This window comes from Bacillus sp. TH25 (assembly GCF_016650935.1).
GTDB classification, from domain to species: domain Bacteria; phylum Bacillota; class Bacilli; order Bacillales; family Bacillaceae_G; genus Bacillus_A; species Bacillus_A mycoides.
The window spans coordinates 1-230,686 of sequence record NZ_JAEKEU010000038.1; the positions used below are offsets into that span (position 1 = coordinate 1).

General features: G+C 35.2%; 219 protein-coding genes, 11 pseudogenes and 1 riboswitch (1 of these 231 cut by a window edge). Of the genes and pseudogenes, 55 read left to right on the top strand and 175 right to left on the bottom strand.

Going from position 1 to position 230,686, the window contains the following annotated elements:
* Positions 1-1,010 (bottom strand): annotated as a pseudogene (locus JFT89_RS22595) (multidrug effflux MFS transporter); the annotation flags it as partial.
* A gap of 364 nt (positions 1,011-1,374) precedes the next feature.
* On the opposite strand from JFT89_RS22595, the gene JFT89_RS22600 reads away from it, so the two are divergent.
* The gene (locus tag JFT89_RS22600; RefSeq protein ID WP_201040652.1) at positions 1,375-1,941 is read left to right on the top strand and encodes a DUF5823 family protein; all 567 of its coding nucleotides are present in this window, start codon (positions 1,375-1,377) and stop codon (positions 1,939-1,941) included.
* A gap of 66 nt (positions 1,942-2,007) precedes the next feature.
* Here JFT89_RS22600 and JFT89_RS22605 read toward each other — a convergent pair whose 3' ends face one another.
* Both JFT89_RS22605 and JFT89_RS22610 read right to left on the bottom strand, forming a co-directional pair.
* The gene (locus JFT89_RS22605; RefSeq protein WP_002066432.1) at positions 2,008-2,232 is read right to left on the bottom strand and encodes a hemolysin XhlA family protein; all 225 of its coding nucleotides are present in this window, start codon (positions 2,230-2,232) and stop codon (positions 2,008-2,010) included.
* A gap of 412 nt (positions 2,233-2,644) precedes the next feature.
* The gene (locus tag JFT89_RS22610; RefSeq protein WP_002066431.1) at positions 2,645-2,923 is read right to left on the bottom strand and encodes a hypothetical protein; all 279 of its coding nucleotides are present in this window, start codon (positions 2,921-2,923) and stop codon (positions 2,645-2,647) included.
* A 284-nt stretch (positions 2,924-3,207) separates the two neighbouring features.
* Here JFT89_RS22610 and JFT89_RS22615 point away from each other — a divergent pair, with 284 nt between their 5' ends.
* Positions 3,208-3,951 (top strand): SDR family NAD(P)-dependent oxidoreductase, encoded by a 744-nt coding sequence (locus JFT89_RS22615; RefSeq protein WP_002087632.1) that lies wholly within the window; start codon positions 3,208-3,210, stop codon positions 3,949-3,951.
* A 113-nt stretch (positions 3,952-4,064) separates the two neighbouring features.
* On the opposite strand, the gene bshB2 is transcribed toward JFT89_RS22615, so the two are convergent.
* Both bshB2 and JFT89_RS22625 read right to left on the bottom strand, forming a co-directional pair.
* Positions 4,065-4,727 carry a bacillithiol biosynthesis deacetylase BshB2 gene (gene bshB2 / locus JFT89_RS22620; RefSeq protein WP_201040655.1) on the bottom strand — a complete coding sequence of 221 codons (663 nt, stop codon included), beginning with the start codon at positions 4,725-4,727 and terminating at the stop codon, positions 4,065-4,067.
* A 15-nt stretch (positions 4,728-4,742) separates the two neighbouring features.
* Positions 4,743-5,093: a YojF family protein gene (locus JFT89_RS22625; RefSeq protein WP_000407039.1), complete on the bottom strand. Its 351-nt coding sequence runs from the start codon at positions 5,091-5,093 to the stop codon at positions 4,743-4,745.
* A 251-nt stretch (positions 5,094-5,344) separates the two neighbouring features.
* Between JFT89_RS22625 and JFT89_RS22630 the strand changes: the two genes are divergently transcribed.
* Positions 5,345-6,670, top strand: a complete 1,326-nt coding sequence (locus JFT89_RS22630) for an ArsB/NhaD family transporter (protein WP_201040657.1) — start codon at positions 5,345-5,347, stop codon at positions 6,668-6,670.
* Positions 6,671-6,741: 71 nt separating this feature from the next.
* Here the strand turns inward: JFT89_RS22630 and JFT89_RS22635 are convergent, their stop codons facing one another.
* The 6 genes from JFT89_RS22635 to JFT89_RS22660 form a co-directional block, all read right to left on the bottom strand.
* Positions 6,742-6,969 (bottom strand): coiled-coil domain-containing protein, encoded by a 228-nt coding sequence (locus tag JFT89_RS22635; protein WP_001047523.1) that lies wholly within the window; start codon positions 6,967-6,969, stop codon positions 6,742-6,744.
* Between the two features lie 133 nt (positions 6,970-7,102).
* Positions 7,103-7,462, bottom strand: coding sequence for a nuclear transport factor 2 family protein (locus tag JFT89_RS22640; protein ID WP_016095180.1), 360 nt, complete (start codon positions 7,460-7,462; stop codon positions 7,103-7,105).
* 79 nt (positions 7,463-7,541) lie between these two features.
* A complete protein-coding gene (locus tag JFT89_RS22645) occupies positions 7,542-8,093 on the bottom strand; it encodes a GNAT family N-acetyltransferase (protein ID WP_002128401.1) in 552 nt (183 codons plus the stop codon).
* Between the two features lie 378 nt (positions 8,094-8,471).
* On the bottom strand, positions 8,472-9,380 hold the full coding sequence (locus tag JFT89_RS22650; protein WP_002014213.1) for an iron-hydroxamate ABC transporter substrate-binding protein: 909 nt from the start codon (positions 9,378-9,380) through the stop codon (positions 8,472-8,474).
* Between the two features lie 21 nt (positions 9,381-9,401).
* Positions 9,402-10,418 carry a FecCD family ABC transporter permease gene (locus JFT89_RS22655; RefSeq protein ID WP_201040659.1) on the bottom strand — a complete coding sequence of 339 codons (1,017 nt, stop codon included), beginning with the start codon at positions 10,416-10,418 and terminating at the stop codon, positions 9,402-9,404.
* Positions 10,419-11,453: a FecCD family ABC transporter permease gene (locus JFT89_RS22660; protein WP_201040660.1), complete on the bottom strand. Its 1,035-nt coding sequence runs from the start codon at positions 11,451-11,453 to the stop codon at positions 10,419-10,421.
* Positions 11,454-11,729: 276 nt separating this feature from the next.
* On the opposite strand from JFT89_RS22660, the gene JFT89_RS22665 reads away from it, so the two are divergent.
* The gene (locus tag JFT89_RS22665; RefSeq protein WP_002066421.1) at positions 11,730-12,494 is read left to right on the top strand and encodes a DUF817 domain-containing protein; all 765 of its coding nucleotides are present in this window, start codon (positions 11,730-11,732) and stop codon (positions 12,492-12,494) included.
* 102 nt (positions 12,495-12,596) lie between these two features.
* On the opposite strand, the gene JFT89_RS22670 is transcribed toward JFT89_RS22665, so the two are convergent.
* Positions 12,597-13,052, bottom strand: coding sequence for a DinB family protein (locus JFT89_RS22670; RefSeq protein WP_201040662.1), 456 nt, complete (start codon positions 13,050-13,052; stop codon positions 12,597-12,599).
* 152 nt (positions 13,053-13,204) lie between these two features.
* Complete coding sequence (locus tag JFT89_RS22675) at positions 13,205-14,335, bottom strand: RNA-guided endonuclease InsQ/TnpB family protein (RefSeq protein ID WP_201040664.1); 1,131 nt, start codon at positions 14,333-14,335, stop codon at positions 13,205-13,207.
* Positions 14,336-15,204: 869 nt separating this feature from the next.
* On the opposite strand from JFT89_RS22675, the gene JFT89_RS22680 reads away from it, so the two are divergent.
* Positions 15,205-15,693, top strand: coding sequence for a DinB family protein (locus JFT89_RS22680; RefSeq protein ID WP_002066537.1), 489 nt, complete (start codon positions 15,205-15,207; stop codon positions 15,691-15,693).
* Between the two features lie 140 nt (positions 15,694-15,833).
* Here the strand turns inward: JFT89_RS22680 and JFT89_RS22685 are convergent, their stop codons facing one another.
* A complete protein-coding gene (locus JFT89_RS22685) occupies positions 15,834-16,727 on the bottom strand; it encodes a LysR family transcriptional regulator (protein ID WP_002066536.1) in 894 nt (297 codons plus the stop codon).
* A 120-nt stretch (positions 16,728-16,847) separates the two neighbouring features.
* Between JFT89_RS22685 and JFT89_RS22690 the strand changes: the two genes are divergently transcribed.
* Positions 16,848-17,813 carry a quinone oxidoreductase family protein gene (locus JFT89_RS22690; protein WP_201040665.1) on the top strand — a complete coding sequence of 322 codons (966 nt, stop codon included), beginning with the start codon at positions 16,848-16,850 and terminating at the stop codon, positions 17,811-17,813.
* Positions 17,814-17,878: 65 nt separating this feature from the next.
* On the opposite strand, the gene JFT89_RS22695 is transcribed toward JFT89_RS22690, so the two are convergent.
* The 4 genes from JFT89_RS22695 to amyS form a co-directional block, all read right to left on the bottom strand.
* Entirely contained in the window at positions 17,879-18,589 is a 711-nt protein-coding gene (locus JFT89_RS22695) for a histidine phosphatase family protein (protein WP_002066534.1), read from the bottom strand.
* A 160-nt stretch (positions 18,590-18,749) separates the two neighbouring features.
* Positions 18,750-19,274: a GNAT family N-acetyltransferase gene (locus JFT89_RS22700; protein ID WP_201040667.1), complete on the bottom strand. Its 525-nt coding sequence runs from the start codon at positions 19,272-19,274 to the stop codon at positions 18,750-18,752.
* A gap of 6 nt (positions 19,275-19,280) precedes the next feature.
* Positions 19,281-21,182 carry an endonuclease MutS2 gene (locus tag JFT89_RS22705; protein ID WP_201040669.1) on the bottom strand — a complete coding sequence of 634 codons (1,902 nt, stop codon included), beginning with the start codon at positions 21,180-21,182 and terminating at the stop codon, positions 19,281-19,283.
* Positions 21,183-21,715: 533 nt separating this feature from the next.
* Entirely contained in the window at positions 21,716-23,257 is a 1,542-nt protein-coding gene (amyS, locus tag JFT89_RS22710; RefSeq protein ID WP_201040672.1) for an alpha-amylase, read from the bottom strand.
* Between the two features lie 213 nt (positions 23,258-23,470).
* On the opposite strand from amyS, the gene JFT89_RS22715 reads away from it, so the two are divergent.
* Positions 23,471-24,262: an arylamine N-acetyltransferase family protein gene (locus JFT89_RS22715; RefSeq protein ID WP_201040674.1), complete on the top strand. Its 792-nt coding sequence runs from the start codon at positions 23,471-23,473 to the stop codon at positions 24,260-24,262.
* 118 nt (positions 24,263-24,380) lie between these two features.
* Complete coding sequence (pepF, locus tag JFT89_RS22720; RefSeq protein WP_201040675.1) at positions 24,381-26,168, top strand: oligoendopeptidase F; 1,788 nt, start codon at positions 24,381-24,383, stop codon at positions 26,166-26,168.
* Between the two features lie 54 nt (positions 26,169-26,222).
* Here pepF and JFT89_RS22725 read toward each other — a convergent pair.
* From JFT89_RS22725 to JFT89_RS22760, 8 genes and pseudogenes are all read right to left on the bottom strand, one after another.
* Positions 26,223-27,234: pseudogene (locus tag JFT89_RS22725) on the bottom strand (agmatine deiminase family protein).
* A 107-nt stretch (positions 27,235-27,341) separates the two neighbouring features.
* Entirely contained in the window at positions 27,342-29,084 is a 1,743-nt protein-coding gene (locus JFT89_RS22730; RefSeq protein WP_201040678.1) for an amidohydrolase, read from the bottom strand.
* An 81-nt stretch (positions 29,085-29,165) separates the two neighbouring features.
* On the bottom strand, positions 29,166-29,987 hold the full coding sequence (locus JFT89_RS22735) for a MerR family transcriptional regulator (RefSeq protein WP_016096400.1): 822 nt from the start codon (positions 29,985-29,987) through the stop codon (positions 29,166-29,168).
* A gap of 44 nt (positions 29,988-30,031) precedes the next feature.
* A complete protein-coding gene (locus JFT89_RS22740; protein ID WP_016096399.1) occupies positions 30,032-31,009 on the bottom strand; it encodes an agmatine deiminase family protein in 978 nt (325 codons plus the stop codon).
* A gap of 229 nt (positions 31,010-31,238) precedes the next feature.
* Positions 31,239-32,171 carry a bestrophin family protein gene (locus JFT89_RS22745; protein WP_201040680.1) on the bottom strand — a complete coding sequence of 311 codons (933 nt, stop codon included), beginning with the start codon at positions 32,169-32,171 and terminating at the stop codon, positions 31,239-31,241.
* Positions 32,172-32,349: 178 nt separating this feature from the next.
* Positions 32,350-32,769, bottom strand: coding sequence for a phosphate-starvation-inducible protein PsiE (gene psiE, locus JFT89_RS22750; RefSeq protein WP_201040682.1), 420 nt, complete (start codon positions 32,767-32,769; stop codon positions 32,350-32,352).
* Positions 32,770-32,945: 176 nt separating this feature from the next.
* Positions 32,946-34,103, bottom strand: coding sequence for an agmatine deiminase family protein (locus JFT89_RS22755; RefSeq protein WP_201040684.1), 1,158 nt, complete (start codon positions 34,101-34,103; stop codon positions 32,946-32,948).
* A 285-nt stretch (positions 34,104-34,388) separates the two neighbouring features.
* The gene (locus tag JFT89_RS22760; protein WP_002066519.1) at positions 34,389-35,516 is read right to left on the bottom strand and encodes a serine hydrolase domain-containing protein; all 1,128 of its coding nucleotides are present in this window, start codon (positions 35,514-35,516) and stop codon (positions 34,389-34,391) included.
* A 261-nt stretch (positions 35,517-35,777) separates the two neighbouring features.
* Here JFT89_RS22760 and JFT89_RS22765 point away from each other — a divergent pair, with 261 nt between their 5' ends.
* Positions 35,778-36,005, top strand: a complete 228-nt coding sequence (locus JFT89_RS22765; RefSeq protein ID WP_016096395.1) for a hypothetical protein — start codon at positions 35,778-35,780, stop codon at positions 36,003-36,005.
* 93 nt (positions 36,006-36,098) lie between these two features.
* Here the strand turns inward: JFT89_RS22765 and JFT89_RS22770 are convergent.
* Positions 36,099-37,339 (bottom strand): annotated as a pseudogene (locus JFT89_RS22770) (MFS transporter).
* 97 nt (positions 37,340-37,436) lie between these two features.
* Between JFT89_RS22770 and JFT89_RS22775 the strand changes: the two are divergent.
* The 3 genes from JFT89_RS22775 to JFT89_RS22785 all read left to right on the top strand — a co-directional run bounded on the left by JFT89_RS22775 (position 37,437) and on the right by JFT89_RS22785 (position 39,564).
* A complete protein-coding gene (locus tag JFT89_RS22775) occupies positions 37,437-38,288 on the top strand; it encodes a LysR family transcriptional regulator (protein ID WP_201040686.1) in 852 nt (283 codons plus the stop codon).
* Positions 38,281-38,793 (top strand): DUF3916 domain-containing protein, encoded by a 513-nt coding sequence (locus tag JFT89_RS22780; RefSeq protein ID WP_016096393.1) that lies wholly within the window; start codon positions 38,281-38,283, stop codon positions 38,791-38,793. The genes JFT89_RS22775 and JFT89_RS22780 overlap by 8 nt, the downstream gene beginning before the upstream one ends.
* A gap of 93 nt (positions 38,794-38,886) precedes the next feature.
* A complete protein-coding gene (locus tag JFT89_RS22785) occupies positions 38,887-39,564 on the top strand; it encodes a YdcF family protein (protein ID WP_002066514.1) in 678 nt (225 codons plus the stop codon).
* Positions 39,565-39,619: 55 nt separating this feature from the next.
* On the opposite strand, the gene JFT89_RS22790 is transcribed toward JFT89_RS22785, so the two are convergent.
* From JFT89_RS22790 to JFT89_RS22810, 5 genes are all read right to left on the bottom strand, one after another.
* Positions 39,620-39,979: a hypothetical protein gene (locus JFT89_RS22790; protein WP_201040688.1), complete on the bottom strand. Its 360-nt coding sequence runs from the start codon at positions 39,977-39,979 to the stop codon at positions 39,620-39,622.
* A gap of 99 nt (positions 39,980-40,078) precedes the next feature.
* Complete coding sequence (locus JFT89_RS22795; RefSeq protein WP_002066512.1) at positions 40,079-40,675, bottom strand: hypothetical protein; 597 nt, start codon at positions 40,673-40,675, stop codon at positions 40,079-40,081.
* Positions 40,675-42,996 (bottom strand): RNA polymerase recycling motor HelD, encoded by a 2,322-nt coding sequence (helD, locus tag JFT89_RS22800; protein ID WP_016096392.1) that lies wholly within the window; start codon positions 42,994-42,996, stop codon positions 40,675-40,677. Before helD ends, JFT89_RS22795 begins: the two co-directional genes overlap by 1 nt.
* Positions 42,997-43,055: 59 nt before the next feature.
* Entirely contained in the window at positions 43,056-43,640 is a 585-nt protein-coding gene (locus JFT89_RS22805) for a TetR/AcrR family transcriptional regulator (RefSeq protein WP_002066510.1), read from the bottom strand.
* 213 nt (positions 43,641-43,853) lie between these two features.
* On the bottom strand, positions 43,854-45,470 hold the full coding sequence (locus tag JFT89_RS22810; RefSeq protein ID WP_002066509.1) for an FAD-dependent oxidoreductase: 1,617 nt from the start codon (positions 45,468-45,470) through the stop codon (positions 43,854-43,856).
* A gap of 568 nt (positions 45,471-46,038) precedes the next feature.
* Here JFT89_RS22810 and JFT89_RS22815 point away from each other — a divergent pair.
* The 5 genes from JFT89_RS22815 (at position 46,039) to JFT89_RS22835 (ending at position 50,601) form a co-directional block, all read left to right on the top strand.
* Positions 46,039-46,383 (top strand): ArsR/SmtB family transcription factor, encoded by a 345-nt coding sequence (locus tag JFT89_RS22815; protein ID WP_002033417.1) that lies wholly within the window; start codon positions 46,039-46,041, stop codon positions 46,381-46,383.
* Between the two features lie 18 nt (positions 46,384-46,401).
* Complete coding sequence (locus tag JFT89_RS22820) at positions 46,402-47,400, top strand: NADP-dependent oxidoreductase (RefSeq protein WP_002066507.1); 999 nt, start codon at positions 46,402-46,404, stop codon at positions 47,398-47,400.
* 176 nt (positions 47,401-47,576) lie between these two features.
* On the top strand, positions 47,577-49,043 hold the full coding sequence (locus tag JFT89_RS22825; protein ID WP_201040689.1) for a protein adenylyltransferase SelO: 1,467 nt from the start codon (positions 47,577-47,579) through the stop codon (positions 49,041-49,043).
* A gap of 278 nt (positions 49,044-49,321) precedes the next feature.
* Positions 49,322-50,416, top strand: a complete 1,095-nt coding sequence (locus JFT89_RS22830; protein ID WP_002066505.1) for a response regulator aspartate phosphatase — start codon at positions 49,322-49,324, stop codon at positions 50,414-50,416.
* Complete coding sequence (locus JFT89_RS22835) at positions 50,413-50,601, top strand: Phr family secreted Rap phosphatase inhibitor (RefSeq protein WP_002137631.1); 189 nt, start codon at positions 50,413-50,415, stop codon at positions 50,599-50,601. Before JFT89_RS22830 ends, JFT89_RS22835 begins: the two co-directional genes overlap by 4 nt.
* A 353-nt stretch (positions 50,602-50,954) precedes the next feature.
* Here JFT89_RS22835 and JFT89_RS22840 read toward each other — a convergent pair whose 3' ends face one another.
* The 5 genes from JFT89_RS22840 to JFT89_RS22860 form a co-directional block, all read right to left on the bottom strand.
* On the bottom strand, positions 50,955-51,560 hold the full coding sequence (locus JFT89_RS22840) for an FMN-binding negative transcriptional regulator (RefSeq protein WP_201040691.1): 606 nt from the start codon (positions 51,558-51,560) through the stop codon (positions 50,955-50,957).
* A 192-nt stretch (positions 51,561-51,752) separates the two neighbouring features.
* Entirely contained in the window at positions 51,753-52,289 is a 537-nt protein-coding gene (locus tag JFT89_RS22845) for a GrpB family protein (RefSeq protein WP_016096390.1), read from the bottom strand.
* 25 nt (positions 52,290-52,314) lie between these two features.
* The gene (locus JFT89_RS22850) at positions 52,315-52,662 is read right to left on the bottom strand and encodes a DUF4260 domain-containing protein (protein WP_016096389.1); all 348 of its coding nucleotides are present in this window, start codon (positions 52,660-52,662) and stop codon (positions 52,315-52,317) included.
* A 6-nt stretch (positions 52,663-52,668) separates the two neighbouring features.
* A complete protein-coding gene (locus tag JFT89_RS22855) occupies positions 52,669-54,060 on the bottom strand; it encodes an FAD-binding oxidoreductase (RefSeq protein ID WP_002066501.1) in 1,392 nt (463 codons plus the stop codon).
* A gap of 138 nt (positions 54,061-54,198) precedes the next feature.
* Positions 54,199-54,597 carry a DUF2871 family protein gene (locus JFT89_RS22860; protein ID WP_002033617.1) on the bottom strand — a complete coding sequence of 133 codons (399 nt, stop codon included), beginning with the start codon at positions 54,595-54,597 and terminating at the stop codon, positions 54,199-54,201.
* A gap of 254 nt (positions 54,598-54,851) precedes the next feature.
* On the opposite strand from JFT89_RS22860, the gene JFT89_RS22865 reads away from it, so the two are divergent.
* Entirely contained in the window at positions 54,852-55,355 is a 504-nt protein-coding gene (locus JFT89_RS22865; protein ID WP_002066500.1) for a GNAT family N-acetyltransferase, read from the top strand.
* Between the two features lie 35 nt (positions 55,356-55,390).
* On the opposite strand, the gene colA is transcribed toward JFT89_RS22865, so the two are convergent.
* Both colA and JFT89_RS22875 read right to left on the bottom strand, forming a co-directional pair.
* On the bottom strand, positions 55,391-58,306 hold the full coding sequence (gene colA / locus JFT89_RS22870; protein WP_201040693.1) for a collagenase ColA: 2,916 nt from the start codon (positions 58,304-58,306) through the stop codon (positions 55,391-55,393).
* 203 nt (positions 58,307-58,509) lie between these two features.
* Entirely contained in the window at positions 58,510-59,187 is a 678-nt protein-coding gene (locus JFT89_RS22875) for an MgtC/SapB family protein (protein ID WP_002066498.1), read from the bottom strand.
* A 311-nt stretch (positions 59,188-59,498) separates the two neighbouring features.
* Here JFT89_RS22875 and JFT89_RS22880 point away from each other — a divergent pair, with 311 nt between their 5' ends.
* On the top strand, positions 59,499-60,017 hold the full coding sequence (locus tag JFT89_RS22880; protein WP_002066497.1) for a GNAT family N-acetyltransferase: 519 nt from the start codon (positions 59,499-59,501) through the stop codon (positions 60,015-60,017).
* 200 nt (positions 60,018-60,217) lie between these two features.
* Here the strand turns inward: JFT89_RS22880 and JFT89_RS22885 are convergent, their stop codons facing one another.
* The 5 genes and pseudogenes from JFT89_RS22885 to JFT89_RS22905 all read right to left on the bottom strand — a co-directional run bounded on the left by JFT89_RS22885 (position 60,218) and on the right by JFT89_RS22905 (position 64,778).
* Positions 60,218-61,126, bottom strand: coding sequence for a VOC family protein (locus tag JFT89_RS22885; RefSeq protein WP_016096386.1), 909 nt, complete (start codon positions 61,124-61,126; stop codon positions 60,218-60,220).
* Between the two features lie 75 nt (positions 61,127-61,201).
* Entirely contained in the window at positions 61,202-61,993 is a 792-nt protein-coding gene (locus JFT89_RS22890; protein ID WP_002066495.1) for an amino acid ABC transporter substrate-binding protein, read from the bottom strand.
* Between the two features lie 11 nt (positions 61,994-62,004).
* Positions 62,005-62,765, bottom strand: a pseudogene (locus JFT89_RS22895) (amino acid ABC transporter ATP-binding protein).
* 19 nt (positions 62,766-62,784) lie between these two features.
* The gene (locus JFT89_RS22900; protein ID WP_002066492.1) at positions 62,785-63,453 is read right to left on the bottom strand and encodes an amino acid ABC transporter permease; all 669 of its coding nucleotides are present in this window, start codon (positions 63,451-63,453) and stop codon (positions 62,785-62,787) included.
* A gap of 69 nt (positions 63,454-63,522) precedes the next feature.
* Positions 63,523-63,629: riboswitch (SAM riboswitch) on the bottom strand.
* Between the two features lie 237 nt (positions 63,630-63,866).
* On the bottom strand, positions 63,867-64,778 hold the full coding sequence (locus JFT89_RS22905; RefSeq protein WP_002128453.1) for a VanW family protein: 912 nt from the start codon (positions 64,776-64,778) through the stop codon (positions 63,867-63,869).
* A 465-nt stretch (positions 64,779-65,243) separates the two neighbouring features.
* Between JFT89_RS22905 and JFT89_RS22910 the strand changes: the two genes are divergently transcribed.
* Both JFT89_RS22910 and JFT89_RS22915 read left to right on the top strand, forming a co-directional pair.
* Complete coding sequence (locus JFT89_RS22910) at positions 65,244-65,570, top strand: hypothetical protein (protein WP_002087720.1); 327 nt, start codon at positions 65,244-65,246, stop codon at positions 65,568-65,570.
* Between the two features lie 115 nt (positions 65,571-65,685).
* Positions 65,686-66,777, top strand: a complete 1,092-nt coding sequence (locus JFT89_RS22915; RefSeq protein ID WP_201040694.1) for a DUF3900 domain-containing protein — start codon at positions 65,686-65,688, stop codon at positions 66,775-66,777.
* A gap of 50 nt (positions 66,778-66,827) precedes the next feature.
* Here the strand turns inward: JFT89_RS22915 and JFT89_RS22920 are convergent, their stop codons facing one another.
* Entirely contained in the window at positions 66,828-66,974 is a 147-nt protein-coding gene (locus JFT89_RS22920) for a hypothetical protein (protein WP_002066490.1), read from the bottom strand.
* Positions 66,975-67,006: 32 nt separating this feature from the next.
* Positions 67,007-67,672: an LbetaH domain-containing protein gene (locus JFT89_RS22925; protein ID WP_016096385.1), complete on the bottom strand. Its 666-nt coding sequence runs from the start codon at positions 67,670-67,672 to the stop codon at positions 67,007-67,009.
* A gap of 81 nt (positions 67,673-67,753) precedes the next feature.
* Between JFT89_RS22925 and JFT89_RS22930 the strand changes: the two are divergent.
* Positions 67,754-67,903 (top strand): annotated as a pseudogene (locus JFT89_RS22930) (DUF3898 domain-containing protein); the annotation flags it as partial.
* 328 nt (positions 67,904-68,231) lie between these two features.
* Here the strand turns inward: JFT89_RS22930 and JFT89_RS22935 are convergent.
* The 5 genes from JFT89_RS22935 to JFT89_RS22955 form a co-directional block, all read right to left on the bottom strand.
* Positions 68,232-68,579 (bottom strand): hypothetical protein, encoded by a 348-nt coding sequence (locus tag JFT89_RS22935; RefSeq protein ID WP_016092044.1) that lies wholly within the window; start codon positions 68,577-68,579, stop codon positions 68,232-68,234.
* A 373-nt stretch (positions 68,580-68,952) separates the two neighbouring features.
* A complete protein-coding gene (locus JFT89_RS22940) occupies positions 68,953-69,798 on the bottom strand; it encodes an exonuclease (protein WP_016096384.1) in 846 nt (281 codons plus the stop codon).
* A 188-nt stretch (positions 69,799-69,986) separates the two neighbouring features.
* Positions 69,987-70,187, bottom strand: coding sequence for a cold shock-like protein CspB (gene cspB, locus JFT89_RS22945; protein WP_001179147.1), 201 nt, complete (start codon positions 70,185-70,187; stop codon positions 69,987-69,989).
* A gap of 177 nt (positions 70,188-70,364) precedes the next feature.
* Positions 70,365-71,303, bottom strand: coding sequence for a WD40/YVTN/BNR-like repeat-containing protein (locus JFT89_RS22950; protein ID WP_201040696.1), 939 nt, complete (start codon positions 71,301-71,303; stop codon positions 70,365-70,367).
* 16 nt (positions 71,304-71,319) lie between these two features.
* Entirely contained in the window at positions 71,320-71,763 is a 444-nt protein-coding gene (locus JFT89_RS22955) for a flavodoxin (protein WP_001062757.1), read from the bottom strand.
* Positions 71,764-72,078: 315 nt separating this feature from the next.
* Between JFT89_RS22955 and JFT89_RS22960 the strand changes: the two genes are divergently transcribed.
* Complete coding sequence (locus tag JFT89_RS22960; RefSeq protein WP_016096382.1) at positions 72,079-73,176, top strand: phosphodiester glycosidase family protein; 1,098 nt, start codon at positions 72,079-72,081, stop codon at positions 73,174-73,176.
* A 55-nt stretch (positions 73,177-73,231) separates the two neighbouring features.
* On the opposite strand, the gene JFT89_RS22965 is transcribed toward JFT89_RS22960, so the two are convergent.
* The 3 genes from JFT89_RS22965 to JFT89_RS22975 all read right to left on the bottom strand — a co-directional run bounded on the left by JFT89_RS22965 (position 73,232) and on the right by JFT89_RS22975 (position 74,672).
* Positions 73,232-73,852, bottom strand: coding sequence for an acetate uptake transporter (locus tag JFT89_RS22965; protein WP_000070943.1), 621 nt, complete (start codon positions 73,850-73,852; stop codon positions 73,232-73,234).
* Between the two features lie 86 nt (positions 73,853-73,938).
* Positions 73,939-74,334, bottom strand: a complete 396-nt coding sequence (locus JFT89_RS22970; RefSeq protein WP_016096381.1) for an NUDIX hydrolase — start codon at positions 74,332-74,334, stop codon at positions 73,939-73,941.
* Positions 74,331-74,672: an ASCH domain-containing protein gene (locus JFT89_RS22975; protein ID WP_002146384.1), complete on the bottom strand. Its 342-nt coding sequence runs from the start codon at positions 74,670-74,672 to the stop codon at positions 74,331-74,333. The genes JFT89_RS22970 and JFT89_RS22975 overlap by 4 nt, the downstream gene beginning before the upstream one ends.
* A gap of 152 nt (positions 74,673-74,824) precedes the next feature.
* Between JFT89_RS22975 and JFT89_RS22980 the strand changes: the two genes are divergently transcribed.
* Complete coding sequence (locus JFT89_RS22980; protein ID WP_201040698.1) at positions 74,825-75,382, top strand: CatB-related O-acetyltransferase; 558 nt, start codon at positions 74,825-74,827, stop codon at positions 75,380-75,382.
* A 52-nt stretch (positions 75,383-75,434) separates the two neighbouring features.
* Here JFT89_RS22980 and JFT89_RS22985 read toward each other — a convergent pair whose 3' ends face one another.
* Positions 75,435-82,907 (bottom strand): DUF7507 domain-containing protein, encoded by a 7,473-nt coding sequence (locus JFT89_RS22985; protein ID WP_201040700.1) that lies wholly within the window; start codon positions 82,905-82,907, stop codon positions 75,435-75,437.
* A gap of 116 nt (positions 82,908-83,023) precedes the next feature.
* On the opposite strand from JFT89_RS22985, the gene JFT89_RS22990 reads away from it, so the two are divergent.
* Positions 83,024-83,773, top strand: coding sequence for a (S)-benzoin forming benzil reductase (locus JFT89_RS22990; RefSeq protein WP_201040702.1), 750 nt, complete (start codon positions 83,024-83,026; stop codon positions 83,771-83,773).
* A gap of 35 nt (positions 83,774-83,808) precedes the next feature.
* Here the strand turns inward: JFT89_RS22990 and JFT89_RS22995 are convergent, their stop codons facing one another.
* The 6 genes from JFT89_RS22995 to JFT89_RS23020 form a co-directional block, all read right to left on the bottom strand.
* Positions 83,809-84,642, bottom strand: coding sequence for a GNAT family N-acetyltransferase (locus JFT89_RS22995; RefSeq protein ID WP_201040704.1), 834 nt, complete (start codon positions 84,640-84,642; stop codon positions 83,809-83,811).
* Between the two features lie 66 nt (positions 84,643-84,708).
* Entirely contained in the window at positions 84,709-86,217 is a 1,509-nt protein-coding gene (gene argH / locus JFT89_RS23000; RefSeq protein ID WP_201040706.1) for an argininosuccinate lyase, read from the bottom strand.
* A gap of 101 nt (positions 86,218-86,318) precedes the next feature.
* A complete protein-coding gene (locus JFT89_RS23005) occupies positions 86,319-87,428 on the bottom strand; it encodes a serine hydrolase (protein WP_002128464.1) in 1,110 nt (369 codons plus the stop codon).
* Positions 87,429-87,545: 117 nt separating this feature from the next.
* Positions 87,546-88,478 carry a nucleoside hydrolase gene (locus JFT89_RS23010; RefSeq protein WP_016096379.1) on the bottom strand — a complete coding sequence of 311 codons (933 nt, stop codon included), beginning with the start codon at positions 88,476-88,478 and terminating at the stop codon, positions 87,546-87,548.
* Positions 88,479-88,599: 121 nt separating this feature from the next.
* Positions 88,600-90,033: a sodium/pantothenate symporter gene (gene panF / locus JFT89_RS23015; protein WP_016096378.1), complete on the bottom strand. Its 1,434-nt coding sequence runs from the start codon at positions 90,031-90,033 to the stop codon at positions 88,600-88,602.
* Positions 90,034-90,036: 3 nt separating this feature from the next.
* A complete protein-coding gene (locus JFT89_RS23020; RefSeq protein ID WP_002014357.1) occupies positions 90,037-90,315 on the bottom strand; it encodes a YhdT family protein in 279 nt (92 codons plus the stop codon).
* 272 nt (positions 90,316-90,587) lie between these two features.
* Here JFT89_RS23020 and dhaS point away from each other — a divergent pair, with 272 nt between their 5' ends.
* Complete coding sequence (gene dhaS / locus JFT89_RS23025; protein WP_016096377.1) at positions 90,588-92,072, top strand: aldehyde dehydrogenase DhaS; 1,485 nt, start codon at positions 90,588-90,590, stop codon at positions 92,070-92,072.
* 50 nt (positions 92,073-92,122) lie between these two features.
* On the opposite strand, the gene fabG is transcribed toward dhaS, so the two are convergent.
* A complete protein-coding gene (gene fabG / locus JFT89_RS23030; RefSeq protein WP_002137674.1) occupies positions 92,123-92,863 on the bottom strand; it encodes a 3-oxoacyl-ACP reductase FabG in 741 nt (246 codons plus the stop codon).
* Positions 92,864-92,996: 133 nt separating this feature from the next.
* Between fabG and JFT89_RS23035 the strand changes: the two genes are divergently transcribed.
* Positions 92,997-93,146 carry a YfhD family protein gene (locus tag JFT89_RS23035; protein ID WP_002066466.1) on the top strand — a complete coding sequence of 50 codons (150 nt, stop codon included), beginning with the start codon at positions 92,997-92,999 and terminating at the stop codon, positions 93,144-93,146.
* Positions 93,147-93,220: 74 nt separating this feature from the next.
* On the opposite strand, the gene JFT89_RS23040 is transcribed toward JFT89_RS23035, so the two are convergent.
* The 10 genes from JFT89_RS23040 to JFT89_RS23085 all read right to left on the bottom strand — a co-directional run bounded on the left by JFT89_RS23040 (position 93,221) and on the right by JFT89_RS23085 (position 105,729).
* Positions 93,221-95,074: a terpene cyclase/mutase family protein gene (locus JFT89_RS23040; RefSeq protein WP_016096376.1), complete on the bottom strand. Its 1,854-nt coding sequence runs from the start codon at positions 95,072-95,074 to the stop codon at positions 93,221-93,223.
* Positions 95,075-95,176: 102 nt separating this feature from the next.
* The gene (locus JFT89_RS23045) at positions 95,177-95,602 is read right to left on the bottom strand and encodes a divergent PAP2 family protein (protein ID WP_000447809.1); all 426 of its coding nucleotides are present in this window, start codon (positions 95,600-95,602) and stop codon (positions 95,177-95,179) included.
* Positions 95,603-95,682: 80 nt separating this feature from the next.
* Positions 95,683-96,624: an EamA family transporter RarD gene (rarD, locus tag JFT89_RS23050; RefSeq protein WP_002014350.1), complete on the bottom strand. Its 942-nt coding sequence runs from the start codon at positions 96,622-96,624 to the stop codon at positions 95,683-95,685.
* Between the two features lie 105 nt (positions 96,625-96,729).
* The gene (locus tag JFT89_RS23055) at positions 96,730-96,978 is read right to left on the bottom strand and encodes a DUF1294 domain-containing protein (protein WP_002066463.1); all 249 of its coding nucleotides are present in this window, start codon (positions 96,976-96,978) and stop codon (positions 96,730-96,732) included.
* Positions 96,979-97,096: 118 nt separating this feature from the next.
* The gene (gene bcaP / locus JFT89_RS23060; protein ID WP_016096375.1) at positions 97,097-98,473 is read right to left on the bottom strand and encodes a branched-chain amino acid transporter BcaP; all 1,377 of its coding nucleotides are present in this window, start codon (positions 98,471-98,473) and stop codon (positions 97,097-97,099) included.
* A gap of 513 nt (positions 98,474-98,986) precedes the next feature.
* A complete protein-coding gene (locus JFT89_RS23065; protein ID WP_002066460.1) occupies positions 98,987-99,127 on the bottom strand; it encodes a hypothetical protein in 141 nt (46 codons plus the stop codon).
* Positions 99,128-99,184: 57 nt separating this feature from the next.
* Positions 99,185-102,547: a tubulin-like doman-containing protein gene (locus tag JFT89_RS23070; protein ID WP_002066459.1), complete on the bottom strand. Its 3,363-nt coding sequence runs from the start codon at positions 102,545-102,547 to the stop codon at positions 99,185-99,187.
* Between the two features lie 83 nt (positions 102,548-102,630).
* Positions 102,631-104,727, bottom strand: a complete 2,097-nt coding sequence (locus JFT89_RS23075; RefSeq protein ID WP_201040708.1) for a vWA domain-containing protein — start codon at positions 104,725-104,727, stop codon at positions 102,631-102,633.
* Between the two features lie 255 nt (positions 104,728-104,982).
* Complete coding sequence (locus JFT89_RS23080; protein ID WP_002185202.1) at positions 104,983-105,321, bottom strand: VOC family protein; 339 nt, start codon at positions 105,319-105,321, stop codon at positions 104,983-104,985.
* 72 nt (positions 105,322-105,393) lie between these two features.
* Entirely contained in the window at positions 105,394-105,729 is a 336-nt protein-coding gene (locus tag JFT89_RS23085; protein WP_002066455.1) for a hypothetical protein, read from the bottom strand.
* Positions 105,730-105,867: 138 nt separating this feature from the next.
* Between JFT89_RS23085 and JFT89_RS23090 the strand changes: the two genes are divergently transcribed.
* Positions 105,868-106,281 carry a hypothetical protein gene (locus JFT89_RS23090; protein ID WP_201040710.1) on the top strand — a complete coding sequence of 138 codons (414 nt, stop codon included), beginning with the start codon at positions 105,868-105,870 and terminating at the stop codon, positions 106,279-106,281.
* A gap of 39 nt (positions 106,282-106,320) precedes the next feature.
* Here JFT89_RS23090 and JFT89_RS23095 read toward each other — a convergent pair whose 3' ends face one another.
* The 9 genes from JFT89_RS23095 to JFT89_RS23135 form a co-directional block, all read right to left on the bottom strand.
* Entirely contained in the window at positions 106,321-107,040 is a 720-nt protein-coding gene (locus JFT89_RS23095; protein WP_078181169.1) for a class I SAM-dependent methyltransferase, read from the bottom strand.
* Between the two features lie 118 nt (positions 107,041-107,158).
* Positions 107,159-108,856: a peptide ABC transporter substrate-binding protein gene (locus tag JFT89_RS23100; RefSeq protein ID WP_201040712.1), complete on the bottom strand. Its 1,698-nt coding sequence runs from the start codon at positions 108,854-108,856 to the stop codon at positions 107,159-107,161.
* Positions 108,857-109,302: 446 nt separating this feature from the next.
* Complete coding sequence (locus tag JFT89_RS23105; protein ID WP_002066448.1) at positions 109,303-111,018, bottom strand: peptide ABC transporter substrate-binding protein; 1,716 nt, start codon at positions 111,016-111,018, stop codon at positions 109,303-109,305.
* A gap of 282 nt (positions 111,019-111,300) precedes the next feature.
* Positions 111,301-112,998, bottom strand: coding sequence for a peptide ABC transporter substrate-binding protein (locus JFT89_RS23110; protein ID WP_002066447.1), 1,698 nt, complete (start codon positions 112,996-112,998; stop codon positions 111,301-111,303).
* Between the two features lie 347 nt (positions 112,999-113,345).
* Positions 113,346-114,383: an LCP family protein gene (locus tag JFT89_RS23115; RefSeq protein WP_016096371.1), complete on the bottom strand. Its 1,038-nt coding sequence runs from the start codon at positions 114,381-114,383 to the stop codon at positions 113,346-113,348.
* A gap of 17 nt (positions 114,384-114,400) precedes the next feature.
* Entirely contained in the window at positions 114,401-115,399 is a 999-nt protein-coding gene (locus JFT89_RS23120) for a hypothetical protein (protein WP_016096370.1), read from the bottom strand.
* A 12-nt stretch (positions 115,400-115,411) separates the two neighbouring features.
* Entirely contained in the window at positions 115,412-115,945 is a 534-nt protein-coding gene (locus JFT89_RS23125) for an RNA polymerase sigma factor (RefSeq protein ID WP_000864747.1), read from the bottom strand.
* A gap of 208 nt (positions 115,946-116,153) precedes the next feature.
* Positions 116,154-116,960, bottom strand: coding sequence for an ABC transporter permease subunit (locus JFT89_RS23130; RefSeq protein WP_016096369.1), 807 nt, complete (start codon positions 116,958-116,960; stop codon positions 116,154-116,156).
* Positions 116,953-117,846: an ABC transporter ATP-binding protein gene (locus JFT89_RS23135; RefSeq protein ID WP_002066442.1), complete on the bottom strand. Its 894-nt coding sequence runs from the start codon at positions 117,844-117,846 to the stop codon at positions 116,953-116,955. Before JFT89_RS23135 ends, JFT89_RS23130 begins: the two co-directional genes overlap by 8 nt.
* 155 nt (positions 117,847-118,001) lie before the next feature.
* Between JFT89_RS23135 and JFT89_RS23140 the strand changes: the two genes are divergently transcribed.
* Entirely contained in the window at positions 118,002-118,604 is a 603-nt protein-coding gene (locus JFT89_RS23140; protein WP_229178900.1) for a TetR/AcrR family transcriptional regulator, read from the top strand.
* A gap of 94 nt (positions 118,605-118,698) precedes the next feature.
* On the opposite strand, the gene JFT89_RS23145 is transcribed toward JFT89_RS23140, so the two are convergent.
* On the bottom strand, positions 118,699-119,667 hold the full coding sequence (locus tag JFT89_RS23145; protein WP_201040714.1) for a helix-turn-helix transcriptional regulator: 969 nt from the start codon (positions 119,665-119,667) through the stop codon (positions 118,699-118,701).
* 59 nt (positions 119,668-119,726) lie between these two features.
* On the opposite strand from JFT89_RS23145, the gene JFT89_RS23150 reads away from it, so the two are divergent.
* Entirely contained in the window at positions 119,727-120,170 is a 444-nt protein-coding gene (locus JFT89_RS23150; protein ID WP_016096366.1) for a VOC family protein, read from the top strand.
* 129 nt (positions 120,171-120,299) lie between these two features.
* Positions 120,300-121,493 (top strand): annotated as a pseudogene (locus JFT89_RS23155) (IS3 family transposase).
* A gap of 55 nt (positions 121,494-121,548) precedes the next feature.
* On the opposite strand, the gene JFT89_RS23160 reads toward JFT89_RS23155, so the two are convergent.
* From JFT89_RS23160 to JFT89_RS23195, 8 genes and pseudogenes are all read right to left on the bottom strand, one after another.
* The gene (locus tag JFT89_RS23160; RefSeq protein WP_016096365.1) at positions 121,549-122,580 is read right to left on the bottom strand and encodes an oxidoreductase; all 1,032 of its coding nucleotides are present in this window, start codon (positions 122,578-122,580) and stop codon (positions 121,549-121,551) included.
* Positions 122,581-123,005: 425 nt separating this feature from the next.
* Positions 123,006-125,428: pseudogene (parC, locus tag JFT89_RS23165) on the bottom strand (DNA topoisomerase IV subunit A).
* A 1-nt stretch (position 125,429) separates the two neighbouring features.
* On the bottom strand, positions 125,430-127,394 hold the full coding sequence (gene parE / locus JFT89_RS23170) for a DNA topoisomerase IV subunit B (RefSeq protein WP_201040715.1): 1,965 nt from the start codon (positions 127,392-127,394) through the stop codon (positions 125,430-125,432).
* A gap of 377 nt (positions 127,395-127,771) precedes the next feature.
* Entirely contained in the window at positions 127,772-128,185 is a 414-nt protein-coding gene (locus JFT89_RS23175) for a CoA-binding protein (protein ID WP_002066654.1), read from the bottom strand.
* Between the two features lie 135 nt (positions 128,186-128,320).
* Complete coding sequence (locus JFT89_RS23180) at positions 128,321-129,562, bottom strand: S1C family serine protease (protein ID WP_201040717.1); 1,242 nt, start codon at positions 129,560-129,562, stop codon at positions 128,321-128,323.
* Positions 129,563-129,765: 203 nt separating this feature from the next.
* Positions 129,766-130,443 carry a response regulator transcription factor gene (locus tag JFT89_RS23185; RefSeq protein WP_002087776.1) on the bottom strand — a complete coding sequence of 226 codons (678 nt, stop codon included), beginning with the start codon at positions 130,441-130,443 and terminating at the stop codon, positions 129,766-129,768.
* An 18-nt stretch (positions 130,444-130,461) separates the two neighbouring features.
* A complete protein-coding gene (gene nrdG, locus JFT89_RS23190; protein WP_201040719.1) occupies positions 130,462-130,914 on the bottom strand; it encodes an anaerobic ribonucleoside-triphosphate reductase activating protein in 453 nt (150 codons plus the stop codon).
* Complete coding sequence (locus JFT89_RS23195; RefSeq protein ID WP_016096363.1) at positions 130,911-132,767, bottom strand: anaerobic ribonucleoside triphosphate reductase; 1,857 nt, start codon at positions 132,765-132,767, stop codon at positions 130,911-130,913. The genes nrdG and JFT89_RS23195 overlap by 4 nt, the downstream gene beginning before the upstream one ends.
* A 225-nt stretch (positions 132,768-132,992) precedes the next feature.
* Between JFT89_RS23195 and plsY the strand changes: the two genes are divergently transcribed.
* Positions 132,993-133,589: a glycerol-3-phosphate 1-O-acyltransferase PlsY gene (gene plsY / locus JFT89_RS23200; protein ID WP_201040721.1), complete on the top strand. Its 597-nt coding sequence runs from the start codon at positions 132,993-132,995 to the stop codon at positions 133,587-133,589.
* A 109-nt stretch (positions 133,590-133,698) separates the two neighbouring features.
* Positions 133,699-133,989, top strand: a complete 291-nt coding sequence (locus JFT89_RS23205) for a HesB/YadR/YfhF family protein (RefSeq protein ID WP_002033558.1) — start codon at positions 133,699-133,701, stop codon at positions 133,987-133,989.
* 77 nt (positions 133,990-134,066) lie between these two features.
* Here the strand turns inward: JFT89_RS23205 and JFT89_RS23210 are convergent, their stop codons facing one another.
* A complete protein-coding gene (locus JFT89_RS23210; protein ID WP_002128497.1) occupies positions 134,067-134,486 on the bottom strand; it encodes an acyl-CoA thioesterase in 420 nt (139 codons plus the stop codon).
* Between the two features lie 109 nt (positions 134,487-134,595).
* On the opposite strand from JFT89_RS23210, the gene JFT89_RS23215 reads away from it, so the two are divergent.
* Positions 134,596-135,888, top strand: coding sequence for a glycoside hydrolase family 18 protein (locus JFT89_RS23215; RefSeq protein ID WP_002066644.1), 1,293 nt, complete (start codon positions 134,596-134,598; stop codon positions 135,886-135,888).
* Between the two features lie 76 nt (positions 135,889-135,964).
* Here the strand turns inward: JFT89_RS23215 and sspN are convergent, their stop codons facing one another.
* The 4 genes from sspN to JFT89_RS23235 all read right to left on the bottom strand — a co-directional run bounded on the left by sspN (position 135,965) and on the right by JFT89_RS23235 (position 138,056).
* Positions 135,965-136,099 (bottom strand): acid-soluble spore protein SspN, encoded by a 135-nt coding sequence (sspN, locus tag JFT89_RS23220; protein WP_000527988.1) that lies wholly within the window; start codon positions 136,097-136,099, stop codon positions 135,965-135,967.
* A 43-nt stretch (positions 136,100-136,142) separates the two neighbouring features.
* A complete protein-coding gene (locus JFT89_RS23225; RefSeq protein WP_002014298.1) occupies positions 136,143-136,286 on the bottom strand; it encodes an FbpB family small basic protein in 144 nt (47 codons plus the stop codon).
* Positions 136,287-136,417: 131 nt separating this feature from the next.
* Positions 136,418-137,365, bottom strand: coding sequence for a 3'-5' exonuclease (locus tag JFT89_RS23230; protein ID WP_016096362.1), 948 nt, complete (start codon positions 137,363-137,365; stop codon positions 136,418-136,420).
* 115 nt (positions 137,366-137,480) lie between these two features.
* On the bottom strand, positions 137,481-138,056 hold the full coding sequence (locus JFT89_RS23235) for a TlpA family protein disulfide reductase (RefSeq protein ID WP_002128499.1): 576 nt from the start codon (positions 138,054-138,056) through the stop codon (positions 137,481-137,483).
* Positions 138,057-138,536: 480 nt separating this feature from the next.
* Between JFT89_RS23235 and JFT89_RS23240 the strand changes: the two are divergent.
* Positions 138,537-138,748 (top strand): annotated as a pseudogene (locus JFT89_RS23240) (hypothetical protein).
* 11 nt (positions 138,749-138,759) lie between these two features.
* Positions 138,760-139,092, top strand: coding sequence for a YmzC family protein (locus JFT89_RS23245; RefSeq protein ID WP_080116925.1), 333 nt, complete (start codon positions 138,760-138,762; stop codon positions 139,090-139,092).
* A gap of 22 nt (positions 139,093-139,114) precedes the next feature.
* Here the strand turns inward: JFT89_RS23245 and JFT89_RS23250 are convergent, their stop codons facing one another.
* Together JFT89_RS23250 and acnA are read right to left on the bottom strand one after the other, a co-directional pair.
* Positions 139,115-140,830, bottom strand: a complete 1,716-nt coding sequence (locus JFT89_RS23250; RefSeq protein ID WP_201040723.1) for an ABC transporter ATP-binding protein — start codon at positions 140,828-140,830, stop codon at positions 139,115-139,117.
* Positions 140,831-140,899: 69 nt separating this feature from the next.
* A complete protein-coding gene (acnA, locus tag JFT89_RS23255; protein WP_002066635.1) occupies positions 140,900-143,623 on the bottom strand; it encodes an aconitate hydratase AcnA in 2,724 nt (907 codons plus the stop codon).
* A gap of 289 nt (positions 143,624-143,912) precedes the next feature.
* Between acnA and sspO the strand changes: the two genes are divergently transcribed.
* Positions 143,913-144,062 (top strand): small acid-soluble spore protein O, encoded by a 150-nt coding sequence (gene sspO / locus JFT89_RS23260; RefSeq protein WP_002033549.1) that lies wholly within the window; start codon positions 143,913-143,915, stop codon positions 144,060-144,062.
* Positions 144,063-144,099: 37 nt separating this feature from the next.
* Here sspO and pdaB read toward each other — a convergent pair whose 3' ends face one another.
* Positions 144,100-144,825, bottom strand: a complete 726-nt coding sequence (gene pdaB / locus JFT89_RS23265; RefSeq protein ID WP_201040725.1) for a polysaccharide deacetylase family sporulation protein PdaB — start codon at positions 144,823-144,825, stop codon at positions 144,100-144,102.
* A gap of 46 nt (positions 144,826-144,871) precedes the next feature.
* A complete protein-coding gene (locus tag JFT89_RS23270; RefSeq protein WP_016096357.1) occupies positions 144,872-145,135 on the bottom strand; it encodes a hypothetical protein in 264 nt (87 codons plus the stop codon).
* A 121-nt stretch (positions 145,136-145,256) separates the two neighbouring features.
* Here JFT89_RS23270 and JFT89_RS23275 point away from each other — a divergent pair, with 121 nt between their 5' ends.
* A complete protein-coding gene (locus JFT89_RS23275; protein ID WP_002014281.1) occupies positions 145,257-145,400 on the top strand; it encodes a small acid-soluble spore protein P in 144 nt (47 codons plus the stop codon).
* Between the two features lie 125 nt (positions 145,401-145,525).
* Positions 145,526-145,912 carry an Hsp20/alpha crystallin family protein gene (locus JFT89_RS23280; RefSeq protein ID WP_002066632.1) on the top strand — a complete coding sequence of 129 codons (387 nt, stop codon included), beginning with the start codon at positions 145,526-145,528 and terminating at the stop codon, positions 145,910-145,912.
* A gap of 51 nt (positions 145,913-145,963) precedes the next feature.
* Here the strand turns inward: JFT89_RS23280 and JFT89_RS23285 are convergent, their stop codons facing one another.
* Both JFT89_RS23285 and JFT89_RS23290 read right to left on the bottom strand, forming a co-directional pair.
* The gene (locus tag JFT89_RS23285) at positions 145,964-147,202 is read right to left on the bottom strand and encodes an MDR family MFS transporter (protein ID WP_002066631.1); all 1,239 of its coding nucleotides are present in this window, start codon (positions 147,200-147,202) and stop codon (positions 145,964-145,966) included.
* Between the two features lie 80 nt (positions 147,203-147,282).
* The gene (locus JFT89_RS23290) at positions 147,283-147,681 is read right to left on the bottom strand and encodes a hypothetical protein (protein WP_201040726.1); all 399 of its coding nucleotides are present in this window, start codon (positions 147,679-147,681) and stop codon (positions 147,283-147,285) included.
* A gap of 128 nt (positions 147,682-147,809) precedes the next feature.
* Between JFT89_RS23290 and JFT89_RS23295 the strand changes: the two genes are divergently transcribed.
* Positions 147,810-149,012 (top strand): alanyl-tRNA editing protein, encoded by a 1,203-nt coding sequence (locus JFT89_RS23295; RefSeq protein ID WP_154214057.1) that lies wholly within the window; start codon positions 147,810-147,812, stop codon positions 149,010-149,012.
* Between the two features lie 384 nt (positions 149,013-149,396).
* On the opposite strand, the gene JFT89_RS23300 is transcribed toward JFT89_RS23295, so the two are convergent.
* From JFT89_RS23300 to JFT89_RS23350, 11 genes and pseudogenes are all read right to left on the bottom strand, one after another.
* Positions 149,397-149,549 (bottom strand): Phr family secreted Rap phosphatase inhibitor, encoded by a 153-nt coding sequence (locus JFT89_RS23300; RefSeq protein WP_201040728.1) that lies wholly within the window; start codon positions 149,547-149,549, stop codon positions 149,397-149,399.
* Positions 149,549-150,646: a response regulator aspartate phosphatase gene (locus JFT89_RS23305; RefSeq protein ID WP_201040730.1), complete on the bottom strand. Its 1,098-nt coding sequence runs from the start codon at positions 150,644-150,646 to the stop codon at positions 149,549-149,551. Before JFT89_RS23305 ends, JFT89_RS23300 begins: the two co-directional genes overlap by 1 nt.
* Before the next feature lie 401 nt (positions 150,647-151,047).
* Positions 151,048-152,139: an acetyl-CoA C-acyltransferase gene (locus JFT89_RS23310; protein WP_201040731.1), complete on the bottom strand. Its 1,092-nt coding sequence runs from the start codon at positions 152,137-152,139 to the stop codon at positions 151,048-151,050.
* Entirely contained in the window at positions 152,132-153,595 is a 1,464-nt protein-coding gene (locus JFT89_RS23315; RefSeq protein ID WP_002066625.1) for an acyl-CoA synthetase, read from the bottom strand. The genes JFT89_RS23310 and JFT89_RS23315 overlap by 8 nt, the downstream gene beginning before the upstream one ends.
* Before the next feature lie 65 nt (positions 153,596-153,660).
* On the bottom strand, positions 153,661-154,236 hold the full coding sequence (locus JFT89_RS23320; protein ID WP_016096350.1) for a biotin transporter BioY: 576 nt from the start codon (positions 154,234-154,236) through the stop codon (positions 153,661-153,663).
* Positions 154,237-154,361: 125 nt separating this feature from the next.
* Positions 154,362-155,975, bottom strand: coding sequence for a long-chain fatty acid--CoA ligase (locus JFT89_RS23325; protein WP_016096349.1), 1,614 nt, complete (start codon positions 155,973-155,975; stop codon positions 154,362-154,364).
* Between the two features lie 136 nt (positions 155,976-156,111).
* Entirely contained in the window at positions 156,112-156,762 is a 651-nt protein-coding gene (locus JFT89_RS23330; protein WP_201040733.1) for an ABC-2 transporter permease, read from the bottom strand.
* The gene (locus JFT89_RS23335; RefSeq protein WP_016096348.1) at positions 156,763-157,614 is read right to left on the bottom strand and encodes an ABC transporter ATP-binding protein; all 852 of its coding nucleotides are present in this window, start codon (positions 157,612-157,614) and stop codon (positions 156,763-156,765) included.
* A gap of 58 nt (positions 157,615-157,672) precedes the next feature.
* Positions 157,673-158,460: pseudogene (locus JFT89_RS23340) on the bottom strand (helix-turn-helix domain-containing protein).
* A 268-nt stretch (positions 158,461-158,728) separates the two neighbouring features.
* Positions 158,729-159,289 carry a GNAT family N-acetyltransferase gene (locus JFT89_RS23345; RefSeq protein WP_016096346.1) on the bottom strand — a complete coding sequence of 187 codons (561 nt, stop codon included), beginning with the start codon at positions 159,287-159,289 and terminating at the stop codon, positions 158,729-158,731.
* On the bottom strand, positions 159,286-159,489 hold the full coding sequence (locus JFT89_RS23350) for a hypothetical protein (protein ID WP_033708017.1): 204 nt from the start codon (positions 159,487-159,489) through the stop codon (positions 159,286-159,288). The genes JFT89_RS23345 and JFT89_RS23350 overlap by 4 nt, the downstream gene beginning before the upstream one ends.
* Before the next feature lie 152 nt (positions 159,490-159,641).
* On the opposite strand from JFT89_RS23350, the gene JFT89_RS23355 reads away from it, so the two are divergent.
* Positions 159,642-160,454: a GNAT family N-acetyltransferase gene (locus tag JFT89_RS23355; protein WP_201040735.1), complete on the top strand. Its 813-nt coding sequence runs from the start codon at positions 159,642-159,644 to the stop codon at positions 160,452-160,454.
* A gap of 171 nt (positions 160,455-160,625) precedes the next feature.
* The gene (locus JFT89_RS23360; protein WP_002066614.1) at positions 160,626-160,829 is read left to right on the top strand and encodes a CsbD family protein; all 204 of its coding nucleotides are present in this window, start codon (positions 160,626-160,628) and stop codon (positions 160,827-160,829) included.
* A gap of 104 nt (positions 160,830-160,933) precedes the next feature.
* On the opposite strand, the gene JFT89_RS23365 is transcribed toward JFT89_RS23360, so the two are convergent.
* The 13 genes and pseudogenes from JFT89_RS23365 to JFT89_RS23425 all read right to left on the bottom strand — a co-directional run bounded on the left by JFT89_RS23365 (position 160,934) and on the right by JFT89_RS23425 (position 170,521).
* Positions 160,934-161,920 (bottom strand): HoxN/HupN/NixA family nickel/cobalt transporter, encoded by a 987-nt coding sequence (locus tag JFT89_RS23365; protein ID WP_002146299.1) that lies wholly within the window; start codon positions 161,918-161,920, stop codon positions 160,934-160,936.
* Positions 161,907-162,539, bottom strand: a complete 633-nt coding sequence (locus JFT89_RS23370) for an AmiS/UreI family transporter (RefSeq protein WP_016096343.1) — start codon at positions 162,537-162,539, stop codon at positions 161,907-161,909. The genes JFT89_RS23365 and JFT89_RS23370 overlap by 14 nt, the downstream gene beginning before the upstream one ends.
* Before the next feature lie 18 nt (positions 162,540-162,557).
* Positions 162,558-163,379, bottom strand: a complete 822-nt coding sequence (locus JFT89_RS23375) for an urease accessory protein UreD (protein WP_016096342.1) — start codon at positions 163,377-163,379, stop codon at positions 162,558-162,560.
* Positions 163,376-163,993, bottom strand: a complete 618-nt coding sequence (ureG, locus tag JFT89_RS23380) for an urease accessory protein UreG (RefSeq protein WP_002066609.1) — start codon at positions 163,991-163,993, stop codon at positions 163,376-163,378. Before ureG ends, JFT89_RS23375 begins: the two co-directional genes overlap by 4 nt.
* A 14-nt stretch (positions 163,994-164,007) precedes the next feature.
* Complete coding sequence (locus JFT89_RS23385; protein WP_002146296.1) at positions 164,008-164,706, bottom strand: urease accessory protein UreF; 699 nt, start codon at positions 164,704-164,706, stop codon at positions 164,008-164,010.
* Positions 164,684-165,139, bottom strand: a complete 456-nt coding sequence (locus JFT89_RS23390) for an urease accessory protein UreE (protein WP_002146294.1) — start codon at positions 165,137-165,139, stop codon at positions 164,684-164,686. The genes JFT89_RS23385 and JFT89_RS23390 overlap by 23 nt, the downstream gene beginning before the upstream one ends.
* 18 nt (positions 165,140-165,157) lie before the next feature.
* Entirely contained in the window at positions 165,158-166,870 is a 1,713-nt protein-coding gene (gene ureC / locus JFT89_RS23395) for an urease subunit alpha (RefSeq protein ID WP_016096341.1), read from the bottom strand.
* Position 166,871: 1 nt separating this feature from the next.
* A complete protein-coding gene (locus JFT89_RS23400; protein ID WP_016096340.1) occupies positions 166,872-167,201 on the bottom strand; it encodes an urease subunit beta in 330 nt (109 codons plus the stop codon).
* 14 nt (positions 167,202-167,215) lie between these two features.
* The gene (locus JFT89_RS23405; RefSeq protein ID WP_002066603.1) at positions 167,216-167,518 is read right to left on the bottom strand and encodes an urease subunit gamma; all 303 of its coding nucleotides are present in this window, start codon (positions 167,516-167,518) and stop codon (positions 167,216-167,218) included.
* A 170-nt stretch (positions 167,519-167,688) separates the two neighbouring features.
* A pseudogene (locus JFT89_RS23410) lies at positions 167,689-168,882 on the bottom strand (IS3 family transposase).
* A 98-nt stretch (positions 168,883-168,980) separates the two neighbouring features.
* Positions 168,981-169,232: a DUF2164 domain-containing protein gene (locus JFT89_RS23415; protein ID WP_002066602.1), complete on the bottom strand. Its 252-nt coding sequence runs from the start codon at positions 169,230-169,232 to the stop codon at positions 168,981-168,983.
* Positions 169,233-169,249: 17 nt separating this feature from the next.
* Entirely contained in the window at positions 169,250-169,702 is a 453-nt protein-coding gene (locus tag JFT89_RS23420; RefSeq protein WP_016096339.1) for a peptidoglycan recognition protein family protein, read from the bottom strand.
* 15 nt (positions 169,703-169,717) lie between these two features.
* On the bottom strand, positions 169,718-170,521 hold the full coding sequence (locus tag JFT89_RS23425; protein WP_016096338.1) for a protein phosphatase 2C domain-containing protein: 804 nt from the start codon (positions 170,519-170,521) through the stop codon (positions 169,718-169,720).
* A 143-nt stretch (positions 170,522-170,664) separates the two neighbouring features.
* Here JFT89_RS23425 and JFT89_RS23430 point away from each other — a divergent pair, with 143 nt between their 5' ends.
* On the top strand, positions 170,665-171,474 hold the full coding sequence (locus tag JFT89_RS23430; protein ID WP_016096337.1) for a YitT family protein: 810 nt from the start codon (positions 170,665-170,667) through the stop codon (positions 171,472-171,474).
* A 20-nt stretch (positions 171,475-171,494) separates the two neighbouring features.
* On the opposite strand, the gene JFT89_RS23435 is transcribed toward JFT89_RS23430, so the two are convergent.
* The gene (locus JFT89_RS23435; protein ID WP_002066597.1) at positions 171,495-171,866 is read right to left on the bottom strand and encodes a VOC family protein; all 372 of its coding nucleotides are present in this window, start codon (positions 171,864-171,866) and stop codon (positions 171,495-171,497) included.
* 235 nt (positions 171,867-172,101) lie between these two features.
* Here JFT89_RS23435 and JFT89_RS23440 point away from each other — a divergent pair, with 235 nt between their 5' ends.
* The gene (locus JFT89_RS23440; RefSeq protein ID WP_016096336.1) at positions 172,102-173,634 is read left to right on the top strand and encodes a BA3702 family sensor histidine kinase; all 1,533 of its coding nucleotides are present in this window, start codon (positions 172,102-172,104) and stop codon (positions 173,632-173,634) included.
* 135 nt (positions 173,635-173,769) lie between these two features.
* On the opposite strand, the gene JFT89_RS23445 is transcribed toward JFT89_RS23440, so the two are convergent.
* The 11 genes from JFT89_RS23445 to hutP all read right to left on the bottom strand — a co-directional run bounded on the left by JFT89_RS23445 (position 173,770) and on the right by hutP (position 186,948).
* On the bottom strand, positions 173,770-174,564 hold the full coding sequence (locus JFT89_RS23445; protein ID WP_016096335.1) for a phosphotransferase: 795 nt from the start codon (positions 174,562-174,564) through the stop codon (positions 173,770-173,772).
* Between the two features lie 209 nt (positions 174,565-174,773).
* Entirely contained in the window at positions 174,774-175,388 is a 615-nt protein-coding gene (locus tag JFT89_RS23450; RefSeq protein ID WP_016096334.1) for an alpha/beta hydrolase, read from the bottom strand.
* A gap of 27 nt (positions 175,389-175,415) precedes the next feature.
* Positions 175,416-176,354, bottom strand: coding sequence for a ring-cleaving dioxygenase (locus tag JFT89_RS23455; protein ID WP_016096333.1), 939 nt, complete (start codon positions 176,352-176,354; stop codon positions 175,416-175,418).
* A gap of 485 nt (positions 176,355-176,839) precedes the next feature.
* Positions 176,840-178,414 (bottom strand): FMN-binding glutamate synthase family protein, encoded by a 1,575-nt coding sequence (locus JFT89_RS23460; protein WP_002167824.1) that lies wholly within the window; start codon positions 178,412-178,414, stop codon positions 176,840-176,842.
* A gap of 71 nt (positions 178,415-178,485) precedes the next feature.
* On the bottom strand, positions 178,486-179,613 hold the full coding sequence (locus JFT89_RS23465; RefSeq protein WP_002066589.1) for an alkene reductase: 1,128 nt from the start codon (positions 179,611-179,613) through the stop codon (positions 178,486-178,488).
* Between the two features lie 605 nt (positions 179,614-180,218).
* Positions 180,219-180,680 carry a CarD family transcriptional regulator gene (locus JFT89_RS23470; RefSeq protein WP_170935206.1) on the bottom strand — a complete coding sequence of 154 codons (462 nt, stop codon included), beginning with the start codon at positions 180,678-180,680 and terminating at the stop codon, positions 180,219-180,221.
* A gap of 291 nt (positions 180,681-180,971) precedes the next feature.
* Positions 180,972-181,943 carry a formimidoylglutamase gene (hutG, locus tag JFT89_RS23475; RefSeq protein WP_002128542.1) on the bottom strand — a complete coding sequence of 324 codons (972 nt, stop codon included), beginning with the start codon at positions 181,941-181,943 and terminating at the stop codon, positions 180,972-180,974.
* The gene (gene hutI / locus JFT89_RS23480) at positions 181,922-183,193 is read right to left on the bottom strand and encodes an imidazolonepropionase (RefSeq protein WP_002167822.1); all 1,272 of its coding nucleotides are present in this window, start codon (positions 183,191-183,193) and stop codon (positions 181,922-181,924) included. Before hutI ends, hutG begins: the two co-directional genes overlap by 22 nt.
* Before the next feature lie 12 nt (positions 183,194-183,205).
* Positions 183,206-184,864: a urocanate hydratase gene (hutU, locus tag JFT89_RS23485; RefSeq protein ID WP_002137750.1), complete on the bottom strand. Its 1,659-nt coding sequence runs from the start codon at positions 184,862-184,864 to the stop codon at positions 183,206-183,208.
* A 23-nt stretch (positions 184,865-184,887) separates the two neighbouring features.
* Positions 184,888-186,405 carry a histidine ammonia-lyase gene (gene hutH / locus JFT89_RS23490; RefSeq protein ID WP_002066582.1) on the bottom strand — a complete coding sequence of 506 codons (1,518 nt, stop codon included), beginning with the start codon at positions 186,403-186,405 and terminating at the stop codon, positions 184,888-184,890.
* A 102-nt stretch (positions 186,406-186,507) separates the two neighbouring features.
* Positions 186,508-186,948 carry a histidine utilization transcription antiterminator HutP gene (hutP, locus tag JFT89_RS23495; RefSeq protein WP_000926519.1) on the bottom strand — a complete coding sequence of 147 codons (441 nt, stop codon included), beginning with the start codon at positions 186,946-186,948 and terminating at the stop codon, positions 186,508-186,510.
* Positions 186,949-187,129: 181 nt separating this feature from the next.
* On the opposite strand from hutP, the gene JFT89_RS23500 reads away from it, so the two are divergent.
* Positions 187,130-188,098, top strand: a complete 969-nt coding sequence (locus tag JFT89_RS23500; protein WP_002066579.1) for a class I SAM-dependent methyltransferase — start codon at positions 187,130-187,132, stop codon at positions 188,096-188,098.
* Between the two features lie 13 nt (positions 188,099-188,111).
* On the opposite strand, the gene JFT89_RS23505 is transcribed toward JFT89_RS23500, so the two are convergent.
* Together JFT89_RS23505 and JFT89_RS23510 are read right to left on the bottom strand one after the other, a co-directional pair.
* Positions 188,112-188,684, bottom strand: a complete 573-nt coding sequence (locus JFT89_RS23505; protein WP_201040736.1) for a DJ-1/PfpI family protein — start codon at positions 188,682-188,684, stop codon at positions 188,112-188,114.
* Positions 188,681-189,259: an AAA family ATPase gene (locus JFT89_RS23510; protein WP_201040738.1), complete on the bottom strand. Its 579-nt coding sequence runs from the start codon at positions 189,257-189,259 to the stop codon at positions 188,681-188,683. Before JFT89_RS23510 ends, JFT89_RS23505 begins: the two co-directional genes overlap by 4 nt.
* 254 nt (positions 189,260-189,513) lie before the next feature.
* Here JFT89_RS23510 and JFT89_RS23515 point away from each other — a divergent pair, with 254 nt between their 5' ends.
* Together JFT89_RS23515 and JFT89_RS23520 are read left to right on the top strand one after the other, a co-directional pair.
* Positions 189,514-189,810 carry a hypothetical protein gene (locus JFT89_RS23515; RefSeq protein WP_002033506.1) on the top strand — a complete coding sequence of 99 codons (297 nt, stop codon included), beginning with the start codon at positions 189,514-189,516 and terminating at the stop codon, positions 189,808-189,810.
* A gap of 103 nt (positions 189,811-189,913) precedes the next feature.
* Positions 189,914-190,345 (top strand): DUF2621 domain-containing protein, encoded by a 432-nt coding sequence (locus tag JFT89_RS23520; RefSeq protein ID WP_016092107.1) that lies wholly within the window; start codon positions 189,914-189,916, stop codon positions 190,343-190,345.
* A gap of 134 nt (positions 190,346-190,479) precedes the next feature.
* Here JFT89_RS23520 and JFT89_RS23525 read toward each other — a convergent pair whose 3' ends face one another.
* The 3 genes from JFT89_RS23525 to JFT89_RS30685 all read right to left on the bottom strand — a co-directional run bounded on the left by JFT89_RS23525 (position 190,480) and on the right by JFT89_RS30685 (position 191,950).
* The gene (locus tag JFT89_RS23525) at positions 190,480-190,986 is read right to left on the bottom strand and encodes a CcdC family protein (protein ID WP_001028637.1); all 507 of its coding nucleotides are present in this window, start codon (positions 190,984-190,986) and stop codon (positions 190,480-190,482) included.
* A 90-nt stretch (positions 190,987-191,076) separates the two neighbouring features.
* Complete coding sequence (ccdA, locus tag JFT89_RS23530; protein ID WP_001152680.1) at positions 191,077-191,784, bottom strand: cytochrome c-type biogenesis protein CcdA; 708 nt, start codon at positions 191,782-191,784, stop codon at positions 191,077-191,079.
* A gap of 16 nt (positions 191,785-191,800) precedes the next feature.
* Complete coding sequence (locus JFT89_RS30685) at positions 191,801-191,950, bottom strand: peptidase T (protein WP_306475196.1); 150 nt, start codon at positions 191,948-191,950, stop codon at positions 191,801-191,803.
* A gap of 320 nt (positions 191,951-192,270) precedes the next feature.
* Between JFT89_RS30685 and JFT89_RS23535 the strand changes: the two genes are divergently transcribed.
* Positions 192,271-193,179, top strand: coding sequence for an EamA family transporter (locus JFT89_RS23535; RefSeq protein ID WP_201040740.1), 909 nt, complete (start codon positions 192,271-192,273; stop codon positions 193,177-193,179).
* 88 nt (positions 193,180-193,267) lie between these two features.
* Positions 193,268-194,428, top strand: coding sequence for a M20 peptidase aminoacylase family protein (locus JFT89_RS23540; RefSeq protein ID WP_002066571.1), 1,161 nt, complete (start codon positions 193,268-193,270; stop codon positions 194,426-194,428).
* Positions 194,429-194,449: 21 nt separating this feature from the next.
* Here JFT89_RS23540 and JFT89_RS23545 read toward each other — a convergent pair whose 3' ends face one another.
* The 3 genes from JFT89_RS23545 to JFT89_RS23555 all read right to left on the bottom strand — a co-directional run bounded on the left by JFT89_RS23545 (position 194,450) and on the right by JFT89_RS23555 (position 196,971).
* Complete coding sequence (locus JFT89_RS23545; RefSeq protein WP_002128553.1) at positions 194,450-195,397, bottom strand: ABC transporter permease; 948 nt, start codon at positions 195,395-195,397, stop codon at positions 194,450-194,452.
* The gene (locus tag JFT89_RS23550) at positions 195,390-196,301 is read right to left on the bottom strand and encodes an ABC transporter ATP-binding protein (protein WP_016096329.1); all 912 of its coding nucleotides are present in this window, start codon (positions 196,299-196,301) and stop codon (positions 195,390-195,392) included. Before JFT89_RS23550 ends, JFT89_RS23545 begins: the two co-directional genes overlap by 8 nt.
* A gap of 94 nt (positions 196,302-196,395) precedes the next feature.
* On the bottom strand, positions 196,396-196,971 hold the full coding sequence (locus tag JFT89_RS23555; protein WP_002066569.1) for an FtsX-like permease family protein: 576 nt from the start codon (positions 196,969-196,971) through the stop codon (positions 196,396-196,398).
* Between the two features lie 175 nt (positions 196,972-197,146).
* On the opposite strand from JFT89_RS23555, the gene JFT89_RS23560 reads away from it, so the two are divergent.
* Positions 197,147-197,809, top strand: a complete 663-nt coding sequence (locus JFT89_RS23560) for a histidine kinase (RefSeq protein WP_201040742.1) — start codon at positions 197,147-197,149, stop codon at positions 197,807-197,809.
* 26 nt (positions 197,810-197,835) lie between these two features.
* Here the strand turns inward: JFT89_RS23560 and alsR are convergent, their stop codons facing one another.
* Positions 197,836-198,744, bottom strand: coding sequence for an acetoin biosynthesis transcriptional regulator AlsR (gene alsR / locus JFT89_RS23565; protein WP_002066566.1), 909 nt, complete (start codon positions 198,742-198,744; stop codon positions 197,836-197,838).
* Between the two features lie 151 nt (positions 198,745-198,895).
* Here alsR and JFT89_RS23570 point away from each other — a divergent pair, with 151 nt between their 5' ends.
* Together JFT89_RS23570 and JFT89_RS23575 are read left to right on the top strand one after the other, a co-directional pair.
* Positions 198,896-199,261 (top strand): CidA/LrgA family holin-like protein, encoded by a 366-nt coding sequence (locus JFT89_RS23570; protein WP_000872360.1) that lies wholly within the window; start codon positions 198,896-198,898, stop codon positions 199,259-199,261.
* The gene (locus tag JFT89_RS23575; RefSeq protein ID WP_002128560.1) at positions 199,258-199,935 is read left to right on the top strand and encodes an LrgB family protein; all 678 of its coding nucleotides are present in this window, start codon (positions 199,258-199,260) and stop codon (positions 199,933-199,935) included. Before JFT89_RS23570 ends, JFT89_RS23575 begins: the two co-directional genes overlap by 4 nt.
* A gap of 12 nt (positions 199,936-199,947) precedes the next feature.
* Here the strand turns inward: JFT89_RS23575 and JFT89_RS23580 are convergent, their stop codons facing one another.
* A complete protein-coding gene (locus JFT89_RS23580) occupies positions 199,948-200,361 on the bottom strand; it encodes an NUDIX hydrolase (RefSeq protein WP_002142750.1) in 414 nt (137 codons plus the stop codon).
* Positions 200,362-200,502: 141 nt separating this feature from the next.
* Between JFT89_RS23580 and JFT89_RS23585 the strand changes: the two genes are divergently transcribed.
* Positions 200,503-200,703: a DUF3903 domain-containing protein gene (locus JFT89_RS23585; protein ID WP_002014403.1), complete on the top strand. Its 201-nt coding sequence runs from the start codon at positions 200,503-200,505 to the stop codon at positions 200,701-200,703.
* Between the two features lie 320 nt (positions 200,704-201,023).
* Here JFT89_RS23585 and JFT89_RS23590 read toward each other — a convergent pair whose 3' ends face one another.
* The 15 genes from JFT89_RS23590 to JFT89_RS23660 all read right to left on the bottom strand — a co-directional run bounded on the left by JFT89_RS23590 (position 201,024) and on the right by JFT89_RS23660 (position 217,490).
* Positions 201,024-201,779, bottom strand: a complete 756-nt coding sequence (locus tag JFT89_RS23590) for a sulfite exporter TauE/SafE family protein (RefSeq protein WP_016096326.1) — start codon at positions 201,777-201,779, stop codon at positions 201,024-201,026.
* 108 nt (positions 201,780-201,887) lie between these two features.
* Positions 201,888-202,034, bottom strand: a complete 147-nt coding sequence (locus JFT89_RS23595; RefSeq protein ID WP_002066561.1) for a BC1881 family protein — start codon at positions 202,032-202,034, stop codon at positions 201,888-201,890.
* Positions 202,035-202,200: 166 nt separating this feature from the next.
* Positions 202,201-203,928: an S-layer homology domain-containing protein gene (locus tag JFT89_RS23600; protein WP_002066560.1), complete on the bottom strand. Its 1,728-nt coding sequence runs from the start codon at positions 203,926-203,928 to the stop codon at positions 202,201-202,203.
* A gap of 221 nt (positions 203,929-204,149) precedes the next feature.
* Entirely contained in the window at positions 204,150-204,719 is a 570-nt protein-coding gene (locus JFT89_RS23605; RefSeq protein WP_002066559.1) for a hypothetical protein, read from the bottom strand.
* 112 nt (positions 204,720-204,831) lie between these two features.
* Entirely contained in the window at positions 204,832-205,866 is a 1,035-nt protein-coding gene (locus JFT89_RS23610; protein ID WP_016096325.1) for a nuclease-related domain-containing protein, read from the bottom strand.
* A gap of 139 nt (positions 205,867-206,005) precedes the next feature.
* On the bottom strand, positions 206,006-207,052 hold the full coding sequence (locus JFT89_RS23615; RefSeq protein WP_016096324.1) for a GH25 family lysozyme: 1,047 nt from the start codon (positions 207,050-207,052) through the stop codon (positions 206,006-206,008).
* A 198-nt stretch (positions 207,053-207,250) separates the two neighbouring features.
* Entirely contained in the window at positions 207,251-209,014 is a 1,764-nt protein-coding gene (locus tag JFT89_RS23620) for an ABC transporter ATP-binding protein (RefSeq protein ID WP_201040744.1), read from the bottom strand.
* The gene (locus JFT89_RS23625; protein ID WP_002033485.1) at positions 209,014-210,765 is read right to left on the bottom strand and encodes an ABC transporter transmembrane domain-containing protein; all 1,752 of its coding nucleotides are present in this window, start codon (positions 210,763-210,765) and stop codon (positions 209,014-209,016) included. Before JFT89_RS23625 ends, JFT89_RS23620 begins: the two co-directional genes overlap by 1 nt.
* Before the next feature lie 124 nt (positions 210,766-210,889).
* The gene (locus JFT89_RS23630) at positions 210,890-211,111 is read right to left on the bottom strand and encodes a YneF family protein (protein WP_001132292.1); all 222 of its coding nucleotides are present in this window, start codon (positions 211,109-211,111) and stop codon (positions 210,890-210,892) included.
* A gap of 78 nt (positions 211,112-211,189) precedes the next feature.
* Entirely contained in the window at positions 211,190-211,630 is a 441-nt protein-coding gene (gene sirA, locus JFT89_RS23635; protein WP_002014415.1) for a sporulation inhibitor of replication protein SirA, read from the bottom strand.
* 156 nt (positions 211,631-211,786) lie between these two features.
* Positions 211,787-213,787 carry a transketolase gene (gene tkt, locus JFT89_RS23640; protein WP_016096322.1) on the bottom strand — a complete coding sequence of 667 codons (2,001 nt, stop codon included), beginning with the start codon at positions 213,785-213,787 and terminating at the stop codon, positions 211,787-211,789.
* Between the two features lie 301 nt (positions 213,788-214,088).
* Positions 214,089-214,892 carry a phosphonate ABC transporter, permease protein PhnE gene (phnE, locus tag JFT89_RS23645; protein ID WP_002066554.1) on the bottom strand — a complete coding sequence of 268 codons (804 nt, stop codon included), beginning with the start codon at positions 214,890-214,892 and terminating at the stop codon, positions 214,089-214,091.
* Positions 214,892-215,686: a phosphonate ABC transporter, permease protein PhnE gene (gene phnE / locus JFT89_RS23650; protein WP_002087885.1), complete on the bottom strand. Its 795-nt coding sequence runs from the start codon at positions 215,684-215,686 to the stop codon at positions 214,892-214,894. The genes phnE (JFT89_RS23645) and phnE (JFT89_RS23650) overlap by 1 nt, the downstream gene beginning before the upstream one ends.
* Entirely contained in the window at positions 215,683-216,456 is a 774-nt protein-coding gene (gene phnC, locus JFT89_RS23655; protein WP_002137774.1) for a phosphonate ABC transporter ATP-binding protein, read from the bottom strand. The genes phnE (JFT89_RS23650) and phnC overlap by 4 nt, the downstream gene beginning before the upstream one ends.
* Before the next feature lie 95 nt (positions 216,457-216,551).
* Positions 216,552-217,490, bottom strand: a complete 939-nt coding sequence (locus JFT89_RS23660; protein WP_201040746.1) for a phosphate/phosphite/phosphonate ABC transporter substrate-binding protein — start codon at positions 217,488-217,490, stop codon at positions 216,552-216,554.
* A 185-nt stretch (positions 217,491-217,675) separates the two neighbouring features.
* Here JFT89_RS23660 and JFT89_RS23665 point away from each other — a divergent pair, with 185 nt between their 5' ends.
* Positions 217,676-219,259, top strand: a complete 1,584-nt coding sequence (locus tag JFT89_RS23665) for a bifunctional metallophosphatase/5'-nucleotidase (RefSeq protein WP_201040748.1) — start codon at positions 217,676-217,678, stop codon at positions 219,257-219,259.
* A 40-nt stretch (positions 219,260-219,299) separates the two neighbouring features.
* On the opposite strand, the gene JFT89_RS23670 is transcribed toward JFT89_RS23665, so the two are convergent.
* The gene (locus tag JFT89_RS23670; protein WP_002014431.1) at positions 219,300-219,539 is read right to left on the bottom strand and encodes a DUF896 domain-containing protein; all 240 of its coding nucleotides are present in this window, start codon (positions 219,537-219,539) and stop codon (positions 219,300-219,302) included.
* 45 nt (positions 219,540-219,584) lie between these two features.
* A complete protein-coding gene (locus JFT89_RS23675) occupies positions 219,585-220,241 on the bottom strand; it encodes a YneB family resolvase-like protein (protein WP_002014433.1) in 657 nt (218 codons plus the stop codon).
* Positions 220,242-220,382: 141 nt separating this feature from the next.
* On the opposite strand from JFT89_RS23675, the gene lexA reads away from it, so the two are divergent.
* On the top strand, positions 220,383-220,997 hold the full coding sequence (gene lexA / locus JFT89_RS23680) for a transcriptional repressor LexA (protein ID WP_002137782.1): 615 nt from the start codon (positions 220,383-220,385) through the stop codon (positions 220,995-220,997).
* A gap of 103 nt (positions 220,998-221,100) precedes the next feature.
* Here lexA and JFT89_RS23685 read toward each other — a convergent pair whose 3' ends face one another.
* The 11 genes and pseudogenes from JFT89_RS23685 to JFT89_RS23740 all read right to left on the bottom strand — a co-directional run.
* A complete protein-coding gene (locus tag JFT89_RS23685) occupies positions 221,101-221,901 on the bottom strand; it encodes a DUF4097 family beta strand repeat-containing protein (protein WP_201040750.1) in 801 nt (266 codons plus the stop codon).
* Between the two features lie 3 nt (positions 221,902-221,904).
* A complete protein-coding gene (locus JFT89_RS23690) occupies positions 221,905-222,447 on the bottom strand; it encodes a DUF1700 domain-containing protein (protein ID WP_201040751.1) in 543 nt (180 codons plus the stop codon).
* A complete protein-coding gene (locus tag JFT89_RS23695; protein WP_016105867.1) occupies positions 222,440-222,763 on the bottom strand; it encodes a PadR family transcriptional regulator in 324 nt (107 codons plus the stop codon). Before JFT89_RS23695 ends, JFT89_RS23690 begins: the two co-directional genes overlap by 8 nt.
* Before the next feature lie 227 nt (positions 222,764-222,990).
* Positions 222,991-224,789 (bottom strand): annotated as a pseudogene (locus JFT89_RS23700) (ABC transporter ATP-binding protein).
* A gap of 11 nt (positions 224,790-224,800) precedes the next feature.
* Positions 224,801-225,988, bottom strand: coding sequence for a nucleotidyltransferase domain-containing protein (locus JFT89_RS23710; protein WP_016096315.1), 1,188 nt, complete (start codon positions 225,986-225,988; stop codon positions 224,801-224,803).
* Position 225,989: 1 nt separating this feature from the next.
* Positions 225,990-226,463: a lasso peptide biosynthesis B2 protein gene (locus tag JFT89_RS23715; protein WP_002146239.1), complete on the bottom strand. Its 474-nt coding sequence runs from the start codon at positions 226,461-226,463 to the stop codon at positions 225,990-225,992.
* A gap of 36 nt (positions 226,464-226,499) precedes the next feature.
* Complete coding sequence (locus tag JFT89_RS23720) at positions 226,500-226,805, bottom strand: lasso peptide biosynthesis PqqD family chaperone (RefSeq protein ID WP_016096314.1); 306 nt, start codon at positions 226,803-226,805, stop codon at positions 226,500-226,502.
* Complete coding sequence (locus JFT89_RS23725) at positions 226,756-227,736, bottom strand: hypothetical protein (protein ID WP_002199628.1); 981 nt, start codon at positions 227,734-227,736, stop codon at positions 226,756-226,758. The genes JFT89_RS23720 and JFT89_RS23725 overlap by 50 nt, the downstream gene beginning before the upstream one ends.
* 93 nt (positions 227,737-227,829) lie before the next feature.
* Positions 227,830-227,955, bottom strand: a complete 126-nt coding sequence (locus tag JFT89_RS23730; RefSeq protein WP_002199627.1) for a paeninodin family lasso peptide — start codon at positions 227,953-227,955, stop codon at positions 227,830-227,832.
* 14 nt (positions 227,956-227,969) lie between these two features.
* A complete protein-coding gene (locus tag JFT89_RS23735; protein WP_201040756.1) occupies positions 227,970-229,907 on the bottom strand; it encodes a lasso peptide isopeptide bond-forming cyclase in 1,938 nt (645 codons plus the stop codon).
* 280 nt (positions 229,908-230,187) lie between these two features.
* Positions 230,188-230,686: the 3' portion of an aminotransferase class I/II-fold pyridoxal phosphate-dependent enzyme gene (locus tag JFT89_RS23740; RefSeq protein ID WP_201040764.1), read on the bottom strand. It continues 605 nt past the right edge of the window; only the last 499 of its 1,104 coding nucleotides appear in the window; its start codon lies beyond the right edge, outside the window — the gene reads right to left on this strand; it ends in the stop codon at positions 230,188-230,190.

Consider the following 230,686-nt stretch of genomic DNA (forward strand, 5'->3'; position numbering starts at 1 on the left):
GACATCTTGAAAATCTACTAATGCTAAACTTAAACAGTTAGGTAATGCTACCCCAATTCCTAATAGCAATATAAACATCGCTACTAAAAATCCAATCATATATATTATGTTTGGATTTGATCCAAATAAAGTAATAACAGTTAAGAGGATAGCTCCCCTGCCATTACAAGAGAACCGATATATATAATTTTCTCTGGTTTATAAGTAGCAAGTAACCGCTTTGAAACTTTCGCTCCAATAATAGAAGCGGAAGCGACAACAATTCCTAGAAACCCGTACATACTAGGTGATAACTGAAAGTATTCAATAAAGATAAACGGCGCTTCCGCATAATAGCTAAATAAAACACCATTCGCTCCTCCAATTAATAACCCATATGTTACTACTTTCGGATTTGTAATCAACCGTTTTAATACAGAAAATACATTTATTTTACCCGTTATTGCGTCCGTTTTTGTTTCCGGAAGTGAAACGAACGTATATAACAAAATCCCAACACTCATAACAACTAAACTTAAAAATACTATTTTAAATCCAAACATTTGATCAAGAAAGCCCCCAATTAGTGGACCTATCGCTGGTGTAAAAGCAATGACTGCCGAAATTTGAGCAAACATAACATGACGTTTATGCCCCTCTACACTTTCACGAAGAATCGTTTGTGTCACAACTGAACCAGCACTTGCTCCAAATGCTTGAATAAAACGACTAAACAATAAAAATTCAATAGAATTTGCAATATAGCATAAGAAACTTCCAGCGCCATATACTACAATTCCAAATAACATTGCTGGGCGACGACCAATTATATCTGATAACCATCCAATAAAAAATACACCTAAAGCAAATCCAGCAAAATAAACACTAAGCGTTAACTGTACCTCATTATTACTTACGTGCAACGCCTTTGAAATATCCGGTAAAGACGGTGTGTAAATTGTTTCACTAATTTGTGGAAATGCCACAAGAATAATCATTAACCAGAGTGATGGTACTGAGACTTTTTTCACTTTTAATACCCTCCTATAACTTTGAAAATCTCAGGAATGAATAGACTTTCCTTAGCTACGGAACAGGAGGGGCCATTATAGAAATTCGATCATAAAACAACAAAGAAAACACCTCAATTACGCATGTTAATACTTATAGAAGGGTAATATTAACATTGATTTTAAAATATACTTTTTCAATTATATTACATATTGCGTTTCTTTTTCTAGTATTGAGCTTTGGAGGATTTGTTAGAAGGATAACTTGATACCATCACTATTTTATGGAATAATTAGGAATAGTTTGAATTAATAGATCGAATTATTAAACGATAGACTAGCATTTTTTAATGTCGCAAAGCTTACAAACAGGAGGACTTTTGTAATGATTGAAATTTTAAGGACCATAGTAAACTTCCTAATTTCTCTATTCTCAGGAGAATTACCAATTGTATATTATGTGTGGATTATTACCCTATTCCTAATTCAAATAATCCAATCTACTCTAAACTATAAACTCTTTAACAAGAAAGATAATTTCAGCACTTATATATCGGAAGGATTACTTGCTTTTATTATTTTATTGTTTGGAGGTATATTAGTATCTAAGTTACTTGCTTACATAATAGACGACCCTACTATTAGTATGACAAATTTAACACATTATTTTATTTCTCTTATTATATTAACTATATTTATCGTCATAAGCTGTCTTAAAGATTTTATAGAAACATCTATCAAAAATAAAAATGTGTCTCTTTTTAGCTTTTTTATAGTTTCCTTAATAACAAGTATACTTTCATTCAAGTCTTTATCACCTTTAATCGAAGGTTCTTTTTCTCTTTCTAAATCTTTTATAACCACTTTAATCATTCTTGTAACTATATCAATTCCTCTATTAATTTCCTTAGAGGAAAAATATGCAGATAAAAAAGAAACGGAAAATTTATAGCTTCTCATTTACATAAAAGAAAGGGGAAGCTCCCCTCTTTCTTTTATATCGTCCTATTTCACAAGATTAAATCATCCCTTTTAATATCAACCCCAAAACTGACATTACTATCGCACTTATAATAATTCGCAAAATCCAAGTTATGTTTGTACTTATTTTTTCCAATTGCTTATTGATTGTTGCTATGTCTTTCTCATTAATAGTGGTACGCGTTTCTAAATTACGAATGTCTCTCATAATTTCTTTTTGCTCCGCCTTGAGACTGTCAATTTTAGCGTAAACATCTTCCATATATTCATACCATCTGTTCATCTCAATAGAAAAAACTATATATATATTATGAGACAACCCTCTTACCTGTGAATACATTCCGTACATCCGCACACCAAATTATTTGTACAATCTAATTGAATTACTTACACGTTTCCATTCTCCTATATATAAGTCTTCGTTTAGATAATATGTGGTATAAAAAGAAATCTCATTATTCCACTTTAATAATGTATTCTAAGTACTCTTTATATGCCGTTTCATAAAGACCTGTAGCATATTTAAAGCCTTTTTTATTTTTTTGACAACAAACAAGATGCAATCCAACATGCGGTAGCACCTACGATAATTACTATTATTTAAATCACCATTCTCACATTTAAAACTCAATATAGTCAGTATTCTCTTCTTAAAAATCATCTTTTTTAGCTACTTAATGTATACTAATATTAATATGAACTAGCTGTATTGATAAACTCTCTAGTACAAGAAATATACTAGCTGAAGCAGATCTATATCCGATATTTTTCCCATGAACATTAATGCTGATTTCCACTAAATGTGTTTGAATAGCATTGTTTTCAAACATTTCATCCTCAACTTTTACAATATCAGCTTTACTATCCACTTCTTTAAAGGTTTTCAATAATTTTGTTTCTAATAGACTAAAATCAAAATTTTCATCTTTTATTACAGCAAATTTAATCTTCATATCGATTTCCCCATTTTTAGCAAACTAAAATCATTTAATCAATATAAATATATATCAATCTATTAAATAATTCAAAATATACACTTCTTATACACTATTACTAAATATCATTTCTAAAAGGATTAAGTGCAAAAAAGAAAGAAAGTAAATAAAGAAAAAATTAGTACTCTCACAATTAAGTAAACTCTAATTTTTTCTTCTATCTACTTATTATTTAAGGTTAATAGTGATATAACCAGACTAAAAAATTTGACTTAAATTCATTGATGAATGGAGAGGTTTATATGAAATTAAAAGACAAAGTAGCAATCATAACTGGTGGTGCAAGTGGAATTGGTGAATCCACTGTTCGCCTTTTTATTGAAGAAGGTGCAAAAGTAGTTATTGCTGACTTTTCTGAACGTGGAAAAGGCCTATCAGATGAATTGAATGCACATGGATATAATACATTATTTATTAAAACTGATGTAACAAAAGAAGCAGATATTAAACAGCTAATCCATGAGACAGTAAGTAAATACGGTAAATTAGATATTATGTATGCCAATGCCGGCGTTGCTGATGATGCACCGGCAAACGAATTGTCCTATGAAAAATGGAAAAGAACCATTGATATTAACTTGTCTGGGGTATTCCTTTCTGATAAATATTCGATTGAACAATTTCTTAAACAAGGTACAGGCGGTGTCATCGTTAACGCTGGTTCGATTCATAGTTTTGTTTCATTACCTACCCCAACAGCATACTCCTCTGCAAAAGGTGGTGTGAAACTATTAACTCAAAATCTATGTACTGCCTACGCTAAATATGGAATACGTATTAATGCGGTGTGCCCTGGCTATATTGACACCCCTTTACTTGGTAGTGTTAATCCTCAGCAGAAAGAATATTTAGCTTCACTTCATCCACAAGGCAGACTTGGAACACCAAAAGAAATAGCCAAAGCTGTCTTATTTTTAGCAAGTGATGATGCTAGCTTTGTTAATGGTACAACACTTCTTGTTGATGGAGGCTATACTGCACGCTAATTTTAAAATTTGAAGTACGGCTCTAAGAAATATATAGTCTTACATAGAAACAGCGCCATCACAAGTGACGGCGCTGTTTCTATGTAAGAGCTACTAGGAGGTATCCTTCTAGCCTACTCCCATTTATAAGTCCAAAATTGTTCAAGTTGCAGCCATTTCAATGTTGCTGCATCCTTGTTTTTTATTTTTGCATGTGTCTCTTCAAGCATTGCTTCTGTTTGTGAACGGTGTGCGCCTAGTGCAGCTAATTTATGTTCAAATACTTCACTAATATTATTTACAACATCAGCCTCACCGAGTACCGCTTCGCGATTCTTCGTAATTGCAACCGCATGAATGACTGGACGTTCTTCTTTTGACATGCGTGATACAGCGCGAACTACAGCGCGGCCAAATGCATCATGATCTGGATGTACGCCGTGCTCTGGATAAAATGTAATAATTCGAGATGGATTTACTTCTTGAATTATTGTTTCAATTTTATCTGCAACAAAATCAACATCTTCAAATTCTAACGTTTTATCATGGAAACCGAGCATTCTTAAATCTTGAATCCCCATCGCTTCACATGCATCTTTTAATTCTTTTTCACGGATATTTGGAATCGTTTCACGGTTAGCGAATACATTTTTCCCCATGTTACGTCCCATTTGTCCAAGAGTACCACACGCATACGTTACAGGTACTCCTTGATCTGTTAATAAGCGAATTGTTCCTCCCGCAGCAAATGCTTCATCATCTGGATGCGGAAATACAACAAGTACATGTCTCTCCATAAGTTTCCCTCCTTCTTACTTAAATGGCGTTAAGCTTAACTCAAGTGCAACCGCTAAGCGACCTTGATTATCGTGCCCTGCTAGTAATAAACGCTCTTTATCGTCTACTTCCCAGTGCGTAATACCTTCTGCATATACCCAGCCATGATCCATTTTCAAACCAACTCGGTATGGGTTTGTTCCAGTTATTTTCCCGCGCTCAAAGCGAATAATTGCATTTCGAATGAATGCTCCTACTGTCATCATCTTTTCATTAAAGTGTGACGCATACGCTCCGTTCGTCGTTTCTAAATGAATATATACATCTTTATTTACAAAACGTTCAATTTCATTTTGAATAAGAGAACTATCTTTTACTATTTCCATCGGAATTCACCTCTTTAAACCATTTTACGCAAAAATAATGTAAATTGCTATCTCTATATTAGAGGACAACGCTCACTTTTCCTAATAATTTGCACTGTGTTTTATTATTTTTTTATATCCTATGTAGAATTCACATTTTTTCCTTCACTTTGTTAAATAGTTTTCTTTCTTTTTTGAATTTGCTACAATATAAATTATGCAGAGAGATGCATTTTTACAATTGAATACATACTTTAAAGAAGGTGACACGATTGGAACAATCCGCACATGAAGTAGCAAATTGGCAATATTATTTTGCAATTGCCGTATTTTTAGTCACGTACGGTTTTATTATTTCTGAGAAATTGAATCGTGCTGTAATCGCACTATTCGGTGCTGCTATTATGATTATTTTTGGAATTGTAGATTTACATACTGCTTTCACATCACATATTCAATGGGAAACGATCACCCTATTAATCGGGATGATGATTCTCGTACATATTACGAGTCAATCAGGCGTATTTGAATTTGTAGCCATTAAAGCAGCAAAAGCAGCTGGCGGAAAACCAATCCGCATTTTATTATTACTATCCCTATTAACCGCTGTCGGTTCTGCATTTTTGGACAACGTAACAACCGTATTATTAATCGTACCTGTTACACTATCCATTACACGTATTTTAAAAGTAAATCCTGTTCCTTATTTAATTTCAGAAGTACTGTTTTCAAATATAGGCGGAACAGCAACACTAATCGGTGATCCGCCTAACATTATGATTGGATCAGCAAATAAGCATTTAGACTTTAATGCTTTTTTACTAAACTTAGCTCCAATCGTAATTATTATTTCTATCGTTACACTTGGCATTATTTACTTCATGTATCGTAACAAACTAAAAACAACGCCTGAGCAAATTAAAAAATTAATGGCATTAAATGAGAAAGATTATATTAAAGATCAAAGTCTCCTTTTAAAATCCATCACGATTTTAGGACTAACTATTTTAGGCTTTGTACTTCATTCTATTATTCATGTAGATGCTGCCGTTATTGCGATGACAGGTGCTACTCTACTGATGTTAATCGGTGTGAAAGAACATGAGATAGAAGATGTATTCGCCCACGTTGAATGGGTAACAATTTTCTTCTTCGCCGGACTATTCGTTCTCGTTGGCGGGTTAATTGATATCGGACTTATTTCTTCTCTTGCACAACAAGTACTTGACGTAACAAATGGCGACATCGGTTTCGCTGCCATACTTATCTTATGGGTATCTGGCATTGCATCTGCGACAATTGACAACATTCCATTTGTTGCAACGATGATTCCGCTTATTCAAGATTTAGCTACAGGTCTCGGACTGTCTGTCGATTCCCCGCAAATCGAAGTACTATGGTGGGCGTTATCTCTTGGAGCTTGCTTAGGAGGAAATGGAACGTTAATCGGAGCATCCGCAAACGTAGTCGTTGCTGGTATTGCAAAACGTGAAGGACATGGATTCTCTTATATGGACTTCTTAAAAATCGGTTTCCCCTTAACGATCATTGCGCTATTGTTATCACATGCTTACATTTATTTACGTTATTTAATGTAGACATTGTATTGCATGAAATTATGTTGTCAAATACAAAAGGTTTGCAGCACCATGCTGCAAACCTTTTTTCATCACCAAAATATACCTATAATTGCTAATCCACCTAAAATCATACCACCAATTTGTCCGACTATTGCTGGTGATAATTGAACACCTTTTCTCACTTCAACAACTGGTCTTTCATGCCTTAGTTGCTGCACTTCACTTTGAAGTTGGTGTACACTTCCGTGCAATTCTTTTATAAGCTCCTTTAATTCAGCGACCTCTTCGTTTACTGGCTTACTTTTTTCTAAGTTCATCTCGCATGACTCCTTATAAATTCAATCAGTACACTGTAAAATTTAGCCAATTACCATTATATCTCCTGCATACCATATATTCAACAATTCTATTTTTTATAGTTTCTTTTCATACCTAAAAAACATAGCTTTATTAAAATTTAGCAGGTGTACCTTGATGAAAATACATTTGCCATCTTCCTTCTCTAAATTTCCATATTGAACTACGTAACGAGTGTTGATTATTCATTGCATTGAATATTTGATAAGTAGTTAATGCTACATCTTTGGATAATGGATGTACTTCAAAATCACTCAAAGTCATTTTTACTACACCAATTCCATTTTTATCGATATCCTCATTTTTATATAAAACTTTACCAGAACTCCCAAACTCAAAAAAATCAGCGGCAAGTATCTTTTTAAGCTCCTTTTGAGATGTGCGAATCCCTGGTTTAAGTAATCGTTCCTCTAGCTGATATAAACACTCTCTTAATGAAGATAAACCTTCCATTAGTACACTCCTCCGCTCATAATTACCTGAACATTACAACTTTTCACTCTACACTACACAATTATTCTGTATGTTTTTGCTAGTTCTGCAGCTCTATCCATTCATCACGCAATATCCCCATAATCATACGATCAAAACACTTTCCATCTCTTTGAACTGCTTCCCTCATACATCCTTCCATCTGAAATCCCATCTTTTTATACAGTACAATGGCTGCTTTATTATAAGAAATAACATCGAGACCGACGCGGTGTAGATTCATTTCATAGAACGCATACTTTAAAATAAGATGCACTGCTTCTCTCCCAAACCCTTTTCCTCTATCATTTGCCTCTCCTATACCAATTGCTAATAGACCTGTTCTGTTATTCCACTCTATGCCGTGAATTGCAACAAAACCAATTAAGCGATCATCTTGAACTGTTCTTAACATGAAAGAAACACTATTCGATCTCCGTCCCTTTAATAGCCCATCACTCGCTATTTCATGTAACGATTGCGGGAATGCCAAGTCTGTATCTACATTTCTTAAGTACTCACTATCCTCTTGCCACATAGCCATTACTTCAGCATCTGCTTCTCTAATAGCTGATAATTTAATAGTTTTATTTTGAAAAAGATTCATCGTCATCTAAAACTCCCCCTTTTTTAAATAGCGGGGACAATAATTCTAGCCTATTTATCCCGCATTAACGGGCAGTAAGACTCCCACCTCAAAATTCAGCTGGAGCGAAGAAGTTAGGTGGGAGATCAACTGCCCGTAAACGCCCGATTGGTGAAGGCTAATAATCAGTGGGGGATGAACAAAACCCCCACTGATTAAAGTTTCACTTTATCCCCTTGTTCCATAAACTGTTTTTTTAACGGGATACTTACAATAAGCGCTGACATTGGCACATCTCCTCTACATTAAATTAACTTCATTGTATAATTTTTCATTTATTCTAACAATAACAACAATAAAAAGACCCTCCAAATTTAGAGGGCCTTTCCTAATAGCAAAACTGTATTATTTCGTAAACATTTTCTCTGCTTCATCCATTGCCATTTTGTTACCTAAAGCAGAATAGTCAAGCCATGGTTGATCATTAATAATGTATACGTGCTTACCTTTAACAGCTTTTAAGTCTTTCCAAATTGGTGTTTCTTGCAGTTGTTTAAATGCTGCTTTTGCTTTATCGTCTCTGTTTACGACAACGAAAATAGCATCCGCATCAAAGTCAGGTAATACTTCTTGTGAAATTACTTCGAAAGGACGGTTTCCATCAATTTTCTCTACACCATTTGCAGGTTGTAATCCTAAGTCTTGGAATAGAATTGGTCCCATCGGTCTTTTCGTACTAAATACACGTAATTCTTTTGCAGTAACGCGAATTGCCATTACTTTTTCGTTATTACCTAACTCTTTATCTATTAAACTTTTTACTCGTTTTGATTGTTCTTCATAGTCTTGAATATATTTATCTGCTTCTTTCTCACGGTTTACAAGTTTACCTACTTCTTTTAAATGATCTCTCCACGTACCTTCATCTAAATTAAAAGTATGTGTTTTTGCAATTTTTTCGTATTTCGCTAAATCTTTGCCAGCATATTTTTCATCCACATAAATTTCAGATGGCTTTAATTGTAGTAATGCTTCCATATTCGGATCTGTTACAACGCCCAGTTTCTTCGTATCTTTCAGCTGTTCTTTCACGTGAGGTAAGAAATCTTTTAAATCTCCACCAATTACAGAACCTACCGGTGTAATTCCTAATGCAAGTAAGTTATTCGTTAAATGAATAGACATAGAAGCAATTTTTGGATCATTACTTTTTTCAGTTTTTTTAGTTGCCTCTTCACTAGATTTCGTTTGACCACATGCTGATAATACTAAAATAAACATAATGCTAAATAAAATAGTAAGTTTCTTTTTCATATGTTCTCCTCTTTGAAGTATTTATTTTGTTTTTGTAAGTAAATAAAGAAAATATGGCGCACCTAAAGCCGCTACTACTACGCCAGCTGGAATAGAGTTTGGCTCAAATAAAGATCGCCCTATCGTATCCGCGAGTACTAAAATAATCATTCCAATTATGCCAGCTAACGGAAGAAAATGTTGATATGTACTACCTACTAACTTTCTTGCGATATGCGGAGAAACTAAGCCGATAAAGCCAATTCCCCCTGCCATTGATACACTTGCACAAGACAATCCTACCGCTGTAGCTAAAAGCAGTAACCGTTCTTTTTGAACAGATACACCAAGTCCTGCTGCTACACTATCACCTAGTGACAGTGCATTTAACGTTTTGGATTTCAGCCATGCGTATGGAGTTAGTATCAAAATCCAAGGTAATAATGCTAGGACATGAATCCAATCTCTTCCCCACACGTTACCAACTAACCACCTAGAAGCGAATGTATACGTCTCATCATTTAACTTGAGCGAGAAAAATAACGAAAGTGCACTAAAACCAGCTGAAACTGCAATACCAACAAGAATAAGTCTAATGGGAAGTAAACCTTTTGACCGATCACTCGCAAGCAAAACAATAAGAAATGCAGCTAACACTCCTCCGCCAAATGTAAATAACGGTATTAAAATCGCTGCACTCTCGTTAATAGAATGAAAGAAAGTAACAAATACAATAAGCCCGAAAGATGCACCCGAGTGTAATCCGAGAATACCAGGATCTGCGAGTGCATTCCGAGATAATCCTTGCAAAATCGCACCGGAAACCCCAAGGCCAATACCTGCTAACATTGTGATTATAATTCTTGGCATACGATAATCGTATAGCACGGTTGCACTCTCAAAATCACCAAAGCCAAAAAGCGTTTGAATTACTTTGAGCGGCGCGATGCTCAGCGTCCCCGTATTTAAGCTAATCAAAATTACAGCGATACTTATACATCCGAAAATTGTAGTTACAGTAATAGCCCTCTTTTTATCCGTGTTAAAAAGATTCTTCACTTATAGCTCACTCCCAACTTTACGTGCTATATAGAGGAAGAACGGAACTCCAACAAGAGCTACCATAATACCTATCGCAAGTTCTTTAGGAGGATTTACTGTTCTTGCCCCTAAATCAGCTAAAACTAATAACATAGCTCCTAATAATGCTGACATAGGAATAATAAGCCGATAATTAACACCTACTAATTTTCTAGCGATGTGCGGAATGACAAGTCCTACAAATCCAATGGAACCAACAGCTGAAACAGAAACACCTGCTAGAATCACTACCATAATCATCCCGAGTATTCTCGTTCGGTTCGTTTTTACACCTAAATTCGTAGCAACGTCATCCCCCATGGATATGAGTGAAATAGATCGCCCTAGCGCTGTCGCAAAAACAATTGTTATGAGAATAATAGGCACTAAAAATTTCAAGTGTTCCCACTTAACCCCCGCAACACCACCAGCATACCAAAACGCTAAATCTTGGCTTAAGTCATAATAAATCGCGACACCTGAACTTAACGAATGTAAAAGCGCGGCCATAACTGCCCCTGCAATCGTTAACCTCATCGGCGTTAGCCCGCCTGATGTTGCTGATCCAATAATAAAAATGAGTACTGTACTTAAAACTGCTCCAATAAAGGAGACAATCATTAAATAGGAATACGGCATATGCGGGAAAAAAGCAAAGCTAAGTGCTACTACAAACATCGCACCTGCATTTATTCCAAGTACACCTGCATCAGCTAAAGGATTTCGTGTTACCCCTTGCATAACAGCTCCAGCGACTGCAAAAGCAGCTCCTACAACTGCTGCGCCAATTACCCTTGGGAGCCTTAATTCATAAATAATTTGATGCTGTGTTAATTTCGGATTATAATCAAAAACCGCTGCCCACACAGTTTGCAAATGGATATCCTTTGCACCAAATGCAACGGCTAAAAATATAGCTCCAATTAAACATATAATTGTTAAGCTCATGAAACATATGAACTTAATATGTATCCAGCGATTATTGCCAGCATGTACAGTAGACTTATGTAACATGTTTCATTTCATCCTTTATATTCAGTTCTTTTTTATAATTATTTTTTATTTATAATCATTATTGATAATAATTATCATTTTCATTTAGATATTATATCCCCACTTTTTTTAAATAGCAAACTATTTTTTTACTTTGTTAAACTATCAAAATACTTATTACAATTCCCTTCTAAAACTTACAAATACATGCAAAATGACGTACTGTTTTATTTCCATATTTGTAGTATACTAAGTTATTGTTTTAATTTTCTAAATATATACCTTGAAGGTGAAACAATGTTTTATGTAAAACAACTACTACACTTTACTTACGAACAAGCATTATCCTGCTTGTTCCCCGCCGTTATTTTCTTAACACTAGCCCTTTCAAAAATCATTTCTATTCCGGGATTATATCGCTATGATTTCATACTTATCGTATGTCTTCTTATGCAATGGATTATGTACAAAACAGGTCTTGAAACAAAAGATGAACTGAAAGTAATTACTGTTTTCCACCTCATTGGCCTTTTACTAGAAATATATAAAGTACATTTCGGTTCATGGAGTTATCCTGAAGAGGCTTATTCAAAAGTTTTCGGAGTTCCGCTTTACAGCGGCTTTATGTATGCGAGTGTCGCAAGTTACATATGCCAAGCGTGGAGAAGATTGCATTTACAAATGTATAATTGGCCGAAAGCTATTTTTGCAGTACCATTAGGCGCTATGATTTACTTCAATTTTTTTACACATCATTTTCTATATGACTTTAGATGGGTATTAACTTTACTTTTATTTATTGTTTTCTTTCGAACTTTCGTGGAGTTTTCCTTACAAGGCGTTACATATAAAATGCCACTCGTACTCTCCTTTTTCCTTATCGGATTCTTTATTTGGATTGCGGAAAACATCGCAACATTTTTCGGAGCATGGCAATATCCAAATCAACGCGAAGCATGGAACCTCGTTCACCTTAGCAAAATTAGCTCATGGTTTTTACTCGTTGTCATTAGCATTATGATTGTTACACAACTCAAACATTTGAAGGAGTTGAAAAGATAATGCTGATTATGTAAAAACATTTTAGTAACACCTAATCTTCTCTGCTTGCTCAATAAAAAAACGAAATCCATCTAGGATTTCGTTTTTTTAGCTTTTTCAAATCTATAGAGCCTTAATAATACGCTCCATCGCCTTCATTTGACCAATATGATCTGCTTCATGGTATAACATCATACCGTAAAGCTCACCTACCGTTTCCAATCCTAGGAATGGCTCTGGAAGTTTATTTTCAAATGCTTCTGCTGGAATTTCGTTAATACGCTTTGCTTGTTCTTTTAATTGAGCCGTTAATACTTCTAATGATGGTCCTTCTTTTTCCCATTTAGATGGTCTTGATCCATATCCAAACATACCTGGATATTCAGTTGGTAAGTGTTTAAACTCTCTTCCAAACATGAAAGTTTCTGCTGCACTTAACACGTGACCAATATGCCAGCGAATTGTATTGTTAAAGCCCTCTGGCTGCGTATCCACAGTTTTATCATCTAACGTTTCCATAAATTTAAGTAATGCCCCGCGCGTCATTTCAAATTGTTTTAAACCAACTGTTCTATTCATTTTATCGTCCCGATACGATAAACTTAACTAAATCTATACAATTCAATCAAATTTACACAAGTTAGTGCTTCATCGTGTTCTCGCAACCCCGAAGGGACGAGGGGTTTAACACTCCACACGAGGCAGTATCATTACCTCCTATTATCAAGCATTTATTTTACCCATCTTGATAAATTTATCGAAGCATTTACATCCCTATCGTGATGGCTATTGCATGGAACACAGTCCCATTCACGAATCTTTAAACTCCACTGTCCTTCTGGTTGAACTGAATGGTCGTATTTAACTCCGCAACATGAGCAAATCTTGCTTGAGGCGAACCATTTATCAGCTTTTACATACTCAATGCCATACTTCTCGCACTTGTATGATAAACATTGAAAGAAGAAGTTTAATTTTTGAAATGAAAATGCTTTCGATAGTTTTTTGTTTTTTAACAGGTTTGAGATAGATAAGTCTTCCACAACAATCCTCATTGGTTTGGTTTTCACCAATTTAGCTGTTGCTTGATGGATATGGTTATTTCGGATATTCGTAATTTTCCTAGACAACCGAAGGTGTTCGTTTTTTGCTTTTTCATATCCTGTGGATTGAACTTTTACACCTTTTGTAAATCTCCTAGACATATCTCTTTGCGCTGACTTTTTCCTTTTCAAAAGTTTTTTAACCTTGGCATCTTTGTTTATATTTCGTTCTTTCGTACCATTAGAAGCCACAAACAGTTCTTTTAAACCAACATCCACACCAATCGACTCATTGGTTAGTTCTTGTGCTTCAAAGGATTCTTCGAACCCTACACTAATCCACCAGTGACGACCATCAAAGGTAACTCTTGGATTGGATGGTTTTTTGTTTCTTGGTAGTTGTTGGCTTGTTTTCACTTCTCCAATGGACTGAATATGAACTACTTTCTTTCCTATAATCAGTCTTTCATAATTGGCATAAAATCCTTGGATTAAATCTTTTTTGGATTTATAAGAAGTGTGATAACCATTTTTGTACTTTTCGAACGAATGTTTCCTCGCCTTGTCAAAATCTTTTGAAGCCTGTTTGGGAACTTGTGCATTGATGTCTTTTAACCACTTATATCTCTTTCGCTTCTTGATCTTTGTAAATCGTTTCTGTAAAGCTAACTGTGAAACAGATTTTCCAAATAGCTTATAGTATCTATCACTCATTCTTTTACAATAGTTATAAGCGAACCTTGCAGCACCAACATGGTTTCTAAGCACTTTTTCTTGTTCAGGCGTTGGAATCAGTCTGACTTTCTTCGCCAATATCATCAGAAGTTAACTCCTTTACTGTGCGATTATTCGGGCACTCACCTTTCAGATAATGAAAGATTTGTTCTTCTGAATAGTAGCGTGTTCCACCAGCATTCTCCTGAGACTACTCGGATGCAAACCTGTTAATTCTGATACTTGACTAACTCGTGAAAATTTCATTATTATTCTCACCTCATTGAATCCACCATAGCACATACGTTCGATAGATTCAATAAAGTTTGATAGATTCAATAAAATTTATCTTGTTCAACTAAGGGCGCAATTCCTTAGCCAGTTCTCTTATGAACTTCTCATGTTTTCACATGAGCGCAGACTATATGTTTATCTACTTAAAGATAGAGGATTTTTCCACCACCATAGGCTTGTGATGTACTCTCGTCAGTTATACGAGATAGTCGTTGAACGTTCATCTTATCAATTTTGACTTAGATGATTCGAGGCGGAAGACCCATTGTTCTAGTGTTTAGGGTTTAACCTTGCACCATCTGATTGATTTTTTCTGCTTTCGCGACATTCACGCTCGCTATTTCTAGCCACGCTGTAGTTCCATCAGCTTTAGGGATTACCCGCAGTTAACCCTCACTACTAGCCAATCACTTGACTAGCAGGGCTTACTGATATATTTAATTAACTTTCGTTATAATTGGTTAAATAAATCGTAACAGTTAATTACCCTTTTTTATGTACAATTTATTATGAACTAAGAATGTTAAACTTATTAAAGTTTCACCTTATTTAATCTATCAGAAACAATTAAAAAATACATCTAATATGCTTAGTAAAAATAATAAAAAGGTTCACCTCTCGTAAATATAGAATTACTTACTACACAAATAGTTTAGTAAATAAAAGAGGAGTGTAGTTGCATGTTACATGTTTTAAAACAGCAATATAATCTTATTAGCTCTACAAGAGAAACTCTATTTTCATTTTTGGAAGAAATCCCACTAGAAAAATTACATAGCACTGTTCCTAATTTCGGGAGCGGTAGTATTATAAAAACCCATATACATGTGGCTGATTGCTATCGATACTGGATCGGATCATTCGCATTTAAGCAAAAACGAGCAGATTTTTCATTTGCTAGCAATTATGAAACTGAACATGCAGATGTCGCGAAAGTCCGTACCAAGTTTAAGTTAGTAGATGAGACTGTACAACGTTTTTTAGATGAATACAATGACCGTTGGCTCGAAAATATAGCAAATGAAGTGAAATGGCAAAAAGAACCTTGGAGCACAACTCCGCTATGGCTTTTAACTCATACAGAAACACATGAGTTTCATCATAAAGGACAAATCGTATCTATGGCTCGTCACCTTGGATATACTCCTCCTGATACAGATCTTAGTTGATTCATTTTTTCAATTATTATGTCCATACTTAAAAGTGATTATAAAAATATACTATAAGAACCGATACTTGTTTTATCCAAGTATCGGTTCTCTCTATACAAAAGTGCTATTCTTCTTACATATAAACAAATATTCTCCACTTAATCCCTTGTAAAAGAAACCCTTGTTACATCAATAAATTGCTGTAACGGCGCTGTCATCCATTTATCTTTATGCCAAGCGATTTGTGTATAAATTGGATCGATTGTATTTTCTAAATGTAACTCTTTTATCGTACCTTCTCGTATATCTTTTTCTACAACTATCGCTGGTAAAACCGCTATACCTAAATCGGCAATGACACATTGTTTAATTGCCTCGACACTAACAAACTCAATCTTATTTGCCGGATATACGTCTTCCGCACGAAATAACTCCTCAAATAAAGTCCGATACGAGCAACCAAGTTCTGTTAGTAAAAGTGTCTCACTCTCTAAATCTTTTGTAGAAACGGAAGGTTGTTCAAGCAAACGATGCCCCGGAGCAGCTACTACTTTTAATTCTTCTTTCATAAGTGGCTCCACATGCAAAACATCTTCTGTTTTACATTCATCCAAAATAAATGCAAGATCTACTTTCCCCTCCATCAATTGTTCCTTCGCATCTTTATTTGAATGTGCAGGTTTAAATATAAGCTTTATTTGGGGAAATTGTGCTTTAAACCTTTTTAATATGGAAGGAAGCCTGTATGTACATTGACTTTCTTGTGCACCAATTATTAACGTACCTGCCATTTCCTCATCATCTTTCACAGCCATTTTCGCTTCGTTACTGAGTGCAATCATCTTATCAGCATATAATTGAAACTTCCTTCCTGCTTCAGTTAAGAAAAGGCGTTTTCCTAATCTCTCAAATAACGGCGTATCGAGCTCAGCCTCTAACGTTTTAATTTGCGCTGTTACGCTCGATTGAGCAAAATTTAATTTCTTCGCAGTTTGTGTAAAGTTTAAAGTATCTGCAGCTACTTTAAATGTAATTAACTGTTTTATCTCCATTTGTCATTCCCTCTAATCGATATTTCCGATTGATTCCATCGAAATAATCATCTTTTTCTATCGTTATTTGTATTGTATGATAAAGAGCATCGACAAACAATATAAATGGAGGTATTCCATATGAAAGCACTTTGTTTCGAAACATTCGGAGACGCTAATGTACTACAATATAAAGAACTAAATGATCCAATCATAAATCCAAATGAAATTCTTGTACGCACGAAAGCAATCGGCTTAAACTTTGCTGATATTTATAGACGCCGCGGCGATTATCATCTCGTTGGCAATCCGCCTTATATATTAGGTTATGAAGGGGCTGGAGTTGTTGAAAAAGTAGGAGCTGACGTTACTACTATCAATCCTGGAGACCGCATTGCATTTGCTGACGTTCCATTTGCAAATGCAGAATTAGTTGCCGTTCCATCAGAAAAAGCAATTCCACTTCCAGATTCTATTTCTTTTGAGACAGCCGCTTCTGTATTATTGCAAGGATTAACTGCACATTATTTAACGAAAGATAGTTATCAAATAAAAAAAGGCGATATAGCTTTAGTACACGCTGCGGCTGGCGGCGTTGGTCAACTTCTTATTCAAATGATTAAACTACAGGGCGGAACAGTAATCGGCCTAACTTCATCAAACGAAAAAGCAAAAATAGCCACATTAGCTGGTGCCGATCACGTATTTTTATATACGGAAGCATGGCCTACGAAAGTACTTGAAATAACAAATGGTACTGGAGTAAATGTTGTATATGAATCAGTAGGCTCTACATTAGAGGATAGTTTTAACGCTACTAAAATTGGTGGTACTGTCGTATTTTTCGGAATGGCTGGCGGTAATCCTGCCCCCGTTGATCCGCGTATGCTTATGGATACTTCAAAAACTTTAACCGGTGGCGACCTTTGGAATGTACTTACATCTTACGAAGAGCGAAAAGAACGTTCCTCTCAATTATTCGATTGGATTGCGAACGGAAAAGTAACAATCGCGAGTCCTGCTACATTCTCTTTACAAGACGGTGCCCGTGCTCATGAATTATTAGAGAGCAGAAAGAGTACTGGGAAGATTTTATTAATCCCGTAATTCACAAAATGAAAAGGAAGCTAGATTTCTCTAACCTCCTTTTCTTATTTTCATTTGAGATATTATTATATTTCCACACTTTCTGTTCCTTTTGCAACATAACTCATATCTCCAACCGACTCGACGACATATTCCCCGTCTTTATATAAAATTTTCGTTACACTTGCATTCTCCACTCCAAGCTTTGTTTTACTACGATCTATCATTTCTATTAATGCAGTTATCAAAAGCCCATGAACGACAACTAAAACGTTGCCGCCTCCATTTGTAGCAGCTTCTTCACTAATTTTATCAATCTCTGCTTTTATACGAGTAGAAAATAATTCCCAATCTTCCGCCTGTTTCGTAGGATCTGCTGCTCTAATAAGATCAATAACTTCTTGAATAGAAAACTTCATAAGTTCTTCTGGTGATGCAACGCCTGCAGCTTTTCCAACCACATCCCACATATTTTCAAGTTTTTCACCTTCAAAAATACCGAAATTTAATTCTCGCAAATCTTTTCTTTTCTCAAGTTTCAATTTTGATTGCTCACTATATTTTAATACTAAATTAGCAGTTTCAATCGCGCGGCCGCTATCACTACTGTACGCATTCGTAAAATGAATATCTTTTAATCCCGTTCCTAAATTTGTGGCTACTTCCACACCTTTTTCTACTAATGGAGAGTCTGCCCAACCTTGCGCGCGATGGTTCGTATTTAATATTGTTTTACCGTGTCTTGTAACATATAACGTAACTACATTCTCATTGCTATCTGTTTCTCGATTCTTCATTCTATTCTCTCCCTTTACATTTCTATATCAATTTTACCACTTCAATTATTCATTGAGCAAAATATACGTAAGTGCATTTGCTTAATAAAAAAAGCTATCTTTCTGTATATCCCTACAAAAAGATAGCATCTTTTATGATTACATTTCTTAACCGATACTCCTACTCAGCAAAAGCACTCGAATATTGTACAATTCCTTCTACACCTTCAAGAGCATTTTCTGTTAATTCCATTACCATAAACACTTCTTCAGGCACTTCAAATGGTGCTTTTATATTCCACTCACTTGCTTTTTTAAATCCGAATTTCGGATAGTACTCTGGATGCCCTAATACTACAACTGACCCGTATCCTAATTCTTTCGCTTTTTCTAAAGCAGCCGTGATAAGCTTTCCACCAATTCCTTTCTTCTGATGGCTTGGTGCTACTGAAACTGGTGCAAGCGCTAATGAATCTACAGAAGCCCCATCTTGTTCTATTGTAATTTTCGATAACATAATGTGACCAACGATTTCCTCATCTACCGCAACAATTGATAACTCTGGAATAAATGCGTCACATTCTCTAATACGTTCTACAAGTTCATGTTCCTTTTTATCGCTAAATTCTTCATTTAAAAATGCTTGTTGTACAACTTCTTCTGTTTTTCTATAATCGTTTTTTTGTTCTTGTCTAATTGTTACCATTTTAACTTATCCTCTATTCTTTCTTATTTCTTTTTCAATTTTACGAAGCGCTTTTTTCGATCCGCGCTCTATATCACGTTGCATTTTTCTTTCTTTATAATCCACAAATAGTGTATTTAAATCATATCCTTCTGGGTATAATTCTTTCGCCGCTACCTCTAAAGTAATACGTTTTACATTCACTTCAATAAATTCACCGTTATAATATACAACGACATTATAGAAATTATCTTTTTCCTTATATACAATTCCGAAATCATCATGATCCAATAAATTCACACGGTCGCCGATTTTATATTCATAGTCATTTTCTCTTTTTTCTTGCACGAATTTCGGTTTTCTAATTTTGCTTTCATTCACTTTTTCTATAGCGTATTCTTTATTTCCCATATACGCTTTCGCTCTTTGCAGTACATGTTCTTTTACATTCATTTTATTTGCAATCCAAAGTGCATTACTTTCACCTGATTTTCCGATAACTAATTTATAAAGTGGCTCTAGTGTTTCACTATTAAATTGCATTGCTGCGTTCATAAAATCACCGTGCATTTCTGAAAATCGTTTAATTTCACCGTAATGTGTACTCGCAATTGTAATACATCCCGATAGATAAAACTCTTCTAAAATAGATATCGCAAGCGCCGCACCTTCATTCGGTTCTGTACCGCTTCCTATTTCGTCAAATAGTAGTAACGTATTATTATTTGACATCCTCATAATTTCAGAAAGATTTTTCATATGAGATGAAAATGTGCTTAGTGCATTTTCGATACTTTGATTATCACCAATGTCTACAAATACATTTTCGAAAATAGCAATTTCCGTTTCTTTATCTCCAGCGATATGAAGGCCTGACATTGTCGCTAATGTTAACAATCCGATTGTTTTCAGCACAATTGTTTTCCCGCCTGCATTCGGCCCAGTAATAATTAAACTTCGGTATTCTTGACCGATTTCAAAATTTAACGGTACTACTTTCCCTGTTAAAAGCGGATGCTTACAATTCACTAAATGAATGTAGCCATGATCGTTTAATTTCGGCTCTATTCCATCGATCGATTTACTAAACTTCGCTTTCGCAAATACCATATCATATTGGCTAATCAACTCCATATTAATTTTTATATGATAAATGTTTTCTAATACCATTCCTGATAAAGTCGCTAAAATTTGATATTCTTCCATCGCTTCTTCTGCTTTCCAACTTGCTAGTTCCGCATTTAACTTTGTAACCGTATGTGGTTCTATAAATACAGTAGAACCTTTTGCAGATGCTTCAACAATACTTCCGGCAACTTGATTTTTATAGGTAGATTTGATCGGAATCGTATAGCGATCATCCTTTTTACTAATAAAGAATTCCTGAATATACTTCTTATTTGCACTACTATTTAAAAACTTCGTTAAACGTTCTTTTATTTTTCCATCTACAGAATCAATGTTATTTCGAATTCGTTTTAACTCTTTACTAGCCGCTGCATCAATGCTATTTCCTTTAATTGAAAAGTTAATTTCCTCTTCAATACTTTTAAATTCAGTCATTGAATTTGCATACGAAGATAATACTGGCGCAAAGAATTCTTTATCTAACATAAATTTTTTAATCTTTCTACATCCACGTAAAAAGTCTGAAACACTCACTAACTCTGCTGGATCTAAAATCATCCCTTTTTCTAATTTTTGAATTGTACTAGCGATATTAGAAATTCCGAAGAAAGGCACATGCCCTTCTGCATCTAATATAGCTCGTGCTTCTGTCGTTTCATTTAAGCGATTTCTCACTACTTTTATACTCGTACTCGGCTCTAATTTATTTAATAATTCCTTACCTAATCCACTTACACAATAAGATTTCACTATTTCCATTAATTCGTTATACTGTAACTTTTCAAAAGTCATCGTATTCATTTTGTTTCTCCTCACTATGATTGATTTCTATCATCAATGAAGATACCTACTCATTAGATTCCAATGAATTCTACATTATTCAATTACCATTTTTATACATTAAAAACATATACAAAAAAGCTGCGGGGATACCGCAGCTTTTACATTTACAAGGCAAGTGTAATAACATATGAGGAAATAAGCCATAAAAAAACAGATGGCAATCCCCTTATTACACGCTTTATAAAGTATTGTAGGTATCTTCATAGGTTTCGAAATAAATCCATGACAAAATTAGGGGTATGATGTACATAAAAATCCCCTGGTCTTATCCGATTTATTTCATTAAATTTTTCCTATTTAGTACCTACCGCACTCACAAAAAGCACCTCTCATTAATTTATATTTTATGTTCATTGAAATCTAATTTATTGAAATCATCATACTATATGTTTTATAAGAAGTAAAGGTGTCATACTTTAATAACTATGCAGAATGTAAAAAAGAAGAAGAAAACTTATATTTCAGTCTACCTCTTCTTTTTCATCACCAATTTACTGTTGAACATATATGGAAACTGAGCCTCCACTTACATGGAACTGCCCCCATCCGTCCTTATTAATTGTTATAGTATTTGTTTGATTACCCGTAATATCGTGCCATACTTCCCCAGCGTTATTCTTTCCAACATCCATCCACTTTGATCCTCCTGGTCCGTCCGAGAGTAATGTCGCTAAACCAGAATTAGCATGTACACCATCACCTTCTCTTGTCCAGCCAATCACATCTGGATGGTCTAAATAATCACGCTGCGTACCATATGCAAAGTTTTTTCGTGCCGTCAAAATCGGATCAATTTTATCTTTTAACGCTGGAATTTCATAACTACTCTTTCCGCTTGTCCCATAGTAATCACCATAAAAAACTGAAGGATAGCCCTCTGCACGTGTTAAAATAAATGCATATGCCAACGGTTTAAACCACGGACTTACTACAGATTCCAATGACTGTCCAGGTTGAGAATCATGATTCTCAACGAGAGTAACTGCGAGTGCAGGGTGATTTTGCATTACTGTTCCATTTAAAATAGTTCTCATATCATAATTCCCATTTCCTTTTGAAGCATAATGAAAATTGTAATGAAGCGGTGCATCAAATACAGATTGATTATAATTGACTTTCGCCAAATAATTATTTAAAATCTGGATATCATTTTGCCAATATTCAGCTACTGTAAACATTTCTTTCCCCGTTTGCTGTCTGACATGATTTACCCAATCGCGTAAATATTCATGATCAATATGTTTAACAGCATCTAAACGAAAACCATCTAAATTTAATTCATTCGCATACCACGTCCCCCAATTTTTCATCTCATTCGCAACATCTGGATGATCAAAATCAAGATCTGCATACATCAAATAATCATAATTTCCATTCTCGCTAGACACTTCCCAGTCCCATGCTTTACCTATACCCCTAAATTTATAAATTCGATTTAATTTCCTTCCTTCATCCCAATCCGTTCCGTCAAAATGATACCATTTCCATTTGAAATTAGAATAAGTATCTCCGCGCCCAGGAAAGTTAAACCCCGTCCATGCATTAATTTCATAATCACCTGATACCTCAATATTTCGATTGTTACGGTCTACCTCAACAGCTGTTACAGTTTCAGTATAATCTGCTCCACCTTTATGATTCATAACTACATCGCCGTATACATCGATGTTTTGCTTATGTAAAGCTTCAATTGCAGATTTCAATTGTGCTTTCGTCCCATATTTTGTTCGTACCGTTTCTTTTTGATTGAATTCCCCTAAGTCATATAAATCATATGCTCCATATCCTACGTCATTTTGCGTAGTTCCTTTATATGCAGGCGGTATCCAGACAGATGTAATTCCTTTCTGAGCTAAATTTCCAGCATCTGAATGCAAGCGATTCCAATGATTCCCATCATTCGGAGCATACCACTCAAAATACTGCATTAATGTTCCATTGTTTATCGTTGCTGCTTCCGCCTTATTCCCCTCATATATATTAGGAAAAAGTAAAATAAACAATAAACAGACTACCATAATCCTTTTCAACATATTTACACCATCCCCTTAAAGAAAACGTTTGCATAATTTATTAAAATTATTATAATATTCGTTCTACAGTTAGTAAAGTAGTAATCTTTTAATCTCTCACATTATTTTTCCTGTAACTTCACATATTCCACAAGTACCCCACATAGTTTAAATTTCACATCTTATTCAAGATTGTTTACAATTTATCTATAAAAGCATAACGGAGGGATTTCTATGACCGACTTTCAAAAACAATTTTTTGCAAGATTAAATATAGAAGAAAAACAAAAAGTTTCATTTGAAGATTTACCTAACATTATGTATGCAATGTCACAATCTGTCCCTTTTGAAAACTTAAATATTCTCGAAAACAACTTTAAAGCAATATCAAAAGAAAATCTAAAAGAAAAAATTTTAATAAACAACCGTGGCGGCCTTTGTTATGAATTGAATCCGGCTATGTATTACTTACTTAAAGACTCTAAATTCGATGTCCATCTCGTTTCAGGAACAGTTTATAACGCTGCAAATTCTATATGGGCTGTAGATTCAGGGCATATCGCAACTGTTTTACAACATCATAATGAACTTTACTTAATTGAAGTAGGTTTCGGATCATATTTACCCCTTTCCCCTGTTCCTTTCTCAGGTGAGATCGTTCATTCTGTAACAGGCGACTATCGTATTCGTAAAGAAACGACTGAAAAAGGTAATTATATTTTAGAAATGCGTAAAAACAATGAGTTTCTAGATCAATCTTCTACTGATGATTGGACAGTAGGTTATGCATTTTACTTGGAAGAAGTGGATGAAACGAAAGCAAATGCAGCACAAAAAATTATTGTTGAACATGAAGGTTCACCATTTAACAAAGTACCTCTTGTTGTAAAACTTACCCATGACGGGCACGTATCATTAACAAAAGATAGCATTACAGTAACGAAAAATAGAAATAAAACAAAAGAAACAATTACAAAAGAGCAATATACAAACCTCCTTCATTCAACGTTCGGCATTACATTATAACTTTTAAAGCCTCGCCATTCTCGGCAAGGCTTTTTATTTTCCAGCAGGGATTTTTTGCAATTTGTTGTATTTCATAGTTATATAGGAATATAACTACATATTTAGAAAGGAAATGATTATGACTGAACTTAAAGATCGACTACAAGTAGCTGATAAAGAAAAATGGGATTTAACGGATATTTATCATACAATTGAAGATTGGGAAAGCGATTTTCATAAAATTGAAGTATTAACGAATGAATTACACAAGTTTAATGGAAATATTCACGATGGCAATAGTTTATTAGCTTATTTAACAAAGAGTGAAGAAATATCTAGCATAATATCTTTAATGTTCGCTTATGCACGATTACAATCCGATCTTGACACACGCGATACTGACGCTCAATCCCTTGTCGATAAAGTATCACAATTACACGTGAAAGTAAGTGCGGCTAAATCTTTCTTTTCCCCATTCTTACTTAGTGTAGATGAAAACACATTACATTCTTACATAGAAGAAACAGAAGGCTTACACTATTATAAAGAAGACTTATTTGAGCTATACCGTTATAAAAAACACGTTTTGAGTAAAGACCAAGAAGAGATTTTATCACAAATGGGTGAAGCACTCTCCTCCCCGCAGCATACATTTGGCATGTTAAATAATGCAGATATAATTTTTGGTGAAGTGACTACTGATGATGGAGAAAAAGTAAAATTAACACGTGGAATGTATTCAAAGCTAATAGAAGATGAGAATCGTGAGAAACGTGAAGAAGCCTATAAAGCTTATTACAAACCATACGTTCAATTAAAGAATTCTATCGCTTCTACTTTGTCCGCAGCTATTAAAAACAATGTTACTGTCTCAAAGCTACGAAAATATCCATCAGCTTTAGAAAAATCATTATTTGGCGACATGGTTCCGAAAGAAGTATATGAAAATTTAATTGAGACAACGAAAAAAAATATTCAATCATTACATACGTATAATGAACTTAGAAAAGAAAAATTAAATGTAGATGAACTACGACAATACGACTTGAGTGTTGATTTAGTAAAAGGTGTAAAACAAGACATTCCATACGACGAAGCGTTTGATATAATGATCGCGTCACTAGCTCCTTTAGGTGAAGAATATATCAAAACATTAAAAAGCTTTAAAGATAAACGCTATATAGACGTGAGAGAAACACCAGGAAAACGTTCTGGTGCTTATAATTTTGGTGTATACGGTGTTCATCCTTTCATTCTTTTAAATCATCATGATGATTTAAATAGCCTTTTCACCCTTACTCATGAATGCGGGCACGGTATGCATACGCATTACTCACACGGATACCAACCAAGAATTTCTGCACACTATACTATCTTTGTTGCAGAAGTCGCTTCTACAGTAAATGAAGTGTTATTAATTCATTATTTATTAAAAGAAGCAAAAGAAACGAACGTACGTAATCATTTAATTAACTACTTTATCGATAGCTTTAAAGGTACTTTCTTTACACAAATCATGTTTGCAGAATTTGAAAAAATCACACATGAAATGGCCGAACAAGGTAAACCGTTAAATGCCAAAGTCTTTAGTGAAATTTACGAAAACTTATTTAGAGAATATAATGGCGACTCCATCGTATTTGATGAAGAAGTAAAATATGGCTGGTCTAGAATCCCTCATTTCTACCGTCCATTTTACGTATACAAATACGCAACTGGATTCGCTTCTGCCATTCAAATCGCCGATAAATTATTAAGCGGTGATCCAAATGCTCAGAAAAACTATATTGAATTCCTTAAAGGCGGAAGTTCTGACTATCCATTAAACCTATTGAAAAAAGCTGGCGTCGATTTAACTACACCAGAACCGATTGAAAGTGCATTAAATCGATTCACCCAACTTGTTGAAGAGTTTTCAGCATTATAGAAAAAAGCATGCAGATTATAGAATCTGCATGCTTTTTCATATGAAATATACATTTCATTTATTCACTTGTTGCTGCGTCACACAGTGAATCATACCACCATACGCATACAGTTCATTTACATAAACACCGACAACGCTTCTTCCTGGAAACTGTCCTTCAATGATTTGAAGTCCTAACTTATCATGTTCATCACCGTATATAGGAACCAATACAACTTCATTTCCAATATAAAAGTTCAAATACGAGCCCTTACAGTCTGCCTCTTTTACCACTTTTTCTTGTTACAGGTACTGGGATGAGCTGAAATGGATTTCCATCTATATTTCTCGCTTGTCGCAATTCTTGATAATGCTTTTCCTGCGCCTCCAAAAGGTACGACTCTCCTTCCCCAAAAGGATCATATTCATAAAGAATTGTATTTTCATTTACAAAACGCGCTGCTCCATCAATATGGTAATCTGTATCTTCATCATAATTATCCTCTCCGCGAATACCAGTTATCCATATAAAATTCGTTACTCCCAAATACTTCGTTAACTCTATTTCAATCTCTTCCTGATTTAGTGTAGGATTTCGATTTTCATTTATAATAGAAGTTTTTGCCGCCATTAAGGTGCCATTTCCATTTATCTCTATTCCTCCACCTTCTATACAGACACTAGATTTAACTTTTGGAATGCTATACATTTCACTTATTTTTTCCGGAATAACAGCATCATTTTCATACGGATATTTATCCCCCCAACCATTAAATACCCAGTGTGTTAAACAGAGATTGCCTTCCTTATCTTTTACAAAGATCGGTCCATTATCTCTTATCCAAACATCATCCGTTTCTTCAATTAACTTCGATTGTACATGTACTTTTTCTTCCTCATCAAATACAACAATATGCACATTCTCTCCGTAATGAAGCTCCTTTGCCATCGTTACCCAAATATCATCTAGCTTAGATCTGTAACCTTCGCCTCTATGAGCCTTATCATGAGGCCATTGGAGCCATGTTCCCTCATGTTTTTCCCACTCAGCAGGCATATAATATAAACTATTTCCCATATTTCTCATACATGTTCACCCCTTCTTCGAATGTAAGTTCAGTCTAAACTTTGACATCGTGTTAAGGTCAACAGAAATATCTTCATTTACTTGTAACTACTTCATACGTGGATTCTTTATTCTCCCTTGTGATACACTACTTCTCCTTGTAAAACTGTCATTAAAACTTTCGCATTCGGAATCTTATCGGCACTCATTTTAGTAATATCTTCGTTTAATACTACTATATCGGCTGATTTACCTACTTCAATCGATCCAGTAATTTTATCAAGACCTAATGCTTTGGCTGGCTTAATTGTATAAGCATCAATAGCTGCATGTACATCGGATAAGCCTTTCTCATCAATACTTAATGCATTCGAAATCGTCACAAGTGGATTTAGTTCATTTACATCCCAATCACTACTAAGCGATACATTTGCTCCTGTTTTCCAAATTCGCCCTAAGGGCATAATTCGTTTCATCTGTTGATCTGTAAAATACGTACTTGCCCAGCTTTGTTTAGGATCTTCCGCAAAATCATGGCCTACTTGGAAATCAGCGCTAATACCTAACTTAGCAAAACGATTTATATCACTATCTTCTACCATCTCAACATGTGTGAGCGTATAAAGCTGATTTGCACCTTCTTTTTTCGCTGCTTCAATTGCATTTAAACTCTCTCTTACCCCGCCATCCCCAATCGTATGAATGAGTGCACCGTAACCAAGTTTATTAAGTTCCGTTAACCACCATTTCATTTTTTCTTCTGGAATATAGTTCAAGCCATACGGTGTTCCCTTAAACCACTCAAATTTATATTTTTCTAGTATTTTAGCTGTACTGTTAATACTAATTCCATCACTATACATTTTCACTTGATTAATAAGCATTCGAGATGATACATCATCACGCTTAATTTTTTTGAAATACTCCATTTGTTCTGCTTCATTTAAGTTCGGATATACCCACGGACGAAGTACTACTCGCGATGTTAACTTTTTCTCATCATTTACTTTATTCCAAATATCTAACCAGCCTCGTTTCCAATAGAGACGTCCATCGCCGACTGTAGTAATACCATTCTTCGCAACCTCATCTAAACCGTCTAACAAACCTTCATAGTTTTTTTCAAAGAGGTTTGACTGGGAATTCCATGCTTTTTCCATCACGATATCCCCAGCTGTATCATACAGAATTCCAAAAGGTTCTCCTGTCTCTGGATCCCGGATGATTCTTCCGCCTTGCGGATCTTTCGTCTCTTTATTTATTCCCGCTACTTCCAATGCCTTTGAGTTAACCCATACAGAATGAGAGGTTCTTTCCATAATTAATACTGGGTTATTAGGAAATAGCTCATCAAGAACTTGTAATGGGGTTTGATGTTCTGATTTTTCATCCATATCTTTTAACAGCTCTTCCAAACTGAACCCTGTTCCACTTATCCATTCCCCTGTCTTTATATCTTTTTTACAAGCTTTTAAATACGATCGTTGTTCTTGCAGCGCAGCATCTGATGAAACACTACAATTCCCTGCTGCTGGTGATTTCGCTTCAAAAATATGATTATGGTTGTCCACAAAACCAGGCAGTATTTGACGCCCTTGTAAATCTATCACTTTCGTATCTTCATTTATCAATTCTTCTACATCCTTATTTGATCCGACAAAAGTGATTTTTCCATCTTTAATCTCTACAGCTTCTGCTATATCCTGCTTTTCATTAGAAGTATAGATTGTACCATTTTTAAATACTACATTCTTCGGCAACTGATTAGGTAGAACAGAGCTACCATTCTCACCTTCTCCTACTTCAGGCGTACACGCTGAGATCCATACCATACTAAGAATTAGACAAATAAGTAAGATTTTTCTTTTCATATTCTTTCCCCTTTTTATTATGATAAATTGCTTTCGTATATAGAATAAGGATTGACATAATGTTAATGTCAATCCTTATTCTCATTCTATTTTCGTAACTAAAAAACAAATTTGTGTGACATACTCTTCTACTAAACAATCACATTCAGGCCCCTTTATGTAGACCTCATATGGTGAATTATTTATTACATAACCATTTCTTTCAATCCATTCTTCTAACGCTATATAAGCGTAACCTATATAGTCGTAACTTCCATAATGTATAGTAGTAACGATTTGATGCGGTTTTAGTTTTTTTATTTCACATTCTTGTAATGCGTCTTTATCGTTTCCATGCATAACCGGAATTCTTAATTCAATATCACTGTGATTCGGAATATATTCTTCATCATAAAAAACTGTAGATGGCGAACCAACTATTTGAGAGTTATTTTCTTGTGCCTTTTCATATAAATCATAAAAATAATCATCCACATCATCTATATCTATTTGTAGTCTTTGAGCAATTACCGTCATTTCATTTCTCATTCCAATTAATATATCGTAACTTCTATGACAAGCAATATTTAAACCATGATTCATATTTACCATTTCATTCATTTCTGAAATAACCTGTAAATTTTGTTTCACCTCATGAGACAACTCTATAATTTGCGATTGCATATGTTTAATAAATGAATCTTGATCTGATGATTGAAGAATTATTTTAATTTTCGGTAGAGGGAACTTGTACTCCCTTAGCTTTTTAATTTTCAACGCTATTTCAAGCTGCCCTTGCTCATAATATCTATATCCATTTACCGGATTCACATATGCTGGTTTCAATATTTCCTCTTTATCATAATGCCTTAACATTCGTGTACTCATTTTACAAATCCGTGAAAATTCAGTAATTGTATACATATAAATACCCCTTGAATACATTTTCTTATATATGAGCTTATTTATTAAAACCAATCAAATATTTTTCTGATTGAAGAACCTTCATTCTGATCGTTCAGCCTTTTCATTTTTGAAGGTAACAAATGACTAGGACAATACCACGTTAAACAATTCATCGCGCCTCCCATTGTCGATATTTCTCCTACATGACTTTGAATAACTTGTTTCTCCGTATGCTGTTGAATATATCGTAAAACTTCCTCATCTTTAGCTAATCCAAACTTAGGAACGTAAAGCGTATCACATGTTTCTAACATATTTATATATAAACCTTTTGCTGACGCTATCTCTTCATCGTATTGACCCTTCTCTGTATATGACGAAGGAACAACTATAAATTCAGCCTCTGGCATTTGCTCTTGAATAATCTCTTGAACCTTATATCTAAATTCATGATCCCCTAAAAAATCACTAATAAACATTGTATGTTCATCAATAAATTTAACCATCCCGTCTGCGTGTGCAAGTACATCTCCCTCTTCAGCAGGAATAATAATAACCCGACTCACATCTAAATCCCATTCCAGTTGCTCTATAATTTCTTCTTCCGTCCAATCATAGTTATCATCAAATATGCGTTCCGTTAATATAACGGTATCTTTTTTATTCCAAATAAGATTTCCACCGTCTAATATCAATGGAGATGTCACATATTCAAAGTCGTTCTTTTTCAACCATTTATTAAATTGTTGATCTAAATATCGTCCTTGATCTTTCGGTAAGTAATTCGGTTGATATTTGAATTTAACTAGATGATTTGTTACAACTGGTGCAACATCTCTTAGCCAAATATCATCATACTCAAAAAAGTTTGTATGAAAGTCTTGCTCTTCAACAGATAAAGATATAAGTTGATCGGTAAATGCTTTATTTTCATTTAAGTATTCATTAAAATAAATAATGTCTTCATAAAATGGTCGATAATATTCATTCGATTTATCTGGTATTGCAGTAAAAATAATGCCACTATGTTTTTGTTCCATATTACTTACCTCGCTTTTTAATAATGATTGAATAACTGTTTTCAATAAGCCAACTATTCCCCAATTCATTTCTCTTTTCATTACAATTTTTGAAACGTGCACATTTCATGAATGGATTATAGCACGGAGAAATATTATATATTTATATAAAAAATATAAAGCCGTCGTTAAGCCGTAAACTGACTCTTGACAAGATTTTTAAATTTTAATCGTCGTACACAATGAAGGATTAGATGATTTTTTTATCAAGATTCAAATCCATTACTTCTAATAGAGCGTTTTGATTATATAAATTCACTAAATGCGTTTCTACCCCAATGCAAATCCCTTCTAGCGGCAGATCGTTTGGATCTTGACCAAATGGATCCTCAATTTCAACTCCTATTGCTTCAATCCCTATAAATGCAAAACTTATAAACGTAGTTGCAAGTACTGTAAACCATCCAAGACTATCAACAAGACCAATCGATAAAGTCCCGCAAAATATGAGCAGTAAAATTTTAATATGAGCAAAATATGCAAAAGGAATAGGCGTTGTTTTGATCCGATCACATCCACCCACAGCTGTAAGCAGAGTATTCAAATCAGCTTCCATATTAATTATTGCATTTGGGTGAATTTGACCCGTTTTCAAACCTTTTGATAGTATAGTTTTTAACATAAAAACTATACTAATCGGTAAATGAATAGACTCAGCCAACATTTCTTTTTCCTTCTCAGAACAAATATCAAACAATGCTTTTATTTCGGATAAATCTTTTTCGTCTCTCAAATGTCCTTTCGCTATCTTTGGAAAAGCAATTAACAAATGTAAAAATTTTGATTTTTCCTGATCCGTCTTTTTCCCTTCAGACTCCCAATAACATAAAAAACTAACTGCCAAATTTCTAGTACAAGCACCAACCGTGCCAAATAACTTTCTACCTTCCCAATACCTATCATAGGCAGTGTTAGTACGAAAAACTAACAGTAGACCTAAAGCTCCTCCAACAATTACCCAAGGAGTTTGATTCATTTTTATTTCTACATAATAATAATTAATCACAGTTACTATCGTTGAAATACATATATATAATAAAATTTGCGGGAAAATATCTCTTATAACTGTTCCCTTTAATGTAAATATTTGATGTAAACTATTTTGATTATTGTAATGAACCATATTTACAAAAACCTCTTTCCTTATTAACCTTTTATTCTTTTAAATTATGAAAGTATACAATTAAATAGTAGAATCATAAACCCTATTATTATAAAACTGGTTAAGATTATTTCTTTCAATACTGTTACTCCTTTTTACCAAAAGATAAAACATCTTTTTTGATTTAAACAACAAACGTTCACTCTTCTAAATCACGACGCATTATTTTAGAATTTGCAATGAATAAAGCACTAATTAATACAAGAATCGCGCAAGCATATAACAATGAATCCATTGGACTATCATGGTCTATAATAATGAGACGAACAATAGCCGTAATACCTATATATATAAAATAACGTAATGGAAAATGAAAGTTCATTTGAAAATACTTTATAATCATTACGATGAATTCAAAATATAAAAAGAATACGACGATACTATCAATCAAATGATAATTAGATTCCTCACTATTGAATTTAAGTTCTTGTATAAATTGAATAACTTCTTTCATCAGAAACACACTTAAAACAATTCCCAAACAGATCAAAGCAACATTTAAAATGTACTGTAGAACGATAGGGAACAACGAAAAAACTCTTTTTATATTCTTTAACACAAACATTTTTCTCCTTTTCCATATAAAACAATAATGACAATATATTTATATTTAATTATCATTACATAAGAATTATACATTTAACCCTTATTACAGATGTTAAAACAAGACAAAATAGGTAAAGATAGCATTTCACCTATTTTGTCTATAAAGCAACATAACGAAACTATAATCGATTACTTCAATTGAATGGGTTGTTGCTGTGTAACACAATGAATCATTCCGCCATTTTTATAAAGTTCTCTCACGTCAATTCCCACTACTTTGCGATCTGGGTATAACTTCTGAATCGTATCGTTTGCAATTTTATCATTTGGATCATTATAATTAGGAACCAATACCACTTTATTCCCAATATAATAATTGATATACGATCCCTTATAATCGAGAGTTTTTCCACCTTCTAAAGTAACTTTATCTTTACTAAGCGGTAAGTATTCATACTTATATTTCTTTCCTGAAGCATTTTTTGCATCTAACAATTTATCCATATCTTTGTTTGACAAGCCCCATTCCGCCAAGTCATCTTCTTTCATCGTTACAATGGTAGATTTATCATGGAATTTAGCAAATCCATCAATATGAAAATCCGTAATATCTAAATTAGGCACTCCGTCTAACCAAATAAAGTTTGTCACCCCAAGGTCACTTATATATTTTTCAATTTCCTTTTCTGTTAAATCAGGATTTCTATTTTTATTCGTTACTGCACTTCGAGTTAATAAAGCAGTCCCATTGCTGTCTAATTCAATTGCGCCACCTTCAAGGACGAATTTCCCCCAATCAATTCTTTCAATCCCTAATTGTTTACTAACATTCTCACGTATACGGGCATCATTTTTATATGGAGTTTTCTTTCCCCAACCATTAAATGCTGGATCTAATATTTTTAGATTTTTATTATTGTCATAAACAAAAATCGGTCCACTATCTCTTGCCCACACATCATCAGTAGGAGCGATAAAGAAATCAACTTTATCCATATTCAGCCCTTTATCTATTAAAAGCTTATTGATTCGCTCTTTCTCTTCCTCATCATATGCAACAATGTGGACTTTTTCACCCTCAGTTAAAGCACTTGCCATCTTAATCCAAATAGGTTCAACTTCTTGTTTATACTCTTGACCATATGTGTATTCATGAGGCCATTGTAGCCATGTACCTTCATGTTTATCTTTTTCATCCGGCATCGTATATTTTCCAGCGTTTTTCTGTACCTCTACTTTTTTATCCTCTTTCCCTTTGGCATTTTCATTATTCCCTTCAAAAGAACATCCACTAATAATCGTTGTAGATAATGTAGCTATTAAACAAAACTTGACTATTTTTTTCATTTTTCAACCTCCTGTTCATGTCTACAATACTGTAAGGCTTAACATAGTGTGAAGCTCAAGCTTTTTCATAAATGTAAAAATTACCAATTATTCTTCCGCATGATAATCACATAATTTCAATACAAATAGATGACATTCACAAAATACACTTCCTATATTTAACATCCATATCATTTAACTTCCTTCATAAATTTATTCTAATACTAATCCCCTCTCATACATGCTTGTTCACTAAATAAAAAAATCGGTATTGATAATTTTATATCAATACCGATTTTCAAATAATTATTTTCCTTCTATTAAATCTTTCGCCATCTTTCTAAACTCTTGATTAAATGCATCATTCATTCCATTTTGCACGTTGGAGAAAAGAATTACAAAAGTTCGTTTATCCCAATTAAAATTATTAAATGTGTTCCAACCAGCTAATACACCATGATTATGATAATAATCTGGGTAAATATAGAAACTAAATCCATACTTTCTAGCGGGTGATACAGTAAACATATCTGATAAACTTTGTTTAGAAAGCAGCTTCCCATCCATAATTGCCTCATCTAACCTTCTCATATCATCAACTGTAGTGTACATTTCACCACAACCATATAGCCAATTCATTCTTAAACGAGGCGTAACTACTAACTCATTATCTTTTTTCGTATATCCTTCTGCTAAAAACATATCTCCAGGAAAAGTTGCCCCCATCCCAGATTCATGCATTCCAACAGGAGTAAAAATATTTTCTTTCACATATTCAGCCAGCGTTTTATTCGATAACTTTTCTACAATATACGCAAGTACCATATAATTATAATCTGTATATTTCCATCCTGTTCCTGCAGGAAATTGCAACTTTTGCGCTCCAATCCATGTTACTAACTTTAAACGTGACGCCGCATCAACACTACCTTGTCCCTGATCTGGTAACCCGGACGTATGTGTTAACAAATTTCGTAACGTAATATTTTTATCTGCCGGAAACGATGGAATATACTTATTTACATTGTCTTCAATATTCAATTTCCCTTTTTCTCTTAGTTGCATGATAGATATTGCAACGACTGTTTTCGTAATAGAACCAATTCGATATTTCGTTCTTGGCGTTGTTAATACTTGATCTTTCACATTCGCATACCCGTAGCCTTTTCGTAAAACTACATTATTTTTATCTGTTACGAGAACCGTTCCGTTAAATCCTTTATCTTTTAAATATTGATCGAGTTTCGTTGCTGCAATATCATAACGTTTTTGCTGATTTGCATCAACTTTCGGTTTATCATTTCCAACCTTATCCTCAAAATTCGAAAATGCCTTCAAACTGTATTTCTTTTCTTTATTTGCATGTATGAGTGCAGCGACACTCCCACAAAAAATAGCAAAAACAAAGAAAGTAATTAACCATTTCTTAAACATATGGGAACCCTCTTTTATCTAGTTTCACTTTATACTTTTCCATTCTATTCTATATCTTTTAGTTTTTAAATATCTTATAATCTATCTACTCTATTATTCCTCATAGTAAACTAGATTCCTTTTTCTAACGTTCAAATTTTAACTACTCTCTATTGTAGTTCTTTTTTACAAAATTTCCACCTTACAATCGGATACATCCAACTTTAATTTAAATTTTTTATGTAACATTCGTTACACATTAACAAGAATGGAGGCGTTAATTTGAAAAAGACCGATAAGCGCAATCGTTTAGATAATATGATGTTTCATTATCGAGTAACAAAAAACAATATAGTTTTAATTGAATATTACGGAAAACAGATTATAATTTTAAAAGGAAATGATGCTGAAAAATTTTTAAACAAAATAAATCGGGCAAGTAACGAAAAAGAAAAACAGCTTATTATGGCTAAAATTACAGGTAATTTCAAAAGAGGAAATGAGCGTTAATGAAAACCAATCTCATTTCTAAATTGATTATACAGCATATAAAAAAGAAATGTCACTCTCACGACATTTCTTTAGATTTTCTTCATAAAAGATTTACATTTTTAATATTCTTTTACTGTTACATAAATTCACCGCTGAAACGCTTAGTAATGCAACTATACCATCCATGCATATGTGTAGCCTTTTCCATCTACTATATAACCAAACAAAGCAGGTGCAAAGATAATAGCAATTTGATTAAGTGTAAGCGCAAAACTCACTGTTAGGCCTACCAATTCCTCACTTGCAGACTCAGCAACTTCAACCATAAAAAGACTAAACCAACCGATCGCAAAGAACCCTAGCAGTCCACTTACCACAAATAATGCTTCAATCATCATTGTGTGTATATTCATTACAGTAACTAAAATTAAGCAAAAAGAAATACATACAGTTATTAATAAAGGTGTACGACGATCACCTTTGTAATATGTATCACTTATTGTAGCTAATATAATTCGCCCAATCATTCCTGCAACTAGCATAACTGAAAATACTTTCCCTGCTACAATAGGTGTTATCGATTTTTCAATGACTAAAAATTTTATAAAATGTCCGACTAATATCATTTGTAAAGAAATCATGCAAATACCTGTAATAAAAATTGGATACAGCTCTTTTTTACATATTATCTTTTTTAACTGCATCCAAAAAGAAATACTTACATTTTCTTGGCTCGTGTGTTCTCGTACGTACGATTCCTTATAAAATATGAAAAACACTAACCCGCCTACTATACATATAGTTGCAAGAACATTTATCGTATAAGCTAAACTAAATTTAATTGTAAGCAAAGGGATCGTTACTCCTGCTAATGCCCCGCCAATAGGTATACCAGCTTGCCGTATTCCCATAGCTAATCCGCGCATTTCTTTCGGAAACCATTTCAAGATTACTTTACTTCCCCCTGGCTGAGATACGCTATAAAAAGTTCCTATTAAAAGAAGGACAAATAATAGCCCAATAAAGCCCCTTGCCGTATGAGCAAGTAAAAGTGCCCCGCCAAGTAATACAGTGCTCGATCCAATTAATATTCTTTCGTTATATCGATCAAGTAACCTTCCGGCAAAAAGCATACAAAACAGCGGACCAATATTTACAGCACTTATTAACAACCCAACCTGCATATTCGAAAGTACATATTTCTGTTTCCAAAATAAAGCGAGTACCCCTACTCCATATGTTATAAGTGTTGCACTTGCCTGTGCTACCGTTGCCAAAGTTAACATGATCCATTTATTAGAACTACTGTACTTTTCAATTTTTTCTTCACTTATCAACGTTATCTCCCCCATATCCCTTTCATTGTATGAAGGTTCTGATATCATGTAAAATAAGTATTAATAATAGAATCCATCAAAAAAATTAATACCTTTTCCGGGGTGATAATAAATGGACATAAAAGATTTAAGAGTTTTTTACGAAGTTGCGAAAGAAGGAAATATATCTCATGCTGCTAAAAACTTAAACTATGTACAATCAGGTGTAACGATGCGTATAAAACAACTAGAAAATGAATTAGGCGCACTATTATTTTATCGCAACGGTAAAGGTGTTTCTTTAACTTCAAACGGGGAAATTTTATTAACATATGCAAAGAAAATCATCCACTTAATGGATCAATCTGTTAAAGCTGTTCAAAGTAACGGAACCCATCCGAAAGGCACGTTAAAAATCGGGTGCACAGAATCGATAACAGCCGTTCGTCTCCCGCCCATATTAACGACCTATTATGAAAAGTATCCAGAAGTCGAATTTATTTTAGAAACACATACGACAGACCAATTAACTCAGCTCGTTTTAGAACGAAAACTAGACGGGGCTCTTATCGCTGGAAATATTCAGCATACTGAACTTCATACACTTTCATTTCGAGAAGAAGAACTCGTTCTCATTAGCAAGACTCCTCTATCTTCCTTTAAAACAATAGAAGAACTGAATTTACTCGCTTTTAGTCAAGGTTGTTATTACAGAAGACTATTAGAAAACTGGCTTCAAGAAGAAGGAATTTCACCTAAAAGAATACTAGAGTTTGGAACAATTGAAACAATACTTGCATGTGTAAAATCAGGTATGGGTAAGGCTATTATGATGAAATCTATTATTCCAGATTACGAACATGGTTTATCCTTAAATACATTACCAAATCACTTTAGAAAGGTTCCTACTACCTTTATTATTCGAAAAGATATTTTCCACTCAGCTGCCTTGCAAAAATTTATGGAGATGATCAACAATGCGTGAAAAGAAAATACGCGGAATGAAACGAAAAACAAAAACTCTTATAAAAAGAATTGAAGACGCCACTAAAGCATTTCCATCTACTTTCTATAACGATGAATATTGGCATATGCCTTTACCAGGCTCTCAAGCTTTTATCGATTCTAATAAAACACCTAGGAAAGTAAAGCGATTGTGCATTCAAACCCTGTTAAATCAAGCGAATCAATTAATGACAATGAAACCGAACGATACAAATACATATCGAGTCGTTGTTATGATCAAAATAGCAAGCTTATGGAACTCACAAATCATCATATTTAAAAACGACGACTACTTTCAAAAATTTTTCAATAGAGATAATGAATTTCAAAAATGGATTCCCCTCTCCAATGCTTCCGACTTCGGGCATGAATGGAAAATATCAATTTCTAACAGTGTCCAAACATTGCATTTCCAAGAAATAATCAAGGATGAAGATGAATTTTATGATGAATTAGAACTTTTGTTTATAGGAGAGTTATCATAAAAGGGGAACTGTCAAATGAAAACCTTCCCTTTTTCCACTAAATAACATCGCTATATAATGAATTTAACGTTTCACTATATAGGAGGTTTTCATATGGTAATCCCAAAATACCCTGAAGTCCCATATCTTACGAAAAAACAAATTGAAGAAATAACCGAAATCGCTTTCCTAAAAGAATCAACACCACAACAGTGTGATGCAATTTTCGTTTTCGGTGGTTCCCATCCTGGTAATTGGCAAGCTCCTCTACATGCTTATCAACACGGTTTAGGTGCACAAATTATCGTCACAGGTGGCACTAGTTTACATGGAATGAAACATCCAAACTGGAATTATGGAGAGTTATCAGAATCAGAAGTAATTGTTAACAAGTTAATTGAACACGGTGTACCAGAAGATGCTATCATTTTCGAGAAAAACTCTCTCCATTCTATCGCAAATGTAATTGAAGCTAAGAAGATTTTTGATTTTAAAACAATTAATAGTTTACTGTTTGTATGTAAAAGTTTAGGAGCAGGTCGGCAATATAGAGTATTAAAAAAACATTTACCAAAACATATAACTTGTATTCCATATACATTTGATACAAGTTTTGATGGTAATTTTATAATTAACAGATATAGTTGGATGGAAAATGAGAAAAGTCGCTCTATGATCTTCGGAGAATACTTGAGAAATGTTTGTTACGGTCGAAAAGGTGGAATTGAACCTCCTGAGAAAGAGATTGAAGGATTAGAAAAATACGTATCATATTACCAACATCTTGCATAATATTTTTTCAGCATAAAAAATATCGGGAAGCCAATATAAAGACTTCCCGAACATTCTAATGATGCATAAATAACACTAACATTACTTTTCCTTTTTCATCCCCCCACATTTCAGCAAAGAAACAATACTCTTCTGGGAAATCTTCTAAAGATACTGGTTCATCAGTAAGACAAATATTATTGTGATATTTTGTATCCCAGTCTGCTCTCACATCATCTATTGATTCACGTTCTAAATTACTTTTTCGATCGTCGTAATAATGAGAAATAAACACTTCTTCTATTTCACCGTTAAAAACCATTTGTTTTAGTTCTTCTAATGTAGGATTTTCAGGATATATTTTATTTGAAACTACTATTTCATTATTGTACATTTCCTTACTTTCATTATTTATAAAATAGCTTTTTCTTCTCATAACGCTCAGCCCTTTATATTCATTTTATTATACAGATAAAGCATAGATAGCGGTATATTATCATAGATTTATAGCACTGTTCAAATATTCTTTTACATATTAAGCCAACGCAGACGGCGGCAATAATTGTGGTCCTTCCCCCATGCGCGCCAATACCCAATCATCGTAATACCACATTTCTGTTTGACGGCGGCTCATCATATAATCCCAGCGTACTTCACGCTCAAATTCGATGATTTGTCCATCGCCACCAATTGTCATCCAGTTAAAACTTCCGTTATTATGCATCATCTTTATCCATAGAACAGGAAACTCCACAGTTTGTCCCCCGTCAACATAATGTCTAGTTTGTTTTTCTATACGAAGTAAAGTTAGGCCCTTTGCATATTTTCGATCAACCTTTTCCATTACATCCATCGCTATTTTCTCTGCCTCATCCTTATGAGGTAGTTTATTAGCGTATACTGGCATCATATTCGTGTAACTTAAAAGATGCTTACTCTTTTGAGAAGTAATAGTTGTTATATGAGAGCCACCATAATTCAGTGGTTCTTCTGCTTGATAACGCTGAATTTCAACATTTACACCGTCACGTAGTTCTTCATGCTCATGCACTAATTTTACATACTTCGGAATTGACAATAACATTGAAACTTCCTTACTACAGTTTTGAAAAGCATTTAATTGATTAGCCATTAAGCATCTCTCCCTTTACTCGTTTCGTTTTGAAATAATTCTTTCGGTACTTTCGAAAGAATCGCCATAATCTCTCCAGCATAATATACATATAATTCATGCATCGCTCGTGTACATGCTACATAAAATAAATTCCGTTCAGATTCTTTACTGTAAATATCACTTGAAGCATCAAATATAATAACAGCGTCGAACTCTATCCCTTTTGCTAAATAAGCAGGAATAATAACAACGCCCTTCTCATAAGTCGTATTTTCTTTCTGCACAAGATGGTAGTCTAATTTATCCCCTATTAACTCCATAGCCTTCATACATTCTTCATTTGTTTTACAAATGATCGCAATTGATTTATGACCTTTCTCTTGCAAATCTCTTGCTTTATCAATGATACTTTCCACACGCTCTTGTTCATCATTCACTTTTATACATAACGGCTTCTTACCATCCCGATTAAAAGCTTCAATGTCTTTCCCGTTCGGAATGATATGTTTTGTAAGTTCAATAATAGGTTTTGCTGAGCGATAACTACGATTTAACTGAATGGTTTCTACTTTGCTATTTGCAAACAACGTTGAAATTATATTTGTTCCTCTATTACTAGCATGAGCGAAAATGTTTTGATTTACATCACCGAGCAACGTCCACTTTGCCTTCGGAAACAGTCGTTTCATAAACGCTAATTGAAATGGTGTATAATCTTGTACTTCATCAACAAATACAAATTTCACAAGATGGTTCGTTTTAAAACCTTCTATTAATTCTTTTAAAAATAAATAAGGAGCTACATCTTCATATGCTAATCGCTTTTCCTCTAAACACTTTACTGTTTGCTTACATATTTCTTCCCAACCATCCGGTGCGAAAACATCTTTCTGGATCCTTTCAAAGAACTGCTGAAATATTGCAGAATGATTTACAAAAGCTAAAGATTTCACCTTTCTTCGCAACGAACGGAAATGCTTTCTCACTACATATTTCGTTAACACTTCATGCTCTTTCTCGTAATAATCAAATTGATTATCCTTCTCTAACTTTTCATACAAACGATTATAATCTTCTTTATTTAAATATTGAATTTCCCGCTCTACCCATTCTTTTTTCGCTTCTTTCTTTTCAAAGCTATTTAATTTTTTACTAATCCATTCCGTTACCAGTTGCATTCGATTCGGTATTGAAATGGCTGTGTTTAGGGAATAAAAATAGTCATATATTGCATTTGCATGTATGACTATTTCCCCTTTAAATGTTACATCATGAAATTGCATCCCTTTTTCACCAAGGTTTCTCGCATACTTTTCAATCAGCCCCATAAATTCAATTGATGATTTATATTGAATCCCTTTTCTCCTTGTTTCATACACGTTTTCCTGTTCTTTCGTTAACATGTATTCTAACTGCGAAAAAGGATCTTCTACAGTAAAACTTTTTCCAATCATATGTTCCATGTATGCTTGGATAGTTGTTTGTTGCATATTCTCCTCACCAAGCTCTGGTAAGACGTTAGCAATATAGCTATTGAACAAATCATTCGGAGAAAATAGCAAAATTTGATCCGCATTTACTGCCCCGCGGTAACGGTATAATAAATAAGCAACACGTTGCAGAGCTGCTGAAGTCTTCCCGCTTCCAGCCGTTCCTTGCACAATTAACACATCACTTTTATCGTTTCGAATAATTTTGTTCTGTTCTTTTTGAATTGTTGCTACAATACTTTTCATTTGTTCACTTGCATTTCTTCCTAGCGCTTCTTGAAGGAGTTCATCCCCTATCGTTACACCTGTATCGAACATACTTTGAATGTTACCATTTCGGATAATATATTGACGTTTCAAAAGTAAATCACCTGATATTGTCCCCATTGGCGCTATATACTTTGTACTTCCTAAAGAATAATCGTAATAAAGACTAGAAATAGGTGCGCGCCAATCATATACTAAAAATTCATCTGTCTCTTTATCATAAAAAGAGCCGATACCGATATAAATTTCATCAGTACCCGCCTCTTTATCTTCTTTAAAATCAATTCGTCCAAAATATGGTGTATCTTTTATCTTTGTTAAAAGATTGTATTCATTTTTCGCATGTCGATGCGTATGCTCCCTTTCAGAAAGAATCTCGGCCTCTTGCCTAATACTAGCCGCCGTTTCAACCGCCTCTTTAATATTATCTATATTTACTTTTACATCTTCCCAAAAGTTTTTTCTTATATTTACAATTTCAGACTTCACCGAACCAACTCGGCTGTCCAGCTCTTTCAGTTCCTCGTCTACTTTTTCAATGACTACATTTACACGTTGTTGTTCTTCTTTATAATGATTCATATAATCTCCCCTTCTCATTCCATTTTTCTGATTGAAAGCCTTATATGATACGAAGTTCTTTACTTTTGAAAAATGCCACGTGCAACAATTTCCCACGACTTTTGAAATTCTTCGTTTATTTCCTCCTCTTTCCAACGCTCAGAAAAAGCAGGATGGTAGAACGGTGATAGGAGTCCAAAAAGCGTATGTGCTAAAAATAAACTATCTTGTTTTTCAATCTCTTTTCGCTCTATCCCTTGATTTATCACCTTCTCCAGCTGTCCAACTAATCTTTCTTCATGCTTTTGAATAACAGCATTCTTTTGCTGTACTAACGAACTATTCAATGTAAATAGCTCTTCATTTTCCAGTAACTCTTTCTTTTTTAGTTGGAACAAACATAAGAACCACTCTTGTAAAATCACTGCTGTTTCTCCGTCTTTTCCACTAATTTTCTCAAGTTGATCCGAATACTTTAATAACCATCTTTCCAAAATAGCGTCTCGAAGTGCTGCCTTACTACGAAAATAAGAGTATAAAGCTGCATGACTAACATCAAGCGATTTCGCAATACTAACAAGCGTCGTCCTACTCCATCCATATTTAATCAATTCCTTTTCCGCTGCATCCAAAACAACATTTCTCGTTAATGCTTTTTCTGTCATTCTTCTCACCGTCCACTTTATTTACATAATAAAATTATCTTCTGTTATTTCAACAACTTACATTTTTTATTATTTGTAAGTTGCAATCAAAAAAATTCATCTTTCAAGTAGGTTATAAGATTAGCACATCCGCTTACAACTTACAATATTTTATTTTTGTAAGTTGTAAGCAATAAAAACACCGCTTTTGAAATACAAGCGGTGTTTTTATATTTAATTACATAATAAACGATTCATTATCTCTTCAAGTAATATACCCGGCTTTACTACCTCATTTTCCGTACGCCATCCAATAAATCCATCTGGTCTTATTACTACCGCTCCTCCATTTTCTATCCCGTATAATTTTCTAAAAAAGTTACCGTGATCGATAAAATCACCAGTTAAACCTACCTGATACACTTTTATCTTTACTCCTAATCGGGATGAAACAACATTTGCAGCTTCAGTCCAAGTACTAGGCTCTGCTCCAGTAAGTAACACAAAGTTGCTACCAAATCGATCAAGTATAGAAACTTCTTTTCCTTCATAAGTTCCCCAAAAATGTGGCGCACGCGTTCCCGGGCGTCCGTTCAAATCAACTATATTCATTCTATGCGGTGTGTTACATTCGTCTATAATTGCTTCTGAGCAATACTGATAACCAGCAGTGACAGCTAAACTATCCATATTACTCAAATTACCTTCCTCTCTATTCGCAGCACGAAATAATATACTACTCGCATGGTCCGTCGTTAATTTTGCAACAGGATATCGCTCTTCATGGTATGTTTCTAACAATTTCGGATTTGCTTTCCCTTTTATAACAGCCGCTAATTTCCAAGCTAAATTATGTACATCTTGTATTCCTGTATTTGAACCGAATCCTCCTGTTGGCGGCATAATATGCGCCGAGTCACCAACTAAAAAGATGCGATTGTCCTGAAATTTTACCGCTGTACTTTCACTCGCTTCCCACGGCAAAACACTTACTATTTCTGGCTTAATATCCGTACTTCCAATTGCAGTTTGAATAATTTGTTTACAGCGTTCTATAGAGAAATCCTCTGGTCGCTCCCCTTTTACTGGATCATAAGCTACATGATAAATCCATTTACTTTCGTTATCGACTGGAATAAGCGCACCAATTACTTCTGGATGAAGTATCATAGTAAAACCGAATGCGTCTCCTTTAATAAATTCACTCAAATCCGCTTCAAAATATATGTTCATATAATAACCACCGATTGTACCACGGCCCTCGGTTAAAATACCTAACTGTTCACGTATTTTACTTTTCGCTCCATCTGCTGCAATTACATAATCACAATGAATCATGCTCTCTTCTTTCGTTTTACGATTTCGAATCGTTGCTATTACTCCGTTTCCATTTTGCTCATAAGAAACTAGTTCATGATAAAAAGATAGCTTCCCGCCTAATCTCTGTGTTTCTTGTAACATCATCTCCTCTAAAGTAATTTGATAACAAGCAGTTTGTTTTGATGGGCTAATCTCTTCCACTTTACGAAATAAATTTTCGTTATTTTCATACTGCGCCGCCCTTATTTGTTCCAACTCTTCATGCTTTACCTCAGCTATTGTTTGAACTGCAATTCTCCCGTGACAATTCTCTAATGCTTTACCAGCTAATCTAATTCCTTTTTCTAGACCCAGTTCTCGGAATAATTCCATTGTGCGAAATGTAATTCCACCCGCTTTCGGATGAATCGCAGTAGACGGATGCCTTTCAATAAGTACATAATCAATGTTATGTTTCGCAAGAAATAATGCAGACGATAATCCTGATAATCCCCCTCCAACAATTAAAACTGGTACATGTTTCGATTCCATACATTTTCCCTCCACATATATTCTTCTGAGCTCAGTGACATAAATATAATCAAAAAACCAACAAAAATATAGACTTATATTTCATTTTGAATTATCATATAGATAGATTACGCCCCAAATTACTTTTATCCTTTCATACATCTACAAGTCACTTAATTTGTGTGTGTATGAAAGGATAAAAAAGAAGGCCCTACTTTACTTTGAACTATTCTCTGATATAGACATCAAAAATAATAAAAACATTATAAGCGGTCGTAACCTTGTAAATTATACAAGGTTACGACCGCTTATTTTATTGTTAAATGGCTACCCTTTATCCTCGGCAGACATCGTATTGTTAAATCATTTTCTACCTTTTGAATTCATTAATTACTATAGAAAAAAAAAAAAAAAAAAAAAAACTCCTTCTCTTCCTTATAATAAATACTCCATAATTTTCAATACGTAAAAATGGATTCGTCTCGATTTTCTTTCTCAATATTGCAGCTCATACAACATTCATGTAGCATTACCGTATCGATGTAATGGTTCATCATCTTAAACCTTTCGACTAATTATTGGAGGTATAGTGATTGAAATGAATAAACAAGAACAATTAAATGTTATTAAAGAAGATTTTATTAATTGTCAAAAAGTATTAGTGGCAATTGGTGACGAAACACGTCAAGCTATTTTGTTAGTTCTAATGAAAACAGAATGTCAAACTGGATTACGTGTTGGCGAAATCACTAAACAAACACACCTTTCTCGACCAGCAGTATCACATCACCTTAAGATTTTACGAGAAGCTGGTATTATTTTAATGCGTAAAGAAGGTACAAAGAACTTTTATTATATTGACATACGTACAAAATTAGGATTATTAAAAAATCTTGTATTAGATATTGAGAAGCTACTGCAAAACTTTTATTGAACTTTGGAGGTATAAGAAATGAGAGCAATGGTGATTGATAAGTACGGGAAAGTTCCAATACGTATGACTGAGATGCCCACCCCTGAAATAAATGAGTATGAGGTGCTCGCAGAAATTCATGCAGCTAGCATTAACCCAATTGATTTTAAAATACGCGATGGAAAAGTGAAGTTGTTACTTAAATATAAAATGCCCCTTATTCTTGGTAATGACTTTTCTGGTGTCATTGTAAAAGTCGGAACAAAGGTGACTCAATTTAAAGTTGGTGATGAAATATATGCACGTCCAAGAAAAGATAAGATCGGTACTTTTGCGGAATATATAGCCATTCATGAAGATGATATAGCCTTAAAACCGAAAAATTTAACTTTTGAGGAAGCGGCGTCGATTCCACTCGTTGGCTTAACATCATATCAAGCATTACATGACATCATGCAATTACAAAAAGGACAAAAGATTTTGATTCACGCTGGATCCGGCGGTGTTGGTACTTTCGCAATTCAGTTAGCAAAAATAATGGGTGCCACTGTTGCAACAACTGCTAGTGAAGCTGGTGAAAATTTAGTAAAGTCTCTTGGCGCAGATGAAATTATTAATTACAAAAAAGAAAAGTTTGAAGATATACTGAAAAATTATGATGCGGTATTTGATACACTTGGCGGTACAACACTTGAAAAATCATTCGATATTATAAAAAGCGAAGGGAACATTGTTTCCGTTTCAGGAATGCCGAATGCTCGCTTCGGTAAAGAATTTGGTTCAGGATTTTTCAAAACACTCTTATTTTCATTAGCAAGCAAAAAACTTACTGCACTTGAAAAAAAGCATAATGCTCAATATTCGTTTTTGTTTATGAAACCAAGCGGAGATCAATTACGTATAATTGCAAAGTATATTGAATCTGGACAAATCAAACCTATAATCGATCGCATTTTCTCTTTTGAAGATACTCAAAAAGCAATGGAATATTCAGAGTCTGGAAGAGCAAAAGGAAAGATAATTGTAAAAATCAAATAATAATAAAACTCCATTTTTTAAAATGGAGTTTTATTATTTGCTGTTAAATAGACATAGTGCAATGAAGTCCTTACAATAGATTTCAAGGGGAAATATCATATTATACTTTTAGCTAATTTTACAAAGAATACATACGTACAAATACATAATAAAAAAATAACCAAGGAGGAGATAAAATGACTAAAAATAATGAAGCAAGTTGGAATTTAGATAATAGTTATACGACTTTACCACAATCATTTTATACAGAAATCCCCCCAACTCCTGTACACTCACCGGAGTTAATTAAACTAAATAATTCTTTAGCAATATCTCTTGGCTTTACTCCTGAGGAATTAAAAAAGGAAGCCGAAGTTGCCCTTTTAGCTGGTAACGCAATCCCAGAAGGAGCTCATCCACTAGCTCAGGCGTATGCTGGGCACCAATTTGGTCATTTCAACATGTTAGGAGATGGTCGTGCCCTTTTAATTGGAGAACAAATTACTCCTTCAGGCGAACGGTTTGATATTCAATTGAAAGGTTCCGGTCCAACCCCATATTCGCGCCGTGGTGATGGCCGCGCTGCACTCGGTCCGATGCTACGTGAGTATATTATTAGTGAAGCGATGTATGCGCTTGATATTCCGACTACTCGCAGTTTAGCAGTAGTCTCAACTGGCGAACCAATCTATCGCGAAACGAAGTTACCTGGAGCTATTTTAACTAGAGTTGCAAGCAGTCATATACGCGTTGGAACATTCCAATACGCCGCAGCTCGAGGCTCAATCGAAGATCTCAAAGCTTTAGCTGATTATACGATAAAAAGACATTATCCAGAAGTTGAATCTACTGAAAATCCATATGTCGCACTACTACAAGAAGTCATTAAGAGACAAGCAAGCCTTATCGCAAAATGGCAACTCGTTGGCTTCATTCACGGCGTAATGAACACTGACAATATAACGATTAGCGGTGAAACGATTGATTACGGTCCATGTGCCTTTATGGATAGTTATAATCAAGGAACAGTATTTAGCTCTATTGACACACAAGGCCGTTATGCATACGGAAATCAACCATATATGGCTGCATGGGACCTTGCACGATTAGCTGAATCTTTAATGCCGATTCTACACGAAGATGAAGAAGTAGCGCTAAAGATTGCACAAGATGAAATTTCAAAGTTTAGCGTGCAGTACGAAAACAATTGGTTCCTCGGAATAAAGAAGAAATTAGGACTATTTAGCAATGAAGAACATGATCAATCACTTATTGAGAAACTTTTAAAAGCGATGGAAAAATATAAAGCAGATTATACAAATACATTCCGTGCATTAACTGACAATACATTAGAAAATGCACCTTTATTTGAAAGTCCTGAATTTAAAGAATGGTACGAGCTATGGCAATCTCGGTTAGAAAGACAAAAAGAATCACAAGATGATGCCTACAAGTTGATGAAAAATAACAACCCAGTAATCATCCCCAGGAACCACAGAGTAGAAGAAGCACTAGAAGCAGCTGTTAAAGATGGAGACTATAGCGTAATGGAGAAACTTCTTCAAGCTTTAGCAAATCCTTATGAATATTCTCAAGAACAAGCGGATTACTGCACGCCTCCTGTGCCGTCTAATCGTCCTTATCGTACTTTTTGCGGGACGTGATTGTGTAATACTTTTTTAAAAGGTGTGTTCATACAAATTGTGTGAACGCACCTTTTTATACATTTCCCTTTCAAAAAAGCGGACTGAAGCACCCTTTAGCTATCCTTACTAAATTCCACTCCCTCCTTCCTTAAACTAAATATCAAAACTATCTTTATTCCAATTTGTTTAATAGTAAATCTACTAAATAAATGTTGAGAAATATAAAACATCATTTCTAAATATTGTTATTTTTGATACTATATTTTATAAGAATATTCAAAAAGTGAGGGGATTTCATGAACGTTCAACTACAAGGTAATGAACAAATTACGAAATTATTTAATGATTGGTATTTAGCTATGCTTAAACAAGATGTGTCTCAGGCGACAAACTTAAAACATGAAATTGAGGAAAAGGAACTAAACTTTGAGGAAGATGAAAACTTAGCATTATATCATTCCTTACTAGATTTTCGATATAAAGTTTTAGTAGATAGTTTAAGCATTTCAAAAGATAGTTTTGATAAAATAGATTCTTACGTAATCTCATCTAATCACCCACTGTCTTACTACTATCATTTCTTTAAAGGCATTTATGCAACTTTAACCACAGACTATAACTTAGCTAGCGAACACTATGAACAGGCTAAATTATTATTAGTAAATAACACTGATAATCTAGAGCAGGCTGAATTTTATTATCGAATGGCTATTTTCCATTATCACTTTTACCAACCAATTGAATCTATTGAATATGCGACAAAGGCTAAAGAGATTTTCAATAAACAAGCTGGCTACGAAGTTAAAGTTGGATTATGTAAAAATACATTAGGTGCCTCATTTGTATATTTAAAACAATATGAACAAGCAGAAGAGCAATATAATTCAGCAATACACCTTTTACAAAAATCCGATGAAAAAGAATTAATTTTAAGTGTACGTAATAATTTGGGTTGGTTATATGCCAGTCAAAACCTCTCCACACTCGCAATACGTCACCTATCAGAAGTAACTGAAAAGAGGCCTACACATTTCAAAGCTCTCTTCTTACAAGCAAGAGAACACTCTAAACTAGATGAAACAAGTATTGCTGAGGGGTTAATCCAAAAAGGATTAAAAATTTGTATGGAATTAAATAATGAAGAATATATATATCATTTTAAAATTCTAAACGAAATAAATAATAATGTTCCTTCTGAAGAATTAGAAACAATTATTCTTAAAGGAATTACGTATTTCGACAAAGAATTATTATATAACTACACTCAAGAATACTCAGAAAAATTAGCTGTTAAATTTTATGGTGAAAATAACCACATTAAGGCAAGCGAATATTTTCATAAGGCGTTACAGGCAAAAGAAAAAACATTTGAGAAAGGGGCATTGAAATGATTAAAAAAATTGGCTCTGTTTTTTTAGGACTATCTGTTTTCGGTATTTTAGCTACTGGTATTCATAGTTCAATTACATACCAAGCGGGTCATGCTGATCTTCCTGCACCACAAAGACCTGACTTTGTTCAATCTGTTGACGTAAGTAAAGACTACAACTCAACAACAGCTGTAAAAGCGCTTTAAAAACGAAAGACCTTCCATTAAGAAGGTCTTTTTTAAATGCACTTATTTAGTTAATGTAATCGAATATTTCTTCATACAGGGCTTTCCATATGCCTCCGACGGGATTCGAACCCGCACTCCTTTCGTAAGCATAGGCTAAGGGGAACACGCTTCCCTACGGAATTTCACCGACAGGAGTTTCACCTGTCTCAGCTCATTTGCTTTTCGGTGCTTCTGAAACCTTCGCCTTGCGACCCGGTTCTACACTGTTTTCCGGCGCTCTTCCCTTCTAGAGCTACGGAGGCAGTTTTTTCAAGTAAAATATATTTCTACAAAAATAGAACCATCCCTTTATTTCACATAAATTCTCTCTCTCACTCTATTTCCTTCATCAACCCTGCAATCCCCCTACTCCCCTCACTACCAACTTTCTCAAGTTTTTCTATAACTAATTCTCTTCTCTCCACAGAATGATTTTGACTTAACTTCGCTTTCCCTTCTATTTTATTTATCTTTATTTTGAACCCAACTATTCCCCTACTTAATCCTTCCATATAATTCGGATCTACATCATTCAGTGAGTACGTGCTCTTTGGATTTTCATATTTATGTACTAAATCTTGAAGAGAATCTATTAATTCCTGTTCATCTTCAACAATTTCTAACTCTCCATATACATGGACCGCAACATAGTTCCATGTTGGTACTGCTTTATTTGTTTCATACCATGACGGAGAGATGTAACTATGTGGTCCTTGAAAAACAGCTAACACTTGTTGATTTCCACTATCTTTCCATTGCTCATTTGGACGTGCAAAATGACCATATAAAGTAAGTGTTGCCTTATTTAACAATAAAGGCAAATGTGTTGCGTACGGTGCTCCGTTATGTTGAGAAAATAAAGTTGCAAAGCTATTTTGTTCAATCATTTCGTACTTCGTCTCTTCATCTTGTATAGTGAAATGTTTTGGTATGTACATAAGCTCCCTCTTTTCTTTTCTTATCTTCTTATTTCCCATTATATTTACGAGATTTATTATTTGGCAGGGGCAGATTGTAATTGTTTTATAAGGTCAGTTCATATAGTAAAACCTCTTCTTCAAAAACAATAGGTGGCATTATATGATTTCTGCCACCTTAGTCTATTTTCGTATTGATACAAACTCTTCTATTCAACTATCCTTCATAGCTTTTTCTAATACATATTCAATGAATTCCGTTTTACCTAAGCTATAATTCAAGCGATTTTCCGCCGTTTCTGCTAACTCTTTCTTTAACTTCCCATATTCAATAACAACGTTTGGATTTCCACGAAGATAATCACGAAACGCCACATGTCTTCTTAACTCGTCACTATTTTTATCACATACATATAAATGATGTTCCATCCAAATTGTATTCTTCCCGTCCCTCGGAACATATTGATCCTTTCTCCCAAAAGCTTCTCTCCCCTTAAAACTCCACTCTTCTTGATGAAAATAACCTATTTTTTCAAGTTTCTTTATTATTTTAGGAAAAACATCATAATCTTCTATTACAACATCGACATCTAATATCGGTTTAGAAGCAAGACCTTTAACAGATGTACTCCCAACGTGCTCTATAGAAAGAATGAGTTCTCCCATTACGTTATTAATCAACGTCTGTAATTTACAAAATTCACTTTCCCATTGTGTATTATATTTTTCAATAATAATAAATCGTTTCAATTGATCCATCCTTCTCAAATCACTTTTATAACCTCTGAATATGCGTATCCTTAAAATCAGTCTCATACTTCAATCCATACCCAATCATTCGATCCATGCCAATATGTGCTGTCCATATTAAACCAATCATTAAAATCGTATCCATCTTTAAATAGACTCCTATTAAAACAAGTAATATTGATATGATATATGTGTGAAATAGATTATAAATTTGTGCACCGACACGTTTGTTAATAGCGTACGCCACCATTGCTAAATCAGGTGCAAAAAGTAATACGATAAATAATAACCAACTAAATCCACATAATGCATATATATAAATCGCAGCTAATAAGACGACCAATCCTTCAAAGTGTATAATTCGTTTCTCCAAAATTCATCATTCCTTATCTGTTAGCTTGAAAATTTTATTCGGATTTAAAATATTTTGCGGATCAAGAGCTTTCTTTATTTTCTCCATTACCAATAATGCCGCACCATGTTCTTCTTCTTGATACTTCTGCTTTCCTATTCCAACGCCATGCTCTCCTGTACAAGTTCCGCCACGCTTAAGAGCATACAGTACAATACTTTCATTTATTTCATCTGCTTTTTTCACTTCGTCTTTATCATTTGGATCAATCATTAAGAGCACGTGAAAATTCCCGTCTCCTACATGGCCAAGAATACCACCAACAAGGCCCACCTTATCTAACGTCTCTTTCGCATTTTGAATCGCACCAGCTAACTCTGAAATTGGCACACATACATCTGTGCTCATTAGCTTTTTACCAGGATAACTATGAACGTAAGAATAAGCTAAGTTATGTCTTGCATTCCATAATTTATTTCTTGCCGCAGTTTCAGTTTCAAAAGCGACTTCTTTACATTTATGATCAAAAACAATTTCCTTCGTAAACTCGATATCTTGCGTTAGCCCTGCTTCATTTCCGTGAAACTCTAAAAACAGTGTTGGTTCTTCTCTGTAATTTGTTTCATTATAATGATTTACTTGTTTCATAGATAATTCATCAACAAGTTCTATTCTCGCAATTGGAATGCCAGCTTGCAGTATATTAATAACAGCTTCTACTGCATCATTTATAGTTGGAAACGATGCTCTCGCAGCCATAACATGTTCTGGTATGCCGTATACTTTTAATGTTAGCTCTGTAAAGCATCCAAGCGTACCCTCTGATCCTACGAAAATACCATTTAAATGATAACCTGATGATGACTTCGCCGCTAAATTGCCAGTATGTATCACTTGCCCATCAGCAAGCACCACTTCTAAATCACGAACTTGATCACGCATTACGCCATACTTAACCGCTGTCGTTCCGCTCGCATTCGTAGCAGCCATGCCTCCTAACGTTGCATCTGCACCTGGATCTACACTAAAAAACAAACCGTACTTTTTCAATTCTTTATTGAGCTGAGAACGAGTCACTCCTGGTTGTACTTTCACAAGAAAATCTTTCTCTCTTATTTCAAGTATTTTGTTCATTAATGAAAAATCAACTGTAATCCCCTTTTCATAAGGAATTATATGACCTTCTAAACTAGAACCTACTCCAAATGGAATGACAGGTTTTTTATGCTCACTCGCTACTTTCATTATTGCTCTAACCTCTTCCATCGTTTTTGGAAAAACAACTACATCAGGTAAACTACTATTATGGTAAGATTCATCTTTACTATGTAACTCTCTTACTGTCTTATTAACCACTACTTGCTCTTCAGGAAGTACATCCTTTAATTCATTTACTAAACGCTCAATTGTTATTTCCATTACGTACTCTCCTTTTATATTATTTACTCTACATTAATTATACCATTTTTATACAAAATAATTAGAATAGTTAAATTTATGAAATTTTATATACAAAAAAGAACTTGCAGTATTCCCTACAAGTTCTTTTTTATAAAACTATATTTTAGACGATTTCTTCAACAGAATCATAAACCAAACTAAAGTAAATGCCATCATAGAATGAGAAAACCCTACAATATAAGTTAACCCTTTAAAGTCCGCTCCATTTAGTTGAAGAAGTCCTCTCGCTGCCAGCGATCCTAACATTAAAGTTAATGCTATATTATGTAAAATAAACCAGTTATTAAATCCTTTCACTTCATGAAACGCGAATACTTTTGCTAACCCTAAAGCAATTAAAAAGAAGAAAAAGCCAAGTACTAACGTATGCGTATGCAAAAGATTTAATAAAGTAGAGCCTAAAATCCCTTTATATTTCCCATACTCCCTAGCAAATATTCCTGACAATAAACCGATAATCAAATAAGTAAACGATGCATTATATAATTTCTTCATTATGTACCTCCTTAAGTAGAATGTGTAGTGTGTCATATTTAGTAATAATGATAGTTATATAGTAAAAACTCCTAGTTTCCTAGGAGTCATTGTATAAGTATCTCACTCTTTACAATCAATCCTAATTATAAAATATCCTTTTATACAAAACAATCGAACTTTATGTGAACAGTAACTCTCAATTAAAATAACTTGCACTTTTATTTCGCACAATCCATACTAATTGTTATAACTTTTAAAGGTGGTGCAATAGATTGATAGTTCTTGAAACTGAAAGACTCACTCTTCGCTGGCTCGATGTAAAAGATGCTCCGTTTATTCTTGAATTAGTAAATGATCCTGCATGGATTCAATTTATTGGTGATAAAGGCATTAAAAACTTAGAAGATGCAAAAAAATACATCTTAAATGGACCCGTCGATATGTACAATAAAATGGGCTTTGGTCTTTACTTAGTTGAACGAAAAGAAGATTTCACTCCACTTGGTATGTGCGGCCTTATTAAAAGAGATTCATTAGAAGATGTTGATATCGGCTTTGCTTTTTTAGAAAAATTCCGTTCAAAAGGGTACGGCTATGAATCAGCTGCTGCAGTAATCGAATACGGTGTACAAAAGCTCGGACTAAAACGAATTGTAGCAATTACTTCTATAGATAATGTTGCTTCAGGCACGCTGTTAGAAAAAGCAGGATTGCGATTCGAAAAAATAATTTCAGACTCAGGAGAAAATCTAAAATTATTCGGGTATAACGCATAACAAAAAAGGGTCGCCATGAATGGCGACCCTTTTTTTCACTTCACTTCTACCGTATAATTCCCTGTTCCACCACCATACTGGTATACATGTAAATAGTACTTCCCTGGATACGTATAGTAACTACCTACTAATTTATTTCCTTGTTGCTGTGCATACGTAACATAATTATTTAAATCTGCTTCTGAATAAAGAACCCAGTTTACTCCGATATTATTTTCCTTCGTTACATTAATTTGAAGGTTTTTCGCAGTTTCTACATTTATTTCAAAGTAATCACTCGTATCACCGTTTCCTAAACTAGCACGTAAAACTTGATTTAACTGCAGTTTATTCGCCGTTTGGAATGAATTATTTAGCTCTTTTTCTACACTGTTATCTTCTTTCTTTTGAACCGTTACGCTCGTTGTAGCAGTATTAGTTAATCCTTTATCGTCTGTTACTGTTAATTTCGCCGTATACGTTCCTTCTTTTGTATATACGTGAGTTGGATTTTGCTCATTACTTACCGCACCATCACCGAACTCCCAGTTATAAGAAGCAATTTTCCCATCTTCATCTTTTGATCCATCGCTTTTAAACGAGATTGCTTCATTCGTATGTCCGCTATACGGACCATTTATAACCGCGACCGGCGCTTTATTCACAGCACCTTCTTCTGTATTAATACCGTGGAACACAACATCATATTCAAATTTCCCTGATGCATTTACACGGTAATTCACGAAGTAAGCTGTTACTGTTTTATAGCCTGTCCATTCTTTTGCACTTAAACGTTTTAACGTATCATTTACATTTTGCGTAATTGTTTTCCAGTCTTCATATTCTCCTTTTGCAGAAGTTCCTGTATATGTTCCTTGCAGTGTAAATGTATTAAAGAATTGTGATTTATTTTTCTTTACTGATACATTACTTAATTTTGCTTCCGCTGTAATTTCTGCGGCAATATCTGAAACTGGTTTCGGTGCATGAGTTGCTAAATAATCATCTGACACTAACGGAACATTATATTTCTCACGGTTGTCTACTAACATTTGCATATAGTCTTGATACTCTTTATTTAAATTCGCATCTTTACTTAAAGCAGATCGGTATGCATCATATGCTGTTACATCATTTTTCCTAATAAGATCATGAACTTTATCAAACATATCGTATCTCTTATTGTACATATACGATTGTAACGCAAAGGAATAATTGTAGAAATCCCACGTTCCATACTTTGCATTTAACGTTCGCTCTGCCGTATAACGTTCTGCTGGATTCGAAGATAGTCCTCCTATAATGCTCTTTCTTGGAACGACGTTGTCCGTTCTCGTTGCACCTGCAAAAAACTCAGCATTCCCTTCTTCAAACCAAGATAATCTCTCATTCTCATACATCTTACCTTGCCCCCAAAGTCCTGGCACTTCATATCTACCTTGTAAATAATGCGTGAACTCATGTCGGAACAATTCTTCTAAACTATAAATACTTTCTTCTGGCGTACGTTCATAAGTAAAGAACGTACCTGTTCCTTCTATATAAAGACCGCCGTTATTCGTTTCATATCCGTACAATTGACGGTTAAATTGGTATTCAGCTGGGCTATTATAAATAACCATCGTTAATACATCATCTGGATTTCCTTTTTCTAACGGTTGGTCACTTTCAACCGTACGATGGAATTGTGCCTTCACTTCTTTTGCTGCCCAATATAAACGTTTAACTTTCTCCTCAGTCACTTTATCTCCGGCTTTTAAAACAATTGCACCATCATCAAACGTATACGTTTTCGGCAAATACTTTTTCTTCCCATCTTCTCGTATTTGATCTAAATTAACAACGTTACCGTTTGCATCTTTCCCGCCATAATTCGTCGTAATTTGCTCAGCTGCTACGAAATATTGCTCACCTAAATAAGGATAGATTTTCATCGCATCTGTTACAACTTGTAATCCTTTTGTCCCTGTACTATGGAATGTGCCGAGTCTACCTGTATAATAAATGCCATTATTAATAAGCCATCCGTTTTTCTCTGTAATCGTTCCCATTAACGCAAATCTACTTAACTCATTAATATAACTATCTATTCTCTGATACCATACTGTATCTTTCGGTGCTTTTCTCGTATCGTACAAATACGATTGAATATCGTAATCAACACCTTGCATAATATCGTAAATCGCATTTCCAGCTGAAAGATTATCTACCAATGTAGAAAAATTATCATTATATTGCTTAAAAATCTTTGCAGCCGATGTTATCGTTTCCACATCACTCGAAGCATTTCCTATTAATTTCCCATATGATGATACAACTTTATTTTGTTCTAACGTACCGAGTTTGAAATTTGGATTGTTCGCAATCGTTTTTAATGCAGGTAAGCACTTGTCATGATAGCTACGTTCATTTAGTTTACTTAATTCTGCATTATAAAAACCTAAATAAAACCCTGATCGCAAAACTTCCACTAATGTCTCAATCCCTTTTGAATCATCCTTCGTATAAGCTTGTCCTTGCTGCTTCAATTTATCAATAATTGCCTGCATCCTACTATCATTTTGATAGAATGCAAGACTGTCCTTATTAAACTGAAATAGCCCCGTAATTTGCTCCCAATCGATTGTTACAAGTAAATCTACTAATTGTTGATTGCTTAATTGATTTAATTCAGCAATTGTATAAGTTTTCGCTACAGCTAATTGCTTACTTTCCTTTTTTACTTCAGGCGGTCTTTGCGATAAATCAGCAAATTGTAGCCTTTTCTCAAAAGACTTGCTTTCTAATACTTTCGATGAATGAGCCAATTCTTCCACGGGCAGTTGTACACCAACCGGCTCCATTTTCAGCACATTTCGATATGAAACTTGCTCTCCCTTAGTATCTTCCGCCAATATGCTTCCTTGAAAACTCCCTAACATTAAACTAGCAAAACTTACCCCTACTAAAACTTTTTTTGAATAGCCTTTCATGCTCTCCCCTACCTTACATTTTTTAGTGTCCCGCTCCGTTATTTTACTATTCTGACTATTTATTCTGTATTGAGAAAAAAGAAGGGAACGTTCACACATGTATCCATTCAAAGCGAAATTAACACTTGACTTCACATGTGATTTATGTCAAAAAAGGATAGATAATAGCGAAATTCCTGCTACATCTATCCTCTATTTCAACACTATGATTTTAACTTTATAAACGTAATTTCCGGCAATGTTTGCATATGCTGAATAAATGCATTCTTTTCTTCTGACGATATATTTTTCAATTGCATTCCTACCTTATAAACTATTTCTGTATCTTGCTGTAAGGCTTCAACTTCATATGAAAGTATTGGAATACCTTTCACTCGTAGCGTCTCTACTATTTGTTGTACCGCTTCGTGTTTATTTATACACATTTGCACTGTTATATTTTGCGGAAATAAAAATTGCACCTTAAAAATACGACTTACAATCTCTAAACCAATCAAAACGAGAATCATCGCTCCAATCCCTACAACATACATACCTGCTCCAATTGCTAACCCTATTCCTGCTGTAGCCCATAAACCAGCCGCTGTCGTTAATCCTTTCACTGCCTGCTTTTGAATAATGATTGTACCTGCACCTAAAAATCCAACTCCACTAACAACTTGCGCTGCAATCCGGCTCGGATCAAGAGCCATATGTTCTTCAAACACAATATCCGAAAAAGCATATTTCGAAACGACCATTATTAAAGCACTCCCTACGGCTACTAGGAAATGTGTTTTTAATCCAGCTTCTTTTGAGCGAATTTCCCTTTCAATACCGATTATCGCCCCTAACAAACCAGCAACACCGATTCGTATAATAAAATCAATATGTAAGCTCACGAGCACTTCCCCCTTTTATTCATTATAGAGAGATAAAACAAAAATTATCACATGCATCTACCCATCGATATAAAAGCATTTTATTAAAATACATTTAATATCCCAGTGATTTTATGTTAATATTTTAAATATTAACATAAATAAAACAACCTACTTCTCATAAAAAACCTTTAAAGTTCAACGTCTAACTTATTTTCAGTTAAAAATGGCATATGAGTTGCGTGAAATGAGGTTGAGAAAGTCAGGAAACGCTTTCATTTTATGTCGTAATTTTTGTGAAATAAAACATAAATAAAAGGAGCTTACTAACAATGAACGTCTCTTTACTTACACCTACTACTGATTTACAAGAAGAATACTTAGATTTTTATAACGAATGGAAAGATAGCGGTGAAACGATGATTCCATGGGTTATTTCAAAAAATCCTTCTAATTTCACGGCAATGATTCAAGAATTATACGACGCACATAACGGAATAAATATTCCTAAAACATGGGTACCAGATTCTACTTATTGGCTTGTTACAAATGAAAGTAAAATTGTAGGAGCTGTTAATATTCGTCATAGTTTGACGGAGCATTTATTTAATGCTGGAGGCCATATCGGTTATGGCATTCGCCCTTCTGAAAGAAGAAAAGGTTATGCTACAAAGTTACTAGAGTTATCATTAGAAAAAACGAAAGAATTAAACATCACGAAAGCACTTGTCGTTTGTGACGAAGTGAATACGGCTTCTGAAAAAACGATTTTACATAACGGCGGCCTCCGGGATGAAGATTACACTGAAGAAGATGGGAATGTTGTAAGAAGGTATTGGATTGATCTATAAATAATCAAAAACAAGCCAGAAAGTGATTACACACTTTCTGGCTTGTTTTATCCCGCGTTAACGGGCAGTACAACTCCCACCTCAAAATTCAGCTGGAACAAAGAAGTTAGGTGGGAGATTAACTGCCCATAAACGCCCGATTGGTGAGGGCTAATAATCAGTGGGGGATGAATAAAACCCCCACTGATTAAAGTTTCACTTTATACTGCTTCTATTTCAAGCTGGACTGTAATACCACTTGGGTCTACTACATTAAATCCATTTGAAGTTTCATTTATTTCATGTTGTTTTTCTATTAATCTTTCTTTCACTTCATCTAATGCTTCTTTATGCGGTAGTACTATCGTATACACTTTTAGTCCCGTTGCATGTGCTGGTGGATGCGGGTTGTTTACTCCGTTCCACGTATTTGCACCGATATGGTGATGATAGCCTCCTGCCGAAATGAATAAGCAATCATCTTCACGCTGTTGTACTTCAAAACCTACTGTATCTACATAAAACTCATGTGACTTCTCCACATCAGCTATTCGTAAATGTACGTGTCCAACCACCGTTTCGGCTGGTAAGCCATCAAACTCATAATCAACGAGCACTGCTAGTTCTTTTAAATCAAGTGGCGTACTTCCTCCTGGCCCTTCTCCCCATTGTCCTCGAGGGCGATCTGCATAAATCTCGATACCATTCCCCTCTAAATCTTGTAAATAAAACGCCTCACTATACGTATGATCACTTGCGCTATTAAACCTTGAAATTGGTAAAATTTCATTTGAATATGTATAACGCCCTTCTTGCTCAGCTGGACTATCTATTACGTCCTTATTACGAAGCACACCAAATAATGCCGAAGCAAAAGCCTCACGAGTCGGAACCAAAAAGGCAACGTGATATATACCCGTCGTGCGCGGTTCTTGCAGCGCTGCATCTTCCAGCTGCTCAAGAACAAGTAACGTATTCTTGCCACCCTTTCCAGCTAAGTGTGCTTTATTCTCCTCTTGTTTAATTACTTCTAATCCTACTACATTTTCATAGAAGGCAATTTGACGCTCTAAATCTTTTACTTTAAATGCAACATGACCAATACGTGTTTTCGGATGAATTTGTACCATGAATAACTTCCTCTCCAGTTCCCTTTAGTTTTTTATGTAAGTTGATAGGCAATAGGCCCATTCAACGAATACACCTTAATTTTGTTTTTTTGTAGCATCAACCTTTAGCCATTTTTTCGATATGTCACTTAATGTTCCATCTTGCTCTAATTCTTTTAACGCCTTGTTTATATCTTCTAACTTTTCACTCTTTTTTGCAAATGGAAATGCAATCTCTCCCCATTCAAGTGGGCCAAATCCAACTTTGACATTATCTAGTTTCGCCTTTGTTATTGTTGTTTCCACTTGAACTTTATCATTATAATAAGCATCGACGCGTCCAAACCCTACTTCGTTCAACTCCGCCGTTGGGTCCTCTGAGTACGTTTTAATCGTAAAAGCATTATTTTTATTTAAAGCTTTTAACTCTTGCTCTCCTGCTGTACCAAGTCCAACACCTACAGTCTTTCCTTTTAGATCCTCTAGCGATTTAATTGTATTATTATTTTTCTTCACCGCAAAAACAGAACCTGAATACACATACGGGATCGAAAAGTCATATTTCTTTTTTCTTTCCGGAGAAACGGATAATTCATTTGCAATCGTATCAATACGGCCTGAATCTAATAAACCGAATAATCCTTCAAAATCAGAAACATTCCATTCTACTTTATATCCAGCTTTTTTAGCAGCCGCTTCAATAATTTCAGCATCAAAACCTTTTACTTTCTCACCTTCTTTAAATATAAATGGGCTACGGCCTGCAGAAGTCCCAACTTTCACTACTTTTTCATCTGTCTTTTTACTTGCTGCATTAGAACCACATGCAGACAAAGCTCCAACTGATAGTGTTAATGCTAATGTTAGTAATAATGACGATTTTCTCATAACTCTTCCTCCTAAATAACGAAATGATTTCCTTCTTCAGATGCATTTAATTGCCGTAAAAACTTTTTCGTACGTTCATTTTGTGGGTTTCGAAAAATCTCTTCTGGCGTTCCCTGCTCTACGATAATTCCATCAGCCATAAAAATAACGCGATCAGCCACCTCTTTTGCAAAATTCATTTCATGTGTAACAATAACCATCGTTATATGTTGTCTTGCCAAGTCTTTAATAACTTGTAATACCTCATTAACTAATTCTGGATCAAGTGCTGAAGTCGGTTCATCAAACAATAATACAGCTGGATTTAAAGCCATTGCCCTAGCAATCCCTACCCTTTGCTGTTGTCCACCTGATAACATCGTCGGATAAAAATCTTCTTTATCAGCTAAGCCTACTTGTTTTAATATTTCTCTCGCTATTCCATTTGCCTCTTCTTCACTTTTTTCTGTACAACCGTTAATGCTGTTGTAATATTTTGCAATGCTGTTTTATTTTTAAATAAATTATAGTTTTGAAAAACCATAGCTGTTTTTTGACGTAATTTTATGATTTCTTTTTGATAAAGTTTCTTCGTATGAATCTCTAAATCTTCAATTCTAATACTGCCATCATCCGGTTGTTCTAATAAATTTAAACATCGTAGTAATGTCGATTTCCCTGAACCAGAAGGTCCAATAATTACTACCACTTCCCCTTTTTTGACAGTAAGTGAGATTCCTTTCAGCACTTCATTATGTTTGTAAGATTTATACAAATTTTTCAACTCAATCACATATATCACCTCATTTCTCTTATAAATACGGTGCATCAAGTTTCTTCTCCAACCTTTTCTGTCCCCAGCTGATTACGATTGTAATAATCCAATACACAATCGCTACCGCTAAATAGCTTTCCATATAACGATACGATTGTGCCGCCAGCATTTTCGCTTGTGCCAATATTTCAGCCACTCCAAGTGCAAAAGATAACGAAGATTCTTTTAACAATCCAACAAAATTATTTCCAAGTGACGGCACTGCTACACGAATAGCCTGCGGAAAGATAATTTGTCGCATCGCTTGTGCTTTTGTCATTCCAACTGATAAACAAGCATCCATTTGCCCTGATTCCACAGCATTTAATGAACCTCGAATGATTTCTGACAAATAAGCAGCATTATTTAAACTGAGGCCAATTAAAGTTGCTTGCATAGCTGTAAGTACTGTAAAAGCCGGAGATATTTGTGGCAATCCGAAATATAACACAAACAATTGAACTAATAACGGTGTCCCTCTAAAGAAAGAGATATACACCCTTGCAATTGGATATAAAAATTTCGTTTTGTTTTTTGTAATGATCGCCAAGCCAATCCCTATAAAGAAAGAAATAATCATTGAAACTACAGTAATCCCTAAAGTTATGTATACATACTTAAATAATTGCGGAAAACTTTCTAAAAAATACGCTACATCAAATTTCACTCTATCCCCCCTCTCTAAACAAAAAACTCTTCTTGCACATATAAGAAGAGTTGAATGTTAATCCATTTCCCTTCATCTTCCAAACGCCTTTTACGTTTGCTGGAATTAGCACAGTGCTTTTTTAGCCTGTTGCTGAGATTTCACCGGGCCAGTCCCTCCATCTCTCTTGATAAGAAAACTAATAAATTTTTCCATTTATTTAGTTGTTATTATGAAGAATACAGTTAAAATTAAACAATGTCAATAGGAAAACTAAGAATTAAACTCAACCCTTTTTCGAACATACTAGTAATACATCAATTTACTATTCTTAATAAACTGTACACAAAAGCCATCTCCTCTGAAATTCAGAAGAAATGGCTTCAATTATAGAAACTATAAATATTTTACTTTATTATCCTTTAACTACATATTTATTTCATCTTATGTACTTCAGCAACTAACTTTCCGCCTTGAATGCCCATATAAAGCTTAACAGGAGCATCATTCGTATTTTCAAATACTAAGTCTAAATATGGATAAGCAATTGTAGCATCTCTTCCCTGTGGGACATAACCTACTGTTTTAGAATGTGTAGTTCTCTCTACCATTTTCAAACCCGCTTGATCTGCTGCATTGTATAGCGTTGATGATGTTTGACAAACGCCACCACCATAACCATCTACTAATTTACCATCTACAATTTCTTTACCTAATTGATATCCTTTATCTGGCGTTGTATCACCGATTAATGCATTGAAAGAGAAACTGTCTCCTTTTGCTAATACAACTCCATTTATGCTCGCTGCCGACAAACGAATATTCTCAATACGGCCACCTGCTGATCCACCTAAATTCGTTTCATATCTACCAATTACCGTGCCACTTCCTTGCGCATCACTTAATGTTGCGGTAGGCTTTTTCTCAACGATAGGTAACTGATATGAAGAATCCCACATACCAACGTTTAATAATTTATCTACTAATTCTTTTTCCATTAATTCAAAAGAAGGCTTTCCTTCTTGCCATGATCCATCAGAAGCTATACGTGAAGGAACCATCTTTTTGTCAACGCTTTTCCCAACTTCACCTGCAACCTTCGTTACCGATTTTTTGAATTTCGCCTCATCTTCAAAATAACCTAAGCTCGATAAGTCTATTTTTTTCACTTCAGTACCAGTACGCCCATCCACTAAGCTAATTGAATCCTGTACATCAGCCTTAGCCTCTACAACATTCCCACCAAAATCACTTACTAATGCCACATCACTTACTTTTGTACCACAACCACTTACTACAGCTACGCATAGCACCCCTACTAATATACCCTTTATTTTTCGGAACAATATACTCTCTCCTTTTCCCCAACATTATTTCTTATGTAATATTTCACTTTTATGTATCTTTTGTTACAATCATTTTACAATATATTTAGAAAATGTTACAAGTTGTTTTTTTACTCTATTAAAATTACTCTTTTCTTTTATAAATGTCTATACATATTTATATAAATTTTCGAGTTTGATAAGATTGTAACTTTTATGCAACTTATCTCTATCCAGTATATACCATTCAACAGATGAAATACAAATGTAACACCCTTTCATTTCACCTCTCTATTCACCTGCATGCTTCAGAAACCGCAATACCACTTTCTCATATGTGATCATTATTAACAACTTAAACCGAGCTTTTATCGGTAAAAACAATCATTCACTTCAGGTATATAGGTATTTGCCGTGCCACTACTCCGCTTTTGCACATACATTATGATGAATTTAACCTATTATAAAGAAATGGAGGATGTTTTTATGTATCCCTACAATCCTTATGATCCATATAACCAATATGGTTACCAACCTCAGTATGATTTACAGGCACAATACCAACAATATATAGATCAAACAGAACAAGTTAATCCATATGATCAAAATCGACAATTTCAACTTCCAATCTCTTTCCCTGGTACTGGAAACCGTCAATTAGAAAGACGAGTAAATGAGCTTGAGCAAAGAGTACGTCAACTAGAAAACACAGTTGAGCGTCATACGCGTAGATTAAACCGCTTAAATCAGCGTTTACGTACAGTAGAAAATAGGCTAAATATTCCATTTTCAGCATTAGAAGACGGATTTTAATTTCGAAAATAACAAATATATAAGGAAGGGGCTCCCCCTTCCTTATATAAATTGACGAAAGTTTTTTCCATCTCTATACTGATAAGAGTTAATGAAATGAAACAAGGTGATAAATATGGATTTTGAAATAAATTTTCTTTCCTTTTATGTAGTACAAGTAGAAGGAAAAGGTGAAGCAGTTGATAAGCGCTATAAACATTTTCAAACATTAGACGCTGAAGAGTATGAAGATAGCTCTTTAAAAGAATTTTTGAATGGTGAATTATTAAAAATTTCAAAGCGAAAAGTAGAACGTCACGCAAAAACAGAACAAGCCCCAACGAAGATCGGTCGCTTTATTGTAGAAGAAGGGCATGAACTCGATTCAAACCCTCATTACAACTTATTTAATCGTATTCGCTTTGCAGAAACAAAAGAAAACTTCAAAGATATGAGCGAACCTCTCGTTTATACATACCTTGACACAAGCGCTGTACGTGGTGGTGTGTTTTTAATCGCTCAAGCAAAACTACGCAAATACTTTGATGATCCATTCGTATTCGTAATGAAATGTGACTTCGAACCAAAGGTTGCTTCCATTTCTGATGAATCAACACTTATTCGTAACGTTGAAATGGCCATCACAACAAAGAATATGAAATCTATCCAGTACCCATACACGCCTGAAGAAGGTATGGTGGAGCCTGGCGAACTAAAAATACACCAAGCATCACACGCCCGCTACTTTGAAGACTTCTTAAAATTCGTCGAATACGAACGCTCTATGCCTGAAATTATGAAAACACAAGTAATGGACATGGTATACGACCAAATTGAAGATGTATTTGAAGAAGGTACTGAAGAACGTGAACAGTTCGACCAAGCGATGGAAGTATGGGCTGCCAGTCCGAAACGCGAAATTATGGAACAATTTTCAACAGAAGAAGTAATGGAAGCTACTGCTCAAATCGTCGAGCACGCCCCTGAAGTAGAATTAAAGTTAAAAGCAGATCATATCTCTGTAAAGGCGTTGCTTGCTGATTTCGGCGACTTAATACATATCGCAAAGGTAAACGACCGCTATGTATTAATGATTGAGGCTGACACACTTACGTTTGAAAAAGGCTTCTCTCCGATTGAGTTTCTGAAGCCGGATGAGTTGCAAGACGTAATTGAGCGGATTGAGAATAAGCAGCAGTATAGCTATGGATCAGGAGAAATTGAATAGAATAATGTAAAAAAGACAATGACGGGTTAAATTCCATCATTGTCTTTTTATTATCGAAAACATTTTGTATCAAGAACATGCGCTGTAACGTGTCCGTCTTGTATATCTGTTAATGTTATATTGTATGATCCAGCATTTTTTTCAAATGAAGCACCATCTCTCAATGGATACGAGTCTTTTAAACCACTGTCATGCATAATAAGCACTTCATCTCAAAAACTGCTGATTTTTAATGATTGTACGGCATTCCGCAAGAACAACGATGCGAACCGAATAATAAGTTATAAGAAGCAGGAAATTCTTGATTTACACGTTGTACTTCTCGCGCAAATTCTTCTTCGTCTTTTGGCACTCGAATGAGCGCATTTGCTTTTTCTTGTGTATCTATATTGGCTCCAGGCGGTACAAATCTGTTCGCCGAAACACGCACATCATTTGTTACTACTGCATTGTATGAAATAACTGTGCCTTCTCCAATAATCGCATTGTACACAATTGCTTTAAAACCGACGAACACCTTATTTCCTATATAACAAGGACCGTGAATGAGGGCGCCATGCGCAACACTTACTTTTTTCCCAATATAAATCGAATACTCTTTATCATCAACAGAAACGAATTTATTCAATAAACCATGTAAGATAACTCCATCTTGCAGATTTGTGTTTGAACTAATATAAAATGGAGTTCCTTCATCCGCACGAATGCTTACATTAGGAGCTACATATACATTATTTTTAATTCTCACATCGCCTATCACACTAGAAAATGGACTTATGAAAGCAGTTCTATCAATTTTAGGATAACGTTGAATCGGATTAAATGAGGTAATAGGATTGGGGCTGATGAAGGGAGCGAACGACTTATTGTGACTCCTACAATTTCTTTTCGTCAAGAAAACATCTCCTTTAAAATCACATATACAATATGTTATGTACGCTCTGCTATTTTGGAGACAAGTTGTCAAAAAATTTATAAGTATTATAAGGACTTGCTGGCGGATTCACTTACGTTTGAGAAAGGATTCTCTCCTATTGAATTTCTGAAACCGGATGAGTTGCAAGACGTGATTGAGCGGATTGAGAAGAAGCAGCAGTATTCTTATGATTCGAACGGGAGGGAATAAATCCTTCCATGTACTAAACGTTATTTACATAAACAAACTATTTAGTATCTTTTTGTTTTACAGCATTACATGCTCGCTATTTTGAACTTAGTTGATGTTTATATTAAAAACCGATTCTACTAAGAATCGGTTTTTCTGCTTTATAACAAAATATGCTTATTTTTAATCTAAGATAACAACTGCCGCAGGATTCAGTAGATTTGTTTCTTGTTGTACTAGCGTATTTCCATTACAGATATTTACTTCAATATTTCTATTTGACCAAGTCCTTCTGTAAGTTTTTTATTTTTTCCTTTTAGTCACTATGTATGTTGTTCAAATGAAAATTTCATTTCACTACCTCAAATTTATTGTACTCGTAAAAAGATAATTGAAAACGATATTCTGGATGCTCTCTCACCCAATCGTAGGCTTCTTCTAAAATATCCATTATATTTTGTGCGTCATTAAGTTCACTACATTCATTCTTTTTCTGTTTGCATAGAGGGCAGAACCCACTCACTATCTCGGCATTCATCGCACGAATAGTTTTACTTTCTAGGTCAACTACTAGACGAAGAATAAGAGAATGTTCCGCTTTTGTAGTCACCATCATTTCAGCAATCCCATCCTCATTCCAAAAGACTCCGTTTAATTCCATCTGTACGTTGACGTCTTTAATATCCAAGTCTATCACTATCACACCTCCCTTGTATAAAAATCTTACCTTACTCTTCTATTTTAATCGTTAATACTCCACGGTTTAAAGATATGTTAAGTTTTTTCCAATTCTTCTTCTTTGCTATAAGAGGAAGTATAATTACTGCTAAAAGTAACGTGAATATTACACCAAAAACTAAAACGGTTAAAATATTAAAGATCACTTCCATTTAACTGTCCACTCTTTCATTTCTATGAGTTCTTATTTTATTAATACATTTTACAATTCTTACTACGCCTTTATTTTCAAAGCAATTATAACAACAAATTAATTTCTATTTAATATGAAGACTTTATCCACCGTCAAAGCGATAAAATTAAATTTTTGTAGTTAGAAATGGAGGAGAATCTCATTTAACCTCTGTCTTCTCCTCCATCTCAGCCAAATACCTAAGCTGCCGCTCCGCTTTTCTCACCGCAGTAGGAAAGTGTTTTTTCAGAAGTTCTACTGCAGATTCACTTATATAATATCTTTCCGTTATACTTTCCCACGTGTCACTACTTTCAAATGCACTCCATACAAAAGGACGCTCTGCACTTTTTTTCATTTCTTTAAATGCCCATTTTCGCATCTTTTTTTTCGCTTTTTCTGTTAGTTTTCCGTTCTTTACAAGTTCAAGCTCACCATGTCTCTTGTATCGCTTATTAATATCTCTCTCACTATATGCTTTAAGAAATATATTCGCTGTATTCTCAGCATCTGCTAAAGCCCGGTGCTGCTTCCCTTCCCACGTTAAGCCGAGCTGATCCACTGCAAATTGTAAACTTGGTGTATGCTCAAATAATTCTTCATACGCCTGAAAAACAAATTTTTGCACATCAAATCTGCTCTCTTTTTCCATACATGGGCATTCTACACCGTATAATGTACAATCTTGAGATAGAAAACGGTAATCTTCTTTTCCCCATGAAACAAATATTGAATCTTCTCCGATGAACTGAATAAATTTCTCTATAATTTGAGGGAAATTCCCTACACCTATTAAATCTTTCTTTGTAATTCCAGTTAATTTTGTTGTATGACGAGTTAATGGGGCACTTGGTTTTACTAACTCTGAAAATTCTCCAATAACCTTCATTGTACTCACATCTATTTTTACAGCTCCAATATCAACTATTTCTGACGGATCTTCTGATTTATACGGCCTAAAATTCCTTTCAATATCAAACACAATGAAGTGTGTAGCGTTTTTCAATTTATTTACCTCTTTCTAAATTCCTTTTCACACACATACTTTATTTTCAGTATTTATTTATTAATGCACTTTATGCATGAAAAACTTCACATAAAAATCAAAAATTCAGTCTTATTATTACATGTACATAGGAGGATATTCAATAAAAACGCAAAAAAAAAGAAGGGCAAGCCCTTCTTTTTTCATAATTACTTCTTGTTTACGTTTGTAGCTTGAGGTCCACGGTTACCTTGTTCTACTTCGAAAGTAACTTCTTGACCTTCTTCTAAAGATTTGAAGCCGTCGCCTTGGATAGCTGAGAAATGAACGAATACGTCTTCTCCGCCTTCAACCTCGATGAAACCGAAACCTTTTTCTGCGTTAAACCATTTTACTTTACCGTTTTGCATTTAAAAAATCCTCCTACAATGTACCTATATGTACATATTCATTTTCAACCACTTTACAATAATACATCATATATTAAAAAACTGCAACCCCAGAGGAGATTTAACATTGCTATCCTCCTCGGAAGTTACAGCTCATTTAAATCTCTATATTATTAAAAGTAAAATGGTTTAAAGTAACTATATCATACCAATATAATAAAAGTAAAGTTTTTTTAAAGTTATACAGCTTTTTTTCCACTGCATCGCTTTTAATTCACCTGATCCAGCTACAACATAGCCTTCTTTTTCATTAACAATGCGCCAACCATGCCCTTTAACCGAATCACATACTGTAACAATTCCTTCTTCAAGAAGCACACGGCAAACAGTGCTAATTCCCGCCTTATTTTGTGTTGACGTTGTATATAACACATGTTGATCCACACTTAAATCTAAATAACTACTCGCTTTTTGTTCACTTTGACATGTATGCCAACCTATTTTATCACTTTCGATACTCTCATCTATTCTGCAAAAAGAAATATTTCCGCTAATTCCCTTGCACGATCCACTTGCTGCTACTAAATAGGAATTATGTATAGTCAACGCAGAAATCATCTGATTCATCGCTATTTTAATCCTTTTTAATTTACGTGTCTCTAAATCAAAAAGCCAAACACCACCATATTTAGTATGTATTTTCGTACCGATAAATAAGTAATGTTTATATAAAAATAATGATCGAATAGATGGTGCCTCACTACCGTAATTAAGAAATGGCTGAATAGTCTCCCATGTGGAACCAAAATTATTAGAATGATACAGTGTTTTATCTCCATGAGCAATTACTGTTCCATTCTCATTACTACATACATTCCAGCTCGTTGCTTTCGTTGGAAAGCGCTGGATCGTCCACGTTTCTCCACCATTCATACTACGAATAAAAACTCCTTCGTCTCCTACTCCGTAAACTACGTTACCTTCACTATGTAAATCTCGAATTCGTTTTTGGAAACCAGTTAAAGCCTGTTTCCATTCTCCATCTTTTTCAATGAATAAACCATTATATGTAGTAGCTAACAAAAGTTTTCCATCTCTTAACTTTGTAATAGCAGTTGCACTTAACATTGTTTCCACGTTGACACTCCCGTTCCTAGAACTTCTCGGCAAAAGCAATTGCAAAATCACTGCATTTTTCAACGTCTTCTTTATCTTCTGGAGCTAATTCAATTTTCAATCCTTCTTGTACAAGTTCTGCCCCGCATTTTACAAGACGTTCTTCAAATATCGTTACCGCTTCACAAAACAGTTCATACGCCGTATCACCTGATCCAAAAACAGCCACTTTTTTACCCGTTAAATCTATATTTTCTAACTCATCATGGAAATCTTCCGCTTCAAATGGTAATTCACCATCACCCCACGTATAAGATCCTAAAATGATTCCATCATAAGCTAATAATTCTTCAGCATCCATACCTTCCATCTCTTGCAATACTACTTCATGATCAAAGGCATCTAAACTTACTTTAATTAAATCAGCAATACTCTCTGTATTCCCTGACATACTTGCATACGCTATTAAAATTTTCGCCACTTTGGCATCCCCCTCTTACAATAATTGATTCTCATTCTCATTATATTAATAATGATAATCAATTTCAATTATTATTTTCATTCAATTTATATCCTTTTCATTTATGTTAAAAGAAATGGTACATCTGACTATTCCCTTTTCATTTTGAGTATTAACATTCATATTCATCTATTGCCAAATCTAGTTTCTCAACTTATTGTATATACATCCTTTCACATTTAATATGTTGCATATATAATGCGAAAGGCCATTTACACATTTCATTATTTTTAGGTAACAAACAATTTCGATCTTACAAAAAGAGGAGTCTTTCTAATGAAAAAATTTTTTATTAGACTTTTAAAAATATCATCCCTTTTGACAGCACTATTATTAACAGTGGGTGCCATTATTCTATTTGGCACTTCATACGGCCATAATTTACGTGTCATCGCAGCGGAAAGTATTTTAACGTCTCAACATCCGCAATACGCAAAAATTACATTACTGTCTGATAACGAGTTAAATGATATTTCTCAATCCATTACAAATCCAAAATGGAAAAATAGCGATTTTGCCAATACTAAACTTTCAAAACAAGAATTAGAGCGAAAGAAAAATGCACCATTAAACGTTTCGATTGAAACGATAAAGAAAAAATACAATGATCATTTTTTTGAAGGTAAATTAATGACTATTAGTAATCCATTAAATGTAAAGCTCGTTACACAACAAGGTTCAGAAGGGAAAGACGTTGGAGAAAAAATATATGTCATGGCAAAACGAAACCATGCACTTGCTGCTGTAAATGCTAGTGGGTTCTGGGATGAAACGGGGCATGGTGGTGGTAAAACCGGCATCGGTATTGTTATTGAAAACGGGAAAGTTATAAACACACCGCAAGACATTAATACCCCTACTCTCGTCAGTGGACTTACAAAATACGGACAAATGGTTTCAGGAGAGTTTTCTGCTAATCAACTGTTAAATAAGAATGTCGTTTCCGCTGCTGGCTTTATGCCTCAACTAATTGTAAATGGCGAAAAAATGATTACAAATGATGGCGGATGGGGCTATGGTCCCCGAAGTATTATGGCTCAGAAAAAAGATGGATCAATTATGTTTTTCATCATTGATGGAAGACAACCTCATAGTATCGGAGCTTCTTTAAGAGACTGCCAAGATATTCTTTATGAAAAAGGGGCCATAAATGCAATGGCAATGGACGGGGGCTCGTCAGCAACCTTGTACGCAATGGGAGACATTTTAAACATCCCTTCAACCTTATCTCATAAATCACGCTATTTACCAAACGCCTGGGTTGTTACCTCGAACCCTAAGCAACAAGTTCATGTAACAATAGACGGCAACCCCGCAAGCTCTCAAAAGATTTCCGAAATGACAGGATCTACTACTGTAGCTATCAATAAATAAATAAATAAATAAATAAAAAAGAACAGATGACTATACAATCATCCGTTCTTTTTTATTACTTTTTAAAAATACCAAATGGTTTTCCAACTGGTAATACAACTTTTCCGAAGTGTGTATTTAACACGGCTGCTGCTGAACCATAGAAAGATAATAATGAAATACATAGTTCAGAATACGCTGCTAAATTATGCATTGCGTGCGGCATAACACCTAAAGTACTTAATGAAAGACCGATAAATAAGAAATCAATAAGGACGAAAATCATAAATAATACTTTATGTGTTTCCATTGCACCAATTGTCATAAAGATCGTGAAAATCAAGTATCCGATAAAGGCTACACCAAGCTGTTTTGAATCTGCAGTTTGGGCTAATTTTTCGCCAAATACTCCAAGTTGAATTAACCAAGTCATTCCAACACCTAACCAAAATAGGCCGTACGCACCAAATGCTGTTGTACCGAACGTATTGTTATGCTTTGCATCGTGAATGCATGCAAAGATTTGTGCAAATCCTCCTAAAAAGATTGCCCATGGTAATACAAGTGAAACGCCATCTGTTAAGCCTAACTTTTGAGATGATGCTACAAGTGTTACCATCGCTAATCCAAATAGACCGATTCCAGATGGATCTGCTGTTGTCATTTTCACATGATGTGTAGTAGTTTGATTGCTCATATAAACCTCCTGATTATAAACATACTCGAATACAATACTTAAATCAGAAGGCTATGTCAATGGTTTTTTTTGTATGTTGTCAGACCTTATCTTATATAATAATCGAAGATACTTCCAACCACTTCATAAGGTTTTATATTTACATTTTCCAATTCATTTACCGGCATCCATAAAGGAATATAGCTGCCTCTATCTTTCCGTTTGAATTCCTCACCTTTACCACTTCCAAAAATTCCATCTATAATATGGGCATCATAATAATACTCGGTACCGTTATACTCCACCGTTGCAATAAGGTGCCCCATTTGTATATGTACCCCTAATTCTTCGTAAACCTCTCGCTTCGTTGCTTCTTCAGGTGTTTCTCCTTCTCCAATTCCCCCGCCCGGAAAAACAAAATATACCTCACCTTCTCGAACACGTTTTATAAGAGCGATTTTACCACCCTGTATAATTATGGCTGCACCGCGATTTCTTCTCATATTATTACCTTAATGCCAATTGCAACTGTTCCCCACTCTTGCTCTTGTTCTTTCGTATATATTTTGTATGTACTTTCTAACTTTTCCTCTAAACTAACATTTTCACAATCAAATAATTTCCCATCAATTTGTTCATACATTTCTTTAAAGCTCTCGTATCGCCTTACCTCTGTTACCTTTACAACAATTATTTCTGCCGTCACAAGGTTAGTAAATACAATTTCATCACCTTGTTTTATTTGTTGACGCTTTTTATCATACAATCTAACTTCATATACTTTTTTACCCGAACAAATTGATTGAAAAGGTCCGTTATATAGCCCCATTTGGTGTCTCATATTTTCCCCCTCCTTATAATTAGTTTAACATACAGCCTATATTGTACGAGAACTTGCATGTTTTTTCTCTTGCAAGAATATCCACCTTCCTTCCAACTTGCATATACTGTTCCATATCCATTACTTGCTACAGAAAGGATGCTAAATTAATCATGTTATATTTAAATCAAAAACCTGAATACGCCCAATATGATATTGGTGATTATACCTATAGCAAAGTAGGCCCTACTATTTTTTCGTGGAATGATGAAACAAAATTAAAAATAGGCAAGTTTTGTTCATTAGCAGAAGAAATCGTTTTCATACTTGGCGGTGAACATCGCGCTGATTGGATAACGACTTACCCATTTAATGCTCTTTTCGATGAAGGAGCACATATTACTGGTCACCCTTCGTCAAAAGGTGATATCGTAGTCGGTAACGATGTATGGATTGGTTATCAATCCTGTATTTTATCTGGAGTTACAATTGGTAACGGGGCCATTATTGGTGCGAAGAGTGTTGTTACAAAAGACGTACCTCCATATGCAATTGTGGCTGGGAACCCTGCCAAACTAGTTCGATATCGTTTCCCACAAGAAACCATTGAAAAACTAGAAAAACTTGCATGGTGGGACTGGGATATTTCTGTCATAAAAGGAGCTATTCCATTTCTACTCTCCAACAAAACCAACGAATTTTTCACCTCACCCGAAAAAGAATCTACATGATTGATACACATAAAAAAGAGCATCCTATTCTTACAAGATGCTCTTTTTGTATTTATTTTTTATTTATTTGCAAGTGATTACATGGAGAACATTGAAATGGAATTTTATCTAAGCAATTAAAGTTCGTTTCGCAAATTTGTTCTATCGTTGGAACAAATGGAATGACAACTATGTTACTATCTATTATTTGTGTAACAGGTGGCAATACTGTGCCTACTTGATGTTCGAAGCGGATACTCGCTTGATTAATATAATTCCCTGAACCACTTGGTGCGCTCTGAACTGCTACTTGAAACGAAACTGTCCGCGCTTCACCCGGATTTAAACTCCCTATAAGAAACCCCGATACTGGACTTACATTTCGTAATGGAACACTATCGACTATTACGCTTCCAGCGATAAATCGAACACTACTATCTAACATGTCTTGAAAACGAATATTTTGCATGACAGTATCACCTGTATTTGTAATGACTGTCGTAAACGTAATGACATCTCCAATTGTTGCTGTTTGAAGATCTGCCGTTTTTACAACTGTCGTTGAAACATTTTGAGGGATAAACGGGATAACAACTGTATTGCTATCGCCTTCAACTACTACAGGCGGCTCATTCGGATTTACAGTTGCGAGTCCAGTCGCTGTAGCAGTATTTGTAACTAAATTATTTATTTGTCCTCCTGTTATTACAACTTGGAAATTAATAATTGCCGCATCATTTGGCTGAAAATCACCTAGCGGGATACCAATATTCGGATTAGCAAATGGAAGAGGTACATCATTTACCGTTACCGTGCCATTTATAAATAACGTATTTGGATCAATGATATCTGTTAAAACAATATTCGTCACAGGAACTGTACTATCATTTATAACGGCAATTCCGTAAGTGACAACATCTCCTACCATTGCTACTTCAAAATTCGCTCCTTTTGCAACAAATAAGATTGCAGTATTTACTGTCACAATAACTGTATTACTCGTGTCCATCACTGTAATCGGCGGCTCTCCTGGTACTAAAATATATTCTGCGGATGCCCCAGCAACGTTCACTACTGTACCACCATCTGGAAAACTTGTAATCGTAGCTTCATATGTTACAATCACCGTTTCACCGACTGGGATATCTGGTATCGTAAATCCAGCCTGTGGATTTAACCCCGGCTGCGGAACTCCATTAATTGTTACACTATTTGGTACAAAAGCAGCTTCCGGAGATAGCACATCAATAAATTGAACATTCATCGCATCAGCCGTACCAGTATTTAATATGCGAACACGGTACGTTACCGTTTCTCCTACTCCAACAATTGAATGATCTACTTCTTTCAGCATATCTAAACTGCCTCTATTTACTGGTGTGACTGTCGTATTACTTGAATTCGTGATTGTAAACGGAGGTTCTCCTGGAATCAATACAAAATCACCAGTTACACTCGCCGAATTCATAATACTATTAGAAGGTGGTATTGCGATTACATTTACTTCAAATGTAATTAATACGCTATTACCTACTGCAAGATCCGGTAATGAAAAACCTACAAAAGGATCTAAACCTACTTGCGGGATCCCATTTATTTGTACACTTCCTGGAACGAATTCTAAACTAGGCGATGGAACGTCAATAAACTGAACATTTGTCGCTGTTACCGTTCCCGTATTTGTAACTTGCACACTATACGTTAACGTATCTCCTAATCGCGTTGCTTGTTTATTTACTGTTTTTATTATATTGAAGCGCCCTCTATTTACCCTCGTTATTGTCGTATTACTTGGCTGATTTACTATAACTGGTGGTTCTCCTGGCACTAAAGTAAAGCTTCCCGTTATATTTGCAACGTTCGTAATTGTTCCTGATGAAGGGATGGTTGTAACTGTCGCTTGAAACGTCACTATAACAGTTTCGCCAACGAGTATATCTCCAACTCCAAATCCAGTAATCGGATTTAAGTTTGGTTGCGGGGCTCCATTTACCGTGACACTATTTAGTACAAATGATGCTCCTGCTGAAATCGTATCAATAAACTGAACATTGTTAGCTGTTACTGTTCCTGTATTCGTTATTTGCACTGTATACGTTAATACATCTCCAACTAGGGTAGCATCTCTATTTACTTGTTTAATAACATTAAAGCGCCCTCTATTTACAGTTGTGAGTGTTGTATTACTTGGCTGATTTACTATAACCGGTGGTTCTCCTGGTACTAATATAAAGCTTCCAGTAACATTTGCCGTATTGGCAATCGTTCCATTTGATGGAACGCTGACAACAGTTACTTGGAATGTGACTTCTACACTTCCCCCTGGATTTATATCTGGAAGTGGGAATCCATTATTAGGATTGAACCCAGGTTGTAACACACCGTCTATCGTTACACTGTTCGGTACGAATGTTATAGAGGAAGGTAATACATCACTATATTGAACATTCGTCGCTGTCACTGTCCCTGTATTTTGAACTACTGTTGTATATGTGATTGTATCGCCTACTGCAACAACCGGCTGACTTACTGATTTTAAAACATTCAAACCAGATTCATTTATTTCAGTTAATGTCGTGTTACTTGTCGTCGTTTCAGTAATAGGCGGCTCTGTTTCACTTACAGCAAATGTAGCCGTAACATCCACAAAATTAACAACTGTTCCACCTTGGGGTATGCTCGTTACCATCTCTTGATATGTGACAAGTACAAAATCACCTACAGGTATATCTGGAACTGTAAAGCCTAGGAACGGATTGAATCCAGGTTCTGGTATTCCGTTTATACTCACACTTCCTGGAACAAATGCTACACCACTCGTACTAGAATCAAGAAATTGAACATTCGTTGCCGGCACTGTTCCAAAGTTAAAAATTAGTACATCGTAGGTTAATATTTCCCCAACCGTTGCTGACCCTTTATCTACTAGTTTTAACGGAAAAATAGACGCTATATTAATCGTCGTAACGACTAAATTCGTTAATATCGTTTGCGTAATAGGTGGTTCCTGCGGATTTGGTTGTGAAGTAAATGTAACGTCAGCATCGTTTAATATAACTTCATTATCTGGAATCTCAGTAATCGTCACCTGGAACGTTACCGTAATACTTCCACCAGCATTTAATAACGGAGTAACTGTAAATCCTATTTCAGGATTTACACCAAGTTGCTGTATTCCACCTATCGTTACACTATTTGCAACAAATGTCGTTCCTTCTGGAATTACATCTTGGAAGAACACATCTGTAACAGGAATAATTCCTACATTCGTTATTAGCACTGTATACGTTAATACATCGCCAACAGCTCCAGCGGCAACATTTACTGTTTTTGTTGCTGTCACCTCACCAGGAGGTGGTAATGGTATTGTAACTACCGTCGTATTACTTGAATTTGTCGTTGTTACAGGTGGTTGTAAAGGATTTAATAAGAAAGTGGCTGTAGCAGATGCTGTATTCAAAACAGCTCCGCGTGTAGACGGTGCAACAACTGTAACTTGGAACGTTACTGTCAATGGTGCCCCAGCTGCAATATTAGGAAGCGCAAAACCTACATTTGGATCAAATCCAGGTTGAGAAGTTCCATTTATCGTTACACTATTTGCGACAAATGTTGTTTCTGGAGCAACTGTATCAATGAAGGAAACATTCGTTGCTGTAACTGTTCCGTTATTTCGAATGACAACAGAATACGTGTAAGTTTCTCCAAGTGCTGCTTGTTGTACAGATGAAGATTTTTGTATATTTAACTGCGCTGTATTTACTTGTGTCACTACAAAATTACTATTCGTAACAGTCGTTATAGGAGGTCCTGCCGGATTTATAAGGAAACTTGCAGTAACGTTCGATTGATTTCTTATATTCCCTCCACTTGGAACACTCGTCACTGTAACTTGAAACGTAATCGTAGCGGTTTGCCCGACTGGAATATTTGTAACCGGAAAACCTGCTATAGGGTCTGCACCTTGCTGAACAACTCCATTTATCGTTACACTATTCGCTACAAATGTAGCTCCAGATGGGATTGGATCTTGAAAAATGATATTTGTTGTAGGAACAGTTCCTGTATTTTGAATAAGAATCGTATACGTTAACGTGTCTCCTACACCTGCTTGCGGCGTATTTACACTTTTTATTACATTAATTGATCCTACATTTACTCGTGTCACAACGATATTACTAATCGTTACAATTGTAATCGGTGGCTGCAGAGGGCTTACTTGAAAATCAGCAGTGACATTTGCATTATTCGGAAGTACTCTATTCGTCGGTACACTTGTTACCAACACTTGAAAAATGACTGTTACCATCGATCCAACCGGAATATTTGCAAGCGGAAAACCAATAGTCGGATCTGATCCTGGTTGCGGGGTTCCGTTAATCGTTACACTATTTGCTACGAATGTTGTACCAGCTGGTATCGGATCGAGAAATGATACATTTGTCGCTACTACCGTGCCGCTATTTTGTATAGTAACTGTATACGTTAACGTATCTCCTACACCTGCTTCACTTGCATTTACAATTTTCATCACATTTAATCCTGCAGAATTTACGACTGTCATTACGGTATTACTTGGTACCGTCACAGTAATTGGTGGTTCTGTTGGATTTACAAGAAAATCTCCAGTGACATTCGCATTATTTACAACATTATTTCCTTGTGGAATTGAATCAATTAATACTTCAAACGTAACAATTACACTCGCACCAGTAGGTAAATTATTTAATGTAAATCCAAGTTCTGGATCTGCCCCTTCCTGTAAAACACCATTAACCAATACACTATTTTCAATAAATAACGTCCCTTGTGGAATTGAATCTTGGAAAAATACATTTGTAGCTGGTACACTACCTGCATTTATTATTTCGATTGTATATATTAAAATATCTCCTACAGTTGCAACACTCGTATTCACAGATTTTATAACTTCAAAGCTCCCTGTTTGTACTGTCGTATTCACGACGTTACTCGGAACAGTAATCGTAACTGGTGGTTCACTCGGATTCACTTGAAAACTTGCGGATACAGTTGCACCATTTAAAATATCTTCATTTGGCGGATCCTGCTCAATTAATACTTCAAATGTAACTACAACTGTCTGAGCCGCAGGGATATTCGGAAGAGAAAATCCTGAATTTGGATTTAGTCCACTTTGTGGTATTCCATTAATTGTTACAGAGTTTGCAACGAAAGAAACCGCTGAAGAAGTAGTGTCTTGGAAAAATACGTTTGTTAACGGAACGTTACCTGTATTTTGGACGGCAATCGTGTATGTTAAAGTATCACCTACTGCCGCTTGAGCTGTATTTACTTCTTTTATTACATTTAAACCACCTGTATTAACTTGTGTTACAACGGTATTCGTTTGCCTATTAATCGTTACTGGCGGTTGATTCGGAATAACGACGAAATTAGCAGATACATTACCGCGATTCGCAATCGTACCTCCTGATGGGGTAGATGTAACTCGTACTTGAAAAGTCACCGTTCTACTTCCACCTGGAGATATATTCGCTACTGTAAACCCAGTCGCTGGATTTGCCCCAGGTTGCGAAACTCCATCAACAGTTACACTATTTGGTATAAAAGTCGTTCCAATTGGGATTGGATCTTGAAAAATAACGTTCATCGCCAGTACATTTCCTGTATTTTCAATTGTAACGGTATACGTAAGAACGTCATTAACTGTCGCAAAAGCTCTATCTACTGTTTTTCTCGTTCTTATATCAGCTATATTTATTGTAGTAAATACTGTATTACTCGTCGCTTGGCCTGAAACTGGTTGTTGACCAGGAACCGGAATAAAGTTAAACGTTGCACTTGCACGGTTCGGAATTGGATTTACAAGAGGATTAGATGTCACTCGAACTTGAAAGCGCACTACAGTCGTTTGCGAAGCATTAATGCTTCCAAGATTAATACTACTTGCTGGATTCGCTCCTGGACGCGCCACTCCATTTACCGTAACACTATTTGTTACAAACGTTGTTCCAGCAGGTATACTATCAACAAAAATAACATTATTTGCAGCGACATTCCCATTGTTTGTGACATTCACTGTGTAGGTTAGTACGTCATTAAGTGTTGCCGTCTGTAGATCTACAGATTTTTGCAAACTTAGATTTGCACGGTTTACCGTCGTCTGTACTGTATTTGAAGAAGCTGTACTTGTGATAGGAGGACTTCCGACGAAAGGACGGAATTGGTAAGATACCATTGCACGGTTGGAAATTGGATTTGGATTTGGGAATGACGTAACTCTCACTTGAAATGTAACAATTCTTTGAGCGTTATTTGGGATTGTACCTAAATTTATTCCACTAGCTGGATTCGCACTCGGCTGCGTTACTCCTCCTACTGTCACACTGCCGGCTATAAATGTCGTTCCATTCGGAATACTGTCTTGTAATACAACGTTATCTGCACTTCCCGTCCCTGTATTCGGAACGGTAATCGTATAGGTGAGAATATCTCCAACCGCTGCAACTGTTTTATCAACCGATTTAACAGGATTTATGATTGGCCCCGTCGCATCTATTTGAACACCAAAACCAGCCGCTGCATACCCATCTCCATTTGTAATGAAGCGAACTGTCGCTGACGTTTGATTATTTACTAATGATGATGAAGCATCTACATTCGTAATATCCCACCCTTGTCTTCTGACAGCCAAGGCTGCCCCTAACGGCTGATTCAAATTCCCAAACGTACCGCTCGTATCTAAATTCCCATTGTCATTACAAATTTGTGATTGAAAGAAATTATTTGCGGGATTTCTCGGCCCGAATAATGCAACTGTAGCATTCGCGTTCGGCCCAAAACGAAGTTGATCTCCAACAATGTTAGAATCACCTTCTTGAGCAGTTACAAGTACTCTTCCTGTAACTGTCCCCGTAGACGGCGTTGCAAAACCTGAAATAATAGCATCAACTGGTGGCGATGAAGCATCGATGATTTCTTGACCTGCATACACTGATAAATTTCGAAGTGGTAAACTCGCATTTTGATAAACTACCTCAAGTGTCCAGCCTACCGATCGACTAATAGTTGAATTGGCAGCAGTTCTCGCAGCAGGAACACTCCCAGTTGTATATGTCCCCGCTCCTCCTCCATTAACAAAGTTTGTTACATTGGCAGATCTAACGTAATAAAACTGATTCCCAACTGATCCTTGTTGAGCAGTTGCAGGATCTGGTGCAACTGAAAATGTTCCCGCTGGTGTTGTAAACGAAATATTATCATTTAAAAATGCAGTAACATCCTCAGTATCAGTCCTGTATGTGCCAGCCCACACTAGTTCTGCGTATAAAACACTACTCCCTGCTGGAAGGTTTAAAATTGCACTTGAAGAATTTAATGGCCAATCATTTGTCGTTCCTGCTGGGAACCCTGGCACTTGAAGCGATGTATTTACTGTAGTAAATACATCAATCGTACCGAAGTTATTGCCTGGTGCAGGAGATGTAGGACTGAGTCCTAACGTGTTCCCAGTGAACGTGACGGCACCAGTTACTGTCGTTGTAAAGCGATTCATAAAAGGCACATAATCATCTCATTTCATTTATAGTAAAAAGTGCTCTATACTATAAAATGTAGACAAACTATAGAGTGTACGTTGTCCAACAAAATTCCGCACATACGAGAGGGGTTTATAAAACTATGCGCTACGTTATCGTAACAGGAACTTCACAAGGTTTAGGTGAGGCAATTGCCACGCAATTGTTAGAAGAAAATACAACGGTCATCTCTATTTCTAGAAGAGAAAATAAAGAGCTTACTAAACTTGCAGAGCAGAATAACAGCAATTGTATTTTCCATTCCGTAGACCTTAAAGATGTACATAATTTAGAAATTCATTTTAATGACATTCTTTCTTCTATTGACGAAGGCACTGTCTCATCTATTCATTTAATTAATAATGCGGGCACAGTTGCACCAATAAAGCCCATTGAAAAGTCAGAAAGCGAACTATTGATTACGAACGTTCAAATTAATTTAATCGCACCTATGATTCTTACATCCACTTTCATGAAACATACGAAAGGCTGGAAAGTAGATAAACGTGTTATAAACATTTCATCTGGTGCAGGAAAAAACCCTTACTTTGGCTGGGGTGCTTATTGTACAACGAAAGCTGGTGTAAATATGTTTACACAGTGCGTAGCTACTGAAGAAGCGGAAAAAGAATTTCCTGTAAAAATCGTCGCTTTTGCACCAGGTGTTGTTGATACAAATATGCAAGCACAAATTCGTGATACAAATAAAGAAGACTTTATTAACTTAGAACGATTCACCGCATTAAAAGAAGAAGGAAAACTACTGTCACCTGAATATGTTGCGAAAGCTATTCGTAACTTACTAGAAACCGAGGAATTTCCGCAAGGCGAGGTTATTCGAATTGATGAATAGAGAAAAGGCACGCTAATATAGCGCGCCTTTTCATTCTATTTCTCCAAAAATACAAGCACAGACTCCATAATTTGCTCATAACCAATTTCCTGATAAATTTTATTAGATGTTGGATTTGCTAGATCAGTATATAGTGTAGTTGTTTTGTAGCCTTCATCTAACATACATTGACTGAGTGCCGCCACACAATTAGATGCGTACCCTTTTTTTCGTGCTTCTTTCGGTGTATATACAAAATTGACTGTTATATTATTTGTAGTCGGTCTCGTTTTTGCAGCTACAGAAACGAGTTTACCATCCACTTCTAGACCAAACAGACGATTATTAGTGATTAATGTATGTGCGGTTTGTTTCGCTTCTTCTTTCGTAGTTGGGAGCTTCACGTCTTCGCAAAATTGATATATCCATTTTTCTATTAATGGTAGCTCATCACTATTTATTTCTCGAAAAACCCCCTCCTCGTTCCACTTTTTCTTAACTTGTTGTAATGCATACACACCTTGTTCCATTACAACATTAGTTTTCTTATTTTCTAACACCGCAACCTCTTCCGCTAATTTCTGTACATTTTTCTTATTACCGATTAATCCAGGAATATCTGGATATACTTTCGTTAACTCTTTTGCAAGTTTCACTATATCTACTTCCGAAATTTCAGAAGTTGCAACAATCATTTGTATCTTCTCTTCTGTTTGAAGAAATACAACTGCAATTTCTTCTCCTCGTTTCGCTACCCCCATAAACGTCGGTTCTTGAGCTACTTGTAATATGCCTAACATTAAATTATTTTCCCGCTCATTCTTTTCTAAAAATGGTGTAACATCTTCTTTAAAATGAAGAATCTCTTTATATACGTGTAATTGAATCATCGACAATCTCTTCCCTCAATTTATATTTTAATAAAGTATTGGCGATTAATTCATTAAATCCTTCTTTTACGATTCGATAATATTTGAAACTAATGTGTTCAAATCATTCTCAGCATGCAAAACTCTCTTCTTTTCCTTCTCAAATAGCTCTTCTTCTTTTCGAAACGATTCTTTACGTTTATTAATCATACGCTCCATCTCTTTTTTACTCGGTCCGCCGTATACATTTCTTTTTTGAATAAAAGCTTCTGGTGATATAATTTCTTTCCACTCTTCTTCTAATAAATTTACTTTCAAATTTTCTTGTAAGTATACATTTATGTCTTTGAAATTTAATTCATGTAACTCCTTTTTCTGCTCCAATGACATATTCGCAATCGCACTTGCTGCATGATGTGCATGCCGAAATGGTATTTCATAGTTTTTTGTTAAAACATCTGCGAAATCTGTAATCGTAATCGCGTGTTTATATGAACGATTTTTTAACGTTTCCTCTTCTACTTTCATCGTTCGAATAACTGCGTTCATAATACAAAAAACACGAATCGCCTTTTCGATTCCTTTATATAAATGCGGCTGCAAGTCATCCTCCGTATCGACAATATCGCCAAATGGTGTATTATGAATCATTTGAAATACAGTAAATGCTTCCCCTAAAGCACTACTCGTAATAGCACGGGCATGTTCTATCGAAACAGGATTTCGTTTTTGCGGCATAATACTACTTATTTGCACATATGGCTTCGTTACAGTAATCCCATCATATTCTTTCGTCGCTAATAGTAAAAAATCATGAATCCACCTACTCGTATTCGTCATAATTACCATTAGTAACGAGCTAACTTCTAATAAATAATCCGCTCCAGCAACAGCATCATATGAGTTCTCAATTACATTTGTAAACCCAAGTAACTGTGCCACTCGTTCTCGCTTAATTGGGAAGCTTGTTGTAGAAAGGGCAGCTGCCCCCATTGGAGAATGATTTAAAAGATGATACGCTTTTTTCATTCTTTCTAAATCTCGTTGCATCGTATCGTAAATTGCCAAAACATAATGACCAAATGTTGTCGGCTGCGCCGGTTGTGTATGTGTATACGCGGGCATAATTGTTTCCATATGTTCACCGGCGAGCTCCAGCATACTTTCTTGCAGCAATAAATGATGTTCCATTAACCGCAATACAAATTGCCGTAAACTCATGCGATACATCGTTACACCCATATCATTTCTACTTCTACCGATATGCATATTACTTACAAATTCACACTTTGCTTCTTGAGAAAGCAAATGTTCAACTAAGAAAAAAAGATCTTCATGTTGCTCTGTATATAGCAACTTCTCCTTTGGAATCCCCTCTACTTTTTTAAGTGCGATTAATATAACTTTCGCTTCTTCTCTTTTCATTAACTTCTCTTCAGTTAACATAGTAATATGTGCCCTATGCACTTGAAACATATCTTTTAATAAATAATTACGCTGAAAATTAAATACGTGCTGTAATACACAATCTACATATGTTTTCCCAGGGAAATCAGCGCCTTCATTCTTAATAAACTCTTCTTTACTCTGTTTCATCACCTTTTCCCCTTTCGCCTAAGTGTTACTACCCATCATACCCAAGGATGGTGAAAAAGTGCTTGTACATAAAAATAAACTCGGCGCTCATAGCACCGAGTTTATTTAATAAAAGTCGCATCATACTTATCACTTTGCAACACTTGAAAGTGTAGATTTGCTAAATGTTTACGTATTTCAGCACTGTCATCTTCATTTAAATTATTTGCCAAGAAAACAATTTCTGTACAGTTTCCGCGTTTATCCATTGCATAAACTGCTTTTGTTACCGTCCATGGTGTATAACCATTCTTTTGTCCAGCATGCCTGAATGTTTTACGATATTTCTTTGCGCTCATATCTGTTTCAACGATATTCGCCCACACTTTTTCTTCCGCTTCTGTAAGACCACCTTGATGATTTGCCTTTTGAAGCAGTACCATATAATCGTTAGCGGAAGCAGCCGGCAATCTATCCGACCAAATTTTGTCGTAACGTTCCTCTAAATACAGAGGAATTTCCTTCTGTAATAATGGTCCCTTCTTTTTTAAGCGTTCATGAATAATCATAGCATATTCACGATATTGCTCTTGAGACATTTCTTTTAACTTTTTCTCTATTTTATATTTTGGAACATGTAATTCTTTATGCAAATATCCCGGAATGTATAAAGATGAAACAATCGGAAATAGCGGTTGATGTGCAGGAAGTGCTAAACTTTGTAAATTCCGATTAATATTGTCTAATCCTAATACCTCCATTAAATATTCAGTATTTGCATTAGAACTAAACTTAACCATTCCTTTTGCAACTTCTTCTAAAGAAACCGCTCCTTCAGTTATCTTTTCTTTTTTTTGCAAATAATTTTGCCATCTATCTTGTGCACCACCATCTGTACCCGGCACATAATAACGATTCACATCATTAATTGAAACGAAACTAGACGGATCGATTTTCCCCTCTGTAACTTGTTTCGTATATTCAAGCGCCACAATTAACTTCATCGTACTAGCAACTGGCAATACAACATCCGGATTTACAGAATACACGACTTTATCATTTCTTTTTATTAAAAGTGCACTATTCTTTTCATCTTTATGTTCTTCAATAAAGGATGCTATGTACTGCGCATCATCATTATTTGAACTCCACACTTTTTTCACTAAAAAGTTACCTGATATCAGCAAAACAAAAATACCCACAATCACTGCGCATACTATAGTTTTTTTCAAGTAAAATTCCTCTCCTATTGTGTAACTCTTCTCTATTTATCTCTTAAAAACAAAATAATGGAGATGATTATTTAAATAATCATCTCCATTATTTTAACTTGTATGTTCCTATTATGTCTACGTCATAATTTTCACAAAATCCTCAAGAAACTTTTTATAATGTAATGACCAACCAATTCTCACCCAATTTTTCAATGCTTTCGCTTCAGGCTGCGGGCGAAAATCAGCGATACTTTCCCCTTTCGCAACTCCAATCGTATCGACATCAACACGGCGATACACGTAATCTAAAAGAGATGGATTTGCCGCTACCATCATTGTAACAACGTCATGTACTGGACTACCTGTTATTTTGGGATTTAACTTTTTATAAGCTTTATAATAATACGTAAATATCGGTTCGATTAACTTATTAAAACTTGTTTTAGAGTGTTTCGTAATATATTTTACCATCTCTGGTGTAATAATAGCTTCAGATGTAACGTTAAGTGGCACTACTGTCACATTTTTTGCATTTTGCATAACTAATTGTGATGCAATTGGGTCACCATGAAAATTGGCTTCCGCGACTGGTGTAACATTTCCGGGCATTAAAAAAGCACCGCCCATTATATAATATTCTTTCACATACTTCATCATTGGTTTTTCTAAAATAAAAGCTGTTGCCAATGTTGTTGACCTACCAGCATCAACAATAATTAATTCTCCTTTATACTTTTCAAGAATATCGAAAAATGCACAAAAGGGTTTTATATTTGGTGAAAAAGCTTTTGGGGGTTTAATAGGTCCTAAGCCATCTACGCCGTGAATTTCTGGATAATACGTCACAAAATCACCAGACAAAGGTATTTTAGCACCATTAATAACAGGTATATCTTCCCTGCCAGCTATTTGCAATAAATACGCCGCATTACTCGTCGCCTTTTCCTGCGTTACATTCCCATATCCAGTTACGACTCCAACGATATCAATATCAGGATGCAACAATCCATACATAATTGCTAAAGAGTCATCAATTCCCGGGTCTCCCAAAAACAACACTTTTTTCATCGACCTCAACTCCATCCCCTCAGTTGTTATTAATTTATGAATAAACATGGATATACAGAATAGAAAAGAACAAATTCAGAAGAAAAACGTAGTCCTATATGGACTACGTTTTTCTTCTAACTTATACTGTTTTTTTCACAACACTCATACTTCCAATGATGTAAGCGATAAACGCCAAGCAAATCGGGAAAACAACTGTATGTATACCAAATGGATTAGGGTAGCAAAGGTGAATAAACATATAGGAACCTACTCCAACTAAAATAGATGCGAGAGCTCCAATTGCATTTCCCTTTCTCCAATATAAACCTAGTACAATCGGCCAAATGAACGCTGCTTCTAAACCACCGAAAGAAAATAAATTTAACCAAATTAAAAAGTCTGGTGGCTTAATAGCGGCAGCATATACGAGTAATCCTACGATACCAGTAATCCATAGGCTACCTTTCTTTATCGTACTATCCGCGGCATCTTTATTTATGTAGTTCACATATATATCTTTAATAATTGACGAACTTACAAGTAATAATAATGAGTTCACAGTAGACATTATCGCTGCCATTGGTGCAGCTAAGAAAACTCCAGCTAACCAAGGTGGCAACACTTCCATCGCGAGTAGCGGCATTACTTTATCTGGTACCGTTATGCCTGGAAGGACTACTCTTGCAAACACACCTGTTAAATGCATACCAATCATAATTGTGCCGACGACAACCGTTCCAATGATTAATGCTTGGTGCATAGCTTTTGAATTTTTATAAGACATAGCACGCACACTAATTTGCGGTAATCCAACGACACCAATTCCAATTAAAATCCAAAATGATGTGACATATGATTTCGTTAAACTTCCATCCGCTCCGAACGGTGTTATTAAATTCGGATTAATTTGAATAAGTTCCTGCATAATCTTTTCAACTCCGCCACCAGCAATGACAGTAGCAATTAAAATGATTGTTGTGCCGACTAACATAATGATTCCTAATAACGTATCTGATAAAGCGACTGCACGAAATCCACCAATTAACACATACACAAGTACAGAAAATGTAAATAAAAATAGTGCCGTTGTGTAGGAAAGTCCTGTTAGCGACTCAATTAATCGTCCACCGCCAACCCACTGGGCTACTGTTGCCGAGAACAAAAAGATTATAATACATAACGCAGAAAGAACAACTACCGCTTTATTATTGTATCTACCCTTTAAATAATCAATAAGCGTAATTGCTTCCATTTTCCTAGCGATAATAGCAAACTTTTTACCGATAACCGTTAAAACGATATATCCTGTGACAACTTGAATCGCTGATAACAGCACCCATCCAAGACCCATATTGTAAGCAATACCAGGCCCGCCGATAAAGCTACTTGCACTACCGTACGTAGCAATCATCGTCATAGCTAATAATAAGCCACCAAGTTCACGCCCACCAAGAAAATATTCTTGTAAAAATTTATTATTAGCGGTTGCTTGTACACGTCTTGATGCATATACACCAATTAAAAACACAACGATAAAAGAAATTATCATTGGGATTATTACATACCAATTCATCTATCATTCCTCACTTTTTTCTTCCTCATCGAGTGAAATATCTTGAAATAAAAAACGAACAACTAAAATAAGCAAAATAACCATTACGATAAATCCAACGATACAGCTATAAAAAAACCATGCTGGAAAACCTAATACATATGTATATTCACTCGGATCCTTACTTCCAAGCCCATAAGCAAATCCATACCATATTATAAAATTAATAATAGCTAATCCAAGACCAATTAACGCTTCTCTATGGGCAACTCGAAAGCGCGGATCATCATGATAATTCTTCATTTTCCCCCTCCTCTCACGATGTATAATTGTACCACTGTTTTTCTAGTTTTTCCTACTAGAAAACAAAAACGCGCAGGATTTTTTGTAATTATATAGAATACAATGTTTCATTACATATTTTTTACAATTGTAACGAAAATGAAATTTGAATTTTCAACATTTTTTATTTATGATTTTAAGTAGAGGCTTTTCATCTAGTTCCCACATCCTTGATTTCGGAATAAACGCCGTCTCGTACTGCGTTTAAATTATATTTTCAAGGGGGTTATACAATGAGTCAACTAGCTGTAAATCTTCATGAAAAGGTAGAGAAATTTCTTCAAGGCACAAAGAAACTATATGTGAACGGAGCGTTCATCGAAAGCGCTTCCGGAAAAACATTTAAAACTCCTAACCCAGCAACTGGTGAAACACTCGCTATCGTTGCTGAAGCTGGTCGCGAAGACATTCATAAAGCTGTGGTAGCTGCTCGAATGGCTTTCGATGAAGGTCCTTGGTCACGCATGAGCACTGCTGAACGCAGCCGTCTTATGTACAAGCTCGCTGATTTAATGGAAGAGCATAAAGAAGAGCTCGCACAGCTCGAAACGTTAGATAACGGAAAGCCAATCCGTGAAACAACGGCGGCAGACATACCACTTGCAATTGAGCATATGCGCTATTATGCTGGCTGGGCGACGAAAATTGTTGGTCAAACAATTCCTGTTTCCGGTGATTACTTTAACTATACACGCCATGAGGCTGTTGGTGTCGTCGGTCAAATTATCCCTTGGAACTTCCCACTTCTTATGGCAATGTGGAAAATGGGAGCTGCGCTTGCTACAGGATGTACAATCGTTTTAAAACCTGCAGAACAAACTCCACTATCCGCTCTATACTTAGCTGAATTAATTGAAGAAGCTGGATTCCCGAAAGGTGTTATTAATATCGTTCCTGGATTCGGTGAATCAGCTGGACAAGCACTTGTTAATCATCCACTCGTTGATAAAATTGCATTTACTGGTTCTACTCCAGTCGGTAAACAAATTATGCGACAAGCATCTGAATCATTGAAACGTGTTACTTTAGAGCTTGGCGGTAAATCACCGAACATTATTTTACCAGACGCCGACTTATCTCGCGCGATTCCTGGTGCACTTTCTGGTGTTATGTTTAACCAAGGACAAGTATGCTCTGCTGGATCACGCTTATTTATTCCAAAGAAAATGTATGATAATGTCATGGCTGATCTCGTCCTCTATTCTAAAAAACTAAATCAAGGTGTCGGTCTTAACCCTGAAACAACAATCGGTCCTCTCGTTTCCGAAGAACAACAAAAACGTGTAATGAGCTACATTGAAAAAGGGATTGAAGAAGGCGCTGAAGTACTTTGCGGAGGAAGTAATCCATTCGATCAAGGCTACTTCGTTTCTCCTACAGTATTCGCTGACGTAAATGACGAAATGACGATCGCAAAAGAAGAAATTTTCGGTCCAGTTATTTCTGCAATACCTTTTAACGATATTGATGAAGTAATTGAACGTGCAAATAAATCACAATTCGGCTTAGCGGCTGGTGTGTGGACAGAAAATGTTAAAACAGCACACTATGTTGCAAGTAAAGTACGTGCTGGTACTGTATGGGTAAACTGTTATAACGTCTTCGATGCAGCATCTCCATTTGGAGGATTTAAACAATCTGGCCTTGGCCGCGAAATGGGATCTTACGCGCTGAACAACTATACAGAAGTGAAGAGCGTTTGGATTAACTTAAATTAACGAGAAAGAACCTGACCTACTCGGTCAGGTTCTTTTCATTATGTATTCATTTACACTTGCAACCCACCGCTCACATTTAATACCTCTCCTGTAATGTAAGACGCATACTCTGATGCTAAAAAGGCAGCTGCGTTTGCAATATCTTCCGGCGTTCCGATTCTTCCAACTGGAATCGCTCCAACCATTTTCTCTTTTACTTTATCCGGTATTGTTTTTGTCATATCAGTATCCATAAACCCTGGACAAATCGCATTACACGTAATACCAAAACTTCCAACCTCTTTCGCTGCTGTTTTTGTTAAACCTACAACCCCTGCTTTTGTAGCCGCATAATTTGCTTGTCCAATATTTCCTTCCCTACTAATAGAAGAAATATTAATAATCCGCCCATACCCTTGTTGCCTCATATAAAGAAGCGCTGGCTGCATACAATAAAAAACGCCAGTTAAGTTCACTTGTAATACTTGTTCCCAAGCTGATTTCTCCATCTTATGTAACATTGCATCTTTTGTAATCCCAGCGTTATTCACTAAAATATGTAATGTACCAAATTTTTGCACCGCATATTCAATTAACGACTTCGCTTCATTTTGATTACTCACATCACATCGATATAAACTCACATCATACCCTTCATCTGATAATTCACGTGTCGTTTCTTGTAGCTTCTCTTCATTTACATCACTAATTAATACTTTGGCCCCTAGTTTTGCAAAAACTCGTGCGATTTCTTTTCCAATCCCCTGCGCAGCACCCGTTACAACAGCTGTTTTCCCATTCAACAATTCCATCTCTATCCCCCATTTCTATTAGTTATATTGTATATTTCGGCTCTATGCTTTCCAAATCCTCTTTGTATAAAAAAGTCTATTTGTGTCAAACTAACTTTGCAACGCCCCATAAAACACAAGGAGATTGTGTCGAATGAAAAAAAAGAATGTAAATCGAAACAAAGCTGCCGATGGCATTGATGTTGAGTTCGCTCGCGAACTCGCTGACCACAATGACTTAGAAGCAAACGCACGTGCAAATGCCGCTGATGCACGTCAAAAACGCCAATCAACAGAAAAATAAGGAATTACAACGTTCCTTATTCTTTTCAACAGGGACCTACTACCCATCAAAATAAACCGAGAGTATCTCTCGGTTTATTTTCTATATTTCTTTACGTAGTGCGCTAAAGCAAGTAACGGATATATATGCCCATAACTATGATAGCGAATATAAAAGCCCCCCGGTAACCCTGTACCAGTAGGATATTTTTCATTCATAGTAGACTGCGCGAGCAAATATGTAATTCCTTTTCGAATAATCGGTGTTTCTTGATCGTAGTAAGAAATGAGTGCATCAAGTGCCCACGCTGTTTGTGACGGCGTACTAAAAGGTAAAGAAATAAATTTTTTCTCTACACTACTTTGACAGGATTCTCCCCACCCTCCGTCTTCATGCTGCAAATGTTCGAGCCATGAAGCTGCTTTTTTCAACGATGGATGAGTAGAAGGCACTCCTAATGCACGTAAGCCTGTCATCGTTGCCCATGTCCCATATATATAACATATCCCCCATTTTCCATACCATGATCCATTCTGTTCCTGTACATCCATTAACCATTTGATAGCTTTCTTTTTTTGCTCTTCAAGCAATTCATTCGGTGCATACGTTCCGAATAATTCTAACACCCTACCTGTAATATCTGGTGTGGACGGATCGGTTATCATATCACTCGCATTTTCAATCGGCAAATTCGATAGTAACTTGCTCGTTACCCCTCGTTCAAAAGCTCCCCAGCCTCCATCATTGTTTTGCAATCCTTTTACCCATTCCACACCTCTTCCCCACGCATCATCTACTCTATCATTCCCTCTACTTCGCGCTAACGCTCTAAGGGCAGCTGTAGTATCGTCTATATCAGGGATCGTCGTATTAACATCTGAAAATCCCCAACCGCCAGCTACAAGTGATGATGCATGTACGCTCCAATCTACCTTTTTAGTTTGTTGTTTTTGCAATAAATACTCCGTCGCCCTTTGAATCATCTTATTTTCATTTGTAACTTTAGCTTCTTGCAATGAATAGCTAAGTAAAGCGGTATCCCATACGGTAGAAGGAGAATTTTGCAAATGACTTCCTCTGTCCATCTTCCATATATAAGATTTTAATCCTGTCACAGCTTTCTCAATAATTGGAGACTGAATAGAGTGCCCTAATGCAAGCAAAGCATAAATCATATAAAACGTAGCACTGGCGTAACTATATAATGTTCCATTTTCATCTATACGCTCCTTCATAAAGCGCTCTACTTCTTCGTATCCTTTATGATGTAACGATAATGGATAAGATATTACCTTTTTCACATCACCTAACAACGATTGAAACAGCGGAGACCGCTCCTCTCGAAACCATTGCCCACCCCCGCCTGCAATATGATTTAAATTTGGCAATAACTTTTTCTCTACACGGAATCTCTTATTCATACAAATCATCATCGGAATTAAATGTATACGCGCTGAGCTGCTTAGCCCAAATATACTGAGGGGGGAGTCATCTTGTAAAAATAAGATTGGCGTTGGAAAGTGAAAAAGCGCAGGAAATTCATATTCTCCATGAATCGCTAATAAAAATTTCGTCATAAAATGAGCACGAGAAACTCCCCCGTGTTCCTTAATAAACATTTCAGCTCGCCTCATATTCATATCTTCTTTCGAATATTTTTCCGAAGCAAGTAAAGCAGCATATGCTTGAATCGTCGCGGATAAATTCCCTCCCTTTTCATCTTCGTATAATTTCCAAGTCCCTTCATTTGTTTGAAGAGATGCTAACCTTTTCACAAACGGTTCTATTTCGTCATTTCGTCCTAATAATTTGAGTAAAAAAATCATGTGACAATCCGTTAGCAAAGCTCCTTCAAAACAAAATTGCCACGTTCCGTCTTGCCTTTGCATCGTTTGAAGTGCAGTCGTTCTCCGCTCTATCTCCTCATGCACCTTGTCATATAGTAGCACACCGCTCACCCACCCTTTCTAAGTCCGTATACGATATTCGAAAACTCATCTAAATATGTATGAAAACAAAGAAAAGCAGAACGTGTATTACACACATTCTGCTTACAAACAATACCCAACCCCGACAACAATTCCTAATAGTGCACCAACAACAACTTGATACGGTGTATGTCCAACGAGCTCATTTAACTTTTTATATTCTGTTTGTCTACCATGAAAAAAATCATTCAATATTTTCGCTTGCTTACTTACCGCAAGCCTTACTCCTGAAGCATCGTACATAACAATAATGGCAAAAATAGCGGCAACCGCAAATATTGGACTCTCCACACCTTCCACCACTCCGACACCTGTAGCAAGTGCAGTAACAGTCGAAGCATGCGAACTTGGCATTCCACCTGAAGCAAAGAACTTAGCAAAATCAAACTCGCCTGTTTTTATTAATTTAAAAACGACTTTCGTTAACTGTGCTAAAAACCAAGAAATTATAGCTGCTATAAGTGGATCATTATGTAAAATTGTTTCCATGTTTTTCAGCTCCTCACTGACTATAATGGAATTTCTATATAATATAAGTATAAAGAAAAATGCGTAGAAAATACTACGCATTATGATACTTTTGCTGATTTATTTTTAATAAATTTTGGTTGCTTCTGTAGTAGAAACTTTGTTTTCGCCATTGAAAAGACAAATAAAGCAATCCATATACAGAAAAACGCAATCATATGAGTAGATGTGAAATGTTCACCAAAAACGAACACACCTAAAATTAAACTAATAGTCGGCGCGATATATTGTAAAAATCCTATCATATAGAGCGGAATAAGTTGTGCTCCTTTAGCAAAATAAAAGAGTGGTAACGCTGTAACAATACCTGCCCCTATTAAAAGAAACGTTGATATTGCCGAAATAGAACCGAACGAACCAAAGCCATGAACTCCTGTCATAAACAAATATATAAGTGCAAATGGCGTCACTAACATCGTTTCCATCGTAAGCCCAATTGTTGCATCATAATTTAATAATTTTTTCGTTAATCCATATAATCCAAATGAAAAAGCAAGTGAAAGAGAAACCCATGGAATTGATCCGAAACGTATCGTTAAAATAACAACGCCCAATCCAGCTAAACCAACCGCAACATATTGCCAAAAATTAAGCTTCTCTTTTAAAACAACTGTACCAAGTAAAATACTTATAAGTGGATTAATATAATACCCAAGACTTGCTTCGATTACATGGTTATGATTTACGGCCCATATGTATACAAACCAGTTTCCACTAATAAGTACCGAAGCAATTGTTAATGACATTAATAATTTAGGTCGTTTAAAAAGGGCCACTAACTCTCCACCAAACTGACGAAACCTCTTCGTTACTCCTAAAACTAACAACATAAAAACAAATGCCCAAACGATGCGGTGTGCTAATATTTCATCCGCCGGTACTTCCTCCACCCATTTCCAATAAATCGGAAGGACTCCCCACATCGTATACGCACCCGCCGCATATATAATCCCCTGCTTTTGCTCTGCTGTTTGACTCCCCATCTTCCCTGTTCTCCTCTTCTCTTTTTTTCTTCATTATAAGGTCTCACATACTTACTTTACCAATATTCAATCTGCATTTCTTTCGACATTCCTCTTGCAAATCCGTTATATGTATAAAAACACTCCCACTGTTATAATAACGAGCATTGGAATACCGAAGATAAATTTACTTTTATGTGTCTTATGATGAAACATATACATACCAATCCAAGCTCCAACCGCTCCTCCAGCTGCAGCTGATAAAAACAACGTACTTTCTGGCGTTCTCCACTGCTTTTTCCTTGCTTTTCGCTTATCAAGCCCCATCATACTAAATGCTATAACGTTGATAATAATAAAATAAATCCATTTCATCTCTTTCTCTCCCTTAAAAAATTCGCTTTATGTTAACACGAAAATAAGGTGCGCACAAATAAAAATGGCTATAGGTAAAAAATAAAATTTTTTAACCTATAACCATAATTGTAATACCTTACACTCTATTTCTAATATTACTATGTTTTTTCGCATATATAAAATAGATAAAAATACCTACAATAACCCAAATTGCAAAACTGATTAAAGTGACTTTAGAAAGATTTAATGCTAAATATAAACAACTTACTATCGCAAGTATAGGTAAGAATGGAACTAACGGAGCACGAAACGGTCTTTTCAAATTAGGATGTGTCTTCCTTAATACAATGACAGCAATAGATACAAATATAAACGCTGTTATCGTTCCCACATTCACTAAATTTGCCAACAAATTCAAGTCCAATAAACCTGCTAATAAAGCTGCAAGAATTCCCGTAATCCATGTATTAACAAATGGTGTTTGATAACGTTTATGAACACTTGAAAATCTTTTTGGTAGCAATCCATCTCGGCTCATCGAGTATGATACTCGAACAAATGCGAACATTGCAACTAACAGCACTGTCGTTAATCCCGCTATTGCTCCAACTGATAAGAGGCCAGCAATTCTATCCTCTCCTACAATACGCAGTGCATATGCAACTGGATCAGCTACATTTAGATTCGTAAACGGAACCATTCCAGTTAACACGAATGAAACACCGACATAAAGAATTGTACAAATACATAAAGAGACAAGCAACCCAATTGGGACGTTACGTTGTGGGCGTTTCACTTCCTCTGCTGCTGTTGCAACTGCATCGAAACCTAAAAAGGCAAAAAATACAGTAGCAGCTCCTCCAATAACACCATGGTATCCAAAAGGAAGAAACGGCTGCCAATTCTCTGGCTTTACATAGTTTGCTCCTACAATAATAAATACTAAAATAACAGCCAGTTTAATAATAACCATTATATTATTTATACGTGCACTTTCTTTCACACCACGACTTAGTAAAAATGTAACAACTAAAATAATAATAACCGCTGGCAAGTCGATAATCCCGCCTTTCCCCATCCCTGGTGCAGAAGCAACGATTGCCGGAATATGAATATTAAACCCTAGTAGCAATGACTGAAAATAGGCTGACCATCCCGCCGCCACCGCAGAAGTAGCTAATAAGTACTCTAACATAACACACCAGCCAACTATAAAAGCAAAAATCTCACCTAATGTCATATACGTATACGAATACACACTTCCTGAGACCGGGACTGTAGATGCAAATTCAGCATAACAAAAGGCTACACAAGCACATACAATTGCAGCTAACATGAAAGATAATACAATTGCTGGACCAGCATGTTTCGCTGCTACAATACCTGTTAATACGAAAATGCCTGTACCAATAATTGCTCCAATTCCTAAAAGCGTTAAATCAATTGCTCCTAAAGTTTGCTGTAACACTTTTTTCTTTTCTTCATTCATTGCTTTCTTTATAAATAAACTCATTCGTAGAAACCTCTTTTTCAAAATTATCCCTTACTCATTACAATCTTTATTACTGTTGCTATTACACATTAATAATATTCATGCTTTACTTCCACTCCCTATATAAACCCCACAAATTACACGCCTAAAAATCAGAAAAATCAATCTCCTGAAAATACGCTTATTAACAGGCATATTTTTAGAAGATTGATTGAATTTATCACACGATTAATTATATTGTCAACAATATAATTAATTCACCCGAATTGAATAATTATAAACAAAATAGCATTCCAAAATATACGATACCACTAATAAACACTATCAATTCCCATTTTAATACACTTTTCATTATTTCAAAATTCATTTTTATACATTGAATTCAATGTAATCCCCGTATGCAAACACAATAAAACCAGTCGATTCGTTATATAGAAATAACTATTCATCTTGTTAGACCGATTAACTTCCCTACAAATTACAAACAGTATTTTCACTTAGGACAATAAAAAAGCGCAGATGTTCATCTGCGCTTTATTCTTCCGCTTCAATTTCTGTACTACTATTATCGATATGTTCCTTTCGAGCTTCTTCTTGCAGCTCTGCTGAAATCATTCCATAATAAATTTCTGGATATAATCCAAATATTTGATATACACTTCCTAAAAACGGCATCGGAACCCCTCATTTCTAAAGTTGTATTGCCATTCTTAAGGATTCCCTTTTCACTCATTATACATTCGTTTTTGGCACTTCTTCTTCATCGGGAACATGTAATACATTTTGCCATTTTTTATAAGGCGCACTATTTGGATCCACATACCCTTTCGCATACGAACGATCCCACAATTGTTTCATAAACATCTCTTTCTCTTTCTTTGCAACCATATCTGCACCTGTTCCGTAATAGTTTTGGAAATACAACTCAATTTCATCAAGGAATAGCCTTAACAAATCGTCAGATGTTTCTTCTAACGTCGGGTCATATTTTGCTTCACGATCATACATTAAAATCATATCTAAAATATTATGGACATGCTCTTTACGAAGCCATCTAATATCTTGAGCCCCTAATACAAATGCATGTGTATATAAATGCCCACCTTGTATCATTGCCTTTTCTTGTTCTTCTTCAAACCGGGACAAGATGTTTTCATAAATAAACGGATTATGAAGCAATGCTCTGTGCAACTTATAACTTTCGCTTGAAATATTTTTCCCCATCGACTGAATTAAAAAGCTACGGCCAACACCATTATATTGATACACGAATTGTCCATCAACAGCAACTAAGCTAATCCAGCGATACATATACGCGTATAGAAGAGCACGATTACATTTGTCGTAATCTAACTTCGTTTGCGTTGCATTCAAGTCTGGCATAAAGGCTGGTAAGTGCCAATACTTATCTAAATGCGGCGTCAAACTAGATTTTTTACTATTTAATTTGTTCACGCGGCGATAATACGATTGAAAGTAGTCACCTTTATCGTTCATAAAGCCATTTGCAATATGCCCAGATGAAAGCTTAGGAAAATCTTGTAGCGATAATCCGTAATGAGCACGATAACAAATCACTTCAAATGGTGAAAACGCCTCGTTTACCGTATCTTTTTCTTTAAACATTTCTTGCAATAACTCTTCTTGCAATTCTTGTTTTAAAGATGGATGTACACCCCAATATTGTAATTCTCTATGATGAGAAACTTTCGGAACGAACGGACTTGCTAAATGGAAAAGATCTTCAATTTTTTCACGAACGTATTCATCACGATCACGTTTCTTGAAATCTGCTTCTTTTCGCAATGCTTCAACGATATTAAGCTCTAGTTTGTCACGATAGCGCACTTGAAGTTCGTCATAACAATAACTCAATATATGTTCACGATAGAAGTCTTCCACCTTTTTCGACTGAATTTCTTCGGCTTTCGCATCACGACAATATTCCCCGTACAAGCTCATATAAATTTCGGACGATATATCTTTCGGTAATACACCTAAATTTAAATGTTGCTGCATATCTTGCCAAATCTTTTCTTGCAATTTCTCTTCAGCTAATACGTATACATTCGTCGGGTTCGTTTTCCCCTCAAATTCCTTGCTTCGCTTTTGGATTTCAAACAATAAATTTTCACGTGTTTCGTGTAAATTATCAAAGAATCTTTCCCAATATTGGATCATTTTATCAACTGCTTGGTATAGCGATTGATACACGAGTTCTAATAACATTTCTTTACGATACTCACTTAATTTGTGGACATATTGCGTTACGATATCTTCAAATTCTTTTTTGAACAAACGTTGCTGATTATAAAACATTTTCCCGACCCAGCCTTGTTGCTGAGCAATTTCAACGCGGCGAACAGCCGTTACCGTTCCATCAATATTACTCACATTAAATTTCTTATCGTAGTTTTGAATTAAATTACGCTTTTGTTCATTATTTTCATGCAGTCGATTCATCTTCTCTACTAACTGCTTACGAATTTCATACAGCATAAAACGTGCTGCGACAGGATGAACCGGATCCGTTTTCTTTAAAAACCATGTATTTAATTGATAAGACTGTCCTTCTGATCCACTCGGTATAAAGCGGTCTGATTCGACCATGTCATATAAAAGTGTAGTCACATGCTCATGTACACGGCTCGGAATCGCATAAGCATATAAACGAACCGCATGATCAACTCTCGCTACTTCACCTTTCATTTGTTCCATCATTTTCAGTTTCGCAGCCGATATTTTACACTCATGCTGCAGGCGGTTTAATTCTTCATCTTTTTGCACTGTACGGTGTACATAGCTTTCGACAGCCTCTAAAAACAACTTAGACTTCGCAACACCAACCTTACCGCCCTCTGCCCCTTCGCGCGTCTCATTGAACATTTGTCTATAAAAAATATGGGCCTGCTCTGGACGAGTAGCAAGATGCTCTAAATCTTCTAAATAACTTTTCCCGCGCTCTGGCTTTTCACGCTGCATACCGCGCTTTACATCTTGATCATATCTTTGCTTCTTCTCTTGAAACAGTTGATCTAAATGAAGCCAAGATTCATCTAAACCTTGCACCGCCCATTTTAAAGCACAGTATTTCAAAACGTGCTCATACGGATAAATGAGCTTCGCTGTTCCTGCTCCGCAATATCTCCCTTTCCCACTCGATTCTGCCAATTGCTGAATTTGATTATCTTCTTGCGCAAAATGATTTGCAGACATTGGACTGAATAACTGTAAATAAATCGTATTTGCCATTTGCTCCATATAATCCGATAAATTGTGCAAATGGTGCCCATGTAAATTTTCATAATCATATAAGAAACAATAATTGTACGGTAAATGATGCTGCTTTATCGTATGATTTGTTCTTCCATCTTCATCCACTTGATCAGGACGATATTCTAATTCAATCGTTACGCCGCCTCGTTTTGATAATTCACCAGTCGACCCGAGCGTAATAGCGTGCAACTCTTTTAATGATGCATAACCATTCGCTTGCACAGTTTCAAACTCTTTCGCACTAACCGTTCTCGTCTTAACTAAAACATCGGGCATTAAAAACGCACCGCGAATTAAAATGTTGTGATGCTGCAATTTTTTCCGAAGCATTTCACGCAAATATAATGCGATTTGTAAAAACATCCCTGAGCCTGTTCCGCCAGCTAGTGATGTTACAATAATGACACGTACACCATATTCCGTCTGATCACTTGTAACTGGAAAAATCTTCTCGATTTCTTGCCAAAACGATGTGAGTTTATCTTCTTTCATCGCAGCACGTAGCGCTAAACGAGAAATGACACGTAACTGTCCCGCTCCTTCCGTTAACGGTTTATCAAGTATAGTCGGGTCCATCGGGAACCACTCTGGAATCGTTGGATCTCCCGCAATATACTCTCTCGGTGTTTTACTCGAGCTCGTTTGCGTCTTAAACTTCCGAATATGATCAAATTTACTCAATGTATTCACATCTGTATCAAATACATGCATCGCTACCTTTTTACGACGCTCCTCAGATAATCTTTCATATATTTGATGTGTGACAGTACTACCGATTCCACCTAAGCCAATTAAAATTGTTGGAACTTGTAATGTCATGTGAACCACCTTCCTATTCTTGCTTGTTTGAAAAGAAGAATAAAGAGAGCCGGGCCTCCTCCGCCCCTCTTACACCCTATCTACTATTCACATTCGTACCGGTAAATCTCCTTACCATATCCTCTATCAATTACTAAAAGTTCATTTGGATACAACGTCTTATGCTCCATTCCCACTTCTTCCTCTGTAATAAACATTCCATCAATAATCATCCCAACTACTTGCGATTCTTTCGCTACAAATATAGATTTCGATCCTTTTTTCGCTATTAATGTTACAGATTGCACAGTCTTTCTTTCTGCTCGGAATGGAATGCCAAAATAGTGCTTCCACCATTTATTTTTAAGTAACTCTGGTTCAGATTGATAAAGCCAATCTTTCGCTACTTCTTGATCCCATTCGTAATATAGTAATGCTTTCCGATGAAATCTCGGACGAACAATCCATCCTAAAATAATAATTCCTACTATTAAAAGTAATAAAGTGATAGGAATTACAAATTTAAAAACGAGCGCATACTTCTCAAAAAACGGCGCATTTTCAATGTGCAGTACAATCTTTTCCTTTACTTCTTGTAATTTTGAATCATTGATCGTGATGGTAGCCTCTACGGTGCCGGTATCTGTAAAATTGAATGTGTCGGAGTAATAAGGTCGAGGATAAACATAAACTTGACTACCATGCTGTTTTAATTCATAGTTGATCGATTGATTCGATGTGACACCAGTAGATTTTAATAGTTTCTTTACAGCCTCTTCTGTCATCGGTTTACCATTTAACTGTGGCTGTAAAATAAATGGTTTACTATTTTCTAAATTTGTTACCTTTTCTTCATAATCTTTCGTAACAGCTTGAAGTGTTAATTTTGGTTTTTCAGCTGGTTCAATCTTGAATTCTTTCGTCTGTCTATAAAATCCCTTTATATTCATATGGACTTTCCCGCGTACTAACTCTTTACCAACCTTTGTCTCGTAATAAAACACATGTCTTTTATCATCCCACTTCATCGGATACTGCTTTCCGTCTATTTCTACTTCTGCTTCGAAATAAGAAGTTTGAATTGGTAATTCAGTAGGTTTCGCTTCAATAACAGCTGTCACACCTTCATACATTTTCTCAACATTTTTTCTATCTTTATCATCTTTGTCATACGTAGAAACAGTATAGTTAAGCGCTGGTTCAACAAGTACTTGTAATCCCTCTTTCTCAATGTCCTGATCGACTTCTATCGTATATGTCCCTGGCTTAATCACTTCCTGATTCGCTGTACTTACATGCACTATATTTCCGAATAATTTAGCTTCTCCTGGTGCATGTATGGAAAAAGAAGACTGCAATTGTAACGGTTTGGAAAGTTGCATAACTTTATAATTAGACAAAGAAGGTGATTGTCGTACAAGCGTCATACGCTTTAATGGAAACGGTGTTGTAATCTCTACTTTTTTCCCTACTATTTTCGTTTTGACAATCGATTCAACAGAAGAAAATGGATCACGATTTGCAACTAATGCTGCTACTTGATTCACACTTTGTACAATACCATCCTCACCGCTAGACGGCATGACAACTCCATTCATTTCTTTTTTCCAAATTTCTTTAAACGTATTTAACTGCTCTTTTTCTTGCTGCCCTAAATCCTCTTCCATCGTGATTAAGACTGGGTGCAAAGAGATCTTTTTAGAATCCATTTCTTTCTTAAACTGTGCTAACTTCTGTGTAATTTGTTCTTTTCCGCCAACCTTATCTTTCTCCAAATCATTAAATGCCCCGTCAGTTAATACAATAAGCCAAAATTCACGTTTCCCATCTATATCTGCTTCCTTCTTTATAGATTGCATCGCCGTTTCTACTGCGCTAAATGGAGTATTTAAATATGTTTTCCACGCGCCGATTCCATTAATTTCTGTTTGCCTTTGATCCTTTGTTAACGAAATGTTTAACGGATCATTTGGCTTACTCATTGGAACGTAAGAAAATTTATCTTTCTCATCTAATAGCGCAACTAAACTTTGCAAGGCGTAATTGGCATACTTCCAGCGATCGTTATTTCTCATGCTGCCCGAATCATCATATACAAGTGAAACGACCCTTTCCTTTGCCTCCTCTCCTTTTGCAAAAACTGAAAAAGGTAAACATATAAATAGAAACAACATGAACGTGGCACAAATTCGAATTTTCATGATGAGGCTTCGCCACCTTTGTAGACAAATTCCTATGTTTAAATTTATGAGGGGAAACAAGATATATGACTTGTATTTTAGGACAACGAACGCACCATAACTTTATTATGTAAATAGATATATAACTTGGTAATATTCCTTCTAGCATTTTCTATCCAATTATATAGGTAAAAAAGCCTGTTTAAGCTCCATCCTCAAAACAGACTTTTCCTACTTTTAAAAATGAAAACTCTTAACAAAAAGTTTGATTATTAATTAGCACATCACTTCAATTGTATATCCTCCAGGTGCTTCAACATAAAATGTATACGCATGTGCATGTTTAGGCGGTTCGACTGAAAATCCGTCTTTCTTCAATCTTTGATTAATTTTATTAACTTGTTCTTCATTTTTTTGTGGAAATCCTACATGAAATGTTTTTGGATAATGAACTTCTTTTCCCTTCATTAAGGTTAATATAAACCCATCATTATCACGCATAACTGCGAAGCCATTTCCCGTTGTTCCACCACAAGTTAAACCAAAATACTTTTCTAAAAATTCTCTAGCAGCTGTTACATCTGTAACTGTTAAATTAAGATGATTAATTTTCAATTCACTCACCTTCTTTCTTAATTTTCTAACATTTTATCATATAAATAAAAAACACGCCTTTCACAGCGTGTTTCATTGCTTCACATATACCTCAACAATTGGATTATCTTTATTATCTGCATGTAAACGTATATTCTCTTCACCCGTATTATAAATGCTAGCTACCAGCATAACTGTTAACAAATTAGGTATTTTCGCATCACTCCCATATTTTCGTTCAAGAGCTTCTGTATACTCGAAATCCAAATCACCCTGCACATATGTATACACTTCAAAACCATCTTTTAAATTACATACGACCGTATCAATAATATCTGCTCCTACTTGTTTCTTTATTTCCCCCCGCAATGCTTCTATAAATTCTTCCCAAGGAACTTCATACGTCTGAAATTGGTCTGTAGATTTCATTTCCTTTCCTCCTCATTATGTATCCTGTTCGTATATTTCCCCTTTCCTATAACAATTATGATAGATAGGTCATTCGTACAAGCCGCACTTGTCCCCCTTACATATCGTATTACTGTAATGGGGGAAGGAGGAAAGAACATGCATAGACAAAAATGTTATAATACATGCCAACGTTATTTCGGAAAAGTTGTTCGAATTGAAGATCGTGATGGTCATATCCATTTAGGAAAAATAATAGACGTGACAAATGATTCTGTTTGGATTGAGCCAGTACAGCAGCGTTCATCTTTTGATACAGGATTTGGATACCATGGCGCATATTCAAACGGCGGATGTGATATTTGCGGCGGTCTTAGCAGATGTGATAACTGTGGATTTGGATGTGGTGGTGGATTCGATGGTGGATTCAGTGGTGGATTCGGTGGTGGATTCGGTGGCTGCGGATGTGGCCGTCGTGGTTGCGGCGGTTGTGGATTTGGTGGCGGCTGGGGCTTTGAACTCGGATTTGGTTTTATTTTCGGAATTACTTTGGCTGCATTATTTTTCATCTAACATAGTAAAGAGTTGACTATCTTTAGCCAACTCTTTTTTCTATTTTTCACATATAAAAATGCGATGTCCTAAAATATGTTGATACATAAGCAGTACTTGTTCGTGTTGCACCCACGCTTCATACAATTCTTCTGGAATAAACGGTGATACATTCCACTCTGGCTCTTCCATATGTCCTGCAACTGTTTCTGCAATAGTTCCGCCACCCGCAATTGTAATTCTTTTAAAATTTGCTGCTTTAAATAAATGAATCCACTCATTCTCAGTTAATACTTCTTTCATACCGTATAACTGTCCAATCTTTTCCTCCTCTTTCTTCTCAATATGTTTTTCGGTAATCATTTCAATGACAACAAGCTTTCCATCCTTCTGCAATACACGATAACACTCCGAGATAACCTTTTCTTTATTTGTAAAAGCTAGTATAGATTCCCCAAGCACTAGTTCAAATGAATCATGTAAACAAGGTAATTGTTCTACATTCCCTTGAATCAATTGAATATTTAACCCTTCATACGACCATCTATCTTTCGCTTTTTGAATCATAATTTCATTCTTTTCAACCGCTGTCACTTTATAACCCAATTCTTTTGTCATATACGCCGCTGTTTTCCCCGTGCCGCAACCTAACTCAAGGACACTAGCTCCACTTTTAAGTGGCAATTGAGATAATAATTGTTTTGTTAACGTAAAACCACCAGGATGAGCACTCCCTATTCCGTAGTAAGCTAGAAAATCGATGTATGTGTTTCGTTTCATGAGATTCTCCTTTGAGTTTTCTATAATACATATATTCATCCATAAAAAAATAGTGCACAGAAAAAAAAGCATTTTCAAGTGCTATAATACCGCAACTTGAAAATGCTTTTTTCTTTTATTATTTCTCTTCTACATACGCCCATTTGAAACTATATTCCGGACTAATATTATGTTTCACAATTCCCTTTACATTTGGTTTCATAACATATGATCTACCACTTTGATATAAAGGTACGAGCGCTACATCTTCTTCAAGTAACAATTTTTCTGCTTTCCCTAACTCTGTCCAACGTTTTTTTGCATCAGCCATCCATTCCGTCTTACTTTTATTAATAATGTCATCATATTTTGAATTTGAATAGCTCATCTGGTTCTGCGAATTTTTCGTTTCAAACATATCAAGATATGTCATTGGATCCGCATAATCTGGATTCCAGCCGCCATATGAGAAATCATAATCTTGTTCTGATTCTAATTTTAGTTTTTGCTTAAATGGCTGAAGTTTAATATTTACTGTTACACCTTTTAAATTCTTTTCAATTTGATCTTTTACATACTCCCCAACTTTTTTCGCATTACCAGTATCATAATTTAATAGCTCTATTGTCACTTGATCTTTTCCAAGTTCTTTTTTCGCTTCTTCCCAAGCTGCTGCTGCCTTTTTCGAGTCTTGGTTTAAACCATTCTTAAATGTTTCTGCAAAATCTTTACCGTCTGGACCACTTGCTAAACCTTTTGGTACTAAGTAATCCACTGGTTTTGAACCGTCATTTAGAATTACATTCGTTAAACCTTTCTTGTCAATTGATGATGCAATTGCTTCACGTAATTTTTTGCTCTTTAACGGTGTATCTTGCCCACCTCGTTTTTGATTTAAACGTAAGTAAAACGTGCTTGTTTCTGAATATGCTCCAAACTCCTCTTTATTGTTTCTATACTTATCAACAAATTCACCTGATAAAAGTGCGAAATCAATTGCACCTGTATCATATAAATTTACTCTAGTAGCCCCTTCTTTTACTACACTATAATTAATTTCATCCAGCTTCACTGTCTTTTTATCCCAATACTGATCATTTTTCTTTAATTTCCATCCTTGCTCATGTTTCCAATCGGTAAGCACAAACGGTCCATTATAAACTGTCGTATCAGACTCTAAACCGTATTTATCTCCTTTTTCTTTTACGAATTTTTCATTTAATGGATAGTAAGACGCGAATGCCATTAAATTCAAGAAATACGGTACTGGTCTTTCTAGTTCAACTTCAAGTGTATAATCATCTACCGCTTTTACACCTAATGTAGAAACTTCTGCTTTCCCTTGATTTATTGCCTCAGCATTTTTAAGATAATATGCAATAAATGCATACTCAGCAGCTGTTTTTGGATCTACTAGACGTTGCCATGCAAATACGAAATCTTTCGCTGTTACAGGATCACCGTTTGACCATTTTGCATCTTTCCGTAATTTGAATGTATATTTTTTGCCACCCTCGCTTGTCGTACTAGATTCTGCCGCAGCTGGAATTGGCTTATTATCTTTATCTAGACGATATAACCCTTCCATCGTGTTTCCTAAAATTTGAGAACCTAACGTATCTGTATTTTTCGAAGTATCCATCGTCGGAATTTCATTCGTTTCTGTACGATTCATTACTTGCTTTGCAGCTAATTTCCCGCCTTCTTTTTCGCCACTTTTCGGCGTTGTGCTTGCCTTATCTTTATCCCCTGATCCAGAGCAAGCTGTTAATGCCATACTCATTGCTAGAACTGGTGCTACAACCGCTGTTAATTTTGTCATCTTTTTTCTCTTCATTTTTTTTGTACCCTCCCCAATTATATGTACGATATTAACAGTTAGAGATTCTCTACTAACTTTTGTTATCAGAAAATTCTTATTAATTAATATTCTACTATTTTTTTCAGTTTTGTAAAGTATTTTTGTAAATTTTCTAAATATTTATTTTTTTATGATAATAACTTGCTATTTTACTATTACTACTATATGAATTATCCCCCGTCTACTATATGTAAACATATCCCCTCTTATTCTTCTCTATTGCTAAGTTCTATATTTTTCTTATAAAAATGAAATCTCTAACTATCATTCATCTATCCAATTATTGAATTCCTTCTACCATCCTACAGTAGAATATTAAAAGCAACCTCAACATTTCTCAAAAATTCCATGATCCTTATTCTCCTATGCATACAAAAAAAGCATTTCAAAAGCATATTAGCCACTTTTGAAATGCTTTCATGTTATTTCTTTCCGCCATCCTCAGTTACATACGCCCACTTAAAGCTATATTCTGGACTGATGTTGTGTTTCACAATTCCTTTTACATTTGGTTTCATTACATATGATCTTCCTGTTTGATATAAAGGTACTAATCCAGCATCTTCTTCAAGGAATAATTTTTCTGCTTTCCCTAACGCTTCCCAACGTTTCTTCGGATCAGACAGTAATTCATTACCTGCTTTTTGTACCATTTCATCGTATTTCGGGTTTGAATAACTCATTTGGTTATATGGGCTCTTCGATTCAAACATATCAATAAATGTCATTGGATCCGCATAGTCCGGACTCCAACCTGCATAAGAAATTTCATAGTCTTGTGCTGTTTCTAATTTTAATTTTTGTTTGAACGGCTGAATTTTCGTATTAATCGTTACACCTTTTAAATTTTTCTCAATTTGATCTTTAACATAATCAGCAATCTTTTTCGCAGTTCCATCATCATAGCTTAGTAATTCAATTGTAACTTGATCTTTTCCAAGTTCCTTTTTCGCTTCTTCCCATGCAGCTGCTGCTTTTTTTGTATCTTGTTTCAGACCATTTTTAAACGTGTCTTGGTAATCTTTACCGTCAGGTCCTGTCGCAAGCCCTTTTGGAACCAATTGATCTGTTGCTTTTGATCCATTATTTAAAATAACATTTGCTAAACCTTTTTTATCAACTGATAATGCAATTGCTTCACGAAGTTTTTTACTCTTTAACGGTGTATCTTGTCCGTTACGCTTTTGATTTAAACGTAAGAAGAATGTACTTGATTCTGCATACTCACCGTATTCATCTTTATTCGATTTATATTTATCTACAAACTCTCCTGATAGTAGTGTGAAATCAATTGATCCTGTATCATATAAATTTACTTTCGTAGCAACTTCTTTTACTACACTATAATTAATTTCTTCTAATTTCACAGTCTTATTATCCCAATATTTATCATTTTTCTTCAACTGCCATCCTTGTTCATGTTTCCATGAAGACATAACGAATGGCCCGTTATACACCGTTGTATCTGCTTCTAAACCAAACTTATCTCCTTTTTCTTTTACAAACTTTTCATTTAATGGATAGTATGACGGGAATGCTAATAAATTTAAGAAATACGGTACCGGTTTTTCTAATTCTACTTCTAGCGTGTAATCATCTACCGCCTTCGCTCCTAATTCAGTTCCAGGTTTTTCACCTTTATTAATCGCTTCTGCATTTTTAATATAGTAGGCAATAAACGCATATTCCGCCGCTGTGTTTTTATCAAGTAAGCGCTGCCATCCATATACGAAATCTTTCGCTGTTACAGGATCTCCATTTGACCATTTCGCATCTTTACGCAGTTTAAACGTATATTTTTTACCATCTTCGCTTTTCGTACTTGATTCTGCAGCAGCTGGAATAGGCTTATTATCTTTATCAAGACGATATAACCCTTCCATTGTGTTCCCTAAAATTTGTGCCCCTAACGTATCAGTGGATTTAGAAGTGTCCATCGTCGGAATTTCTTGGTTTTCCGTACGATTCAATACTTGCTTCGCTGCATATTTAATATCAGATTTTTTTTCTTCCCCACTATTAGATGTAGTAGTCGTTTTCTTCTCTCCACCTGATCCAGAGCACGCTGTCAATGCAACACTCATTGCTAAAACTGGTACTACAACCGCTGTTAACTTTTTCATCTTTTTTCTCTTCATTTTTGTATCCTCCCCAATTATATGTACAATACCAACCCTTGAGAGACCCCTTGCTAACGATTGACTTTTCAGAAAATTATAACTAATATTATTCTACTCTTTTTTTTATATTTGTAAATAGTTTTATTTTAAATATTCTGATTTTTATCTTCGTAATTTAGTATGATTTATCCCCCATCTACTATATGTACGTACTATACGCCTTATTCTTTTCTATTTAACTGAGCTAAAAAAAAGCATTTCAAAGTAGCTAAGCTACTTTGAAATGCTTTTTCAACTCTATTATTTTTCAGTCACGTATGCCCACTTAAAGCTAAATTCTGGACTGATATTATGTTTTACTACACCTTTTACATTTGGTTGTAAAACATAAGAATCTCCACGTTGGTATAAAGGTACAATCGCTACATCTTCTTCAAGTAATGTTTTTTCAGCTTTTCCTAACTCTTCCCAACGTTTCTTCGCATCGCTCATTAATTCCGTTCCAGCTTTTTTCACCATGCCGTCATATTTAGGGTCAGAGAAGCTCATTTGGTTATGAGAATGTCCAGTCTCAAACATATCTAAGAACGTCATTGGATCTGCATAATCTGGATTCCAACCACCGTATGAAATATCATATTGTTGCTCAGATTCTAATTTTAGTTTCTGCTTAAATGGTTGAAGTTTAATGTTAACTGTTACACCTTTTAAGTTCTTCTCAATTTGGTCCTTAATATATTCTCCAACTTTTTTCGCATTACCAGTATCATAGTTTAAGAATTCAATTGTAACTTGGTCTTTACCTAGCTCTTTTTTCGCTTCTTCCCAAGCTGCAGCAGCTTTTTTAGCATTTGGTTTTAAACCATTTTTAAACGTTTCTTGGAAGTCTTTACCGTCTGGTCCAGTTGCTAAACCTTTTGGTACTAAGAAGTCAGCTTCTTTTGATCCATCATTTAAAATTACGTTTGCTAAATTCTTTTTATCAACTGATAGTGCAATTGCTTCACGTAACTTTTTACTCTTTAATGGTGTATCTTGTCCATCACGTTTTTGGTTCATACGAATGAAATACGTACTCACTTGTGAATATGTTCCGAATTCATCTTTCTTATTTCTGTATTTATCTACGAACTCTCCAGTTAATAAAGCAAAGTCAACTTGACCGCTATCATATAAATTGATAAGAGTTGCTGGTTCTTTAACAACACTGAAGTTAACTTCTTCAAGTTTTACAGTCTTTTTATCCCAATATTGATCATTTTTCTTTAATTGCCATCCTTGTTCATGCTTCCAATCTTTAAGAACGAACGGTCCATTATAAACTGTTGTATCAGACTCTATACCGAACTTCTCCCCTTTTTCTTTTACGAATTTTTCATTTAATGGGTAGTACGATGGGAATGCTACTAAGTTTAAGAAGTACGGTACCGCTTGCTCTAATTCAACTTCAAGCGTAAGATCATCTACCGCTTTCACTCCTAATTCAGCTACAGGTTTTTCACCTTTATTAACCACTTCTGCATTTTTAATTGGGAATGCGATAAATGCATACTCAGCAGCTGTTTTTGGATCTAATAGACGTTGCCAAGCATATACGAAATCTTTCGCCGTTACTGGATCTCCATTTGACCATTTTGCATCTTTACGCAGTTTAAATGTATATTTTTTACCATCTTCACTTTTCGTGCTAGATTCTGCTGCAGCTGGAATAGGCTTATTATCTTTATCAAGACGATATAATCCTTCCATCGTATTCCCTAGCATTTGTGAAGATACTGTATCTGTTGATTTAGAAGAATCCATCGTTGGAATCTCTTGGTTTACTGTTCGATTCAACACTTGTTTTGCCGCTAATTTTCCCTCTGACTTGCTATCTCCACTTGAGTTTGTGCTTGTCTTTTTATCTCCGCCTGATGTAGAACATGCTGTTAATGCCATGCTCATTGCTAAAACCGGTACTACAACTGCTGTTAGTTTTTTCATTTTTTTCTTTTTCATTTTTGTACCCTCCCTAATTCTAAACGATAGCTATTTAAGAATTTTCTGATAATTCTGTTTTTCTTTATATATTTATCAGACGATTCTTACTAATTCTTATTCTACTAATTTTTTAAAATTTGTAAAGTGTTATTATTGAAAATTATTAAAAAATTATTTTCTTACAGTAATATTCATAAAAATTCCATATAGTTTTTTAACATCGTTTTTTATCGTTACATATACACTAATTTAATAGTGTTAATTATATTTTCTAATAAACAGACTGTAGATTATCGTTAATAAATAATGTATATTCCGGAAAACTTTTTCCTACAAAAACAAAAAAAGCAGATATAACATCCGCTTTAATTTCCCTCAATTTGCTTCTCACTTAATCCAAGATGTGTTCTGAGTGTATTACTCAAATTTTGTAAGTCTTTTTTATTAGGATTATAATAATATACACGCCGTCCATTTGGGCCATTTGGTAAATATAAATCATCACCGTTCAGTTGCATCTTCTCAACTGAACAATCTAAACCATATTTATAAAAAGATAAAATATCATCCAATGCTAAATTTGTTTTAAAATCACCATCGACGGCCTCAACCATTTTCTCCAGTTTTGTAATAGACCCTACATTTTTTAATTTACTTAAAATCGCCTCAATAACAAGTTGTTGGCGCTGTCCCCTCATTGCATCACTATCAATATGACGAGTTCTCGCCAAAGCAAGTGCTTCTTCTCCCGTTAATTTTTGAACCCCTTTTTTCAAGTGAATCGTATCGGGTTCATCTTTACTATTTTGTTCAGTAAATTCAACCGGGACATCTACCTCAACACCACCGAGCCCATCGACAATTTTAATAAATGACCCAAAATTAAATTTCACAAAATAATCTACCGGTACTTGCAGCAACTTTTCTACTGCCTCAACAGAAGCTTGTGGCCCTCCATCCTTTCCGTTTTTAACGAAACCACTTCCATATGCGTGTGTTATTTTATCTTTTTTCTTTTCGATTGGAACATATGTATAAGTATCTCTTGGTATACTGGTTAATTTCACTGTCTTATCTTCTTTATTAAACGTAGCTAACAATAATGCATCCGTATGAAATGCACCATTATAGCCCTTTTGCCGTTCTTGATTTTCATCAATCCCCATAATTAACATTGAAACGTTGTGTGTAATTGGCTTTACAGCTTTCTCACGTAAATTTGATTTTTCACCACGCGATAAGTTCAAATTAGATTTTTGTACGAGATTAGAAGTTTTCATATATACATAAGCACCATACCCAACTCCGCCAAATAGTAATACTCCTAACAATACACTTATGATCGTTGTCTTTTTATATTTTCGTTTATTTTTCTTTTCTCTTGAAGGAGAGGTATTCTCCATATAGTTCCCTCCGTTTTCTATTCATCTAATATGTTTTTCAATTTTTCATAATTAGTGCTATCCTTTTGAAATACATTCTCTTTCAATCCTTTGTTTATTTGTATCCATTCAGTCGTAATCGAATATTGAATCATACCTTCATGGAAACTAAGGAACTTCAACATAATCCCCGTATTTTTCTCTACAACCATTTCAAATTTCCCACTCAAATCTTCAGATGTACTTACAGGCATTTCTATGTTTATTACCCCTTCTATTTTGTAGCAATCGAGTCCAAGATACTTCGTTTCTTTATAACTCCAATCTTTATATCGAATTAATAGATCAGCAAATTCTGATTGAATACTGTACTTAGCGAATCCCACATATTCGTCATCATACCGTTTCTTCTCACCTGATTTTCTCAACAACCTTTCCATAGGGCTTAATTTTAATAGTTCATTATTTCTTTTTTTAGGGATCCATCTCGTCTCTTTATACGTATTATTCTTATCATTAAACTCTTTTTTTCCGTCCTCGTTATAAATAATCGTGCTTTTTTTCGATAGTTTGTCTTCTTTAGATGAAATACCACTTTGTTTCACCGTATCAATCACATATTTATATGTTGTAGCAATTCTTGTAGAGCTAGAATATTCTTCGAATTGCCCTGAAACATTTTGGAAATGATCAATTGAATCAAGCATCTTTTGATGAATCTTCTCCTTATCTGGATAATTGACGTTCGACTTTATTTCTTCTTCATTCTCATAATCAGAAAATGCATTCTTCTTTACGTAATTAAACATCCCTCCATTTTGTGCAAAGCTCTGTATAGAAAACTCAGACATAGATACAATTGATAGCGTTAGAACAGCGGCACTAATAAACATCATATGCACTCTATAACTCTTTCTTTTTACAGGAAGATTATGAAGTGTATCATTAATTTTTTCGTTTAGTGCCTGTGGCAATACGGTATTATCCTTTTCTATTCTCTTTTTTAATTTTTCATCAAATGATTTTTCTTTATCCATTTTAACCACCTCCTACTCCATCTTTAATCGCTCTTCTAATTGTTCCCTTGCACGTGACAATCTTGATTTAACCGTACCTTTTGGAATTTCTAAAAGCGTTGCAATACTTTCTTGATTCATATCTTCATAATAATAAAGTACGGTTACAGCTCTTAGTTCTTCCGTTAAAGACTGAATAGCATTACAAAGATCAATATCTTCATATCGATCGAACGCCACCATATTACTATCATGATCCTCAATTACAATTACTTTTTTATAAGAGCGAATTATATTGTTACACTCATTTATTAAAATTCTAATGAGCCACGTTTGAAAAAACTCTTCCTTTTTCAGTTTTTTTATATTTTCATAAGCTTTTAAAATTGTTGCCTGCATTGCATCCTCTATATTCGTCTCATCACGTAACATCGCCTTCGCAATGCGATACATCTTTACTTTTTCTGTATGTATAAGTGTCATAAAAGCCTCATGATTACCCTTTTTTGCTAAAGAAACATCCGTTTCTTCTTTTACAATCATCTTATATAAAGGAATTACTTTCACAATTGGTCCTCCTGTTTCAGCCCCTCTATTAATTAAACTTTACACATATTAGACGGAGTATCCTAGAAAAGGGTTCAATTCTTTTGAATATTTCTACAAGAAAAAATGTAAACATTCCATTTTGACTATCTACTTAAATGTTTCTCTAAAAGATATCCCTTCGAATTTACAAACAAAAAAAGCCCACTTTCTCAGTGGACTTTCTAATTTACAACGGTAAATCCCTCTTCCTAAATACTACAATTGCCACTATGAAGATACAAAGTGCTCCAGCAGTTAAACCTATAGTTACCGGCCATATATTATATGTTCCTTCAGCAATTTCTTTCGGACGAAACAATGTAAACAAGGATATATTTCCCATCCACTCTAACTTATCGCTTAATTTCCCTACCATATCTAATACGAAAAATAGGATTGTTAAACTTGCTGAATAGCTAAGTGCCTTCCTTTCATCATTACATATACAGGAAAAGAAAAATGAATAGGCACTAACTACTAAAAATATTAGCCCCCCGACTACATTTATCTTCAAAAATAATTCTTTATTTAAATTATTATCTTTTAAAAACCATTCTGCACCTAATATACCAGCTACATAAGTAACAATTACAATAATTAGTAGTCCCAATATGAGAACAGCAGCTTGTGTAATTGCAATTTTCACTCTTGATACAGGTGTTGCTAATAAATATGCCATCGCCCCTTTATCTACATGACGAGCAATTAAATGCGTTGCAACCGTGACGCAAAAAATTGTTAAAATGATAATAAACAATAGGCTATAATATTCACCAGCTAAAAAATCCATTACATTTTGAATTGGGCTTTCCATTCCAACGATTTTTTTTACACTATCAGGCATGGCACTTATTAATTCATTTAACCCTTTCGCTGAAACCATCGATGGGAATATCCAAATTAATAACCATAAATAAAGAGCTGCACCAGTAGCATAGCTCAATATACTTTTTTGAGTTTCTTTCAAACTAGCTAAAAATAGTTGTTTATTCATGCTTCATCCCTTCTTTCTTCTCGTAATAATGCATAAATAAATGTTCTAAATCCGTCGCTCTCGTTTGAAGTGCCGTTACATTATAGTTTGAAAGTATTTGTAAAACAGTTTGATAGTTTCCTTGCACAATAATTGACGCCTCTCTACCTTTCACCCCTTCAAATTGCAAATCACATTGTTTAAGAGACTCGATTTCTTCCTCTGATGATACTGTTACATCTATCACCTGTCGTCTCATTTCTTGTAAATCATGAATATTTTCAACTGTTACAAGGCAACCATCTTTAATAATCGCTACTCTGTCACAAGTTCTCTCAATTTCAGTAAAAATATGCGACGACATAAGAATCGTTTTCCCTCTTTGCTTTTCTTCTAATATTAAATCTATAAATATTTGCTGCATAAGTGGATCGAGTCCTGATGTCGGTTCATCTAAAATTAGCACTTCTGGATCATGCATAAATGCCGCAACTATACCTACTTTTTGTTTCATTCCTTTAGACATTTTTCGAATTGGTGTTTTCACATCGAATTGCAGACGCTCTATCAAGTCATCACGTCTCTTCGTTTCCTTTAACCCACGCATTCCTTGCATCAAATTTAAAAATTCTAATCCATTCATTCCTTCAATAAAAGAAATTTCTCCTGGTAAATAGCCAACTTCTCTTTGAATTTTCGCAGCATCTTCCCAACAATCTAATCCGAAAATTGTCGCTTTACCAGCCGTCGGTTTTATAAATCCCATTAAATTACGAATCGTTGTTGATTTCCCAGCACCATTTGGTCCTAAGTAGCCAAAAACTTCTCCTTCTTTCACTTCAAATGTAATATCAAACAAGCCTTTTCCATTTGAAAACTGTTTTGTAACATTTTGAACTGAAATCATAAATCCACCTCATTTTTTGAAATATTTAACATATGATATTTCAAAATCATTGTACTCCTCATCTTTCATATTCGCAACAACTTTTTGAAATATTTATATGTCCATATTTCAAAAATATTGTCTTGAATTATTTTTTCTTGTATATTTTAAATGAGGTGATTGTATTGAACGGCTTTGAAAAAGTGAAAGAAAAGAAAAAACGTGCCATTAAAGATGCGGCCTTTACATTATTTTCAGAACGTGGATTTAATGAAGTGAAAATAGAACATATTGCAAAAAAAGCAAACGTTTCTCAAGTGACAATTTATAATCATTTCGGAAGTAAAGATGCGTTATTTAGGGAGCTTATACAAGAATTTATAATATCTGAATTTCAATATTATAAAAAACTTGCAGAAGAAAAATTACCATTTCATGAGATGATGCAAAAGATGATCATTAGAAAAATGAATACTGGCGGGTTATTCCAACCTGATATGTTGCTACAAATGATGCAAAGAGATGAAGAGCTCCGAGAGTTTATTTATAGTTATCAAAACGAAAAAATCCTGCCTTGGTATTTAGAAATACTAGAACAAGCACAGCAAAAAAATGAAATTAACCCTCACCTTACTAAAGAAATGATGTTGCTATACATTCAAATGTTCACTAAATTAGGTGATGATTTCGGGGCACAGCTTCTTGAAGGAGATCGTGAAAAACATATACAAGATATCGTTACGATGTTCTTTTATGGACTGTCCGTCCCAGAAAAATAATTTTTTCTAAAGAACAAATAAAATCACCAAAAGGCCCTTTGGATATTTAGATCTCAAGGGCTTTTTGGTGTTAAAAAAATTATTAATACTAACTTTATCTTAACGAAGTTAAATGCTGCTTTATAGATAATACCTTATTATAAATTAACTCTTTTAGCATAACAGGCTGAATTGAGATAATCGTTTCACCGAAATTCAGAAAATAACTTGAAATAAAATCAAATTCTTTCTTGTTAAAATAGCCTGTTATACTATAATTTTCATTTTCTTTTTGTATCCTCATGGAAGGATAATTCTCTTTATCGAAAATGTCTTTTCCTTTTTGATTAACAATGACACGAAAATCAATTGCATCCGGCTTTCTGTGAAAAGTAGTAAGATAACTTAATAATTCTTCAAGCTTTTTTGGATTAGTATTGCTTGTTTCCACAATAGAAAGAATTTTATCACATCTAATTATTTGAACATGATTTGTCTCAAAATTAAAGATTTTAGCATACCACTGGCCAAATTTAGATTCTATTCGAATAAATTGGGCGACCAATACTTTTTCCTCATCTTTTTTTAAATATGTTAAATGATAAACTCGCTCAGCAAAAATCCCCTGTAAAATTTCTTTTAAGAATGGACTAAAATTACTATGATTTGTTACTTCAAAGGAAAGCGTTCGTTCCATGATTGAAATATTTTTATTCACATTATCAGGTAATACATGTTTAAATTTATTTTCAAGCGCAATACTTTCTACATTAAATGGTTTTGTCTTGTATCCATTTAATGTAAGAATCGAAAAGTATAACGCATACATTTCATCCACACTAAAATAAATTGGCGATAACACACTATTTTCTATAATTTTATAACTTCCATTTCTACCCAGTTCAGAATATATTGGTACACCTATTTCTTCCAATGATTGAATATCTCGTAGAGCGGTACTTTTAGAAATATCATATCTAGCCATTAAATCTTTTAAATTAAAATATCTTTTATTATTTAAGAAAATAAGCATATCATTTATTCGTTCCGTTTTTTTCATATTTCCCTCCCAAAAAGGTGTCATGTATTGAAACCTTTTTAGTCTATATTATAATTATTAACTAATAAAGGAGTTATAAATTTATGACATTAGAAATAGCTATTTTTCTTTCAATGAATGGGCAAGCAAAGGAGGCAATTAATTTTTATACACGTAATTTAGAAGCCAAGAAGTTAATGATTGTTACGTATGAAGAACTGGCAAAAAGAGATAGTTCTTTTAAAATTACAAGTGAAAATAAAGATCTTATTGCTCACTCTGTTTTACAAATTGGGAATACAAAGCTAATGATAGCAGAAGATACAATGAATTCTAATGAACGTTATAACGTTGGAAATAACATGTCACTTTGCATTCAAAGCGCTAATTTAGAAGAAATACAAAGATTTTATAATAATTTAATTTCCGATAAGAACGTGAAGATACTCTCTCCGCTAGAAAAAAATATATTTAGTGAAGCATATGGGATTATTGAAGATCCTTACGGCATACAAATTCAGTTAATGTATGACAAACGATTAAACTAAATAATTAGTCATATTCACATATTCCTAATAAAAAAAGACACGAAATGATATTATCCCCTTAAGGTAGACAGTGTAAAAAGACCATGAACAAACATGGATGTTACACTTCTACTTGGAGGGGATTTTATTATGGCTAAAAAAGGGTCTACATTTCAAACTTATTCAAATGAATTAAAGATACAAGCTGTAGAAAGTTTTTTAAACGGTGAGGGTAGTCAATCAGCTATAGCGAAGAAATATGGACTTAAAAGTAGAACACAATTAATAGAGTGGGTTAGGAAATATCAAGAAACAGGCGGTATTTCAGACTCACGGGGAAAAAGTAGTGGTAATAAGGGCCTCAAAAATCCCTTGAAAGGTCGTCCTCGTACGAAATTCGATAGTATGGAAGAAGAGTTGGAATACTACAAGGCACAGGTGGCGTACTTAAAAAAGCAGTATCCAAATCTGTAGGAGGTGTCCTTGCTCAAACGACGAAGTACGAGATTATTGAAGAACTACGTTCTCGATACAAAGTAATCTGGCTTGTCGTCATTGCTCAGTTAAATCGTTCTAGCTACTATAAATGGCGTTCAACACGTACGCAAAGAAAATTACGTTTTTCAAAGGATGATACACTGCGTGAACAAATTCAAGCGATTCACATAAAACACAAGGAATATGGCTATCCTCGTATGACAATTGCCTTACAAGAAGAGGGCTTTTTAGTGAATCACAAAAAAGTATGTAGACTTATGCAAGAGCTTCAAATTCAATCGATCATCCGTAAAAAGCGTCGCTTTTTTAAAGGGAAATCCTCAAAGATTTTCCCAAATGTAGTAGAACGCCAATTCCAAAATCGCAAACAAAATGAGGTATTTGTTACAGACATCACTTACTTGCCATTCAAAGATAATTTTCTCTATTTATCGGTCGTCCAAGACATTTACAATAATGAAATTGTTGCCTGGAAACTCTCACATCGCAATGATCTACAACTTGTTCTCGATACACTTGATTTAGCAACAAAAAAGAGATGTGTATGGAACCATCATCCACTCGGATCAAGGATTCCAATACACATCTCATGCTTATCATCGTACGCTTCAACAGCTAGGTGCCATCGGCAGCCACTCTCGCAAAGGAAACTGCCATGACAATGCTTGTATTGAATCATTCTTTTCTCATTTTAAATCTGAAATGTTTTATCTCAATTATTATCAAACAAAAGAAGAATTGATTCAAGCAATTGAAACATACATCTATCATTATAACTACAAACGATTCCAAAAACGACTCAATCATCGAGCTCCGATTGAATATCGAATCTCAATGGCTGCTTAGTCTTTTTTTAAAGCTGTCTACTTGACGGGGATAAGACCAAAATTCGTGTCTTTTTTTATTTCACAGTGACGACTCTACCCGTTTCACTACTTTCAATCGCTAATTGAATAAGTCGAATAACTTCTAAGCCTTCTTGTGCTGTTACAGGTGGTTTCTCACCATTTACAATACTATCTCGCACACCTTTATAATACATGTCATAGCAGCCGACTTCTGTTGGAATACGCTCTAAGCTTTCTTCTGTTTCTAAAGTAGCAAAATTCTCTTCAGAGTCTGATCCATAACCATTATCCCCTGGCTTCATTCCAGTCTTTAATTGTTCTTCCTGTGAATCCATACCATACTTCACGATAGAACCTTTATCTCCATGCAGTGTAAAATGTGGACCTGCTTGCTTTACGTAACTGCTACTATGTAAAATGACACGCTTTACTCCGTAGTGAAGTACAACATGGAAGTAGTCATCAATTTCTGCACCTGGTCGTTGCTTTATTACATCTGCGCTTATCGCATCTGGTTTCCCAAATAATGATAATGCTTGGTCAATTAAATGTGAGCCTAAATCATATAATATACCTGATCCTGGTAAGTTCTTTTCTCTCCAGCGATCGCGTACATGTGGGCGGAAACGATCGAAATGCGCTTCATATGCGTATACATTCCCTATTCTTTTTTCTTGTAATAATTTCTTTATCGTTAAGAAATCATTATCCAAACGGCGATTATGATACACACTTAAAACGACATTATGTCGGTTCGCTAATGAAATAAGTTCTTCTCCTTCTTCAATTGAAACAACGAATGGTTTTTCCACAACAACATGCTTGCCGTGTACAATTGCTTCTTTTACATATGGAAAATGGGTTGTATTCGGCGAAGTAATAACCACTAAGTCAATATCAGCTCGATTTACTAATTCATCAATTGTACCAACAACTTCAGCATTTGGTAATGCTTGTTTCACTACTTCTTCTTTTGATGATAAAATAGCACGAATATCGTATTCTTCTATCGTTTGTAATAACGGGATGTGAAATGTTGTACTAGAAAATCCAAATCCTACAATCCCTACACCTATTTTTTTCATGTTGCCCCTCCATTTATCCCGCTACTTGCGGGCAGTAAGATCCCTACCTCAAAATTTAACGAATGCAAAAAAGTTAGGTGAGGGATCAACTGCTCGTAAAAGCCCGATTGGTTCAACTAATAATCAGTGGGGAATGAAGAAAACCCCCACTGATTAAAGTTTCATTTTATGAGAACGATTTCATTTCATCATTATAACAAGATTATTTTTATATACATAATGATTTGCTTAGAAAAAAGCATCTTGCTATCATTCATAGCAAGATGCTCCCTTTATCTCGCATTAACGCGTAGTAAGACTCCCACCTCAAAATAAAGCGAATGCGAAGGAGTTAGGTGGGAGACCAACTGCCCGTAAAAGCCCGATTGGTGAAGGCTAATAATCAGTGGGGGATGGAAAAAACCCCCACTGATTAAAGTTTCACTTTATTCCGTTCTTTTCTTTGTCCACGTTTCAATTACTTCACCAGTATCATTAACATCTAGTACTAAACTACCATTACTATACCGGTCTTTATTTCGAAACGCTTTCGGATCAATTTCTTCTACAATGTGTTTCTCTGTCTTCATGTAAACTAATTCATCATCTCGAACAATTTCAATACCGACAATGCGGTACGGATTACGTTTTAACTCTTTAAAAATTACAAGGCCTCGCTTCGCCCTCGTTGATTTCTCAATTTCCGATGCCTTTATACGTTTCACAGCACCTCGCTGCGTAACGAGAATAAGTTGATCTTTTTCACCATTTAACGGTTTACCAGAAGCAACATAGTCATCTTCTTTTAAATTAATTGCTTTCACACCAGCTGCTCTGACACCAACTGGACTTACTTCTTCTTCATTGAATACAAGTGCATATGCACCATGTGTTGCAAGAACAATATCACTTGTCCCATTTGTCGCAAATATATCAACAACTTCATCATCTTTTTTCAAGTTTACAGCAACGAATGCCCGTGAATAACGCTGCACTTTATATTGGTTTAATTCTGTTTTCTTAATCATACCGTTTCGTGTAACAAATACGATAAATCGTTTTTCTTCTTCAAAATTCGGTACGACTGTTGCCCAAATTAACGATTCATCTCGCTCGAGTGAAACAAGATTCGCAACGTGTTGACCTAAATCTTTCCAACGAATTTCTGGCATTTCATACACAGGAAGATAAATATAATTTCCTTTGTTCGTAAATAAAAGAACGGTTTCTGTCGTGTTTGTATCGAAACGCTCAAGTAAGATGTCACCCTCTTTCATACCGAAGTATTTCCCGTTCGATGCATTATGCGAACGCCAACCTGTTCGTTTCACATAGCCTTCTTTCGTTACAGTAACGATGACATCTTCTTGCGGAATCATAACTTCCACATCGATTTTAATTTCTTCAATTTCCTCTTCAATTATCGCACGGCGATTATCACTATATGTTTTCTTTACTCTCTTCAAATCTGTTTTAATAACTTGAAAAAGTCTTTTTTCACTTTGTAAAATTGACTGTAACTCTATAATTTTCTTACTAAGTTCCGCTGCTTCTTGCTCTAGCGCTGTAATATCTGTATTCGTTAAACGATATAATTGCAGTGAAACAATTGCTTCTGACTGCGCCTCTGTAAATCCAAATTTCGCACTTAAATTATCTTTCGCATTACGCTTATCTTTAGACCCACGGATCGTTTCAATCACTTCATCTAAAATTGATAATGCTTTCTTTAAACCTTCTACAATATGCTGACGATTTTCTGCTTTTCTTAATTCATATTGTGAGCGTCTTGTAACAACTTCTTTCTGATGTCCAATATATGCATCCAAAATCTTAGGTAATGTCATAAGTGTCGGACGACGATTATTTATCGCTACCATATTAAAGTTGTATGGAATTTGCAAATCTGTATTTTTATATAAATAATTTAAAATACCTTCAGCATTCGCTTCTTTTTTAGTTCTACAACGATACGAAGACCTGTACGATCTGTCTCATCACGTACTTCAGCAATTCCATCTAGCTTTTTATCTATACGTAATTCATCCATTTTCTTAACAAGATTCGCTTTATTTACTTCGTACGGAATTTCTGTAATAACGATTTGTTGCTTCCCGCCACGAATCGTTTCAACCTCTGCTTTTCCGCGAATAATAATTTTACCTTTACCTGTTTCATACGCTTTTTTAATGCCATCTATCCCTTGTATAATACCACCTGTAGGGAAATCTGGTCCTTTAATAACTGTTAACAAGTCATCCACCGAACTATTCGGTTGATCGATACGCATCATTGTAGCATCAATTACTTCTCCAAGATGATGCGGTGGAATTTCTGTTGCATAACCAGCGGAAATCCCTGTCGATCCGTTCACTAATAAGTTCGGGAACATTGCCGGTAATACAATAGGTTCTTCACTCGTATCATCAAAGTTTGACACGAATTCTACTGTTTCTTTATCAAGATCACGTAATAACTCAGATGCGATTGGTGATAAACGTGCTTCCGTATAACGCATTGCCGCTGCTGGATCCCCATCAACACTACCGTTATTTCCGTGCATTTCAACTAAAACATTACGTACTTTCCAAGTTTGACTTAAACGGACCATCGCCTCATATACAGAGGAATCACCATGTGGATGATAATTACCGATAACATTACCTACTGTTTTAGCTGATTTACGAAACGCTTTATCATGTACGTTTCCTTCTACATACATAGAATATAAAATACGTCTTTGTACCGGTTTTAAACCGTCACGCGCATCTGGAAGCGCGCGGTCTTGAATAATATATTTACTATAACGTGCAAAGCGGTCACCTAACACGTCTTCAAGCGGGAGGTCATGAAACTTCTCTGCCTGCATGTTATTCCACCTCCGTCTCCATAATCATTTCATTTTCTAAAATATTTCCTTCTTCTTGCATACCAAATTGTACATTACGCTCAATCCATTTACGACGAGGTTCTACTTTATCACCCATCAATGTCGTAACTCGGCGCTCAGCTCTTGATGCATCGTCAATTTTCACACGGATTAACGTACGTGTTTCAGGGTTCATCGTTGTTTCCCATAATTGATCGGCATTCATTTCGCCAAGTCCTTTATAGCGCTGCAACATATAGCCTTTACCAACCTTTTTCGTTACACTACCTAATTCTTCATCAGACCATGCATATTCAATTACTTCCCTTTTCCCTTTTCCTTTACTTACTTTATATAAAGGTGGAAGTGCGATAAATACTTTACCAGCTTCAATAAGTGGTTTCATATAACGGTAGAAGAACGTCAGTAGTAACACTTGAATATGTGCTCCATCCGTATCTGCATCGGTCATAATAACAACTTTATCGTAGTTAATATCTTCAACAGCGAACTCATTCCCTACGCCGCCGCCAATTGCGTAAATAATCGTATTGATCTCTTCGTTCTTAAAAATATCAGCAAGCTTTGCTTTTTCCGTGTTAATTACTTTACCACGTAATGGTAGCACCGCTTGGAAACGACGATCTCGTCCTTGCTTTGCTGAACCACCAGCCGAGTCACCCTCTACTAAATACAATTCGTTTTTCTGAGGATTACGTGATTGTGCAGGTGTTAACTTCCCGCTTAAAGTACCTTCTGATTTTTTCTTCTTCTTACCAGTACGCGCTTCTTCTCTCGCTTTACGAGCAGCCTCACGTGCTTGTGCTGCTTTAATTGCCTTCCTCACAAGAAGTGTAGCTACATCCGGGTTTTCTTCTAAAAAGTAAGCTAAATGCTCAGATACAATTGCATCAATTGAAGAACGAGCTTCACTTGTACCTAGTTTCCCTTTCGTTTGCCCTTCAAACTGGAGTACGTCTTCTGGTACACGTACAGAAACAATCGAAGCTAATCCTTCTCGAATATCTGTGCCTTCTAAATTTTTGTCTTTTTCTTTTAATAAAGAAACTTTACGAGCATACTCATTGAACACACGTGTCATTGCTGTTTTAAATCCAGCTTCGTGTGTACCACCGTCTTTTGTACGTACATTATTTACAAACGAAAGAATGTTTTCTGAGTAACCATCATTAAACTGAAACGCTAACTCTGCTTCAATTCCATTTTGCTCACCCGAGAAATATACAACTGGATGAATCGAATCTTTCTCTTCGTTTAAGTATGAAACGAAAGCCTCAATTCCTGTTTCATAATGAAACACATCTTCTAAATCATTACGTTCATCTTTTATCGAGATTTTCATTCCTTTTAATAAGAATGCAGATTCACGTAATCTCTCACATAATGTTTCATAATTATAATTTGTTGTGCTGAAAATAGTTGTATCTGGTTTGAAGTGCATCGTTGTACCAGACTCTTTCGTTTTCCCGATTTTCTCTAACGTCGTTGCAGGAGTACCACCATTTTCAAAGCGTTGTTCATAAATGCTACCATCTCGCTTAATCGTTACTACTAGCCATTCTGATAAGGCGTTTACAACTGATGCCCCAACACCGTGTAAACCACCACTCGTTTTATAGCCTCCTTGGCCAAACTTACCCCCCGCATGAAGTACAGTTAAAATAACTTCAGGTGTCGGTTTTCCAAGTTTATGCATTCCCGTAGGCATTCCTCGCCCTTTATCAATAACGCTAATACTATTATCTTTATGTATTACGACAGAAATTTCGTCGCCAAATCCCGCTAACGCTTCATCAACGGAGTTATCTACTATTTCATATACTAAATGATGCAATCCACGGCTATCCGTACTCCCGATATACATTCCCGGGCGTTTTCGAACGGCTTCAAGTCCTTCTAACACTTGAATTGCATCTTCATTATATTGGAACTGATGCTTCACCAAACTCCTTGCCCCTTTCCAAATTAAATAAGAACATATGTTTCTATTATAGAATAACGCCTCGACTATAGTTTTGGCAAGTTATCTTATCTCTTTTATATACTATTTTCAATAGAAAAATCCTTGTTTTTTTCACAAGGATTCCTCTAGGCTACTATTTCAGAAAAATAATCGTTTGTCAACGAGAAATGGATATGTATTCCAACATTATACATTCCAGACCTTTATCATGATCCAAATGATCAATATCCAAAACGGGATAACAAGTAACAATCCCCAAAAACAGCCTTTAAAAAATCTCATGATGAACACCTCGTTCATCCGCCCTACTTATATAAAAAGCGAGGGCTGAATCAATCTTTCTACCTTTAAAGTCTATACTATTTTGTCATTACATGCTCTACTTTAATACAACGATCCATTATTACTGTATAGCCTTTTTCTTGTAAAAGTTTATATGTATCTTCATCTTGTACTCCTAATTGTGCCCAGAAAACATCTGCATCAATCTCTACAAACTCTTTCGCAACATCCTTTAAAAATTCTGAGCGACGGAATACATTTACGATATCAACATGTTCTTTAATATCCTTCAGTGAAGAAACCGCCTTTTCTCCGAGTACTTCATCTACTGTTGGATTTACTGGAATAATGCGATACCCAGCATCTTGCATTGCTTTTGAAACCATATATGATGTGCGTTCTGGCTTATCTGATAATCCAACAACTGCAATCGTTTTACTTTTCTTCAATACTTCACCAATTTCCGTACGAGTTGGGTTTTCAATTATCATAATTAATCCCTCCTATACCTTTATTATATCCGATAAAGAAAGTCTCTTTCAACATGAAAGAGACTTTCTTTTATTCCAATTGATGTACGCTAATAAGCAGAAGGAAGAGAACTCTCCACTGATTAAAGTTTATATTTATTGATTTTTTGTAGTTGAATTATCTGCTAATGTAGCCGATTTTGTCATTTTCTGACCGTTACGATAGAAAGTAACTTCTACTTTCTCGCCTACTTTTTTCTTTTCATATAAATATTTACGGAATTGAAGTGAATTTTCTACTTTTTGATCATCTAACGCTACTACTATATCATATTGCTCTAAACCTGCTTTTTCCGCTGGTGATATTGGATAGATTTTACCTAATACAACTCCATTTGTTACTTCTTTTGGCACTTTTAATTGATTTACTGCATAAGCTTGCACATCTTCTAATGAAACTACACCGACTCCAAGTGCTGGACGTTTCACTACTCCATCTTTTTCAAGTGATTCAATAACTGGTTTTGCGATGTTAATTGGAATTGCAAAACCAATACCCTCTACTGATTGTTGAGCTATTTTACTTGAGTTAATACCGATTACCTCACCGTTTTGGTTAAATAGTGCACCACCACTATTACCAGGGTTAATCGCTGCATCTGTTTGAATAACTTGTGCTTGCCAATCCGGACGCTTATCACCATCAATATCAACTGGAATTTCACGATCTTTACTACTAATGATCCCTTCCGTTACACTACCATCAAATCCTAACGGGTTACCAATTGCAATTGCTTTCTCACCAGCACGGAGCTTACTTGAGTCACCTAAACTTGCAACTTTATTAACATTTGACCCATCAATTTCCACAACAGCTAAATCTAACCAAGGGTCTTTCCCAACTAATTTCGCATCAACTTTTTTACCATCACTTAATTTTACAGTAAGTTTATTCGCTCCGTCGACTACATGGTTATTCGTTACAATATATGCTTTATTACCTGCTTTTTTATAAATAACACCTGATCCTGAACCAGCTTCTTGTTCTTGACCTGCCTGTTGCATCGCAAATGGATCAACACTTTGTTGCATATTAATCACACCAACAACAACATCTTTCGCGCCTTCGATCATTCCCGGTAAATCAGTTTCATTTTTCGCTTTATTTACAACTGGAACTATAGTTCCTTCTACTTGTTTATTAGAATTGAATGACGAAACAGCTGCACCATTATTTTGCACCCATGGCATGTACGGTGCTGCAAAACTAATCGAAACCGCCCCGACTACAGCTCCAACTAAACCTGTGAAAAAATATCCTTTTTTACTACCTGATTTTTTCATTTCTCTCGTTTCACTATGCTCTTCATTTAAATTCGGTCCGTCGTAATATCCCATGTTTTATTTCCCCTCCCTGGTGAATTCGTACTTTCAGTATAGTCACAGTTTGTGTCCTTCTTGTGAACTCATCGTGAAATCCAATTAAAAAAATACTCCTATCTATCATTGTAGACAAGAAAAGTATTTTTTGTACATTTCACCTACAAAGGAGAGTGTAAACTTGCTATATTCCCAAGCTGAAGTACATAGAAACTTAAAGGTTATTCTTCAAATTTGTAACCTACTCGAATAACAGTACCGATATGCTTCGCTTTATCTCCTAGCTTATTTCGCAGTTTTTTAATATGTGTATCAACCGTTCGGTCATCACCGTAGTAATCATATCCCCATAACTGATCTAATAAATGTTGGCGTGACAACACAATTCCTTTGTTCTCCATTAAATAAACGAGAAGCTCAAACTCCTTATGTGTCAATATAATTTCTTCTCCATCTACTAAAACTGTTCTAGATAGTCGATTCACTTCTATTCCAGCTAATGACATAGTATTTTCTTCTGATACTCCTACCGCTCCATCCGCACGTTTCAATAACGTCTTCGCACGAGCTACTAACACTTTCGGACTAAAAGGTTTTGTTACATACTCATCTGCACCTAGTTCAAAGCCTAGTAATGTATCATCCTCATCAGAACGTGCTGTCAGCATAATAATTGGTACCGCTGACTCTTTTCTAATTCGTCTACAAACAGACCAACCATCTATTTCTGGTAACATAATATCTAACATAATTAAATCAATTGTATGTTCAGCAAATAATTCTAGTGCTTTTTTTCCATCTTCCGCTTCGATTACTTCAAAGCCTTCATTACGAAAATAATCACTAACAATTTCACGTAATCTTCTTTCATCTTCAACAAGTAATACTGTTTTATTCATATAACCTATCCCGCCTTTTTACTCTTTCAATCGAATAATACGTTGATTGGAGCTTCCGCGAAATGGAAGTGTTAAATCTTTTTTATCAAGTTCAAATCTTCCATCGACCAAAACATCCCCATAATGTAACAATTCTATCATATCATTATTTTGAGCACTCTGTATCTCTTCTAACGTGTAACCTGTATAAATCCATAGATTTTTTTTCAGATCCTTCACTGCTTTTGCTACTTTTTTCACTTCAGCAGCTTGAAAAAATGGATCTCCACCTGAAAATGTTACATCGGTTAATGAATTTTTTTCAATCTCTTTCACAATTTCTTCTACCGTCATTTCAGTTCCATTGCAAACATTCCATGATTTCGGATTATGGCAACCGATACAACGATGCGGACAGCCCGCAAAAAACACGACTGTCCGCAACCCTTCTCCATCTACTACACTATCATGAATGATAGTCATAACTTTCATTTATGCTTCACCCGATCCATCTCTTCACTACGTTTCGCGCTATTCCACTTTGACATATCTCCTACAAGATATCCTGTTATGCGGCGAATTCTTTCTATATTGACCTCGTCTTCATTGCCACAGCTTGGACATTCATTGCCAATAACTCCGTGATACCCACAACATTTACAACGGTCAACAGGATGATTAATTGAACCGTATCCAACGCCATGCTCTGCCATCGCTTGAACAATTTGTTTTAACGCCTTCTGATTATGCATCGCTGCTCCGTCTAGTTCAATATACGTAATATGCCCTCCATTACATAGAGCATGGAAAGGTCCTTCTAAACGAATTTTATTTATCGCTTGAATGTTATAATAAACTGGAATATGGAATGAATTCGTATAGTAATTATGGTTCGTTATACCGCTAATCACACCAAATTCTTCTCTATCTTTTTTCACAAACTTACCTGATAACCCTTCGGCAGGCGTTGCAATTATTGAGAAATTCAGTTGATGTTCTTCCGTCGCCTTATCCATTCTCTTCCTCATAAAGGAAATGATTTCATATCCAAGCTTCCACGATTCTTCATTTTCTCCATGGTGCTTTCCTGTTAATGCTACTAAACATTCTGCAAGACCGATAAAGCCAAGACTTAACGTCCCTTGTTTTAAAATCGGCGCCACAGCATCTTCAGGTTGTAACGTTTCTCCACCACGCCATACACCTTGTGAATATAAGAACTGAAAATCTCTTGCTCTCTTTGTACATTGATAAGCAAATCTCTCTAATAATTGCTTAACGCCTAAATCTAAGTAATAACTTAGCGCTTCAAAAAACGCTTCTTTTGAACCACTAATTAGCGCTAATTTCACTAAATTAATAGAAGTAAACGATAAATTCCCTCTTCCAATTGCTGTTTCTTCCCCATGTATATTAGACATAACACGAGTACGACATCCCATATAACATACTTCACTTTCAGGTCGACCATCATAATGCACAGCATTAAACGGGGCATCTAAAAACGAAAAGTTAGGGAATAATCGCTCAACTGTCGTTTCTAACGCTAATTCAAATAAATCATAGTTCGGATCACACTCTTCAAAGTTCACGCCTTTTTTCATTTTGAAAATTTGAATAGGAAAAATCGGTGTTTCTCCTTTACCAAGTCCAGCTTGCGTCGCTTTTAAAAGTTGCTTAATTAAAAGCCGTCCCTCTTTCGATGTATCTGTTCCGTAGTTAATAGAAATAAACGGTACTTGTCCCCCGCCCCTACTATGCATACTATTTGAATTATGAACGAAAGCCTCGCACGCCTGATACGTATCATTTTCTGTTTCTTTCCATGCAAATCCCTCTATTTGTTCTTTCGTAAGCGGATATGACTGCAATCGTTTTTTATGTCTCTCTACTGTTTTTCTCACATATGGAGCTAAATCAATATCAAAGAGTGCAAACGATTGACCACCATGCTGCATATTTTGATTCGCCTGAAAAATAATTGAAGAAAGCGCCAACGCACTTTTAATATCTTGCGGTTGTCTCATATGTCCATGTCCAGTATGAAAACCGTTAGCAAGCATTTGCGCTAACGGAATTTGTGAACAAGTCGTCGTTCCTGTTGCATAAAAATCTAAATCATGTGGATATAATATATTTTGATCTATCGCTTTTTTCACTTGATCTGATAATAATTTTTCTACTGCATAATACTTTGCGCTCTCAGATGCGAACGTTCCCATTACTCCCATTGGAGATCGGCCATCTACATTTGCATTTTCCTGCATTAAATCTTGTTCATTACCGTGAATAATTGTCTCAAATACTTTCATTAATTCTTCTCCACGTACATTTCGTTTCAACATCCATAACCCTCCACCAACATGTTGTTGTCTTTTGATTAAAATCATACAACATATAGTTCTTCTGTTCCTGTGAAAAATGTAACATTCCTGTGAAAGTTTTTTTAAAAATTAATGACTTTTTCATTTATAAAAAAGAAATGTGCTCTTTACAAATGTATGGTACAATGAACGGGAAAAACTCTTTTTACCCTTTATCAACACATTTGTATAAAGGAGACTGAACTCATGATTATTACATATCTTTTATTTATCGTTGCCTATCTACTCGGTTCGATTCCATTTGCATTGGTCGTTGGAAAAATCGGTTATGGAATCGACATTCGTGAGCATGGAAGCGGTAATCTAGGCGGAACTAATACATTCCGTACGTTAGGGAAAAAAGCAGGTTTTATCGTAACAATTGCTGACATTTTAAAAGGTACATTAGCAACAGGTCTACCGATTATTTTCGGGTCAGATATTCACCCACTATGGTTTGGATTAGCCGCTGTTCTTGGACATGTCTATCCGATCTTCGCAAAATTCCGCGGGGGGAAAGCAGTTGCAACTTCTGCCGGGGTATTATTATGCTACTCACCAGTTGTATTTGCAATATTAGCTGTTGTATTTTTGACCCTTTTATTTACAACAAGATACGTATCACTTTCTTCTATGGTAACAGCTGTCGTTGCTGTTATTGCATCAATTGTTAGCGGGGATAAAATCTTCATTATTGCGATGTGTTTATTAGCTGGTATGGTTATTTATAAACACCGTGCAAATATCGGACGAATTATAAATAAAACTGAACCGAAAGCAAACTTTTCAAAAAAGCAAAAATAAGATCGTAACCCACATAACGCAAAAAGAAAACGTGAAGCATATTAATAGCGTCTTTTTGCGTTATTTTTTATACTAAAAGAAAAAGCAACATAATTTGGAGGAACTATACATGAATCTTTCCGTAACAAAAGAAGCAGCACAATGGTATAAAAACGAATTAAACTTACAATCGGGTGAAACAATACGCCTTTTCGTACAATACGGCGGTTGCAGTACTGTGCAAAAAGGACTTTCTTTAGGTATTCGTAAAGATGACCCTGCGCACCCTGCTGTTCAAACTCAAGAAGAAGGTATTAACTTCTTTATTGAAGGCGATGATGAGTGGTTCTTCGATGGACATAATTTATTAGTTACACTTAACGACGGTGATGATTTCCCTCAATTTAATTATGAAAAATAAAAAAGCGTGGCTTCTGCCACGCTTTTTTTATCCCGCTATTTGCGGGTAGTAAGACCCCCACTGATTAAAGTTTCACTTTATTTCTTTTTAATTTCCTCATATTTCGCATACCACTCAGGATATAATTTTTTAAATGATACAGGGCGGAACCCTTCTTTTTTCGCACAAATATTCGTCGTGCTTGCAGTAATACAAAGTTCGCCATCGCCATTATAAATTTCATATCCATATACAACGCGGAGCGGGCTCACAGTATCAACCCACGTTTTCACAATAGCTTTTTCTCCGTAACGCATCGCTTTACGATATGAAATTTGCAAGTCTAATACAGGAGAAATAATTCCCTCTTTCTCCATTTCAACATATGAAAATCCTAATTCTTGTATAAGTTTAGTGCGCCCAAGTTCCAGCCACACTAAATAGTTTGAATGGTAAACAACACCCATCTGGTCTGTTTCCGCATAGCGGATTTCAACTTCATGTTCTGCTACAAACATTTCTATTCGCCTTCTTTCACTTCTGCTACCTTGCATACATTTAATCATAATACAGTGGAATCAAAAATAAAATAAAAACAGTGAATCTTTTACCGAAAGGGGCAAGCACATGATCCAAATTGTAACTGTTCGTAGCGGTGATAGTGTTTATGGTTTAGCATCAAAATACGGATCTACACCTGAAGAAATTGTAAAAGACAATGGACTAAATCCTGCTGAAACACTCGTTGTTGGTCAGGCACTTATCGTTAATACAAAAGGCAATAATTATTATGTACAGCCAGGTGACAGCCTTTATCGAATTTCTCAAACGTATAACGTCCCTCTCGCCAGTTTAGCTAAAGTTAATAACCTTTCATTAAAATCTATTCTCCATGTCGGACAGCAATTATATATACCGAAAGGAACAAAACGAGCAGTAGAATCCATTGCTTATTTACAGCCTTCAACAATACCGATAAAAGAAAGTTTAGTAAATGCTACACGTGCTATTAATCCATTTTTAACATATTTAGCCTACTTCAGCTTTGAAGCAAAAAGAGACGGCACTTTAAAAGAACCGACGGAAACAGCGAAAATCGCTAATATTGCAACGCAAGGTAACACCATCCCTATGCTCGTTATTACAAATATTGAAAATGGAAATTTCAGTGCCGATCTGACCTCGGTTATTTTACGCGATGCAACAATTCAAAACAAGTTTATTACTAACATTTTGCAAACAGCTGAAAAATATGGCATGCGAGACATTCATTTCGATTTCGAGAGTGTGGCACCTGAAGATCGCGAAGCGTATAATCGTTTTTTACGAAATGTGAAAACACGCTTACCTAGCGGGTACACATTAAGTACAACACTTGTACCGAAAACGAGCTCAAATCAAAAAGGGAAATTTTTTGAGGCTCACGATTATAAAGCACAAGGACAAATTGTTGATTTCGTCGTCATTATGACATACGACTGGGGTTGGCAAGGTGGACCACCGATGGCGATTTCCCCTATTGGTCCTGTAAAAGAAGTACTTCAATATGCAAAATCTCAAATGCCCCCACAAAAAATTATGATGGGGCAAAATTTATATGGATTTGATTGGAAACTTCCTTTCAAACAAGGGAATCCACCCGCAAAAGCAGTTAGCTCTGTCGCAGCTGTTGCACTTGCTCGTAAATACAATGTTCCTATCCGCTATGATTTCACAGCCCAAGCTCCACATTTTAATTACTTTGATGAAAACGGCGTACAACACGAGGTTTGGTTTGAAGATTCGAGGTCTATTCAAAGTAAATTCAATTTAATGAAAGAACAAGGCATTGGCGGTATTAGTTACTGGAAGATTGGTCTACCATTCCCACAAAATTGGCGTTTACTCGTTGAAAACTTTACAATTACGAAAAAAGGCTGACGAAAGTCAGCTTTTTAAATATTTTTATAATATTATCCAAACACACAAAAAGGAGAATGATGACATTCTCCTTTTTTTAACCGTTATCAACAATTGGTTGTTTGCCAGTTTGGTCTTGCATTTGCTTCCCTTTATTGCCACCAGCTTTTTTCGATTGTGTTCCAATTTGATTTGGTGCAAAGTCTTTTGAATTCTTTTTCGGATTACCCATTACTATCGCCTCCTTAACACTAGTATCGTACTAGTGTTAAGAATTATTCAGCCTGCTTAAAAAGTTTCATTTCATAACGTTTTTCAATTCGTTTTTCAATTCGATCCATTGCATCACGATCGCTTAATAATTGTTGTTTATTTTCATTTACAAGTTCTTCAAACGATCTACGGCGACTTCTTCTCATGTTGCTCACCCTTTCTTCTGCGCTTTCTTATTACATAGTATGAGCAAATGAAAAACTCTTTAATCAGATTTGTAAGAAAATTTTATGTTTTGATAAAAAATCCCATGCGCATATATTGCACATGGCATTTTTTACACCATCGTATTTAAATATTTTTTAATTTCTTCATCCGCATTTACTTTATTTGCTCTATATTCATCCAGCGCTCGTAATACAGAATCGTATTCTGCTACAATGTAGCTCTCTAGCTTCAAAATGTCCTCTACACTGTCAATCATAATTCTCGTGTTGCCAATCTCACTTTTCAATGCTGCCTCGTATGTTAAGCTCGTACAAATTTCTCTTACATCGTCTTCCACTTTTTCTGTTAACACATATTTCTTTCGCCCTTTGACCTTTAACCTTATAATTGGGTAAAAGGCTTTTATATCTAAATAACTCCCAACATTCATACAACGAATCCACTCAATATCACGTTTATTTCGTACAAGCATTTCTTTTACTGCTTCAAATACCGCTGTTTCATCAAGTACTTCCTTATTCGCTTTTCTTTTTCCTTCTTCTTCAACCGCTGCACATTTTTGATAAACAGCCGCACACGTAATACAGTCGTCAAATGCATTATGAGAACTTAATCGAATTCCAAGCATTCGTTTTAACGTTTCAAGTTTATGATTAGGCGCATGCTTCATATATTTTTTCGCTAAAAACACAGTATCAATAACGTTATTTTTAGGCTCAGGTAGTCCAAGCATATTTACATTACTTTTTAAAAAACGCATATCAAAAGATGCATTATGAGCGACAATAACATTTGTATGTAAAAATGCTAAAAATAAAGGTAATACTTCTTCAATCGTCGGTGCATCTGAAACACGATAATTTGTAATACCTGTTAAACTTGTTATTCGGTCCGGAATTGAACGCTCCGGATTCACATAGGAAACAAATTGATCTACTAGTTCATGATTATGATATTTCACTGCTGCGACTTGAATAATTTTATCATTATAAGGGTTAAATCCTGTTGTTTCAAAATCAATTACAACATAATCTAACGGTAAGGATATATTCCCCACTCCAAACACTCCTTTACCTCTAAACGTTTATATTTCTTTTATCATAACATGCTGCTATCACTACGTGAAAAAGAAAAGGCAGAAATGGTAACTTTCCATCTCTACCTTTTCACCGTTATTTTAATTTAGCAATCCGTTTCTCCATCTCTTTTTGTGTCATCGGTCCAATGAACTTATCTTGAATGACACCTTCTGTATCAATAAAATAAGAAGTTGGAATGGTAATTACTTTATACGCTGTTGTCACATCAATGTTCTTGTCCAATAAAATAGGAAAAGTAATTCCTTTTTCTTTAGCGAAGTTCCTTACCTTTTCTTCTCCCCCTCCTTTTTCTGAAGGAGTATAGTTTATAGCTAAAATTTCTACGTTTTCTTTATGTTCTTTATAAAAGGCCTCCATATCAGGCATTTCTTGCTGACAAGGCCCACACCACGTTGCCCAAAAGTTTAAAATAACTTTCTTTCCTTTTAAATTGGATAACTTTACATTCGTTCCATCTATCTTTGCTAATTCAAAATCTGGTGCGCTCTTTCCAATTTCAATACCGTTCCTTGCGAAAATCTCTTTCATAGCAGCTTCACTTTTGGCAGGCTTTTCTTGCATTACTTGATCCTCTTTACCAAACTGTTCATAAGCTGCATATCCCGCTAAACAAAGTAACACTACAATAATGGTAAGCTTCCGCCACATATTATATCACCCTTACGTGTTTATCTTCTTATTACATAATCACCAAAATACTATATACCTTATTTTAGCTTATACGGACAAGCTTGGAAATATTCACAGTCGAAATAGTTAGAATATTTATAGTCCATATGAAATTTTTCCCTTTTTATCATATAATTAGAAATAAATACAAAACTTGCGAGGTGATATGTATTTTACAATTACTTATCAACCCTTTCACTTTTGTTTTTTTCACTTTACCATTACTATGTATTTTTTTAGCACCTTACTATACAAATTCAAATGGGCTGCAATTATTATTTCTTTTACTGTTCCACTTATATTTTTCATTATCGTCTCTAAATTTAATATACACCTAGCTTTACAAAACTTAGACGCTTGGATTGTTTATAGTGCTGTTTATTCTGTACTTTCCTACATAACGCCAGCGCTAATACGAAGAAAACTGCACATGTAGAACTTTCAAAAAGGGGGATTTTTATGAATTTATTTGAAAAAATACTATTATATATTCTTAGTTTTATATTTTCCCCAATCGGGATTATCACTTGGATCATCTCGCTCTTCAGTAAAGATCCTGAAAAAAGCAAGTTGGGCGTATTTGTCTCTTTATCGCTTTAATCTCATTTATCCTTTTAGCCGGTCTCGGTATTCTTAGTTTCTTCACGATGACTACCACTACTATACAATAGTTATAGAAAGGATGATTATTTTGGGAGAACATCCTATAAGTAAAGAACTTCGCTATATACGAATTTGTTTAGTTATTTTAGTAATCGTTCTCTTATTTTTCAACGGTGAAAGAGTCGTTGAAATTTCTACAAATCATGATTCCATAGAAAATGTTTCCACCAGTAATATGACTCAGATTGCTGAAAATACATTTGCTATTCAAGAATATAATCCATCACTAAGTAGCGAACATACGGTCAAGATTTTCAAATATAATCCGGATACAAATCAACTTACTCTAGTCAAAGAGTTTAGTACTAACAATCCTGAGTCTTATACGTATCAACTTAATAAGAGTGAATAAAGATAAGAGCGCTATGTAGCTCTTATCTTTTTATTAGTATCTCTTTAAACAATGACTTACAATTTAATAGTTCTCTAGGATCCCCACATTCCACCATAATTCCATTCTTCATGACAACAACCCGATCTGCTATCATCGCCCTCTCGACATCATGTGTCGTCACAATTCTCGTTACATTCCCCTCTAGCCCTTTAAGCATATTCCAAACCATTTCTTGATTGCCCGGATCTAATCCCGCAGTCGGCTCATCTAAAACAATGAGATTCGGATTTGATACAATCGCTCGCAATAATGCAAGACGCTTTCTCTCTCCTCCCGAAAACTCTTCACCGCTTTTATGTAGTACAGTCTGAATACCTTCAGATAAACTCCTAATAATCGACTTCGCATTTACAAGTTCCATATTTTTTTCTAACTGTTTTTCTAAGCCCCCTTCCCCGAAATATATATTCTCTTTTACTGTCGTTCGAAAAAAACGTGGTTCCTGCCATATAGTAGTCATACGAGCTTTATTACCGTAATAAGTAATCTTGCCACTAGATGGTTTATATAACCCTGTTAATAACTTTAAAAGCGTCGTTTTTCCTGCACCACTTTCCCCCACAATAATAACGAGTTCGCCAGGATTAATTTGCAAATGTATATTTTTAATTCTACATCTCTCTTCACCGTTCTCTTGAAATGAAACGTTTGTTAATTTCATTCCCATCGCTCTTTCTACATTTCTGTATTCAGCCGGTATATCTAAAAAGCCAAAAACTCGATTTGCCGAAGCAATAGCAACTTGTGTCATCATCAATAAATCACTCGCATAACGAACGGGGAAAAATAACATCTCAATTGTAGCTAATACCGCCACAAGCGAACCGACTTCCATATCCCCTTTTATTATTTTTTTTGCTCCTATAATAAGAACAACTATATATGCTCCTGTTTCTATTACCGTTCCAACTATCCCAATACAATGTTGCAACATCGTCTTCTTTACTTCTGTTTTATAAGATTTTACTGTCACTCCTTTAAATAAGCCAATTGCCCAGCTCTCTTTTTGTAAACTACGCAAATCTTGTATACCTTTTACAAATTGTGACACCATCTCTACAACAATTGATTGATTCTTTTGAGAAATACTTGCAATATTTCTTACTTTTCCCCCCATAAACATTGGAACCATTGCACTTAAAAATAAAAACGGGGTTATCCACCATATGAACTGTACATCGATATGTTGTAGAGCTATGAACGCACCAATAAATTGTGCAATAGCGTGGATGTATTCTATTAATAAAGATCCATATAACCTTACCCAATTTGGAATATCAGAAACGACTAATGTTTCTAACTCCCCTTGTTTTACCTTCTCACTTTCTTCAAACGGTAATAAGAAAAAATGACGTAATACATCTATACGCTTCTCTCGTAATATTCGCTGACTTACTTTTGAGCTTCCATAATCAAATAACAGATTGTTCACCCACATCAAAAAGCGGCTCCCCGCAAACAAAGCAATATATACATACGTACCTTTTAACTCCCGCTGAATAATGTTATCTACAATTAGCCCCATAAATAGCGGACGGGATAAACTTAAAATGGCAGCTACTATTCCGCTACAAATCGCACTAATTAGCAATAGCTTTTCTTGCAACAACGGCAACATTATTCTTCTATACTCATTCATTGTCATTCCCCCAATTTTGCATAATAAAAGGAAAGGGATGAAACCAAATGGTTTCATCCCTTTCCCTCTGTACATAAAGTAAGGAAGCTAACAAATGTTAGCTTCCTTATCATTCATTTCAATTATTTAGTTCGACACTTTAGACTCTTCGATTTTCGAACGAAGAACCATTTGCAAGATACCACCGTGACGGTAGTAGTCAATTTCAACTTCACTATCGAAACGAGCTACTACTTCAAATTGCTTCTCTTTTCCTTCTGCATCGATTGCAACTACTTTTACAAGATCGCGTGGTCTAACCGTTTTGTCAATTTGAATTTCAAATGACTCGTCACCAACAAGACCTAATGTTTCAGCGCTGTCGCCATCTTTAAATTGAAGTGGTAATACGCCCATTAATACTAAGTTACTGCGGTGAATACGCTCGAAGCTTTCTGCGATTACTGCTTTAATACCTAATAAGTTTGTACCTTTCGCAGCCCAGTCACGAGAACTTCCCATACCGTAGTCTTTACCAGCAACAACTAGAAGGCCTGTGCCATCTTCTTTATACTTCATAGCAGCATCATAGATAGATGTTACTTCACCAGTTGGCCAATATGTTGTATATCCGCCTTCTGTTCCTGGTGCGATTTGGTTTTTAATACGGATGTTTGCAAATGTACCACGCATCATAACTTCATGGTTACCACGACGAGAACCGTAAGAGTTAAAGTCGACTGGTTGTACGCCGTTTTCTAGTAAATAACGTCCAGCTGGCGTGTGCTTACCAATTGAACCTGCTGGTGAAATGTGGTCTGTCGTTACAGAATCACCAAATTTACCAACTATGCGTAAACCTGATAACGTTTCAACTTCACCTGGATCTTTAGATAATCCTTCGAAGAACGGTGGGTTTTGAATGTATGTTGAATCATTATCCCAAGTATATAAAGCTTCATTTGAAGTTTGGATTTCATTCCAGCGCTCATTGCTGTTAAATACTTGTGCATATTCTTTTTTGAACAATTCAGATGTAACAACACTTTGAACTACATCTTCAATTTCTTTAGCTGATGGCCAAATATCATTAAAGTAAACAGCATTACCATTTACATCTTTACCGATTTCATCATTTTTCAGGTCAATATCAACAGTACCTGCAAGTGCATATGCCACAACAAGTGGTGGTGATGCTAAATAGTTTGCTTTTACAAGTGGGTGAATACGACCTTCAAAGTTACGGTTACCAGATAAAACAGATGTTACTAATAAATCATTTGCTGCGATTGCTTCTTCTAATTCCTCTGCTAATGGACCAGAGTTACCGATACAAGTCGTACAGCCGTAACCAACTGTTTGGAAACCTAATTGATCTAAATACGTTGTTAAACCAGACTTATCTAAGTACTCTGTAACAACTTTAGATCCTGGTGCTAACGATGTTTTTACGTAACCAGGTACTTTAAGTCCTTTTTCAATTGCTTTCTTCGCAACTAACCCTGCTCCAATTAACACGTACGGATTTGACGTATTTGTACAGCTTGTAATTGCAGCGATTGCAATTCCACCTGTTTTCATCGTTACTTCTTGATCTTTCAATGTAACTTTCACTTCTTTATCAAACTCTTGCTCATTGAATCCAAGTCCTTGTGTTCCAACTGGTGCTACAACAGCTTTATGGAACTCCTCTTTCATATCTGAAAGCGGGATTAAATCTTGCGGACGTTTCGGTCCAGAAAGGTTAGATTCGATTGTATTTAAATCAATTTCAACAAGATCAGTATAGATTGGATCTTTACTATCTGCTGTGTAGAATAAACCGTTTGCTTTACAATATTCTTCAACAACGCGAATTTGTTCTTCATCTCTACCTGTTAAACGTAAGTATTCTAATGAAATATCGTCGATTGGGAAGAATCCACAAGTTGCACCGTATTCTGGTGCCATATTTGAAATTGTTGCACGGTCAGCTAAAGGCATGCTCTTTAGTCCACTACCGAAGAACTCAACAAATTTACCAACTACACCTTTTTGACGTAACACTTGTGTTACTTTTAATGCAACATCAGTTGCTGTTGTACCACTTGGAAGTGTACCAGTTAATTTCACACCGATTACTTCAGGTACTGGGAAATATGAAGGCTGTCCAAGCATTCCTGCTTCTGCTTCAATACCACCAACGCCCCATCCAAGAACACCAATACCATTAATCATTGTTGTATGTGAGTCAGTTCCAACTAATGAATCTGGGTATGCAACTAAGTCACCTTCAGCATTTTTCACCGCATGAACAACCGGTGCTAAATATTCAAGATTTACTTGGTGTACAATACCTGTTGCTGGTGGAACTGCACGGTAGTTATCAAATGATTTCTGTGCCCAGCTTAAAAATTTATAACGTTCTTCATTACGTTTAAACTCTAAGTCCATGTTGAATGCAAGCGAGTCTGCTGTACCCGCTCTATCAACCTGTACAGAGTGGTCAATTACAAGGTCTACAGTAATTTCTGGATTAATTTTATCAGGATCTCCGCCCATATCTGCCATTGCTTTACGAAGCGAAGCCAAATCTACAACAGCTGGAACACCTGTGAAGTCTTGTAAGATTACGCGAGATGGTTTAAACGGAACATCGATATCTTGAACATCTTTCGTTCCCCATTTCGCTAAATTTGTAACGTGTTCTTCTGTAATTACGCGTCCGTCTACTTGACGAAGTACAGATTCAAGTAAAACTTTCACGGAATATGGTAATTGAGATACGTTGCCAACCCCTGCGTTTTCAAGCGCTTTCAATTGATAATAATGATACGTCTTTCCATCTAGTTCAAAAGTTGCACGTGATTGAAATGGATTATGTTTGACCATTATGTTTCCCCCCTGTTAAACGTGACTAATTTGTCTGAATATAAAATGTAGACAAACTTTTCAATACCTTACGATAATATCTTATTACAACTTTCTAAATAAGTAAATAATAAGAAACTTATGGATTATCATAAGTTTTCTTTATCTTTCTAAATTTGAATAGTGTCCATGCTCTTTATTAATACTATTACTATAAAGTAAAGCACTCTTTAAGCGTTTTACTTTACGTTCATATATGCTATGAACGACTCATGGTTCGTCTATAAAAAACATTATAGAGGTGAGAAAAATGGGTAAACGAAAAGCCAATCATATTATTTCAGGAATGAATGCCGCATCCGCCCAAGGGCAAGGAACTGGCTATAATGAAGAGTTCGCAAATGAACCTTTAACTCCGGCAGAGCGACAAAATAATAAGAAACGAAAAAAGAATCAGTAACGAAAAATCCCAAAAGGTATACCTTTTGGGATTTTCTCTAATGTTTATAACGTAACAACTCCGAAACTGTTACAAATCGATAACCCTGCTTTTTCAGCTCAGGTAAAATTTTTGCTAATGCCGCCACTGTTTGACTACGATCACTTCCTCCATCGTGCAACAGTACAATATCTCCACTTTTAGCATTTTTCACAACATGATTTACTATGGATTCTGTACCTGGATTCGCCCAATCACGAGGGTCTTGATGCCATGACCATAGAACAATTTGATACCCAGCTTTTTTTGCCGTAGTAAATACAGCATCATTAATATATCCACCTGGCGGACGGAACAATAAAGGTTCTTTCACCCATTTTTCAAAATATTTCTTTCCATTTAAAATATCATGTTCTAATTTTTCATCTGATGAATTACTCGCATACAAATGATTCATCGTATGATTTCCGATTTCATGCCCTTCTTTCAACACTTGCTTTACTAAGTACGGATTACGCTGAACTCGAAAGCCAATCATAAAAAAAGTCGCTTCCGCTTTATATTGACGTAATAACTCTAATACTTGCGGTGTATAAGTTGGGTCCGGTCCATCATCAAATGTAATCGCGATAATTTTTTCATTATTTGGTACTTCCCATGTTACATAGCCAGTTGGCTCTAGCTCTTTTCTTAACAACATCTTAGCTTCCACTTTGTCCACTTGAAATATATGTACTGCACAAATTAAAGAAACAATTGATAGAATAATTTTTCGTTTCAGCATAGTAGCACTAAAAGTAATGAGGTTGTTGAATTCACAACAACCTTTTTCACTTTTCTATTTGATCTACATTTCGCATAATATTTTGGAGATTACTTTCATATTGCTCAAGTTGTGGACGCTGCGTTTCTGATGCTACTTCAAGTGCATTTTGAATCTGTTCGTACGCCTCTTGCACTTCTTGGCGTAACTCTTTTAAATCATGGCCGTAATTCGGGTCATTTTTCACAATATTATTGAATATATTTTCCGCTTGAATAACCCCTTGCTGCGCGGCCTGAAAAGCCTGTTGCTTATCTTTATGATATGGCATAACACTTTCCCCTTCCTATATGAGTTAGTCCTACTTATCTTTACCCATTTCTCAAAAAACATTCTCGTATAAATTCGCAAACTTCTCTCATTCTAAATAGGGAGAGGAGGTGTAAAATACAATGGGTAAAAACAATAATCAATCTAATCGTCAAAACGAGAAAAAAGGGCAATCCTCTGGACAGCCCGAACCTTTAAGTGGATCTCATAAAGTTAAAAATCGTAATCATTCACGTCAAAAAAATCATGCACATCATGATATGTAAAGCAAAAGCATTCACACACACTGTATCTTTCACATAAAATGTTTATATTTTTCTATTTGTTCTTCACCTCTATTTCATTCATGCATAACATAGTATGAATTGAGATTTTACGGAGGGTGTCTTTCATGGGCAAGAAAAAGAAGGATTGTCTTTTTCATGTTGATGGTTTCGAAGAATGGATGGATCAATTTTGTTCCGATTCTTATAGTAACTTTAGTTTTCCAAATCAAATTCATATTGACCTTTGTGAAACAGAACAAGAATACATTTTGGAAACAGATGTACTAAATGTAACTGAACAAGATGTACTCATTAAAAAGATGGAGACAGGCCTAAACATTTGCATACTTCATAAAAATAATTCTTTACAGCGGATAATTCCTTTACCTGCTAATATTATTTATAAGAAGATGCTAGCCTGCTTAGAGAATGGATATTTAGCCATTCATATTTCCAAAAATGAAGTTGCCAACACGCATGAAGAGAAAGTCTTTTTTCGAATTAACGATTAATATAAATACAAACATAAGCCCCAGCAACCTTTTAGTTTGCTGGGGCTTATGTTATTTCGCATGTATTTCTATTTTAGAATTTCTAATATATCTTTTTTTCATTAAGCTTTTTGTAACTAATAGGACTGGAAATGCAGTGGTTGAAAAAACAGCTAATATAAAAAATACAATAAAGCCATTTTGATATCCATAATGATCGAGAAGTATCCCGCCAAACCAAGGACCAATTACTACTCCAATTCCCGAAAATCCCATAGCTCCAAAATATGTCCCTTTCAAATGCGAAACAGCTATCTCATCAATAAATACATCTGTCATTGAAAACATTAATACTTCTCCGAATGTAAAAATAATTGTACATATAGCAGCCCCTAACATAGATTCTACTAGTCCAAATCCAAACAATCCCCCGCTCACAAATAACGTTCCAACCATAATAGATGCTAACGGCGTATACTTTTTACACATTTGAATAACAGGGTATTGAATAACTACTACTGTAATCGCATTTAAAGTTAGCATATATGAGAACAACTTTACTCCATCTTGAAATATATGTGCGTTTGCAAAATATTGAGATAGTGTCGTCGTTAAATGTGAAAAACCACTATTACTCAAAATGATTCCGACTAAAGCAACTAAAAATACTATGTCTTTTCGCAAAATCCGAACCGCACTTAACATTGTGACCGGATTTTCTGTAGTTACTTTCTTTTTATCAAGTGGATATTTCTTAAATTGAAACGCTAATATAACTGTATATAAAATGTACACTCCAGCGGCTACTAAAAAAGGAATCGTTGATTTTGCACTTCCAATCTGTAATCCAACAAGTGGCCCCATCGCCACCCCAACATTTATTGCACCATATCGTAAGTTATAGACGAGCAACCGATACTCTGGTTTTGTTAAATCTGATAATAAGGCTCTTGATGTCGGTTCAAAAAAAGACCGACATAATCCATTCAAAGCGTTTAATAGAAAGAAACTAAAAACATGATCTGCAACTGAAAATCCTATAAATACAAACACCCAAACAATCATGGACCATATTATAATCATCTTTCGACCAAATCGATCCGATAAATTACCTCCAATAAAACTAGCAAACACTCCAACAAGCGCACTCGTTCCAATAATAGCACCTGTCATACCAGCTGACACACCTTTAACAGTCGTTAAATAAATTGCTAAAAAAGGAATACTCATTGAAGTTGCAAACCTAGCAAATAATGTCCCTATAATGATACTCATTCCAAGTGGATGAATATTTTGTAACTTCCCCTTCATCTTTAAACCTACTCTCTTCTTACATAAAAAAAGAAAGCAAAGGATCTGCTTTCTTTTTCCTTTTTCTACACTTGAGATGTTTATACCCGAGCTGTTCTCGTTATTTCCATATCAATTCCGTATGTAAACTGTAATTCCTTACAAACATCTTTAATTAAAATAGATACGTTATACTTTTCATTAAATTCTAAAACAATGCTTTCTACTTCTTCATATGTATACTTATATTCGCCAGTAATTACACTTTTTAAATCAAAGCATTCATTAATACATAACTGGACGAGTAATTGATCATACTTCTCTATCACATCTTCTTTTTTCCAAAGTAACTCCTTTACATATAACCGATCAAATTTCACACTTTCTCGATTACATTCCGTTAAAATCCGGGACATTTCATTTAATTCTCGATATAATTCGGAAATATTTCTGCTTAAACTAAGCATTTTATCTACGCCATTTTCATATAGCATATTCATTCCACCCCCGCATTTTCTTCTTATTATAGCAAGAAAATTCTAAAAATAGTTTCTTTCTTCTGAAATATTAGGAAACTAATTTCAATTGCTTTACAATGAAACTAGCTAACACGAAAGGGGAAAGAAAATTGGAGCAAAAATTATATTACAACGATGCTTATCAGCAAACCTTTACAACTAAAGTTATAAAACAAGAGCATGATACAGAAGGAAACTTATATGTTGTCTTAAATGAAACTACATTTTATCCAACAGGCGGCGGGCAACCACATGACACTGGAACTTTAAATGGCATTCCGGTAATTAATGTTGAAGAAATAGATGGAGAAATTCGTCACTTCATTGCAGAACAATTACATACAGAAGAAGTAGACGGGAAAATAGATTGGCAACGTCGTTTTGACCATATGCAACAACATACGGCTCAGCACATTTTATCCGCTTCTTTTTGGGATCACTTTAACATACCGACGATCGGGTTCCATCTTGGAAAAGAAACGGTAACAATTGATTTAGAAACGACAAACCTTTCTATCGAAACTGTTGAGAAGGCCGTGCAAATTGCTAATCAAATTGTTTTTGAAAACCACCCTATTCGTATTGAATGGATGAACTTAGACGAAGCGAAAAAATTACCTCTTCGCAAAGAACCAACTATGACAGAAAATATACGCGTTGTTATAATCGAAAACTTCGATTATAACGGCTGTGGCGGAACACATCCGAAACATACAGGTGAAGTAGGGCCTATTCAAGTACTAGGATGGGAGCGTAATAAAGGTGGTATACGCTTAACATTTATCGCTGGTTGGCGCTCTCTTAAATTAATGGGACAACATCAACAAATATTAACAGATGTTTCTAAGCAATTGAACAGTAGCGAAACTGATATTCCAGCAAAAGTAGCACAACTTCTTACCTCTCAAAAAGAAAACGAAAAGGCAGTACAAGCAATGAATGAAAAACTATTATTTGTAGAAGCAAATGAACTATTACAACAATCGGAAGAAATACATGCTGGAACACTTATCTCTCGAGCATTTACAAATCGCTCTATGCAAGAAGTCGCAAAACTAGCTGCTATTATTACGGAACAACAAGAACACGCAATTACATATTTCGTTATTGAAAATGAGGACAAATTACAATGTATTCTCGCTTGTGGTAAAGCAGTGACACTCGATATGAATACACTTTTAAAAGGTGCCCTCCCTTCTATTGAAGGAAAAGGTGGCGGAAATAAAAAGAATGCTCGCGGCGGTGGAAAAGCAATTATGAGTGGGGATGAGTTTTTAAATCAACTTGTTTCTTCTTTACAGTCAGCAGTGTAAAACATTTTTTGAAGGATACTACTATTAGTAGCACAACCGTGATTTGTGCTACTTTTTTTATAGCATACGTAAAGAAGAAGTTTAATTTTTCAATATACGTAGTCAATTCACTATAATCTGTTCTTGTCAACAAATTATATCAAATCCATAGATTTCAAATAATAGGCTGAAACTAAAAAAGCTATTACTAAAAAGAACAAGCTACTCCTAGCATTATTTGGAAGTAAAATAGGACACACCAGCTTTACTTTTTATAAAAAAAATAGCAGAGGCTGAAAAGCACCTGCTTAGTAATTATCCATTAAATACTTAACTAACCTAAACGTATCAAGTTTTCCTATATTTATAAAGGTAATCTTTAAAATTGTGGCAGGTCAGCTTATTTTACCAAGTATCTCCCCTGTTCATGTATAGCACATAATCAACAACTTTTTCTTGAGATACGTTACTATCCTCGTGATGCTGTACCAAGTTTATCCCAAATGCTAAAGTACCAGTTAGCGCTATGCCTAATAACAATACTTTTAACTTTTTCATTATTTTAGTGCTCCCTTTTCACTGTATTTTTTTCTTACTTGAGTACTTTGATGAAAATATTCACTTGCTTTTATGGGGTTGCATTCATCATAAAATTTAACAGCTAATTTCTCAGTGTATTCTTGGATACACTCTAATAGTTGTTCTCTCTTAAAGTAAGAAATACCTTCCTGTACAACATGTTCTAATTCATTAGCAAGCACATTATCATTTAACCCTTGCAATATTCTAAATCTATGTAAGTACTCCACATTGCCAAACTCAAGGCAGACAGCTAAACCTTGCTCAATTAACTTAGATGCCGTCTCTTTTTCCCCTAAGTTATAATATGCCTCAGCCTCTGAAAAGATTGCTTTGTAATGATTAGGAATGTGTTTAATTACTTCTGTAAGCTGTCTGATAGCTAATTCAGATAAATTTTGGCTTGCATACAGCCATCCTAAATTACTTCTTACTCTCAAAATCAATTTTGTTTCATCCGATTTATTCAAAATATTAATTGCGGAATTGAAAGTTTCCTCGGCCATTCCATACTGCTTTAAATCCACACAAGCAAGACCATAAACATTTTCACAAGATGCAATGTTTAGCTCACACCCCATCTGTTTAGAAAATAGTTCTTTTGCATGATCTGAATATTTAAGAGCTAATAATGGCTCATAAATTTGATAATTAAATGCAGAAAGCCTATAGAAAAATTCCGCTGTTTCAAGTTCATCATGCATGTGTTCTAGCAGCACACCAGCCTTTTCATAATGTTCTTTAGCATCATTGTATTCTGTAAGTACAGTGTAATGCATAGCTTTAAATAAATGATAGTAATAGGACAATTGTTTGTCATCAGAATTGCTTAAAGCATCAATTGAGTCAAAACTATTCTGTCTAACACCTAAATCATCAGTTAGGATTTTATATCTAAAGTTTAACAAGGAGTAATGTAGCAATAAATCTGTATTCTTCTTAGACATTTTACCAATGAGAACATCTACCTCTTTCTTTAATTCGATAGATTTCTTTGTTTGTAATGCCCTTATTGCACAATACCATTCATTTAATAGCTGTGACATCTTCTCATTGCCTGTCTTGTAATCTTGCATAATCTCCCCTCACCCTCCTACATTAAATTATACTAAGAATAGCATATACAGGAATTAAATAGGGGTTTATAAATTTTTCTCAACAATTATCTGACAATTCACTTTCACAAAAAGAGGATAGCCAACTCTCCTTGGTTTTTACAAATGTCGTACTCCTTTGGGTTTCTTAGGATTAACAGTGTAAATTTGAATAGATTAGCACTAAAATCCACACTTAGTAATATCTGATTTTTTACTGAAAGAAAAGTTATTTATCCTAATTTCATATTCCCCTCCTATAATACACATCCATGTGCTACTAATTCCCAACTTGTTTCCCTACAAAGTTATGAATTAATTATATACATCCCTTTTTAACAAAACTAAAACCGATTAGATTTCTTTAATAGCTAATTTCCTCGCTAGTCTTCTACTTTTTCAAATAATAGCGCAAGCCCAATTCCCCCACCAATTCCTAATGTCGCAATTCCATATTTCATATGCTCTCTTTTAGCCTGATAAAACAAGCGTGTTACAAGCATAGCTCCAGACGCACCGTACGGATGCCCGAGCGCAATTGCACCACCATTTACATTTAATTTTTCGTACGGAATTTGTAACTCCTTTGCACATGCCACAATTTTCGAAGCAAATGCTTCATTTATTTCAAAATAATCTATATCCTCTACTTTTAAATTCATTTCATTTAATAATTTATTCACAGCATATATCGGACCTGTCCCTGGAAAATTTGGATCAACTCCAATTACAGCACTGTGAACGAAGCGAAGAACAGGCTTATATCCTAATTTCCGAGCTTGCTCTTCTTCCATTACTAAAACAGCACATGCGCCGTCATTTACACCACATGAATTCCCCGCTGTTACCGTTCCATTTTGTAAAAATACAGGCTTTGTTCTCTTTATTATTCTTTCATAATTCATTTCTCGCTTTATAGATTCATCTAATAATCCATTAAAAGACAATATTTCATCTTGTATATATCCGTTTTCTAACGCTTGCAGCGTCCGTTTATAACTAAGGTAAGCGTACTCATCTTGCATTTTCCTCGTTATGTTATAACGCTCTGCAACATATTCAGCCGCTACTCCCATGTCAGGATCTCCGATTGTATCAGGTGAAAATCGTGCTCTCTTTTGAAAAGGCGACGTACTTGTACTCTCTACTCCCCCTGCAATATAACAATTACCTGCCCCGCCCCCGATAAAATGACACGCAGTACGAATTGCTTCCAATCCAGCGCCGCATTGCCGGTCAATCGTTACACCAGGTATATGATAACCAAGCCCAGCTTCTAAAGCAGATAATCTTGCAACATTACCTCCCGGTCCAACGACATTTCCTAATATGACATCATCTATTTCTCTCTCAATTCCTTTACTTAGAAACGTAAGAAGCGGCGCTAGTAATTGCTGAACTTCATAATCTTTCAACATCCCGTTTTTTTTACCAATGGGCGTTCTTTTCGCTTCTACAATAACCGCCCTATTCATATATCTTCTCCCGGTTTTCAATCATATTTTTTGCTGCATTGCGAGCTATTTTCCCGCTATTTGTATAAGGTATTTCATCAACAAAGTACCATTCTTTCGGTATTTTAAAAGATGATAATCGTTGTAAGCAAAAACTCTTTAATTGTTGCTTTGTAGCACTTCCTTTTACGATAGCGACAGGCTTTTCACCCCAATAACTATCTTTTATACCGACTACAACAATTTCTTCAACAGCTGGATGCATATATAGCAAACTTTCTATCTCTTCTGGATAAATATTGATTCCTCCAAATAAAATCATGTTCTTCTCTCTACCAACAATATATATAAAGCCTTCTTCATCTTGGTAGCCCACATCTTGCACTGTCATCCAGCCACCTTCGGACAATTGCGGGATTATAGCTCCATCCGATACATAGCCCATAAAAAACTGATCACTTTTTACATAAACAGTTCCTACCTCGCCTACCTGTACTTCTTCTCCTGCTTCATTACATATTCGAACTTGTACATTATGACAAGGTTTCCCTACTGAAGTCGGCTTTCTTTCACTCTCTTCATCGACCAATGCCGTTACAAAACTTAGCTCAGACGCACCATAAAACTCATATCTTTTTGCATAAGGAAACATATTCTTCATCTTTTCTTTCGCTTCAGCTTCCCATTTCGCTCCTGACGAAATAATTTTCATTTCACTTTCAATTACTTTATTTTCTTTATACAAAGATTCAAGCATTGTAGGGACTGTATACATGACAGAAATATTCTCCATCTCTATACTAGATAGCACTTGAACTGGTACAAACTTTCTCATTATGTGCACCGTTTGTCCTAAATATAATGCACTTATTGCTCCATACAAGAATAAAGAATGAACAAGCGTCCCAGCTATTAAAATAGAATCTGTATTTTTTATATGAAAATCATGTACATTGCAATCAAAACTATGTACCCATGACTGTTGAGCACGTAAAAATGCTTTTGGTTTTCCAGTAGATCCTGATGTAAATCCCATATAAAAAGGATTATTTTCTACATTTTCTAACGTGTGATATGTAGAATTATAAATTCCTATCATTTGTTTCCAATCATCAATTGAAAGTATATGTTCTCCTTCCCTAGATATATCATTTAGTCTGTACCGCTCTGCAACAATAATATGTGGGTTACTAAGCTCTATTCTTTCCTCAAGTTCACCCTGTTTCCACTTTATATCTAATGGCACACAAACCCATCCAGCCATTGCAGCACCAGCAAATATTTGTAAAAATTCAGCGCAATTTTCTAAAACAATTGCTACTGTTTTGTTTTTTGTATCTTTTTCATTCAACCAGTTTGCTACTTTACAAACTGACTCGAACCAATCTTTATATGTTAACACTCTATCATTTTCTTTAATCGCTATTTTATTTGGTTGTAAAGAGGCATACTTTTTGTATTCTTTTGTAATCCCCATATAAGACGTCCTTTCTTTACAAAATAATAAAAAGAAACACGCACGTAACGTGTTTCTCCTTTTTCTTATCCTGCATTTGTAATTTTTTTATTCTTCAAAGCAGGCGTAATAATATGTTTCAATGAGCGATGTAACCTTGTCACAAGAATCGCTGCTATAATCGCTTTTATGCAATCACCTGGTAAAAATACGACACTTACTTTCATCGTTTCCCATACGGAAATATCCATTACGAAAGCTTGTACAATGATACCAAATACATAAACTACGAAAATACCACCAATTATATTAATGCATAATACTTTTATAATAGAAACTTCACGTAAACGCTCAATGAAATAACCAATTACAAATGCTCCTACAATATAACCAAGTAAATATCCTGCACTTGGCCCAACAAATACGCCTGGACCCCCGCGTCCACCCGCAAGTAATGGTGCTCCAACTCCAACTATAAGTAAGAAAATAAGTTGACTTAATGCACCAAGACGTGAGCCTAACAGCCCACCAGCAAGCATAACACCAAGTGATTGTAATGTAATTGGAACTGGTGTGATAGAAAGAGCAATCGGAGGAACTAACCCTAGCACTCCCATAATCGAACTAAATAAAGCGACGAAAACTAAGTTTTTTGTATTCATGTTTGCTTCTCCTATTTGTAAACTTAAATTAGATTTTAGATAACATATTATAGGAGTTATATTATCTTTCCATCCGCCTTTTGTCAACCTTATTAACACACACAAGTTTACAAATATAAATTCAATTATTTCTCTTTATGCAAATGCTCAAGTTCTTTCCGAAGCGCCTGTTTTAAAAACTTCCCAACAGATGTTTTCGGGATTTCCTCCATAAATACAATATCGTCTGGTAACCACCACTTCGCAAACTGTGGTTTTAAAAACTCATATAATTCTTCTTTTGTAACTGTGCTATTTTTCTTTTGAACAACGCAGGCAACTGGGCGCTCTTGCCACTGCGGGTGTGGAATTGCAACGACAGCCGCTTCAAATATAGCGTCATGTGCCATTAGAGCATTTTCAAGGTCAACTGAGGAAATCCATTCTCCCCCGCTTTTAATAACATCCTTCGTACGATCAACAATCTTTACGCACCCTTCCTCGTCAACCGTAACGACATCTCCTGTATATAACCAACCATCACGAAAACCTTCGACAGTACGCTCATCGTTATAATAGCTTGCAGCGATCCATGGCGCTCGTAAACATAGTTCTCCCATCTCCGTACCATCCCACTTCACTTCACCATTTGTACCGACTACTTTCATCTCTACACCAGGGACAAGGTATCCTTGCTTCGATCTTATCTCAAGTTGTTCTTCATACGCCAAATCTGTTTCATAGCTTTTTAGACGTGCAAGCGTTACGAGTGGACTCGTTTCAGTCATGCCATATGCATGTACGAAAGGAACATTATATTTTTGCTCAAACGCTTTAATAACGCTTTTCGGTGCAGCTGCGCCTCCGCATAGTAATCTCGTTATACTAGATAAATCATAACTATTATTTTCTAACTCTTGTAAAACACCGAGCCAAATTGTCGGCACACCTGCTGCTATCGTTACTTTTTCAGCTTGAATCATTTCTAATAAAATTTTCGGAGTAAACATCGGTCCTGGAAGAACTTGTTTAGTTCCAAACCAAGTGGCTGCAAAAGGAAGTCCCCAAGCATTCACATGAAACATTGGTACAATAGCCATTGCCGCATCACTTTCTGATAAAGCTGTCGTATCTGCTAAACCAAGTGCCATACAGTGCAGAACTGTACTACGATGTGTATAAACAACACCTTTTGGATTCCCTGTAGTCGCTGACGTATAACACATACCAGCAGGTGTATTTTCATCAATATCTTTTACAAATTGGAAATTGGAATCGCCTTCTTCTAATAGCTTTTCATAATGATATACAGGCTGCAGTGTAGTTTTTGGAAGTTCGTCTTTATCAGTCATAATAATGTAGGCTTGTACGGTTGATAATTGTGATTGAATATTTTCAACAAGTGGTACGAGATCTTCATCAATAAGTAAAATTCGATCTTCTGCATGTTGAATAATGTATGAAATATGTTGAGGAGATAAACGAATATTAATTGTGTGTAAAACGGAAGCAATACCTGGAATAGCAAAATATGCTTCCACATGTCGATGATGATTCCATGCTAACGTTCCTATGCGCTCGCCTTCTTTAATCCCAAGCTTTTTTAACGCACTGGAAAGCCTTCGTGTCCTTTCCCCTAGCTGCTTATACGTTAAGGTCGTAACTGTATCATGCGTCCGTGAAATGATTTCTTTCTTTGGGAATAGTTTTTCTGCCCTTTCCATCATAGAACTAATCGTTAGAGGTACATTCATCATCATACTGTTTACATCCTCCCTTTAAAGCGTTTTCATTTTGTTCATTATAACAGACTTCTACAAAAAATTACGATATTTTTTCTGTATTTTCTGAATTATTTCTTTGGAAATAATTCAGAAAATACTAGGAGAGAATCTATTAAAATTCCTTCTTACGATATATAAATACCGAAATAAAAAAAGAAAAGATATATAGGATAACGCCAAATATTGTATATAGAATTGAAATGTATACAGATGAATTTAAATTTGATATTGGAAATTGTTCTATTAGATAGCCAATTACACTTTGTAATCCAAAATAAGTAACAAGTCCCCCGCATGCGCCTCCAATTGTAATAGCATCAGATTTTTCTGCTCCAAAAATATAGAGGAGTGGATAGGCTATTGCTCCGGCATTAAGAATGATGAAAGTCCCTAAAGAAACACTCTTGAATATACCATCATCAATTGGTGTATCTGAAACTAAACCATATACATAAAATACGCCATAAGATAATAAGGTACCAATAATTACAACTAAAAAATAGAAAAAATAGTGACTTTGCACAATATTACTTCTAGTAACTGGTAAAGTAAGTACATACTTTTCATAACCCGACTTACTCTCATATTTAATAACTTCAAGTGCAGGAATCGCAGCAAATAAGATAATGAACGTAGCAATTAAACGGTACATTGAAGCATCACCAAAATAAAACACGAATCCCACTCCCAATATCGCTATTCCCATGAACATAAAGAAAGTTCGATACACTAGGTAATAGTTTGTCAATAATAAACCTCTCATTTATTTTTCACTCCTCGTTAATAAGACACTCATTTCTTCTATCGAGATGGTTCTATGAGCAATCCCACTTGGTAATTTATGTACATCTGATACGAGTACATTGAAATAAGAACCATGGTTCCTCTTTGCCACAACTATATCTTTGTTGATTAAAGTTAGTTGTTCCACATCAACATCTACAATGGCGTAACTGTCCAAAACCTTATCTTTTTCTTCATTCAATAAAATTTCTCCATCTTTTATAATGATAAGGTGGCTAGCTATTTTTTCTACATCACTCATAATATGAGAAGAAAGTAATATACCACCATTACTTTTACTCACAAAACTTTTTAATTCCTCTAACACGCCCTCCCTAGATGAAGGATCAAGACCTCCCGTCGCTTCATCTAGGATTAATAATTTTGCATTATGCGACAATGCAACAGCTATGGATAGTTTCATTGACATCCCACGTGAGAATTCACCTACTTTTTCATCAGTAGGTAAAGAGAAAGAATGAACTAATCGATAAAAATTTTCTATGTCCCAAGATTCAAACATCTTTTCAAAAACCTTATTTAGTTGTTTTATTGTAAGATGAGCCGGTAGATTCATAGCATCAAATACGACTCCAATCTTTTCCTTAATCTTGGCATGTTTATTTATATTTTCTTCACCAAATATTTTTACTGTACCGCTATCTTTAGAAATTAATTGTAGTACTGTTTTAAATGTTGTTGATTTACCTGCTCCATTATCACCAATAAATCCAACAATTGATCCAGACGGCACATTGAATGATACATCTCTTAAAACAACTTTGTTTCCAAATGATTTACTCAAATTTTCAATTTCTAAAAGGTTTGACATCATTCCACTCCTATCTTAGCTTTTAATAAAAAAACGAATTAAAACACGTTTTCTCCTATTAAAAATTATCCACTTTTTCTCTCACTTTCTTTTTTAGTTTAAAGATAAAACGATTACTATATTCTTTATTTTCTACTAAAATTCGATACATCTCCCACACTCCTACAACACGAACAAAAAGATAGACTCCAATAGCAATAAGTACAACACAGTACGGATAATACTGCACTAATTCGCCTGAAGTGATATGCTTTTTCTCAAATAAAAATGGTATCGCTCCTGCTGCAATAAAACAAAATCCAACAATCATCACTGCAGCATACCTCTTCTTAATTACTTCATATCTTTTTGTCAATTCTTTTAAAAAGTTTGGATCAAATAGTAATTCTTCTTTTTTAATACATTGTATCGACTCTCTTCTATCGTTACAGGTACCATCATCGCTCCAATGCCAAGGACAGCAATAATAATGACAAGGAATGTAGACATTGTTGCATTTTCTTTAAATAATAAATACGGTATTGTAGATAAAATAAGCAAGCTAAATCCTAATGCGATATATTTAGAAATTTTTTGCCCATACACTATATACCCTTCCGCCATTTCCTTACTTACATAATAACCATTTTCCTTTTCATTACTTTGCTCAGCAGTTTCTTTTAATAAGTAATCAAGAGATACTTCAAATACATTTCCAATCATTATTAACTTTTCAGTTTCAGGAAATCCTTGACCGTTTTCCCATTTACTAACTGCTTGCCTTGTTGTGTTTAATTTCTCAGCTAATACTTCTTGAGAAAGGCCCTTTTCCTTTCTTAATTTAAAAAGCTTCTCACCAAATCCCATATGTGTGCCCCCCTTTGTTTTCTTAACTAAATTGTATGCAAACATTGCCCCTATCTCTATCTTCCTGCGGTTGCACTTTGTCAACTTACGGTTGCGATTGTGTTATATAGCGGTTTTCTATACGATTTAGCTAGTTTTCTTCTATGATTGTGGTATTAAGAAAAACAATATTTCTCAATAACCAATTTTAATGATTAAAGGTAATTATTGTTATATGTAAAACAAAAACCCCCTTATTCAATTAAAGGAGTTTTCAATATAAAATATTTCATTGATTCATATATCTTTTCCTAGATATACAATACCTTTTCGTATCACGATACTTACCTTTAATGAACAAATCCTTTTGAATTGTACAATCGTATTCCATATTCAAACGTTTCATTAATTTTTCAGATGCTTCATTTTCTGAATTACATCCTGCTTCAATACTATTAAGACGTAACTCATTAAAACCATAGCTAAAAAAAGCTGAAGCCGCCTCGGTAGCTAATCCTCTACCCAAATATTTTCGTGATAAGGCGTATGCAATTTCCGCTTTATGTTCAGTTACATCATATTTTATAAATCCACAAGTCCCTATGAGTTTTTGTTCCTCTCTTAATACAATTCCAAGGGGAGCTACTTTTTCTTTCTCATATTGACTCACAATTTCTTCTATATATTTTTGTGTGTCATGTAACGATTGATGAGCATCCCATACTGTATACGTTGACATTTCTTTATCTGAGGCATACTCATATGTATGTAAAATATCACTCATATTAATTTCCCTTAATATAAGACGTTTCGTATACAACGCTGGATATGACCACTTCTCAACAATCATAGCGGCTTCTGCTTAAACCTTTCATAATTCCGTACCTTTAATGAAAGGATATTCCCGCAATCTGTACAAATATAAGCATCCACTGGTGAAGATGTGAACATCGTTTCCTTTTTCCGTATTTGTGCATAACCGATAAACTCACCTTCTCCTATGTTTTGAGAACCGCAATGAGAGCATGTCTGCACGTCTTTCTGTTTCATGAGAGCACCACCTTTAATCTGTTTCCACTCCCTTCGACAGTTCACTTCCATTTCCCTTCCAAAAAACCTCTTATTCTCTTACATTTCAACAGGAATCTCAGAACAAAAATCGTATATGTACTATGAACTATATTAATTGACGGAGGAATCTTATGAGTACTATTATGACATTCAATGCAGCACAAGAAATTGAAAACGCAGAAATAGATATGCTCTCTTCTAGATTAGAGGCACTGCAAGCGATGAGCGGAAATCCAATGCAAATACAAATGAAAAAATTCGGGAGTGCTACTGCCCTTTCATCAAAAGTAATTGCTGGTCCTGCTTTTAATACGGTAAAAGGTATTACATATACAAATACAGATGCGATAGATGAAATCATCTCTTATTATGAATCGCTACAAATCCCTTGTCGTTTTGAAATTACACCAGCGCAAGGTACAGATGAACTATTTCAATACTTATCTAAAAAAGGTTTTTATCACTCTAGCTTCCATACCGCTTTATATAGTATACCGAGAGAAGATCCATCCCTTATTCCTTCTAACATTTCAGTACGCCAACTAAAAGAAAATGAGTTTGATATTTTTGCAGACATATATGTACGTGGATTTAATATGCCCCCCTTTACAAAAGATGGTGTTCGCCAAAATAACGAAATTCTTTACAATAAACCCGGGTGGCATTTTTTCATATCTGAAGTTCAAAATATCCCTGCAGGCATTGGTGTACTGTATGTAAATAAAGGTATTGCCTCATTAGCTGCTTCTGCTACTTTACCGGAATTTCAGCGTAAAGGTTGTCATACTGCATTAATTCAAAAACGAATAGAAACAGCTATAGCAACAGACTGTCATTTAATAGTTGGACAAGCTCGATTTGGTAGTGGTAGTCAAAATAATATGGAACGTGCTCATTTGAAAATCGCTTATACAAAATCAATATGGACTGTGAAAGACATATAATTAACATTTTTTCTCTTCGCATTACAACCTTAAACATTTTATGACAATTCCTTTTCTATTCTATTAATCATTTGAATATTCGAACTAGATTTGTTACGCTATTACTAGATACATCATTCAACTTGCAATATGAAAAGAGAATTCTAATCAAACTACAAGGAGGAGAAATGTATGACAAAGCATGATCATGGTTTAAAAGAAAAAGTAGAAGGTGCCATTGATAAGGTAAAAGGTGAAGTAAAAGAAGTTGTCGGAAAAGTAACGGACAATAAGAAATTACAAGCCGAAGGAAAATGGGATAAAGTAAAAGGTAATGCAAAAGATACAGTTGGTAATGTAAAAGAAAAAGTACATGAATATAAGGAACATAAATAATAAAAACACGTTAGATGTATTTCCATCTAACGTGTTTTTATTATTTTATAAGATTTTATCTTTACTTTATATACATAACTAACCAAATAACATACAATATATTTTTATTTCTCTATACTCTTTGTAAGTGGTTCTTTAAATGCATTTCTATTCCACACAGCAAAAACAATAAGAGAAATAATAAAGAATACAACAAGACATATACCCAAATAATCAAAATTAACTACCTGTATGAGATTCCAAAACGGTCCCTGTAAATTATAGCTTTCAATAAGTAAAGATAATAGTTGATAACCCCCTATTAAAAAAGCCGTTATAACAGATATTGAGGTAATTAATACGTTATATGAATTTCTAATTCGACTATTTTCCATTGCCCACTTATAATTCGTATTCATGAATGTACTATCTAATGTATCCATCAACGACATTCCTGCAGCAAACAAAATGGGAAAAGCAAATATACTTACAAGCGGGATAGATTGACTTGTTGCAGTTACTGTAGAAAGAGCAATTAATCCGATTTCACTTGCTGTATCAAAACCAAGACCAAATAAAAAACCGATTATATACAATTGCTTTTGACTATCAATAAACGTAAATAAGCGTTGCGTGAAACGGTATATAAATCCTAAGTTTTCTGGCTGCTTATCCTCTTCGCTTCGTAACACCTTAATAAGATACATCAGATTGGTAAGACCGATAATAATAAGAAATGTACTAGAAACAATTGTGCCGATAATACCGCCTATAGTAGAAAAACTCTCCATTCCATGTTTTGCTGTTTTTCCAATTAAAGCAATTAATACGATCATCACAAATACTACAGTAGAGTGTCCTAATGAGAAGTAAAAACCCACCCCCTGTGAGTTTTTACCTTTTTCAATTAATTTCCGAACAGTATTATCAATTGCGACAATATGATCACTATCAAACGCATGACGCAATCCTAAAGAATATGCAATAATAGCCATTCCAATTATGCTATTGCCTTTATACAGTGCAGGTAATAATAAGAGAATTCCAAGCACATGAAGAAATATAATAATAACAAAAAAGTTAGTTGCTTTTTTTAGTTCACTTTTCCACATAGTTACTAACCCTTTCTACTTTAAATTGAATACTCTTAAAAAAGAAAAGTGCCATAATAAAAACTAAAATCGTTATAACAGTCGCTAAAATAATCACAAAATTATTTAGCACGTCTGTATGATTTGTAAGTGTTAACAGAGCTGGTATCGTTGCCGTAATCCAAGATTCAACGAAGCAAACAATCCCTACATAAATATGAATCTTCTTTTTCAAACCATCTTGCAGGAAAAATAAAAACCAAAGGAACGCCCAAAAGAACCAAATTATTGTACTTTGTAGACTTCCACTCTCATGTAATTGATTCACTATTCCCATAACCGTCGCAATAATAGCAACCCAAAGAGAATAGTAACCTACACCTGAAGAATCAAGTTTTAATATATTCGTAAGGCCAACATATAAATAAGTAAAACCAAATAAAAAAATAGTTCCATTAGATAGGATAGTCCACTCATCGGATTGACTTCCTGTAAATAATAAATATAATGGTGTCAAAGTTTGTAATGCCCCTACAAACAAATTGAAGTACCCTACACTTTTGCTATCAATGAGTTTAAAAGCTGCTAGTGCATTCATAAATAGAACTGCACCGACAAATAATAATCCCACATTAGTCATAGTATCCCCTTCTCCTACTTAATATTTTCGATAGGATGTTAATTCTTCATGCAGACAATTCTCTCTAACAAAACGATGACACTGAAAAAATATAGATTCCATATCCTCTGTATTATGACTAAGTATGCGTATGACAAAGCCTTTACATGGCATAGAAGATATTCCAATCTTCATATTGTTAGTGTTAGAAAGCGAAGTTTTCAATGCTGCAATTAAATCATTTGTAATGTTCTCATTAATAACTATGAAAGTACCATAATGGGAATATTGATTTAATATTCCCATTTGATCTAACGACTCTTTGAAAGGGTTTAACAATAGATGATCGTAAACTACAAGTTTGTTTTCCATATATATTTTTGTTAGCGAATCAAAATACTGGTATGTGAACTTCTCCATATTTGGAGACCAACCAGGCGTAACTGAATCGCATAAAATCAATGTAGAATTACTTTGCATATATATATTTGTTTTTTGCTTATATGCTGCATCCTTGTACATAATCAACGGATCTGGTAAATACTCCATAACAGCATTCTCACCAATATAAACATTCAATTCTTGCGAAGCATAACTATTTGGAGTCTTGTAAACTTTCGTTGCTGATTGGCTTGTTACATATGTTTTCGCATCTTCACGAACATTTATATTTATAGAATAGAAGTCTCCTTTTAAATAACCTCCACCAGAATTCATGATATAGTAATACGCTCTACCATAATCGTCCAAATATATTGGCTGCGTTACTTTTAAGGCATCTTTATGATAAACCTTAATAGGTACGGTTTTATGTCTCTTTTCCATCACATCAATGTTTAAGACACCTGTAGGGGCTTTCATTTTTTCAATCCTTCTAACATGATGTTTTGTCGCATCCAATTTATTAATCCCTGTAAGCCTTCCTCATCCTTCAAATTTGTAAAAAAATATGGTTTATTATGTCGGTAATTTTTCGTATCCTCTTCCATAACTCTAAGATCAGCCCCTACATAAGGTGCCAAATCCGTTTTATTAATAACAAATACATCAGATTTGATCATTCCTTGTCCACCTTTACGAGGAATCTTTTCTCCTTGTGCCACATCGATAATATAAATTGAAAAATCCACTAGCTCTGGACTAAATGTAGCAGCTAAATTATCACCCCCACTTTCAATAAAAATAATATCTAAATTATTATGCCTAATCATGAGTTCTTCAATTGCTTCAAAATTCATAGAAGCATCCTCTCGAATTGCTGTATGTGGACACCCTCCTGTCTCTACACCAATAATTCTATCTTCTGGCAAAACACCTGTTTTCAATAAAATCTTTGCATCTTCTTTCGTATAAATATCGTTTGTAATTGCTGCAATTTCATAATCTGTATTTAAATATTTTGTTAACTTTTCAACTAACATTGTTTTCCCAGCACCTACCGGGCCACCAATACCAATTTTAATAGGCTTTATCATTTTATTTTTCCTCCCTATGACATGAAGACTCTTATATTTACATCTTCATGTTGCATTTGATTTATTTCGAATTCAGGATCATTCAATCCAAAATCCTCTAATGAAAGCATTTGAATTCTATCAATAGATTCACAGATCAATTCATGGCATTCTTGTAATAGTTTTTGACCATCTGTCTGTCCAAGAGGAATGGCTCTCACACCATTTTGAATAATGCTTCCAACACATGAATATAAGAAAACTAAGAGCGTTTCTTCTATTGTCATTTTCAATTCCGCCCCTAATATTCCGTATACGATACTCGGATGCCCTTGTAACCTATTACAAAAAATATTTTCTTTGTACACATTTAAATTTACAAATGAAAACAATTCACAACACAACTTAGAGGTGCTTTTACTAATCATTCTATTTGCTTTTCTACATTCAAACGGCAATGTTTGTGCCGTTATTAATTCATCTAAAAATGTAATTTTCTTATCATCATTATTCTTAATGGCTTCGTAAGTATATTTGCAAATTAAGCCGTCCGTGTGTGTTAATTGCACTTTTACATATCGATTAATCCATTTGAAAAATTCGCCTTTATTTGTAACTTGTCCCTCTTGAATAAATGTTTCTAATCCAAAAGAGTGACTAAAACTTCCTGTTGGGAAGTTCGAATCACTAATTTGGAGTAGGTTAAGTAGGTTAAATATGTTTGTGTGAAGCATGCTTGAACGGTTTTGGTAATACTCTATTTTCTTTTTGATAAGGAACACCTTCCTTTTTGAGTAAATCTTCTACTAAGTAGTCGTTCGCCAAAATCATACACCCTTCATCGAATTGTGCTGGCAAATGTCTATTTCCTAAGTTATGCGCAATAATTCCCATTTCTTTTATTGACGTTGGAGTAATTACAATTACCTCTTCTGGTAACACTTCAATATATACAATACGATGTTCATCTTCATATAAAATATCACCATTCTTTAATGTTTCCCCATTATCTAAAGACACCCCAATTTCAAAACCAGATTCTGAAAATAATTTCTGAACCCTCTTCAATAAAAGTTCACTAGAAATCAATATTTTATCAAGATGCTTTTTTGTATTTGAAAAATCATTCATATTGCATACGTTGTTATTAATTTTTTCAATAATCATTTTTTCTCCCCCGTTATATCAAAATAAAAAATATCTTTGAGCCATAGGTAGTACATCTACTGCTTCACACGTAATAACTTGTCCATCAACTTTAACTTCATATGTCTGCGGATCTACTTCAATTTCTGGTGTTGCATTATTCAGCTTCATATCTTGCTTAGAAATCTCTCTCGTATTTTTAACAGGTAATACAACTTTATTTAAACCTAATTTTTCTTTAATATTATTCTCGTAAGCTGCTTTGGATACAAATGTAATCGAACTTGACTGTACTGCTTTTCCATATGCACCAAACATCTTTTTTTCATAATATGGTTGTGGTGTAGGGATCGAAGCATTCTCGTCTCCCATTAATGCCATCACTACCATCCCGTTTTTCAAAACCATATCTGGCTTAACACCGAAAAATTGGGGATCCCATATTACAAGGTCTGCATACTTTCCTACTTCAATAGAGCCGACATATTCAGAAATCCCATGTGTAATAGCTGGATTAATCGTATACTTAGCTATATAACGTTGAATTCTATTATTATCGTTATATTCTTTATCTCCCTCTAAACTACCAATCTGCTTTTTCATTTTATCGGCGGTTTGCCAATTGCGAATAATAACCTCTCCAACCCTTCCCATCGCCTGTGAGTCAGAGCTAATCATGCTGAAAACCCCTAAATCTTGCAAAATATCCTCTGCTGCAATTGTTTCTTTTCGAATCCTTGAATCCGCAAACATTACATCTTCTGGAATATTTGCTTTTAAATGATGACATACCATGAGCATATCTAAATGTTCATCCAGCGTATTCACTGTATATGGCAAGGTCGGGTTCGTTGAAGAAGGTAAAATATTATTCAGTGCAGCAATCTTTATAATATCTGGTGCATGCCCACCACCAGCCCCTTCAGTGTGGTACGTATGAATAACACGATTATCAATAGCCTTTATCGTTTCTTCCACAAAACCACATTCATTTAACGTATCAGTATGAATAGCAACTTGAATATCATATTTATCAGCGATCTGTAACGAGTGATTAATTGCTGAAGAAGTCGCTCCCCAATCTTCATGAATTTTTAATCCAATAGCCCCTGCAAATATTTGTTCTTCCAGGGCAGGTAAACTTGAACTATTTCCTTTCCCTAAAAACCCAAGATTTATAGGAAAAGCTTCTGCTGCTTCTAGCATTTTTCTTAAATTCCAAGATCCAGGTGTTATCGTAGTTGCCTTAGTACCCTCTGCCGGTCCTGTTCCTCCACCAATTAAAGTTGTTATACCTGAAGCTAATGCTGTATCAATTTGTTGTGGGGATATGAAATGCACGTGTGTATCAATACCTCCAGCTGTAACGATTTTCCGCTCACCAGAAATTACTTCCGTTGATGTTCCAATGATGATATCAATATTATCCATAATTGAAGGATTACCACTCTTACCAATTGCTGAAATCTTTCCATCTTTTATACCAATATCCGCTTTATATACTCCTGTATAATCAATAATAATTGCATTGGTAATAACAACATCCACAACACCCTGTTCCCTTGTAAGTTGCGAATTTTGTCCCATACCATCCCTAATTGATTTTCCTCCACCAAAGACAGCTTCATCACCATATACGGTGTAATTTCGATCAATATGTGCGAATAATTGTGTATCCGCTAAACGAATAGAATCTCCTGTAGTTGGACCATATAAATCAGCATATTGTTTACGTGACATCTTAAAGCTCATGCTATCTCCCTCTTTTTTTATAAGATTCAATATCGCCATCCACTTTATTTTTAAATCCATATACTTCTTGCTTCCCTGAGTATGGAACTAATTCAATCGTTTTTTCATCCCCAGGCTCGAATCTTACCGCTGTACCCGCTGGAATATTTAAATGTTGTCCAATTGCTACACTACGATTGAACTTTAAAGCCTCATTCACTTCATAAAAGTGGTAATGAGATCCAATTTGAATCGGTCTATCTCCCTGATTTAACACCTTAACTTTCGTTTCTTTTTTATTTTCATTACATACTATGTCTTCTTTCGCAAGGATATATTGCCCTGGAATCATCTCATTCACTTCCTTTAATGAATTGGTTGATGAATAGTTACTAATTTTGTTCCATCAGGAAAAGTTGCCTCAACTTGAATATCTGATATCATGTCTGCAATACCATCCATAACATCTTCAGCACTTAAAATATTTTTTCCAAGTTCCATTAATTCCGCTACATTTTTACCATCTCTTGCTCCTTCCAAAATTTCATACGTAATAATAGCGATACTTTCTGGATAGTTTAACTTAAGCCCTCTCTCCTTTCGTCGATAAGCTAAATCAGCCGCAACAACTACCAGCATTTTATCAATTTCTCTTGGCGTTAATCTCATTGCACTCTTCCTTTCTGAAGTATTTTAAAACTAAGAATATTCTAAAAATAAAAGATGTACTTCCAATGTCCTTTCCGTGTTTTCTCCATGTTTTTTTTGCTGCCAATCAAATAAAAAAAAGACTAGAATTTTGGTCTTATCCCCGTCAAGTAGACAGCTTTAAAAAAAGACTAAGCAGCCATTGAGATTCGATATTCAATCGGAGCTCGATGATTGAGTCGTTTTTGGAATCGTTTGTAGTTATAATGATAGATGTATGTTTCAATTGCTTGAATCAATTCTTCTTTTGTTTGATAATAATTGAGATAAAACATTTCAGATTTAAAATGAGAAAAGAATGATTCAATACAAGCATTGTCATGGCAGTTTCCTTTGCGAGAGTGGCTGCCGATGGCACCTAGCTGTTGAAGCGTACGATGATAAGCATGAGATGTGTATTGGAATCCTTGATCCGAGTGGATGATGGTTCCATACACATCTCTTTTTTGTTGCTAAATCAAGTGTATCGAGAACAAGTTGTAGATCATTGCGATGTGAGAGTTTCCAGGCAACAATTTCATTATTGTAAATGTCTTGGACGACCGATAAATAGAGAAAATTATCTTTGAATGGCAAGTAAGTGATGTCTGTAACAAATACCTCATTTTGTTTGCGATTTTGGAATTGGCGTTCTACTACATTTGGGAAAATCTTTGAGGATTTCCCTTTAAAAAAGCGACGCTTTTTACGGATGATCGATTGAATTTGAAGCTCTTGCATAAGTCTACATACTTTTTTGTGATTCACTAAAAAGCCCTCTTCTTGTAAGGCAATTGTCATACGAGGATAGCCATATTCCTTGTGTTTTATGTGAATCGCTTGAATTTGTTCACGCAGTGTATCATCCTTTGAAAAACGTAATTTTCTTTGCGTACGTGTTGAACGCCATTTATAGTAGCTAGAACGATTTAACTGAGCAATGACGACAAGCCAGATTACTTTGTATCGAGAACGTAGTTCTTCAATAATCTCGTACTTCGTCGTTTGAGCAAGGACACCTCCTACAGATTTGGATACTGCTTTTTTAAGTACGCCACCTGTGCCTTGTAGTATTCCAACTCTTCTTCCATACTATCGAATTTCGTACGAGGACGACCTTTCAAGGGATTTTTGAGGCCCTTATTACCACTACTTTTTCCCCGTGAGTCTGAAATACCGCCTGTTTCTTGATATTTCCTAACCCACTCTATTAATTGTGTTCTACTTTTAAGTCCATATTTCTTCGCTATAGCTGATTGACTACCCTCACCGTTTAAAAAACTTTCTACAGCTTGTATCTTTAATTCATTTGAATAAGTTTGAAATGTAGACCCTTTTTTAGCCATAATAAAATCCCCTCCAAGTAGAAGTGTAACATCCATGTTTGTTCATGGTCTTTTTACACTGTCTACCTTAAGGGGATAATATCATTTCTAGTCTTTTTTTATTTCCCTTCATTCTTCTCTAACACATACAAATCTTCTTCAATATTCGTTAATTTCTCACTTACAAGCTTTCTTGCATCTCCAATTGCTTGATTGTATGCAAATGGTCCAACTAATTTAATCATTTCCTCTATTAAACGTTCTGCTTGGAAACGTCCAATCTCATCTAAATCTTCTTCAACGAAAAATTGCTGAATTTGTGCTACAAGCTCTTCTTTTTTATCATTCGGTATTTTTATGTTCATCATCATTCGTTACTCCTCTATATTTAAGATAATACTTTTCTTAACTCTACCATAGAAAAGCGATTTCCTGGACAAGTTTTTGTAACCCCTTCTAACTCCCTATGGCCGAGTATATTTCCTTTCTCTATGGCAAACTGCTTCATAAACATTTTACATAAAGAATATAATGAATTCATTTGTGCAGTAGTTGGATCATATTTATCAAAATTCCCCGTCATACATATTCCAATTGTATTACTATTATTATCTTTCGCATGTGCTCCAATATGTAAACCTCGTCCTTCGACTACAGTTCCATCTTCTTCAATAAAATAATTGTAACCAATCCCGCTCCATCCCCTTACCTTTTGATGAAATTCGTGAGTTTTATACACATCCCATCCATCTTCTGACGTATGGTGGATAATCAGCTTATTTACTTTCTCTAAAGGAACTAATTCATCTTGAAATGTTAAATTTACACATTTAATTTCCATTTGAACTTCCTCCCCTTAAAAATCAATTATAATAATTGTTTTATCATCTGGTCTTATTCTATTTTCTCCTTCTAGCCTTTCAATGATTGCTACATATTCTTTTATACTATTCTTTCTTATATATGCTACAGTTTGTTCTAACGACCACTCTGGGTGAAACAATCCGTCTGAACAAATAAAAATCCCACTTACTTCAGCTACCTGTAATTCACCATATTGTAAATAATCCATAGCTTCTTTCATCCCATTTGCAACTGAGTAGCCGTTTGGCATATTTGCAAGATAGCGATTGTATTTTAACTGCTCCCAAACATCTTGAAAAACGTGTTCTTCAGGTACAGGTAATCCCTTTTCTCTATCTTCCTCTCTCTTCTTTTTTGCACGTTTACTAATTCCTTGAACCGTATCTTTCGTTAATACTCTCATCGCTCCATTTTGAAGTATTGCAACGACCATACAATCACCTAACTGTGCATATTCAAGTTTTTCGCCTTCTATTTGAACTGCTGCAATACATGTACACCACAGATGGTCTTTTTTTCTCATATCAACCTTGTACTCTAGCATCTTGTTTTGCAATAATTCATTCGCCTTTGCAACTTCATCTTGTAAACTATTGATCTCTCGTAGCGAAGTAAAATGACTTGCAAATAAATGTGAAGCGATGTATGCTCCATTATGTCCTTCTTCATCACAAAATGGAACTAACGGTGTTGCTCCATCGCATACACCGTAAATCATTTTATCTTCATTACAAAAAAATGAATCCTCACACTCTTGTTTTAAAGGACTCTTCTGTTGATACGTCGTTATCTTCATATCTGTATCCCCTCCCAATTCATCAAACACTCGAACTATTTAGATTAATCTAATTTTCCAAAATAAACTGTTTTCCCTAAAAACTTTCAATTTCATATATAATCTTGAAATAATATGATTATTTAGTGAAGGACGGGAAAGAAATGGTCAGATTTCTTGGTGTTATTTTTGGTTCTATTATTATCGCAATTGCCTTTAATCTTTTCCTTATCCCCCATAAAATTTTAAGTAGTGGAATTGGCGGAATTGCTATTATTTTAGGGATTGTAACCCCTGTAAACACAGGTATTATTAACTTTGTATTGAACTTACCTATCCTTATTTTAGGATACATAGGTCTTGGAAAAAAAGTAATTTTTAACACGGTTGTTTCTGTAATTGTATTATCTGTTGCATTATACTATGTTCCAGTAAAAGTCGTAGCAACAGATCCACTTTTATCATCTGTATTTGGCGGTGTCATCGCCGGAGCTGGTATCGGTCTTGTCTTTAACTGCCATGGTTCAACTGGTGGATTTGATATTATCGGTATGTTGTTATCTCGTAAGCGAGATATTAAACTTGGTGGATTCCTTATTGCATTAAATACTGTTGTTGTTGTCATTGCAGGATTTTTCTTCACTTGGGATGTTGCCCTTACAAGCTTACTTTCAATTTATGTAACTGGTAAAGTAATTGATGCCGTTCATACAAAACATCGTAAAGTTACACTTATGATTGTAACAAATCAAGCGGAAGAAATGAAAAAAAAGCTTCTTTCAACTGTAGTACGCGGAATTACGTTACTTGATGGTGAAGGTGCTTATTCAAACGAAAAAAAACGTGTACTTATGACAGTCGTTTCTCGTGAAGAGTTAGCAAGTATGAAACTAACGATTTCCGAAATTGATCCTCATGCATTCGTTAATATTACAGAAACTGTTGAAGTATTAGGATTATTTAGAAAAGCATAAAAAACTAGGTGGACCTTCACCTAGTTTTTATTTTGCATAAATTCAATTCGATTTCCAAACGGATCTGATACGTAAAATCTAATTACATCTGGTCGTGCATTATCATCTATTACTTCAACATCTCGCTTTATTAACTCTTGTTTAAATTCATCAATTTTTAAAACATAAAAAGCTGGATGCGCTTTTTTAGCTGGATTAAAGTTTTGCTCAACTCCGATATGAATCTCTTGATTTCCACACTTAAACCAACACCCACCACGCTTCTTTAATTCCTCTGGCTTTGGAATTTCCTCCATTCCAATTTTATTACCATAAAATTCTCGCGCTTCTTCTTCGCATCCTACAGGTGCAGCTACTTGTACATGATCAATTCCTTGAATATAATTTTTCATATTCCTTCCCCCTCTTCTATTCTAATTCTATAACGAAAACGCATCTCTGTAACTTACAAGAAATCAATAAAACAATATAAGCTTCTCTTATTACTTATTTTATATCCCTTATCAAAATCAAGAAAATAAATTTCATTCGGTAATTTCCATTTTTTATAGAAATACACGTCACACCTATATTATAGTTATTAATAGATCCATCTTTTTTAGATGCCAGTTGTACGGAGGAAATATTATGAGTCGTAAAAAATATTCATCTACTCAAAAAAAGCGTCACCCAAACGTATCGGGACGCCTGCGAAACCATATACAAAATCGTTCTTTAGCAGAAATGTATGCATCTCTTTTTGAACATAACCCTGATAGTATTATTTCATTGAATTTAGAAGGAGTTATTTTACATATTAATCCCTCTGCTGAAAGAATATTAGGTTACACTTCTAACGAATTAGAGCGAAAAACAATCACTTCTATTTTAGAAGCACATATTTCTGATCAAGTACTACAATACATAAAAAATACTGCAGCTGATAATCAAAAAGAGTATATCGTCTCTATTTATCATAAAGACGGATATTTACTAGATGCCGTAACAAAGTTAGTTCCTATTTTTGTTAAAAACCGTTTAACAGGTGTATACGCCATTATGAAACCCCTTGAAAAATCAGAAAGAATTGAGAAAGTATTACAAGAGAGTGAGAAACGATTACGCACATTAATGAATTCAATGCCTGCATTTGTTATTTTTAAGGATCATGAAGGACGCTGGCTTGAGGCGAATGACTATGCGCTTTCTTGTTTCAATTTCCATAACGTACCTTATCATGGAAAAAGAGATAATGAACTCATTCAATACAACGAAGCGTACCGCGAATCTTTTTTACATTGTGAAGAAGTCGATGAACTAACATGGCAAAAAGGACAAATTCTTCACGGAGAGGAATTTATTATACATAGAGATGATTTCGACCTAGTTTTAAGTATTTCAAAAGTCCCACTCTTCCATCCTGATGGCTCACGCAAAGGTCTTATAGTGATGGGAAGGGACGTTACCGAACTAAAAGAAACTGAAAAGTTATTACGAAAATCCGAAAAGCTTGCAGTAGTAGGACAACTGACAGCTGGAATTGCCCATGAAATTAGAAACCCGCTCACTTCATTAAAAGGATTTTTAACGTTATTACATCCAGAAATAAATGAGGAAAATAAATGGTATGTGGACGTTATGTTGAGTGAGATTTCACAAATGGAATCTATAACAAGCCAATTTATGGCGATGTCTAAACCACAAGTGTTATCTATTCATACATGCAACGTACAAACATTAATTGAAGAAGTTGTAACTTTTATTTTACCAACAGCAATTATGCATAGCGTTCATATCATCATGGATCATTTCGATTATATTTCTGACATTCAATGTGACAGTAATCAATTAAAACAAGTTTTGATTAACATATTAAAAAATGCAATCGAGGCGATGCCTGATGGTGGTAACATTTTCATTCAAACAACTTCGTTAGAAAATGATTTTGTTTCAATACGCATTATGGATGAAGGTTGTGGGATTCCTGAAGAGCGCATGGCTCGTCTTGGCGAACCTTTTTATAGCTTGAAAGAAAAAGGAACTGGCCTTGGCTTAATGATGTGCTATAAAATCATTCAAGAGCATCACGGAAAATTATTCATTTCCAGTGAATTAAACATAGGAACAACTGTCGATATCCAATTACCGATTGCTACAGCTCAGCCTGTAACAAACTCTTAACTATGCTACATTAATATAGTAAAAGACATCTGTTATAAGTAGTCGGGTTATTGTGGAAAACATCTACACTAATACGCTAAAAAGCTCAAAGTCCCTATATGACTCTGAGCTTTTTAGCGTATACGATTTATTTTATTAAATCCACTCTTTTCCATGTTTACGAATAAACTGAATATCATTTTCATAATGTTCAAGATGCCCTTCATCTATCATCTTTTGGAAGTTCATATCGCCTTCTAGTGCTTTTCTTTTCATGTATTTACATAATCCTTCTAATCGTAGAAGTACCATCTCCAAATAATCCTCGGCGATGCCATCACTTTTATAGGACTCAAAAAACAATTTAACTCTTTGCTTTATGCGGTCTGCATGCTGTAATGAATTATAATAAACCGCCTCACCTGTTTCCTTATAATAAACTCTACTTAATGGGACACAAGTGTAAAGAGTATAGGCTATATCCCAAAGTCTTGGTCCAGGACCAGCAACATCAAAATCAATAATACCTACTGGTTTTTCGTTATTAAAAATAATGTTGTATATTGCAAAATCATTATGGCATACAACCTCTATTTTATTTGGAGTATTATCCATCGGTTTCCAATCATCTGATAACGTGAAATCACTCACAGCATCATGATAAAGACGGAGCATCTTCGCTATTTCTTTTAAAACATCATCAGACCACATGTACTCTTTTAAAGGATAATTACCAGCTTCTCCTTCAATAAATGATAATATCTCTCTATCTTTATCATCAATACCTAAAAACTTTGGTGCATAACTAAAACCTTTGTTTTCCAAATGATTTAATAGCTTATGAATTTTGGTACTGCCTTGCTTTAATTCTCGTCGAACAGTATCTTCCGAACGATATACGTTTGAGACATTCCCTCCCGTTAGTATTTCTTCATTTTCGTAGTTTGACATCTAATAGTTCCCCCTCATTATTAGAAAAATCGACACACTTAAAACAAATTGCCAATTGTTCTACACCCCTGCTCATTAACAAAACAGGAACCCCTTTGCTTTTCTTTATATTTTAACATAACTTTCCTATTCTCTTTTAACCCCTTAAATTGCAACAAAAAAATCGAGTATAAAATCTTTATGATTTTACACTCGATTTAGTCTACTATTTATGCATGTGAAAATATTTTTTCATACCATTCTGTTGCCTTCTCTACTTCATTCATCGTTAATTGATGTCCTCTATTTTCCCAATGCATTGTTACATTAGCATCTACATTTTCTAATAGCCTCTTCAATTCCTCTGACTCAGAAGGTGAACAAATTGGATCATTTGTTCCAGCAGCAATAAACACTGCTTTCTCTACTAAATTAGGAAGTTCTATCCCTCTTCTTGGGACCATTGGATGATGAAGAATAGCACCTTTTAATGCATTTTCATAATGGAATAATAAACTCGCTGCAATATTTGCTCCATTTGAATAACCAACAGCTACGATATTATCTCTATCAAATTCATATATTTTTGCTGCTTCATTTAAAAATTCATTTAATTCCTTCGTACGGAAAACAAGATCCTCTTCATCAAAAATACCTTCTGCTAAACGGCGGAAGAAACGAGGCATCCCATTTTCTAATACATTTCCACGAACACTTAATACAGAAGCTTCCCGATCAATTCTTTCTGCAAGCGGTAATAAATCTAATTCATTTCCTCCTGTACCATGAAGCAATAACAATACTGGTTTTGACGTATCTTTTCCTTTTTGAAAAACATGTTTCATCATATTCCTTTTCCCCTTTCAATCACTTTAGTCTAAATTTCTCACTTCAAATGGTAAGAGCGTTTGTTCAATCTGTTTTCTATTTGGTTCATATTGCTCCGGTAACTTTAAATCCTCACCCATCGTCTCTACAGATTCGTCATGAGCAAAGCCAGGAGGATCTGTCGCAATTTCAAATAAAATTTCCCCGTGTTCTCTAAAATAAATTGCGTTAAAATAGTTTCGATCTTGTACAGGGGTTACACTATATCCAAAGCGAGACACATGCTCTTTCCAGTCTAATTGATCAGCATCATCACTCGCTCTCCAAGCAATATGATGAACTGTACCAACACCCATTTGCCCACGTCCAATTGTTGATAATCTCAAATCGATAATATTTCCAATATCAGCAGAAGAACGGAACCGCATAAACTCTCCCTCTTCTCCTACTTTCTCAAGACCCATAACATGCTCTAACAATTCAGCAGTTTTTTGAGGTTGTGCAGATAAAAGAACAGCACCGCCAAATCCTTTAATTGCTACTTCTGGCGTAACTTCCCCAAAAGTCCAATTATTTAATTCGCCCTCTTCTCTTTCAACTAATTCTATATGCAAACCATGTGGATCATCAAATTCTATATACTGTTCTCCAAACCGAGTCATTTTTGTATACGGTACGTCGAATTTTTCTAATCTATTTTCCCAAAACTCCATTGTACCTTTTGGTACGACATAAGACGTAATGCCTACTTGACCGTCCCCAATAATACCTTGACGAGCACCTGCCCATGGGAAAAACGTAATAATTGTTCCAGGCTTTCCTCCTGTATTACCAAAATAAAGATGATACGTACCTGGATCATCAAAATTCACTGTTTGTTTTACTAAACGCAATCCTAATACACCTGCATAAAAATCTACATTTTCTTGTGGGTGACCTACGATTGCTGTAATGTGATGAATTCCTATCGTTTTCTTTTCCACTTTCTCCACCCCTTTTTTTATTTCATTACAAAAAACGTTTATTCGCTAAAATTCATTATTCATTTTGTCCATATGATAAAGTTCAATCCGCAATACTATCTTTTTCAAAATTGAGGTATCTCTCTAAAAAACTAACACATTTCATTTAGTTTAAAAATTATCTCGAATTCGAGATAATTCGCAAAAAAACTACAGTTCTTATGATTATATTTTAAATATTGATTTTATGATTTTGACTATCCTTCAAAAAATATCTTGAATTCGAGATTTATTATAGTCTAATTAGTTTTTATTGTCAATCCGGATATCGTTTCATTTTTTCATCAAAAACAATATTCTGATAACTCATCTCCATCAAATAATCTGTTGGAAAAAGACCAACCGAAAAGCGGGAACATTCATGTAATAAATTTCTACTTTTCCTATAACCAAAAAAGCCATACAAATGTATGACTTTTTTGATTATTTTTTGTTCAGCTACATATTTACTTCCCAATTACGGAAGGAAACAATTCCGAAAGTGGAACTACTCTCCCCATCTCATCTTTAAACACAATATGCTCTCTCGTTAAATGACGCGGGCTCTTTACCCCCGCTGCTGCCGCTAATGAAAACAAACTATATCTCATACTAATAACATAGTTCATTACTCGCCATTTTTTCTCATACGGATCTAATGCTTTTTGGTAGTGTGGATTCGTGGTTGCAACCCCAGATGGGCATTGCCCTGAATTACATTGAAGTGCCATAATACAACCGCTTGCCATCATAAATCCGCGTGCTGAATTTACGGCATCTGCACCGATAGCTAAAGCAATCGCCACTTTATCTGGCGTGATTAATTTCCCGGAGGCAAACACCTTTAATTTATCCCTGACACCGTAATGATTTGCTGTATCAATAAATGTAAGTAATGCCGGTATAAGCGGAAGCCCCATACTATCTGCCATCGATTTATATGTTGCCCCTGATCCACCTTCTGAACCGTCGATTGTAATAAAATCTGGATAGATGTTTAATTCTTTCATTGCTTTTAATAAATCTTCCAAAGGCTTCTGTTGACCAATTACAATTTTCATGCCCACTGGTTTACCACCGTTTTCTTGTAAATCTTGAATAAAATATAAAGCCTCTGCGGCACTACTAATAAATGAAAAACGATTTGGCGAATTAATCGTTTCTCCTTCTCGTACTTTCCGAACGGAAGCGATTTTCTCATTTACCTTCTGTCCTTCTAAATGACCACCACGTATTTTTGCTCCTTGCCCAAATTTCAATTCAAACGCTTTAATATTACTTTCTTTCGCCTTCTCCATAAATTCCTTCATCGAAAAATTCCCGTCCTCGTCACGGTATCCAAATAATCCCGGACCAATTTGGGCAACGATATTTGCACCCGTATGTAAATGTTCTGGAATGACGCCCCCTTCCCCAGTATTAATCCACGAACCACCTGCCATTTTTGCACCAAACCCAGCTGATAAAATATAATTTTCTCCAATCGCACCGTAAGATGTCGCTGACGCTCCAAACATCCCATACAGTTTCCATGGATATTTACGATTTTCGCCGACTATAATTGCATCTTCTTCTTCATACAACCAAAGGTTTGTTGTATCCGCTGTCAATTTTTCTCTTCTTGAAAATAACCCTTCTTTATGAATCATATATTTTTTCCCCTCACGTTCTTGCGTGAGATTCACACTTAATTCATCTGTTAATGTGGGGAATAATGTATTAGCAATATAATAGCCAGATTCCTCAAAATCTCGTTTTGATCCAAAACCAAGTATTTCAGAACGGTATTTTGCTAGAAACATAACACTTTGAAAATCGTAGCGCGAAAAGGGCTTTCCGTCAGTATCATGATCAAACCAATATTGCCGAAATTCCGGGCCTATTTTTTCGAGTAAATAGCGCATTCTACCTAAGTATGGATGCAGTTTTAATATAGAATGATGCGTCCGTTTTTTAATAAAAAATGTAATGATAAAAAAGACAATTAAAAGTAGCATCAAAAAGAGCAATATACTAATAATAATGAGTAGCGCTTCACTCATTCCGCTTCCCCCTATATATGAAATTCCATAATAAAAAGAGAACACTCCATGTGTTCTCTTTTTATCCTTATTCACACTAACGTAGCAAGATGCTCTTTCGCGTCATATTCAACCAAACTTTCAGCATTTTTAATTCGCTGAACAAAATCTGGATTAGCGATTAATGGTCTTCCGAACGCCGCTACATCAATTGTTCCTTCTTGCAGTGCTTCTTCTGCCTCTTTCGGATTCAAATTACCTACTCCTACGATAGTACTATCCCAATACTTTCTTACTAATTGATGAAAATTCTTGCCGTCAGCAATAACTTGCGTATAATTCATCGTTGAAGGGTGAATCATCGTTAATCCAACTTCTTTAAACATATTTACAAACGTTTCAATTGCAAGTTCAGGATGTTCCCACATATAAGTAGGATTATCACCTTTAAAGGCAGAGAAGCGAAGAAGCGTTTTATCAGCTCCAACTGCTTCAATTACAGCCTGAACAACTTCTTTCATAAACGTTAACCTTTGTTTTAAGTCACCGCCGTATTTATCAGTACGCTTATTCGCAAATTCATAAGTAAATTGGTCAATTAAATATCCGTGTGCACCGTGAATTTCTACACCATCAAATCCAGCTTCTATCGCATTCTTTGCTGCTTGTGCATATTGACCGATAACTTCTTTTATTTCTTCTATTGTCATTGCTTCTGGTGTATCAAATGGTTTACGAAAACGCGGAACATTCCCCTCCGCAGCAATAGCAGAAGGTGCTTGCGGCATTTGACCACCAATTATTTCGTGATGACTCATACGTCCAACATGCCATATTTGAGCAATAATCGTTCCGCCTTCTTTATGTACTGCCTCTGTAACAGGTTTCCAAGAATCAATTTGCGCTTGTGTATAAATACCTGGTACTCCCGGATTCCCTTTTGCTCTCGGGCTAATGACAATTCCTTCTGTAATAATTAATCCAATCCCATCAGCAGCACGTTTTTGATAATACTCTACTACATCAGTACCAACTACCCCAGTCTCATTATTTGCAAAACATCTCGTCATCGGTGCCATCGCTATGCGATTACGAAGAGACCAAGATCCAATTTGAATCGGATGAAATAACTTCGTTTCTTCAATATTTTCAAAAGACCCCCAAGCGTTTATATTTGTTCCTTCATAAATACTTGCCGCTTTATTATTTGAACTTGTCATTTTTCTTCCCCCTAAAAAAATCTAACTATAATCGCATCATACTTACTTTTAGATAGTAACGTCAATTTATACGTCTTTACCATTAAATATTCGAATATTAAACAAATAGAATGATAAAAACAAAAATTAAAAAGGTTTCCTAATTAGGAAACCTTTTTTAGTTGACCATATAAGGCTAACAATTCGTTTATCTCTTTTAAATAAAGAAAGAAAATAAACAATTATTATCTCCTCACATATGGAAAATCTCTTAACAATAGAAGTGGGAGTGGTTCAGTATTCTTCTAAAAATAATAACTTATATACCTAAAACAATGAAAGCCCTACCTCTCTTTCATCCTTACGGCTCCTCGTCCGTGCCAGTGTGAATCAGGATTGCAAAAATCAAGTAACTATTTTATCGAGTTATTTAATTAAACTTCGAACATTCGTAAAAGAAATTAAAAAATAAAAATGGATTAAATTGTAGTAATAACAAAAGAGGTTAATGCTCTAAAAGTGGTTTGAAAGAGTTGAATGTCTTTGAAATGATTGATTTTCTATAATTATATTCCCAAAAAATTCAAGATCTTTTTTGGGATGTAATACATTATCTACAATGAATCTTAACAAAAGCTTTTTATTTGATTTTCTGTGATACCTTCAATTAATCCCAGCTCACTAATCAAAAATTCATGTGCGTTATCTAACATTTTCTTTTCGCTTGCATTAAGTGCTTTTTCTTTCTGCATACGTAATAAATCACGTACAACTTCAGCACCTTCTTGTATTTTACCCGTTTTTATTTTATCAGTGTTCAATTTATACCTTTGTTTCCACGTAAGTAATCTATCTGATTCCCCATGCTGAAAAATATCTATTATGTTTGTTAATGCCTTTATATCTGTAACTGGTCGTATATTTGAACTCAATATTTTCCCCATAGGAATCATTACTTCCATATTACTAGCCGACATTTTTATAACATAATACTGTCTTTTTTCTCCTGAGATTTCCTTTTCTTCTATGGCTTTAATTATACCTGCTCCGTGCATTGGATAAACGATGTTATCGCCAATTTGAAACAAATAATCCACCTCCATATATGGTAACCTTCTCAATCTTAACACACATTTATTTTTTTAGCAAAATTTTTATAATATCACAAAATTATTTTCTATGTCAATTTATTTACACATAAAAATTCAAGCTGTACAGAAACACTAAAAAACCCGCGGTTTTGTTACATTTCTACACCCATTTTCTCCAATTTTATATACCTTGTAAAACAAAAAAACACATCACTACATATAAGTAGCGATGTATTTTTATATAATGACAAAAACGGTTGCTTCAAAACTTCACACACGATCCTTCGCTTATATACTAACCTGTTTACTAATCGTTTCTCGCGCTAAAAGAAAACTCATAATCACTTGCGCAGCTACTCTACTCGTCATATCCCTAAAATCAAGAGTTGGATCAATTTCTACTATATCCATCCCTTGAACGAGTGGCTCTTTACCAAGGAATTCAATTGCATCAAGTAAAGTTGTACTATCCATCCCACCAGGGCCAATTGCTGGACAGCCTGGCGCAAACGCTTGGTCTAGTACGTCCATATCAAGAGAAATATAAATAGAAGTCACATCTTGTTTTCTTAATACTTCAATACTTTCTGAAATAAGATCTTTTATTTTTCGCTCTCTTACATCTTTCATTGTATACACTGTCACGCCATGCTCTTTTGCATATTCATGGTACGCTCGTGCATTTGAAAAATTACGAATCCCAATTTGAACGAGTTGTTTTCCTGTAATCACATCATTTTCTAGCAAACTACGGAACGGTGTACCATTTGATGGACCACCATCATCTAAATTACGTAAATCATGATGAGCATCAAATTGAATAATACCGACCTTCCCTTTACTATTTGCAAAACCAGTTATACTCGGAAAACTAATCGAGTGGTCACCACCAAGAACGATTGGTATCATTTTTGGATTTACTTTCGTCAAGTGACCAACTGTTTTCGCAATTCGGTTATGACTCTCTTTTATATCTGTCACATGCATCGTAATATCACCGCAATCATGAAGAACACTTTCTTTCATATCGTGTTCTTCTGTAATTGCGTACGTGCTATATGCATCCAACATTGAACGAATTGTTTTTGGCGCAAAACATGCTCCTGAATGACTAATAGATGGTTTAGAAAGGGGCGCTCCAATTAAGGCAGCACCGAATATTTCCACACCTTCCTCCCAATTTTTAATCATTTCGCTCCATTTCGTCACTTCACGATCGATAAACTTTGCATTTTTCTTTAAATAGTGGCCGTGCTCCACGATTGTTCACCTCTTGTATATGCGATATTCCCATTCTTCCATACTGTATTTACATGACTTACGCCGTAATGGTACGGTACGTAAGCGTAATTATAAGCATCCCATAAAACTAAATCCGCCTTACGACCAACTCTAATTTTCCCAGCTACATCGCCTCGATTAATGGCATAAGATGAGTTCACTGTTACCGCATTCCAAACTTCTTCTGGTGTCATTTTCAGTTTCAGCATCGCAATGCTCATAATAAGCTGAATATTTTCAGTTGGACAGCTACCTGGGTTAAAGTCTGTAGCTAAAGCTACTGCAACACCTTCATCAATCATTTTGCGGCCGCGTGCGAAGCTTTCTTTATTTAAATAGAAAGTTGTTCCTGGTAATAAAGTTGCTACTGTATTAGAATTCGCAAGCATTTCAATTCCTTTATCAGAAGCGCCAACTAAATGATCCGCTGATGCTGCACCAATTTCAGCTGCTGCTTCTGCACCACCTAGAGGGTCGATTTCATCTGCGTGAATTTTCACGTCAAAGCCAAGCTCTTTCGCTTTTAATAAAAATTCTTTTGATTCTTCTACAGAGAACACACCTGTTTCACAGAAAATATCAACGAACTCAGCTAATTGCTTCTCTTTCATCTCTGGTAATAGATCTAGCATCCATTGTAAAAATTCTTTCGATCTTCCTTTATACTCTTTCGGAACTGCATGAGCACCTAAAAATGTTGAAACTAAATCAATTGAATGCTCTTTTTGTAATTGTGCAGTTGCCTCTAATTGTTTCCATTCTGTCTCATCATCCAATCCGTAACCACTCTTCGCTTCTACAGTTGTAACTCCGAAAGATAACATACGGTCTAAATGGAATTTTGCTTTTTGAACAAGTTCTTCTTTCGATGCCTGTTTCGTTGCATTTACAGTTGAAAGAATACCTCCACCTTGTTCTAAAATTTCTAGGTACGGAACTCCTTGTAATTTTAGCGCGATTTCATTTTCACGAGATCCACCAAATACAAGATGAGTATGCGGATCTACAAGACCAGGAGAAACCATTTTCCCGCCGCAATCAATAACCTCTTTCGCTTGTAATCCTTCAGCTTCTTCCGCTGTTCCAACGAAAGTAATCACGCCATTTTCAATTCCAACAGCACCGTTTTCAATAACAGGAAGCGTGTTCATCGCTTCCCGTCTTAACAAGCCATCTTCTTGATCCATTGTTAGTAATTGACCGATATTTATTAGTAAAGTGTCCAGCATGTTTCTTCCTCCTTATTTCATCATTGGAATGTTAACGCCTTTTTCTTTCGCAGTTTGAACCGCTAAGTCATAGCCAGCATCAACGTGACGAACAACACCCATACCAGGGTCAGAAGTTAATACGCGTTCAATACGTTTTGCCGCTGCTTCTGTTCCATCTGCAACGATAACCATTCCAGCGTGAAGTGAATACCCCATACCAACGCCACCACCGTGGTGAACAGATACCCAGCTTGCACCGTTTACACTGTTAATTAATGCATTTAAAATTGGCCAGTCTGCTACTGCATCACTACCGTCTTTCATAGATTCTGTTTCACGGTTTGGAGATGCTACTGATCCACAATCTAAATGGTCACGGCCGATAACGATCGGTGCTGATAATTCACCATTAGCCACCATTTCATTAATAATGCGGCCAAATTTCGCACGCTCGCCATAACCAAGCCAACAAATACGTGATGGAAGACCTTGGAACTCAACTTGCTGACGTGCCATACGAATCCAATTACATAAATGCTCATTATCCGCGAACTCGCGTAAAATAACTTCGTCTGTTTTATAAATATCTTCTGGATCACCAGAAAGTGCTACCCAGCGGAATGGTCCTTTTCCTTCACAGAATAATGGACGGATAAATGCTGGAACGAATCCCGGGAAATCGAAAGCATTTTTTAATCCTTCATCGAAAGCAACTTGGCGAATGTTATTTCCGTAATCAAATGTAATCGCGCCTTTTTCTTGCATTGCAAGCATTGCTTCTACATGTTTTTTCATACTTTCTTTTGATAATTGTACGTAACGTTCTGGATCTTCTTCACGAAGCTTCGCTGCTTCTTCTACTGTGTAACCTACTGGAATATAACCGTTTAATGGATCATGAGCAGATGTTTGATCCGTAACTAAATCTGGCGTAATATTACGCTTCACTAGCTCTGGTAAAATCTCTGCCGCATTTCCTAGCAATCCAATTGAAATCGGTTCTTTCTTCTCTTTATACTCGTTCGCAATAGTTAACGCTTCTTCTAAAGACTCTGTATACAGATCACAATATCTCTTTTCAATACGACGATCGATACTACGCTTATCTACATCAATAGCAATTACAACACCGCCGTTCATCGTTACAGCAAGCGGTTGTGCACCACCCATACCACCTAAACCAGCAGTAATCGTTACAGTACCTTTTAATGAACCATCGAAATGTTGACGTGCCGCTTCACCAAATGTTTCATATGTTCCTTGTAAAATCCCTTGTGTTCCAATGTAAATCCAGCTACCTGCTGTCATTTGTCCGTACATCATAAGACCTTTTTTCTCTAGTTCACGGAAGTGATCCCAGTTCGCCCACTTCGGTACTAAGTTTGAGTTCGCTAAAAGAACGCGAGGTGCATCTTCATGTGATTTAAAAATTGCTACCGGTTTTCCTGATTGAACAAGTAACGTTTCATCGTTTTCTAACGTTTTTAATGAATCAACAATTGCATGGTAGCTTTCCCAATTACGAGCTGCACGGCCAATTCCGCCATATACAACTAATTCTTCTGGTTTTTCAGCTACTTCAGGATCTAAATTGTTCATTAACATTCGAAGTGCAGCTTCTTGAACCCATCCTTTCGTTTGTAACTCAGTACCTCTTGCCGCACGAATTGTTTGTTGTACTTTTTCCATTTCAATCTCTCCCTTTTCTCGTTTTATAGTGCTGCATTTACATCCAATCTTTCCTTTATTGAATAATTCGTTTTTAACCAATGCGCGATATTTTCAATATCCGTTGAGAATATACGGTCATTTGTAATAGAAGGCACTTGCTGACGACCTTGATGATAGAACGTTTTTGTAACTGTACTCATGTTTTCAATTCCGCGATATTCTGCTGCTTGCATCGCACAGATCATCTCAATTGCAAGAACACGTCTTGCATTTTGAATAATTTGATGCGCATGACGTGAAGCGATTGTTCCCATACTTACGTGATCTTCTTGGTTAGCTGAAGACGGAATTGAATCTACACTCGCTGGATGAGCTAACGTTTTATTTTCTGAAACGAGTGACGCCGCTGCATATTGCATAATCATGGCACCTGATTGAAGTCCTGGTTCTGGACTTAAAAATGGTGGTAAGTCATTTAATTGCGGATTTACTAGGCGTTCAATACGGCGCTCTGAAATATTTGCAAGCTCCGCCATCCCTACTTTTAAGAAGTCCATTGCAAATGCAATTGGTTGTCCGTGGAAATTACCACCAGAGATTACTTTTTCACCGCCATCAAAAATAAGTGGATTATCTGTTGCTGCATTCATTTCAATTTCTAATTTTTCTTTCACATAATTTAAAACTTGCCAAGAAGCACCGTGAACTTGCGGGATACAACGAAGTGAATATGCATCTTGTACACGAAGTTCTCCTTGTTTTGTCACAAGTTTACTATCATGAAGAATATCACGAATTCTGCTTGCCACTTCGACTTGCTCTTTATAACCACGCGCTTTATGAACATTTTCATCGAATGCATCAATAATGCCGCGTAATCCTTCCATTGTCATCGATGCAATTAATTCTGATTGATAAGCACTTGCTTCAGCTTCTATATAAGAAAGAACCCCTTGCGCTGTCATTGCCTGCGTACCATTGATTAACGCAAGACCTTCTTTTGCTTCAAGTTCAATAGGTTCAAGTCCTTCTTCTGTAAGAGCAACCATCGCATGAACTCGTTTCCCTTTATAGAACACTTCACCTTCACCTAATAAAACAAGAGCAAGATGAGATAGAGGTGCTAAATCGCCACTCGCACCAAGTGATCCTTGTTGCGGAACGACTGGATGAATTTTACGATTTACAAACTCAAGAAGCATGTTTACAACAAGTGGTCTAACACCCGATACTCCTTTTAACATCGTATTAGCTCGTAAAATCAACATACCGCGTGATACTTCTTCAGGGAATGGATCGCCTATTCCGCACGCATGTGACTGAATTAAGTTGTGCTGAAGTGCTTTTACATCATCTTTTTGAATAAGCACATCACTAAACTTTCCAAATCCAGTTGTAATACCGTAAACGACTTTTCCGTCCTCTACAATTTTCTCAACTACTTCGCGGCACTCCGCTACCTTTTGCATACTATTTGGACAAGCTGTTACACCTTCACCTTCAAGTAACAACCTCTTCATTTCTTCAACTGTCAATGTGTGTCCTGTTAACGTAATCATTCTTTTTCCTCCTTATAAAGGCAAAAGGGGACCTTATCTTTTTAAGACAGACTCCTGTCCTAAAAAATAAGGCCCCCTTCTAACTAATAGACTATGGGCAAATCATATGTGATTAATTCCTAAACCAATCGCCTCATGCTCAGATCCTTTTACAGGTGCACCAATCGTTCCATATAGTGCAACAGCAACCCATTCGCCTTCTTTTTTTCCGTCGTATGGTGTACCGCGCACAATTGCAAAGCGAAGTCCTACTGTACGAAGAACGTCTGCTAACTGAATTTGACCTCTCGTCACTCCGTACAAAGCTTCCATAATTGCATGATAAAGTGCATGTGTTTCTCTGTAAACATCTGTTTCAATAACTCGGTTGCTCTTAGCCGCTGTTTCCATTGCTGCTACTACTTTTTGCGAATTCATAGAACCAACTTTCCCAGTACAATATTTCCAACCTTTCGGAATAGATAATACGGGACTTTCATTCTCATCCGCAAGTGCCAACAGCATGGCCATACGACCAATTCGATGTGTTCCTTGAAGAAGCATGTGACTCTCTCATTTCTTTTGAATTATTTGAATATTACTTAATTTAAGAATATATGAAAACGGTTAAATCGTCAATAGTTTAAAATATTATTCAAGCAATTTTTTATCCCTCTCATACTTGTACTTGTGTACACAATTTATTTACAGATTTTTTTCAGACGTGCTATAGTCTCACTAACAGATGCAAAGGGGCGAAATTTCAGTGGCGAAGCGAAAAGATATTCATTTTCGAATTGAAGAAAAATTACTTACAAGGTTTGAAGACGTACTCCATTACGAAGGTTTAAATAAAACAGACGTATTAACACATGCGATTCAGCAATTTTGCATAAAGGTGGAATGTGAAAAAATGAATGATGTAAAACGCCAATACAACGTTAGTGACCATTTACAAACACGTATCGATACGCATAAACATTACGAAGAAAAACAAGTGAATGTAGATGAAGTCGTCATTGAACATTTACAACTCCAAGGGGAAGAAAAAATATTAGAGGTCGGGTGTGCTAACGGAAAATTTCTTTCCCTTTTGCAAACTAATGGTCATAAAGGACATCTAACTGGTTTTGATCAATCCGAAACTATGCTTTCTGAAGCTGCTATAACGAATAATATGATTAAATGGAAACTCGGTGACGCTAGTAAACTTCCTTTCGAAGCTAATTGCTATGACCTGATAATCGCAAGGCATATGTTATACCACATGAAAGATGTCGAAAAAACTATTCAAGGATTCCATAAAGTAATTCGTCCCGGTGGCTCACTTTTAGCTACAACAAATTCTAAAGTTTCAATGCCTCGTATAGTTAAAATGTGTAACAGTATGCTAGACGCATTTGACTTACCAAAAACATCACCAGCAGTAGCTCCATTTTGTTTAGAAAATGGTAAAGAGATACTACAATCTATTTTTTCAACTGTTGAAGAAACAATTATTCATAATGCACTCGTTTTTCATCATGCCACTCCAATCGTTAACTATATTTCTAGCATGTTCCCGTCGCTGAATATACCTGATAATATGTCCCTTCACACCGAAATGAAGGAATGGCTAAAAGAAGAAATAGAAAATGATTTATCACTTCACAACGGTATATGGCGCGACCCGAAAACGTTAGTGATTTATCGATGTAAAAAAGAAAAGAGCTAGCATTCGCTAGCTTTTACATGTTTTCCGGTAAAAGATTCTCCATCATTATATTGCCCTTTCCACTATAAAAATTTGTATTATGTTCATTCACTACTCCAAAATAGGAGGCAATCGCTAGTCCAAATGGCACAAATGCATGTCCTTGTGCTGTAATAATATTTGCGTGCTGTACAACTTCTGTATACACAAAATTTTCTACTGGAAAACAATCTAATTTTTGATAATCTATGGTCACTGTATAAGAGATTTCTTTAAATAAACCTGCTTTTGCTAACGCATACGATCCAGCACAAATCGCTGCCACTAATTTTCCTTGCTCAGAAAATTGACGAATAACTGAAAAAAGCAGTTTCGCCTCTTTCATATGTATTTCATCTCCGCCCGGAATGATAATCCCCTCATATTCTTCTACACGCACTTCACTTAATTCTATATGCGGCTGTACTTGTAAGCCTGTTTCACTTATAATCATTTCTTTTGTTAAACCCGCTGTAATGATTTCATATTTCTTTTTCAGCAATGCTGTTGCTACCGTTATTTCAAACTCTGCAAATGTCGGGTATACGAATAATAATATTTTTTTCATAGCCTTTTCTCCCTTAGCCACCCTATAAAATATGCCTCTAATTCGTCCACTGATAATATATTAGTGTCCACATAAGTTACGGGAAATTGTTTATACCATTCTTTTTCAACTTCTACTAATTTAAATTGTTCCTCAAATGTACTTCGATTTCTTGTCCTATCATTATTTCTCCTATCATACAAACTCTCTTTCGAAACATCTAAATAAAAAATTGCATCCGAACGGCATTCTCTTAATTTATACAATTCATCTTTTAATTCTGTTTCTATACCCCACTCTTTCCCTATCACTTTCGGATAAAAGAGTGTATAAAATTCAATATCTTCTGGCCCACGATCAAAAATCAAGACTGAACTTTTCACATTTTGAAACTCTTTTATTTTTGCTTCAATAAACATTTTTTGATTTGTAATAAACCCCTCTTTTGTACACATATCCAAATTTAATTTTTTTCGCTTTTCTACAATTGGATAAGGATTTTCATATATAACTGAAAGCCCACATCGCTCTAAGCTTTTGGCCAATGTTGTTTTTCCACTTGCCATCGGTCCTTGAAGTGAAATTACGTATACCATCCCTCTCATTCCCTTTTCTTATAATACATTGATAATATACAGAATTTTAAAAACTTTCAACATAATATATAGCATCTTGTTTCTTATTCTTATGTAACTTATAATAAAAAATAGAGATTATGACGGACGCATCAATAATGTAAGCTTGGAAATCCAAGCTTACATTATTTTTTGCTTTCCCTTTTCTTATAAAAAGAGTATACTAGATTAGAACGTATGTTCTTAATAATTACATACAGTAAGGAGATAGAACAATGGTATACGACACAAAAGCAATTTCTTGGAATGCATCTTTAAAACAACTTCAACGCCGCTATACAAACAAACAAGTTGACCGAAAAGAATTTGAAGATATTGAACTGATGGAATTCTTCCGCGATAACGACTACATTCCTTTACCTACACATATAAGCGGCCTATCAACAACACGTTTTACTTCTTACTCTATTTTCACAACTGAAGATAAAGATCGTAAAGTTGGCACACTCATCATTGAATATGTAGAAAATGACAATGATATTTTATGTGTTGAACAACTATACTTCGTTTAAATCACAACGCTTGGTCAAAATGATCAAGCGTTCTTGCTTTCTATGAATCTCACTGTTTATAATATGAATAAAAGAAAACCGCAATCATTAAGGGGGGATACACTTGCTCGAAGGATGGTTCAGTTGGTTTATTGTATTATGGACTGTTATTTTATTAGGACTTATGTCTATCGGTGGATACTTTATGTTCAGAAAATTTTTAAAACGATTACCGAAAGAAGACGGTATGTCCATTTTAGATTGGGAAGAGCACTATATTAATAAAACGAGACATTTATGGGATGATGAACAAAAACAATTATTAGAAGAACTAGTAAGTCCCGTTCCTGAACTATTTCGTGATGTTGCCACGTCAAAGATTGCCGGTAAAATTGGTGAACTTGCAATAAAGGAAAACGCTTCAAAAATTACACAAGATTTAATTATACAAGGATATATCGTTGCCACACCGAAGCGCGACCATAAATTTTTAATTAAGAAACTTCAAGAAAAAAAGATTGATTATTCAAATTACAAATCTTTACTTGCAAAATAATCTTCATTTTTTATTTCCCTATTTTCGACAAGTTACGTTTTATACGTCGTGGTTGGGACAGAAGGTGCTAACAATACCAATAAAAAATACAGCGTCAAAGACGCTGTATTTTTTATTTTATACATGTACAATTTTCACGTTAATTTCATATCTTTTTCGTTATAAAAACCGTCTTCTTTTTCCATTTCCTTCTGTAATTTCGTAAAGGAACGGTACATTGCAATTCTCCATGAAACAATCATTGCAAACGCAAGTAAGAAGAACATACCGCTAAGTTGTCCTAAATCAAGAGATTGACTTAAGTATGTTTTAAACACGATACGCACTACAAGTAATCCAATTAAAATAAATACAAATGCTTTTGAACGCTTCAAATAAATCTCTTGTCCGCGTATTTCAAATTTAGATGTTTTAATAAGAAAAATAGAAAAAAATAAACCGACACCAATTGCTTCTAGCATTTCTGCTGGAGTTAATCGAAATTCAGGAAAAACAAACATCAACGCTCCCGTGCTCATAAAAAATGGGGGAAGTATAATTTTTTTCAATGTTGCAGGTTTCTTAGCTGCTTTTAAACGAATAAACATCGCACCGACAGCCATACAAACAGCAACGATACTTGATAAAACAACTATGTTCATATTTTCTCATCCTTTTTTGTGGCTATATGCAAAATATACTTTCATTATATGCTTTTCCGTTAGTATTTCCAACATTTTCACAGAATAATACTAAAAACCGGTAAAACCACCAAATAAACTTGAGAAATATACGATAATTTTCGTCATCCAATTAAAGTATAGGAAGATCCCCATAACAATCATAATGTATCCTCCGACTTTCATGAACGCCATACTATTTCTTTTAATCCAAGACATTTTCGTAATAAAGAATGAAAGTACGAAAAAGGGAATCGCAAATCCAAGTATGTAAGCAATCATATAAATCATTGCCGATTCTGGATTTGTTGCTGCTAATCCAATGACAGACACTAAAATAGGTCCAGTACAAGGCGTCCAGCCTGCAGCAAAGGCCAACCCAATTAGAACGGATCCAAAATAGCCACTCGGACGATTTTTAAACGTAAATTTACGGTCTTGCATTAAAAACTTCGGTTTAAACACACCGACAATAATAAGACCGAACACGATGATAAATATACCACCTAACTGCCTAATTAAATCTTTATAATTTGTAAAGATGCCTCCAATAAAACTTGTACCAAATCCAATTGCAATAAAAATAATTGAAAAACCAAGTAAGAAAAACGCTGTATGTATCATACTTCTTTTGCGAAGCATTGCATTTTCTTCTTTCAATTCAGAAACCGACATACCTGTTATGTATGATAAAAATGCCGGGTAAAGCGGTAAGCAACATGGGGAAATAAATGATAAAAATCCAGCGCCAAACGCTAAAAAAATACTGATATCTTGCATGATTCCACTCCTCTCCTTACATATTGTAGCAAAAACACATAAAAATACTATGAACAATTCGTGAACTCACTTTAACAACGTGATAATAAGAAAAACTCCCCTTGCAAACAGTTTCTAATAAAACGTTTTCATTTCCTTCTATTATATAGAACAATCTCAATTGGATTATGAAACTCTTTCTAATTGTTACTAACATAACAAAGGTTCCACAGTTTCTCAAATCATTAGCACATTACAATTAACTTCACACATATATTGACCCTAAAATTTTTTTCAAATGCTGTCTTTATACAACGCAAAACTGATTTTACAATACTTTAATTATTATTAATTTCAAGATTATGCATAAATATCATACTTTTATTATTATTCTATAAAATTTTGCACTTTTCTTTCATTTGACCCTTCATTTTTAATTTTGTATACTTCCCTCTAGTTATATATGTCCGTTACGGAAGAATTTCATATAGATGGGAGGAATTTTTCATGCTTCGTTATTCTCTTTTAGTTTTATTAGGAGCGTGTAGTTATGGGGTTTTAGCTATTTTTGTTAAACTTGCATATGCAGAAGGGTTTTCACTTGGAGAGGTAATTGGTAGCCAGTATTTGTTCGGTTGGATTATTTTACTTGCTATTACACTTCTAGTTTCTAGACATCGTGTTCCACTAAAACAAATGTTAATTTTATTCTTCGCAGGAACGTCTGCAAGTTTTACTGGAATTTTTTACTACGCTTCTTTAAAAACTGTACCAGCTTCTATTGCAATTATACTTTTATTCCAGTTCGTTTGGGTTGGAATTATCATTGAAGCAACTACAACGAAAACATTACCTTCAAGAGAAAAAGTTATTTCAGTAATCTTCTTACTTGCAGGTACATTTTTATCAAGTGGGTTATTAGAAACATCAGCTGGTGATTTGGATACGACTGGAATCATTTTAGGCTTATTATCTGCTGTTACATTTGCAACATACATTTTCGTAAGTGGTAAAGTTGCTGTTGAAGTGCCTTCATTACCGCGCGGTGTTCTTTTAATGGCTGGTGCTTTAACTTTAGTAATGCTCGTATTCCCGCCAACATTTATTATGAACGGTGCCATTTCTCAAGGGCTTTGGAAATATGGCTTAGGATTAGGAATATTTAGTATCGTTATTCCATCTATTGCCTTTACAATTGGCATTCCAAAAATCGGTTCTGGATTAGCAACTATTCTTGGTGCAGCAGAACTGCCAGTTACAACAATTATGTCTGTATTCGTTTTAAAAGAAGCTGTACTATCTTCACAATGGATCGGTGTATCACTTATTTTAATCGGTATCGCAATTCCGCAAATTGCATACGCAATGCGTGGACGTTATAAAAAACAGCATACTCATAAAAAAGTTGCCGCATAAAACGAGAGAGGATTTTCATTTGAGAATCCTCTCTTTTATTATTGTATAATTAATACAAATACTTCACTTAAGAAAGAGGGCATAATAAGTGGCATCTATTCCTGATCAATTAACAGAAAAACTTATTTCCATTCGTCGGCATTTACATGAAAATCCAGAACTATCATACGAAGAATTTGAAACGACAAAAGCGATAAAAAATTGGTTAGACGAGGCCAATATCACTATTATTGATTCCAATTTAGAAACAGGAGTTATCGCTGAAATTTCTGGTAATAAAAACGGACCGGTTGTAGCGCTTCGTGCTGATATCGATGCCCTTCCTATCCAGGAAGAAACAGACCTTCCATACACTTCAAAAATACAAGGTAAAATGCATGCTTGTGGGCATGATTTTCATACAGCTGCTATTATTGGTGCGGCCTATTTATTAAAGGAAAAAGAATCTTCTCTTAACGGAACTGTCCGCCTTATATTCCAGCCAGCTGAAGAAAGTAGTAATGGTGCTTGCAAAATTATTGAAGCTGGGCATTTACGTGGCGTGCAAGCTATTTTCGGTATGCATAATAAACCTGATTTACCAGTAGGTACAATCGGTATTAAAGATGGGCCACTAATGGCCGGAGTTGATCGATTTGAAATTGAAATCCATGGTGTTGGTACACATGCAGCTGTACCTGATGCCGGCATCGATCCTATCGTTGCATCATCTCAAATCGTTATGGCACTTCAAACGATTGTAAGCCGAAATATTAGTTCTTCTCATAACGCTGTCGTAAGTGTAACAAACATTCATTCAGGGAATACGTGGAACGTTATTCCCGAAAAAGCAATATTAGAAGGAACTGTCCGTACATTCCAAGCTGAAACACGTGAAAAGATTCCGACATTAATGGAACGTATCATTAAAGGCGTTTCTGATGCACTAGGTGTAAAAACAGAATTTCGATTTTATCCAGGTCCTCCTGCTGTTCAAAACGATAAAGTACTCACTGATCTTTCTGTTCAGGTTGCAGAAAAAATGAATCTAAACGTTATCTCTCCTACACCATCAATGGCAGGAGAAGACTTTTCTTTTTACCAACAAGAAATACCAGGTTCATTCGTCTTTATGGGAACAAGTGGTACACATGAATGGCATCATCCAGCTTTTACAGTAGATGAAAAAGCATTGCCTATTAGCGCAGAGTATTTCGCCCTATTAGCCGAAGAAGCTATTCATCAATTATTACAAACAAAAAGCCGTTAAGTTACCCTTAACGGCTTTTGCTTATGCTGTTAAATCTCGTTTTATAAATACAGTATAGGAAACCCCTAAAAATACAGCTAAGTATAGAAGAAGCATACAAGAAGCAAATGGGAATGTTACTCCATCAATAAAGCTTCCACCCTTTAAAAGCCCATATAAATCTGTATTCGCTGGTAATAAATATTTCGCCCATTCATATCTTGCTGCCGGAATTAGCGCTATTCCACCTGATAATGCAAGAAATAAAGAAATCCCGATTGCACCTCCGCTCGATCTCGTTAAAACGGAAATCATAAAGGCAAATGCAGCATACACAAGAGTTGGTAACCAAGATAAAATATAATATTTACTTGCTTCTACGAAAATATTTTGTTTTATTATATTTCCATTTTGAACGACAAATTCAGCCCAAGCTGGTTGTTGGAATTTATAAATAATCAACCCGCATAATACGGAAAAAATCATATTAAATATAAATAATAATGCCGCAAATATAACGATTGCCAAAAACTTAGATGTTAAAATTTTAAAGCGGCTCGCTGGACGAATTGTTAAAAATTTATATGTTCCCCAGCTATATTCATTCGCAAAAATCGTACTCGCATATACGAGAATAAACGGAAGTAAAATTGGAAATACGATAAAACCTGTATCTCTCATAAATGAAAGCGGAGAACTACTTGCTGGCGCTGTATTCGTATCTAAATGTTTCATTTTAAGCTGGTATTCCTTTACAAGCTCGTCTCCTGACTTTTCTGTTAAAATATCCTCTTTTTTCATGCCGAGCTTTTTCTCAATTTCTACAGTGCGTTCTGTATAATCCGCTTTCCACCCTTTTGTTTCTGGCTCTAAATATTTTACCGTAACCCATCCTAATCCAATAATTAATACCGCAATAACTGCAAAAGGAATAATCGTTCGCTTTCGCTTAAATATTTTATACAGCTCGTTATAAACTAAATTAAACAATATCTTTTCCTCCTGTTAATTCTAAAAACTGCTCTTCTAGCGTTTTTCTTTCTTCATATACACGATAAACTTGAATGTTTTTCTCCATTAATGTACGAAGAATATTTGGAACTTCTTCATCTTTCACGTTTATAATTAATTCGTTTTCTTTTACTAAAACATCGTATTCTAAAACCTCTGCCGCTTTATTCGCATCATCTACACGTATATGTATTTCTTCTGTTTCTTCCTTTTTATCACTTTGAATATTTTGTGTTGCGACATATTCTCCATGCTGAATAATAATAACCCTGTCACACATTAATTCAACTTCTGAGAGTAAGTGACTAGAAACAAGAACAGCTTTTCCTTGTTCATGCGCAATTTTCTTTATGTACATCCGCATTTCATGTATACCACTAGGATCTAATCCGTTCGTCGGTTCGTCTAGTATTAATACATCTGGATTATGTATAAGTGCCTGAGCAATTCCTAAACGCTGTCTCATACCGAGTGAATATGCTTTTACTTTACGGTCAATTACTTGTCCCATTCCTAGCAATTGCACTACTTCATCGATACGCTCTTCAGTCACATTCCCATTCATTCTTCCGAAATATGTTAAATTTTCATAGCCGCTTAAGAAAGGATAAAATTCTGGTGTCTCAATTACAGCACCAATTTTCGCAGCAGTTTTTTCAAATTGCTGTTTTACAGATTGACCATCAATCCATACTTCTCCTTCTGTCATACGAATCATTCCGACCATCATTCGCATTAATGTCGTTTTTCCAGCACCATTTGGTCCTAATAAGCCAACTACTTCACCTTTTTTCACTTCAAAACTAATATTTTCTACTAACATCTTTGAACCAATTCGCTTTGTTAATCGATCAACTTTTACGATCGCTTGCTCATTTATCATTCCATACAACCTTTCTTCTTAACTCTTTTTTTCAGTTCTTCCCACTGTATCATGATTAATAACATGTGTAAAATGAAGAAAAAGCCATGATTTCTCATGCCTTTCTCCTCGTTTCATATGACTTTTCACCCTTTAACCTTTGTGTAAACCTACAACATTGCCACATTGATATTATAATGACGGTTATCATAACAACTGCTGTTATCATTATCGCATACGTCGTAATCGGTGCATTTGTTAATCCTTGGATTCCTACTGCTTTCATAAAAATAATAATAAATAATTTCAAAAATAACATACCATGAATTAATCCGAAGACGAAAGCTCCCCCGTAAATTAATAATTGCTCCTGACATAATAAACATAACATTTCTTTTCTCGTCATATTCACTACTTCGTACGATTTAAACTCCTCTCTTCTTACCTGTAGAAGCGAGGCTGTCATTTTATAAGTAATGAAAATACATACAAAAACTGCAAATAGAAACATAGCATAAAACCAATTTACAAATATAAGTGTATGTCCCGCTTTACTTATTACAGCTTCATTGAATCGGAATGATACCATAAAAAAACAAATCATTGTATTCATAGCAATCCACATAAATTGTTTTAACCTTTTGGTAGCAAATGTTTGTATATTTTTTCTCGCTAACCGAAATAAAGACATAGTTTCCCCCTACCTTACTTCATAACATACGCATTCTATACTACTAGTGTATAAGAATATGACATTTTAAACATCGCTCTTCAATCGGAATCTTTACTAAGCCTTTAGTCCTAGAACACAAATGGTAATTAAAGGATATTTATAATATGATTGTAAAAAAAGAAAGGAGCATTATATGCGTATAAAATTGCTATTTACCTTATCCTTACTACTTCTCACTAGTTGTAGCCCACTAAAAAACAATGAAGGTGCCACTGTTAAACCTTATAGATTAACAAAAGAGCAATCTGATATTTTACAAATGACTCCTATAGGTGAAGGAAATAGAATGTTTTATGATGTTACAATCAAAAATAATAAAGATGAACTAAACGCTGTGATTGAATATTATCAAAATGGTACAAAAATGAAAGAGATTGCTAACATATCCTCATCACATTTTTTAGAAAAGAAAATAAGGCTTTCTTTCATAGCACCACATTTTCAATTTGATAAAGATGCACTAGAAAAAGGTCAATGGTATATTAATATCGAAGGTGGTTCAACACTTGTTCCGGAAGAGGCTCCTCCAAACGTAAATAGTTCTGCAACTACTACAATTCAATCTACTAAAAGCGTAAAATACAATCAAAAAACAATTTTAGCTGCTGTAATAAAAACAAGTAAAGATACTGTAATCGTCCCTACAATTGATGAAGAACCAAGCATTGCGTTACTCTTAAAAGAAAACGAACACGTTTATCTATTTAGTATCGAGCTAAAAAAAAACAATAAAGCGGAAAGGCAACTCAAATGCACTTCCGCTTTATTGTTTAATAAGGTGTACTTATATATATAAATTAAATCGCTTTTTCGTCACGATTACTACTCGTCCTTCTCATCTCCTATTTCTATTCGCTTTTTCTCTCTTGCAATTTTCAAAAACTCTAACAACTCTGGATTGTTATTCATTTTTTTATAAGCCACTGACATTTCTGCAACAAAATTAGAATCACATAACTCTTTATATACAACTTCTGTTTTATACAATTTATTTGCGGATACAGGTATTACCGTAATTCCAATACCTGCCGCTACAAGCCCCATAACAGTTTGATACTCCGTTGCTTCTTGTACAATGTGCGGACTAAAACCTACATCACGGCAAAGCGATAAAATTGTATCATATAACGCTGGCCATACTGGTCTCGTAATAAATACGAACGGTTCATCCCTTAAATCTTCGATATGTATTTCGTCCTTTTCAGCAAGAGGATGTGCCTTCGGTAAACATAACGTACATGAAAGTTTTTGAATTGGTTCTAACTCAAGTAATTGCGTTGGAATTGGCGGACGTAAAAATCCAATATCAATTCGATTATCATGAAGTGCATGCACCTGATCCGGTGTGGACAATTCATGTAATGCTACAGACACTCTCGGAAATTTCTTTCTATACTCTCTGACGATTGACGGTAAAATATCATATATCGCCGCACCTACAAAACCAATTGAAAGTGATCCAACTTCTCCCCTTTGAGCACTTTGTGCAACTTCTACTGCTTTTTCAATTTGTTCAAACGCTTTTTTTACTTCTTTTAAAAACATTTCTCCTGCTTCTGTTAATTCAACCTTTCTCTTCGTTCTTGAAAATAACATAACTCCCATTTCTTTTTCTAATTGCTGAATTTGTTGACTAAGCGGTGGTTGTGTCATTTGTAAACGAGCAGCTGCTCGTCCAAAGTGTAATTCCTCTGCCACTACAACAAAATATTGCAAATGCCGTAATTCCATTTTGGACACCCTTTTCACTTTCGATTAATACATCTAATATATTAATAACATATAATTTATATATTAGACAAATATTTCGAATGAACGTATAGTAGAAATTGTGAATTCTTTTTTACAATTTTTATGTAAAAAACAAAGAGGTGGTTACTGTTTGAAATGGTGGAAGTTAAGCGGACAAATTTTATTATTATTTTGTTTCGCTTGGACAGGTGAATGGATTGCAAAACAGGCACACCTCCCAGTTCCAGGAAGTATAATCGGTATTTTTTTATTGTTAATCTCATTAAAATTTAATATAGTGAAAAAAGAATGGATACAAGACGGTGCAGACTTTTTATTAAAAGAACTTATTTTATTTTTCATCCCTTCTGCAGTCGCTGTCATTCGTTACAAAGATACATTATCACAGTATGGAATCGATCTCATTTTAATTATCGTGATTAGTACACTTTGTGTCACTCTCGTAACAGGACTTTTAACAGAATTGCTATTAAAGCGGAAAGGATCAACACAATGATCGGCTTTCTTTGTTTACTATTAACACTATTCACATATTGGGTATCTAAAAAAATGTATCAACGCTGGAATTGGAGTTTACTTTCTCCCCTTCTTGTATGCCCAATCATTTTAATCGCTTTATTACTTGGATTAGATACACCATACGAAACCTACGAATCTGGTAGTCATTGGCTAACAGAATTATTAAAACCTGCAACAGTTGCTTTCGCATGGCCAATCTATAAATATTTTGATCTATTAAAAAAACATGGCACTGCTATTTTAATTAATGTCATTGTCGGTTCTTTTCTATCTGTTATCACTTCCGCACTACTAGCTAATTTTTTTCAAATTGACTCTACAATAGAACAAAGTTTAGCACCGCACATTGTAACAACACCTATTGCAATGGCTATTTCAGAAATGATTGGCGGCATGTCACAATTAACAGCAGTTTTCGTTGTATTAACTGCCTTAACTGGAGCATTACTCGGTCCTACACTCATACGCATATGCCGTATTAAAACAGCGCTCGCAAAAGGTATAATGCTAGGTACTAGCGCGAATGGAACCGGAACATCAAAAGCATTTGAAATCGGCCCTGTAGAAGGTACAATTGCAAGTTTATCAATGCTTTTAACAGCTGGAGCTAGTTTAGTTATCGTTCCACTTTTCTTATCGTGGATACACTAAAAAAGCAAGTATCTACACACTTGCTTTTTTATTTATATATCGGTATATTAGCTCGTAATCCTCCGGAAAAGCTAACGATAATTTTCCAACTTCATGTATCCCTTTCCAATCAATCTCATGTATTAACTCATCCGGATCTTGGATTTTCATATTACCGCCTATTTTTTTAACAAAGTAATAATGAACATACACCGGAATCCCATATGTAATACCTTCTTTTTCGTATATTTTATTTACAACCTCCACATTGTAACCTGTTTCCTCCCAAACTTCCCTGATACAACATTCTTCTAGTGTTTCTCCCTTTTCAAGTCCTCCACTTGGGACAGACCATCTTTTTTCTTCCCCTTCTTTTCCTTGCAATACCATTAAAATTTCATTTCTTTCATTCATACAAATAGCTGCCGTACCTATCCATCTCTCCATATACATCCCTCCCCTACTAAAATTCGTCTTCTTTTTTATTTCCCCTTTGAAAAAAGAGGAAATAAGTAAAAAGATGCCGAAAGTTTACATCAACTTCATGAGCAGTCCCTTCTTAGAAATTCAAACCGGAAGGATGAAATTATGATTTCTAAATATGTTGTGGAATGTGTTTTTTGTGAAGAAAACCGAAAACCTCGGCAAGCCATTGTCACAGTGCCTGCTACTTCTCAGCTACTAGCCATTCAAAAAGTACGAGCTGAATGTAAACGTCGCTTCGGAAAAACTTTATTATTGCAAACAGAAATTAAAGAAGGCTTACTCATTGAACAAAAAGAAAGCTGACCATAAATTGGCCAGCTTTCTTATCCGATCATATTTTCACATGAAGATTAGGGGCATCCTCTTTAAGGATCGGGATTTACCCATTATGTGCGTTCCATAATGGTCATCGAACAATATATTTCTATACAATAAACTATTGAATAGAATAGGGCAAAACTTGTTCGCATTTTTAGAAAAGGGATAGGGATATAATTCAAGTAATACTTCGAATACTCGAACTTTATACTCATTATATTAAAGCAAATCCTTTTATATGAGAAATATGAATTACTTACATAATTCATTCGTAAAATATATTAATAGATTTCTATATATTCTCTTTAATCTACTAACAACATACATCCAGCTAATATTGGTGTCATAATCATCGAAAACCTTAGAAGCATGCGAGGTGCATAATTTGTAAACTTAGCTCCTATATATGCTCCTAACATTGTCCCGATTAAAACTTGTACTAATAATACATAATCTAAATACCCTTCCGAACTATATCCAAACCCACCTCCAATTGCGATTGGTAATATAACGAGCATTGTCGTCCCTACAGATTGACGGATTGTTAAACCTAATAGAACCATTAATCCGAGTTGGATAAAAGGTGCTGAGCCAATACCAAATGCACCTGCTAAAATTCCAGTCACCAATCCGAGGAATATACATTTAATCACGTTATCTTTCGAAAGTTCTTTTTCCTCTTTTAACGACGACCGCTCCCTGTTTTGGAACATAATCAACCGAATAAACATAAAAATTGCAGATAAAAATAACATACCCGCTGTAAACCAGTGCAGAAGATGCGCTGGTATTAGCGAACCAAACTTTGAACCAATAAAGGAACCAATTGCTCCAAATCCCCCAACAATCCCACCTATTACAAACACAACATTCCCTTCCCTGTAATGACTTACTACTCCAGATAATGTTGTAAATGCCATAGCAGTTAAAGATGTTGCAAGCGCAACATGAATAGGGATATGGAATACTAGAGTGAGTATGGCGATGATAAATCCTGCTCCTCCTGCTCCGACAAATCCTAATAAAACTCCCATTAATAACATTGTTATAATAATTGCCACATACTCCCCCTCCAATACCCCAATTATCTATCATATGCACACTTCTATACAAACAAAAAGCATCCTAAACGGATGCTTTTACTACTTTTCTATATTGATAATATGTACTTAATCTTGATTAATCAAAATTACAGCTGGTCCAGAGACAACAACTCCGGCCACTTCTATCTTTTCAAATTCCTTCACTGTAATAGATATAACCCCTTCTCTTTCCATCAATTCCTTACTCAGGACTTCAGTCGGTATCGCTTTCACCGTCTTACCTCCTTTTCATTTTATACAAAATTATAAAAAACTACCCAATGCATCTAAATATATGCATCACCTCCGCTTTCATTCCTTATTCCAGTCAAAATTCACAGCCCCTTTCTATAACATATTGAAAAATAAAAAAGCACTCGCTAAAGCGAATGCCTTTCCATTATTTACTCTCTATTACTTTTAACATTCTATTAATAAATGCTGCCGATTCCCCACGTGTTGCAGAACCTTTTGGCATAAACTCATTATTCTCATTCCCTTTTACAATACCTAACCCATAAACACGCTGAACTGCCTGTTTATCATACGCTAAATTTTGATCCGTAAATGGTAATGAAACTAAATTACCTTTTATATTTTTGTATTGCAATGCACGATCAATCATAATGACAGCTTCATCACGTTTAATCGTATCATTCGGAGCAAATATATCATTTCCTCGTCCACTTATAATCCCAGCACTAGCTGCACGATTAATACCATCGACTAACGATGGATGGGCTGTGCTTAAATCTTTGAAATTCGATTTCCCCTCAGGTAATTGTAATGATCTTGAAACTAAATTTGCAAATTCTCCGCGTGTTACAAGACGTTCTGGCCAATAAGAACCTTTTCCATCTCCAACCATAATACCTCTTTTATCTAATTCACGAATATCCGCTTCATACCAACCACCTGTAATATCATCTTTATGATTTGCATCATAATAAGCTTTTGTTCCCTGTAAGAATGGCTCCCACGCATTATTCTTTATCATAATGGCCGGACAATTCTTTCCGCTCCAAAATTGATGTTTTTTCACATTTTCTACAGGAATATTTAATTCCCCCATTAAATAGGCTGCTAGTTTACGAGCATTTTCCACAGCTTTATTATAATCACCATCTTGATTGACAGCAATTTCAATTGCAATTGATTCTCTATTACCAGTTCCTTCTGCTCCATCTCCAGCATGCCAACCATTTTCATTTAATGGTAGATGTTGATAGATTTCTTTATCATCTACTGTAAAATGCCAAGATGCTGAACGATCAGTCGTTCCTGTTGCTTGGCTGTATAAATATTGTGCGTGGTTTCTAGCATTTGCTCCAACACTATAATTATCCGTCTCATGAATTGTAATGTATTTTGGTTTCATCGCATAGCCTGGACGAATATTTTCATTTCCTGTTGGTACAATCATTTCCTTTAATGGTACACCGTAAATATCCGTTGTTTTCTCTTCTATTGGTGCAGCATACATAACAGCTGTACGTTTTGTACGTGTTGGTGTTGTGTCTTGAATAAGCGAGGCCTTTGTCCCTTCAAATTTTGCTGAAGGTGCATAAATCCATTTCACCTCATTATCTATTTGGACTTGGAACCACTCTCCAACTTGTCCAATTGCAATAATTGTTTGCGGTTGTAACACTTTCTCGTCTTTATATGAATTAAATGGTGCTGAATATGTAGCTGTCTCTTCATTAATTACTAATTTTTCGTTTGCCAAGTGATAAACTTCCTTAACCTCTACATTTCCTTCACTACTTTGTATCCACCCAGCTCCAGATGATGTTTCAACATAGTAAGCGTTTCCTTTTCGTTTCTCAGCTTTCACCACTTGATTTGAAATCTGAGCACCTGTCTCTTTTTGTAAATCAGCAGAATCAAATAAAGGTGCTGAACTTATTATATGTACAAGAAAATCTCCTTGCGCTTCATTTGTTATTCCTTTGTCCTCTCCACGCCCATCTTCATCTTTCATATGGGTTTCAATACTTTTTAAAGCTTGCTCGTCAGTTGAAATTGTTACGGTCTTTTCTACTGTGTCAGCATAGGAAGAAGTTGGAATCGTTACCATACTAAATACAATTGATGCAGCTAAAACATTATAAAATCCTTTTTTCATAATAATTATTTAACACGCTTATATCGAAATTCGTGTTAACTTCCCTCCCTAATCTAAAAAATTTAATACTATCTAGTAAACTTCTAAACTAAATAGCCATTTACAATATAACAAACTCTACCCCATTCGTATAGATAGGAATGACTACTATTTGCCTACTTTTTCTATATTGGAATATAGAAAAGAAGCTATAAAAGGCATAGCTTCTTCCCCTCACTATTTCAATCTCGTTGCACCTTATATTCTATAACCCTACCATCTCTATCAAATTGCAAAACAAGACATTCACTATCTATAGGAATGAAACCACGTTCATTCCCAAGATAGTATAGTGTAGTAATTCCCGTTTCCAAACTGCTTGTTTTCGTAGGGGCCCCTAACAATTTTATGATTTCCTCGTTTGATTTTCCTATCAATTTATGCCGCTTTAATAAGTCATCTATCATATATACCCGTTTTTCTTCATCATTTAACCACCGATCCTGATTAAAGTTTGAAGTGTATTTATTTAAACTTAATTGTAAAGTGCATACTATCAATGGAATGAGAGCAACCATCATTACAGTGAACAGCTGTTTCTTATCTTTATCACGTCTTGCTGATACATGTAAGACAGCCTTTTGAATAATAACTAGTAGAATAAAAGGCATTGCTACTACAAAAATACTCGTTACACTCAATGACACATGAACCATATCAATAACAAAGATAAACACAAGATACATTAATATATACAAACAAAAATAAATGTACAATATTCCCCACAATATAGAGCTTTTACCTTTCTCCATCCAAATAACACCTTCTTTATCCCGCTATTTGCAAACAGTTATACTCCCACCTCAAAATTCGGCTGTACAGGGTAGGAGCCGGGGTGCCCATAAAACCCTACTGATTAAAGTTTTACTTCGCGACATAATTCATCTGACCAATCATATCTCTAATCTTTCCTAGTTCTTGTGCGGTATATATTACTTTACTTGTCAAAACTTCATTTCTGAAAAATGTTACAATTTGCTCTCTATCTTTAAATCTCGGCAATTCTTCATTAGAAAGATCAATAACTTCTTTTCCGCTTTCATTTTCAAAATATACAATTGGTTTTACTTTTTCCTTTACAATATCTACTTGCATTTCTTCCAAACAATTATATAAAGTTTGAGATAGCATTTTCGCTTTATACGCTGGATTCCCTTCATTTCTTACTTGCAAAGTTAATGAAGTTCCATCCGTAATAAATTCAAATGTCTCTTCTTTTTCAATTTCATGTTGATACTTACCAATTTCCTCAATCATAAATGAATATATACCCGCATTTTCTCTCGTTAAGCCATGGATTAATTTCCCTGTCCATTCTTTCGTCTCAAGTAGATAAATACCAGTTTTACATAAGATAAGGTGATGAATTCGATTATCATTTATGTCACGTTTATCTCTATATTTATTGCGTATCATAAAAACGTTCGGTATAATATGAAACTCTTCTTCTAGTATTATTCCTTGCTCAACGAAACCTCGCTTCATATAATGTAATGTTTCATGCGCATTCAATTCAGCACCATTTTTGGCATATTCTCGTAAATCCGCTATTAAATTTTGAAACATATGTATTTCACTACTATGCTTATCTTGCATTTCACTACGTTCTTTACTATGTTGAACAGCCAATTGGTTTTTCATCATACGCATATTTTCAAGTTCTCTAGCTGTATTCACTTGTAAATCATTATATTTTTTCTGTTCCATATTCTTTAAAGTATCCTGTTGTTCTTTATGCCCTGTAATCGTAGCTGCAATCTCATTTTCATACGTTTCAATCGCTTGTTTCTTTTCAAACTCTACTTGCTGACTCTCTGATTCTAACTGTTTATTTTTATAAAACAGTACAAACACTACAGCTAATAATATTAAAATCCCACCTATTAGCACATACTCCATATTATTACTCCTTTATTTCATTTCCGATTATTTTTCAACATATATCAATTACATTATACTATGCTATCAATATATACTTTGTAAAAATTATATATTTTTAATAAAAGGCATCTCAGTCGAGATACCTTTTAAGTTCACTTTATTGTACACCATATTGAATATAACTTGAATCATAGTATACCCACTGATTTGTCCCTAAGCAAAGCCATCCATTTTGCTTACTCCATACTCGATATGATTCACCATGATGTAACTGTCTTATAACATTCCCGTTTAATGATGGAGCGTCTCGCAGATTCACATTATCGCCAGTAATAGTTGCCACATAATGTTTGTACTGAATATAACTTGAATCATTATATACCCACTGATTTGTCCCTAAACAAAGCCATCCATCTTGTTCTCCCCAAACTTCATATGATTCGCCACGATTCAATTGGCGAATTACACTAGACTGTATAGATGGTCCACTTCGTAAATTCACATTATCTCCATTAATTACAGCAACTCCGTATACTGGAGTCGCATTATTAGGCGTGGGAACATTACCTCCACCACTTGCTCCATTTCCTTGTAAAGCTTCTAATGAAACAGCTGCTGATACATCACAATTTCCTACACCTGAAATTTGCCCAGAATCTGTGTACTGCCATGCTGTCCACTCTGTCCATCCACCAGCATCAGCAGGCGGTATACTAGAATATCTGGAAATCCATAGTGGAATGTCACTTAATCCGCTAATTCCAAATTCATTAATATACCAAACTCCTGTATATAACATTACATTTTTCCCAGTAGCTTGTTTCACATAATTTACGAAACTTCTTGCCCAATTCGATATAGTCGCACCCGTTAAACTACTATTGCTAGTATCCGTTGGCGATTCTAAATCTAAAACAGGAATTAAGTCCGTCTGATTACTCTGTAATATATTCACAAAATATTTCGCTTCTGAAATGGCATCATTTTGTTCTGGGTGCGCAAAATGATATGCACCAATTAATACATTCGCATTTCTCGCAGCTTGTACATTTTGAACGAAAGTAGGGTCAATATAGTTCACACCTTCCGTCGCTTTTGCATACGCCGCTGGAATACCAGATGACTTCACAGCATTCCAATCGATGTTTCCTTCCCAATGAGACACATCGATAAACGTAACATTTGAACTGGATCTATTTTGCATATAAAAGCTCCTATCAAATTTTTTTATTCCGTATACAATATGTACAACTTCAGTTAGTGGACACGACTTTTATGCTATAGTAATAAAGTTCTAATACATTTATTTTGTCGAGTTGTTTAAGAAAAAAGTGAAATTGAAACCACCCTTCACCAAAAACTCCATTAATACACTTTTAACACCGCAAAAAAGGCCTTGTAATTACAAAGCCTTTTGCAAACTCCCTTTATTTTGTAGTAAGTACATATTGTAGTAAAGTCCTTGTTCACTAAGTAACTCTTGATGTGTTCCGCTTTCTACAATTTCCCCTTCATGCATAACAAATATTTGATCCGCATCTTGGATTGTAGACAATCTGTGCGCAATCGCTATCGTTGTTCTGCCTTTTCGCATTTGCTGCAATGCCGTTTGGATAGCCTCCTCTGTTTCTGTATCAATATTTGCCGTCGCTTCATCTAACACTAATACTTTCGGATTAGTTGCTATCGTTCTAGCAAAAGCAATTAATTGCCTTTGACCACTAGAAAATGCAGCTCCTCTTTCGACTACTTCTGTATCATACTGCTCTGGTAATTTTTCAATAAACGTATTCGCTTGCACAAATCGCGCTGCTTCCTCTATCTCTTCATCCGTAATCTCTTCATTATACATACGAATGTTTTGCTTTACATTTCCAGCAAATAAAAATGCATCTTGCAGCACAAGACCAATTTTCTTTCGAATTTCTTGTTCTTCAAACTTCTCTAAATCTACTCCGTCTATTACAATATTTCCTGATTTAATATTGTAAAATCTCATTAATAAATTCATAATCGTACTCTTTCCGCTACCAGTATGCCCTACGAAAGCAACCGTTTGCCCTGGCTTTACGTGAAAAGATACATTTTTTAAAACGTCACGCTTTCCATCATATGAAAAAGTAACATCTTTAAACTGAAGTTCCCCATTAGCTATTCCTGGCTGTTCACTCCCCATTTGAACAGGAGCTAAATCTTTATCATCCATTAAATGAAATACACGCGATGATGAAACAAGCGCTTGTTGGAAGAAAGATAGTTTCATCATCATCTCATTTACCGGCTGGAAGAAACGATGAATATAGTTAACGAAAGCATATAAAACCCCTACTTCAACAGGACTCTTTAAAGCATCGATTCCGAATAAACCAAGTACTAACGCAATTGCTACAATATGAACAAGATCTGTTGCTGGACGTAAAAGTAATGCATCTAATTTCAATGTACGACGTCCAGCACTAAAATGTTTATTGTTCACTTCTTCAAATTCTTTTCTCATCCGCTTTTCTTGCCGGAACACCTGAACAATATTCATACCTTGAATGGACTCATTTAACTTTGCATTTAATATACTCAGCTGATTACGTACCTCTAAATAAAAAGCTGCACTTTTCCGTTGATACAACACCATAATTGCAAACATTACCGGAATTAATATGAGCGAAAATAGCGCTAATTTTACATCTAATAAAAACATCGCTACTAAAATCCCTACTAAAAAGACTACATTTTTCACGAATGTTGATAGTACACTAACATAAAAATCCTTAATCGCTTCTGTATCATTCGTTATGCGAGATACGAGCGTACCAATCGGCGTACGATCAAAGAAGCTTAATGACAATTTTTGAACATGTTCATACACTTCAACTCGCATATCTTGGACAATCTTAAAAGCGATATTTTGAAAGTACAATAAGTCTAAATAAGTAAATAATACTTTTAATAAATGAGCAATAATATACACTACAAATAGGGTTACAAGTGCTGATTGTTCAAAGTTACGTGGTACTAAGTGTTCATCAAGAAATTGTTTAATTAAAAAAGGACCCATCATTTCAGTTACAGTTGCACCAACTAGAAATAAAAATGCTAACGCTAATAACCTTTTATATGGTCTCATATAAGAAAGCAATCGCCTTAAATCACTCCGCTTTTTCTCAGCCATCATACGCCTCCTTTCTCTACTAACGCCTCTAACTGCTGGCTTTCGTACATTTCTTTATACCAACCATTTTCTTTCATTAATTGCTCATGTGTCCCTCGCTGCATAACCCTACCTTCATCAATAACAAGAATAAGATTTGCATGCTGAATAGCACTTAAACGATGGGCAGTAATAATCGTCGTTTTCTCTGCCCTTTCTCGTTTCAATGCAGTTAAAATAGTTTCTTCTGTTTTTGCATCTACGGCCGATAAACAATCATCTAATATTAAAATTTCAGCATTTGTTAATAATGCACGCGCAATAGAGATTCTCTGTTTTTGACCTCCTGATAGTGAAACGCCCCTTTCACCTACTACAGTGTCATACCCTTCTGGAAATTGAAATATATCATTATGAATACAAGCAATATCAGCAGCTCGGCTAATTTCTTTATATGTAGCATCGGCCTTTCCAAAAGCAATGTTCTCCCCAATACTCGCTGAAAATAAAAAGTGATCTTGCGGTACATATGAAATTGCAGAACGCACACCGTGAAGTGTTAAATCTCGAATATCCCGCTCCCCAACTTTTAATTCACCATTAAAATGATCATACTCTCGAATTAAACATTTTAATAACGTCGTCTTCCCTGCACCGGTACGCCCTACAACTCCTAACGTTTCACCTTTTCTTAAGTTAAAGTAAATATCTTTTAAGTTTAATAGTTCATTCTTTTTATAAGAAAACGAATCAACAGCAAACGAAACATCACCACTTGCTATAGCGTGTATAGCATTTTCCTTATTCACTACATCTGAAGTTTGTGAAAATATTTTCTCCACACGATCATACGAAGCACGTCCACGCTCCATAATATTAAATAGCCATCCAAAAGCTAACATTGGCCATACAAGTGTCCCTAAGTACGTTGTAAATGTTACTAATTCCCCTACAGTTAATTCACCTCGTACGACTAATAATGATCCGTAACAAATTGCGATCAAAAATGAAAATCCGACAATTAGGGAAATCGTTGGATCGAATAACGAGTCAATACGTGCAACTAGCATATTTTTATGTACGACATCTTCAGATTTTTTCCGAAACGCTTGTAAATCCTCTTTCTCTTGTCCAAGTGAGCGAATTACCTTCATCCCACTCATACTTTCTTGTACTTTATCATTGATTTCAGAAAACGATTGCTGTGCCTTATGAAATCTTCTATGCAATAAAGTTCCATAATAATTTGTAGAAATAGCTACAATTGGCATCGGAATTAAACTTAATAACGTTAACTTCCAACTAATTGTAAATCCCATCGCTACGAGTACACATCCTCCAACAGCTAATGAATCAACGAGTGTTAAAACACCTGCCCCCGCAGTTTGCTGAATCGCCTGAATATCATTTGTCGCATGTGCCATCAAATCGCCTGTGCGACGTGATTGATAAAAGGATGGGCTCATCTTAGTAAAATGTTCATATAGATTCTTTCGCAGTTGACGAGCTAGTTTTAAAGAAGATCCAAAAATCATAATACGCCATAAGTAACGTAATATATACATCATAATTCCTACAACTACTAATAGAATAACCCAGTTCAACAATTTTTCAGACGTTAATGTTCCACTATTAATTTCATCTACTACAATCCCTAGTACTCTTGGCGCTACAAGTTCAAGAAGCGCGACACCAAATAACATAATAATTCCGATTATGTACGCTCGTTTTTCTTGCTTAAAAAACCAAGCTAAATTAAAAAACACTTTCATATTTATCCTCCTCCCTTAAAATGAGCGATGTTTTCAGTTTACCAAAAACACAGAATTTTTAAAAGTTTTAAACACTTATTATATCCAAAAGAAAAGGACACTCGGTAAGAGTGCCCTTTAGCGCTTATTTCGTTTGTTGCTTGTTCATCGCGCTCATCATTTGATTGATTTTCTTTTGGGAAGGTTTTTGTCCCATTTGCATCATCATCATTTTTAACATTTGTTCGTTAATTGGTGGATTTTTTTGTAAGTAATTCATCATGTATTTGCGGGCAATGAAAAATCCTAACGCCACGCCTGCTACTAGTGCTACTACGCCCACTAGAATACCTAACCACATTGGCATATCTTTTCCTCCTTCATGTTGTCTACCTTACAGTGTACTAAAACCTTTTCAATAAGACAAGATACTATTCGACATTTTTTACACATATGTTCGTACTTGTTTGAGAGGATTTAACCAACCGTACTTTTTATTTTCATAATCCATCGCTAAAAATGTTAACTCACACTTTCTAAGCACCTCAAAGAAAGTTGTTTCCATGGATACATTTCCAGAAGTATTTATTCGAATATATTGTGGTTTCACCATTATTTCTCCGTATTCGGCTCCTGTATAAAGCGTATGAGTATGATTTGTTCTTTCATATTTACCAAGAACACGCAAAGCTTGTTCTAATTTATGATGAATTTTCATTACTTGTAACGGCATCGTAATATACGTCATTTGTTTATATAATACTTTCTTCTCCGAAAGGAACCCAGATTCTGAAAATCGAGCAAATAAATCAAAAAACAAATATTCACGACCAAAGTAAGCTTTCGCAATATCCTCTTGAATTAAATACAATTCATACGTTTTCATTTTTCCCCTCCCGATCTGGACAACCTTTTCCCTACATTATATAAGAGAAGATTTGCAATGATTGTCTGACTACGGAGAGAGAAAAAACTTTTCCTGTCGAAAAAACTCAATTACATAGAAAAATCTCCCCATGCTGGAGAGATTTTTCTAAAATCATTAAAGCATTTCTTTTACTTTACGAACAACGTTCTCTACAGTAAATCCATACTCTTCCATAATCTTCTCACCAGGAGCAGAAGCACCGAATGTGTCAATACCTAGTACATCTCCATCAAGACCTACATAACGGTGCCATCCCATTGTAGCACCCATTTCAATTGCGAAACGTTTCGTTACTGCTTTTGGTAGTACAGATTCTTTGTACTCAGCAGTTTGAGCTTCAAAGCGATCCATAGATGGCATGCTAACAACAGCTGCATCAACGCCGTCTGCTGCTAGAGCTTTTTGCGCTTCGATTGCTAAGCTTACTTCAGATCCAGTTGCAATTAAGATTACATCAGAAGTTTCTTTCTTGCTTGCAGAAACTACATATGCACCTTTTGCTACTTTTTCATAAGTATCGTCTTTTGCACCTTCTAATGTTGGAAGATCTTGACGAGTTAACACTAATGCAGTTGGTGTTTTTGTAGATTCTAGAGCTAGTCTCCAAGCTGCAACTGATTCGTTACCGTCTGCTGGACGAATAACAGATACATTTGGCATTGCACGAAGCGCTGCTAATTGCTCAACTGGTTCATGTGTTGGACCATCTTCACCAACAGCAATACTGTCATGTGTAAATACATACGTTACAGGCAATTGCATTAATGCTGCAAGACGAATTGCTGGACGTAAGTAGTCAGAGAATACGAAGAACGTACCACCGTAAGTTTTTAAACCGCCATGAAGTGCGATACCGTTCATTGCTGCACCCATTGCGAACTCACGTACACCGTACCAAATGTTTTTTCCGCTGTAATCAGCTCTTGTAAAGTCTTTTTCGTTATTCATGTATGTTTTGTTAGAACCAGCAAGGTCAGCAGATCCACCGAAGAATGATGGTACAGACTCTGCAATTGCATTAATTACAGCACCTGAAGAATTACGTGTTGCTGCTTTTGATCCTAATTCATAAGTTGGTAAGCTTTGTTCCCAACCTTCTGGAAGAAGACCGTTCATTGCTGCTTGCAGTTCGTTTGCTAATTCTGGATATGCTTGTGCATATTCACCGAGCATCGTGTTCCACGCAGCTTGCGTCGTTTCACCAACATCTTGTACTGTTTTACGGAAGTTGTCATATACTTCTTCTGCTACATGGAAGTCTTGTTCAGCAGTCCAAGCGTATGCTTCTTTCGTTAATTTTGTTTCGTCTACACCAAGTGGAGAACCATGTGAAGCTGATTTTCCTGATTTGTTTGGAGAACCGAAACCAATTGTCGTTCTTACTTCAATTAGCGTTGGGCGTTTTTCGTCAGCTTTCGCTTCTTCAATTGCTTTTGCGATTGCTTCAATATCATTTCCATCCTCAACACGGATTACTTGCCATCCGTATGCTTTGTAACGATCTTCTACACTTTCAGAGAATGAACGATTTAAATCGCCATCTAATGAAATATCGTTTGAATCGTAAAGTACAACAAGACGACCTAATTGTAAATGAGCAGCTAATGAAGATGCTTCAGCAGAAACGCCTTCCATTAAATCTCCATCACCACAAATAGCGTATGTATGATGGTCTACTACATTATACGCATCACGGTTGTATTTAGCCGCTAAATGTCTTTCAGCCATTGCCATACCTACAGCAGTTGCAATACCTTGTCCAAGTGGACCAGTTGTTGAGTCTACACCTGCTGTGTGACCATACTCAGGATGTCCTGGAGTTTTGCTTCCCCATTGACGGAAGTTCTTTAAATCATCCATTGTTAAGTCATAACCAGATAGATGAAGTAGACTGTATAGTAACATTGAGCCATGACCTGCAGATAATACGAAACGATCGCGGTTAAACCACGTTGGGTTATTTGGATTGTGTTTCATAAATTGAGTCCATAATGTATAAGCCATTGGTGCTGCACCCATTGGCATTCCTGGGTGACCAGAGTTTGCTTTTTCAATCGCATCAATGGATAATGTGCGAATCGTGTTGATAGAAAGTTGTTCGATTGAATGTGACATGCTATTCTTCCCTTCGCGTATGTTAGTAAACGTTTTATACATTTATATGATAGCTTCCCACGCAAGATTATACAACATGTATCGACAAATATGTTGATGTTTTTTTGATTTTCCATAAAAAACACAGTGATTTAGGGAATGTATGGGCATTCAATATGACATACTTTTTAATTGTTTTTATTTTAAAAATAAATATAATTATCTGTATATTTATACAAATATACTAATTTCTGATATATCTCCCTTTTGATAACCTTTAAAAATACAAAAAAGCATCTGAATTAGATGCTTTTAAAACAAATTAAATAATCCGCTTACGAATAGAACTTGAAATAAAATCAATTATAATTACCATTAAAATGATACCTAATAAAATAATTCCCACACGAGACCAATTACGTGAACTAAGTGCAAAAATTAATGGCGTACCAATACCACCTGCTCCAATAACACCTAAAATCGCAGCGGATCGTACATTAATTTCAAACCTGTATAACGTATACGATAGAAAATCCGGTAACACTTGTGGTAATACCGCATACCAAAGTATTTGAAACCGATTTGCACCCGTTGCTATTAACGCTTCCGTCGGTCCCTTATCTATATTTTCAATTCCTTCCGAATATAGTTTCCCTAACATTCCGATAGAGTGTAACCCTAAAGCTAGAACTCCGGCAAAAGAGCCTGGACCAACAGCTTTTATAAATAAAAGAGCCATAACTAATTCAGGAAATGTACGAACAAAACTAAGTACAAATTTCCCAGTTCCTGAAGTTAATTTTCCACTACTCATATTCGTTGCCGCCCAAAAAGCAAATGGAACAGATAAAAAAGCAGAAATAAATGTACCTAATATCGCAATTGCCAACGTATCAATTAAACCGTGTAATAAATCTTCACCATCTGGCAAAGATACATACGACCAATCTGGGTTCAATACGCCTGTCATAATGGCTTTTGTAATTTCTCCCGCCGTATTCTTTATTCCCTCTAACGGGACTCCTGAAAAGGCCCATACATATATAACTGTAAGTGCTATAAAAATAATCCAGCGATATATACTCGGTTTCTTCGGTTTTGGTACGATTATTGTCGTTTTACTCATTATAATTTCCCCCGCAACACTGTACTTATATAATCAATTAGCAATACAACAACAAGGGTATAAATAATAATAGAAGCAGTTTGTTGATATTGTAAAAATCCAAGTGTACGATCATAATATAATCCAATCCCACCTGCTCCTACTAAACCTAGAACAGCTGCTGCACGTACATTCACCTCAAATGTATAAAGTACATAGGAGACGAAGTGCGCTTTCACTTGCGGAATGACCCCATAAACTATCCATTGCACCTTATTCGCTCCTACAGCTGTCATCGCTTCTAATGGACCTGGATCAATTGATTCAATTGACTCATACAATAATTTTGCTACGAGTCCAACGGAGAAACAAGTAAGAGCCAAAATACCTGGAAGTGGTCCTATTCCAAAAATCGCTACAAAAATAGCCGCTAATAATAAATCTGGTATTGTTCGTATAAAATTTAAAATCAATCGAGCTGGACTGTACAAAAATACACTAGTAAATACATTACTTGCCGCAAATAGTGCAAGTGGAATGGCTAAAATCGCCCCTAAAGTCGTTCCAATAATCGCCATACGTATTGTATCTAACATTGCTGTTGTAATAATTTGAAAATAACTCCAATCTGGTGGCACCATTTCCTTCAATAAATCCATCATATTTGGAAAACCAACTACTAGTTTTGAAAATGATGCGTCGACCTGTACACTACTACCCCACAACAGTAAAATAACTAAAATAACAGTTAACATATGTTTCAATTTACTCGGCGGCTTCGGTATCGATTTCGAATATATCGTCACTTCATTCATTTAGCTGCCACCTCTAATAATGCGCTTTTCTGAGCTACGTCCCCATAAATTTCAGCGAATTTTTCATCCGTTGCCTCTTCTACTAACCCATCAAAAACAATTTCACCAGCATGTAATCCAATAATACGAGTAGCATATTGCCTCGCTAAATCAATAGAATGTAAGTTTACAATTGTCGTAATTCCAAAATCTTCATTAATTTTCTTCAAATCATCCATTACTTGCTTTGTTGTCAGAGGATCTAACGAAGCAACAGGCTCATCTGCCAATATGATTTTCGCTTCTTGTGCCAATGCTCTAGCAATTGATACACGTTGCTGTTGTCCCCCTGATAATTCATCAGCTCGTGCATATGCTTTTTCTGAGATATTCACTCTATTCAGCGCCTGGAATGCAAGCTCCACATCCTCTTTCGGAAACAGACCTAACGTTGTACGCAATGTAGAATGATATCCAACCCGCCCAGCTAATACATTCTTCAGTACCGTTGATCGCTTCACAAGGTTAAAGCTTTGAAAAATCATACCAATATCTCGGCGCATGCGTCGTAATCCTTTTCCTTTTGCAGCAGTAATAGACTCCCCTTCAATAATGATTTCTCCTTCTGTGATCTCATGAAGGCGATTTACCGATCTGAGAAGTGTAGATTTTCCAGCCCCGGATAGCCCGACCATTACAACAAACTCACCTTTTTGAATTTCCAAGTTTATATTATTCAATCCTTTTGTACCATTCGGATACACTTTAGAAACATTTCGAAACTCTATCACACATCTTACCTACCTTCTATGTATTATCAATAACTGAAAAACGGCAAACTAACTGAAATCACACACTTTCCAGTTAGTCGCCATTTCCATATGTATTATTGCGTTTTCACTTTCTTTCCATATTCACGAACGATATCAAATTTACTATCATCAGATTTAACGTATCCTTCATGTGAGTATACTTCTTTAATGATTTTGTGCCCTTCCTCATTCTTTCCTATTTCAATGAAAGCATCCTGTAATTTCTTGCTCCACTCTGCATCTAAATCAGAACGTACAGAAATCGTATCGTTTGGAATTTTCTCCGTAAATTTTACTATTTTCGTTTGATCGAATATATTCGGATAATCTTTTTTTACAATATTGCGAGCATCTTGGAATACAACAGCTGCATCTACATCACCATTTAAAAGAGCAATAAGTGACAGATCATGACCTTTTAATGTAACAGGTTTCACATCCTTTAGCGGATCGATTCCCTCTTTTAACAATACAGCCGCAGGCCATACATAACCCGCTGATGATGTTACATCTTGATAGCCAATTTTTTTACCTTTTAAATCTTTTACACTATTAATATTAGAATCTTTCTTAACAACAAACTCTGATTTATAAACATCTACTAAATCCTTTGTGGGAGCTCCAGTTTCATCATCTACCCCAAAACGTTGCGCCTGTAAAATTACGTTTGCAGCCTTTTTCTCATGCGCTAACACATACGCTGTTGGAGGTAAAAAGCCTACATCTACTTGCTTAGATGCCATCGCTTCTACAATTGTATTGTAATTCGTTGAAATACTAACTTTTACCGGAATGTTTAATTTATCACTTAATAGCTTTTCCAATGGTTTTGCCTTCGCCTCTAACGTATCTGCATTTTGAGAAGGAACAAATTGAACATTTAGCGTCTTCGGTACATAACCTTTTTTCGTATCTTCATTTTTACTTGCACTTGATTCCTTCGTTCCACATCCACTTAATAATCCCGCTGCTAGTACAACTGTTGTGCTCATTGCAAAAACTTTTTTCAACATGTTAATGCCTCCATTTTTCATTGTTATAAAATAACCTTCCATAAACATGAAGAAATATATCACATATTTTTACAAATAATTGCTTATTTACAGAATCTTTACACATTCTATACATTCACATTAAAATTCTTTTCATATATTTGATATGATTAATTGAAAGATAACTATAGAAAAGGTGAATAGCGTTGAACCAAAATCAAATTGTAACTTTAAATATTTTATTAACAAGCGATGTACATGGTACTGTGTATCCAATTCACTACCAAGATAACTCCAAAGCAGAAATTGGTTTAGCTAAAATTTCTACTCTCATAAAAAAAGAACGTTCTCAAAATGCAAACGTTCTTCTGATTGATAACGGGGACTTCATTCAAGGAACACCATTTACTTATCATTACGCTACATACGAAAAAGATATGGAAAACCCAATGTCCTTATTAGCCAACTACTTAGAGTATGACATTGCAATTATCGGAAATCATGAATTTAATTATGGAATGGATATATTAAATAATGCTGTGGCTACTGCAAATTCCCCTTATCTATCAGCAAACATTTTAGATAAAAACAGAAAAGAACCTTATTTCGGGAAACCATATATAATAAAACATATTGAATCAAATATAAAAATTGCTATTTTAGGGGTGACAACGCATTACATCCCCCATTGGGAACAAGCACATCATATTAAAGATTTACAATTTGAAGATGCATTTGAAACAACAAAAAAATGGGTTTCTTACATCCGCAAACATGAGAAACCAGATTTACTAGTCGTAGCCTATCACGGGGGATTTGAACGCGATTTACAAACCGGGGTACCGACTGAAGTTTTAACAGGTGAAAACCAAGGATATGCAATGTGCCATGAAATTGAAGGCATAGATATTTTACTAACAGGCCACCAACACCGAGAAATCGCTCACACCATGATTAATGGTGTAACAATTTTACAGACCGGATGCAATGGACACTCAGTTGGAAAAGTAACAGTAACATTCGAAAAAGCAGAACAAAAATGGGTGAAAAAAGAGAGTTATTCAGAGTTATTGCCCGTACAAGGAATTGCGGCAGACCAAGATGTTCTTTCCTTGGTTGCCAATTATGAAGAGAAAACACAAAATTGGCTTGATAAACCTATTGGACTAATCTATGGGGACATGCAAATTTCAGATGCTATGCAAACTCGTTTGCAAGACCATCCTTTTATTGAATTCATAAATAAAATACAGATGGATATAGCTAATGTTTCAATTTCTTGCACAAGTTTGTTCCATAATACATCTCCAGGTTTCCCGAAACATGTAACAATGCGTGACATCGTTTCTAATTATATTTATCCAAATACATTAAAAGTAATTAGAATAACCGGAGCGGATATAAAAGATGCTCTCGAACTCTCTGCTTCTTATTTCACATTAAAAGCAGATGGATCCATCATCGTAACCCCTACCTACATAGAACCAAAGCCGCAACACTATAATTACGATATGTGGGAAGGGATTTCGTACGTATTAAACATTTCAAAACCAATTGGTGAGAGAGTAGAATCTTTACAGTATAAAGGCGCTCCCCTTAATATAAATGAAGAATATGACGTTGTTATGAATAATTATCGTGCAAGCGGTGGCGGGAACTTCTTTATGTTTCAAAATAAACCAGTAGTAAAAGACATACCAACAGATATGTCTGAACTTATCGCTAACTATATATTGAAGCATAAAAGGATAGAAGCAACGAAAAATGAAAACTGGAAAGTTATTAAATAACAATTTTAACAAATAAAAAAAGATGGGCTATGCCCATCTTTTAATTTAATTTTGCATTATCCTGCTTTTTTAAAGCTTTTAATTTCGCCGGTGTAACGTCCGTGCCTTCTTCGTTAACGACTTTAATTCCTTTTAATTCGTTTAACATATTTTGACGAAATCCTTTTAAATATTGTTCACGAAGCGATTGGCGCTCACGTTGTTCTTCTTCAGTTAAGCCTTCAGCTTTTGCTTTTTTCGCTAAGAAGTTAATGCGTTCAATGAGTTCTTGACTTGGCATCTCGAATCCCCCTTCTACTCAAAACTGATTATTATCATACAATAGTTATTCCTCTTTATCAAGCAATTGCTTTGTATATTCTACATACCTTCGATGTACAGTTGCTTTTGAAACATCATGACCAAAACCACGAAGTGTTGCTGCAATTTCTTCAAAAGTTAATTCATTCCGGCGCAAACGTACAATTTCCTCAATTGGCACTTCTTTTTTCTCACGTCCTACGCTTAAATGACGATTTTTCAAATTATTTTCTGGACGAAATCCTTTCTCCACTGCTCTTTGCATGCCACGTTTAATTTTTAAATTGTGGATCTTTCTTTGATACTCTTCAACGATCCCAATTATATTTAGCACCATCGAATCAGAATCTGAAAGCTGTAATTCACCACTATGCGTGTGCGTATAAACTTTTATCCCCTCTTTATGTAAACAATGCATTAACGCAATCTTTGCATTTCCTCTACCAAGACGCGTTTCATCTTGTATAAGTAGTACATCAACTTGTTCATCTCGAATTGTATCTAGCACTTCTAATATGCCATCACGTTCAATTGTATAACCGCTAGCCTGCTCCTCAATTACCTTTGTAACATCCATTTGATAGCGCTCAGCTAAATGCAATAATTCATCTTTTTGACGCAATAATGATGTTTCCTGTTCTTCTTTTGTTGTGCTCACACGTGCATAAATAATTGCATTCATTTTGAACCCTTCTTTCTCACTATATTTTCCTTATAGTGTATCATAAATTTGCCTTTCGTTCGAACTTATGTTTGTAGAATGTTTTTTCACATGTTATACTTAATAATAAGAAAAATGAAAGAAAACGAGGTGTTAGAAAACATGGAAAAGTTAACGAAACGCCAGCAAGACATTCTCGACTTTATTAAGCTAAAAGTACAAGAAAAAGGATATCCACCTTCCGTACGTGAAATCGGTCAAGCAGTCGGCCTTGCTTCTAGTTCTACAGTGCACGGACATTTATCACGACTAGAAGAAAAGGGATATATTCGACGCGATCCAACAAAACCACGCGCAATTGAAATTTTAGGTGACAACCGAACGGAAACACAATCTGTTATTCAAGTTCCAATCGTCGGAAAAGTTACTGCCGGTTTACCGATTACAGCAGTCGAAAGTGTAGAAGATCACTTCCCACTTCCAGCTAGTATCGTTGCTGGAGCAGATCAAGTGTTTATGTTACGCATTTCTGGAGATAGCATGATTGAAGCCGGTATCTTTGATGGTGATTTAGTTGTTGTTCGCCAACAACAGTCTGCATACAACGGTGAAATTGTAGTTGCTTTAACAGAAGATAACGAAGCAACTGTTAAACGTTTCTATAAAGAAAAAGATCATTTCCGTCTACAACCGGAAAACTCTTCACTAGAACCTATTATTTTAAAACAAGTGTCAGTTATTGGAAAAGTAATTGGCGTATATCGTGATTTACATTAAAAATAATAAAAAGAAGATAATTCCCTTATTTATATAGGTAATTATCTTCTTTTTATATTTTGATAGATTTCCGTTCATTCAAAAGAATGCGTTTCATTAATTATTAACGCGTTTCAATAGTAACATCTCCAGCAGCGGTTTTACCGCTAATCTTTTTACTACCATTACCAATCGTTATATTTTTATTGTCTTCATTAAAAATTGTCACGTCTCCAGCAGCAGTTTGCCCAGTTATAACTGCATCTTGTGGTTTTTCCAATAAAGTAATATCTACATCTCCAGCAGTTGAACTTACCTCTAAATCATATTTAGAATCATGATCAATAATATCTATATCCCCACTAGCCGTTTTTGCTGTTACTTTCCCTATTACTTTTTTAAAATTCACCTCGCCAGCTTTTGTAGACCCTTCCACACTCTTTGCTGTTACATGTTTCAAATCCACTTCTCCGGCGAGTGTTTCAACACTTACGCGGTCACTTTTCACATTACTTATTTCTATTTGTCCAGCGGATGAATTTACTTTTATCTCTTGATAAGAACGTTCTGGTACAAATATAGTCAATGTAGGCGTTTGAAATCCGAAATTGTAAAAGGAAAAATTAAATGAAACACCTTTTTCTATTTCCCCTATGACTTTTAATGTGTCACCATCTTCAGCAATACGAATCTCCTGTTTACTTACGTCTCCTGTTTGCTTTACATAAAAAGAGGAATCAGGAGATTTTTGGACAACAATATCTCCAGCATCTAACTTAACTTCCACATTTTTTAGCGTTTCGTTTTTAATAACTTCTTCCTTATTTCCTTTCTCTACAGTTTCTACTGCTTTCTTATATGTTTGTGAAATCCCTATTACTCCAATAATGATACAAGCGATAGCTACTAATAATATTTTTTTCATCATCTACTCCCCTTTTATCATTTTGAAGTTCCATACTACATAGCGTACACATAATCTTTTAAACCACTTCGTACTATAATAAGCTACAATACATAACAACAAACCTACTCCAACAAACGTTATACTAACGAAAAGATCCAACCATATAAAAGTACCCATAAATACTTTTACAATAACGAAAAATGGTGTCACTACACTAGCAACACCACCGACCCAAAAGGAAAATATAAAAGCTATAATTGCAATTAATGGGCCTAACACAATAATAAAATTAAACAAACTAAGTCCAACCGCTGCCATGACAGCTCTTGTTACATTCGAAGTCGATGGATCTTTTTTCATCTCATCAAAGCGATACAAAGCAAGCAAGTCTTTCGCAATTACTTTCGGAGAACCAAGTCCCTTTATTATTTCTGATTCAGTTTTCCCCTCTTCCATCCCAAACTGGAAGTGTTCTTCATAATCAAATAAAATATCTTGTCGCTCTTCTTCTGGTAACTTTCTAAGATGACTTGATAATTCTTTAAGAAACTGTTCTTTACTCATCCCATTCCACTCCTTCAATAATTTCTTGAACACCTTTAGCAAAATCACGCCACTCAGTCACTAACAAATGAAGTTGCGTCTCCCCTTGCTCTGTTAGTTGATAATATTTACGGGGCGGTCCTTCCGTGGATTCTTTTAAATACGTTTGAAAATATTCCTCTTTCGTTAAACGACGTAATAGCGGATATACAGAACCTTCCGATATTAAAAATTTATTTGAAATTTGCTGAACAAGTTCATAACCATAACAATCCTTACGTTTTACAAGCGCCAATACACACAGTTCTAACACACCTTTTTTAAACTGAACGTTCAAGGACAATCCCCCTTTCTTATTTCAGTACTGTTCAATACACGGCACCTGTTATATCCATAATATACCATTAAGTACTGTTTATTGCAAGGTACTGAATTATATTTATTCCCTAAATTTACAAAACACAAATATAAAAGCCCGAATAAGATCTGCTGTAACTGACCATTATCCGGGCTATCATTCAACTCGAATTACAATAATACAAGATTTCATTCAATCTTTCTCCCCTAAGAACCGACTTCCATTTGTGACCCTAATAAATTTCGAAATACACCTTTTCTCTCTTTAGCCAATTGATTAAATTCACCTTTTTGAACAATTTCACCTTTTCCTAAAACAATAACTTGATCTGCATTACGGATCGTAGATAACCGATGCGCAATAACAACAATAGTCATCGTTCCTTTCAATCTTTCTATTGCTGATTGGATCTTCACCTCATTTTCAGTATCTAATGCACTCGTAGCTTCATCTAATACTAAAATGGATGGTTGTCTTAAAATAGCTCGAGCTAGTACAAGTCGTTGACGTTCACCACCTGAAAGTCTCACTCCACGATCTCCAATTAGAGTATCAAGCCCTTTTGGAAGTATTCGTACAAATTCAGCTGCCGCCGCAAAATCTAATGCAGTCCAAATTTGTTCTTCACTCGCATTCGGCTCAATCATCAATAAATTTTCTCTTATACTTGCATTAAATAAGAAAGGATCTTGTGGCACATAACTAATAGCCCGTCTCAATGACAATAAATTTTCACTTGTAAGAGGGGTTCCATCTATTAATACTTGACCTTTCTCTGGTTGAATCAATCCCATTAAAACATCGATTAATGTACTCTTCCCAGCTCCCGAATGTCCCACAATAGCCGTCATACTATTGATTGGTATTTGCACATTAATATTTTGAAGTGCATACAAATGCTCCTTCTTATTATACCGAAAATAAATATCCTTACATTCAATACCCTGTTCTATACAAATCGGCTTTATATGTTTTTGCTGATGTATATCCTGCATTTCAATCGCTTCAATACATTCCTCTTGCAATTCCCACAATGACTTAAAAGCAGGAATACTTGCAGCCAGTTGTTCTAAATTTGATTGAATCGTCATGAATCTTGGCCATAGTCTGGAAAAAATGAGAATGATTAATAGTAACTGGGCAGTTTGCGCTTGAAACATATTTACTGATAATAATATAAAAAATGCAATTAATATAGCCATTGAAATTTTATAAAACAATTGAGAGTTTGACCTTATTCTCATATACTCCATTTGTTCGCTACTCATCTTTTTTGTTATATATTGTAACCAATCTAAACGTGATGCTTCCAAAGTATTGCTCTTTATATCTTTAATTCCATTGAAATGATCTATTATACCAGAAAGATAGTCTTGTGCCAATTTTGAGGTCTTACCGCCTAGTATTCGTGCTTTTTTTATAAAAACACGAGAAGCTACCAAGAATAATAAGCCAAAGACCAAAACAAATATAGTTATGTGGGGAGATAATAAAAAGGCAAGCCCTACCTGTATGAATGTAAACAAAATAGTAGCTAACAATTGTAAAATTAAATTAATCCCATAACTAACACGAGCTAATTCGGTAGTTAATATATTAATTAGATTTGTTTTCCTTTTCTCTAAAAAAACCTCCACTTTGCTTTTAAAATCATACTATATGTTTCTATTCTTAACTTTCGTATAAAAACTTGTTGCGTTCTCGCATCCCTTAGCGTTATATTTCTTTGTAGTAAATTTTGACTTAACACTATAAATACATATATACCTAAAATAAAAATTAGACTTGTTGTTTTAGGAAAATCCTGCAAAAATCTATAGATAGGTGTAATGAAAGGAGTCTCCTCACCTATATTAATTATTCCAGTCATACTTATCATAGGAATTAATAAAATAATACCTATCCCTTCAAGTAAACTTATTAAAACCATACCAAATAAATTCACATACAGTATTTTTCCCGCTGAAGAATATAATTTCTTCATAAAATATATAATATGATTCATCGATGTTCCCCCTATAACAAAACCAGCTTCTTTGTTTTCCTCCAAAGACATAAAAACGGACGTAAAGGAAAATATAAAAAATGAAGAAATTTAGGTAACGGTAATGTTTTTGCATCAATTGGATAAGGATATAGTTGGCTCATAATATATAAAATTTTTTGCTGATTAGACATTAGTGAAAATAAATATCGACTATGATAGATAAATACTTCTTCAGGGACAGGATCGGTATGCAAGTTTATCATTTGCTTGAAATAAAACAGTGCCTCTTGAGCTAACTGCTTTGAACGTTTTTTCGCTACTAATTCCATCATCCTTTCATCTAGTCGTACACCTAGCAATTGAGCTGCTAAAATTAATGCTTGTCCTCCTAAATGAAGCATTTGATATTTTCTCATTAACTTATAGATCTCACTCCAATTAAGTTCTTGATCGACAATTTTTTTTATATCTACTAACCAGCGTAATCTGGACCAACCATGTCTAGCACCATGAGATACAAGAAATAAAAATAAATCTTCCTCCCCTAACATATATACAGAATTACTCGTAAGGGTACTTTTTCTCTTTCGCTTCCAAAGTTCTTCAAACCCAGGTTCCTTACCAGGTCCGGGATTTAACCTCCAATGAATCTCAAGTTTAATCTGCTTTGTTGGATGAAAAAATGTTATATGGTGATGCCTCCATTTCCAATCATTTAATATCGTTTGAATATAATCATCTTTTACATACCCCTGCTCTAAAAGTAGCATTTCTACTTTTTCTAAATTTTGCATCGGAATTAGAACGTCCAAATCACAGGATGTTCGTAAAGAAATATCCCCATATAAGTCCTGAGATAGTACAGGTCCTTTTAGAAAAATCATACGAATCTCATTTTCATTACATAGTTTATTTATTCGTTCCATTTCAGCACTTAAATAAAGCATTTGAAATGTATTTTTTTTATATTTTCTATTCAAGGTTTGTACAATATGTGAAGGAATTAGTTCCTCATCCACCTGTTTAAGTTTTTGATATATCACTGGATAAACGCGATGATGCACAGCTTGCTCAAGAAATACCTCCCAATCAATATCCGAAAACCATTCATTACTGTAAATTTGCACTGTTTCGTCATCCTGTAACTTCAAAATTGCAAAAAGAAGTTTCAATTCCTTAGACATGAACTCTACATTAAGACCAAAATCTTTCTCCATTTTATTCTCCTTTAATAATGTCCTCACTTAGCCTCTTTGCAAATGATCCAACGACAGTAAATTTCTCCATTCCTTCTGATCCAGTAACATAAAAAGAACCGCTCCGTAACCATGCATGCGCAATTAATTCCCCATGACTATCCTTAGCAGTTCCTAAATAAAGAGTACTCTCAATGTGACGTTTTTCGAGCATTTTCATCCCAGCTATAGCTTTAACAAGACACTGACTTTCCCAAAAAGTATAACGACTCATAATAGAAATAGCTTCAGACACCTTCTTTAGTGTATCCCCGTGTGGCTGAATTTGGGCAACTGATGTTTCGTTCATGTAATCCCCTAAAGAAGGTGCAACTTTAGAAAAGGTAATACTTTTTAGTACACGCGCCCACCCTAAAAAAATAAAAGCCTCTAAAAATAAAAGCTTTGTTTCCATGTTCAGTGATAAAAATACCCTTAACCTTTTCACAATATTCATTAATCCCTTCCTAACAGCTCTCTTGAAATTACGAATTTATCTATTAGATTGATCTTTTATTTGAATTAAACCTTCTTGAATTAAACACTCTAAAAAGGAAAGAACTTGCTCTTCACAATCGCCCCGTTCAATGTTGTACTTTGACAACAATGTACTGACGAGTTCAGTAACCATAATTGGAGTTTTTATTAGTTCCCAAATTTCTCCCCCTGTTTCTCCCAAATTATAATATTTCCCTTTTTGAACATTTAGCATTACTTTTTCCCCATCCATATCACTCACAATATTCTCTTCACTTTGCACAATCTGACACTCTAGAGAAATTCTCTCTGTATACATCATCTATTACTCCTCCTCCGTGTATAGTTTTTAATATAATTGATACAAGTTCATGCGCTGTAAACCTATTATTTGGACGTTTCAAATGAAACATATCTACCTTGTTTATCACACTTGTAGAAGTAGTGAAATGCCACTCTGTCAATTTTAATTGCGTAATTAAAAACTTACGAAATGTGTGAAAGAACAATGTACGCAATCGTTCAAGTCCTTCAATTCGAATCAACTCAACACTCTCATCCTCTGTTTTCGTTAACTCAATAACACCAGCAAGAGGTAATGGTTCAGAGAAAAAATGAGATTGTACAGGCACAGCATACTTTGTTTCTCGCTCAAACAATGGATTATAACTTGCCGTTCCCATTCCAAAAGCATTCAAACTCTCCGCCCATAATTTTTGTTGCGGATAAGATGGAATCACAATTGGAGTCTTATCTGACGAAACTGTCACAGCAATTACATCATCACTCAAAATTTTGTATCCTTTACTTAAAAAAGCCGCTGCAAGAGTTGATTTACCTGCTCCTGAATCACCTACAAAGGCATAAACTTTCCCATCAATATTTATTGCACTACCATGTAATGGTAATATTCCCCTTTGGATTAGTAAGGCACCCATACAAGTTCCAAGTATATAAAGACGGATCTTATCTTCACAAGCGTCCTTCATTGGTGAAACAAATATTTGCTTTCCTCCTTGTATAGAAAATATAGCAGTATCAGGAATACGAATCATAACTACGTTTTTATCAACTACAAAGTTTTGTTTTGCGCTAGCAAGTTCACTCCACTTCTGAGATAAATCAGTTAATCGAATTACAATTTCTACATTCTCTTCTTGTTCATTGATTTGAGGTAATTCCGGCAATTTCATTTCACTCAACACTCTTAACCCAAAAACTTTATATACATTTTTATTTGTAGTTTCCATCAACTCTCTCACTCCAAATAGCTTTCAAAATTTTTATAAAAACCCCTTATACTTTTACTGTATAAGGGGATCACAATGTGTATCCTAATTGATAAATTAGCTATGGTGAACCATTTCGTCCTCATCCGGTTGAACACCATCAGGTATTTTAATACCCGGTCCAGCCATTGTCATATTGATATCAAGTACTTCCAATGTAGGAATTGTCCAATCTTTTTTCATTATGTCACCTCCCTTCAAATATTTTTTTTCATAAATCGATACACTATTAAACTACGCATTAAAATTCGAAAATCTAAATCAAATGCATATTCTGGATGAGGTTCTTCTTTAATCTTAGAAATCGCAGTTCTAATAACCTCTATATCCAGAAATTCTGAAATTATAGGATCCTTACTAAGCTGCTCAAGCTCTTCAATAAATTCACTCCATTGATGCGCCATACGGTAAACACCATCAGAACCTTGAACACCTCTAGTGAGCTGGTTCAACCTTACTTTATCAGGTAAGAAATTTTTTGTTGCTCTTCTAATTAGTGCCCGATCTAAACCATTTTGAACGTATTGCTCTTCTGGAACAGCTAAACAAAATTGAACAACCCGTAAATCATTCGTTGGATCGCGATCCCATAAAGAATAACGCAATGATAACTTGGATCCATATGCACCAGTTATGCTCCAATAATATAACTGTTCAAATTGCCTTTTTTTTATTTCATATGCATCTGTTATTGAGGTGCCTGTTACATCAATATTATGTTCTATAAGCTTATCGAACACATTCATTCTATTTGCAAATTCTGGATTAATAAATCTCGGGAAAACAATTTGATTTTTTGATGAAGATATTCGATTCAAAAACGGAAATGCCTTTTTTCTCACTACTGAAAATACTCGTGATTTCTTTACACCAATATTTCTACTATACGAATATAGTTCTTGCAAAAAGCGACGTAAATTCATCTTTTTCAAAAGCATAGCTTGATAGTCCACAGCTGGGCCCCATGACACCGTCCAGTTTCCTCTCTGTCCGTTTAAGAGTACTCCAATTTCTTGTAACCGCGCCTCCTCATAAATTCCCCTAAGCCAAAAAGTATTCTCGAAGAATTTATACGGCATCTCTAGAATTTCAAGCCACTCATCTATTTCTGATAGAGGACTTCTTCCTTCAAAATCCAAATAATGCTCCTTAATATTTCCTACATGCTGTACAGTCGATTGAATAAAAGGTCTTTCATCAGCTACTCTACGTCTATGCGTCCAATCTACAAAACCCTTTACTGGGACATAACTATATGTATGTAGACGTTTATTTGCTGCACTTAAATCTCGTGCAGCAAAGCTGGCTACAGAACCCGAATCAAGTCCTCCACTCAAATGAGCCCCTACTTGATGATGGGTACGTAAACGTGATCTTATCGCATTTTGATACACTTCCAAAAACGCTTCTTCATACTCTTCGTTTGATTTGAGTTGAAGCCTTTCTCCGGCGATTAGTGTATTGTATCTCGATAATTTCACCTTTCCATTTTTCACAGTAACAGAATGGGAAGGTGGAATTTGCTCAATAGTTTTATATACTGTTGAAGAAGGATCTATCGATTCAAAATTCACCGGGATAGCTAAAAATTCAGCAAGCCACTGCTCATTCAATTTTTTCTCAACATATGGTAGAGAAAATAGTGGATTTATAATAGTGCAAAAAGCAAACTTTTCCTCACCACGGTAAAAATAAAGCGTCCGGCTTCCCGAAAAATCTCTGGCACCGAAAAGGGTTTGTTTTTTCTCATCCCAAATCATAAAGGCAAAATCGCCTACCAAATATTTTGGAGCCGCTTCCCCCCATTTCTGATAAGAGAGTAAAATCAACTCACTATCTGTCATGGTTTTTCTATCTGCATAATCCACTTGTAATTTTTCAAATAACTCATTACGATTATCAATAATAGCATCTGCTGTAATTGCCAGTTGCTTTTCGTAATTATAAAAGGGTAATTGTTCACCAACAGATTCTGGTGTGATCCACTGTGCGTGACATCCTAGTAAAACATTTTCTTTATGCCATATTTGAATATCATCAGCAGGGTACTTTTGTAAATAACTCATTAACTGTGTGCCATGCTGAATCGATATAGTTTCTTCATTAAAATGAATAATACCTGTTATAGCACTCATTTTCCCCCCCCTTATACAACGAGTTACTGCAAAGGTGCTTTTTTATTTAACACACCTTTTCTCCCTTGATTTAATTCTTTTTAAAGAACAAAAATATCCATTTCAATTCCCAATTAACCACACATCCTAATTCACCTATAAACTTAGGTATAGATACATTTAAATTATCATTTTATTACTTTCACGTCAATATATTAATGGAAATATACACCAAATCAACAACATTAACATTCATTATAATGAACATTAATCCACTTGTTTCTCTGTGAATTATTCCATGTTATATAATATTTATAATAGCCTGAATAACTCTCCGTTGATCCTCATCCATCATATTGGTCCCAGAAGGAAGACAAATCCCCTTTTCAAATAATCTTTTAGATACATCATTATCTTTCTGATGAGAATAATACTTACTTTCTTTAAAAAGTGGCTGCATATGTAGTGGCTTCCAAGTAGGACGTGCTTCAATATTCTCTTCTGCTAAGGTTGTCAATAATTTTTCAATAGAGATACCAGATTCCTTTTCATCAATCATCATAGTTGTAAGCCAACGATTCGAGCGAGTATTTTCTAATTCCGGCATAAAACAAAATCCCGGTATGTGAGATAACTCTTCATAGTACCGATTAAATATACGCCTTCTAGCACACACTCTATCTTCTAACACTTCTAATTGCCCTCTCCCAACACCTGCTAAAATATTACTCATTCGATAATTATATCCTATCTCACTATGTTCATAATGTGTTGCTGGATCCTTTGCTTGCGTCGCTAAA

Bases quoted from the DNA above. Each gene is read 5' to 3' on its own strand.
- JFT89_RS23110 (WP_002066447.1), bottom strand. From the start codon at position 112,998: ATGAAAAAGAAAAAAATGAAAAAACTAACAGCAGTTGTAGTACCGGTT.
- JFT89_RS23360 (WP_002066614.1), top strand. From the start codon at position 160,626: ATGACAAAGCATGATCATGGTTTAAAAGAAAAAGTAGAAGGTGCCATT.
- JFT89_RS23400 (WP_016096340.1), bottom strand. From the start codon at position 167,201: ATGATTCCAGGGCAATATATCCTTGCGAAAGAAGACATAGTATGTAAT.
- JFT89_RS22605 (WP_002066432.1), bottom strand. From the start codon at position 2,232: ATGGAAGATGTTTACGCTAAAATTGACAGTCTCAAGGCGGAGCAAAAA.
- JFT89_RS22835 (WP_002137631.1), top strand. From the start codon at position 50,413: ATGATTAAAAAAATTGGCTCTGTTTTTTTAGGACTATCTGTTTTCGGT.
- JFT89_RS22635 (WP_001047523.1), bottom strand. From the start codon at position 6,969: ATGAACTTAGAAAAAAGTAAGCCAGTAAACGAAGAGGTCGCTGAATTA.
- JFT89_RS23440 (WP_016096336.1), top strand. From the start codon at position 172,102: ATGAGTCGTAAAAAATATTCATCTACTCAAAAAAAGCGTCACCCAAAC.
- JFT89_RS23435 (WP_002066597.1), bottom strand. From the start codon at position 171,866: ATGAAAAATTATATTCAAGGAATTGATCATGTACAAGTAGCTGCACCT.
- JFT89_RS23500 (WP_002066579.1), top strand. From the start codon at position 187,130: ATGCAAAGGGGCGAAATTTCAGTGGCGAAGCGAAAAGATATTCATTTT.
- JFT89_RS23575 (WP_002128560.1), top strand. From the start codon at position 199,258: ATGATCGGCTTTCTTTGTTTACTATTAACACTATTCACATATTGGGTA.
- JFT89_RS23270 (WP_016096357.1), bottom strand. From the start codon at position 145,135: ATGCCATATCATAAAGATAAGCAACAGGCTTTTCAGGCCGCGCAGCAA.
- JFT89_RS22700 (WP_201040667.1), bottom strand. From the start codon at position 19,274: ATGGTAACAATTAGACAAGAACAAAAAAACGATTATAGAAAAACAGAA.
- JFT89_RS23345 (WP_016096346.1), bottom strand. From the start codon at position 159,289: ATGATTGTTGAGAAGTGGTCATATCCAGCGTTGTATACGAAACGTCTT.
- pepF (WP_201040675.1), top strand. From the start codon at position 24,381: ATGACTGAACTTAAAGATCGACTACAAGTAGCTGATAAAGAAAAATGG.
- JFT89_RS22820 (WP_002066507.1), top strand. From the start codon at position 46,402: ATGAGAGCAATGGTGATTGATAAGTACGGGAAAGTTCCAATACGTATG.
- JFT89_RS23555 (WP_002066569.1), bottom strand. From the start codon at position 196,971: ATGTCTTTATTTCGGTTAGCGAGAAAAAATATACAAACATTTGCTACC.
- phnE (WP_002087885.1), bottom strand. From the start codon at position 215,686: ATGAATGAAGTGACGATATATTCGAAATCGATACCGAAGCCGCCGAGT.
- ureG (WP_002066609.1), bottom strand. From the start codon at position 163,993: ATGATAAAGCCTATTAAAATTGGTATTGGTGGCCCGGTAGGTGCTGGG.
- JFT89_RS23085 (WP_002066455.1), bottom strand. From the start codon at position 105,729: ATGAAATCTACAGACCAATTTCAGACGTATGAAGTTCCTTGGGAAGAA.
- JFT89_RS23215 (WP_002066644.1), top strand. From the start codon at position 134,596: ATGATCCAAATTGTAACTGTTCGTAGCGGTGATAGTGTTTATGGTTTA.
- JFT89_RS23330 (WP_201040733.1), bottom strand. From the start codon at position 156,762: ATGAGAGGTTTATTATTGACAAACTATTACCTAGTGTATCGAACTTTC.
- JFT89_RS23615 (WP_016096324.1), bottom strand. From the start codon at position 207,052: ATGCAAAATAGATCCAGTTCAAATGTTACGTTTATCGATGTGTCTCAT.
- JFT89_RS23355 (WP_201040735.1), top strand. From the start codon at position 159,642: ATGAGTACTATTATGACATTCAATGCAGCACAAGAAATTGAAAACGCA.
- JFT89_RS23630 (WP_001132292.1), bottom strand. From the start codon at position 211,111: ATGCCAATGTGGTTAGGTATTCTAGTGGGCGTAGTAGCACTAGTAGCA.
- JFT89_RS23420 (WP_016096339.1), bottom strand. From the start codon at position 169,702: ATGGAAATTAAATGTGTAAATTTAACATTTCAAGATGAATTAGTTCCT.
- JFT89_RS22650 (WP_002014213.1), bottom strand. From the start codon at position 9,380: ATGAAAAAGAAACTTACTATTTTATTTAGCATTATGTTTATTTTAGTA.
- JFT89_RS23245 (WP_080116925.1), top strand. From the start codon at position 138,760: ATGATTATTTTGGGAGAACATCCTATAAGTAAAGAACTTCGCTATATA.
- JFT89_RS23120 (WP_016096370.1), bottom strand. From the start codon at position 115,399: ATGGATAAAGAAAAATCATTTGATGAAAAATTAAAAAAGAGAATAGAA.
- sspN (WP_000527988.1), bottom strand. From the start codon at position 136,099: ATGGGTAATCCGAAAAAGAATTCAAAAGACTTTGCACCAAATCAAATT.
- JFT89_RS22680 (WP_002066537.1), top strand. From the start codon at position 15,205: ATGTTACATGTTTTAAAACAGCAATATAATCTTATTAGCTCTACAAGA.
- JFT89_RS22980 (WP_201040698.1), top strand. From the start codon at position 74,825: ATGTTATATTTAAATCAAAAACCTGAATACGCCCAATATGATATTGGT.
- amyS (WP_201040672.1), bottom strand. From the start codon at position 23,257: ATGTTGAAAAGGATTATGGTAGTCTGTTTATTGTTTATTTTACTTTTT.
- JFT89_RS23365 (WP_002146299.1), bottom strand. From the start codon at position 161,920: ATGTGGAAAAGTGAACTAAAAAAAGCAACTAACTTTTTTGTTATTATT.
- helD (WP_016096392.1), bottom strand. From the start codon at position 42,996: ATGAATCATTATAAAGAAGAACAACAACGTGTAAATGTAGTCATTGAA.
- JFT89_RS23105 (WP_002066448.1), bottom strand. From the start codon at position 111,018: ATGAAGAGAAAAAAGATGAAAAAGTTAACAGCGGTTGTAGTACCAGTT.
- JFT89_RS22645 (WP_002128401.1), bottom strand. From the start codon at position 8,093: ATGACGATGAATCTTTTTCAAAATAAAACTATTAAATTATCAGCTATT.
- JFT89_RS22805 (WP_002066510.1), bottom strand. From the start codon at position 43,640: ATGACAGAAAAAGCATTAACGAGAAATGTTGTTTTGGATGCAGCGGAA.
- hutU (WP_002137750.1), bottom strand. From the start codon at position 184,864: ATGGAAAAAGTACAACAAACAATTCGTGCGGCAAGAGGTACTGAGTTA.
- JFT89_RS22965 (WP_000070943.1), bottom strand. From the start codon at position 73,852: ATGAGCAATCAAACTACTACACATCATGTGAAAATGACAACAGCAGAT.
- JFT89_RS23145 (WP_201040714.1), bottom strand. From the start codon at position 119,667: ATGACACCTTTTTGGGAGGGAAATATGAAAAAAACGGAACGAATAAAT.
- JFT89_RS23310 (WP_201040731.1), bottom strand. From the start codon at position 152,139: ATGAATAGGGCGGTTATTGTAGAAGCGAAAAGAACGCCCATTGGTAAA.
- JFT89_RS22760 (WP_002066519.1), bottom strand. From the start codon at position 35,516: ATGTTTAAGAAATGGTTAATTACTTTCTTTGTTTTTGCTATTTTTTGT.
- JFT89_RS23205 (WP_002033558.1), top strand. From the start codon at position 133,699: ATGAATCTTTCCGTAACAAAAGAAGCAGCACAATGGTATAAAAACGAA.
- JFT89_RS23135 (WP_002066442.1), bottom strand. From the start codon at position 117,846: ATGATTTCAGTTCAAAATGTTACAAAACAGTTTTCAAATGGAAAAGGC.
- JFT89_RS22640 (WP_016095180.1), bottom strand. From the start codon at position 7,462: ATGGAAGGTTTATCTTCATTAAGAGAGTGTTTATATCAGCTAGAGGAA.
- acnA (WP_002066635.1), bottom strand. From the start codon at position 143,623: ATGGTCAAACATAATCCATTTCAATCACGTGCAACTTTTGAACTAGAT.
- JFT89_RS23625 (WP_002033485.1), bottom strand. From the start codon at position 210,765: ATGAAAGTGTTTTTTAATTTAGCTTGGTTTTTTAAGCAAGAAAAACGA.
- JFT89_RS23045 (WP_000447809.1), bottom strand. From the start codon at position 95,602: ATGGAAACAATTTTACATAATGATCCACTTATAGCAGCTATAATTTCT.
- JFT89_RS22790 (WP_201040688.1), bottom strand. From the start codon at position 39,979: ATGAGAAGAAAAAGCTATTTTATAAATAATGAAAGTAAGGAAATGTAC.
- JFT89_RS22970 (WP_016096381.1), bottom strand. From the start codon at position 74,334: ATGAGAAGAAATCGCGGTGCAGCCATAATTATACAGGGTGGTAAAATC.
- JFT89_RS22735 (WP_016096400.1), bottom strand. From the start codon at position 29,987: ATGTATACAATTACTGAATTTTCACGGATTTGTAAAATGAGTACACGA.
- JFT89_RS23720 (WP_016096314.1), bottom strand. From the start codon at position 226,805: ATGATGTATACAGAGAGAATTTCTCTAGAGTGTCAGATTGTGCAAAGT.
- bcaP (WP_016096375.1), bottom strand. From the start codon at position 98,473: ATGAGTTTATTTATAAAGAAAGCAATGAATGAAGAAAAGAAAAAAGTG.
- JFT89_RS22600 (WP_201040652.1), top strand. From the start codon at position 1,375: ATGATTGAAATTTTAAGGACCATAGTAAACTTCCTAATTTCTCTATTC.
- JFT89_RS22705 (WP_201040669.1), bottom strand. From the start codon at position 21,182: ATGAATACGATGACTTTTGAAAAGTTACAGTATAACGAATTAATGGAA.
- alsR (WP_002066566.1), bottom strand. From the start codon at position 198,744: ATGGAATTACGGCATTTGCAATATTTTGTTGTAGTGGCAGAGGAATTA.
- JFT89_RS23405 (WP_002066603.1), bottom strand. From the start codon at position 167,518: ATGAGATTAACGCCAAGAGAAATTGATAAAATGCTGGTAGTTGTTGCG.
- JFT89_RS23280 (WP_002066632.1), top strand. From the start codon at position 145,526: ATGGGCAAGAAAAAGAAGGATTGTCTTTTTCATGTTGATGGTTTCGAA.
- JFT89_RS23600 (WP_002066560.1), bottom strand. From the start codon at position 203,928: ATGAAAAAAGGATTTTATAATGTTTTAGCTGCATCAATTGTATTTAGT.
- JFT89_RS22995 (WP_201040704.1), bottom strand. From the start codon at position 84,642: ATGATTCAATTACACGTATATAAAGAGATTCTTCATTTTAAAGAAGAT.
- JFT89_RS22730 (WP_201040678.1), bottom strand. From the start codon at position 29,084: ATGAAAAGAAAAATCTTACTTATTTGTCTAATTCTTAGTATGGTATGG.
- JFT89_RS23225 (WP_002014298.1), bottom strand. From the start codon at position 136,286: ATGAGAAGAAGTCGCCGTAGATCGTTTGAAGAACTTGTAAATGAAAAT.
- JFT89_RS22810 (WP_002066509.1), bottom strand. From the start codon at position 45,470: ATGGAATCGAAACATGTACCAGTTTTAATTGTTGGAGGGGGATTATCA.
- JFT89_RS22670 (WP_201040662.1), bottom strand. From the start codon at position 13,052: ATGAATAGAACAGTTGGTTTAAAACAATTTGAAATGACGCGCGGGGCA.
- JFT89_RS22910 (WP_002087720.1), top strand. From the start codon at position 65,244: ATGTATCCCTACAATCCTTATGATCCATATAACCAATATGGTTACCAA.
- JFT89_RS23670 (WP_002014431.1), bottom strand. From the start codon at position 219,539: ATGCCAAGTCAAGAACTCATTGAACGCATTAACTTCTTAGCGAAAAAA.
- JFT89_RS22755 (WP_201040684.1), bottom strand. From the start codon at position 34,103: ATGAAAAAAATAGTCAAGTTTTGTTTAATAGCTACATTATCTACAACG.
- JFT89_RS23585 (WP_002014403.1), top strand. From the start codon at position 200,503: ATGATTTCTAAATATGTTGTGGAATGTGTTTTTTGTGAAGAAAACCGA.
- JFT89_RS23675 (WP_002014433.1), bottom strand. From the start codon at position 220,241: ATGAATGCAATTATTTATGCACGTGTGAGCACAACAAAAGAAGAACAG.
- bshB2 (WP_201040655.1), bottom strand. From the start codon at position 4,727: ATGGAGAGACATGTACTTGTTGTATTTCCGCATCCAGATGATGAAGCA.
- JFT89_RS23180 (WP_201040717.1), bottom strand. From the start codon at position 129,562: ATGGGATATTACGACGGACCGAATTTAAATGAAGAGCATAGTGAAACG.
- ureC (WP_016096341.1), bottom strand. From the start codon at position 166,870: ATGAGCTTTAAGATGTCACGTAAACAATATGCTGATTTATATGGTCCA.
- JFT89_RS23460 (WP_002167824.1), bottom strand. From the start codon at position 178,414: ATGAGTGAAGCGCTACTCATTATTATTAGTATATTGCTCTTTTTGATG.
- JFT89_RS23325 (WP_016096349.1), bottom strand. From the start codon at position 155,975: ATGATGATGAATGTACCTCTAACGATTAGTTCTATGATGGAAAGGGCA.
- JFT89_RS23550 (WP_016096329.1), bottom strand. From the start codon at position 196,301: ATGATAAATGAGCAAGCGATCGTAAAAGTTGATCGATTAACAAAGCGA.
- JFT89_RS23235 (WP_002128499.1), bottom strand. From the start codon at position 138,056: ATGTGGCGGAAGCTTACCATTATTGTAGTGTTACTTTGTTTAGCGGGA.
- JFT89_RS23095 (WP_078181169.1), bottom strand. From the start codon at position 107,040: ATGAAACGAAACACATACATCGATTTTCTAGCTTACTACGGAATAGGG.
- JFT89_RS23350 (WP_033708017.1), bottom strand. From the start codon at position 159,489: ATGAAACAGAAAGACGTGCAGACATGCTCTCATTGCGGTTCTCAAAAC.
- JFT89_RS23020 (WP_002014357.1), bottom strand. From the start codon at position 90,315: ATGAAGAATTATCATGATGATCCGCGCTTTCGAGTTGCCCATAGAGAA.
- JFT89_RS22675 (WP_201040664.1), bottom strand. From the start codon at position 14,335: ATGATATTGGCGAAGAAAGTCAGACTGATTCCAACGCCTGAACAAGAA.
- JFT89_RS23535 (WP_201040740.1), top strand. From the start codon at position 192,271: ATGCTTCGTTATTCTCTTTTAGTTTTATTAGGAGCGTGTAGTTATGGG.
- rarD (WP_002014350.1), bottom strand. From the start codon at position 96,624: ATGGGGAGTCAAACAGCAGAGCAAAAGCAGGGGATTATATATGCGGCG.
- JFT89_RS22745 (WP_201040680.1), bottom strand. From the start codon at position 32,171: ATGGTTCATTACAATAATCAAAATAGTTTACATCAAATATTTACATTA.
- JFT89_RS22830 (WP_002066505.1), top strand. From the start codon at position 49,322: ATGAACGTTCAACTACAAGGTAATGAACAAATTACGAAATTATTTAAT.
- JFT89_RS23100 (WP_201040712.1), bottom strand. From the start codon at position 108,856: ATGAAGAGAAAAAAGATGACAAAATTAACAGCGGTTGTAGCACCAGTT.
- JFT89_RS23300 (WP_201040728.1), bottom strand. From the start codon at position 149,549: ATGAAAAAGTTAAAAGTATTGTTATTAGGCATAGCGCTAACTGGTACT.
- sspO (WP_002033549.1), top strand. From the start codon at position 143,913: ATGGGTAAACGAAAAGCCAATCATATTATTTCAGGAATGAATGCCGCA.
- JFT89_RS23320 (WP_016096350.1), bottom strand. From the start codon at position 154,236: ATGAATACAAAAAACTTAGTTTTCGTCGCTTTATTTAGTTCGATTATG.
- JFT89_RS23275 (WP_002014281.1), top strand. From the start codon at position 145,257: ATGGGTAAAAACAATAATCAATCTAATCGTCAAAACGAGAAAAAAGGG.
- JFT89_RS22975 (WP_002146384.1), bottom strand. From the start codon at position 74,672: ATGAGACACCAAATGGGGCTATATAACGGACCTTTTCAATCAATTTGT.
- JFT89_RS22915 (WP_201040694.1), top strand. From the start codon at position 65,686: ATGGATTTTGAAATAAATTTTCTTTCCTTTTATGTAGTACAAGTAGAA.
- JFT89_RS23660 (WP_201040746.1), bottom strand. From the start codon at position 217,490: ATGTTGAAAAAAGTTTTTGCAATGAGCACAACAGTTGTACTAGCAGCG.
- JFT89_RS22625 (WP_000407039.1), bottom strand. From the start codon at position 5,093: ATGGAAATAGTAAAAGATAGTTCTCTTATTCAAAATGAAATTGAACGT.
- JFT89_RS23290 (WP_201040726.1), bottom strand. From the start codon at position 147,681: ATGAATATGCTATATGAAAATGGCGTAGATAAAATGCTTAGTTTAAGC.
- pdaB (WP_201040725.1), bottom strand. From the start codon at position 144,825: ATGCTGAAACGAAAAATTATTCTATCAATTGTTTCTTTAATTTGTGCA.
- JFT89_RS23690 (WP_201040751.1), bottom strand. From the start codon at position 222,447: ATGAGTAAAGAACAGTTTCTTAAAGAATTATCAAGTCATCTTAGAAAG.
- JFT89_RS23070 (WP_002066459.1), bottom strand. From the start codon at position 102,547: ATGACATTACAAGTTCCAACAATTTTAATTGGCTTAGGTGGAATCGGT.
- JFT89_RS23035 (WP_002066466.1), top strand. From the start codon at position 92,997: ATGAAAAAAAAGAATGTAAATCGAAACAAAGCTGCCGATGGCATTGAT.
- JFT89_RS22885 (WP_016096386.1), bottom strand. From the start codon at position 61,126: ATGGTACAAATTCATCCGAAAACACGTATTGGTCATGTTGCATTTAAA.
- hutH (WP_002066582.1), bottom strand. From the start codon at position 186,405: ATGATTACGTTAACAGGACACACATTGACAGTTGAAGAAATGAAGAGG.
- JFT89_RS23525 (WP_001028637.1), bottom strand. From the start codon at position 190,986: ATGAACATAGTTGTTTTATCAAGTATCGTTGCTGTTTGTATGGCTGTC.
- hutP (WP_000926519.1), bottom strand. From the start codon at position 186,948: ATGCTTCTTCAAGGAACACATCGAATTGGTCGTATGGCCATGCTGTTG.
- JFT89_RS23115 (WP_016096371.1), bottom strand. From the start codon at position 114,383: ATGGAGAATACCTCTCCTTCAAGAGAAAAGAAAAATAAACGAAAATAT.
- JFT89_RS22785 (WP_002066514.1), top strand. From the start codon at position 38,887: ATGGTAATCCCAAAATACCCTGAAGTCCCATATCTTACGAAAAAACAA.
- JFT89_RS22860 (WP_002033617.1), bottom strand. From the start codon at position 54,597: ATGAAGAAATTATATAATGCATCGTTTACTTATTTGATTATCGGTTTA.
- JFT89_RS23430 (WP_016096337.1), top strand. From the start codon at position 170,665: ATGGTCAGATTTCTTGGTGTTATTTTTGGTTCTATTATTATCGCAATT.
- JFT89_RS23620 (WP_201040744.1), bottom strand. From the start codon at position 209,014: ATGGCTGAGAAAAAGCGGAGTGATTTAAGGCGATTGCTTTCTTATATG.
- cspB (WP_001179147.1), bottom strand. From the start codon at position 70,187: ATGCAAAACGGTAAAGTAAAATGGTTTAACGCAGAAAAAGGTTTCGGT.
- JFT89_RS23730 (WP_002199627.1), bottom strand. From the start codon at position 227,955: ATGAAAAAAGATTGGACAATTCCTACATTGGAAGTACTTGATATCAAT.
- tkt (WP_016096322.1), bottom strand. From the start codon at position 213,787: ATGTCACATTCAATCGAACAACTTTCTATCAACACGATTCGCACATTA.
- JFT89_RS22890 (WP_002066495.1), bottom strand. From the start codon at position 61,993: ATGAGAAAATCGTCATTATTACTAACATTAGCATTAACACTATCAGTT.
- JFT89_RS22740 (WP_016096399.1), bottom strand. From the start codon at position 31,009: ATGGAACAAAAACATAGTGGCATTATTTTTACTGCAATACCAGATAAA.
- JFT89_RS23185 (WP_002087776.1), bottom strand. From the start codon at position 130,443: ATGAATAAAACAGTATTACTTGTTGAAGATGAAAGAAGATTACGTGAA.
- JFT89_RS23250 (WP_201040723.1), bottom strand. From the start codon at position 140,830: ATGAAACCATTTGGTTTCATCCCTTTCCTTTTATTATGCAAAATTGGG.
- JFT89_RS23580 (WP_002142750.1), bottom strand. From the start codon at position 200,361: ATGGAGAGATGGATAGGTACGGCAGCTATTTGTATGAATGAAAGAAAT.
- JFT89_RS23415 (WP_002066602.1), bottom strand. From the start codon at position 169,232: ATGATGATGAACATAAAAATACCGAATGATAAAAAAGAAGAGCTTGTA.
- argH (WP_201040706.1), bottom strand. From the start codon at position 86,217: ATGAAACAGAGTAAAGAAGAGTTTATTAAGAATGAAGGCGCTGATTTC.
- nrdG (WP_201040719.1), bottom strand. From the start codon at position 130,914: ATGAAAGTTATGACTATCATTCATGATAGTGTAGTAGATGGAGAAGGG.
- JFT89_RS23560 (WP_201040742.1), top strand. From the start codon at position 197,147: ATGCGTATAAAATTGCTATTTACCTTATCCTTACTACTTCTCACTAGT.
- JFT89_RS23335 (WP_016096348.1), bottom strand. From the start codon at position 157,614: ATGTCAAACCTTTTAGAAATTGAAAATTTGAGTAAATCATTTGGAAAC.
- JFT89_RS22960 (WP_016096382.1), top strand. From the start codon at position 72,079: ATGAAAAAATTTTTTATTAGACTTTTAAAAATATCATCCCTTTTGACA.
- JFT89_RS23685 (WP_201040750.1), bottom strand. From the start codon at position 221,901: ATGAAAAAAATATTATTAGTAGCTATCGCTTGTATCATTATTGGAGTA.
- JFT89_RS22855 (WP_002066501.1), bottom strand. From the start codon at position 54,060: ATGGAAATAACAATTGAGCGTTTAGTAAATGAATTAAAGGATGTACTT.
- JFT89_RS22715 (WP_201040674.1), top strand. From the start codon at position 23,471: ATGACCGACTTTCAAAAACAATTTTTTGCAAGATTAAATATAGAAGAA.
- JFT89_RS23195 (WP_016096363.1), bottom strand. From the start codon at position 132,767: ATGTTGAAACGAAATGTACGTGGAGAAGAATTAATGAAAGTATTTGAG.
- JFT89_RS23715 (WP_002146239.1), bottom strand. From the start codon at position 226,463: ATGAATATTGTGAAAAGGTTAAGGGTATTTTTATCACTGAACATGGAA.
- JFT89_RS23370 (WP_016096343.1), bottom strand. From the start codon at position 162,539: ATGACTAATGTGGGATTATTATTTGTCGGTGCAGTTCTATTTATGAAT.
- JFT89_RS22695 (WP_002066534.1), bottom strand. From the start codon at position 18,589: ATGAAGAATCGAGAAACAGATAGCAATGAGAATGTAGTTACGTTATAT.
- lexA (WP_002137782.1), top strand. From the start codon at position 220,383: ATGGAAAAGTTAACGAAACGCCAGCAAGACATTCTCGACTTTATTAAG.
- JFT89_RS23450 (WP_016096334.1), bottom strand. From the start codon at position 175,388: ATGAAACATGTTTTTCAAAAAGGAAAAGATACGTCAAAACCAGTATTG.
- JFT89_RS23510 (WP_201040738.1), bottom strand. From the start codon at position 189,259: ATGGTATACGTAATTTCACTTCAAGGACCGATGGCAAGTGGAAAAACA.
- panF (WP_016096378.1), bottom strand. From the start codon at position 90,033: ATGAATTGGTATGTAATAATCCCAATGATAATTTCTTTTATCGTTGTG.
- JFT89_RS23610 (WP_016096325.1), bottom strand. From the start codon at position 205,866: ATGGAGTATGTGCTAATAGGTGGGATTTTAATATTATTAGCTGTAGTG.
- dhaS (WP_016096377.1), top strand. From the start codon at position 90,588: ATGAGTCAACTAGCTGTAAATCTTCATGAAAAGGTAGAGAAATTTCTT.
- JFT89_RS23175 (WP_002066654.1), bottom strand. From the start codon at position 128,185: ATGATAATTGAAAACCCAACTCGTACGGAAATTGGTGAAGTATTGAAG.
- JFT89_RS23305 (WP_201040730.1), bottom strand. From the start codon at position 150,646: ATGCAAGATTACAAGACAGGCAATGAGAAGATGTCACAGCTATTAAAT.
- JFT89_RS23075 (WP_201040708.1), bottom strand. From the start codon at position 104,727: ATGAAAATTCGAATTTGTGCCACGTTCATGTTGTTTCTATTTATATGT.
- JFT89_RS23210 (WP_002128497.1), bottom strand. From the start codon at position 134,486: ATGTTTGTAGCAGAACATGAAGTTGAAATCCGCTATGCGGAAACAGAC.
- JFT89_RS23130 (WP_016096369.1), bottom strand. From the start codon at position 116,960: ATGAATAAACAACTATTTTTAGCTAGTTTGAAAGAAACTCAAAAAAGT.
- JFT89_RS22840 (WP_201040691.1), bottom strand. From the start codon at position 51,560: ATGTACATACCAAAACATTTCACTATACAAGATGAAGAGACGAAGTAC.
- JFT89_RS22795 (WP_002066512.1), bottom strand. From the start codon at position 40,675: ATGGCTAATCAATTAAATGCTTTTCAAAACTGTAGTAAGGAAGTTTCA.
- JFT89_RS23065 (WP_002066460.1), bottom strand. From the start codon at position 99,127: ATGCCGTTTTTAGGAAGTGTATATCAAATATTTGGATTATATCCAGAA.
- JFT89_RS23285 (WP_002066631.1), bottom strand. From the start codon at position 147,202: ATGAAGGGGAAGTTACAAAATATTCATCCACTTGGAATGAGTATCATT.
- JFT89_RS22780 (WP_016096393.1), top strand. From the start codon at position 38,281: ATGCGTGAAAAGAAAATACGCGGAATGAAACGAAAAACAAAAACTCTT.
- JFT89_RS23605 (WP_002066559.1), bottom strand. From the start codon at position 204,719: ATGGAGAAAGGTAAAAGCTCTATATTGTGGGGAATATTGTACATTTAT.
- JFT89_RS23390 (WP_002146294.1), bottom strand. From the start codon at position 165,139: ATGATTATTGAAAAAATTAATAACAACGTATGCAATATGAATGATTTT.
- JFT89_RS22825 (WP_201040689.1), top strand. From the start codon at position 47,577: ATGACTAAAAATAATGAAGCAAGTTGGAATTTAGATAATAGTTATACG.
- JFT89_RS23375 (WP_016096342.1), bottom strand. From the start codon at position 163,379: ATGAAAGCCCCTACAGGTGTCTTAAACATTGATGTGATGGAAAAGAGA.
- JFT89_RS23445 (WP_016096335.1), bottom strand. From the start codon at position 174,564: ATGTCAAACTACGAAAATGAAGAAATACTAACGGGAGGGAATGTCTCA.
- JFT89_RS23515 (WP_002033506.1), top strand. From the start codon at position 189,514: ATGGTATACGACACAAAAGCAATTTCTTGGAATGCATCTTTAAAACAA.
- JFT89_RS23735 (WP_201040756.1), bottom strand. From the start codon at position 229,907: ATGAGTGCTATAACAGGTATTATTCATTTTAATGAAGAAACTATATCG.
- JFT89_RS22990 (WP_201040702.1), top strand. From the start codon at position 83,024: ATGCGCTACGTTATCGTAACAGGAACTTCACAAGGTTTAGGTGAGGCA.
- hutI (WP_002167822.1), bottom strand. From the start codon at position 183,193: ATGCTGGACACTTTACTAATAAATATCGGTCAATTACTAACAATGGAT.
- JFT89_RS22775 (WP_201040686.1), top strand. From the start codon at position 37,437: ATGGACATAAAAGATTTAAGAGTTTTTTACGAAGTTGCGAAAGAAGGA.
- JFT89_RS23090 (WP_201040710.1), top strand. From the start codon at position 105,868: ATGCATAGACAAAAATGTTATAATACATGCCAACGTTATTTCGGAAAA.
- JFT89_RS22685 (WP_002066536.1), bottom strand. From the start codon at position 16,727: ATGGAGATAAAACAGTTAATTACATTTAAAGTAGCTGCAGATACTTTA.
- JFT89_RS23425 (WP_016096338.1), bottom strand. From the start codon at position 170,521: ATGAAGATAACGACGTATCAACAGAAGAGTCCTTTAAAACAAGAGTGT.
- JFT89_RS22610 (WP_002066431.1), bottom strand. From the start codon at position 2,923: ATGAAGATTAAATTTGCTGTAATAAAAGATGAAAATTTTGATTTTAGT.
- JFT89_RS23505 (WP_201040736.1), bottom strand. From the start codon at position 188,684: ATGAAAAAAATATTATTATTCGTATACCCGACATTTGCAGAGTTTGAA.
- ccdA (WP_001152680.1), bottom strand. From the start codon at position 191,784: ATGCAAGATATCAGTATTTTTTTAGCGTTTGGCGCTGGATTTTTATCA.
- JFT89_RS23010 (WP_016096379.1), bottom strand. From the start codon at position 88,478: ATGAAAAAAGTGTTGTTTTTGGGAGACCCGGGAATTGATGACTCTTTA.
- phnE (WP_002066554.1), bottom strand. From the start codon at position 214,892: ATGAGTAAAACGACAATAATCGTACCAAAACCGAAGAAACCGAGTATA.
- JFT89_RS22880 (WP_002066497.1), top strand. From the start codon at position 59,499: ATGAACGTCTCTTTACTTACACCTACTACTGATTTACAAGAAGAATAC.
- JFT89_RS23465 (WP_002066589.1), bottom strand. From the start codon at position 179,613: ATGACAAGTTCAAATAATAAAGCGGCAAGTATTTATGAAGGAACAAAT.
- JFT89_RS23710 (WP_016096315.1), bottom strand. From the start codon at position 225,988: ATGGAGAAAGATTTTGGTCTTAATGTAGAGTTCATGTCTAAGGAATTG.
- JFT89_RS22920 (WP_002066490.1), bottom strand. From the start codon at position 66,974: ATGCATGACAGTGGTTTAAAAGACTCGTATCCATTGAGAGATGGTGCT.
- JFT89_RS22665 (WP_002066421.1), top strand. From the start codon at position 11,730: ATGTTTTATGTAAAACAACTACTACACTTTACTTACGAACAAGCATTA.
- JFT89_RS23160 (WP_016096365.1), bottom strand. From the start codon at position 122,580: ATGAAAAAAATAGGTGTAGGGATTGTAGGATTTGGATTTTCTAGTACA.
- JFT89_RS22615 (WP_002087632.1), top strand. From the start codon at position 3,208: ATGAAATTAAAAGACAAAGTAGCAATCATAACTGGTGGTGCAAGTGGA.
- JFT89_RS23385 (WP_002146296.1), bottom strand. From the start codon at position 164,706: ATGCTTCACACAAACATATTTAACCTACTTAACCTACTCCAAATTAGT.
- JFT89_RS22660 (WP_201040660.1), bottom strand. From the start codon at position 11,453: ATGTTACATAAGTCTACTGTACATGCTGGCAATAATCGCTGGATACAT.
- JFT89_RS22690 (WP_201040665.1), top strand. From the start codon at position 16,848: ATGAAAGCACTTTGTTTCGAAACATTCGGAGACGCTAATGTACTACAA.
- plsY (WP_201040721.1), top strand. From the start codon at position 132,993: ATGATTATTACATATCTTTTATTTATCGTTGCCTATCTACTCGGTTCG.
- JFT89_RS23150 (WP_016096366.1), top strand. From the start codon at position 119,727: ATGACATTAGAAATAGCTATTTTTCTTTCAATGAATGGGCAAGCAAAG.
- sirA (WP_002014415.1), bottom strand. From the start codon at position 211,630: ATGAAAACGTATGAATTGTATTTAATTCAAGAGGATATTGCGAAAGCT.
- colA (WP_201040693.1), bottom strand. From the start codon at position 58,306: ATGAAAGGCTATTCAAAAAAAGTTTTAGTAGGGGTAAGTTTTGCTAGT.
- fabG (WP_002137674.1), bottom strand. From the start codon at position 92,863: ATGGAATTGTTGAATGGGAAAACAGCTGTTGTAACGGGTGCTGCGCAG.
- JFT89_RS23315 (WP_002066625.1), bottom strand. From the start codon at position 153,595: ATGGGGATTACAAAAGAATACAAAAAGTATGCCTCTTTACAACCAAAT.
- JFT89_RS23055 (WP_002066463.1), bottom strand. From the start codon at position 96,978: ATGAAATGGATTTATTTTATTATTATCAACGTTATAGCATTTAGTATG.